Source organism: Mesorhizobium sp. WSM4815 (assembly GCF_055811575.1).
The window spans coordinates 1-227434 of the sequence record NZ_JBVVQS010000096.1; the positions used below are offsets into that span (position 1 = coordinate 1).

Annotated in this window: 208 protein-coding genes and 5 pseudogenes (1 of these 213 cut by a window edge); 93 read left to right on the forward strand and 120 right to left on the reverse strand. The window is 61.2% G+C overall.

Translation table 11 applies throughout. The features are described 5' to 3' along the window. Nucleotides 1–334 precede the first annotated feature (334 nt). Nucleotides 335–1357 (forward strand): IS110 family RNA-guided transposase, encoded by a 1023-nt coding sequence (locus AC0L2B_RS18445; protein ID WP_473511216.1) that lies wholly within the window; start codon nucleotides 335–337, stop codon nucleotides 1355–1357. A gap of 758 nt (nucleotides 1358–2115) precedes the next feature. Here the strand turns inward: AC0L2B_RS18445 and AC0L2B_RS18450 are convergent. From AC0L2B_RS18450 to AC0L2B_RS18460, 3 genes are all read right to left on the reverse strand, one after another. Next, nucleotides 2116–3417 (reverse strand): YopA family protein, encoded by a 1302-nt coding sequence (locus tag AC0L2B_RS18450; protein ID WP_473511199.1) that lies wholly within the window; start codon nucleotides 3415–3417, stop codon nucleotides 2116–2118. Nucleotides 3418–3590: 173 nt separating this feature from the next. Continuing rightward, the gene (locus tag AC0L2B_RS18455) at nucleotides 3591–4673 is read right to left on the reverse strand and encodes a DUF4238 domain-containing protein (RefSeq protein ID WP_473746354.1); all 1083 of its coding nucleotides are present in this window, start codon (nucleotides 4671–4673) and stop codon (nucleotides 3591–3593) included. Continuing rightward, nucleotides 4609–5430, reverse strand: coding sequence for an integrase (locus AC0L2B_RS18460; RefSeq protein ID WP_473511197.1), 822 nt, complete (start codon nucleotides 5428–5430; stop codon nucleotides 4609–4611). The genes AC0L2B_RS18455 and AC0L2B_RS18460 overlap by 65 nt, the downstream gene beginning before the upstream one ends. A 211-nt stretch (nucleotides 5431–5641) precedes the next feature. On the opposite strand from AC0L2B_RS18460, the gene AC0L2B_RS18465 reads away from it, so the two are divergent. The 4 genes from AC0L2B_RS18465 (at nucleotide 5642) to AC0L2B_RS18480 (ending at nucleotide 8774) form a co-directional block, all read left to right on the forward strand. Further along, nucleotides 5642–6355: an AbiV family abortive infection protein gene (locus AC0L2B_RS18465; RefSeq protein ID WP_473511195.1), complete on the forward strand. Its 714-nt coding sequence runs from the start codon at nucleotides 5642–5644 to the stop codon at nucleotides 6353–6355. An 18-nt stretch (nucleotides 6356–6373) separates the two neighbouring features. Beyond that, nucleotides 6374–6823, forward strand: a complete 450-nt coding sequence (locus AC0L2B_RS18470; protein WP_473493401.1) for a hypothetical protein — start codon at nucleotides 6374–6376, stop codon at nucleotides 6821–6823. Nucleotides 6824–6889: 66 nt separating this feature from the next. After that, nucleotides 6890–7801, forward strand: a complete 912-nt coding sequence (locus AC0L2B_RS18475) for a competence protein CoiA family protein (RefSeq protein ID WP_473511193.1) — start codon at nucleotides 6890–6892, stop codon at nucleotides 7799–7801. Between the two features lie 16 nt (nucleotides 7802–7817). Beyond that, nucleotides 7818–8774: a hypothetical protein gene (locus AC0L2B_RS18480; RefSeq protein WP_473511191.1), complete on the forward strand. Its 957-nt coding sequence runs from the start codon at nucleotides 7818–7820 to the stop codon at nucleotides 8772–8774. 372 nt (nucleotides 8775–9146) lie between these two features. Here the strand turns inward: AC0L2B_RS18480 and AC0L2B_RS18485 are convergent, their stop codons facing one another. Further along, a complete protein-coding gene (locus AC0L2B_RS18485) occupies nucleotides 9147–10550 on the reverse strand; it encodes a hypothetical protein (RefSeq protein WP_473511189.1) in 1404 nt (467 codons plus the stop codon). A 123-nt stretch (nucleotides 10551–10673) separates the two neighbouring features. Here AC0L2B_RS18485 and AC0L2B_RS18490 point away from each other — a divergent pair, with 123 nt between their 5' ends. Then, nucleotides 10674–11333, forward strand: coding sequence for a hypothetical protein (locus AC0L2B_RS18490; protein ID WP_473511188.1), 660 nt, complete (start codon nucleotides 10674–10676; stop codon nucleotides 11331–11333). A 50-nt stretch (nucleotides 11334–11383) separates the two neighbouring features. On the opposite strand, the gene AC0L2B_RS18495 is transcribed toward AC0L2B_RS18490, so the two are convergent. Further along, a complete protein-coding gene (locus AC0L2B_RS18495; protein WP_473493397.1) occupies nucleotides 11384–11992 on the reverse strand; it encodes a hypothetical protein in 609 nt (202 codons plus the stop codon). Nucleotides 11993–12279: 287 nt separating this feature from the next. Between AC0L2B_RS18495 and AC0L2B_RS18500 the strand changes: the two are divergent. Beyond that, a pseudogene (locus AC0L2B_RS18500) lies at nucleotides 12280–12981 on the forward strand (IS110 family RNA-guided transposase); the annotation flags it as partial. Between the two features lie 969 nt (nucleotides 12982–13950). After that, entirely contained in the window at nucleotides 13951–14259 is a 309-nt protein-coding gene (locus AC0L2B_RS18505; RefSeq protein ID WP_473493396.1) for a hypothetical protein, read from the forward strand. A 176-nt stretch (nucleotides 14260–14435) separates the two neighbouring features. Here the strand turns inward: AC0L2B_RS18505 and AC0L2B_RS18510 are convergent, their stop codons facing one another. Then, the gene (locus tag AC0L2B_RS18510) at nucleotides 14436–15932 is read right to left on the reverse strand and encodes a hypothetical protein (protein WP_473493395.1); all 1497 of its coding nucleotides are present in this window, start codon (nucleotides 15930–15932) and stop codon (nucleotides 14436–14438) included. Nucleotides 15933–16680: 748 nt separating this feature from the next. On the opposite strand from AC0L2B_RS18510, the gene AC0L2B_RS18515 reads away from it, so the two are divergent. Beyond that, nucleotides 16681–17565, forward strand: coding sequence for a DUF4365 domain-containing protein (locus AC0L2B_RS18515; RefSeq protein ID WP_473511185.1), 885 nt, complete (start codon nucleotides 16681–16683; stop codon nucleotides 17563–17565). Here the strand turns inward: AC0L2B_RS18515 and AC0L2B_RS18520 are convergent, their stop codons facing one another. Both AC0L2B_RS18520 and AC0L2B_RS18525 read right to left on the reverse strand, forming a co-directional pair. Then, nucleotides 17566–17880 (reverse strand): hypothetical protein, encoded by a 315-nt coding sequence (locus tag AC0L2B_RS18520; protein WP_473511183.1) that lies wholly within the window; start codon nucleotides 17878–17880, stop codon nucleotides 17566–17568. It lies immediately after the preceding gene. Between the two features lie 863 nt (nucleotides 17881–18743). Further along, nucleotides 18744–18980, reverse strand: coding sequence for a helix-turn-helix transcriptional regulator (locus AC0L2B_RS18525; protein WP_473511181.1), 237 nt, complete (start codon nucleotides 18978–18980; stop codon nucleotides 18744–18746). 134 nt (nucleotides 18981–19114) lie between these two features. Here AC0L2B_RS18525 and AC0L2B_RS18530 point away from each other — a divergent pair, with 134 nt between their 5' ends. From AC0L2B_RS18530 to AC0L2B_RS18555, 6 genes are all read left to right on the forward strand, one after another. Further along, a complete protein-coding gene (locus AC0L2B_RS18530) occupies nucleotides 19115–19801 on the forward strand; it encodes a hypothetical protein (RefSeq protein ID WP_473746355.1) in 687 nt (228 codons plus the stop codon). 132 nt (nucleotides 19802–19933) lie between these two features. Next, nucleotides 19934–20143, forward strand: a complete 210-nt coding sequence (locus AC0L2B_RS18535; RefSeq protein WP_473511177.1) for a hypothetical protein — start codon at nucleotides 19934–19936, stop codon at nucleotides 20141–20143. 133 nt (nucleotides 20144–20276) lie between these two features. Then, nucleotides 20277–21869: a recombinase family protein gene (locus tag AC0L2B_RS18540; RefSeq protein ID WP_473511175.1), complete on the forward strand. Its 1593-nt coding sequence runs from the start codon at nucleotides 20277–20279 to the stop codon at nucleotides 21867–21869. A gap of 147 nt (nucleotides 21870–22016) precedes the next feature. Further along, a complete protein-coding gene (locus AC0L2B_RS18545; protein ID WP_473746356.1) occupies nucleotides 22017–23795 on the forward strand; it encodes a gluzincin family metallopeptidase in 1779 nt (592 codons plus the stop codon). Continuing rightward, nucleotides 23714–24109: a hypothetical protein gene (locus AC0L2B_RS18550; RefSeq protein WP_473746357.1), complete on the forward strand. Its 396-nt coding sequence runs from the start codon at nucleotides 23714–23716 to the stop codon at nucleotides 24107–24109. The genes AC0L2B_RS18545 and AC0L2B_RS18550 overlap by 82 nt, the downstream gene beginning before the upstream one ends. Next, nucleotides 24091–25452: a ComEC/Rec2 family competence protein gene (locus tag AC0L2B_RS18555; protein WP_473511172.1), complete on the forward strand. Its 1362-nt coding sequence runs from the start codon at nucleotides 24091–24093 to the stop codon at nucleotides 25450–25452. Before AC0L2B_RS18550 ends, AC0L2B_RS18555 begins: the two co-directional genes overlap by 19 nt. 39 nt (nucleotides 25453–25491) lie before the next feature. Here AC0L2B_RS18555 and AC0L2B_RS18560 read toward each other — a convergent pair whose 3' ends face one another. The 4 genes from AC0L2B_RS18560 to AC0L2B_RS18575 form a co-directional block, all read right to left on the reverse strand. Then, nucleotides 25492–27579: a patatin-like phospholipase family protein gene (locus tag AC0L2B_RS18560; RefSeq protein ID WP_473511170.1), complete on the reverse strand. Its 2088-nt coding sequence runs from the start codon at nucleotides 27577–27579 to the stop codon at nucleotides 25492–25494. Nucleotides 27580–27790: 211 nt separating this feature from the next. Continuing rightward, nucleotides 27791–28207 (reverse strand): hypothetical protein, encoded by a 417-nt coding sequence (locus AC0L2B_RS18565; protein ID WP_473511169.1) that lies wholly within the window; start codon nucleotides 28205–28207, stop codon nucleotides 27791–27793. Nucleotides 28208–28404: 197 nt separating this feature from the next. Continuing rightward, the gene (locus AC0L2B_RS18570) at nucleotides 28405–29745 is read right to left on the reverse strand and encodes a hypothetical protein (RefSeq protein WP_473511168.1); all 1341 of its coding nucleotides are present in this window, start codon (nucleotides 29743–29745) and stop codon (nucleotides 28405–28407) included. 1300 nt (nucleotides 29746–31045) lie between these two features. Next, a complete protein-coding gene (locus AC0L2B_RS18575) occupies nucleotides 31046–31282 on the reverse strand; it encodes a hypothetical protein (protein ID WP_473493387.1) in 237 nt (78 codons plus the stop codon). Between the two features lie 183 nt (nucleotides 31283–31465). On the opposite strand from AC0L2B_RS18575, the gene AC0L2B_RS18580 reads away from it, so the two are divergent. Both AC0L2B_RS18580 and AC0L2B_RS18585 read left to right on the forward strand, forming a co-directional pair. After that, nucleotides 31466–31666: a hypothetical protein gene (locus tag AC0L2B_RS18580; RefSeq protein WP_473493386.1), complete on the forward strand. Its 201-nt coding sequence runs from the start codon at nucleotides 31466–31468 to the stop codon at nucleotides 31664–31666. A 9-nt stretch (nucleotides 31667–31675) separates the two neighbouring features. Then, on the forward strand, nucleotides 31676–32251 hold the full coding sequence (locus AC0L2B_RS18585; protein WP_473511166.1) for a Fic/DOC family protein: 576 nt from the start codon (nucleotides 31676–31678) through the stop codon (nucleotides 32249–32251). An 86-nt stretch (nucleotides 32252–32337) separates the two neighbouring features. Here AC0L2B_RS18585 and AC0L2B_RS18590 read toward each other — a convergent pair whose 3' ends face one another. After that, on the reverse strand, nucleotides 32338–32538 hold the full coding sequence (locus AC0L2B_RS18590) for a hypothetical protein (RefSeq protein ID WP_473511165.1): 201 nt from the start codon (nucleotides 32536–32538) through the stop codon (nucleotides 32338–32340). A gap of 812 nt (nucleotides 32539–33350) precedes the next feature. On the opposite strand from AC0L2B_RS18590, the gene AC0L2B_RS18595 reads away from it, so the two are divergent. The 5 genes from AC0L2B_RS18595 to AC0L2B_RS18615 all read left to right on the forward strand — a co-directional run bounded on the left by AC0L2B_RS18595 (nucleotide 33351) and on the right by AC0L2B_RS18615 (nucleotide 38751). Beyond that, nucleotides 33351–33512: a hypothetical protein gene (locus AC0L2B_RS18595; RefSeq protein WP_473511163.1), complete on the forward strand. Its 162-nt coding sequence runs from the start codon at nucleotides 33351–33353 to the stop codon at nucleotides 33510–33512. A 761-nt stretch (nucleotides 33513–34273) separates the two neighbouring features. Continuing rightward, nucleotides 34274–35233, forward strand: a complete 960-nt coding sequence (locus AC0L2B_RS18600) for an MBL fold metallo-hydrolase (protein WP_473746358.1) — start codon at nucleotides 34274–34276, stop codon at nucleotides 35231–35233. Nucleotides 35234–35284: 51 nt separating this feature from the next. Further along, nucleotides 35285–35491 (forward strand): (2Fe-2S)-binding protein, encoded by a 207-nt coding sequence (locus tag AC0L2B_RS18605; protein ID WP_473746359.1) that lies wholly within the window; start codon nucleotides 35285–35287, stop codon nucleotides 35489–35491. 401 nt (nucleotides 35492–35892) lie between these two features. Beyond that, nucleotides 35893–37146 (forward strand): cytochrome b, encoded by a 1254-nt coding sequence (locus AC0L2B_RS18610; protein ID WP_473746360.1) that lies wholly within the window; start codon nucleotides 35893–35895, stop codon nucleotides 37144–37146. Between the two features lie 51 nt (nucleotides 37147–37197). Further along, nucleotides 37198–38751 (forward strand): mechanosensitive ion channel family protein, encoded by a 1554-nt coding sequence (locus AC0L2B_RS18615; protein WP_473746361.1) that lies wholly within the window; start codon nucleotides 37198–37200, stop codon nucleotides 38749–38751. A 131-nt stretch (nucleotides 38752–38882) separates the two neighbouring features. On the opposite strand, the gene AC0L2B_RS18620 is transcribed toward AC0L2B_RS18615, so the two are convergent. Next, nucleotides 38883–39323 (reverse strand): sensor histidine kinase, encoded by a 441-nt coding sequence (locus AC0L2B_RS18620; protein ID WP_473586479.1) that lies wholly within the window; start codon nucleotides 39321–39323, stop codon nucleotides 38883–38885. Nucleotides 39324–40058: 735 nt separating this feature from the next. On the opposite strand from AC0L2B_RS18620, the gene AC0L2B_RS18625 reads away from it, so the two are divergent. The 7 genes and pseudogenes from AC0L2B_RS18625 to AC0L2B_RS18655 all read left to right on the forward strand — a co-directional run bounded on the left by AC0L2B_RS18625 (nucleotide 40059) and on the right by AC0L2B_RS18655 (nucleotide 44872). Further along, nucleotides 40059–40844, forward strand: coding sequence for an alpha/beta fold hydrolase (locus tag AC0L2B_RS18625; RefSeq protein WP_473746362.1), 786 nt, complete (start codon nucleotides 40059–40061; stop codon nucleotides 40842–40844). Nucleotides 40845–40905: 61 nt separating this feature from the next. Further along, nucleotides 40906–41001, forward strand: a pseudogene (locus AC0L2B_RS18630) (NmrA family transcriptional regulator); the annotation flags it as partial. Nucleotides 41002–41337: 336 nt separating this feature from the next. After that, complete coding sequence (locus AC0L2B_RS18635; protein WP_473746363.1) at nucleotides 41338–42108, forward strand: SDR family oxidoreductase; 771 nt, start codon at nucleotides 41338–41340, stop codon at nucleotides 42106–42108. 199 nt (nucleotides 42109–42307) lie between these two features. Further along, the gene (locus AC0L2B_RS18640) at nucleotides 42308–43138 is read left to right on the forward strand and encodes an alpha/beta fold hydrolase (protein ID WP_473746364.1); all 831 of its coding nucleotides are present in this window, start codon (nucleotides 42308–42310) and stop codon (nucleotides 43136–43138) included. 97 nt (nucleotides 43139–43235) lie between these two features. Further along, entirely contained in the window at nucleotides 43236–43658 is a 423-nt protein-coding gene (locus AC0L2B_RS18645) for a cupin domain-containing protein (RefSeq protein ID WP_473746365.1), read from the forward strand. Between the two features lie 95 nt (nucleotides 43659–43753). After that, nucleotides 43754–44191, forward strand: a complete 438-nt coding sequence (locus AC0L2B_RS18650; RefSeq protein WP_473746366.1) for a CBS domain-containing protein — start codon at nucleotides 43754–43756, stop codon at nucleotides 44189–44191. 63 nt (nucleotides 44192–44254) lie between these two features. Further along, entirely contained in the window at nucleotides 44255–44872 is a 618-nt protein-coding gene (locus AC0L2B_RS18655; RefSeq protein WP_473746367.1) for a glutathione binding-like protein, read from the forward strand. Nucleotides 44873–45387: 515 nt separating this feature from the next. Here AC0L2B_RS18655 and AC0L2B_RS18660 read toward each other — a convergent pair. From AC0L2B_RS18660 to AC0L2B_RS18685, 6 genes are all read right to left on the reverse strand, one after another. After that, entirely contained in the window at nucleotides 45388–46095 is a 708-nt protein-coding gene (locus tag AC0L2B_RS18660) for a response regulator transcription factor (RefSeq protein ID WP_473746368.1), read from the reverse strand. Next, complete coding sequence (locus tag AC0L2B_RS18665; protein ID WP_473746369.1) at nucleotides 46085–46474, reverse strand: response regulator; 390 nt, start codon at nucleotides 46472–46474, stop codon at nucleotides 46085–46087. Before AC0L2B_RS18665 ends, AC0L2B_RS18660 begins: the two co-directional genes overlap by 11 nt. After that, nucleotides 46471–47118 (reverse strand): response regulator transcription factor, encoded by a 648-nt coding sequence (locus AC0L2B_RS18670; RefSeq protein WP_473746370.1) that lies wholly within the window; start codon nucleotides 47116–47118, stop codon nucleotides 46471–46473. The genes AC0L2B_RS18665 and AC0L2B_RS18670 overlap by 4 nt, the downstream gene beginning before the upstream one ends. Then, the gene (locus AC0L2B_RS18675) at nucleotides 47115–50726 is read right to left on the reverse strand and encodes a PAS domain-containing protein (RefSeq protein ID WP_473746371.1); all 3612 of its coding nucleotides are present in this window, start codon (nucleotides 50724–50726) and stop codon (nucleotides 47115–47117) included. Before AC0L2B_RS18675 ends, AC0L2B_RS18670 begins: the two co-directional genes overlap by 4 nt. Nucleotides 50727–51081: 355 nt before the next feature. Further along, nucleotides 51082–52809, reverse strand: coding sequence for a DHA2 family efflux MFS transporter permease subunit (locus tag AC0L2B_RS18680; RefSeq protein ID WP_473746372.1), 1728 nt, complete (start codon nucleotides 52807–52809; stop codon nucleotides 51082–51084). Further along, nucleotides 52806–53834, reverse strand: coding sequence for an HlyD family secretion protein (locus AC0L2B_RS18685; RefSeq protein WP_473746373.1), 1029 nt, complete (start codon nucleotides 53832–53834; stop codon nucleotides 52806–52808). Before AC0L2B_RS18685 ends, AC0L2B_RS18680 begins: the two co-directional genes overlap by 4 nt. 82 nt (nucleotides 53835–53916) lie before the next feature. On the opposite strand from AC0L2B_RS18685, the gene AC0L2B_RS18690 reads away from it, so the two are divergent. Next, entirely contained in the window at nucleotides 53917–54540 is a 624-nt protein-coding gene (locus tag AC0L2B_RS18690; RefSeq protein ID WP_473746374.1) for a TetR/AcrR family transcriptional regulator C-terminal domain-containing protein, read from the forward strand. A gap of 340 nt (nucleotides 54541–54880) precedes the next feature. Here AC0L2B_RS18690 and AC0L2B_RS18695 read toward each other — a convergent pair whose 3' ends face one another. Further along, complete coding sequence (locus tag AC0L2B_RS18695; RefSeq protein WP_473746375.1) at nucleotides 54881–55243, reverse strand: SPW repeat domain-containing protein; 363 nt, start codon at nucleotides 55241–55243, stop codon at nucleotides 54881–54883. 262 nt (nucleotides 55244–55505) lie between these two features. Further along, nucleotides 55506–56684, reverse strand: coding sequence for a patatin-like phospholipase family protein (locus AC0L2B_RS18700; RefSeq protein WP_473746376.1), 1179 nt, complete (start codon nucleotides 56682–56684; stop codon nucleotides 55506–55508). Between the two features lie 825 nt (nucleotides 56685–57509). On the opposite strand from AC0L2B_RS18700, the gene AC0L2B_RS18705 reads away from it, so the two are divergent. Continuing rightward, a complete protein-coding gene (locus AC0L2B_RS18705) occupies nucleotides 57510–58148 on the forward strand; it encodes a response regulator transcription factor (protein WP_091597591.1) in 639 nt (212 codons plus the stop codon). Between the two features lie 93 nt (nucleotides 58149–58241). Further along, nucleotides 58242–60089, forward strand: coding sequence for a PAS domain-containing sensor histidine kinase (locus AC0L2B_RS18710; RefSeq protein WP_473746377.1), 1848 nt, complete (start codon nucleotides 58242–58244; stop codon nucleotides 60087–60089). Between the two features lie 12 nt (nucleotides 60090–60101). Here AC0L2B_RS18710 and AC0L2B_RS18715 read toward each other — a convergent pair whose 3' ends face one another. Genes AC0L2B_RS18715 through AC0L2B_RS18730 form a run of 4 tightly spaced genes read right to left on the reverse strand, consistent with a single transcriptional unit; the run spans nucleotide 60102 to nucleotide 65549 of the window. Further along, nucleotides 60102–61091, reverse strand: coding sequence for an ABC transporter permease (locus AC0L2B_RS18715; RefSeq protein WP_473746378.1), 990 nt, complete (start codon nucleotides 61089–61091; stop codon nucleotides 60102–60104). Beyond that, complete coding sequence (locus tag AC0L2B_RS18720) at nucleotides 61092–61955, reverse strand: ABC transporter permease (protein ID WP_473746379.1); 864 nt, start codon at nucleotides 61953–61955, stop codon at nucleotides 61092–61094. It abuts the gene before it with no gap. Then, a complete protein-coding gene (locus tag AC0L2B_RS18725; RefSeq protein WP_473746380.1) occupies nucleotides 61952–63754 on the reverse strand; it encodes an oligopeptide/dipeptide ABC transporter ATP-binding protein in 1803 nt (600 codons plus the stop codon). The genes AC0L2B_RS18720 and AC0L2B_RS18725 overlap by 4 nt, the downstream gene beginning before the upstream one ends. Before the next feature lie 31 nt (nucleotides 63755–63785). Next, a complete protein-coding gene (locus AC0L2B_RS18730; protein ID WP_473746500.1) occupies nucleotides 63786–65549 on the reverse strand; it encodes an ABC transporter substrate-binding protein in 1764 nt (587 codons plus the stop codon). A 613-nt stretch (nucleotides 65550–66162) separates the two neighbouring features. Between AC0L2B_RS18730 and AC0L2B_RS18735 the strand changes: the two genes are divergently transcribed. From AC0L2B_RS18735 to AC0L2B_RS18745, 3 genes are read left to right on the forward strand one after another with little or no spacing between them, the layout of a single operon-like run. Continuing rightward, complete coding sequence (locus AC0L2B_RS18735; protein WP_473746381.1) at nucleotides 66163–67377, forward strand: macrolide family glycosyltransferase; 1215 nt, start codon at nucleotides 66163–66165, stop codon at nucleotides 67375–67377. Between the two features lie 3 nt (nucleotides 67378–67380). Beyond that, nucleotides 67381–67893: a hypothetical protein gene (locus tag AC0L2B_RS18740; protein WP_473746382.1), complete on the forward strand. Its 513-nt coding sequence runs from the start codon at nucleotides 67381–67383 to the stop codon at nucleotides 67891–67893. Further along, on the forward strand, nucleotides 67890–68825 hold the full coding sequence (locus AC0L2B_RS18745; RefSeq protein ID WP_473746383.1) for a hypothetical protein: 936 nt from the start codon (nucleotides 67890–67892) through the stop codon (nucleotides 68823–68825). Before AC0L2B_RS18740 ends, AC0L2B_RS18745 begins: the two co-directional genes overlap by 4 nt. Nucleotides 68826–68827: 2 nt before the next feature. Here the strand turns inward: AC0L2B_RS18745 and AC0L2B_RS18750 are convergent, their stop codons facing one another. Further along, on the reverse strand, nucleotides 68828–69097 hold the full coding sequence (locus AC0L2B_RS18750) for a hypothetical protein (RefSeq protein WP_473746384.1): 270 nt from the start codon (nucleotides 69095–69097) through the stop codon (nucleotides 68828–68830). A gap of 103 nt (nucleotides 69098–69200) precedes the next feature. On the opposite strand from AC0L2B_RS18750, the gene AC0L2B_RS18755 reads away from it, so the two are divergent. The 3 genes from AC0L2B_RS18755 to AC0L2B_RS18765 are packed head-to-tail and all read left to right on the forward strand — an operon-like array spanning nucleotide 69201 to nucleotide 73277. Then, the gene (locus AC0L2B_RS18755; RefSeq protein ID WP_473746385.1) at nucleotides 69201–69857 is read left to right on the forward strand and encodes a (2Fe-2S)-binding protein; all 657 of its coding nucleotides are present in this window, start codon (nucleotides 69201–69203) and stop codon (nucleotides 69855–69857) included. Next, nucleotides 69857–72265 carry a xanthine dehydrogenase family protein molybdopterin-binding subunit gene (locus tag AC0L2B_RS18760; protein ID WP_473746386.1) on the forward strand — a complete coding sequence of 803 codons (2409 nt, stop codon included), beginning with the start codon at nucleotides 69857–69859 and terminating at the stop codon, nucleotides 72263–72265. The genes AC0L2B_RS18755 and AC0L2B_RS18760 overlap by 1 nt, the downstream gene beginning before the upstream one ends. 22 nt (nucleotides 72266–72287) lie before the next feature. Further along, complete coding sequence (locus AC0L2B_RS18765) at nucleotides 72288–73277, forward strand: FAD binding domain-containing protein (protein ID WP_473746387.1); 990 nt, start codon at nucleotides 72288–72290, stop codon at nucleotides 73275–73277. A gap of 470 nt (nucleotides 73278–73747) precedes the next feature. Here AC0L2B_RS18765 and AC0L2B_RS18770 read toward each other — a convergent pair whose 3' ends face one another. From AC0L2B_RS18770 to AC0L2B_RS18780, 3 genes are all read right to left on the reverse strand, one after another. Beyond that, entirely contained in the window at nucleotides 73748–76930 is a 3183-nt protein-coding gene (locus tag AC0L2B_RS18770) for an efflux RND transporter permease subunit (RefSeq protein WP_473514903.1), read from the reverse strand. Continuing rightward, nucleotides 76927–78138: an efflux RND transporter periplasmic adaptor subunit gene (locus tag AC0L2B_RS18775; RefSeq protein ID WP_287225546.1), complete on the reverse strand. Its 1212-nt coding sequence runs from the start codon at nucleotides 78136–78138 to the stop codon at nucleotides 76927–76929. The genes AC0L2B_RS18770 and AC0L2B_RS18775 overlap by 4 nt, the downstream gene beginning before the upstream one ends. A gap of 805 nt (nucleotides 78139–78943) precedes the next feature. Continuing rightward, complete coding sequence (locus tag AC0L2B_RS18780) at nucleotides 78944–79621, reverse strand: class I SAM-dependent methyltransferase (protein ID WP_473746388.1); 678 nt, start codon at nucleotides 79619–79621, stop codon at nucleotides 78944–78946. Nucleotides 79622–80162: 541 nt separating this feature from the next. Here AC0L2B_RS18780 and AC0L2B_RS18785 point away from each other — a divergent pair. Next, nucleotides 80163–81065, forward strand: coding sequence for an FkbM family methyltransferase (locus tag AC0L2B_RS18785; RefSeq protein ID WP_473746389.1), 903 nt, complete (start codon nucleotides 80163–80165; stop codon nucleotides 81063–81065). Nucleotides 81066–81243: 178 nt separating this feature from the next. Here the strand turns inward: AC0L2B_RS18785 and AC0L2B_RS18790 are convergent, their stop codons facing one another. Next, complete coding sequence (locus AC0L2B_RS18790) at nucleotides 81244–81975, reverse strand: FkbM family methyltransferase (protein WP_473746390.1); 732 nt, start codon at nucleotides 81973–81975, stop codon at nucleotides 81244–81246. Nucleotides 81976–82446: 471 nt separating this feature from the next. Between AC0L2B_RS18790 and AC0L2B_RS18795 the strand changes: the two genes are divergently transcribed. Then, entirely contained in the window at nucleotides 82447–82719 is a 273-nt protein-coding gene (locus tag AC0L2B_RS18795; protein ID WP_473746391.1) for a hypothetical protein, read from the forward strand. Nucleotides 82720–82856: 137 nt separating this feature from the next. On the opposite strand, the gene wecB is transcribed toward AC0L2B_RS18795, so the two are convergent. Then, complete coding sequence (gene wecB / locus AC0L2B_RS18800; RefSeq protein WP_473746392.1) at nucleotides 82857–84026, reverse strand: non-hydrolyzing UDP-N-acetylglucosamine 2-epimerase; 1170 nt, start codon at nucleotides 84024–84026, stop codon at nucleotides 82857–82859. A 156-nt stretch (nucleotides 84027–84182) separates the two neighbouring features. Here wecB and AC0L2B_RS18805 point away from each other — a divergent pair, with 156 nt between their 5' ends. Further along, on the forward strand, nucleotides 84183–85358 hold the full coding sequence (locus AC0L2B_RS18805) for a glycosyltransferase family 2 protein (RefSeq protein ID WP_473746393.1): 1176 nt from the start codon (nucleotides 84183–84185) through the stop codon (nucleotides 85356–85358). A gap of 98 nt (nucleotides 85359–85456) precedes the next feature. On the opposite strand, the gene AC0L2B_RS18810 is transcribed toward AC0L2B_RS18805, so the two are convergent. From AC0L2B_RS18810 to AC0L2B_RS18830, 5 genes and pseudogenes are all read right to left on the reverse strand, one after another. Next, a complete protein-coding gene (locus AC0L2B_RS18810; protein WP_473746394.1) occupies nucleotides 85457–86185 on the reverse strand; it encodes an acyltransferase in 729 nt (242 codons plus the stop codon). After that, complete coding sequence (locus tag AC0L2B_RS18815) at nucleotides 86148–87362, reverse strand: DegT/DnrJ/EryC1/StrS family aminotransferase (RefSeq protein WP_473746395.1); 1215 nt, start codon at nucleotides 87360–87362, stop codon at nucleotides 86148–86150. Before AC0L2B_RS18815 ends, AC0L2B_RS18810 begins: the two co-directional genes overlap by 38 nt. Nucleotides 87363–87445: 83 nt before the next feature. Next, on the reverse strand, nucleotides 87446–88102 hold the full coding sequence (locus AC0L2B_RS18820) for a sugar transferase (RefSeq protein ID WP_473746396.1): 657 nt from the start codon (nucleotides 88100–88102) through the stop codon (nucleotides 87446–87448). Next, nucleotides 88099–89199, reverse strand: a complete 1101-nt coding sequence (locus AC0L2B_RS18825; protein WP_473746397.1) for a Gfo/Idh/MocA family protein — start codon at nucleotides 89197–89199, stop codon at nucleotides 88099–88101. Before AC0L2B_RS18825 ends, AC0L2B_RS18820 begins: the two co-directional genes overlap by 4 nt. A gap of 329 nt (nucleotides 89200–89528) precedes the next feature. Then, nucleotides 89529–89725: pseudogene (locus tag AC0L2B_RS18830) on the reverse strand (transposase); the annotation flags it as partial. Between the two features lie 179 nt (nucleotides 89726–89904). Here AC0L2B_RS18830 and AC0L2B_RS18835 point away from each other — a divergent pair. From AC0L2B_RS18835 to AC0L2B_RS18855, 5 genes are all read left to right on the forward strand, one after another. Beyond that, nucleotides 89905–91206: a polysaccharide biosynthesis/export family protein gene (locus AC0L2B_RS18835; RefSeq protein ID WP_473746398.1), complete on the forward strand. Its 1302-nt coding sequence runs from the start codon at nucleotides 89905–89907 to the stop codon at nucleotides 91204–91206. 3 nt (nucleotides 91207–91209) lie between these two features. Continuing rightward, nucleotides 91210–92958, forward strand: a complete 1749-nt coding sequence (locus tag AC0L2B_RS18840) for a Wzz/FepE/Etk N-terminal domain-containing protein (protein ID WP_473746399.1) — start codon at nucleotides 91210–91212, stop codon at nucleotides 92956–92958. 31 nt (nucleotides 92959–92989) lie between these two features. After that, nucleotides 92990–94402, forward strand: coding sequence for an O-antigen ligase family protein (locus AC0L2B_RS18845; RefSeq protein WP_473746400.1), 1413 nt, complete (start codon nucleotides 92990–92992; stop codon nucleotides 94400–94402). Between the two features lie 76 nt (nucleotides 94403–94478). Continuing rightward, nucleotides 94479–95924, forward strand: a complete 1446-nt coding sequence (locus tag AC0L2B_RS18850) for a GMC oxidoreductase (RefSeq protein ID WP_473746401.1) — start codon at nucleotides 94479–94481, stop codon at nucleotides 95922–95924. Next, on the forward strand, nucleotides 95921–96364 hold the full coding sequence (locus AC0L2B_RS18855) for a hypothetical protein (RefSeq protein WP_473746402.1): 444 nt from the start codon (nucleotides 95921–95923) through the stop codon (nucleotides 96362–96364). Before AC0L2B_RS18850 ends, AC0L2B_RS18855 begins: the two co-directional genes overlap by 4 nt. Before the next feature lie 216 nt (nucleotides 96365–96580). Here the strand turns inward: AC0L2B_RS18855 and AC0L2B_RS18860 are convergent, their stop codons facing one another. Then, a complete protein-coding gene (locus tag AC0L2B_RS18860; RefSeq protein ID WP_473746501.1) occupies nucleotides 96581–96862 on the reverse strand; it encodes a transposase in 282 nt (93 codons plus the stop codon). Between the two features lie 366 nt (nucleotides 96863–97228). Here AC0L2B_RS18860 and AC0L2B_RS18865 point away from each other — a divergent pair, with 366 nt between their 5' ends. From AC0L2B_RS18865 to AC0L2B_RS18875, 3 genes are all read left to right on the forward strand, one after another. Beyond that, nucleotides 97229–98242, forward strand: a complete 1014-nt coding sequence (locus AC0L2B_RS18865; RefSeq protein ID WP_236374905.1) for a glycosyltransferase family 2 protein — start codon at nucleotides 97229–97231, stop codon at nucleotides 98240–98242. Between the two features lie 98 nt (nucleotides 98243–98340). Continuing rightward, on the forward strand, nucleotides 98341–99366 hold the full coding sequence (locus tag AC0L2B_RS18870) for a DUF354 domain-containing protein (protein WP_473746403.1): 1026 nt from the start codon (nucleotides 98341–98343) through the stop codon (nucleotides 99364–99366). A gap of 331 nt (nucleotides 99367–99697) precedes the next feature. Continuing rightward, complete coding sequence (locus tag AC0L2B_RS18875) at nucleotides 99698–100621, forward strand: glycosyltransferase family 2 protein (RefSeq protein WP_473746404.1); 924 nt, start codon at nucleotides 99698–99700, stop codon at nucleotides 100619–100621. 5 nt (nucleotides 100622–100626) lie between these two features. Here the strand turns inward: AC0L2B_RS18875 and AC0L2B_RS18880 are convergent. Both AC0L2B_RS18880 and AC0L2B_RS18885 read right to left on the reverse strand, forming a co-directional pair. Next, nucleotides 100627–101417, reverse strand: a pseudogene (locus tag AC0L2B_RS18880) (transposase); the annotation flags it as partial. 262 nt (nucleotides 101418–101679) lie between these two features. Then, nucleotides 101680–102999, reverse strand: coding sequence for a calcium-binding protein (locus AC0L2B_RS18885; RefSeq protein WP_473746405.1), 1320 nt, complete (start codon nucleotides 102997–102999; stop codon nucleotides 101680–101682). A 1452-nt stretch (nucleotides 103000–104451) separates the two neighbouring features. On the opposite strand from AC0L2B_RS18885, the gene AC0L2B_RS18890 reads away from it, so the two are divergent. Then, nucleotides 104452–105108, forward strand: a complete 657-nt coding sequence (locus AC0L2B_RS18890) for a putative sugar O-methyltransferase (RefSeq protein ID WP_473746406.1) — start codon at nucleotides 104452–104454, stop codon at nucleotides 105106–105108. Nucleotides 105109–105196: 88 nt separating this feature from the next. Here AC0L2B_RS18890 and AC0L2B_RS18895 read toward each other — a convergent pair whose 3' ends face one another. Genes AC0L2B_RS18895 through AC0L2B_RS18905 form a run of 3 tightly spaced genes read right to left on the reverse strand, consistent with a single transcriptional unit; the run spans nucleotide 105197 to nucleotide 108524 of the window. Further along, complete coding sequence (locus tag AC0L2B_RS18895) at nucleotides 105197–105454, reverse strand: hypothetical protein (protein ID WP_473746407.1); 258 nt, start codon at nucleotides 105452–105454, stop codon at nucleotides 105197–105199. Beyond that, nucleotides 105427–107481: an NAD-dependent epimerase/dehydratase family protein gene (locus AC0L2B_RS18900; RefSeq protein ID WP_473746408.1), complete on the reverse strand. Its 2055-nt coding sequence runs from the start codon at nucleotides 107479–107481 to the stop codon at nucleotides 105427–105429. The genes AC0L2B_RS18895 and AC0L2B_RS18900 overlap by 28 nt, the downstream gene beginning before the upstream one ends. Beyond that, the gene (locus AC0L2B_RS18905; protein ID WP_473746409.1) at nucleotides 107478–108524 is read right to left on the reverse strand and encodes a Gfo/Idh/MocA family protein; all 1047 of its coding nucleotides are present in this window, start codon (nucleotides 108522–108524) and stop codon (nucleotides 107478–107480) included. The genes AC0L2B_RS18900 and AC0L2B_RS18905 overlap by 4 nt, the downstream gene beginning before the upstream one ends. Nucleotides 108525–108845: 321 nt before the next feature. Between AC0L2B_RS18905 and AC0L2B_RS18910 the strand changes: the two genes are divergently transcribed. The 3 genes from AC0L2B_RS18910 to AC0L2B_RS18920 all read left to right on the forward strand — a co-directional run bounded on the left by AC0L2B_RS18910 (nucleotide 108846) and on the right by AC0L2B_RS18920 (nucleotide 112113). Further along, a complete protein-coding gene (locus tag AC0L2B_RS18910; RefSeq protein ID WP_473746410.1) occupies nucleotides 108846–110372 on the forward strand; it encodes an oligosaccharide flippase family protein in 1527 nt (508 codons plus the stop codon). Nucleotides 110373–111175: 803 nt separating this feature from the next. Further along, nucleotides 111176–111850 (forward strand): hypothetical protein, encoded by a 675-nt coding sequence (locus tag AC0L2B_RS18915; RefSeq protein ID WP_473746411.1) that lies wholly within the window; start codon nucleotides 111176–111178, stop codon nucleotides 111848–111850. Nucleotides 111851–111897: 47 nt separating this feature from the next. Further along, nucleotides 111898–112113 carry a hypothetical protein gene (locus AC0L2B_RS18920; protein ID WP_287171293.1) on the forward strand — a complete coding sequence of 72 codons (216 nt, stop codon included), beginning with the start codon at nucleotides 111898–111900 and terminating at the stop codon, nucleotides 112111–112113. A 114-nt stretch (nucleotides 112114–112227) separates the two neighbouring features. On the opposite strand, the gene AC0L2B_RS18925 is transcribed toward AC0L2B_RS18920, so the two are convergent. From AC0L2B_RS18925 to AC0L2B_RS18970, 10 genes are all read right to left on the reverse strand, one after another. Then, complete coding sequence (locus AC0L2B_RS18925; RefSeq protein WP_473746412.1) at nucleotides 112228–113244, reverse strand: formate dehydrogenase subunit gamma; 1017 nt, start codon at nucleotides 113242–113244, stop codon at nucleotides 112228–112230. Nucleotides 113245–113297: 53 nt separating this feature from the next. After that, on the reverse strand, nucleotides 113298–113894 hold the full coding sequence (gene fdh3B / locus AC0L2B_RS18930) for a formate dehydrogenase FDH3 subunit beta (protein WP_128166279.1): 597 nt from the start codon (nucleotides 113892–113894) through the stop codon (nucleotides 113298–113300). 15 nt (nucleotides 113895–113909) lie between these two features. Further along, nucleotides 113910–116822, reverse strand: a complete 2913-nt coding sequence (locus AC0L2B_RS18935) for a formate dehydrogenase subunit alpha (RefSeq protein ID WP_473746413.1) — start codon at nucleotides 116820–116822, stop codon at nucleotides 113910–113912. A 7-nt stretch (nucleotides 116823–116829) separates the two neighbouring features. Beyond that, nucleotides 116830–117048 (reverse strand): formate dehydrogenase, encoded by a 219-nt coding sequence (locus tag AC0L2B_RS18940; protein WP_023797596.1) that lies wholly within the window; start codon nucleotides 117046–117048, stop codon nucleotides 116830–116832. Nucleotides 117049–117081: 33 nt separating this feature from the next. Next, complete coding sequence (locus AC0L2B_RS18945) at nucleotides 117082–117741, reverse strand: TorD/DmsD family molecular chaperone (protein WP_091597818.1); 660 nt, start codon at nucleotides 117739–117741, stop codon at nucleotides 117082–117084. A gap of 115 nt (nucleotides 117742–117856) precedes the next feature. Continuing rightward, a complete protein-coding gene (locus AC0L2B_RS18950; protein WP_473746414.1) occupies nucleotides 117857–118516 on the reverse strand; it encodes a DUF3306 domain-containing protein in 660 nt (219 codons plus the stop codon). Further along, on the reverse strand, nucleotides 118513–119025 hold the full coding sequence (locus AC0L2B_RS18955) for a DUF3305 domain-containing protein (RefSeq protein ID WP_023797599.1): 513 nt from the start codon (nucleotides 119023–119025) through the stop codon (nucleotides 118513–118515). Before AC0L2B_RS18955 ends, AC0L2B_RS18950 begins: the two co-directional genes overlap by 4 nt. Before the next feature lie 13 nt (nucleotides 119026–119038). Further along, nucleotides 119039–120055, reverse strand: a complete 1017-nt coding sequence (locus AC0L2B_RS18960; RefSeq protein ID WP_473746415.1) for a DUF6352 family protein — start codon at nucleotides 120053–120055, stop codon at nucleotides 119039–119041. Further along, nucleotides 120052–120594 (reverse strand): DUF6505 family protein, encoded by a 543-nt coding sequence (locus AC0L2B_RS18965; RefSeq protein WP_473746416.1) that lies wholly within the window; start codon nucleotides 120592–120594, stop codon nucleotides 120052–120054. The genes AC0L2B_RS18960 and AC0L2B_RS18965 overlap by 4 nt, the downstream gene beginning before the upstream one ends. Then, nucleotides 120585–121322 (reverse strand): biotin/lipoate--protein ligase family protein, encoded by a 738-nt coding sequence (locus tag AC0L2B_RS18970; protein WP_473746417.1) that lies wholly within the window; start codon nucleotides 121320–121322, stop codon nucleotides 120585–120587. The genes AC0L2B_RS18965 and AC0L2B_RS18970 overlap by 10 nt, the downstream gene beginning before the upstream one ends. 101 nt (nucleotides 121323–121423) lie before the next feature. Between AC0L2B_RS18970 and AC0L2B_RS18975 the strand changes: the two genes are divergently transcribed. Both AC0L2B_RS18975 and AC0L2B_RS18980 read left to right on the forward strand, forming a co-directional pair. Continuing rightward, nucleotides 121424–123463 carry a 4Fe-4S binding protein gene (locus AC0L2B_RS18975; RefSeq protein ID WP_473746418.1) on the forward strand — a complete coding sequence of 680 codons (2040 nt, stop codon included), beginning with the start codon at nucleotides 121424–121426 and terminating at the stop codon, nucleotides 123461–123463. A gap of 245 nt (nucleotides 123464–123708) precedes the next feature. Continuing rightward, nucleotides 123709–124944: a GGDEF domain-containing protein gene (locus tag AC0L2B_RS18980; protein ID WP_473746502.1), complete on the forward strand. Its 1236-nt coding sequence runs from the start codon at nucleotides 123709–123711 to the stop codon at nucleotides 124942–124944. Nucleotides 124945–124953: 9 nt separating this feature from the next. Here the strand turns inward: AC0L2B_RS18980 and AC0L2B_RS18985 are convergent, their stop codons facing one another. After that, a complete protein-coding gene (locus tag AC0L2B_RS18985) occupies nucleotides 124954–126240 on the reverse strand; it encodes a hypothetical protein (protein ID WP_473746419.1) in 1287 nt (428 codons plus the stop codon). Between the two features lie 109 nt (nucleotides 126241–126349). On the opposite strand from AC0L2B_RS18985, the gene AC0L2B_RS18990 reads away from it, so the two are divergent. Further along, nucleotides 126350–126556, forward strand: a complete 207-nt coding sequence (locus AC0L2B_RS18990; protein WP_031254328.1) for a DUF6494 family protein — start codon at nucleotides 126350–126352, stop codon at nucleotides 126554–126556. A gap of 42 nt (nucleotides 126557–126598) precedes the next feature. Here the strand turns inward: AC0L2B_RS18990 and AC0L2B_RS18995 are convergent, their stop codons facing one another. Further along, on the reverse strand, nucleotides 126599–127474 hold the full coding sequence (locus AC0L2B_RS18995; protein ID WP_473746420.1) for a substrate-binding domain-containing protein: 876 nt from the start codon (nucleotides 127472–127474) through the stop codon (nucleotides 126599–126601). 101 nt (nucleotides 127475–127575) lie between these two features. Here AC0L2B_RS18995 and AC0L2B_RS19000 point away from each other — a divergent pair, with 101 nt between their 5' ends. The 5 genes from AC0L2B_RS19000 to AC0L2B_RS19020 are packed head-to-tail and all read left to right on the forward strand — an operon-like array spanning nucleotide 127576 to nucleotide 132994. Beyond that, nucleotides 127576–128268: an ABC transporter permease gene (locus AC0L2B_RS19000; RefSeq protein WP_473746421.1), complete on the forward strand. Its 693-nt coding sequence runs from the start codon at nucleotides 127576–127578 to the stop codon at nucleotides 128266–128268. Nucleotides 128269–128270: 2 nt separating this feature from the next. Continuing rightward, nucleotides 128271–128993, forward strand: coding sequence for an ATP-binding cassette domain-containing protein (locus AC0L2B_RS19005; RefSeq protein ID WP_473746503.1), 723 nt, complete (start codon nucleotides 128271–128273; stop codon nucleotides 128991–128993). Nucleotides 128994–129001: 8 nt separating this feature from the next. After that, nucleotides 129002–129853, forward strand: coding sequence for an ABC transporter substrate-binding protein (locus AC0L2B_RS19010; protein ID WP_473746504.1), 852 nt, complete (start codon nucleotides 129002–129004; stop codon nucleotides 129851–129853). A 50-nt stretch (nucleotides 129854–129903) separates the two neighbouring features. Beyond that, the gene (locus AC0L2B_RS19015; protein ID WP_473746422.1) at nucleotides 129904–131025 is read left to right on the forward strand and encodes a molybdopterin-binding protein; all 1122 of its coding nucleotides are present in this window, start codon (nucleotides 129904–129906) and stop codon (nucleotides 131023–131025) included. 7 nt (nucleotides 131026–131032) lie between these two features. Beyond that, complete coding sequence (locus tag AC0L2B_RS19020) at nucleotides 131033–132994, forward strand: molybdopterin biosynthesis protein (protein WP_473746423.1); 1962 nt, start codon at nucleotides 131033–131035, stop codon at nucleotides 132992–132994. A 10-nt stretch (nucleotides 132995–133004) separates the two neighbouring features. Here AC0L2B_RS19020 and mobA read toward each other — a convergent pair whose 3' ends face one another. Next, the gene (gene mobA / locus AC0L2B_RS19025) at nucleotides 133005–133637 is read right to left on the reverse strand and encodes a molybdenum cofactor guanylyltransferase MobA (RefSeq protein ID WP_023797616.1); all 633 of its coding nucleotides are present in this window, start codon (nucleotides 133635–133637) and stop codon (nucleotides 133005–133007) included. Then, nucleotides 133627–134517, reverse strand: coding sequence for a formate dehydrogenase accessory sulfurtransferase FdhD (gene fdhD, locus AC0L2B_RS19030; protein WP_287171284.1), 891 nt, complete (start codon nucleotides 134515–134517; stop codon nucleotides 133627–133629). Before fdhD ends, mobA begins: the two co-directional genes overlap by 11 nt. A 181-nt stretch (nucleotides 134518–134698) precedes the next feature. On the opposite strand from fdhD, the gene AC0L2B_RS19035 reads away from it, so the two are divergent. From AC0L2B_RS19035 to fdhF, 4 genes are all read left to right on the forward strand, one after another. Next, a complete protein-coding gene (locus AC0L2B_RS19035) occupies nucleotides 134699–135955 on the forward strand; it encodes a molybdopterin molybdotransferase MoeA (protein ID WP_473746424.1) in 1257 nt (418 codons plus the stop codon). A gap of 130 nt (nucleotides 135956–136085) precedes the next feature. Further along, entirely contained in the window at nucleotides 136086–136325 is a 240-nt protein-coding gene (locus tag AC0L2B_RS19040; RefSeq protein ID WP_031254334.1) for a sulfurtransferase TusA family protein, read from the forward strand. A 208-nt stretch (nucleotides 136326–136533) separates the two neighbouring features. Continuing rightward, on the forward strand, nucleotides 136534–138207 hold the full coding sequence (locus tag AC0L2B_RS19045; protein WP_091597697.1) for an NADH-ubiquinone oxidoreductase-F iron-sulfur binding region domain-containing protein: 1674 nt from the start codon (nucleotides 136534–136536) through the stop codon (nucleotides 138205–138207). Between the two features lies 1 nt (nucleotide 138208). Further along, entirely contained in the window at nucleotides 138209–140998 is a 2790-nt protein-coding gene (gene fdhF, locus AC0L2B_RS19050) for a formate dehydrogenase subunit alpha (RefSeq protein WP_473746425.1), read from the forward strand. A gap of 56 nt (nucleotides 140999–141054) precedes the next feature. Here fdhF and AC0L2B_RS19055 read toward each other — a convergent pair whose 3' ends face one another. The 6 genes from AC0L2B_RS19055 to AC0L2B_RS19080 all read right to left on the reverse strand — a co-directional run bounded on the left by AC0L2B_RS19055 (nucleotide 141055) and on the right by AC0L2B_RS19080 (nucleotide 147641). Then, on the reverse strand, nucleotides 141055–141804 hold the full coding sequence (locus AC0L2B_RS19055) for a ribonuclease activity regulator RraA (RefSeq protein WP_473746426.1): 750 nt from the start codon (nucleotides 141802–141804) through the stop codon (nucleotides 141055–141057). A gap of 23 nt (nucleotides 141805–141827) precedes the next feature. Continuing rightward, a complete protein-coding gene (locus AC0L2B_RS19060) occupies nucleotides 141828–142991 on the reverse strand; it encodes a mandelate racemase/muconate lactonizing enzyme family protein (RefSeq protein WP_473746427.1) in 1164 nt (387 codons plus the stop codon). Nucleotides 142992–143041: 50 nt separating this feature from the next. Further along, a complete protein-coding gene (locus AC0L2B_RS19065) occupies nucleotides 143042–144139 on the reverse strand; it encodes an ABC transporter ATP-binding protein (RefSeq protein WP_473746428.1) in 1098 nt (365 codons plus the stop codon). 10 nt (nucleotides 144140–144149) lie between these two features. Next, nucleotides 144150–145040, reverse strand: coding sequence for a carbohydrate ABC transporter permease (locus tag AC0L2B_RS19070; RefSeq protein ID WP_023797625.1), 891 nt, complete (start codon nucleotides 145038–145040; stop codon nucleotides 144150–144152). After that, a complete protein-coding gene (locus tag AC0L2B_RS19075; protein ID WP_128180950.1) occupies nucleotides 145037–145996 on the reverse strand; it encodes a carbohydrate ABC transporter permease in 960 nt (319 codons plus the stop codon). Before AC0L2B_RS19075 ends, AC0L2B_RS19070 begins: the two co-directional genes overlap by 4 nt. A gap of 169 nt (nucleotides 145997–146165) precedes the next feature. After that, nucleotides 146166–147641 (reverse strand): ABC transporter substrate-binding protein, encoded by a 1476-nt coding sequence (locus AC0L2B_RS19080; RefSeq protein WP_027151243.1) that lies wholly within the window; start codon nucleotides 147639–147641, stop codon nucleotides 146166–146168. Nucleotides 147642–147851: 210 nt separating this feature from the next. Here AC0L2B_RS19080 and AC0L2B_RS19085 point away from each other — a divergent pair, with 210 nt between their 5' ends. The 5 genes from AC0L2B_RS19085 (at nucleotide 147852) to AC0L2B_RS19105 (ending at nucleotide 153280) form a co-directional block, all read left to right on the forward strand. After that, nucleotides 147852–148559, forward strand: coding sequence for a GntR family transcriptional regulator (locus AC0L2B_RS19085; protein WP_027151244.1), 708 nt, complete (start codon nucleotides 147852–147854; stop codon nucleotides 148557–148559). Nucleotides 148560–148616: 57 nt separating this feature from the next. Then, complete coding sequence (locus AC0L2B_RS19090) at nucleotides 148617–149783, forward strand: mandelate racemase/muconate lactonizing enzyme family protein (protein ID WP_473746429.1); 1167 nt, start codon at nucleotides 148617–148619, stop codon at nucleotides 149781–149783. Nucleotides 149784–149844: 61 nt separating this feature from the next. Continuing rightward, nucleotides 149845–151200 carry a mandelate racemase/muconate lactonizing enzyme family protein gene (locus AC0L2B_RS19095; RefSeq protein WP_473746430.1) on the forward strand — a complete coding sequence of 452 codons (1356 nt, stop codon included), beginning with the start codon at nucleotides 149845–149847 and terminating at the stop codon, nucleotides 151198–151200. An 18-nt stretch (nucleotides 151201–151218) separates the two neighbouring features. Beyond that, on the forward strand, nucleotides 151219–152418 hold the full coding sequence (locus AC0L2B_RS19100; protein ID WP_473746431.1) for a mandelate racemase/muconate lactonizing enzyme family protein: 1200 nt from the start codon (nucleotides 151219–151221) through the stop codon (nucleotides 152416–152418). Next, a complete protein-coding gene (locus AC0L2B_RS19105) occupies nucleotides 152399–153280 on the forward strand; it encodes a 5'-3' exonuclease (protein WP_473746432.1) in 882 nt (293 codons plus the stop codon). The genes AC0L2B_RS19100 and AC0L2B_RS19105 overlap by 20 nt, the downstream gene beginning before the upstream one ends. 822 nt (nucleotides 153281–154102) lie before the next feature. Here AC0L2B_RS19105 and AC0L2B_RS19110 read toward each other — a convergent pair. The 8 genes from AC0L2B_RS19110 to AC0L2B_RS19145 form a co-directional block, all read right to left on the reverse strand. Then, nucleotides 154103–154342, reverse strand: coding sequence for a DUF2905 domain-containing protein (locus tag AC0L2B_RS19110; protein ID WP_473746433.1), 240 nt, complete (start codon nucleotides 154340–154342; stop codon nucleotides 154103–154105). Between the two features lie 244 nt (nucleotides 154343–154586). Further along, nucleotides 154587–155321, reverse strand: coding sequence for an ABC transporter ATP-binding protein (locus AC0L2B_RS19115; RefSeq protein ID WP_473746434.1), 735 nt, complete (start codon nucleotides 155319–155321; stop codon nucleotides 154587–154589). After that, on the reverse strand, nucleotides 155314–157092 hold the full coding sequence (locus AC0L2B_RS19120) for a branched-chain amino acid ABC transporter ATP-binding protein/permease (RefSeq protein WP_473746435.1): 1779 nt from the start codon (nucleotides 157090–157092) through the stop codon (nucleotides 155314–155316). The genes AC0L2B_RS19115 and AC0L2B_RS19120 overlap by 8 nt, the downstream gene beginning before the upstream one ends. Continuing rightward, on the reverse strand, nucleotides 157079–157912 hold the full coding sequence (locus AC0L2B_RS19125) for a branched-chain amino acid ABC transporter permease (protein ID WP_027151250.1): 834 nt from the start codon (nucleotides 157910–157912) through the stop codon (nucleotides 157079–157081). The genes AC0L2B_RS19120 and AC0L2B_RS19125 overlap by 14 nt, the downstream gene beginning before the upstream one ends. Before the next feature lie 66 nt (nucleotides 157913–157978). Further along, a complete protein-coding gene (locus AC0L2B_RS19130) occupies nucleotides 157979–159145 on the reverse strand; it encodes a substrate-binding protein (RefSeq protein WP_473746436.1) in 1167 nt (388 codons plus the stop codon). Between the two features lie 54 nt (nucleotides 159146–159199). Further along, on the reverse strand, nucleotides 159200–160045 hold the full coding sequence (locus AC0L2B_RS19135; RefSeq protein ID WP_473746437.1) for a nitrilase family protein: 846 nt from the start codon (nucleotides 160043–160045) through the stop codon (nucleotides 159200–159202). Between the two features lie 261 nt (nucleotides 160046–160306). After that, on the reverse strand, nucleotides 160307–160936 hold the full coding sequence (locus AC0L2B_RS19140; protein WP_473746438.1) for an ANTAR domain-containing response regulator: 630 nt from the start codon (nucleotides 160934–160936) through the stop codon (nucleotides 160307–160309). Then, on the reverse strand, nucleotides 160937–162076 hold the full coding sequence (locus tag AC0L2B_RS19145; protein WP_473746505.1) for a transporter substrate-binding domain-containing protein: 1140 nt from the start codon (nucleotides 162074–162076) through the stop codon (nucleotides 160937–160939). 205 nt (nucleotides 162077–162281) lie between these two features. On the opposite strand from AC0L2B_RS19145, the gene AC0L2B_RS19150 reads away from it, so the two are divergent. After that, complete coding sequence (locus AC0L2B_RS19150; protein ID WP_473746439.1) at nucleotides 162282–163787, forward strand: Ig-like domain-containing protein; 1506 nt, start codon at nucleotides 162282–162284, stop codon at nucleotides 163785–163787. Nucleotides 163788–163928: 141 nt separating this feature from the next. Further along, complete coding sequence (locus AC0L2B_RS19155) at nucleotides 163929–164135, forward strand: hypothetical protein (RefSeq protein WP_473746514.1); 207 nt, start codon at nucleotides 163929–163931, stop codon at nucleotides 164133–164135. Here the strand turns inward: AC0L2B_RS19155 and AC0L2B_RS19160 are convergent. Next, complete coding sequence (locus AC0L2B_RS19160) at nucleotides 164034–164285, reverse strand: DUF6074 family protein (RefSeq protein ID WP_473746440.1); 252 nt, start codon at nucleotides 164283–164285, stop codon at nucleotides 164034–164036. The genes AC0L2B_RS19155 and AC0L2B_RS19160 overlap by 102 nt on opposite strands. A gap of 71 nt (nucleotides 164286–164356) precedes the next feature. Here AC0L2B_RS19160 and AC0L2B_RS19165 point away from each other — a divergent pair, with 71 nt between their 5' ends. Beyond that, nucleotides 164357–164542, forward strand: coding sequence for a hypothetical protein (locus tag AC0L2B_RS19165; protein ID WP_473746441.1), 186 nt, complete (start codon nucleotides 164357–164359; stop codon nucleotides 164540–164542). A 3-nt stretch (nucleotides 164543–164545) separates the two neighbouring features. Here AC0L2B_RS19165 and AC0L2B_RS19170 read toward each other — a convergent pair whose 3' ends face one another. Then, nucleotides 164546–165415, reverse strand: coding sequence for a LysR family transcriptional regulator (locus tag AC0L2B_RS19170; protein ID WP_473746442.1), 870 nt, complete (start codon nucleotides 165413–165415; stop codon nucleotides 164546–164548). Nucleotides 165416–165649: 234 nt separating this feature from the next. On the opposite strand from AC0L2B_RS19170, the gene AC0L2B_RS19175 reads away from it, so the two are divergent. Beyond that, nucleotides 165650–165805 (forward strand): YjiS-like domain-containing protein, encoded by a 156-nt coding sequence (locus AC0L2B_RS19175; protein ID WP_287249857.1) that lies wholly within the window; start codon nucleotides 165650–165652, stop codon nucleotides 165803–165805. Between the two features lie 157 nt (nucleotides 165806–165962). Here AC0L2B_RS19175 and AC0L2B_RS19180 read toward each other — a convergent pair whose 3' ends face one another. Further along, nucleotides 165963–166880 carry a LysR substrate-binding domain-containing protein gene (locus AC0L2B_RS19180; protein WP_473490848.1) on the reverse strand — a complete coding sequence of 306 codons (918 nt, stop codon included), beginning with the start codon at nucleotides 166878–166880 and terminating at the stop codon, nucleotides 165963–165965. 141 nt (nucleotides 166881–167021) lie between these two features. Here AC0L2B_RS19180 and AC0L2B_RS19185 point away from each other — a divergent pair, with 141 nt between their 5' ends. Beyond that, the gene (locus AC0L2B_RS19185) at nucleotides 167022–167900 is read left to right on the forward strand and encodes an NAD(P)-dependent oxidoreductase (RefSeq protein WP_473746443.1); all 879 of its coding nucleotides are present in this window, start codon (nucleotides 167022–167024) and stop codon (nucleotides 167898–167900) included. A gap of 59 nt (nucleotides 167901–167959) precedes the next feature. Here the strand turns inward: AC0L2B_RS19185 and AC0L2B_RS19190 are convergent, their stop codons facing one another. The 7 genes from AC0L2B_RS19190 to bglB form a co-directional block, all read right to left on the reverse strand. Next, nucleotides 167960–169042 (reverse strand): ABC transporter ATP-binding protein, encoded by a 1083-nt coding sequence (locus AC0L2B_RS19190; RefSeq protein WP_473746444.1) that lies wholly within the window; start codon nucleotides 169040–169042, stop codon nucleotides 167960–167962. Nucleotides 169043–169050: 8 nt separating this feature from the next. Beyond that, nucleotides 169051–170103: a carbohydrate ABC transporter permease gene (locus tag AC0L2B_RS19195; RefSeq protein ID WP_236377826.1), complete on the reverse strand. Its 1053-nt coding sequence runs from the start codon at nucleotides 170101–170103 to the stop codon at nucleotides 169051–169053. After that, entirely contained in the window at nucleotides 170100–171125 is a 1026-nt protein-coding gene (locus tag AC0L2B_RS19200; RefSeq protein ID WP_473746445.1) for a carbohydrate ABC transporter permease, read from the reverse strand. Before AC0L2B_RS19200 ends, AC0L2B_RS19195 begins: the two co-directional genes overlap by 4 nt. A gap of 15 nt (nucleotides 171126–171140) precedes the next feature. Then, nucleotides 171141–172403, reverse strand: coding sequence for an ABC transporter substrate-binding protein (locus tag AC0L2B_RS19205; protein ID WP_473746446.1), 1263 nt, complete (start codon nucleotides 172401–172403; stop codon nucleotides 171141–171143). An 87-nt stretch (nucleotides 172404–172490) separates the two neighbouring features. Further along, nucleotides 172491–175016 carry a hypothetical protein gene (locus AC0L2B_RS19210; RefSeq protein ID WP_473746447.1) on the reverse strand — a complete coding sequence of 842 codons (2526 nt, stop codon included), beginning with the start codon at nucleotides 175014–175016 and terminating at the stop codon, nucleotides 172491–172493. Next, nucleotides 175013–175849 (reverse strand): 5-dehydro-4-deoxy-D-glucuronate isomerase, encoded by an 837-nt coding sequence (gene kduI, locus AC0L2B_RS19215; protein ID WP_473746448.1) that lies wholly within the window; start codon nucleotides 175847–175849, stop codon nucleotides 175013–175015. Before kduI ends, AC0L2B_RS19210 begins: the two co-directional genes overlap by 4 nt. After that, the gene (bglB, locus tag AC0L2B_RS19220) at nucleotides 175846–176934 is read right to left on the reverse strand and encodes a beta-galactosidase BglB (RefSeq protein WP_473746449.1); all 1089 of its coding nucleotides are present in this window, start codon (nucleotides 176932–176934) and stop codon (nucleotides 175846–175848) included. The genes kduI and bglB overlap by 4 nt, the downstream gene beginning before the upstream one ends. Nucleotides 176935–177053: 119 nt before the next feature. Between bglB and AC0L2B_RS19225 the strand changes: the two genes are divergently transcribed. After that, nucleotides 177054–178097, forward strand: a complete 1044-nt coding sequence (locus AC0L2B_RS19225) for a LacI family DNA-binding transcriptional regulator (RefSeq protein WP_473746450.1) — start codon at nucleotides 177054–177056, stop codon at nucleotides 178095–178097. Between the two features lie 38 nt (nucleotides 178098–178135). Here the strand turns inward: AC0L2B_RS19225 and AC0L2B_RS19230 are convergent, their stop codons facing one another. Together AC0L2B_RS19230 and AC0L2B_RS19235 are read right to left on the reverse strand one after the other, a co-directional pair. After that, nucleotides 178136–178678, reverse strand: a complete 543-nt coding sequence (locus AC0L2B_RS19230; protein WP_473746451.1) for a flavin reductase family protein — start codon at nucleotides 178676–178678, stop codon at nucleotides 178136–178138. A gap of 67 nt (nucleotides 178679–178745) precedes the next feature. Then, nucleotides 178746–179903, reverse strand: a complete 1158-nt coding sequence (locus tag AC0L2B_RS19235; protein ID WP_473746452.1) for an LLM class flavin-dependent oxidoreductase — start codon at nucleotides 179901–179903, stop codon at nucleotides 178746–178748. Nucleotides 179904–180033: 130 nt separating this feature from the next. Between AC0L2B_RS19235 and AC0L2B_RS19240 the strand changes: the two genes are divergently transcribed. Further along, complete coding sequence (locus tag AC0L2B_RS19240) at nucleotides 180034–180711, forward strand: GntR family transcriptional regulator (RefSeq protein ID WP_473746506.1); 678 nt, start codon at nucleotides 180034–180036, stop codon at nucleotides 180709–180711. A 9-nt stretch (nucleotides 180712–180720) separates the two neighbouring features. Beyond that, a complete protein-coding gene (locus AC0L2B_RS19245) occupies nucleotides 180721–181848 on the forward strand; it encodes a Gfo/Idh/MocA family protein (protein ID WP_473746453.1) in 1128 nt (375 codons plus the stop codon). Nucleotides 181849–181862: 14 nt separating this feature from the next. Here AC0L2B_RS19245 and AC0L2B_RS19250 read toward each other — a convergent pair whose 3' ends face one another. The 7 genes from AC0L2B_RS19250 to AC0L2B_RS19280 all read right to left on the reverse strand — a co-directional run bounded on the left by AC0L2B_RS19250 (nucleotide 181863) and on the right by AC0L2B_RS19280 (nucleotide 188157). Then, nucleotides 181863–182921: a 3-carboxy-cis,cis-muconate cycloisomerase gene (locus tag AC0L2B_RS19250; protein WP_473746454.1), complete on the reverse strand. Its 1059-nt coding sequence runs from the start codon at nucleotides 182919–182921 to the stop codon at nucleotides 181863–181865. Beyond that, entirely contained in the window at nucleotides 182918–183532 is a 615-nt protein-coding gene (gene pcaG, locus AC0L2B_RS19255; protein WP_473746455.1) for a protocatechuate 3,4-dioxygenase subunit alpha, read from the reverse strand. The genes AC0L2B_RS19250 and pcaG overlap by 4 nt, the downstream gene beginning before the upstream one ends. After that, complete coding sequence (gene pcaH, locus AC0L2B_RS19260) at nucleotides 183532–184290, reverse strand: protocatechuate 3,4-dioxygenase subunit beta (RefSeq protein ID WP_128166357.1); 759 nt, start codon at nucleotides 184288–184290, stop codon at nucleotides 183532–183534. The genes pcaG and pcaH overlap by 1 nt, the downstream gene beginning before the upstream one ends. A 2-nt stretch (nucleotides 184291–184292) precedes the next feature. Further along, nucleotides 184293–184691 carry a 4-carboxymuconolactone decarboxylase gene (pcaC, locus tag AC0L2B_RS19265; RefSeq protein WP_473746456.1) on the reverse strand — a complete coding sequence of 133 codons (399 nt, stop codon included), beginning with the start codon at nucleotides 184689–184691 and terminating at the stop codon, nucleotides 184293–184295. Further along, entirely contained in the window at nucleotides 184688–185488 is an 801-nt protein-coding gene (gene pcaD, locus AC0L2B_RS19270; protein WP_473746507.1) for a 3-oxoadipate enol-lactonase, read from the reverse strand. The genes pcaC and pcaD overlap by 4 nt, the downstream gene beginning before the upstream one ends. 5 nt (nucleotides 185489–185493) lie before the next feature. After that, complete coding sequence (locus AC0L2B_RS19275; protein ID WP_473746457.1) at nucleotides 185494–187386, reverse strand: bifunctional sugar phosphate isomerase/epimerase/4-hydroxyphenylpyruvate dioxygenase family protein; 1893 nt, start codon at nucleotides 187384–187386, stop codon at nucleotides 185494–185496. Nucleotides 187387–187470: 84 nt separating this feature from the next. Continuing rightward, a complete protein-coding gene (locus tag AC0L2B_RS19280; RefSeq protein WP_128166363.1) occupies nucleotides 187471–188157 on the reverse strand; it encodes a TetR/AcrR family transcriptional regulator in 687 nt (228 codons plus the stop codon). A gap of 176 nt (nucleotides 188158–188333) precedes the next feature. Here AC0L2B_RS19280 and AC0L2B_RS19285 point away from each other — a divergent pair, with 176 nt between their 5' ends. The 6 genes from AC0L2B_RS19285 (at nucleotide 188334) to AC0L2B_RS19310 (ending at nucleotide 193449) form a co-directional block, all read left to right on the forward strand. Beyond that, nucleotides 188334–189239, forward strand: a complete 906-nt coding sequence (locus tag AC0L2B_RS19285) for a shikimate dehydrogenase (RefSeq protein WP_473746458.1) — start codon at nucleotides 188334–188336, stop codon at nucleotides 189237–189239. Between the two features lie 48 nt (nucleotides 189240–189287). After that, nucleotides 189288–190274, forward strand: a complete 987-nt coding sequence (dctP, locus tag AC0L2B_RS19290) for a TRAP transporter substrate-binding protein DctP (RefSeq protein ID WP_287259083.1) — start codon at nucleotides 189288–189290, stop codon at nucleotides 190272–190274. A 73-nt stretch (nucleotides 190275–190347) separates the two neighbouring features. Next, the gene (locus AC0L2B_RS19295) at nucleotides 190348–190866 is read left to right on the forward strand and encodes a TRAP transporter small permease (protein WP_473746459.1); all 519 of its coding nucleotides are present in this window, start codon (nucleotides 190348–190350) and stop codon (nucleotides 190864–190866) included. Then, nucleotides 190863–192164 (forward strand): TRAP transporter large permease, encoded by a 1302-nt coding sequence (locus AC0L2B_RS19300; RefSeq protein ID WP_473746460.1) that lies wholly within the window; start codon nucleotides 190863–190865, stop codon nucleotides 192162–192164. Before AC0L2B_RS19295 ends, AC0L2B_RS19300 begins: the two co-directional genes overlap by 4 nt. 4 nt (nucleotides 192165–192168) lie before the next feature. Beyond that, nucleotides 192169–192603 carry a type II 3-dehydroquinate dehydratase gene (locus AC0L2B_RS19305; RefSeq protein WP_128166373.1) on the forward strand — a complete coding sequence of 145 codons (435 nt, stop codon included), beginning with the start codon at nucleotides 192169–192171 and terminating at the stop codon, nucleotides 192601–192603. 9 nt (nucleotides 192604–192612) lie between these two features. Beyond that, nucleotides 192613–193449 (forward strand): 3-oxoadipate:acetyl-CoA acetyltransferase, encoded by an 837-nt coding sequence (locus AC0L2B_RS19310; RefSeq protein WP_473746461.1) that lies wholly within the window; start codon nucleotides 192613–192615, stop codon nucleotides 193447–193449. A gap of 606 nt (nucleotides 193450–194055) precedes the next feature. Here the strand turns inward: AC0L2B_RS19310 and AC0L2B_RS19315 are convergent. Then, entirely contained in the window at nucleotides 194056–194706 is a 651-nt protein-coding gene (locus tag AC0L2B_RS19315) for an SDR family NAD(P)-dependent oxidoreductase (protein ID WP_473746462.1), read from the reverse strand. Between the two features lie 977 nt (nucleotides 194707–195683). On the opposite strand from AC0L2B_RS19315, the gene AC0L2B_RS19320 reads away from it, so the two are divergent. Continuing rightward, entirely contained in the window at nucleotides 195684–196253 is a 570-nt protein-coding gene (locus AC0L2B_RS19320; RefSeq protein WP_473511005.1) for an NADPH-dependent FMN reductase, read from the forward strand. A gap of 38 nt (nucleotides 196254–196291) precedes the next feature. Next, the gene (locus AC0L2B_RS19325; RefSeq protein ID WP_473746463.1) at nucleotides 196292–196828 is read left to right on the forward strand and encodes a nucleotide disphospho-sugar-binding domain-containing protein; all 537 of its coding nucleotides are present in this window, start codon (nucleotides 196292–196294) and stop codon (nucleotides 196826–196828) included. Nucleotides 196829–197351: 523 nt separating this feature from the next. On the opposite strand, the gene AC0L2B_RS19330 is transcribed toward AC0L2B_RS19325, so the two are convergent. Beyond that, nucleotides 197352–198620 (reverse strand): adenylate/guanylate cyclase domain-containing protein, encoded by a 1269-nt coding sequence (locus AC0L2B_RS19330; RefSeq protein ID WP_473746464.1) that lies wholly within the window; start codon nucleotides 198618–198620, stop codon nucleotides 197352–197354. Nucleotides 198621–198810: 190 nt separating this feature from the next. Further along, entirely contained in the window at nucleotides 198811–199281 is a 471-nt protein-coding gene (locus AC0L2B_RS19335) for a peptidase dimerization domain-containing protein (RefSeq protein WP_473746465.1), read from the reverse strand. 336 nt (nucleotides 199282–199617) lie between these two features. On the opposite strand from AC0L2B_RS19335, the gene AC0L2B_RS19340 reads away from it, so the two are divergent. Next, entirely contained in the window at nucleotides 199618–200226 is a 609-nt protein-coding gene (locus tag AC0L2B_RS19340; RefSeq protein ID WP_473746466.1) for a hypothetical protein, read from the forward strand. A gap of 358 nt (nucleotides 200227–200584) precedes the next feature. Then, entirely contained in the window at nucleotides 200585–200785 is a 201-nt protein-coding gene (locus AC0L2B_RS19345) for a hypothetical protein (RefSeq protein WP_473746515.1), read from the forward strand. Here the strand turns inward: AC0L2B_RS19345 and AC0L2B_RS19350 are convergent. Further along, nucleotides 200776–200976: pseudogene (locus tag AC0L2B_RS19350) on the reverse strand (sigma-54-dependent Fis family transcriptional regulator); the annotation flags it as partial. The gene AC0L2B_RS19345 and the pseudogene AC0L2B_RS19350 sit on opposite strands and share 10 nt — an antisense overlap. Nucleotides 200977–201085: 109 nt before the next feature. Then, nucleotides 201086–201670: a GNAT family N-acetyltransferase gene (locus tag AC0L2B_RS19355; protein ID WP_473746467.1), complete on the reverse strand. Its 585-nt coding sequence runs from the start codon at nucleotides 201668–201670 to the stop codon at nucleotides 201086–201088. Nucleotides 201671–201876: 206 nt separating this feature from the next. Between AC0L2B_RS19355 and AC0L2B_RS19360 the strand changes: the two genes are divergently transcribed. Then, nucleotides 201877–202596 carry a DUF899 domain-containing protein gene (locus AC0L2B_RS19360; RefSeq protein ID WP_473746468.1) on the forward strand — a complete coding sequence of 240 codons (720 nt, stop codon included), beginning with the start codon at nucleotides 201877–201879 and terminating at the stop codon, nucleotides 202594–202596. A 123-nt stretch (nucleotides 202597–202719) separates the two neighbouring features. Here AC0L2B_RS19360 and AC0L2B_RS19365 read toward each other — a convergent pair whose 3' ends face one another. Together AC0L2B_RS19365 and AC0L2B_RS19370 are read right to left on the reverse strand one after the other, a co-directional pair. Continuing rightward, nucleotides 202720–203136, reverse strand: coding sequence for a GFA family protein (locus AC0L2B_RS19365; RefSeq protein ID WP_473746469.1), 417 nt, complete (start codon nucleotides 203134–203136; stop codon nucleotides 202720–202722). Between the two features lie 22 nt (nucleotides 203137–203158). Beyond that, nucleotides 203159–203635, reverse strand: a complete 477-nt coding sequence (locus AC0L2B_RS19370) for an SRPBCC family protein (protein ID WP_473746470.1) — start codon at nucleotides 203633–203635, stop codon at nucleotides 203159–203161. Between the two features lie 115 nt (nucleotides 203636–203750). On the opposite strand from AC0L2B_RS19370, the gene folP reads away from it, so the two are divergent. After that, nucleotides 203751–204584 carry a dihydropteroate synthase gene (gene folP, locus AC0L2B_RS19375; protein ID WP_473746471.1) on the forward strand — a complete coding sequence of 278 codons (834 nt, stop codon included), beginning with the start codon at nucleotides 203751–203753 and terminating at the stop codon, nucleotides 204582–204584. Nucleotides 204585–204648: 64 nt separating this feature from the next. On the opposite strand, the gene pqqE is transcribed toward folP, so the two are convergent. From pqqE to pqqB, 4 genes are read right to left on the reverse strand one after another with little or no spacing between them, the layout of a single operon-like run. Continuing rightward, complete coding sequence (gene pqqE, locus AC0L2B_RS19380) at nucleotides 204649–205770, reverse strand: pyrroloquinoline quinone biosynthesis protein PqqE (protein ID WP_128180874.1); 1122 nt, start codon at nucleotides 205768–205770, stop codon at nucleotides 204649–204651. After that, nucleotides 205767–206063 carry a pyrroloquinoline quinone biosynthesis peptide chaperone PqqD gene (gene pqqD / locus AC0L2B_RS19385; protein WP_023797669.1) on the reverse strand — a complete coding sequence of 99 codons (297 nt, stop codon included), beginning with the start codon at nucleotides 206061–206063 and terminating at the stop codon, nucleotides 205767–205769. Before pqqD ends, pqqE begins: the two co-directional genes overlap by 4 nt. Beyond that, nucleotides 206060–206818, reverse strand: a complete 759-nt coding sequence (gene pqqC, locus AC0L2B_RS19390) for a pyrroloquinoline-quinone synthase PqqC (RefSeq protein ID WP_473746472.1) — start codon at nucleotides 206816–206818, stop codon at nucleotides 206060–206062. Before pqqC ends, pqqD begins: the two co-directional genes overlap by 4 nt. Continuing rightward, nucleotides 206815–207753, reverse strand: coding sequence for a pyrroloquinoline quinone biosynthesis protein PqqB (gene pqqB / locus AC0L2B_RS19395; protein ID WP_473746473.1), 939 nt, complete (start codon nucleotides 207751–207753; stop codon nucleotides 206815–206817). Before pqqB ends, pqqC begins: the two co-directional genes overlap by 4 nt. A 220-nt stretch (nucleotides 207754–207973) precedes the next feature. Between pqqB and AC0L2B_RS19400 the strand changes: the two genes are divergently transcribed. Beyond that, on the forward strand, nucleotides 207974–208111 hold the full coding sequence (locus tag AC0L2B_RS19400; protein WP_023797673.1) for a hypothetical protein: 138 nt from the start codon (nucleotides 207974–207976) through the stop codon (nucleotides 208109–208111). 50 nt (nucleotides 208112–208161) lie between these two features. Here the strand turns inward: AC0L2B_RS19400 and AC0L2B_RS19405 are convergent, their stop codons facing one another. From AC0L2B_RS19405 to AC0L2B_RS19420, 4 genes are all read right to left on the reverse strand, one after another. Then, the gene (locus AC0L2B_RS19405) at nucleotides 208162–208719 is read right to left on the reverse strand and encodes a PQQ-dependent catabolism-associated CXXCW motif protein (RefSeq protein ID WP_473746474.1); all 558 of its coding nucleotides are present in this window, start codon (nucleotides 208717–208719) and stop codon (nucleotides 208162–208164) included. 10 nt (nucleotides 208720–208729) lie between these two features. Beyond that, on the reverse strand, nucleotides 208730–209593 hold the full coding sequence (locus AC0L2B_RS19410) for a quinoprotein dehydrogenase-associated putative ABC transporter substrate-binding protein (protein WP_051407715.1): 864 nt from the start codon (nucleotides 209591–209593) through the stop codon (nucleotides 208730–208732). Between the two features lies 1 nt (nucleotide 209594). Further along, entirely contained in the window at nucleotides 209595–210116 is a 522-nt protein-coding gene (locus AC0L2B_RS19415) for a c-type cytochrome, methanol metabolism-related (RefSeq protein WP_128173349.1), read from the reverse strand. A gap of 202 nt (nucleotides 210117–210318) precedes the next feature. Then, complete coding sequence (locus AC0L2B_RS19420; RefSeq protein ID WP_027151294.1) at nucleotides 210319–212217, reverse strand: methanol/ethanol family PQQ-dependent dehydrogenase; 1899 nt, start codon at nucleotides 212215–212217, stop codon at nucleotides 210319–210321. Nucleotides 212218–212890: 673 nt separating this feature from the next. On the opposite strand from AC0L2B_RS19420, the gene AC0L2B_RS19425 reads away from it, so the two are divergent. Next, on the forward strand, nucleotides 212891–213244 hold the full coding sequence (locus AC0L2B_RS19425) for a hypothetical protein (RefSeq protein WP_023797678.1): 354 nt from the start codon (nucleotides 212891–212893) through the stop codon (nucleotides 213242–213244). Nucleotides 213245–213290: 46 nt separating this feature from the next. On the opposite strand, the gene AC0L2B_RS19430 is transcribed toward AC0L2B_RS19425, so the two are convergent. The 6 genes from AC0L2B_RS19430 to AC0L2B_RS19455 form a co-directional block, all read right to left on the reverse strand. Further along, nucleotides 213291–214154: a quinoprotein dehydrogenase-associated SoxYZ-like carrier gene (locus AC0L2B_RS19430; protein ID WP_091596815.1), complete on the reverse strand. Its 864-nt coding sequence runs from the start codon at nucleotides 214152–214154 to the stop codon at nucleotides 213291–213293. Nucleotides 214155–214267: 113 nt separating this feature from the next. Next, the gene (locus tag AC0L2B_RS19435) at nucleotides 214268–215239 is read right to left on the reverse strand and encodes a quinoprotein relay system zinc metallohydrolase 2 (RefSeq protein WP_473746475.1); all 972 of its coding nucleotides are present in this window, start codon (nucleotides 215237–215239) and stop codon (nucleotides 214268–214270) included. Between the two features lie 31 nt (nucleotides 215240–215270). Further along, on the reverse strand, nucleotides 215271–216011 hold the full coding sequence (locus tag AC0L2B_RS19440; RefSeq protein WP_473746508.1) for an ABC transporter ATP-binding protein: 741 nt from the start codon (nucleotides 216009–216011) through the stop codon (nucleotides 215271–215273). Continuing rightward, the gene (locus tag AC0L2B_RS19445; protein WP_473746509.1) at nucleotides 215980–216759 is read right to left on the reverse strand and encodes an ABC transporter permease; all 780 of its coding nucleotides are present in this window, start codon (nucleotides 216757–216759) and stop codon (nucleotides 215980–215982) included. Before AC0L2B_RS19445 ends, AC0L2B_RS19440 begins: the two co-directional genes overlap by 32 nt. A 44-nt stretch (nucleotides 216760–216803) precedes the next feature. Next, nucleotides 216804–217790 (reverse strand): ABC transporter substrate-binding protein, encoded by a 987-nt coding sequence (locus tag AC0L2B_RS19450; RefSeq protein WP_473746510.1) that lies wholly within the window; start codon nucleotides 217788–217790, stop codon nucleotides 216804–216806. Between the two features lie 39 nt (nucleotides 217791–217829). Then, a complete protein-coding gene (locus tag AC0L2B_RS19455) occupies nucleotides 217830–218039 on the reverse strand; it encodes a hypothetical protein (protein ID WP_473746476.1) in 210 nt (69 codons plus the stop codon). A 593-nt stretch (nucleotides 218040–218632) separates the two neighbouring features. Here AC0L2B_RS19455 and AC0L2B_RS19460 point away from each other — a divergent pair. Then, a complete protein-coding gene (locus AC0L2B_RS19460) occupies nucleotides 218633–219013 on the forward strand; it encodes a c-type cytochrome (RefSeq protein ID WP_027151302.1) in 381 nt (126 codons plus the stop codon). Between the two features lie 154 nt (nucleotides 219014–219167). On the opposite strand, the gene gph is transcribed toward AC0L2B_RS19460, so the two are convergent. The 9 genes from gph to AC0L2B_RS19505 form a co-directional block, all read right to left on the reverse strand. Further along, a complete protein-coding gene (gene gph, locus AC0L2B_RS19465; protein WP_236473705.1) occupies nucleotides 219168–219857 on the reverse strand; it encodes a phosphoglycolate phosphatase in 690 nt (229 codons plus the stop codon). Nucleotides 219858–219865: 8 nt separating this feature from the next. Then, nucleotides 219866–220423: a thioredoxin family protein gene (locus tag AC0L2B_RS19470; RefSeq protein WP_473746477.1), complete on the reverse strand. Its 558-nt coding sequence runs from the start codon at nucleotides 220421–220423 to the stop codon at nucleotides 219866–219868. Nucleotides 220424–220444: 21 nt separating this feature from the next. Continuing rightward, nucleotides 220445–221131: a ribulose-phosphate 3-epimerase gene (gene rpe, locus AC0L2B_RS19475; RefSeq protein ID WP_287237896.1), complete on the reverse strand. Its 687-nt coding sequence runs from the start codon at nucleotides 221129–221131 to the stop codon at nucleotides 220445–220447. Nucleotides 221132–221192: 61 nt separating this feature from the next. Next, entirely contained in the window at nucleotides 221193–222131 is a 939-nt protein-coding gene (gene cbbX, locus AC0L2B_RS19480) for a CbbX protein (RefSeq protein ID WP_473746478.1), read from the reverse strand. A gap of 8 nt (nucleotides 222132–222139) precedes the next feature. Next, on the reverse strand, nucleotides 222140–222574 hold the full coding sequence (locus tag AC0L2B_RS19485) for a ribulose bisphosphate carboxylase small subunit (protein ID WP_473746479.1): 435 nt from the start codon (nucleotides 222572–222574) through the stop codon (nucleotides 222140–222142). A gap of 18 nt (nucleotides 222575–222592) precedes the next feature. Then, the gene (locus AC0L2B_RS19490) at nucleotides 222593–224086 is read right to left on the reverse strand and encodes a ribulose-bisphosphate carboxylase large subunit (protein WP_023797691.1); all 1494 of its coding nucleotides are present in this window, start codon (nucleotides 224084–224086) and stop codon (nucleotides 222593–222595) included. A gap of 21 nt (nucleotides 224087–224107) precedes the next feature. After that, nucleotides 224108–225187 carry a class II fructose-bisphosphate aldolase gene (fba, locus tag AC0L2B_RS19495; protein WP_128246251.1) on the reverse strand — a complete coding sequence of 360 codons (1080 nt, stop codon included), beginning with the start codon at nucleotides 225185–225187 and terminating at the stop codon, nucleotides 224108–224110. A 13-nt stretch (nucleotides 225188–225200) separates the two neighbouring features. Next, the gene (gene tkt / locus AC0L2B_RS19500) at nucleotides 225201–227207 is read right to left on the reverse strand and encodes a transketolase (protein ID WP_473746480.1); all 2007 of its coding nucleotides are present in this window, start codon (nucleotides 227205–227207) and stop codon (nucleotides 225201–225203) included. 10 nt (nucleotides 227208–227217) lie between these two features. Continuing rightward, on the reverse strand, nucleotides 227218–227434 hold the 3' portion of the coding sequence (locus AC0L2B_RS19505) for a phosphoribulokinase (RefSeq protein ID WP_023797694.1). It continues 656 nt past the right edge of the window; the window shows 217 of its 873 coding nt (coding positions 657–873); its start codon lies beyond the right edge, outside the window; it ends in the stop codon at nucleotides 227218–227220.

Below are 227434 nucleotides of genomic sequence, written 5' to 3' on the forward strand. Positions count from 1 at the left end.
CATTCACACTCCTCAAACATCAACGGCAGTCGCGAGACGCTTCGTCGGTCGCAAAGATTGTTATCAATGACAATAGTGCCATCAGACTGCCGGTCCGTATGCTGATGTGGCGATGCTCAAACTTCATTTCCAGCTACGTGCCAGAAATGGATATGTCAGTGCCTTCGGGCAAGTAGCCTCTTCGAGCGGAACGGCTACGAAGCTTCTCGCGCCAGCGAACGTCTGGTCTTCGCGAATCGGTAGCCTTAAGCCGCCTGACTGCTTTTGATGCGGTGGACGGCTCTCCTCCCTTCCTGCGGTATGATCGCGGGATTAGAGCTGGAGGAGCGCTATGATAAGCAACGTTACGACAATCGGTCTGGATATTGCGAAGTCCGTGTTTCAAGTCCACGGCGTGGATGCGGCTGGTGAGGTTGCAGTTCGCAGGAAGTTGACGCGTGGGCGTGTGCTGCCGTTCTTTGAGAGTTTGCAGCGATGCCTTGTCGGGATCGAGGCGTGCAGTTCGTCGCATTATTGGGCTCGCGAGCTAATCGCGCGTGGCCACGATGTGCGGCTGCTGCCGGCACAGTATGTGAAGCCGTATCTGAAGCGGCAGAAGAATGATGCTGCAGATGCAGAGGCGATCTGCGAGGCCGTGACACGACCGACGATGCGCTTCGTGCCGGTGAAGTCGCCTGAGCAACAGAGTGTGATGATGCTGCACCGGGTTCGATTGATGCTCAACCGCCAGCGCACACAGATATCGAACGCGTTGCGGGCGCACCTATCCGAGTTCGGGGTCGTGGCGCCGATCGGGCGTAATGGAATTGAGCAACTTCTCGTGGTCATCAACGACGAGAACGATGCTAGGATACCGGCCGACGCACGGCTTTGCCTGAGGATGCTTGAAGCACAGCTTCGTGTCGTGAAGGAACAGATCCTCGAAAACGATCGCCGGGTCCGTGCGAGTGCGCGAGAGACCGAACTGGGTCGCAGGTTGATGGAGAGTCCGGGCGTTGGCCCGCTGCTGGCGAGCGCGTTCGTTGCGACTGTCGCCGATCCGCACGCATTCAAGTCGGGGCGATGCCTCTCGGCTTGGATCGGGCTCGTGCCGAAGCAAAACTCGAGCGGGGGAAAGGAGAAGCTCGGCAGCATCTCCAAGGCAGGTAATCGCTACCTGCGCCAGCTGCTCGTCGTCGGGGCGATGGCAGTCATCCGCTATGCCGAGCGGAACGGGACCAGGCGCCCATGGCTCGTGCAGTTGATGGCACGACGAACGACCAAGGTCGCGGCGGTTGCGCTGGCTAACAAGACAGCCCGCATGGTCTGGGCATTGATGACCGGCGGCGAGCGCTACAGGGAACCGGTAATCGCATAAACTCAGACAAGGCGAGCGGTCGCCGACGAGGTTGGAAAGGGCGGACAGGAGCTAATGCACAAAGCCGGTTGAAACCGCCGGATCGGGAAAACCCACTGGGGCCGTGCACTATAAGTGCGAGCTTTCGATCGGGACCTGAGACGCGCGAATGGCATTATGGCCAGCGGCACATGAAAGGCCACACCTACAGGTCGGATACATGGCCGCACCAACCAGCAACTGCAAAAGCTCACAAATCCCTTGCCAACGGAGAGCCGTCCATACACGGCCCCAAAGCGGTCAGCGCACGGTTCTACAAGTAGGAATCCACTGGGGTTCCTGGAAGCTTTTCGAACTTTCTGGGTCGCGCCTCCAGCCGAATTGCGCGGGCTTATGAAGGACGTTGGGGCGGCTGAACTAGCTGCGGTGCAAACTTGATCGGGATGCTCATCTGGGGTTCGTGTCGGTAGAGGATACCGCCAGTACGGTGCTGCGATGAATTCGTTTGCTAAATCGATTCTTTTGCAGGTTATAGGGCAGTTGCAGCCTTAAATCGTGTCCCCGCAACCAATTCTATCATAAATCAATTACCGTCCCGGTTTAACCGAGGCGGTTTTTTGCGTTTCGGGCAACGCAGCGCAGCCTCTATTGCTTATTTGGGAAGCGCCGACCAAACATTGCCTCTATCGATCGGCCGGACAGTTGGAGCGCACTGCACAGCGGCTCGGACCGCCAGCTACCCAGGATATCTACAAACGCGGGGCACATGAGTTTCCCCACTACGGGAATGGCCGCACCTCTCCAACCCACTTCGATATCAGGCGATGCGAATAGACTCCTCGATACCCGCAAAGCCTGAGCAGCATCACCTCAATATACCATTGTGCGAGGTGCCAAGCCTCCGGAATGGCGGATGGCAATTTCCCAGGAAGCATACGCTTGGGATGCACGAGTTCATTGCGAAGTTTCGTTATTGCCTCCGGGGCGTCGGCGAATGCGCCGTTTCTTTTCCAACGGCGCAATCGCTTGCTCGAGGGCGGAATGGCAGTCCGAATCTTCAAGTGCTGGCAGGCTGCCCGAATTTTGTCTGCTGCATTTGCAGCCCTTGGAAGGGTGATGCCAGCGTTGGTCAGCACCGACATTGATAGGCCTTCGAGAGCGGCTTGTGAAAGTACCAGCCCCCCATCTACGCCGGCGCCTTCGCCTGCACGGTTGCTCCGAAGATACCAATGGAGGCCGGTATAGCCTGCTCTTGAGAGAGACGGGTCATGAAGTAGCTCCACAAAGCCGGGAAAGGCCGCTGCCAGACATTCGCCGTGGTGGATGTCAAACCAGCTTGGGCAAGATTGCCAAGGAGCAGCGATGCGTTGCCCCCAATTCTGATAGTGTTGCTGACCGTTCCGGTCATAACCGACGATCCCGAAGAGCGACGTCCATGCGCCGCGCGCAAAGGACAGGAAACGGTGCAGATCGTGAACTATCGCTTCGAGCTGCCCGCATGTGAATGACTGGCGATCTGCGTGCACTATGCGCGCAACATGGGTGATCGCATTGCCTCCTTCAGCCTTTAGCTGCTCGATGATCTTGCGAGTTGAGGGAAGCGCCTGAAGCTCTATCTCCCAATCCAGGGTTCGCAGGACGACGCACCCCAGCCGTTGATTTGATTGGCGAAGGTCGCTCTGGGCACCAAGGCAAAAGAACTCGGGAAAGTTAAGAACATGAACGATGGCGGATGAGAGGCGTACGCGCCGGTCGCGAACCTGCGTGAATGCTGAACCGTTCGCCATCAACCAAAGCTTTGCACCTGCAGTGCCTATTTGCGATTGAGTCACAAGCACCGGAAAGAACCGACCATGCGGCCCGAATCTTAGCTGAAGACGCGGATCTTGACTAAGTCGATACCCATCGAGGCTCGTGTTAACTTCGACGAGCACACGTTCTTTGTCGGCCAATTCAAGCCGAGCGTTACCGGAGCTGGCAACGGTTATCCCTCCGGCTCGGAGCTCGAGAGGTGCGCTGCCCAAATCAATTGCAGTATTAGCAGTTGCAGCAGCGTATTTCGGAGCAATCAAATCTACCATCTAACAACATAGCTGGTGGGCACGATCGTCGTCTAGGGAGGGTCAGGCAAACCGGGATTGTCGGACCGCAGATGAAGCAGCGCCAGATGCATCTCCATGCCCGCCGGAACAATCATAGTGGCAAAGAGATCATCACTCATTCGTTGCAAGCGCATTACACAGGGATAGTTGCCTTAGATTGCATCCACGTCGGTCGCCGTTCGGCGAACAGCACGTCGATCCAACATCGGTCCTCGTCCGGAGCGATCGCCCTGCGCCGCTGTGGTGACGGTTGGCACAAGGCGCGCTCGACGCGTGCCAAGGTTCTTGGTTACGAACAGCGCTGAGACCGGGGAACGGCTAAAAATCTCGCGCTCGGCATTCTGCACCATTGCCCTATTGAACGCACGAACTGTGCGCCGCAGACAGCGGAAGACAGCGATCCTGTCAGAAAACGGAGCGCGAAACCCATTTATGACCAGCAATGCCCTCCTTGGTGAGATGGGACACATGGCCTCTGCTTCGCCAAACCCCAGAGCGGCCGGTATCACCGGTGTGTCACCGATAACAAACTCCTCTTCATCCGGCGCATCGATCAGGATGAGGGCGCATTTGTGAATACGGCCCGCATAGTCCTCAAGATGCTCGCGTATAATCCCGACATGAAGAACATCTGTCTCAAATCTCGCTTCGTCGCTCTTTAGGCCCAGCACTGCGGCAATATTCTGCACCATGTGGTTGGAATTGAGCGCGTCCTTGTAGCTCGGGATTCTCACCATGAGGGATGCGATATAGCGCGACAATGCCCAGCGATCGCCTGGTGAAAGGACCGCCGAGAAAGCCCGCGCATCCGGAACAAAGCCGTCCCGCTTGATATTCTTACCCTCCGCTCGGAGAAACGACTTGTCATACTTCTGTTCGAGCTGAAAATCTCGTCTCTTCTGCGTTGCAAGCCGGCCAAGTACCGGACCAGCTGGTCCCTCGACCTCGTTCGCGAAGAAGGTCTCTAGCGTCGAGTCGCGTGTACCGTCTGCCCGCCAGATTGAATTGTAGTGGCCGATGACGGCTGTGTTCAAAGGCTGCGTGCGTCTTATCTCACCCGCCGCATTGGTCATCGTGATGCAGCCCTCACCATCGACCCATAGCTCGGAATGACAAGTTGGCCACCAATGGTGTCGTTTCGGAGTGCTCTTCATTGTCTTGTGCGACTGGTCAGGGTGCTGAGTTGAATGTTTTCTCGGCTGCTTCAAAAGCCGCAATCGCTTCGGTCTGCTCATTCACAAGCGTTCGGAAAGCGTCGAATGCTTGATAGCAAATGTCACGCTCCTTCTGAAGCAGGTTTCCCATCTCGCCAAGATCAAGCGCCGGGCTGCCGCCGATGCCGTATAGAATGCGCCCCGATTTCTCGACCTTCCGGCCCACAAGCCGGGTCACGCCAAGCACGAATCTGGCTGAGAAACCGTGGTTGTAAGTGTTGCGAAAATCATCAGTTTGTTCTTTGAAAACGCTTCCGGCGATCGGCTCGATCTTCAGCTTGAACCTGCGGTACTTCCTCCATCCGCGGCAATAGGGTTCGATATCGTTCAGATAGAGATTTGCGGTGGGAAAATCATCTTTCCAATCAGAGATCTTCGTCATATTAGCCTGGTGGCATAGGTGCCCCGCAGCGAAGGTAAAACGGGATTTGAGCGCGTATGGGAGCCCCAGCGCGACGGTCCCAAGCATGTCAATGAACTCGTGCGTCAAATCGTGCTTGTCTTCGTTGGAGAGCGGAGCAAGAACCGCGGCCCAGGTCCGCAGGCGATGCGCATAATGTGTCAGGTCGTTGATCTTGTTCGCTAGCTCGCCTGAATATTCAGCCAGCATTTCGTTATAGGCCATCCATCTCACACTCAGCGGATCAGGTAGGCTCCACCAACGGTAGGGCATCCAGCGCCCGCCGATCGGAGTCACGTCGAGTTGCGCACGATATTGCGTGTAGAACCGGATGAGTTTTTCAGAGCGCTTTAAGGTGAATTCGTCCGGCACAGCCATCAACCCTTCTCAATATCAGCGCAAATGCCCCTGCAAACGAAAGGACGAGCGACGCCGCCGCGCTCTGGCTCTGAAAGAGGTCGCAGCCGAGCTTTCGGCGACTGGCGATGGCCTGATCCGTTCGGCGCGAGGCTAGTAGCGGGTCAGGAGCAAGTGCGAGGCTTTAGCGAATAGCTTTGCTATCCTCGCGCAACCTCCGCTGAGTCGTCCAATGTCACGCTTGATTGTACCGTCGCCGAAGACGCTGACGAAAACAATTGCAGCCTGTGTCGAGAATGCCGAGCGTCTGCTTGCTGACGCTGACATGTTCGAGTTCGAGAAGCTGAAATCGACACGACTCTATCTGATCCTAATTGCACAGGAAGAGCTCGCGAAAGCCTTCATGCTCATTCTGGTATCGATCGGCATCTTTCCGCTTTCGCGGCCGATCCTGAGGGCGATGAACGACCACTCGTGCAAGCAGTTGGTCGGCATGCTCATGGACTACATGATCATGCATTGGGAAGACATCGAAGACGCCCGGCGAATGATCGCAGAGGACTTCGACATGGGCGATGATCATTTCCCGATCGACATCGCCAGCGCACTCGAATTGCTACGATATGAGAAAGTCGCTCGATGGGAAACCGGAATGGGCGGCTACGCGGATGGAGACCTAAATTACAGCCAGGCGGCTCGCAAAGTGGCATCTGGCAAGCACGATCGACGGAAACAGGATGCGCTATACGTGCGCGTTAATCCTGACGGTTCGACCAGTAGCACGCCCCACAAGGTTATGGATGCTGAGGTCAAGGACGAAGCCGAGCGCGCCAGTCGGTATTGCTACTTCGTCAAAGAATCGATGGCTGGCAAAGCGTCCGGCATGCGGTATGAAAAGACCGTCGCGGCGCTAAGAATGCTCTTCGGCCATCGCCCACCGATCTAGACACGGCTGAATACCCAGATGGCAACACGCGACGAACTCTACGCGAAATTCGGGATAGCAGCGGAAGCGGCGCAGCTATTCGAGACCGAACTTGGTTCACTTCTCCTATGCGCCCGTGGCCTTGAACGCGGTTGGCACCATGAGGTTGACCCCGAAGATGCGCGAAAGCTCCTTGACCACATTGACCGCAGCACACTGGGCCAGCTGTTGGGCACATTGAAGAATTGTGTCAGTCTTGACTATGGTTTGGTGGATCGCTTCGCGTCTGCACTCAAAGCTCGAAACAGGCTGTTCCATCGGTTCTATGAGTCCCATGGCTTCAAAATTCAGACCGATGAAGGCCGCGATGCGATGGTGGCTGATCTTGAAGTTTTACACGGCGAACTTTTCAACGCATGGCAGGCCGCTAGCAAAATGACCGCTGTGGCGACAGCATTCCTTTTGGAGGCGAAGCGAGAACAGGAATAGGCTCGGCGTTCGTCAGGCAGCATTGCCGAGCATCCTGGCTCTTCAACGGTGCAAACCGGAGGCGAGGTGGACGACCACGAAAATGCGAGAATATCTTTCGGCACCGATCGTGCACAGCTTGTCTATGGGCTGAGGCCGGACCGCACGTTGGCGCATATCAGCGAGGTTCAGCGCGGCATTGCTTGCGGATGCAATTGCCCTGCCTGCGGCGGTCGGTTGGTGGCTCGCAAGGGTGATGAGAACGTGCCGCACTTCGGGCACGACGGTGGCGACGCGTGCGGGGGCGGTCCTGAAACCGTTCTACATCTCCTTGCCAAGGAGGTGTTTCGAGCAGACCCGTCGCTACTCCTGCCGAAACGCCTTGGGCTCAATAAGGGCAACGTCGTGACGAAGCCGGGTCAGCAGGTCACGACGCAATTCCTTCGAATCGAGTTCACTGACCCGAAGACGGTTATCCCGGACCTCTATGTTCGGGCGCTAGGGTATGACCTCTTTGTTGAAGTCGCGGTCACCCATGCGAGCGACGAAACAAAGATTCAACGCCTTCGGGAACACGGCGTCATGGCTGTGGAGATCGACCTGTCAAAGTTGCCCCGAGACTCGACACGTGAACAGATCGCGGATGCGGTGCTTCGATCCGCGCCACGGTGTTGGCTCTATCATCCCGATATCGACAAAGCGTTGGCGAAGACCCGCGCCGACGAAGAGACATGGCAGGCTGCACAGGGAAAGCGGTTCGCCGACTATCAGGCCAGGCATGAGAAGCGGGCAAATGAATTGGCGCGCGCCTATGTCGACGGGCTGAAACAACTGGCCGGAAAGAAGATTGCTGTTCCGCGTGATGCAGAACTCAAAGCAATCGGACTCGCCGAACATGTTGGTATCGAGGTCGCCGGCTATGCGTGTTTCACTGTCCCGCCTGCGGTATGGCAGGCGACAATCTTAGCGGAGGTCTTTCACCGACCAATGCCTTGGTAGCGCAGCTGCCAAGGCAGTGCCGATCGCCAAGCATTTGGAAAAGAGCGCGCTGATACGGCCGCAATTTCAGCGTGTCACTACCGAAGTAGCGAACGGTGTCGCTGTCGCCGAACCTCGCTTCGCGCCCGCTTGGAAGGCGATCGACAACTATTTGCAAAACCTGCTCGGAAAGGGCGTTCTCGTTCAGCAAGGCTACGGAGTGACGCTGGAGAGGTCCCTTGCGGACAAGTGGACCGCGCGCACGCTGGCAGAGACACAGAGAACCGCTGTCGTGCATGCCGCAGTGCAAGCAGTCGATTGGATCTTAGCCGAGCTTCCCGCCGAAGAGCGAGGGGACATGACCGGCGAGTCGTGGCTGGATTCTATCCACACGGAGACGAACATGACATATCGGGCCGCGATCGAGTCTGATGTCGAAGCGCCGAAGATCGCCGCCGAAATAGACGCCGTTGTCGCGATGTTCGGAAAGAGCGGCGCGATCCCACATGCGGCGTTGGGTTTGCCTATTCGAGGCGCAATCGAGCGCTGCGAGGCTCAGAGATCAAAGCAGGTCGAAGGGCTACGGCAGAAACAGATTCAGGAAGCCAACCGACTTAGGCAATCGCGTCGGGACCGGCTATGCGTTGACGCTGAAACGGAACTGAGCGGCCCTAATCTTGGGGCCTTTCTGAACGCGAAACGCGACGATCTGAGCGGCATGTCGCCGTTGGAAGCGGCGGAGGATAGCGAGTCGGGATTGACCAAGGCTCGAGGCGTGCTCTCCGCCGATGTCAAGCGCAAGCGATATCAGGAGAAAATCACTGCCGATACCAAGCAGTCTTTGTCAGCGAAGCATGTCGATGCTTTCCTGAACGGCCGGGATGACGACTTAGAGCGGACAACGCCGCTCTTGTACGTCCGAGATGACGCCACCTATCGGAAGGCGCTCGGGAAGCTAGCTGAATGGCAGAGGGGGTTCGGCGGACCGTTTTGATCATAGGAGCACCACCGTAAAAAATCATGGCCGGGAGGAGTCTCGGTCACTTTTCTGCGCTCATTTCACCTGGGGCCAGTGACCTGCGTTAGGATTGAGCAGTCCGTCCTCGTAGACTGCCGTAAAGCGGCGTAAATCAGCGTCATCGGCGTGACCTATCTCACGCCGTTTCTCAGACACGCCGCATTGATTTCACTGAAGAGTCTAGTGGCAGTGGGAGACCGCCACATAGTGAGACCCACTATTGAAGGGGCATTCTTTTGCTATCGGCGATGCTCAGCATAGATCGTAAACATCGCCGAAGATCGCTCGGAATTAGGATGGCTTGGGCCATAACACGAGGCTCAAACGATCCGGCTGGTGTATTGAGAGCTATGGCTGCAAGAGACCGTATTTCGTCATGAGCGCAGACACGCGGTCAATATGCGGCTGGATATTCGATCTAAGCGGAGCGACATAACCAGCTTGAGTGTGGTGCGCGGGATCACAAAACTTGATCGTGTCCCGCATTCCAGCGTGTTCGAAAGGAAGGGTGTTTGGGGTTGAGCGAAACAGGTCGGCAAGCTGGCCGGAGTTAGCGGTGTCGTAACTTGACGGTACAGGCTGACCAGTTTGCCTTAGGTACAACTCCCGAACGAATTCCTCGACTAGCACTCGGAGGCGATCAACGGCGTATGTGCGGTTGCCTTCATTGCTACTGGCTGCGCCTCTAATGTCCGCGAGCATTTGCTGGAGCCGCAATTGCCGGACAATGACAGGGCCGCCGAGTTCAAAATTCTCGTAGTGATAGTGGCGAATGTCCCTTGCCATGTTCAGGCTTCGGAGTTTGTCGATGACGCCTTTGACGTGAGAGAGGACCAGGATTTGTTTGCCGCTCTGGTCCAGAAGGTGCGGGACCACATTGGCGATAAATGCCTCCGCGTGATCATCGTCCATCGCTTGAACGGGGTCATCGAGAAGAATGAAGCCGAAGGGTGATGACGGCGTTGTCGCCCGCATCAGCCAAACCGCCAACCCGAGGCAATTAAGCTGGCATTCGCTAAGGTTTGCCGCAGCCGACATGCGTGTGCCGAAGCTGGTCGCGTGCAGTTTCATAGAGTCGTTGGCCGGTTCCATCATATCGAAACCGACAGAAACTCCCGGATTGAGGAGGGCGTAGAGTTCTTTCACCTCCTTGCCCCGCGTTTCTAGGAGGAGCGTTTGTTTGGTCTGCGCCATGGCTTCGACCGAACGGATTAGTTCCTGTGTTTCCTCCAATATCGCTGCATAGCGGGCTAACAGGTGCACGTCAGCGATGCCCTTAAGACCCTTGCCTACTGCGTCGATGAGGGCGACAGCCTCGTTCGCTGCTATTTTGCTACTGACTGTCTCAGCAATCGTGTCCCATGCCCGTTCGTAAGCCAACAGAGAACCAATGAAGGCATCCACCGCCCGAGCCAATGAATGGCGCGAAGCGTGTCGATCCTCAATCAAAGCGGCAAGCTTCTCGGCCTGCGAAGCTCGATCCTTTGTTGTGGTTGTCAGTTCCCTGTCGGCTCGAAGTGCGGTGCCAAGTTCCCGTTGAGCCTTTATGTACGCGTCGTGGGCTTCAAGATAGTTGGGGAGTTCTGCGTTTGGGCCGAGAAGGCTAGAAAGCGAGACTCTCTCCTCATCGTTCAGACCTGTGATGCCAAGGGCAGACACGGCATTTGATGCCGATGTTCTGGCCGTTTGAGAGAGTTCAATCTTGCCGTCGAGCAAGTTCGCGGCTTCGACTGTGCCGCTGGCCTCCTCCAATCGCTTTCTCAACACTGCTCGCTGTTGCGGGACCAATGTCGGCTGCTCGCACATGGGACAGTCATCCCCATGAAGTTCTAGGGCTAGCCCGTTTGTCCAGAATATAAGCAAGGCTCTTGAGTAGTGCGCGGCGGTAATGCCGGCGAGTACGCCCACAGCGTCGTCTATGGCTCCGACGGCACGCTGAAACTCTTTCAAGTCTTCGACGGCATGATCGCGGAGGAGCGAATGGTCTACGCATCGGCCGCCCAGGACTTAGCGATTTGGACACCCTTGAGCCCACCGAAACGGGCGGATTTCAAAGGTTGGAATGAGTTGATCTGCGATGCTGCCCTGGCTGGAAGCGCCCAAAAAGAGCGGCGGCACCTGTTCAAATCATTGGGGGCTGATGGTTGGGTGTTTGCCAACTGGCTGACGCATTCCCACTCAGTCACATGGCACGATGCGGAAGCTGCTCTCACAACTGTCGAACATTTTCTCGGCCTCGCCACTTCAATGGTGCTGCGGCACATCCGTTTCGTTCCCGAGGAGTGCCCCGAGTGCGGGTCTCCGCACCTGTCCCCGGGAGAGGGATTGCGTGAAGATATGCCTGAAATCGCTTGGGAGCGCCCTGTATGTGCAGACTGTGGCTGGACGGGAACTCCCGTGCCCAGCCGAGAACGAGAGCCCGAGGAATTAGCTGAACTATTCGAGCGGGAGGGCGGGGATGACAGCGACGAATGCATCATTCCAACGGTGCCGTTGAGGGAACTGCGCGGACCAAATGGTCGCAAAGGTGGGTAGGCGTCATCCGCCTCTGCCGGCTCGACCTCGCCGTCCGCACCAGCAATGGCTCATCCGGTGAGAAAGGTCGGGCCGGAGTTTGCGACAACATCAAATGCCTTTGCAACGTCATCCTCGGTGAGGAAGACAGCGGCGTACCAGTCTGTCCGTCCCGGACGTGATAAAAAGCTGGGGGACAAAACAGAACCCCAACTTTGTTGAAGTGCGGCCCCCCTTTTGGCGTTGTCGTGTTTCAACAGGTTGACCAAATCGCGGACCGCACCGAGGTCCGGATGAATGGCGATGCCCTTGGCGACTGCAAGAACCACCAGTTCGTCGTGCTTCGCCTTGTCATTCCCTCCGAGCGCGAGGCGGGTTGCTCGCTCCCAATAGTGATAGGCGGCGATCACGAACGCCTTCCTCAAGGCCGAAAGAGCTTCGTCACAGGTTTCGATCTGCAATTCCAGCGCTTGCTCTTTGGTATAAAGCAAATGGCCCTCTTCATCCCGTTCTTCAATCCATTCTCCGCCGTTTTCAATGTCCTGCGCATATTCCGCTGCCTGGGCTCTGGCCCGCTCGACATCGCTGCGAAGCGCTCGCGACGCCGAGAGGTAGCCATCGCGCAAAATCCGCGTACTTTGCTGAAACCGGTAGCCATTAAGATTAAAAAAGAACGACATTCAGGCCCCCTTAGAAGGCGTCTCAGGGAGAGTAGTCGATCCGCCACCGGTCCGCGCTCCCCGCCACCAAATTTGTATCACCATTTTGGATGTTCCCGACCGAGACGGGTTAAATGGCCGATTTCAAAATCACCAAAAAATCTGAGAGGCGGACCTCGACCTGTGCGGAACCGCGAGGCCCCCGTTGGGGGTCTGGACCACCGCGTGGCTGCGCATGGGCGCACCTTTGGCCGCACGGTGCCGCTGTCCTGTCCGTCCTGTCCGTCCCACCGATCACTTATGCGCACCGGCGCAATCTGAAGGCCAAGTTCCTCGACTTGGAGAACGCCATACGCCATTCGCTGAAGGCGTTCGGCATCCGCCTTGGCAAGGTCGGCCGAGGAGCCTTCGATCAGGCGGTGCGCGCTGCGGTATCGGAAGACCCACTGTCGTCCGAGCTGATGGACGCCATGCTGTCGGCGCGCGCAGCGCTGTGGAGGCAGTATTGCCGCCTGCACGATCTCGTCGTCAAAATGGTGGCACGCAGCGAACTGTGCCGACGCTTCATGGCAATCCCCGGCGTCGGTCCGGTGACGGCGCTCTCGTTCATGACGGCGATCGATGATCCGTCGCGCTTCCGTCACTCACGCGGTGTCGCGGCCTACTTCGGGCGGACCTCGCGGCGCTGGCAGTCGGGCACCTCGATCGACGTTCAGGCTCGCATATCAAAAGCCGGCGATGCTGATGTACGACGCTCGCTTTACGAGGCGGCGTCGGGGTTGATGACGCGCTTCAAGGGCTCCGACAAGGTCAAGAGCTGGGGCCAGGCGATCGCCAAACGTTCCTGCCACCGCAAGGCCTGTGTCGCCGTGGCGCGCAAGCTGGCAGTGATCATGCACGCGATGTGGAGCGATGGCACGTTCTATGTCGGCGATCCGGCGGCAAGCCAGGCGGGTGCCGGCCGGCGTACCCATGACAAGGCCCGCAAGCTGCTCGGAGCGCATCGATGAGAAGAAGACCGACAGTTGAAACGCATGGCGCCGGCACGCTGACAGGCGCCATCTGACACAAAAGATCCGCTCCGGCGGATGAGGACCGATGCAGACCAGGAACGACGGAACGCACGTTATCTTGCCTGCGGCCGCGCCGATCGCGAGACGGCCGGACCGCGCCGGATTGCCTGTGGCGCTGCTCCGTCACTCCGATGGAAAAGTGCGCCACGACGGTTCCCGTGCTGCAAATAAGCAGCGCTGCTACCCCGTCGCAGAGCGCGGAAGACTGCACGGCGCATCGGAACTCGACGCAAGAGTACGGAATCGTAGCATCGAGTATAGAATATTGTATTATCGTAGACTTGAGGAGCAGCGACGACGGAAATCAAGTCTATCAAAATACGACCGATTAAGATGGCAGGATAAAAGGGGCCACGTTTCGCTGCGGTTGGGGCGTTGTTTTTCAATGGGTTACATGGTGATTTCGCAATGTGTGCATAACGACTGCACATTGCGAGTATCTCATTTTCGCAGCGATTTCCGCAGCTTGACGCAGTGTGCGGCGGCTCGGCCGACCGTTGAGGAGACTTGGGCCGGGAAGGAGGCGCAGTCAGAGACGGAAGCGAGACGCTCGACAGAAACCCCAGTTCTCGGAGGGCGCACGGGTCCCTTCGGTGGCCCCTGGTCGGCACGGCTGCCTGTCAGTCGTTGTTGCGGCTCGGCGAGAGCCGACATCGCCAGCGTCGGCCGTAGGATGGCGGCCGAGCGCAGGCTTGTCAGCCAGCCGCCCAGCCTGTCGGCTGCCATGGGACCTTCCATCCTGACACGAATGCGCAAACCGTCGTGTTACGGTTCGATCGTGCTACGTCACCAGTTCGATAGCCCTCGAAGCAAATGGGAGAGTTCGCCACGTCCAGGATCAACCGCCGCGCCTTGCTTTTCCACTCCTGCAGCGCAGTCGTCGCCTCGACGGGTCCGGCGACTGCGATGGGCACAGAGCCGCCGGGCCAGGCCCTATTACCATCCAATGAACTGCGAACGCTGATCGACGTGCACAAGAGAGCATACTCGTCCTTCGGCGAAGCCTTGCACAAAGTGGGCGGTGGCAGAAATCAGTCCGCCGGAGCCAGCCGGGAGGAGGAGAAGGCGCTGCTCGCCATCTGCAGCTATGCTGCGGTTGGCGAAGCGGATCGCCTGGCCAAGGCCCGATATCTTTTAGAGATCGAGGCGCGCGGTGAACTCGACCTCGCAGAGCATATGCAGGCTGTTCTCCAATCGACGGTGTGGAAGCGATGATACGACTGGCATGCGGGCGGTCGGCTGCTGAATGGCAAACTATGCGCCTCATTTCAGACGTTGAGCCGAAATCTTGTCAACTGAAAGCCGGGCGGCGAGACCAGCAAGGGGAGCGGCTGGGAAAAGTGGCGGCGAAAGTCGACGCCGAACAAGTTCGCTAAATACCGGGTGACTGGCTAGTTCGACAGCGGGTGCTTGAAGAAGTGCTGGTCTATGGCGTCGGTGATGGTTTTCTCTTTCAGTCCCGTGCCTACCCCTCGAACAGCTTTGCCATTCTTCCAGTCGATGCGGACGTTGGTGCGTCTGGCTTTCTCATACGCCAGCATAACTAGTGCGTCGGCATCAAATTCCCCTGAAGTCCATACCTCGCAACGGATTTCAGCTTCCCGCAAAAACGTATTCGCCCGCACATACTCCACAAAGGTCGGAATTCGCCTCAGCCATTCCTCTATCTCCGCTTGTGTGACCACGTGGCCAGGCTCACCAGCTTTGCATTCGTAAAGCACGCACTCGGCTTTGCCGCGCACGCACATAATGTCGATGTCGTAGAACTTACCCACCTTCGGGTCGTAAGCCTTCTTTCCCAAGTCGATTGAATTGCCGTCGTTGCGAATGAGATAGGCGCACACCAGCTCGAACAGAACGCCGCGAAGGTTCCCTGCGCGCCCGGCAATGTCTTTGAGGCTGCTCAAGAGAGTTATTAGCCTGCTCGGGTTTTTTGAGACGATTGCGGCGGCGTTCTGCAGCGTCTCTACCAGGCTGGTGAACGCGGACCCGGCGTAGCTTCCGAACAGCGATTCCGGCGTTGCCATCATCAGCCCGTTTCGATGGCCGAGCGTGTATGCCTTGCCCGTGAAGCCATCGGCCACGATAATAGGGAGTACCGAGCCTATTCGTGTTGCTAGGAGACCTCTCGCCTTCCGGATGAAATAGCGGATTTGGTACTCATCGAGAACCGTCCCCACGAACACATCGGCCACAGTGAAACCTTGCTGGTCCTTCCCCACGTTCGACTTTTTCAACGGCAGGAGGTAGCTCGGGCCAGTCAAGTCCCACTTGTATGGGCCAACCGTCCTCGGATGTTCATCGCCTCGAATGGCGATTGAATTGTAGCTGGCAACTCCGAGACGCCGTGCCCACTCCCGAATTCCATCCAGCAGGACACCTTCGGCCATCTGGCGCACATTGTACAGCGTGGGACCGTGGGAGCTCAGCGCTGGGATGCGGAGTGCGATGACACTGCCATAGTTTTGAATGTCGATAGTATGCGTCATCCCGGCGTCCTGAAGACGCTGCGCAACTTTCGCGGCCGGCACTTGCTTCTTCTGCAGGATTGGGGCGCCACTGATTACAGAGAACTCATCGACGGACACGATGCCCCCGCGTGCAGCCAATCCATCGATAGCCGCGCCATAAACTGACTCTGTTTCTCTTAGGTCGCGGTGGAAGTTGTGCCAGAACCGTTCGGTCTGCCTATCCTTGACGTGGTAGACGAAGGCTTCCTGTTTGGGCAGGAGCGGAATCGGGAAGGAATAGATGGGCGGTTTGCTACGGGAGAGGCGCTTGCGAGCTGCTTCAGCTGACAGGCCGTGCTCGGAGATAAGCAGCTCGGCCAGACGCGAGGAGCGGCTCGGGCCGTGCAGGTCTATAAGCGACGTTAGGGGGTCGGGCATGACCTGTCACACTGCGCAATTTATTAAAAGAACTACCTATTGCGAGTCTGTTTTTCGATTTCTCGTCAATGCCATTATAAAAACAATAACTTAGCAGGCGTTTTGACGCGCTGTCAATTTCTTGCTTGTCCTCTGGCCCAATGACATACCCCATGTGGCTGCCATTCGGAAGTACTTGGCCGGTCGGTCGGCCCTTGCCGTGTCCTCATCGGTAGCGGAGCGCACTTTCGGTATCTCCGTCGGTGTGGGAGGCGCGGTGCCAAGCCGTCCAACCGACAAACCGGCATGCTGCAGGTGCGGCGCAACACCTCATGTTGGGCAGTTGTATTCCTGCTTCCATCTTCTCAATCGCCGTCGGTCCACGCGCGGTGGTCACCTTATGAGGATCGTTCATGTGGGCTCCGCCGTAGAGCTGCGCCTGCGTCACATGGAAACCCTGGGCTTGGAGACGAAACGGATGATGGTGAAAGGGCGCTCTTTGGAGCGCCTGTTTTAGTTTCCCAAGTGAATTGCGTTTTCGAACGCGTGCAAGCAATCTCCTCCCGCTATGGTCACGGTGCATCTGATTCCCGAAGGTAACCGCGAAACGTACGAGGTCCACGAGTGGCGCAACGCCGCTGGCGTGATTTCGACCGCGCATCCGAACGAGTGGGCAGATATTATTGGGGTGCCTGACGATAGCTACAAGCCGACGTGGGCGACCTACGCGAACCACAGCGCTTCGCGGTTGCATGCTGCGGAGTAGCCAATGGCGAGCGTCGTCGGTTCCGCCCTAACGGAGCGAGAAGGCGTTATCGCCGCCGATACCATCTTTACGAAGCAATTCCGCTGGCTCTTTCGAGAGCAAAAGGTTCTGGATTTCGGGGTCGATGCCGAAGTCGAGATTACTGAAAACGATATGCCTACGGGCAAACTTATCGCGCTCCAAATCAAGAGCGGCACCTCGTTCTTTAAGCGGGAAACTCGTGAAGGGTACGTATTTTACGGAGAAACGCGCCACCTAAAATATTGGACGAACCACGTCCTACCCATGTTTCTTATTCTCCATAACCCGGAAACCGACGTTACCCTTTACCAGCGAATTGAAGAGCGCCTTTGCAGGGTAACGGCTAGAGGGTGGAGCATTGTCGTTCCCCGCGAAAACGTGCTCGATGCCAGCGCCGCAGGCGACCTTGCATCTGGTCCCGACCTGGACGAAGAAGGCCAACTGCGTCTCCGCTTTAGCCTGGACGCTCCTCTGATGGAGCGCTTTGTCGACGCCGACGCCAAGATGATTTGGGAATACTGGTTCAATAAAAGCCTGAGCCTCCGCAACGCCCGCTTCATATTTGAGGGCGAAGCGCCGATAGAAGTGGGCGGTTGGTATCCCACTAGCGATATCGGTCTCGCCATGCAGAATCTCTTCCCATGGCTCACCTATGAGTACGAGGACGATTCCACCAAATGGGATATCGCTGGCGAAGCTGACATCTTTACCCTCCTGGTATCTTTGAGGCCGGAAGCTAAAGCCTATCTGGAAGCCGAGAGGTTCTTTCGAGAGGGCCTCACCGAGGAACCGCCTGACCAGCCGGTCCGCGACGATGACCAGGATGAGGACGGTTGGTATTATCGCATCCGCGACGACGACGACTGACTAGCCCTTTTGCGCCTGCTCCCAAAATTTGCGCATGACGTCGTCGGCGGTCGGCGGAAGTTCTAATCGGCTTTTGACCGTGGCTTTCTTCACAAGGACTTCCATTTGAGGCCTGTCGGCTCTCGGTGTGCCTTCCCAATATCCTGCAGCAGTGGCGTCATCGAGTGGCTTACCTGCCTTCACGGCGTCTTTGAGTGCTGAGTAGTGTCGCAGGTCGCCTACGTGAATAAAGTCCTCCTCGGCGTATTCCATTGTGTAGAGGGATTTTCTCGGATCAGAACCTTTCCCACGCATCTCCCAAAGAAATTTGGCCACCGCCAGGTCTCGCCATAGATACAGCCCCCCTTTCTTAGAGCCTCTCCCCCGGGGTGTGCAGCACGGAGGAACGTCTCTGCTACTTTCGCCATTTCGGTCAAGCCGTCCATGTTATCGCGGCCGGACACGACGATTTCGTCGTCTTCATAGTTCTCGTTCGAATAATGATATCCGATAGGCACGTACAACCCGCCAAAGCATGCGCCGATAGAAAATGCATTCTGCTGTATGATAACGGAGCTATCTGGCGTTCGTAATCGTGTGCGGGCGGATTTCCACCCCTAACTTGGCTGCTGTTTGTTGCGGATGGGTAGATGTCTCGCTACGCTTCTGCCAATTCATGCTGAATATGTTTCGGGGGTTTGATGCGAAATCGCTTTGCAGTATTGGCGGTTGTATTGGCGCTTTCGGGTTGTGAAACCAATGGGGGCACGGACGCCAGCTTCGATATCAACTCGTCTCCCGAATACAAAGAACACCAAATGTGTTTGGGTCGCCAGACATACATATACTCAAAGGCTGAGGGTTCCCCCCTTGAACTAGGGATTATAGCGTCGTCGGCATGCAACGGGACACGGACAGCTCTCTATAAGGCGATTGCCAGTGTTAAGGGCCCGGCGTACGCGCAGGGCTACACAGGGGCGTCCGAAAGGGAAGACCCGAAGTTGATAGCTGGCTCGATTATTAAAGTGCGGCAGGGCCAGAAGCCCTTTTAGCCTTCGGGGCTTTGGTTTGATGGCATAGATGAAGGCCCGCTAGGGGCCTTTTTCGTTCGACTTACGGGTTAGCGCGCTGCGGTAGACTTAGAATCGAAGAAGGGCCCGGCTTCCAGGTTTCATCGCTTGGTGGATTGGCGAGGACGGCTACACGTTGTCAGATCGTCGCGCCAATCGCACGCCGGGGCCGCCACCGTTCTCCGGAATGAATTCCACTCCGGCACCTTCGAAGGTCTCGCGTATTCGATCGAGGGTCGGTTGCTTTAACGCGTCACCTCGTTCCAGACGTACAATCGTCTGTGTTGAAACCCCTGCTTTCTTAGCAAGTTCCAGAACGCCCCAATCCAGCGCGGCCCGAGCCATCCTGCACTGCACCGGCGTCATAAGATCACCATATTATGGTGATTTTTGTTGCTCATAGTCTGCTCTAACTGTATTCATGAGTACGTTCAGCGGCCGGAAAGGTGATGCAACACCGATCCGGCCTGACCACACCCAAGCTGTTTGGAGCTCGGATCATGGCTGATTCCGACAATACCATGAGTTTGTCTGCCGTCACCCGAAGGAAGGTGCTTGCGGGAACGGCAATTACAATTGCGGCCTCCAAGGGAGGCACATTTGGCCGCAAAACCCTGGAAACCGACCAAATCGCCGATCCAGCCGTAGCGGCCTGGCAGAAATGGCGGCTGGCCCACGACCACACTGAATATCTGTGTCGGCAGCAGCAACTTCTGGAGCGAAAACTCGTCCAAACTGTTGGATTTCCTTGTTCGAAGATTCTGCTGCGCGACGGCAGGAATGTGACGTTGCATTCTCTTGAGGCACTCCGCGACGCGCTCGATCTTGGCAAAGAAGACCTCTCGGTCGGTGTAAAGGCTGAAGCCGACCTAGCAGCTCATCAGGCGCGCTGGGATGCCGCCGATAGGGAGATCGGCTATTCGGAGGCGTTGAGGGCCGAGTGTGAGGCTGCTAACCGGGCCGACGAACTGCTTGAGACGCTCTCCGAACTCCCTGCAACTTCCCTTGCCGGTGTGGCAGCCAAGCTTGATGCCGTACTTACGCAAGGGGAGGCTTCGAAGGACGATGATGAGTTTCCTTGGCCGCAGATTCGCTCGGCCTTGGAGGATGTAGTTAGGATTGGCCACCAACGAGAACCGAACTCGGTCGCTGCCTCGAAGGGGCCCAAAGGACCGCTAGAGCCCTAGGAACAACCTCCGGAAAAATGAGCGGAGCAGAAAAGGCTACAGAAGAGTACACAACGGCCATGCGAGATTACGGAGATTTCGACGATCGTTGCCCTGACAGCGCAGATGCGCGTCCCCAACAGGGTAAGTGCGATGAAGAAAACGCGAAGGGATGCTGGTCGGCAGGTCGAGGCCAATCCCTTGTCTCATACGCGGGCCGTGGACGACGCCTTACTGGAAAGGACAGTTCAGCTCTTCGAAGCACGAAGCGGTCGATCTCTGTCCAAGGAGGATGCACGCCAGATCGTGGAAAACGTCAGTGGCTTCTTCCGTATCCTTGCAGAATGGCGGAAGCTCGATTGAGCGAAGCAGCCTCGCGTCTGGCCCGGCACCTCCAACCCGATGCCATCGCCGGATCGCAGCTGGCTGACGCGACGGTCGCTCGCTTGGCAGGTAGCGTTGACTTGCCACCACTCTAAATCGCCGCGAGGAGATAATGGACAGGCGAACTGCTCAAATCGCTAAGCCCAGCAGTTTGGTCAAGGCGCTTCTGTATGCACGCGTGTCTTCGAAGGAGCAGGAGAAAGAGGGCTTCTCGATCCCGGCACAATGCAAGCTATTGAGAGAATATGCCGCTCAGAGACAGTTTGGCATCATCCAAGAATACGTGGACGTCGAGACCGCGAAAAGCAGCGGCCGGACCAACTTTAATGAGATGGTCAAATACCTGCGCAAACATCCAGGCGTACGTGTCATCTTGGTCGAGAAGACCGATCGCCTCTACCGCAACCTCAAGGATTGGGTGACGCTCGACGAGTTGGATGTCGAGATCCACCTTGCCAAGGAAGGCGTCGTGCTGTCGAACGACTCACGCTCCTCGGAAAAGTTCATGCACGGCATCAAGGTGCTGATGGCCAAGAACTACATCGACAACCTTTCCGAGGAAGCGCGTAAGGGGCAGATGGAGAAGGCCGAGCAGGGGCTCTGGCCGTCCAAGGCACCGCTGGGCTACCTAAACGTGACGGGCAAGGACGGCAGGAAGGTCATCGAGCCGGACCCGGCCTTGGCTCCCGTCGTCACGAAGCTGTTCGAGCGTTACGCCACCGGCCAATATTCGCTCAAGGCGCTTACGAAAGCGGCCCATGGTGAAGGACTGATCTACCCCAAGAGCGGCAACCCGGCCCCGGTGAGCACCGTGCATTCGATGCTGCGCAAACGGCTCTACACCGGAATGTTTCAGTGGAATGGCAAGATGCATCAGGGCCAGCACGAGCCGCTGGTATCGATCGAGCTGTGGGAGCGTGTCCAAGGCGTTCTGACCGGCCGGAACGCGACCCCGATCCATTCCTTTGGCTATGAATTTGCGTTCACGGGGCTCATGACCTGCGTCGAGTGCAACTGCGCGGTCGTGGCCGAGGTCAAGAGAGGGAAATATGTCTACTACCACTGTACCGGGCATGCCGACAAAGGGCGTGGCGGCTATGCAGACTGTCGGCGCAAATATGTGCGGGAGGAGGTACTGGACAAGACGTTTGCCGCTTTGCTCGACAGGCTTCATTTCGATGAGGAAGTGCTGACTTGGATGCGCGACGCGCTAAAGGCAAGCCATGCTGATGAGCGGCGTGAGCAGGAACAGGCCATCGAACGCTGCCAGACGCAGTACAAACGCGTCGAAGACCGCTTGCAGGCTATGTATCTGGATAAGCTCGACGGACGTATCGACAATGCTTTCTATGACCGCATGTCGGCGCAATGGCGAGTGGAACAGACGCGACTGCTACGCGAGATCGAGCGGCACAGCGAGGCGCAAGAATCATACATGGAGGACGGCCTGCGGCTCCTGGAGCTGGCCCGGGATGCCAGCCGACTATTTGCGAAACAGGCCGCAAACGAGAAAAAACGGCTCCTGAATCTAGTGCTGTCGAACTGCGAATGGGATCGCGGCGAAGTTCGCGCAAACTTCAGGCAACCTTTTGACTTACTTGCAGAATCAGCGGCTGCAGCGGCGTTGAGCGATGCCACCGGGGCGAAATTGTCCACAGGGCATCCAGTTTGGCTGGGCTTCCTGGAAGCTTTTCGAACTTTCTGACTCGCGCCTCAGCCCGAATTGCGTGTGCTTATGGGTGATATTGGGATACGAGAATCGGTTTTGGGAAAGATTTGACGAGGCATCGACTCTCTGGCGCCCGTCCCACCGGGAAGTGAACGGCAGCACGATACCTCCGCCAGGTTCGTCATGCTGAACGGCGGCTATGCTGAAGGGTTTCGGGTGCCGCCAGGCGTACGAAAGCCTCTCATGCAGGAACCCGCGGGCAGCCGGGGCGGTGAGCTGCGGCAATTGTTCAGAAGCACGCTGGTTCCGACAAGCAATGCCGACTACATGTCGTGCTGTTGTCGCATCGTCGATATGCTACGTGTGGTATTGAACTTCAATTCTGAGTTTCGGAGTCTCGCCATGCCCGCCGGACCCAAAGCGACATCTCAGACCAAAGGGACGAGGACCGGGCTCTACGCCGCCCGGCGCTACCTGACGCGGGACGCGCAAAAGGAGCTGAAGCTCCGCATTCCGTTCGACGCCTACTTCCAGGATCCCACGGTCCGCGTGCGGAATCCGGTGCTCGAGTATGATGAGTCGTTCGAGGTCCCGTGGGAGCCCGGTATCGGGGATGGCCCCACCAGCGCCTGCTTCGCCGTCGTCGACTACGACGCCTCCACCGAGATCCTCACACCGCCTGCCGAGTGGAATGCCGATAAGAATGCCTTCGTAGGCCCAGGCGGTGCGACGCTGGATCAGGCAAATGTCGACTCGCCGCAGTACCGGCAGGTCAATGTCTGGGCCACCCTGCAGAACGCTCTCGAGTTCTACGAGAACGGCTTCGGTCTCGGCAGGCCCATTCCGTTCGCCTTCGAGGGCAACCGGCTGATCGTCGTCCCCACGGCCGGCTATGGGGAGAACGCCTATTACGATCGCCAGAGCAAGTCGCTGCAGTTCTACTATTTCGACAGCGGCGAAAAGCGGATCTACACATGCCTCTCGGCCGATATCATCAACCATGAGTTTGGCCATGCCGTTCTCGACGGCCTTCGTCCTCTGCTTTCGGAATCGATCCGCGCCGAGACGGCCGCTTTCCACGAATTCGTCGGCGACCTTTCGGCAATCCTCATTGCCTTCCGAAACAACAAGCTTCGCCAGTGGCTGGCCGAAGCCACCGGCGGCAACCTGGACACCAACAGCGCCCTCTCGAGCCTCGCCGAAGAGTTCGGCAAGGCCGTCGCGGACCAGCCCTATCTGCGCAGCGCGTTGAACACGCTCCACTACGATAAGATTAAGGACGACCAGCGCCAGCACTACATGTCGCAAGTGCTGACTGGCGCCATGTTCGACATCGTCCGCAAACTGGCACCTCGATACAGGGACGGCGGTCGCTCAATCTTGCAGGCGTTCTGGTATACCGTTAGCAATATGCAGTGCATGGCGGTGCAGCCCCTCGACCTCCTGCCGCCGGTCGACGTGACCTTCGAGGACTACGCCATCGCGGTGCTGCGCAACGAGGAGATCGTCAACCCCACCGACTCCCGTGGCACGCGGCAGCTGATGATCGACGTCTTCCAGGAGCGCGGCATACTGAGCTCGGAAGTAGCTGAGCAATTCCGGCGGCCACACGACATTTGCGGCTGCGCACCGAGGTCTATCACGATCCTGCCGATATCGCCGGTTCCCGGTCCGCGGCCTACCGCTTCCTCGACGACAATCGCCGCAACCTGTTCATCCCCTACAGTGCCGATGTCGCGGTGCAGGGTCTGGCAAACGCTTCAAAATTTACTAGCGACGCGCGGCGGCAGCCGCAACAGGTGCTGCTGCAATACACTTGGCGCGAGCCCGTGCTGCTCGATGACGAACGCTTCGGGCGTTTCGCGGGCGAGACGACCAGCATGCTCTGCGGCGGCACCCTGGCGTTCGACATCGACGGCAATCTGCTCTCGTGGATGCGCAAGCCCGGCACCCAGACTTTGATCGGCGAGGACGAGGAAGACGGTGCGAATACGCCGGCCGAAGAACTGACGGCGGTGCAGACCGAGATACGGGCCGAAAGAAAGGCTGGTCGACGGCGCAAACAATCGTTCCTTGATGCGCTGGCCGCCCGCATAAAGACCGGCCGCATCGGCGAGATCGCCGGCGGCCAGCTCGGCATCCTCGAGAAGACCGTGGCGCCGCTGACCGCCGAGGCCGTAGACGGCATCCTGCGGTTCTCGCTTTCGCCGCATGTGGGCATCCACTCGGACGAGCACGAGAAAATGGGAGAGAGCCAATGGCAGATAAGCTCCTGATCCGTGCCTACAGCGTGCGTTGTGGTGATTGCATCTATGTCCGCATTCCCGACGCGCGGATAAAGGACGGCAACGTCGACGATTTCCACATTCTCATCGACTGCGGCACCAAGGCAGCCGGCGATGATTTCTTGAAGCCGGCGCTCGACCTGCTGAAGCCCGAGCTTCCGCTTGAAGACGGCAAACACCGTCTCGACCTCGTCGTCGTCAGCCACGGCCATGACGATCATATGAAGGGTTTCGACCCCGACTGGTTCGAGGACGTTGCGATCGAGAACCTGTGGTTGAGCGCGGCCATGAACCCCGAACACCCCCAGGCGGAGCTCGCCCACGCCTTTCACGACTTGGCAGACCGGGCGATGGTCAATGTCGCCGCGCGCGGCGTCGCCCTCAGCCCGGCCCTGCAGGACATCGTCGATCGCTACGGCATCAACCCCAAGGGCGCCATCAAGGCTCTCACCGAAACCCTGCCACAGCAGAACGGCATTGAACCCGTATATCTTCACACCGAAAGCACCGCCGCCGATCTCGAGCTTGAGACGCTGCAAGGCGACGTGGCGTTCCATGTCCTGGGGCCGGATATCAATATCGACTTCTACTATGGCGGCGACGAGTTGGCGGCCGACTTCCAGACATTCTCAAAGGCGGCAGCCGGCGTGATCGGCGCGCCCCAGTCGCCGAGCGCACGGCCCGAAAACATTAGCGCCCTCGACTTTCTCCGCCTCCAGTCGCGGATGATGTCCAATGCCTTTGCCTACTCCGAGGAAAACGACAGGCTGATCAACAACACCAGCATCATGCTGCTGATCGAGTGGCGCGGGCGCCGACTCCTGTTCGTGGGCGACGCCGAGTGGGACGATCCGTTCGAAGAAGGCACAAAGGCGAACGGCGCCTGGAACGTCGCCTGGAACAAGCAAAGGGCCAAGCTCGATGGGCGGCTGGACTTCCTGAAGGTCGGCCATCACGGCAGTACCAATTCCACGCCGTGGAACGAGGACGAGGACGGCACCCAGACCGAGTCGAGCACCATCCTCGACGCGATCCTGCCGCTTCCCGCCGGCAACATGCCGGCGTCCGGCCCTAAGGCCGTCGTTTCTACCGCCCGCACGCCCTACAAACCCATTCCGAGCTCCGCCCTGATGGTGGAACTCGGCAAGCGCGTCGCCAACACCGAAACCTATGGTCCACTTCTCACGCCCGCACAGATCGCGGGGCTGCCCAACTACGCCGGCCACGAGAAGGCGCTGCTCGGCCAGCCGCAGCCACAGCGCACCGACATGGAGGCCCTGGTCACGGGCACGCCCTACGTGGACATCGAGATCAAACCAGTTGCAGGGCACTAGAGCGCGGTCGTGGGCAGTCGCTCGCCCAAGCGTCGAGGGCTACTCGGCTTGGGTCAGTTCCACAAACGACGTCAGCAACTCGCCAATCTGACAGGCGGCGTAGCCATTTCGACGGGTGGACGCGTCTCTGGCGCAGGTCTCCGGCGTAAGAGGGTCCAACTGAGTATGCAGGTCGTCGATCGCCCGTTGAGAAAGAAGCCAGGCTAACGGGATTGTCACGCCGCGATCGCGCATTTGGATGCTGTAGTACCTATCGAGAGTGCTCGGCTGGTTGGCAATCGCCTCTTCAGCCATCGCGATCAATTCTTCGTCCGTCTTACCTCGTGGATCGAGCGTCACGCGCATCTCGGAAGTGGCCAAGACCAAATCTTCGAGCTCACTCAAGCCATAGTCCACTCGCGCGCTACGTACTCGGTCCACCGCCTCAAGGGCGATGCTTGCTTCGGCAAGAACGCTCGAGTAGCCGCCTGAATCTTTGGGTTCCGAGCACGGTGTTTCGTCGGCGCTCGCCTGAGCAGCGTCGCAGAGAGGTTCGTTACCGACATGCACCACCAGGATAGAAAACTTCGGTGCATCGGCTCCTCTGTCCTCCCGGTATTTATCGAGCTCCCGGTAGACTCCCATAAGTGTCGGCGCCCCCGAGTTATCGAAATAGCCCCCGTCAACGTATTGGTCTTTGATCCCCTTGAAGTCTGGGTCCTCGACCCAAACCTCACCTTCTTGTTCCACGGTAAGGGATGTGAATGACCCCGGCGGCGAAATGAACGGAAACCGCGCACTTGTACCCGCCGCCGCGCTGAGTGGCGGGCCATTGAGATAGTCCACGGCATGCCAGTCGTCCCCGCCGCCTTTCGCGTCAGTTCTGAGATAGATCGGGCTCATGCTGACCCGCCGACCGTCGCGAACTCTCGTCGAATTCAGGATGAGGTACGGAACGCTAGCGGCCTCTTCAGTCGGGACGAGGCCATAAAGCGGATTAGACAGGACGTCCTCCCCGAAAACACGTGCAAAGGAACGCTCCAAGCTCCACTCGAGCCCAAGTTGACGATCGAAAGCTGGAACGGGGACAGGCCAGAATTGCTGGAAGATCTCAGTAAAAAAGTAGCGACTGAGCAACGGTGAAAGGTGGTCGTCAGCCAACACCTCCATTGCAGCATCCTGATACGTCGAGGAACTCACGTCCTCTAGATCGCATCGGCTCGCCTCGGTTTCGGGCGGCTTGGCTTTCATTGCTGCCGCATAGATAGCGGCACCGATCGAGCCACCAGAAACCCCGCTAACTACGAATATGTGGTGGGCCAGCCGCGGGCATCTGTCGACAAGCCGAGAAAGGACCGTGGCCGTGAACACTGCGGCCCTGATGCCTCCACCTTCAGCGGCAACCAAGATCACCGGATAGGTATCAAAGTCGGCGCGGTCGGGTCGGGAGGCGAGCCAACTGCCGAAAGCATTCTCGAGTTCTATCGATGGAGTAAAATGTCCGATCCGGCGGATCTGGTGATTGTCGTTCACGTTCAGCGCGATTAGGCCGACCGCCAGCACGACCAGAAACCCAACGGCAGGTAGCCTGGTACGCCGGCCGAAACGCACCAGCCACGATGTAACGATCGTCCAAAAGCAGCAGGCCAAGAGGAGTATGTTGAGGGGACCGAGTGCCTGTGAGATCGAAATCATGCTGATGGGAAGACCAAAGGTTTCATCCCTTGTCGAAGCCGCGAATGCGCTCAGCAGCAGAATGGGCAACAGGTAAGCCAAGAGCACCGTCGGCAGGCGGTGTCCGCGTCGCGTCGTGGACGAGTGCGCCGATAGGCGCGAGTCGAGCGCAGCCCTTCGCGCCGAATGAACGTACGCGATGATCAGGACGCTCAGTAGGGCAAGAAGCCCGTAGCTCGCCGGTGCCAATTCGTCCCTGAGGCGAACCAACAAGACCGCCAGAAGGATCAGCGCAAGGCTTCCAACGATCCCGCTGATCCAAACGCGATAGCTAAACGGAACCGTCGATCGTGAAATCAAGACAGCGGATTGACGGCGCAATATGGCTGAGAGTGCTGCGGCCGACAGAAACGTGATCGCGAACTTGGTCCATTGAATATCGACCGCCTCGCTGTGACGGACGTAGCCAAGCATCGCTTCGTCCACCTGATCTGACGCCGTTCCCGGAAACAAGAAGCACGCGAGCAGGAGGATCGCCGTAATGCTGACTGGCCACATGCTGAGCAGTGCGATGGGGATGGGTTGAAGCGCTCTCCGCACCCTCCAACGCCATAGACGCAAGCGGGCGTATGCGTAGGTTGCTTCGGGCATCTCAGCTCCGTTCTTCCGTCGGCAGTATCGGCGACTAAACTGGCAACCACACAGTAGTCAGGCGGACGGTGCCGTCTAGATGCTCCATCGACACTAAGCCGTCTGAGCACGAACCTTTCCAGTGGAGGTTACCCGCGCAAATCACGACTTGCGTAATTAAATCAACGCTTTGCCGTTTGTGGACGGCCACGGCTACTCCAGGTCGACTTCCACCCAAAGGCTCTGTTTGTGGCGGATGCCCTTGATCGAACCCGAGGGCTGTAGCGCGGCAGCGCCCAATCGCTGAGTCCTTGACCTGTACTGCCTTCAGCGCACGCTCGGTAGCGATGGAATAGTCCTCGGCGACTTCGAGGTGGAGAACTTCGTGGTCTGCGAGTTCGATCAGCGCAACGGCGCCTGCGTAGATCTGATAGATGTAGCCGCGCAGCGAATGCGGTCGCCTGACGTGCACGATCGCTCCTGGTCGTGCTGCAAGCGAGGGGCCCGCTCTAAATAACTGTGAATCAGACATGCCGAAGCCTACTACGATCACCGTACTAGGAATGGATCAGCGGACGTTCCATTCCTCAAGACGCACGTTCGTGCCTCCTCCGGCAACGCACGCGCATAGCGCCCTCGAATTTGATGGTTATCGGCAGTGGATTTAAACTAGCGGACCGGAGTATTGACCAGACTATCAAAGTCAATCGACTGCAGTTGTTCGAAGGCGTCCGCTGCTGCGTCAGGCGCCAGGGCTGGTCCACCGGAATTGAGCGGCGGCAAGCAAATTGCTGGGACGCCTTCGACATCGAACGGTGCGCGGCCGGACTTCGCCTCGCTGCACATGTTCTCGAGCCCACGCTGCAGCTGCAGCGAATAGTCCACGGAAGCCGCGTCGACAATGACCGGCGTTCCGAAGAACTTGGTCTTGAGGTCGAAGACCTCGCCCGCCTTGACGTTTCGGAAGTAGTCGGTAAGCCGCTTAGGCACGTTGGTCACCGCACCCGCCGGCGGCACATTGCCGAAGTCGTCGCTGCGCGGGAATTGCGCACTACCGTGGCAAGACAGGCAAGAGCTCAGAAGGTTGTCTGCCGGTCCATTAGCGCGCCCACCCCAGCCCAGTTCTTCGCGTCCGGCCCATCCGAACAGGATGGATTGCAGCGTTGGGTCGGTCACGCTTTCGAGCAGCGGTTGCCCGGGCGCTGCGGCTGGATCGTTGCCCCAGGCCAGCCCCACGGGCCGCAGGCGACGCCATGGGTCAGGATCGGCGACGGCGTTGTTGTAGACGAAGGTGCCAAAGACCCAGCCGGTGGCGCTGTCCCGCGGGTCGCGCACCGCGATGTCGACCTGGAGCAGGCGCATCGACCGCTCGCTGCGGCCGTTCGGACCGTTGCCGCTACCGGTGTGGGTTTGCCAGCTGGGCGCGCCGGCGAGGTAGGGCAATTGTTGTTCGGTAGCCGATGTGAAGAGCAGTTTGAACGACACCGTTCCGACCGGAAACAGGATGTTGTCAATGACCGGATTGCAAGGATCGGCATAGACCTTGGCATAGGTCGTCGCGCCGAAACTGTTATAGTACCCCACCGCCCAGGTGAAAAAGGTCGTGCTGGTATTCTCTTTAAGCTGATTGGGCCGCGTCGGGCGTTCCTGCGTGAGCCCATGGAAGAACTCTCTTCCATCTTCTCCAACCTGCATCCAAAGGGCATGGTACCAGCCCCTGTCGGTGTTCTTAGTGACGTCGAAATCGACCGTATCGTTACCTTCGTAGGCGTAGTTAAGGACTGCCCAGAGGTACGCTTTCCAGTCTGCATGGTAGTCGATCGACAGGAAACCTGGCAGCGGCTCGCTCGTCGCCGCCGGATAGTCGAACTTTCCCTTGAAAGCCTCGGCCGCGGTGTGATTAGCAGGGATCGTATAGAACGTATTGTAGCTTGGAACAGTGCATGTTGCGGCCGCGGCTGCGGCCGTGGAGAGCAAAACCGCGAGAACAGCGAACACGCGCATCAGCATGACTGAATTCACCCCAAGTTCATGGAGACTAAGCGCACAAATATATCCTGGCAAGAGGCACGCTACTCGCCGTCACACTGCCGTCAACCGCCGCTAGTGGAAAGAGTTTACACCGGTCGCTTAGCCATGCGCGCGCTCCTGGATGGCGCGTCGTCAGTAGGAGGGCTCCGCCTCTATAGCGCTACGCGAACCGCGTTGCGTTTTATGATGACAAGATCCTGTCATTCGACGATAAGCGCGAGGACAGAAGGCCAGTACGCGCAACAACTACAACGCAATTATCGCGAACGCTACGCTCGAAGTTTGTTGTCGTTGACCCGACGACTATCGCCGCGTACGCGTAAACAGTGATCCGCAATTGCAAGCGAACCCTATCGACAGCACTGGACACGCAATCGCCGAAACACTGATTGGACAATTCGACGATCACTACGGCGACTAAGGACGAGGAATTAACGAGGACAAGTGCGCTAATAGTCAACGCGGCGTTGACTGTCCAAATTACAATCTGTATATCCGGAAACACGAAAGCGCCGAGGTTTGGACCCTCGACGCTCCCGTACAGTCTGCGAATATGAGGCCTTTAGACGTGTCGGCGTCTGGGTCTCGTTTGCGTTGCTGTGGACACACCGCGAACGCTTCGGAAATAGCAGGCTTTTATTGAAAAGCCAACACATTCCGAAATTGTGTACAGCTTTCCCGCCCGCCATATTTTCCTCACCCAGCGCAGGAGGCGCTACCGTTTGCGGTAGTGGGCCTCCCATGCCAGCCCAATATCGGCGAATGTCCATTCACTTCGTCTGCCGTAAGCGGGGCTCTGGCGGGTAAAACATTCGTTCAAGCCGGGTTCCCTCGGGAATTTCATGGACCACGCCGTGGATTTTGGCTTGCCGCGTGCCGTTGGCTGAATCCGACGGATGAGCCCGCTGTCCGCTCAATGGTCATTCGGATTGGGAAGGGAAGCGGGGTCAGCCAGGTAGCCGCGAAGCTTTTGTAAAGTGGCGTCTTCTGGCGACTGGTGAAGGTCGGCGCGAAGTTCTTGAACGGCGAGGGCGCCCCTTGTCTGGCAGCTTCCGTCAGCATGTCGCGGCGGCTCAATTGGCTGACCGTCCCGGAAGACAGTCGCTGTAAAAGGTGGCATATCGATTTGGGTTGACCAAAGCCACAAGGCTGCTGCCAGCAAGGCCGTGATCACTGAGGCCGCTTGCAGAGCCGTCAACACTCAACTACCCATTTTGTAAGGACGCGCACCATTCGCCTCTCGGTTTTTTCCGTATCTATAAGCGCTTGGGATGGCCGTTCATAGAACCTTTGCCTCGCCGTCTTTCAAATGCACCAGTCTTGCCGCCTTGAGTACCTCTTCGCCGCTTGCGATTAAGCGAAGTCCTTGCTCCGGTAGAATATCTCCGGCCAGTTCCCTGGCTTCTTCAAGGGACTGTGCAACTGCGATTATTTGCATCCTGAGCATGCCATTCGGCATGTTCATGTCCTTGCGGCTGTGTTCAAAACGGAACCCAGTGTACGGTGCGTCTGTCATGCCACTCATACCCTTCTGTCATCTGACATTTATTTCGCCAAGCGAGCGGGTTCAAACCCGATCGAAGTGGTTATTTTCTCCAGGTTTATAGGCTTGTTTGCAAGTGCAGTAACGTTCCCTGTACAACTTGAAGGCCCCAAATTCACTTTGCCCGAGGATCGGCAGGTGTGGTAATATGGGTCCATGAAGAAGACCACCACCACCGTCCGGTCAACCAAAACAGGCCAGTTCATCCTCGGCAGCCGCAAGGGCGAGAAAATCAGCGCAGTCGAGGGCATGAAGCTATCGCCGCGCATGGGCGCAATACTGGGCGAAAGCCGCGAGCGCGGATTGAGTGGCGATGAGCGGCGCACGCTCGTCAAGAAGCAGATTGCCAAGAAGTAAGCATGCCCTGTGGTCTATGCCGCCGAAGCCGACCCGCTCTGCTATCCCGGCACGACAGTTCTCCGCAACAAGCTTGATGTCCATGACCAGGGCGAACTCGATGAAGCCGAGTTGGCCTTCTTCCTGATCCGAGCCGACGAGCCGATTCCGAGCGGTGCGCTCGATTATGCCCACTATCGAGCCATTCACCATCACCTGTTCCAGGATGTCTACGATTGGGCCGGCGAGGTGAGGGCGATCCGCATCGGCAAAGGCGGCAACTGGTTCTGTTACCCCGAATATATCGATGGGGAAATGAACCGGATTTTTAGCGAACTCGCAGCGGCTAACTACTTGATGGGGCTGTCAGCGCAAGACTTTGCGACGCGTGCGGCCCACGCACTCGCGGAAATCAATGCCGTGCATCCGTTTCGGGAGGGGAATGGGCGAACCCAGCTCACGTTCCTGGCGATGCTCACCGAGCATGCCGGCTTCGCGTTTAACGACGACGTGCTGGACCGTGAGCGTGTGATGGACGCCACGATTGGCAGTTTTGCCGGCGACGAACGACCGCTGGCCGATCTTATCGCCGACATCGTTGCCTGAGGAACGGCCAGATAATTGGAGCGCAGAGATCTTTACCCAAGATGCGCCGTAACCGCGTTTTCTTTTGGGGGCACTGGGTCTTATTTCTAAATGCCGAGAAGGGCGCCGAGCTTTTCAGTGACCGGGCGCATGGGGTTAACGCGTCCGAGATCATAGATCATGGTCGTTTCGAGATTTCCCTTGTGGTCGACGTAGTGTGATATGGCCTCATGCGACACCCCTTGACCCGCCAGCATCAGCGAGATCGCGATGCGCTTGAGGTCGTAGAGCTGGAAGTAGTCGGGCACACCCTCAGGGCTTTGAACCTGTCCAGCCCCTTGCGGAAGTTACCGCGGGGCAGGGTGTTGTCCGTATGTGACGGGAACAGCAGCTTGCTATCAGGCCAGCGGAGGCGTTGGGCCTGCACCATCCCCGCAACCCTGGAATGGATCGGCACCGAACGGTAGGCGTACTCATAGCGAGCGCGACAGCTTGATACCTTTGGTGTTGTGCTTGTGCCAGACGAGCTTGTTTGCGACGGACTTGAACACGCCAGGAGCCGGACGAGAGTTTTGTGTAGGTGGCCATTTTTTCGTGTGCGCTCCGTGTGGACCGAGAGATCGAAACGTGGCGAAAAGGGTCGTATTCTGGCGTAAATTCGTGTGCACTCGGCAGGTTCTAACGATTGATGTTACAGAGAAAATGCTGAAATCAAGATCATAGAGTGGCCGTGGCGCCCATGATGGACTGGACGGATAGGAATTAGAAACAAGTGGTTAGAGGGTGACATGCACGCGCCGTGCACACGAAGTTTTCTCTTTTCTTATGTTCAGTTTGTTCGAGCTCCCGGCGTCGAGTCCTTCCTCACGGCGTAGGCTTGACCCTCATGTATGCCTCCCTCGATCATCGAACCGACCAACGGCGCGGTTGGCAACTTCGGCGGTAGGTGAGGGCAGAGCCACATCAGGGACCGAAAAAAACCGCCCGGTCGTCGGCGACAATCTATCGTATCCGTGGACCGGATGCGACTGCTCGAAGCCCAGTTCGCCTCCGTCTCGGCAGTAGACTGTTCGAGCAATTGCCGCGTCATCCGATCGTGAGTGTTGCCTCGGCCATAAAGTTGATCGGCGCAAGCAAGCCGACCGCGATCCGTGCGATCGAGGCGCTGGCCGAAGCCGATATTCTCGTGGAAACCACCGGGAAGAAGCGCGACCGCAGCTTCGCCTATCGCGCCTATCTGGAGTGCCTGAGAACCGGAACGGAATTGGACAGCGGCGGCTGATCGCTACGCGAAATCATACCACGCAAAGCCCACATCCTAGGACCTGCATGAAGCGCCATCTTGTGCAGCGTCCTTTGCTTAGACGCGGAACCATACGGAGCGATACGGGAAGATTTCTGATTTTGGCCCGCGAAAAAGACAATGAAATCAAAGTTCTTGATACATCCTCCGGGCCCACCAAAATTATTCAATATCAACGAGTTATGGTCAACTTCGCTTAGAAGCGGGCCAATCTAGTTTCTATGCCCCAGGAGTCAGGTGCATCGACTCAATCCATGAGCGGGAAGGGCGAGTTATGCCTGCTCTTAAATTCTATTGTCGTCCTGTTCGTCAGTCAGGTTTGTGCAGCCATGTATAGTCCAGCTATTTCAAGGCTGGAAAGACCCTTGGGCGACGCGTGCGGCAAAAGGCGGTAACGACGTGCGAATGGGATGGTTGGCGCGACCGATCGAGAATGCCGCGGCGGCAAGTAAGCTGGTGTCAACACAGCTGGGCGTACCGCCAACAGGCGAGAGGCACAGCCGTTGCTCGCAGCTCAAAGCGGCGTCTTCCGACTTTCGCGGGATATCACCCATGCTCGCAACGGGTCTGCCATAGACTTTCGCATCGCCTGACCGGTGCTTCCGTCCGATGGTGGCGCAGGCCGAAGTGGTGCAACTTCCTCCGTAGACGCCAGGTGGCGGTCCATGGAGGCTCATGCCAAATCCACGGGCGCCAGCGGCGGAGGTGGCCGATACGGCCGTGGTCAGCAGGAGACAAACATGACCCTGGACAACATTTCACACCCCTCGATCCAGCATTGCGCCGATAGCCTGAACGCCAAGCACAGCAACGGTAGACCGGAGCCCGAATTGGTTCCGTCGCGCTACGCGCTGCGGGTCGGCGACATCGAAGTGCTGGTGATCAGCGATGGAGTGCTGCCGATACCAGCCCCGGTTATGGCATACAACGTCGACCCGGCCGTCCGGGCGGCCTGGCTGGACGACATGTTCCTGCCGCCGGACGTACTCGAGTGGCCGCTGAACGTGGTCGTCGTACGCAGCGGCGGCCGGACCATACTCGTGGACGCCGGGCTGGGGATGGACCCGGACTTGCACTTGCCGAGGGCCGGGCGGTTGGTCTCGCGACTGGAGGCAGCCGGCATCGATCTCGCATCCGTCACCGACGTGGTGCTGACCCATATGCATATGGACCATATCGGCGGGCTGCTCATCGACGGGGTGAAGGACCAGCTGCGTCCGGATCTGCGGATTCACGTGGCGGCCGCCGAGCTCAAGTTCTGGGAGTCGCCCGATTTCTCCCGCGCCTCCATGCCAACGGGGTTCCCGGATGCGCTTCGGCGGGCGGCCAAGCGGTTCGTGAACGAGTACCGCAGCCAGTTGCGGCCGTTTGAGACGGAGCACGAGGTGGCGCCGGGGGTGGTTGTCAGGCTCACTGGCGGCCACACCCCCGGGCACAGCGTGGTCCGCCTGGCGTCCGGCGGCGATAGGCTGACCTTCGCCGGCGACGCCGTGTTCCAGGTCGGGTTCGACCAACCCGACTGGCACAACGGCTTCGAACACGACCCTGAGGAGGCGGCCCGCGTCCGCATCAATCTTTTACGGGAACTGGCCGCGACCCGTGAGCCGCTGGTGGCCACTCACCTGCCATTCCCGTCCATCTGCCATGTGGCGATGGACGGCGATGTCTTTCGTTGTGTACCGGCTGTCTGGGACTACTGACCCGCTTGTCGGGTCAGAGCCGCACCAGGTCGGATCGAGACTTATCGCGCCATGATCGTGTGCTCGTGCAATGTGTTGAGCGATCAGGATGTCCGCTCCGCCGTCAAGGCGGAGCGGACGTGCTCGATCCGCCAGGTCTATTGCTGTCTCGGCTGCAGCGCCCAGTGCGGCCGTTGCGCGCGTACTATCCGCCGCATCATTGACGAGGCGCTCGCCAGCGCTCGTGCGGCATCCTGCAACGGCCGCACGCAGTCCTGACTTGGCCGCCTCGGCCATCCGGCGCAGCCTTTCAGTCAGGAGCCCATAGACCAACGTATCGGATGTATGCGTCCTCGGCATGATAGTTCTAACACTGGAAAGGCTGGCATGCTTGGGTCCTCCACAACCCTAACCAAGGAGCATCGGAAATGACGCTCGGATTCGTTCTTTCGAGGATGCTGCAGATCTTCCTGAGGGTCTGGGCCGTCGACACGACGGCGCAGCCGGTTAGGCGCGGCGGTAATGGGTTTGCTCGCGCGATGGTCCCGCCGATCTACTTACGCGTCCCGTCGAGAAGGTTCGTGACCGCGAGTGAACCCGCTCATCCGTGTTAAAGGGCGGCTGGCCAAGGAGCGCCGGCCGATATCGATACCGGCAATTTCAAAACCAGAGGCACTCCGATGAGCGGTGGGCATTCCACCTATATTCCCAAGACCAGGATCGGACGCTGGTTCGACGCCCGCCTGCCGGTGCCGCGCCTGGTGCATGATCAGTTCATCGTCTACCCGGTTCCGCGCAACCTGAACTACGCCTATTCGTTCGGCGGCATCCTGTCGATGATGCTGGCTGCGCAGATCGTTACCGGCGTCGTGCTGGCCATGCACTACGCGGCCGACACGACACTGGCCTTCAATTCCGTAGACAAGATCATGCGCGACGTGAATTCCGGCTGGCTGTTGCGCTACCTGCACTCCAACGGCGCGTCGTTCTTCTTCATCGCGGTCTACATCCATGTCTCCCGTGGCCTCTATTACGGCTCCTACAAGGCGCCGCGCGAACTGCTGTGGATCCTCGGCTGCACCAACCTTCTGTTGATGATGGCTACGGCGTTCATGGGTTACGTGCTGCCCTGGGGACAAATGTCGTTCTGGGGCGCGACCGTCATCACCGGCTTCTTCAGCGCCATTCCGCTGGTCGGCGAATGGATCCAGCAGCTTCTGCTCGGCGGCTTTGCGGTGGACAATCCGACTCTCAACCGCTTCTTTGCGCTGCATTACCTGCTGCCGTTCATGCTGACGGGCGTCGTCATCCTGCACATTTGGGCGCTTCACGTCGCCGGCCAGACCAATCCGGCAGGCATCGACGTGAAGTCAAAAACCGACGTCGTGGACTTCACGCCCCATGCCACAATGAAGGACGTGCTCGGGGCCGTGGTGTTCCTGCTCGCCTTTGCGTACTTCGTGTTCTACGTGCCGAATTATCTCGGGCATCCAGACAACTACACCGCCGCCGACCCGCTGAAGACGCCGGCGCATATCGTGCCCGAGTGGTACTTCCTGCCCTTCTACGCGATCCTGCGCGCCGTCACCTTCAACATCGGGCCGGTCGACTCGAAGCTCGGCGGGGTGCTCGCCATGTTCGGCGCCATCGCCGTGTTGTTCATCGTGCCCTGGCTCGACACGTCGAAGGTGCGCTCGGCCGTCTACCGGCCCTGGTACAGGCGGTTCTTCTGGCTGTTTGTCGCCAACGCCCTCTTCCTTGGCTGGCTGGGGTCCAAGCCGGCGGAAGGCTGGTATATCCCCGCCATGCAGGTATCGACCCTCTACTACTTCGCGTTCTTTCTCGTCGTCATGCCGCTTCTGGGCGCGATCGAGACGCCGCGCCGGCTGCCGAGCTCGATAACCGAAGCGATCCTGGAGAAAGGCAAGGATTAACACCGAAGGTTCGCTCGTCATGCTCCGAGGCGAGGATTGTGTGAGGATTTTATGGATTCGGATCCGGTCACGAGCTGGTGGAATGCTCCCCATCTCTACATGGTGCTGGTCGGTCTCGCCGGCATAGTCGTTTGGCACGTCATTCCGCGGCGGCTCTCCACCACCAGGCTGATTGTCCAGATCGCATTCTTCCTTACCATGTCGGTCCTGCTGCTTGACGGAGCCGTGCTCCCCTACGAACCGACACGGGGCACCGAGACAACCGCTAGCGCAATCCTCGTCGGTTCGGCCAAGTTGCTGTGGTGGGTTCACCTCGCCTGGGCGCTGATCGGATTTGTCCGCATCTATCTCGTGTTCGAGCGCAAGCCGCGCGAGGCGCGCCTTCTGCAGGACCTCGTCGTCGGCGCCGTCTATGTTGGGATGCTGCTGTCGATCCTGGCTTTCGTCTTCGGTGCGCCGGTCGGAACGCTGATCGCCACCTCGGGCGTCTTTGCCATCGTACTCGGACTGGCGCTCCAGAATACGCTGAGCGACGTCTTTTCGGGCATCGCGCTCACCCTCGGCCGACCTTATGTGCTTGGGGACTGGATCGTTCTGAGCGACGGCACCGAAGGCCGCGTCGTGGAGACCAACTGGCGATCGACCCACCTGCTCACTTTGGCGCACAACGTGGTGGCGCTGCCGAACAGCTTCCTCGCGAAGCTAGGGCTGACCAATGTCAGCAGCCCTGAGGAGAGCCATGGGCTGTCCGTCACGATAAGATTGGCGCCGACCAAGATGCCGGCGATCGTCGCGGACGTCATGAACGCGGCCTTACAAAGCAGCAACACAATACTGAGGGAGCCGCCGCCAGTGGTCGCCATCAAAGCTCTGGATGCGACGGCGATCGAGGTCGATTTGTTTTTTCGGGTCGCAAATGTTGGCCAGCGTATTCCAGCGACGAACGAAATCTTCGATCTTGTCTACCGTCATTCCAAGTCCGCGGGTTTGCGGCTGGCAACGCCACCCTCCTCTTCGATTCTCATGAACGACTTGCCGAACGAAGAGACGGCAAATCTCCCAGAAGTCACGCCGATCAAGCTTATAAATGCCATACCAGTATTCTCGGCGTTGACGGACAACGAAAAAGAAGCCCTCGCGGCAACGGCTACGGTGCGCACCTATCGCAAGGGCGACATCATAGCACGACAGGGAGAGATGCTGCCCTCCCTGATGATTGTTCGGACGGGCATCATTGTCCGAGAGCGCGGCGAAGATGACGCCCATCCGCAGGAGATTGGCCACCTCGCTCCCGGCGACTTTTTCGGAGAGACGGGCCTGCTCGCGGGCATTGGCGAGACCTCGACCTTGCGCGCAATGAGCCACGTCGTGGTCTACGAGATTGACCAGCAAAGCTTCGCGCCCCTGCTGCTCGACCGGCCCGAAATGGCTGAAGATCTTGCGGCGGTCCTCTCAGCCAGGATGGCCCTCGGCGGTAGCCGCACCGGACAAGAGCACACGGATTCGAAATTCGCGCTGCTCAAAGCCATGCAGACGATCTTTCACCCAGCACCCTTCCGGCGCGTTTCGAGCGCCGGCAGACCGGGCCTACAAGAAGGGAGGTAGCCATGAGCATCCGACAACCGGCGTCGCAGAATCGATTTGCCGGTGTCCAGTGAACCTGTGAGCGGTTTCAAGGTACGGCGCGTATTGCCCTCCAGGGGCGCGCTGTGAGCCGGCACCCTATTGGCTTGCAGTTAATCCTGCCGGGCCTCCATGGCGGGCAGGCGCAATATCACTGTCGTGCCCGAGCCGACGGCGCTTTCGATATCGACGCGCCCGCCGTGGCGCTCGGCAAAATGCTTCACCATCGGCAGGCCGACGCCGCCCAGGCCCGTGCCCTTGGTGGTGAAAAAGAGATCGAAGGCGTGGAGCACGGTCTCCCGCGTCATTCCGATTCCACTGTCTTCGATACGGAGCTCGACGACAGTGCCAGGATCCAGAACGACCGCGGCGGCGTTTATCGAGATCAACCCGCCGTCCGGCATCGCGTCGCGCGCGTTGAATACGAGATTCAAGACCGCGTTCTGCAAACCCAGCGGATCGCATTTTGCAGCGGGTAGATCGCGTCCAAGGCGAACTTCGAGACGAACGTTCGGCTCCCATGCGCTTCGGACAAGGTTTTCGACCTCGGCCAAGCAGGCGCCCACGCTTGCATGTTCCGGCGCTCGATGACTTGCCGCGGCCCGGCCGACCGTCTCCCTGACAAGCGCGGCGGCTTGCTGCAGGGCGGTCCTGGCGCTGGCGATTACGGGGTCGAGAGCTGGAGCCGTCGAGACGCTCGGGTCGCGGGCGACCTGATTCAGTGCAGATGAAGCGACCTGAATTAGATTGCCCAGATCATGAACAATGCCGGCCGTCGACTGCTCTGCCGGCGGGTCGGACAGGGGAACATCAGTAGTCCGGTCAAAGACATGATTGTCGGCCGTGCCTGATCTTGTTTCCGCGCCTGACATTTTCATGCCCTCTTTTGTTCGATCGACCCCTGGCAATCCGGTCGTGTGAGGACACTATATTGAGGAGCATTTCCGGGTCGATTGGATGGAGGACGAGGGCGAGCCATACGGCGGTATATGTCTCGCTGCAGTTTTCGCCGGATTGATCGCCATGGCACTGACAGCCGACGCCAGTCGGCCGCGCACTCCCTGCCAACCTTGGGCGCGCTGCCTGGGAACGTCGGCGCGGCCGGCGATGCGTTCGATCGATGCCGGGAACCTACCCGTGCGCCGACCACCGGCTACAGCTGCCACTCCCCCGGGTGCATCGTCCTAGACTTTCGGATCGCCTGACCGAGCCGTCCGTCGAATATTTTCGCGCGCCAAGTGGGCGCATTCTTCTCGGTATCGGACGACCCGCCGCACAGGAGAAGACACGTGCACAAGATCATCAGAGCTCTGGCCCTTGTTTACGCATGTAGCGTGTCGGACAGCGTGACGGCGCAGGCCACGGACCATCAGGCAAAACCGACGATCGTGCTGGTGCACGGGGCCTTTGCTGAATCGTCGAGCTGGAACGGCGTCATCGCCGAGCTCAACAGGGGCGGTTTCCGGACCATCGCTGCGGCCAACCCACTTCGCGGCGTTGCAAGCGATGCGGCCGCCGTATCGGCCGTCATCGGATCCATCGGCGGACCGGTCGTCCTGGTCGGCCATTCTTACGGCGGGCCAGTGATCACCGAGGCAGCTAACGGGAAGAACAATGTGAAAGCGCTGGTCTATGTGGCCGGATTCGCCCCGGACAAAGGCGAGTCCAGTCTCACGCTTTCGGGGAAGTTCCCAGGCAGCACGCTTGGCGAGGCGCTCCTGCCGGTGGCGCGGCCGGATGGAGGACAGGACCTCTACATCCAGCCGGAAAAGTTTCACCTGCAGTTCGCGGCCGATGTGCCGGCAGCGCAGGCCAGCCTGATGGCGGCGACACAACGCCCGGTGGCTGACGCCGCCCTGGCAGAACCCTCCGGCGCGCCTTCTTGGAAGACAATTCCATCCTACGCGATCTACGGCTCGGCGGATCGGAATATCCCGCCGGCGGTCATGAAGTTCATGGCCGAGCGCGCGCATTCGGTGAAGACCATCGCCGTCGAGGGCGGGTCGCACGCGCTGATGGTCTCGCGTCCAGAAGCGATCGCCTTGCTCATAGAGGAAGCCGCATCGGCGCAGTGACGAAACCGGCCGCCTCGCGCCGGCTGCATTCAACAAGTGCAAGCCCCCAGGAGACATCGACATGAAAATCGTGGTCATTGGCGGCACTCGGTACATCCGGTTAGCGACCGTCGAGAGGTTGCGTCAACAGGGGCACGACGTCGTGGCGGCGTCGCCGCAACGTCGTGCCCTCACAACAGCGGCACCTTATGATCCCGGCCACGCTGGCAGACCTCTTCGGGAATTCCTCGAGAACACCGCCTCCGTCCTGCGCCACCTATGGCACGGCCGACAGCTTTGGCTTCGGCTACTACGGCAGCGCCTCGGAGGTCCTGGGTTGGGGCCAAGCGAGGGACGGCTGCGAAGACAATGTCGCTTGAGCCAAGCCCTTGCGCTGGCGGTCGAGCGAGTCGCGGACGCGCGTCGCTCTCATCGAGGAATTCAGGGCCGGCACGGTTAGAGCCGCCGGCGTTGTTCCAAGTAGATCTTTTCGAAGTCAGAACAGGAGAATGAAATGAAAATCGTAATCATCGGTGGCACCGGACTTATCGGCTCCAAGACCGTCGCAAGGCTAAGCGTGAAGGGCCACGACGTGTTGGCGGCGTCGCCAAGTGGCGGCGTCAACACCTTCACCGGTGAAGGATTGGATAAGGCTCTTGCCGGGGCGGAGGTTGTCATCGACCTCGCCAATTCGCCGTCGTTCGAGGACAAGGCCGTTCTCGAGTTCTTCGAAACAGCCGGAAAGAACCTGCTCGCGGCGGAGAAGGCTGCCGGCGTGAAGCATCACATTGCGCTCTCGGTAGTCGGGGCGGAGCGCCTGCCCCGCAGCGGCTACCTGCGCGCCAAGATGGCTCAGGAGAAGCTGATCAGGGAGTCGGGAATTCCCTACACGATCGTTCACTCGACCCAGTTCTTCGAGTTCCTTGGCGGCATTGTGCAGTCGGCAACCGTCGGCGACACGGTCTCGGTATCGTCGGCCTACTTCCAGCCCATCGCCGCAGACGATGTTGCAGAGGTGATGGCTGACGTGGCGCTCTCCCAGCCGATTAACGGCGTGATGGAGATCGGCGGCCCCGAGCCCTTCCGCATGAACGAACTGGTCGTGCGTTTTCTGCAGCTCGCCAACGATCCCAGGAAGGTGATCGGTGATCCTCATGCGCTCTATTTCGGGACCGAGCTAGACGACCGCTCGCTTGTCCCGGGCGCGGGCGCCCGCATCGGTTCGACGCCGTTCGAACACTGGTTCGACCACCCCCCGTCTCGGCGAAGCGGTGTTGCGGCGTAACGGCGGCATCTGAAGAGAACCCGCAAGGGAAACGACGATGGACCACAAGCTGCCCATTGCGCCTCAGGCAAGTCGCCGAGCCCTCCTCCTCGGCGCAGCGGCCGCCGGCATTGCAACCGGCCTGCCCAAATATGCGCTCGGGCAAGGGACAGCCGGCCAGGAATCGAACTCATCCCTCTCTCAAGAAGGATCGAAAGATATGAGTACTATCACCACCAAGAATGGCACCGGGATCTACTACAAGGACTGGGGTCCGAAGGATGCCCAACCGATCGTCTTCCATCACGGCTGGCCGCTCAGCGCCGACGACTGGGACACGCAGATGCTTTTCTTCGTCGGGCATGGATATCGCACCATAGCCCATGACCGGCGCGGGCACGGCCGTTCCGCGCAGGTGAGCGACGGTCACGATATGGATCACTATGCTGCCGATGCGGCGGCGGTGGTCGAGCATCTCGGTCTGAGGGACGCAATCCATATCGGCCACTCGACCGGCGGCGGCGAAGCCGCTCACTACGTCGCCCGCCACGGCAAAGGGCGCACCGCGAAGCTCGTCCTCATCGGCGCGGTGCCGCCAATCATGGTGAAGACGCCGGCCAATCCTGGCGGCCTTCCGATCGAAGTGTTCGACGGGCTGCGCAAGTCGCTCGCCGACAACCGCGCGCAGTTCTACATCGATTTCCCATCGGGCCCCTTCTACAGCTTCAATCGGCCGGGCGCGAAAGCGAACCCGGGCATCATCCAGAACTGGTGGCGGCAGGGCATGATGGGCAGCGCCAAGGCGCACTACGACGGCATCAAGGCCTTTTCGGAAACCGATTTCACCGACGACCTCAAGATCATCGACGTGCCGACACTCGTCATGCACGGCACGGACGATCAGATCGTGCCCATTGCCGATTCCGCGCCGTTATCCGCAAAGCTTCTGAAGAACGGCACGCTCAAGATCTATGAGGGCTTTCCGCACGGGATGTGTACCACGCATGCCGATGTGGTGAACGCCGACTTGCTCACCTTCATCAGGTCCTAGGCTCGCGCCGTGTCCTGAGGCGAGAGCCCGATCGCCGGCCGTCCTCCCCTCCGGCCGGCGATCACCCCAATCTCAACCGCAAACTGGAGTCAGACAAATGATCCGGAGCATACTCTACAGCACCGCCGCTCTCGCGGCGTTCATCGCCACCGCCGCGCTGGCCGACAATACGGCTGGCGCTTTCAAAAACGTGAAGCTCGTTTATGATCAGCCGATTCCGAACGTGCCCGGCAAGAGCATGAGAGGTGTGCTTGTCGACTATGAGCCAGGCGGCAACTCGCCCGCGCATCTCCATCCCAAATCTGCCTTCATCTACGCCACGGTTCTCGAAGGGGCGATCAAGAGTCAGGTCAATGATGGCCCGGTGGTCACCTATCGCGCCGGCGAGAGCTGGTCCGAATATCCCGGCGATCGTCACCGCGTCAGCCAGAATGCCAGCGCGACTGACCCCGCCCGGCTGCTGGCTGTCTTCATCGTCGACACCGGCGAGACCGAACTTGTGCTCCCCTACGAAGAATAAGGTCGGAATCTATCGCCCTGTTTGAACAGGAAAGCGCCGCGCCGCCGGAGCGTTTGAAGCGCCTGGCGGCACGGCACGCAACCAAGGACGGCGCAATGCTCATCGGCAAACTGCATGCCTTCACGTCGTCGCGCCTGGCCGTGATCGACTTGGATGCAACGGTGCAAGCGGCCGCCCTTTCACTGTCCAGGCTTGGCATCGGCCTCGTTGTGGTATGCAATGCAGGCGGAGGCGCGGAGGGTGTGCTCAGCAAATCCGATCTCGTGCGCCATCTCACCGGCCCAGCGTCCAAGACACCGCCAGTGTCCGACCTGATGAACAGATCCATCGTCTCGTGCAGTCCGCAGGACGATGTCCATGACGTATGGCAGACCATGGCGGCGCGAAGCCTGCAGAACATTCCGGTAATCGACGTCGGCGCCAGGCCTCTCGGCATACTGGACATACGCGACGCGATGAAAGTGTTGTTCGAGCAGGAAGAAATGCAGGAGCGGATGCTCTTCAATTATGTCGCCGGCGTCGGCTACCGCTAGCCGCTTTGCCTGCAGCGATATCGCTACTCCTCCAGAAAAATCCTCCCCAGAAGGACAATGAACATGAAATTATACTACAGCCCGCTTGCTTGCAGTCTTGCCGATCACATCGCCCTACTCGAGGCTGGCGTGCCATTCGAGCGGGAGAGCGTCAACCTGAAGACCAAGCGGACGGCATCGGGGGCCGATTTCAACGATGTAACGCGAAAGGGCCACGTTCCGGCGCTGGTGCTGGACAGCGGAGAAATCCTCACCGAGAACATCGCCGTCCTCGATTGGCTCGCTACGGAGTATCCAACGCTCGGTATTCCAGGAAACCTTGGCCGCACGCGCGTGCTAGAAGCGCTGGTTTTCATCTCGACCGAGGTGCACCGCAGCTTCAAGCCGATGTGGCATGCCAGCAGCGAAACCCAAAAGGCACAGGCAAGAGCGACGATCTCCAAGCTGCTGGACATACTCTCGGAGAGTCTTGCGGGCAACTACCTGTTTGGCGCAACGCCCAGCGTGGCCGACTTTTACCTTTTCGTGATGCTGCTATGGGCCGAGCGCTTCGACGTCTCCGCTCCCGCGCAGTTGGTCGCTCTGCGTCAGCGCATGGCGAACCGTCCGGCCGTGCAAGAGGCCATGCGGAACGAGGGGCTGATCTCGGCAAATGACCGCGAAGCATCCACCGCCGCCTGAGGCGGCGGTGGCCCCCTCTTCGGCAGCCTTTGGCCGTTCCGATCGATTGGACGCCAATGGGAGCGGCTTGGTGGCTGACGCAGCACCGCCGGCATCAGAGGTCCAGCACCAAGACGTGCAACTCGGCGAGGCGTTGGAGCTGACCTTCCCAGCGAGTGATCCGATCGCGGTGTTCGTTCCGGAGCGCCCGCGGAACATCCATCAATTCGACAATTTGCCCAGCCCGGCAGCTGGCCAGCAGCGGGACCATGTCAACGCTGGATGACAATGCCGTCATCATAACCGGCGGAAGTTTCGGCATCGGGCAGGGCGGCGGTGCCAGGGGTGACCAGCCAGGTGATCGCCGTCGACGGCGGCCTTGGGCTCACGTGAGCGGCTGACTGAACACCTCTAACCAGAACTTTTGCTCTATTCGTCCGTGCCGGCCGGTTCGGTCTCCTGGCCGTTTCGCCCGTCGCTGGCCGCGCGCCCATGGTCAGGCGTGCTAAACCCCGTCGGACGACGCGGGGATCGACTCATGCCACAGTCCTCGCCCCGACGGCCACGCGCATCGGCGCGGGCAGAGTTTCCCATGCCCGGATCAACTCACCGATGGAAGCGGCCTCCATCTTGCGCATGACGTTGCCGCGGTGCAGCTTTACCGTCACTTCACTAATGCCGAGGTCGAAGGCGATCTGCTTGTTGAGGCGCCCGCGCGCCACCTGATGCAAAACCTCGCGCTCGCGTGGCGTCAGCGTGTCAAAGCGTTCGACATTGCGCTTGACGACCGCAGCTTCCGCCCGCCGCGCGGCATCCATCGCGATGCCCGCAATAACAGCGTCAAGCAGCGTTTGGTCCCGCACCGGCTTGGTGAGAAAATCCACAGCCCCGGCCTTCATCGCCTGGACGGTCATCGGAATGTCGCCATGCCCGGTCAGGAAAATGACTGGCTTGGGGTTGCCGCTTTGGGCCAGATGCCGCTGCAGATCGAGACCGCTCGCTCCCGGCATTCGCACATCGAGGATCAGACAACCGGCGCTATCAAGTACGTCGGCATCGAGCAATTCGCGCGTCGAGCTGAAACAGACATGCTGGAACCCGGCGGAAAGTATCAATTCGGACAGCGCCTCCTGAACAGACGCATCGTCATCCACAATGATAACGAGGGGCTGTTCCGCTTCGCTCCTGCGCTGCGATGACAACGGCGCCGATCTCCGTAAGTGCGGCGGCTGCTCAACTCTCATGCCCATCTCCATTTTTCGATTTGCGTAATACATTGCCGATGGCTGCCAGCATGACCTTCGCATCGAAGGGCTTACGGAAGCACCCGCTGACGCCTTGGGCTCTGCCCGCGTCGGCAATCTCGTGGCGGCCGGTGATCAGGAACACCGGCAGGTCCGGACGCACCTTCTTCACCAAATCACAAAGTTCGAAGCCGTCCATGCCGGGCATCCCGATGTCGGTTATGAGCACGTCAAGGCCGGACAGCCCGCTGATGAGCAATGATTGCGCTGACGAGAAGCTGCGGGCCGCATAGCCGGCGGACTCCAGCAGATCCTCCAGCGACTCGAGTAGCCTTGGATCGTCATCGACAACGGCCACGACAGGTCTTCCCTTGGTCACGCCCGGTTCCCTCCCGCTCGGCGCGAGTGGGTGATCGGTATCTCCAGTCGCTGCGCGATACGCACGAGATCGGCGAGCGATGACGCCGCCATTTTCTGCATCACATTCCTTCTATGGATCTGCAGCGTGACCTCGCTGATTCCGAGTTCAGCGGCTGCCTGTTTGTTGAGAAGGCCGCTCACCACGAGCGGCAGCACCTCGCGTTCGCGCGGCGTCAGGTCGAGATAGCGTTGCTCCAGGGCCACCAGTTCAGCACGCGCGGACCTCCTTTCCCGATCCTCGGTGAGCGCCGCCTGGATTGCAGCCATGAGATCCGCATCACTGAAAGGCTTGGTGAGAAAGTCCACGGCGCCATGCTTGATCGCCTGGACGGAGGACGGGATGTCGCCGTGCCCCGTTATGAAAACGATCGGCGGATGATCTCCCTTTGATATCTGCCTCTGCAGATCCAGGCCGTTGATGTCGGGCAGCTCGACGTCGAGGATGAGGCATGCCGGGATGTCCGGCTTGTTTGCACCGATGTATTCGCTGGCCGATCCGAACGCAGCGGCGCGGATACCGTGCGAATCCAGTAGTTCGCTCAGCGCCTCCCGCAGGCGCGCATCGTCGTCCACGATGAAGACGATATGGTCATCTGTGGTCATGGCGCCGCTTTCACTTCAATCGGCAAGGTGAAGACGAAAGTCGCCCCCTGTGGTTCGTTCTTCTCCGCCCACAGGCGTCCGCCGTGCGATTCGACGATCGAACGGCAGATCGCGAGCCCCATGCCCATTCCGTTCCCCTTCGTCGTGAAGAACGGTTCGAATATCTTGTCGGGAAACTCGATTCCCCGGCCACGATCGCTGATCTCCGTCTGAACCAGATCGCCTATGCGGCGCACACGGACCTCAAGAACCCGGTCGCCCGCAACGGCGTCCATGGCATCCATGCCGTTGCGAATGAGGTTCACCAGAACCTGCTGGATGTGTACGCGGTCCAGTGCGACGAGCGGCAGGTCGCTTTCGACGTCGATATCCATGCGGACGCGCCGCCGCGCCGCTTCCTCGGCCATGAGGTTGCGCGCCTCGGCGATAACGCCACTGAGCGCTGTAGAACTCCTTGCCTCGCCGGATTGTTTGAACAGAGCGCGGATGCGACTCACGACGTCGGCGGCCGCATTTGCGTCACGGATAATGCGCTCCACTGTCTTCTGCGCACGCTCGAGATTTGGCGGCTCAGCCATAAGCCATCGCTGGCAGGCATGCGAGTTCGCCACCACGGCCGCCAGCGGCTGGTTCACTTCGTGCGCGATGGAAGCAGAGAGCTCAGCAAGGCTCGCGGCCTGACTCGCTCGTGCAAGGCTCTCTTGCGCCAGCCGCAGCTCTTCCTCCGCCCGAACCTCATTTTCAACATCGAGGCAGATGACATTCCACTGCACGATAGTCCCTTCGGTATCGCGCATCGGCGCGGCGCGTGTCTCGACCCAGCGATACTCGCCGTCGAACCGCCGCAGGCGGTGCCTGCGCGCATAGGGCTCGCCGGTGGACAACGAATGAGCATACCCTCCCTTGACGCCCGCCAAGTCGTCGGGATGCACACCGGCGTCAAGCGTGCCGGCCAGCCGGGACTTTCCGGTGCCGTCCAATCGCTCAAGCTCATACCCCAGGAACTCGCGGAGCTGCTGGCTACGATAGACCGGCTCGCCATCCGGCGCCGCGCAATCGATCATTGCCGGCAGCGTTTCAACGAGTTGCCAGAGGAAGCGCTCCCGCTCTTGCAGCGCTTCCTGAGAACTCACGAAATCATGGATATCGACGTTGGCGCCGAACCACCGGATGATGCGGCCGCTCTCGTCACGGAGTGGTTCAGCACGCCCCTCCGTCCAGCGGTATGAACCATCCCACCGGCGGTTGCGAAACTTCAGCTCGAACGGTTCGCCCGTGCTGAAGGAATGGGTCAAGGCCTGCGCCAAAGAGGCCCTGTCTTCTGGATGGACGATGGTCCGGATCGCACTGGGCAGACCTCCGTCGGCATCAAAATCATCCAGCTTCAGGCCGATATAGTCCATCATCGTTTTGTTGATATATGCAGGGTCCCCGCCAGGCGTGACGCACCAGATCTGCACTGGCACGGTGTCGATGAGCTGTTGAAGCTGACGTTCCCGGTCGCGCAGCGCTTCCTGCGCGCGCATCTCATCGTCGATGTCAATGGAAATGGCATACCATTGCATGATTGCGCCGCTTTGGTCCCGCACCGGTTCCCCGCGGCCGTCCACCCAGCGATACGCGCCATCCGCATGACGCATGCGGTACTTCATGGAGTAAGGCTCCCCGGTGGCGAAGGAGTGGCGGACGGTCTCCAGCAGACGTGCGGCATCTTCCGGATGGACGAGGGTCGTTATGGCTGCCGCCTGTCGGCTCATGTCCGGCTTGTCCAGTTGGGCCAGGTCGTTCAAGCCGAAGAAGTCGAGCAAGCGCTTGTTGAAGAAGGTCGGCTCGCCTTTCGGCGTCAGACGCCTGATATGGACGGGAACCATATTTACGAGCTGCGAGAGCTCACGCTCCCTGTCGCGCAAGGCTTCCTGCGCACGCACCTCTTCGTCGACGTCGAGCGAAACGCCGTACCATTCCGCGACCTCACCGTCTTCGTTACGCCGAGGCTCTACCCTGCACTCCGCCCAGCGGTACGCGCCGTGCTGTTCGCGCCAACGAAATCGCATTGTGGACATGCCACCGGTTTCGAAGCAATTCCGTAGGGTGTTCTGTACCTCGGGAGCATCTTCGGGATGGATCAGCTCCTGCAGCAGTTGCTCGATGCGCGGCTCCCCGAGAGCTTCGAAATCCGCGATGACGGAGCGGAAATGGTCCTGGTAGCGCTTGTTGAAGTAGACCGGCCCGCCCGTAGGCTTTGCGCTCCAGATCCGGACAGGTACGGCATCGATCGTCTCCTGAAGCTGCCGCTCGCTCCGCCGCAGCGCCTCTTCGGCATGCATCTGATCGTCTATGTCGTGAGAGAGCCCGTACCACTGACCGATGCGCCCGTCCTGGTCCCTCATCGGCTCGGCGCGGCTCGACATCCAGCGGTAGACCCCGTCTTGACGGCGCAAGCGATACCGCATCGCAAGGACCTCGCCGGTGGCGAGACAATGGCGAAGCGTGTCCGAGAGCGCTGCTCTGTCATCCGGATGGACGCCGGCCTCTATCATCGCCGTCATGCGGCTCATGCCCGGCTTGATCGTATCCGCCACGTCCAGGCCGAGAAAATCGACCATGCGCTTGTTGAAGAAAATCGGCTCGCCGTCGGGCGCGAGACGCCAGACGTGGCTTGGAACCATATCGACAAGCTGCGAAAGCTCCCGCTCCCGGTCGCGCGACGTGACCAGCGCCAGCTGACGCTGCCGAGATATCGCCGCCACGATGAGCGCCGAAAATGCCGAGATTGCCAGGAAAAGCTGCAGCATGACCTGTCTTTGTCTCTGGAACTCGGGAGCGCCGACAAACTGGCTGTCTCCAGATATCGTCAGTGCCATCGTGATCAGGGCGAGGAGCGTCAAGGCGACTGCGGCGCCTCTGAACTCGAAGCGCGCCGCGGCCCAAAGAAGGGGCGGCATGATGATGTAGGGGGTGGGCAGGTAGACGTCGCTCAAGGAAAGCGCGGCAACTCCCAGGAAGATCAGACCCAGGACGCCGGCTTCCACCCGCTGCGCGGGAGGGAGTTGGGTCTTGCTGCGCCAATACTGGATCACGACCAGCGCCGGTGGCGCTACGAGCAGGATTCCGGTTGCGTCGCCAATCCAAAACAGCGGCCATACCGCCGTGAAGGTTTGCGACTCTATGCCAAACCATGCGAGCGTTGCGCTTCCGACCGTCGCGCTGACGAGCGGCGCAGCTCCAGCGCCTAGCACGACGAATGCGAGGACTTCCTGCAAAGTTTCCAGCCGAACCGGGCGCCCGCATGCCCGGTTCACCAGCGTTGCGCCAACAGTCGCGCCAAGGGCGTTGCCGACATAAATCAGGAACCCCGCAGGCAGCGGACTGTGGAACCACACGAACTGCGCGAACATCTCCGCCAGGCAACCCGCCAGTATCCACCACGGCCAACTGTAAGGCGAGGTGAGGATGAGCGTCGCGATGAAAACGCCGCCCGGAGGCCAAATGGAAACCGTTATTCCGGGGACGATTGCCAGCGCCTGGGCGAACCCGCAGCCCAAGACATATGCCGCAAAAAATAGCCCCAGATGAAGGAATTGCGGGCGCGACCAGACGGACATCATCGGTTTCTCCTGCCGGGCAAAGAAGGGCTGGGGATTGTCAACGCTGCGTGTAGCACGTCTCCGCGATATCTGGGCTGGCGAACTCATGATCTCGGCTGGCGAACTCATGGCACACCCTAATTCGGCGCCCCCCCGACTGCACCTCATGGAAATCCATGAGGCGTGGCCGAAGCGTACCTGACCTAGCCCTCAGGATGATACTGGCTAGACCAGCCGAGTGGCGACATGGCTCTCGCATGATGGCTCGGCGCGGCGTGTCCCGGCATGAGCCCCTGCCATGTTATGGCTGCCAATCGGTCACGCGTACTGCGGGCATCCACGACATGGCTGGCGAGAATCTTTCCAGGGGCGTTTGTCACGCTGGCAACTTCGCGTCTTCCATCTGCCTCTGACTCCCTTCGACAAGGGCGTTCGAGGCCAAGGTAGAAGGCGGCAAGCTCGGGGTCATGTCGGGCGTCGGCGCGATCGGCATCGGAATCGCCCTCAGCGCCAGGGACGACTGTTCCGTGCGCTTTCTCATGTATCGGGCGAGGCCGATCTTGATCGTGACCAGCACGGGCGCGGCAACCACGAACAGCAGCGCGACTGCGTTGAACGCGGTGTCGAAGGCGATCACTGTGGACTGACCGGCGACCGCTCTGCCCAGCAGGCTCGTCGCTGCCCGGCCAGTTGCCACGGGATCCATTCCTTTTGCCGCGAGCATGGCTGTCGTCGTTGCCAGACGCTCGCTGACCGCGGGAATGCCCACGGTGACGTTGGCGCCGAGCACCGCGACATTGGCGGCGACGTTATTCTCGATCAATGTCTGCAGCCAGGCGACACCCATGAGGCCACCGAGCTGGCGACCCGTATTGAAGAGGCCTACGCCGGATGCGAGGTTTTGGTGGTTGAGCTTGCCGAAAGCGATGAGAGTGATCGACAGGAACAGGAAGCCGAGGCCGAGGCCACGCAACAGAATGGCTGGCATCATGTCGTCCGCGCCGCTTTCGATGGTCGAACCGGACAGCATCCACATCGCAACCATGATCATCAGGATTCCAAAGGGCACCGTGGCGATCGGAGGAATGCGGCGGACCTGCATGAGGAAAGCAGCGATGAGGAGCGCGCCGATGAAAAGTACGCCGCTCGGCAACAGGAGCAGGCCGGCGTCGGTTGGCGTGAACTCAAGGACGGACACGGCGAACGAAGGGATCAGGAACGCGCTCCCGAACAAGGCGGCGCCGGCGACGAAACTGACGATGAAGGCGAAGGAAAAATCGTCCGACCGGAACGGGGTGAAGTCCAGCAGGCCCTGACCTTTGGCGATCATTTGTTGGCCGAGAAATGCCAGCAGAGTGGCCGCGCCGACTACCGTTAGGCAGACGATTTGACGTTCTTCGAACCAGTCCCATCGGCTGCCTTGGCCGAGCACGTATGTGAAGCAGAACAGTGCGGTCGAGAGGAGCGAGAAGCCAAGCCAATCGAACGGGCGGGGTCCGGCTTTGACGGGCGCCGGGCAGTCCGCGAGCAGCAAGAATCCGGCGGCCGCCAGCGCCACCGGGACGACGCTGAAGAAGATCCACATCCACGACTGGCTGTCGAGCAACCAGCCCTCAAAGGCTGGGGCGATCGTCGCCGGGGCAACGACCGAACCGATTGCGAACAGGGCCTGAAGGATCGGCTGGTGGCGTCGCGGATAAGCGAGAAAAATGATCGTCTGCCCCGCGACGAGCTGGACGCCTCCGGAGAAGCCTTGCATTACGCGGAGCACAACCAACAGATCCAGTTGCGTTGTGATGGCGGCAAGGGCGCAGGCTGCGCCCATGGCTATGGTCGAGCCGACGATCAGACAGCGTGGACTGGCGCGGTTCATCAGCCAGGCGGCGGCCATGAACCCGATCAGCTTCGGAGCGGTATATCCCACATCCAGCCAGGCGAACTCATCGGGAGTTGCATGGGTGTCGCCGATGATATCGCCACGCCCGAGCGACAGGACTGTGCTGGCGATCGCCTCTGTCAGAGTGGCGAGTATTATGCCCGCGACGAGAAGGGCTCCTGTTGCTGGTCGGTTGCGGTCCGGGATGGCGATGACCACTGCGGTCATGAGTCTCTACCGCGATCAATCTCGACACGCGCGGACAGGCCGGGCACGAGGCGACCGGGCAGCGGATTGCCGATGAATCGGATCTTGACCGGAACGCGCTGAACGACGCGAACGAAGTTTCCTGTCGCATTGTCTGCGGGGAGCAAACTGAAGGCAGACCCACTGCCGGGCGCAAAGCTGTCCACCATTCCTTCAAACGCCTCGTTTGGGTAGCCATCGATGGTGATGCGGACGTGTTGACCGGGCTGGATATGTTTAATCTGGGTTTCCTTGAAGTTCGCCACGACCCACAGATCATTGACCGGAACAATATCGAGCAGAGAGGCACCCGGCGCCACAAGCCGGCCGATGCGAACCTGGCGGTTGCCGACGACGCCGTCTACCGGCGCGCGAACCACGGCGTTGTCGAGGTCTATTTGAGCGAGTTCCTCCGCGGCCCGGGCCTGCGCTACCGCGGCAACGGCGGCTTCGCGCTGGGCGTCGAGCACGGCGATGCGCTGCCGCTGTGCCTCCAGTGCTGCCGATGCCGCCGCCACGGCCGCTTCGGCCCTCGACCGCGCGGCATCGCTTTCGTCGACCTCGGCCTGGCTTACGGCGTGGGTACGAATAAGTTCGCGGCGGCGGCCGGACGCCTTGGTCGCGAGGTTCAGCTCGGCCTCGGCCGAACGCGTCTGGGCTTCGGCCTGCCTGATGAGGGCATGCTGAAACTGGACTTCGGCGTCGACATTGCCAAGGCGCGCCTGAGCGGCTTCGACATTGGCCACAGCCTGCGCGAGCCGCGCGCGGTACTCGCGGTCGTCGATGCGGAACAGGACGTCACCCGCCCGGACGGCCTGGTTGTCCCGAACCTCTACTGCAGTGACGTAGCCCGCGATCTTCGGCGCAAGCCCGGTCACATCCCCGCGGACGTACGCGTTGTCGGTCGACGTGTCATCCGAACGGGCCCAAGCCCATCCTGCACCAAGGGCGACCACGGCTGAGAGGCACAGCAGCAGTCCGATTGTTTTTTTCCTGCTATACGGCATGACCGGCCTCCGGTAATAGGCGTTACCATTGACGTTTATGGTAATGATTGTTACCAGTCAAGGGATGGACTGGAGTGGATGAATGGCTGCTGCAAGGACCACACGGCGCAACGGCCGCCGGGAGGCTCTTCTTCAAGCGGCTGCCGAGGTCTTTTTCGAACAAGGCTACGCCGCGACGAGCATCGACGCGATCATCGAACGCGCCGGCGGATCGAAACGCAACATTTACAATGAGTTCGGCAACAAGGAGGGCCTGTTCTCCGCTATCGTGAGGGAAAGCGCAGACAATCTGCTGTCGCCCTTGGTGATCAAGGAAATAGAGGGCCACGATCTGCGGGCGACGCTGACGGCGTTCGGCCGGCATTCCATGGACGCCTACATGTCTCCCACTTTGATCGGAATCTACCGAATTGCCGTAACCGAGGCCAACCGCTTCCCCGATCTCGTGAAGTCGTTCTACGAACAGGGGCCAGGACGGACCGCGGTCCGGCTCGCCGAGGTCCTCGAAGCCGCCAGGGAACGGGGCGAAATCCAAGCGGACGATTGCTTGCGTCTGGCCGGGCACTTTGTAGGCATGACCCGCGACAACCTGCATCTGCAGGTCGTTCTCGGGCTCCGGCCCGCGCCGTCGGACGAAGAAGCGCGGGAGGCGGTTGCTTCTGCTGTGGAAATCTTCCTGAACGGCGTTCGACGCAGCCGGAAGTAGAAGGACAATCGTTGCCGTCAGCATCGGGTCGTTTGGCGAAAAGTCGAGCGGCGTGCCCCGTTCGACCAGCAGGCCTCGACGCCGATATGCCTCACGGGCCTCATGAACGATTCGCCTCACATCGTCGGCGCAGACGTTGTCGCGCCGCATTAGATGCTGGATGATAGGATCGTCCAGCATCTCTTCGAGTGTTGGTTCGGAATTCACGGGGTCCATGATCTGTTCTCTTGCCGGTTCGGGCTTGCGGCGCGGGTTTTCACGCGCAACTCGCCGAAGCATCCCAGGGGACGGTCGCGGAAACAGTTAGGCGCCGTCCCCTGGTGCTTGGCCTTCCATGAAATTATCTGACGTCGGACCTGGAAAGCATCTGCGCCTTGCGGCCGCTCGAAAGCTGGATGATGGCGATCGTCGCGACGCAAAGCCCAACGAAGGCGTGCGTCCACATCGCCGCCTGCGCCGATCCGAAGCCGAGCAGGAACGGAGCGGCTACGCCCCAGCACCCCAAGCCGAGATTGGACCACTCCGTCCATGCTCCGTAGCGGTAGAGCGCCACGGCGGAGCAGCAGGCAATCAGCGCGCCGACGATCCCCGCGTTCCAAGCCGCGGCGGGCATCTCGGTGAACGCGAAGGCAGCGCAGGCCAGACCTGCGCCCAGAACGAGGTTGGTCCACTCCAACCCCTTGCTCGGTACTTCATTTGTCATCTTCGTCTCCTTCTCCAGTCCGGCTCCGCACCACGCCATCGATGTCGGGGGCGGCCGATGCGAGGAGAATGTCGCGGTCCCGCGCGGCAGCCTATTCTACGCAGGCATCTGTCGGGCGATGCTAAGGTCTAGTGCAACTGAGCGCGGTGCTGGCGGAGAATATCAAAGCGCTTGGGGTCACAGCGTTGCTGGGCGCAGGAAACCCGCCTTCTTACTGTCGGACATGCTCCTGCCGAGCAGAGCCTGACGTTGAGGATGCCGATCACAGGCGCCTGTCGGCGAATTTAGGGCTATCTTTCCAGAGGGTGCCAGCCGCCAACCCAGCGTATCCGAGGTCATAGACAGCTTGCATATAGCTGGCGTTGTAAGGATCGAGCATCGAATAGGGGACTTGAGCGTCAATGGTCGCAAGGTGGAAACGTGCCCCGGTCAGTTTGGCATAATTGTAGAGGATAGCCAGTTCGCTCTGTGTCTGTGACTTGAGGAGGATGGAATACGCTCTTGCGATCACGGACAACGTTCGATTCCGCGTGGTGGCGAATTCCGGTATGAGCGCATTGTTTACGATCACATGAAAATCGACACTCTGGTGTTTCCCCGGCACGAGAGGGTTCGTGCTTGCCAGAATTGCCTGCGGAAGTATCAAGACTTGCGACGTCGACCCTCCATCGGAATGCATTTCCTGGAAGCGTCGCCCTCCTGACTCGGCTTCGATCATGACCGCCGGATAAACGCCAGGAATGCTCGCCGAAGCGATCATAACGTCCTGAAACAGCTTCAGCGCGTCCAGTCGGCTGCTGTTGGCGATGGCGCCCATGTTCCATACGACGGCCCGCTGGGTGTCGAGATTCGTCGTGAGGATCAGGAGGCGGCGGCCTTTGCGATGCTCGGCTGCAACCTGCTGCAGGACCGCTTGTGTGATGAACTCCTCGACCATCCCCCTCATTGGCGTGGATCTCAGCAAGCTCGATCCGATCAAGCCCACGGGAAATTTGGTTGCGACAAGATCGTCGGCGACGCCGCTTGTAAAGAGATGCACCAGCGTCCCGTCATGAGCCGATCCGAGGAACGCGAATGGCGCGATTAGGGCGCCAGTGCTTACGCCGGTGACTACATCAAATTGCGGGCGGGTCCGAGTTTCGCTCCACGCCGAAAGCACGCCGACGCCAAAGGCGCCTCCCGCACCGCCGCCGGAGATCATGAGGACATCGAGGCCATCCGGCTCGGTTGCCGGCGTCCAGTCGCGCACATCTCCCGCAGCGATCCGAGCGTCGCGATATATCCTGATCTCGCCATAGCCGGCGATCGAAGCCTTCTCTGCTTCCGCCGCGTCAAGGGGTATGTCCGTGGCGGCGATCCGAGTGTCGCAACCCGGGAACCAAACCAATGTCGCGACCAGTGCTGCCAGCCCAACGAGCACCGATACTTTCAAAGGACGCAAAGCGGATCTCCCGTGCTTGGCTTCGTGAACGCGGAGTAGTTCGCATATCCGACAGCCGCGGGTCTCCGACGCTTCGGTCGAACAATTCGCTTTCGGCAAAGAGCCTGATTTCCATCAGCCGTGCGCAACGCTGGCAGCACAATATTCGCCGTCAGCCTGACGCATCATGCGGGACAGCATGCTCCTCATTTTTGCCCGACACGATGTCGGTGATGAACCACATCGAGAAGGCTATGTGAAAAGCGCGGCTGTAGTCGATTGATCCAAGGATGAGGGCGAGCAATACCACGGTAGAGATTGCCCGCCGCGGTGACGTCGGCGGACCGCAGTTCTATCCGCTGTGATCGTGGCTCGGCGCGCGCCTGACGCCCGGAATCCACGAAAACTCCAGGGCGCGGGACTGCACGACCAGGCAGGCGCCGAGTGCACGGAATGGAGTGCCGATGCGGCTTTCATGGCGAGTCGCAGGACCATGGGAGCCGCTTGAGGGCGCAGCAGCCGATCACCGCGACGGCGATGTCCTGCTCCGAAGGTGAATGACATAGGGCAGGAACCGACGGTCCACGCACCTATACCGACGTCTAGGTCAGCCATTCAAATCGCTAGGTCCGATCACCCTTTGTAGTGTTGCGTTGCCCGCCGGGATACGGGTACGCAAGACCTGACGTAGAGACTACGAATTGGCGGGCATAGCTGGCGCAGAGCAAGCTCCGGCCGCCTCGCGTGAGACGCAGGTCCTGATTGACGTGTGACAGAAGCGCGGTTGATACTGACTGCGTGAACCCGGCCAATTCGGGTTCAGCATATCTCCCCGAGGCCAGAGTCATGGGCGTGGCAACTTCAGGAATCGCAGACGGTCCCATAACAATTTTGGTCGACGATGACGCAACGGTCCGCGACGCGTTGGAGGAGTTGCTGAATTCGGTCGGCATCGACACCATGTCGTTTTCTTCGGGCCAGGAACTGCTGGACGCAAAACTGCCGGACCGCCCAGGCTGCCTCGTTCTCGATGTGCGAATGCCGGGCTTGAGCGGCCTCGATCTTCAGCATGTCCTGGCAACCAAAGGCATTCTAACGCCGATCGTATTCTTGACCGGTCATGGCGACATCGCGATGGGCGTCCAGGCGATGAAGGCGGGGGCAGTGGATTTCCTAACCAAGCCGGTGCGCGACCAGACGTTCCTTGACGCAGTGTCCACCGCTATCGCCAACGACGTCGCGCGAAGAGCGGCATCAACCGTATCGCGAAAGAACGTGGCACTTTATGAGACCCTTACGCCCCGCGAGCGGGAAGTGCTGAGGCTCGTGGTCTCCGGTGCCACAAACAAGCAGATTGCATCGGATCTCGGCATCAGCGAGATCACCGTAAAGCTCCATCGGAGCAACATGATGAAGAAGATGAACGCAAGGTCCATCTCCCATCTCTTCAATGTGTGGCAGTCGCTTCCAGTCGACAGCCGCTGAGCGGCTTACAATCAGGCATTGGCGCTCCGTAACTGACTCGGAACATCGACCGCGACAGGGAGTGGGACGCAGAGGCGGTCTCGAGAGGTCGAAATGGAGCTGACGTCAACGAAACAACGCCGCGCCGTCGCATTGGCGATTGGCGCTGCGAGCGTCTTGCTGGCATTATTCGTCAATGAGCCATACGTTTTGCTGGTCGCCGTTGCAGTCATATGCATCTGCATCGGCTGGGAGGCCGGTTTGGTGGCCGTTGCCGCGGCCGGTCTGCTTTCATGCGTGATCCTGTTTTCGCTGGAATCAGGGGCCACAGGCGGCGCGGTCCGGTTGGCGGTATTTGTCGTCGCGGCGTTAGCCCTATGGTTCGTGATAAAGATCTTCAGGACCATGAGCTTCTATGACCGGGTCTACCATGATACCGGACCCGGCGTTGCCGATATTCCGGGCCTCGGATGGTCGGCCTCTGCGGATGGCCGCCTTCGCTTGGTCAGTCCCGCGGCGCTCGAGTATGTAGGTGTGACAGCCGATGAGATGCGCCGGATCATGGATGGCGATGATTATCATTGGACACAGTTTGTCCATTCGGACGATGTCGAGGCGAGCATGGCGCGATGGCGTCACAGCTTGCAGACGGGCGAGCCTGTGATCGACGAGCACCGTATGCGTCGGTTCGACGGAACGTATCGATGGTTTCGCGACACCGGCATTGCTTCGCGCAATGAGTACGGGAGGATAACCGGCTGGTACGGCCACACGGCGGATATCGACGATCAGAAGAAGGCCGAATCTGCGTTGCGCGAGCGTGAGCGTGAGTTGCGCCTGCTGGTCGATACAGTTCCCACCATGATCTGGCTGATGACGCCGGCGGGATTGCCGTACTACTTCAACAAACGGTTCGTCGACTGGGCGGGCATCGACTCGGCTAAGGCACAACCGCGAGGCACGCGCCAATTCGCCTCGCATGTGGAGTTGTTCCATCCCGATGACCGGGCGGCCGTCAAGGCTGTGTTCGAGAAGTCCTTTGCCCGTGGAGAACCACTCCAGCACAAAGGTCGGCTGTGCCGGAAGGATGGCGAATATCGCTGGATTGATTCGCGGTTCGAACCGCTACGCGACGAAGACGGCACTATCCTTCGCTGGTACGGCGTCAACTTCGACATCGACGACGAGGTCCGCGCCCAAGAATCCCTGCGTCTGGCGGACGAACGGCTCGCGCGCGCCTTGCGCGCCGCCAGCCTATCCGAACTGTCGGTGTCGATTGCGCATGAACTCAACCAGCCGCTCCAGGCGGTCGTGGCCAACACCGGCGCCTTCCAGAGATGGCTGAACGCCGATCCGCCAAATTTCAGTCACGCCAGCCGTGTCGCCCAAAAAATCATCAGAAACGCTGACGCGGCGGCACAGGTGATCACCCGCATCCGTGCGCTGTTCAGCAAGACCGAAGCCGAACCGCACCCGATAGATCTGAACGCGGTGATCCGCGAAGTGTGTGATCTCCTGGGTGACAGGCTCGCATCGAGCAGCGTCAAGCTGGACCTTCAACTCGATCCCGGCCTTCCTGCGACCGCTGCCGATCACGTTCAGATGGAGCAAGTCGTCCTGAACATCGTCCGCAACGGCATCGAAGCGATGCAGGACGTCAACATCAACGCGCGGAGTCTGCGGATTGTGTCGCGGCGTCAGAATGACGAAACAGTCGAGGTCGAAGTGCGAGACAGCGGCCGCGGACTTAGCAATCCCGAACGGATTTTCGATGCGTTCTACACGACCAAGCCGGATGGAATGGGAATGGGCCTGGCAATCTGCCACTCGATTGTTGAGGCACACCGCGGACGGCTTTGGGCGGAAAATGTCGAGACAGGGGGAGCGTCCATAACCTTCAGCCTCCCCATCTGCGCTGCCGACTCGTCTAAAACATCCACCGGCGCGACAGTAGGCGTCTGAGCGGGCGCGCTTTCAGAGGTTAATCCGAGAATCGGCCATCGACTGCACGATTTCGATGAGCGTGTTGGCCAGGATGTACAAGATTCCGAATACGATGGCGACGCCCAGCACTGCCGGGAGATCGGCGCTGGCAAAAGCCTGGACCGTGTAAAGACCCAGACCAGGCCACCCGAAAACGCGCTCGACAACAAGCAAATTGCCGAAGAGAAGGCGGACCTGCAGGCTGAGCATGGACAGTGGGGCTGTGGCGGCATTGCGCAAACCGTGGCGCAACAGCACCTTTGCCTCGCCGAGACCCTTGCCACGCGCGGTTCGGATGTATGTCTGCCTCATCACCTCGTGAAGCGCACCGTTCAGGCTTCGCCCGACCGCAATGCCGATAGGCAACGCCAGTGCAAGCGCCGGCAAGATCATGTGCAGCAGCGCGTCGACGCTGACTTCGGGCCGGCCGACCAGTATTCCGTCGATGACGTTGAGTCCCGTAGGGCCTGCGAAGTCGTGGTAGACAAGCCGACCTGCTCCGGGAAGCCAGTCGAGTCGGAACCAGAAAAAGTAGGCGAGAAGTAAGGCGGACAGAAAGATCGGCGTCGAGCCTACCCCCACCATAATGAGCCTTATGCCGCCCGATCCCGGAATCAGGAACTGAAGTGCCGCCATGACGCCGGCGAGCGCCACTCCCAAAGCGATCGCCGCCAGTCCGAGTTCAAGCGTAGCGGGAAGATATTGCTGGATGTCGTCAGACACCGGCTGCCGGGTCCTTACCGACGTCCCGAGATCCGCATGCGCGAGGCGCAATAGAAAGCGCCCGTACTGAACGACAGCCGGGTCGTTCAGTCCGAGCTGCTCGCGCATCGCTTCGACCGTTTCCCGCGGAGCATTCGGCCCGGCAATGGCTCGCGCTGGATCGGCGGGGATAATGCTTTGGAGACCGAAAACGATGAAGCTCATCACCAGGAGAACGACGATGGCGCCGAGGATGCTTTTGGTGAGATATGCCAGCATCTACGCTCCCCTGAGCGCGGCGCGAATGCCGTCGCCCGCAAGGTTGGCGAGGAGGCAGAGGAGAAAGATGATTGCGGCCGGCAGGATCGGCAGCCACCAATGGAAGGTGAGACTGTCGAGGGTCCGCGACGTCATCGCGCCGAGTTCAGGCGCCGGTGCAGGCAGTCCAAGGCCCAGGAACGACATGAGCGACAGCGTCATGATGATGTTCGCGACATCCAGTGACGCCCCGACGAGCAAGGCCGGGACCACTCCCGGCAACAAGTAACGCAACAGCAAGCGCGGACCGCGGACCCCGGCGATACGCGCCGCCTCGACATGAGGACGGGCCTTGAGGCGACGAATTTCATCACGGGATATGCGCGCGTACCAGGGCCACCAGAAAATGGCGATCGCGATCATCGTGTTGACGAGCCCGGGACCAAGCGAAGCCACGACAGCAAGCGCGATGACCGTTGATGGAAGGACTAAGAACAAATCGACGATCCGCTCGATGACCAGATCGACCTTGCCGCCCGCGAGGCCCGAAATCAGTCCGATCAGGGAGCCCAAAGTAAGACTGAAGCCGATAACGGCAAGCCCTGGCAGCCACGTATATTGAACGCCGAGAATGACCCGCGAGAACAGGTCGCGGCCGATCTCGTCGGTGCCGAACCAATGCCCTGCCGAAGGCGGCAGGTAGGCCCCGGCGACGCGTAGTTGTGGGTCGAACGGCGTGATCCATGGCGCCAGCACGGCCACAACGGTGACGACAGGCACGCCGACAATGCCGACGCTTTCAAGCCAACCGGCACGCCGGAAGAAATCGCGCCAACTGAACCGAGGCCGCGCAGGCAGCGTGTCCGGACTTGGCCTGCCGGTCATCTTCCGCCTCCCGCCTGCAGGTTCGGCATCGCCGCGATGAGAGACCGCGTGTAGGCGGACTGTGGTGCGGCAATGATGGCATCTGGATCGGCAATCTCAACCAACTCGCCGTCTTTCAGCACCGCGATACGGTCGGCGATGATCCTGGCGGCCGCCAGATCGTGGGTCACGAACAGCATCGCCATTTCGAGCCGCCGCCGAAGGTCGCTAAGAAGGTTCAAGGTGGTGGCCGCCAGCGACACGTCCATGGCGCTGATCGGCTCATCGCAGAGCAGAAGCTTTGGGGGGACGATTATCGCGCGAGCCAAAACGGCGCGCTGGCACTGCCCGACCGACATCTCGGCCGGCAGCGCGTCCATCAGGACCGGATCGAGGCCGACCAGCTTTATTGCCTCTCCGACGCGACGGCGGCCGTAGTCGCTGTCCAGCGAAATGGCCCGCAGGCGCTCGCCGATCTGCTCGCCGATCGTGAGCCACGGCGTCAGTGCGGCCACGGGGTCTTGAAACACCACTTGCGGAGGAAGCTTGTCAAAGCGTGCAACAGTGCCGCTATCGGATGCCACGAGCCCGGCTGCAATCCTCAGAAGGGTAGACTTGCCGGCGCCGCTCTCCCCCACCAGGGCCACGCACTCGCCAAGCTTGATTGAAAGGTTCACCGACCTAAGAACGGGCTGCGGTTGCCGCCGCCCCCAAAACGATCGGGTGCCCGTCGGGTATGTTTTTCCGACGTTGGACAGCCTCAAGGCAACGGTCTCCTGGATCGCCTGGGCCGGCCATGGTTTCCCATCAGAGCGTTGCGCTGAGAGAAGTGGAGTCTGTTCGTGGTGAAGGCAGGCGACCGCGCCATCGTGGACGGAAGCAGGCTCCAGCGGTGGGCGGATTGCCCTGCAATCTGGCTGGGCGATCGGGCAGCGTGTCGCGTAGGCGCAGGCTTTCCCAACATCTACGGAGGGCGTACGCTCCGACGGGAGCGTGGGAAGCGGGCGCCGTCGATCAGAGTCCAGATCGAATCGAGCGGCGAGCAGGCCGGCAGAATAGGGGTGCGCGGCATTGCGGGCCACGTCCTGTATGTGGCCCATTTCAACGATGCGTCCGGCGTAGAGAACCAGGATGCGGTCGGCCAGTGAGGCTGCGACACTCAGATCGTGCGTAACGAACAGAATTGCCGTTTGCTGATCGCGGGCGAGATCTCGCAGTAGGTCGAGGATCTGCGCTTGCATGGTGACGTCGAGCGCGGTGGTCGGCTCATCGGCGATGAGCAGCTTCGGTCTTGCCATCATCGCCATGGCAATTAACACGCGCTGACGCTGCCCCCCCGACAGGCGATGCGGAAGCGCATCGGCGATGCGGTCAGGGTCAGGCAGGCCGGTTCGGTTGAGCCAGTCTTCGATCGATCTCTCGGCCCCCCCATTGGATTCTCGCATCTGGCGGCGGATCGTCATCGTGGGGTTGAGCGCGCCCATCGGGTCCTGCGAGATGGCGCGGACGAGGTGGCGGCGGGCCGACTGCCAGGTGCGCCTTCCCGCACCGACAAGCTCGATGCCCGCTAATCGGATCGAGCCTGCAATCTGCGGAAGGTATTCGCGCGGCAAGAGCCCCTGAAGCGTCAGCCCGATGCTTGTCTTGCCGGAACCGCTTTCCCCGACCAGCGCGATGATCTCGGTCGGAAATATGTCGAAACTGATGCCATCAAGGACGCGGGAAGGACGGCCTTCGCGGCTGAGAATGACTGAGAGGTCTTTGACGGTGAGGACGGACTCGGTCACGGGTTCGGACATGCGGTGCGAAAGCTTAGCCATGTGCGTGACGAGCCTGACCTGGTTCCGGAATTCAGCGCCCCCAGCGGACGGTGGCGAAGTCGATGTTGCCGGGTGGGTTCACGGGACGGAGTCCAAGATCCTTCAGACCCTTGGCGTGGACAACCACATCATTGACATCGACAAGCGGGATGACGATGCCGGCATCGAAATACATTTGCCCCGCTCTCTCGTAGAGAGCGTCGCGATCTTTGACGTCGGTCAACTGTCCGGCCTGGTCCACGACGGCATCGGCTTGCGGCAGCACCCGCCCAAAAAAGTTGAGGGAACCGTCTTTTGTGAAGAACACCTTTGCCTGGCTCTCCGGATGAGCGGCGTCCGGGCCTGCGATCGTGAGCAGTAAATCGGGAGGGTTTGGGTCGTCCGTCAAGGTGTAGGCAGCGCCGGAGGGCAGCACGTAAGCCGTTGCCTTTACGCCGATCAAGGCCAGTTGCGCGATGATCAGGTCGGCGATGCGGCTGTAGCTCGGGGCCGCGCTATGGAGGCCAATGACCAAATTGACCGCGCCGTGTTTGGCGATCGCGGCTTTCGCTGCCTCGAAGTCGGTCGGGAACCGGATCGGATTGACTGGGTCGAGCATCACGTTCGGATAAACCGACTTCGACAGGCTTGCGAACTCTCCAAAGGCGTCCTTGACCCACAGCGCCGGGTTGATCGCTGTCAAAACGGCCTTGCGGACCCCCGCGTCATCGAGCGGCGAGTTCGGCTTAACGAAGAGATGGTACGGTATCATGCTCGGGGCCGCAGTGATCTCCAGACCCTCCGGCAAGCTGGTGAGTTGCGCGAACGGATAGTTGATCGGCACGGCATCGATCGCACCCGCCTGCAATTGAAGTATCTGCTGGCTGATATCGGGCACGACCGAAATCTGGATCTGCCGGAAGAACGGTTTGTCGCCCCAATAGTTGTCGTTGCGTTCGAGCACATAGCGCTGGCCGCGCTTGAATTCGGCCAGTTTAAACGGACCCGTTCCCGCCGCATGCTCATTGAGCCAGGTCGTCGCGAAATTGCCATTGTCATGCTCGGCAAGCGCTTTCGGGCTGATGACCTTCGGTCCCCAGGGACTCGCAAGGGCGTCGAGGAAAGAAGGCTGAGGATGGCCCAGCGTGAGCACGACCGTGGAATCGTCAGGCGCCCTCATGTCTTTCACGTTCGCCAGGAAGTAGCTCAGGTTCAGTCCACGATCGCGGCGGCGTTCGAAGGAATTTATGACCGCCGCCGCATTGAACGGCGTACCGTCGTAGAACTTCACTCCCCCAACCAGATGGAACGTGTAGGTCAGCCCGTCATCGGAAATCTCCCAGTTCCTAGCGAGCAAACCGACAATCCTGGTCGAACCCGGCTCGTATTCGACGAGCCCTTCGTAGACGTTGTTGATTGCGCTTATCGCGCCGGTCTCAAACCCGTTGTCCGGATCGAAAGTGCCGATATCGGCCACGTAGGGTATGCGCAGCACCTCTTGCGCGTAGACCGGCGCAATCCAGACCAGCAAACCGAGAGCAGGTCCCAGCATGCGCAGCCCGAAGCTGCGCTTGTAAGATCGCTTGGCCCGGCACGCGTAAATTTCCATCAAGGCTTCCCGTCGGCCTGCTACTTCACTAGGGACTGCGGGAAGGCCACCCGCAGTCAATTCCTGGCCAACGAGGCATTCCACACTCTTGTCCAACTCATCGTCCACCGATGCCATCAAGGTCTTCTTGCGGCGCTTGGCATCGACGCGGACACCCGGACATTTTCGCCACGCTACCTCAGCCCGCTGATCGCGGTCTATGAGCATCAAGCAGAGGTCACCCTATCCCCAGGGTATAGATCGTAGCGCCCCGGACAGGTATGTGAACGCTTGCAGACGCGCATCCGCTAAGAACGCGCTTGCAACCGACTAAGCCCAGACGGGAACGCTGGCTGCTGCAGGAATTGACCGAGTTCCTGGCAGGCCGCGTGGAGTGCTGACAGGACTGCCTATGTGTCGGTAGTCGAGTCGTAGCCGCGCTCCGGCGTGCCTCAAAAATTCGCGGCGAACACAAAAATGCGGATGGGCGCCCAGTGCGACGAGAACTTGCCGGACCGGTATGCTCGCAATAGTGCCCGAGCAGGCCGGCAAGCTGCTGGCATTATGAGGCGGGCTGGTGGCGGTCCTCGATATAGCTTTTGGCTTGCGCCATCCCATCCCAGCGGCGCCGGGCTTAGCCGTCGCACCCGACCGAGCAGAGCGTCCTAGAGGGAGGTCATAGTCTCCCATACTTCGGCATCGTCCAACCGATCCTACCGTTTGATAGGCTGGTGCCGCGGGTTCCACGAACATTGGCTGCATCGGACGGCGGCCCTTACCGGTTTGGCAGGGGGTGCGTCCAGCCACCCCCTTGAATCTTCCGACCACCCCGGAGGCGTCGATGAGCACCGTCTCTTTCCTCAACATCGGCATGCACGGCTACATTAACCCGACGCTCGCGGTCGTGGCAGAGCTCGCCCGGCGCGGTCACACGGTGACCTATCACACCTCCCCTGCGTTTGCGGCCCAGATTGAGACCGTTGGTGCGAAGGTCTACCTCTACTCCGGGGGCGACCTGCCCTTGCCGGATCCGCCGATCCCCCTCGCGATGCTGGAAGAGCTCGCGCGGGCCGCCCTCGGCTTGCTGCCCGGCGTGCTCTCGGACCTCCGCGCCATCCGGCCCGACCTGATCGTGCATGGGGCGGCCTGTCCATGGGGCGCGGTGGCCGCGCGTGAGCTCGGTGTGCCGGCGGCCGCCACGTTCACCACGTTCGCGTTCAACGGGCAGGTGCCCAGCCCCACCCGCCTCTCCCGTGACTTGGTGGCCGCCGCAGCCGCCCGTCCTCGCATCGGCTGGAGCTACGTTTGCGCGCGCTGGGCCCTGCACCGCGGCTACGACACCGGCGGGCTGCCCCTGATCGACCTGATGAACGCCCGCGAGCCGCTGAACCTGGTCTTCACATCCAGCGCGTTCCAGCCTGGAGCCGACGCGTTCGACCCCTCGTACCGGTTCGTCGGGGCGAGCGTCGGATCCCGCCTGACCGATCCGGGATTCGACGCCGCCCGGCTGGAGGACCCCGTGCTGTACGCTTCGCTGGGCACGGTGTTCGATGGGGGGCCCGCCCTGCTGCGGACCTTCGCGACCGCGCTGGCACCGCTGGGCGGCACCGTTGTCGTCTCGACCGGGTCCACGGAACCGGCAGACCTGGGTCCGCTGCCAGCCAACGTGCTGGCCCGCCAATCCGTGCCGCAGCTCCAGGTGCTGGACCGGGCGGCGCTCTTCGTGACCCACGGCGGCATGAACAGTGTCAACGAGGCGATGCGGACCGGGGTGCCGACACTCGTCGTGCCACAGGGGGCAGACCAGCCAATGGTGGCGCGGCGGGTTGTAGAGCTCGGTGCCGGCCTCGAGCTCCGCACGGACGACGCCACTGCAGAGACGGTGCAGGCGCTCGCCCGGTGTCTGCTGGACGAGCCGCGCTTCCGCGAGGCGGCAGCCGCACAGGGCGCCGCACAAAAGCAGGCCGGCGGCGCCCGGCGCGCCGCCGACGAGCTCGAGCGGTATCTCGACGACGTGCTCGGAGGCATCGCGACCGGTCGAGCACAGGGGCGCTGAACCATGTCGATGACGGTCGCCGTACTGCTGGTCCTCGCCGGCCTGTCCGAGAGCGCCGGGCGCGTGCTGCCCCTGGTGGCGCGCAGGCCCAAGCTGTCCCCGCGGCTCGTGGCCGGTCTGATGGTGACCGGCACCGTCGTCGAGGGCACGGTGATGGCGCTGTGGCCCCTAGCCGCGTGGACCGTTGCCGACCTGGTGCAGCCGGTCGTGGCGCTTGACTCAGCCCCACTGCCCGGCACGACCGGGCTGGCTTGGACACCCGCCCTGGTCGCCCTGCTGCTCCTGGCCGCCGTCCTCGCGTTCCCGCTCCTCGGGCCGTTCCTGCACATGCTGCTTATGGCCGGTGTCGGAGCAGGGCTGGCCGGCCCACTCGCCGCGGCGTCGGGACTGGGCTGGTGGACCGCGGTCGGGTGCATCGCCGTCGCGGGGGTCGGGCTCGCGGTCACGGTCAAGGTTGTCCGGCGGCTGATCGCCAGGATCATCGCCGGCGCGCGGGAGCGGGAGTCGATCGTGTGAGCGAGCACCTCCTGCTCGTCGCCCTCTTGGCGCTCGGCCCTTTCCTGCTCGCCGAGGGCCTGCTCGCCCGATACGAACTCATGGTCTATACCATCGGCCGGCGCGCACCGGCCGCCACGCTCCCACCGGAGGTGCCCTACGCCAGGGGGGCCGATCCAGGGCGGCCGCCGGACGCCTACGTGGTCTACCTGGACGGGATCGGCAAGCGCCGCCTCACCGATACGCGCGATGGCGGCCAGCTCGTCAAGGCCATCATCGCCGGAGCACCGGAGTTGCGCGTGCTGGGCCAGGTCCAGCCCTACTCGCCCCTGGCGGACCCGCTCGTAGGGCGCCCGGTGTGGGATTGGCTACGGCGGCACGTCGGTATTACACTGTTCCTGCACAACGTCATGCAGACCTTTGTGGCCGCCGATCGCCGATACCGCCCGCTGTACAACCGGGCAGTGGGTGCCCAGATCGCCGACCAGCTCCGGCTCGCAGGGTACGAGCCCGCTAGCGGCATACCGGTCGTCCTGCTCTGCTACAGCGGTGGTGCCCAGGTGGCCACCGGCGCGGTCGAAGAGCTGTTCGCCCAGTTCCACGCTCCGCTGTTGCTGATCACGCTCGGCGGTTTCCACAACGGCGCCAACGACCTCACGCATGCGCTCCACCTGTACCGGCTCACCAGCGCGAACGACTGGATCGAGCGGGTGGGCATCGGACTCTTCCCCCAGCGTTGGCGCCTGTGGCGGCGCAGCGCCTGGAATCGGGCCCTGGACGCCGGGAAGATCACGGTGTGTTCGCTCGACCCGGCAACGCACGTCGGCCCGCAGAGCTACATCAGCCCTACGGCGCGGCTCGTCGACGGGCGCAGCTATCTCGACCGCACCACCGAGATCGTGATTGAGATCATCCGGCGCGACTGCACAACGAAAATGCTCGGAGGGAGATAAAGCTACGAATCGAGGCTGAAACCTTCCTCGACGGGAGCTTGGTTGGGCCCACCATTTTTCTTTGTTATCAATAGGTTATAATGGGTGCTGCCAAGCCGATTTGGCAGCATTTGGCAGCGCGCCGGCAGCAACGAAAAAGGGCGGCCCGCGCCGCCCCGGTTTCTTTGCTGACGATCCGCAGCGGCGGCGCTGCCGCCGGCGATCATGGTAAGCCTCAAGCCGCTTTGTGCCCTCGACGGCATGCCCAGCGTCGCGATCGCCTCGACGGTCACTTCGTTGTGATGGCGTCTGGCACGAACCGATCGGTCCCCTAGCTTGGTGCTGATCCGATCACCCTAGTTTTGGTAACCGCTGTAGCAAATCCGGAGGTACAGCATGGCAGAATTGAGCCGCAGTCAAGTTCCGGGATCCACGAGATCGGGCATCTCTCGTCGGACGTTCCTGAAGCACGGTGGCACCTCGGCCGTAGGGGCGGCGTTGCTGGAAGCAGGGGCAGCGCAGGCAGCCGTTGATGGTTCTATGCAGGACGATGCCAACGAAGTGCTTGGCCCTGGTCTGATCCCGATCGATCTCACGATAAATGGACGACGGGTCCCGGTGCAGGCGGAACCCGCCACCACGCTGGTCGACGTCCTCCGCAATCACCTCGGCCTGACCGGCACCAAAATCGGCTGCGATCGCGGAGCCTGTTCTGCCTGCACGGTCTGGCTCGACGGTCAGCCTGCCAGCAGTTGCATGACGCTGGCGCTCGACGCCCGGGGCAGGAACATCACCACGATCGAGGGGCTGGCCGAGGGCGGCAAGCTTCATCCGGTGCAGCAGGCGTTCGTCGAGCATGACGCCCTTCAATGCGGATTCTGCACGCCCGGAATGGTAATGAGTTGCGCAGCGCTCATAGATCGTAAACCCGACGCCGGCATCGACGAGGTGAAGGCCGCGATAAGCGGTCACCTGTGCCGCTGCGGCACCTATCCGAACATCTTTGCGGCAGTGCTGGCCGTCGCCGGCGAGAATCGGAGGAGGGGCACCTGATGGCTACGGAAAATCAGGCACGGGCCGACCGGCCTTCGTTACGGTCCCAATCCTTGCTCTACGGGATCGTCGGGCAGGAGATGAGGCAGGTGACTCGGCAGGTGCCGGACGATGAGCCGCCGCAGTTGCCAGTGAACGCCGAACTGCGCTCCATCGGCAAGTCGATCCCGCGGCTCGATGCCGTGCAGAAGGTGACGGGCGCGGCGAAATACACATTCGACGTGCAACTGCCGGGAATGCTCTACGCACGGCAGATCGTCTGCCCATGGCCGCATGCCAGGGTGATCTCGATCGACACCTCGGCGGCTGAGCGTTACCCCGGCGTCCGTGCTGTCCATGTGCTCGAGACACTGCTGCAATCCGCCAGGCTTCGCGACCCGGACGCCGAGGCCCGCAACAAATACCCGACGGTCCGCTTCGCCGGCCAGACCGTTGCTGCGGTCGCCGCCGAGACGCAGCGGATCGCCGACCAGGCGGCGAAGCTCGTCAAGGTCGAATACGAGCGCTTGCCGCATGTCACTGACCTCGATGCGGCAATGGCCGATGAGGCACCGATCGTCTTTCCAGGACCGGTCGAGCAGCCATCGACGGCCGGCGGCGGCGGCGCACCGGAAGGCTTGCCGCAGAAGGGCAATGTGCGCGGTCCCAACTTCGGCATGCCGGGTATGACGCCCACGGGCGATATCGACCAGGGCCTGGCGGAGGCGGACGTGATCGTCGAGGCCGAATATCGCACGCAGGTTCAGACTCATGTGCCGATGGAAACACATGGCATCGTCGCGGATTGGCAGGATGACGGGCTGACCATTTATGCCTCCACGCAGCACACGCACAGCGTGCGCGATGAGGCCGCCGAATATTTCGATCTGCCCAAGAGCAAGATCCGGGTAATCAGCGACTTCACCGGCGGCGGGTTCGGCGCCAAATATGGGATCAACAATTTCGGCCTCCTCGCCATTCATTTGTCGCAAAAGGCCGGCGCGCCCGTGCGCATGATGCTGGACCGCCGTGAAGAGCATGTTTCGGCGGGCAATCGCCCCAACAGCTTGCAGCGCGTACGGATCGGCGCCAAACAAGATGGCACCCTTACCGCCATCGACGTCATAAGCTGGGGCACCGGCGGCATCGCTGGGGGCGCCGGCATAGGCTTCTGCTACAATGCGCTATATCCGTGCCCGAACATGCGCACCGAGCAGTATGACGTGTTCACGAATGCCGGCCCGTGCGCGGCCTTCCGCGCACCTGGACAGGTGCAGGGCATCTTCTCGCTCGAGCAGGCGATGGACGAACTCGCGGATCGGCTGCAACTCGACCCGCTGATCCTGCGCGATCGCATCGACACAAAGCCCACCGACGACATGCTTGCACGGGCACACGAACGCAAGGTCGCGGCCGAGCGGTTCGGCTGGAGCCGCCGGCGTCCGCCGAACGCCGACGCCGGGCCGATCAAGCGGGGGATTGGCATGGCGCAGGCGCAGTGGGTGTATGTCGTCAGCCCTCCGACGACGGTGGAGGTGCGGGTCGCCGATGACGGGTCGGTCTCCGTCTACAACAGCACGCAGGATGTCGGCACCGGCACGCGGACTGTGCTTGCCCAGGTGGTTGCAGAGGAGTTCGGCCTCAACGCCGAGGACATCGGCGTCTTTATCGGCGACACGCGGTTCCCGTGGGGACCGCCGTCCGGCGGCAGCCGGGTGACTGCGTCGGTGACCGCGCCTGCCCGCAATGCCGCCTATGCGGCGGCACGCGACCTGGCCGCGCGCCTCGCACCGCTTTTCGACGACGCCGATCCCGATGACATTTTTTTCGCCGACGGCAAGGTGGGCGTCCGCGGCAAGGAAGGGGCCGCAAGGCCGCTCAAGGATGCAGCCAAGGAAGCCAAATTCGGCGAAATCTCGAAACTCGCCAAGCGGCACGACGACTATGAGGGATTTGCGGTGCCGGGAGAGCTCTCCATCAGCCGGCATGGGCTGGGCGGTGTCCAATTCGCCGAGGTGGCGGTCGATGTCGAGACCGGCGTGGTCAAGGTCGAGCGCATCGTCGCTGCCAGCGATTGCGGCAGGCCGATCAACCCCAAACTGGTCGAGAGCCAGGTGATCGGCGGCATCATCCAGGGTGTCAGCTACGCGATCTACGAGGACCGCATCATGGACGCGGCGAGCGGCCATCAACTCAACGCCAATGTCGATCAATATAAGATGGTCGGATCACGCGAGACTCCGGCGATCGAAGTGCTGCTCATAGAGCAGATCGGGGCGCAGTCGTCGACCGACGCGCGAGGCATCGCCGAGGCAAGCAATGTGGCGACCAGCGCCGCGATCGCCAATGCATTCTACAACGCCACCGGAAGGCGGATCCGCACTTTGCCGATGAACCCGGCAAATGTGCTGGCGACGCTCAGCGCCTGAGATCGGCCAGAAGGAGTCCATCATGGCCATGAACAGCTTCGAATGGGTGGATGCCACGACGGTCGAGCAGGCAGCAGGTCTGCTTGCCGAAAGCACCGAGCAACGCCCCGTCATCGCGAAGGCGGGCGGGATCGACCTTCTGGACTTGATGAAGGAAGGGATTCTAGCGCCGATGCGACTCGTAAATCTGAAGACCATCCGCGGTCTCGACGAAGTCGACACGGAAAACGGGCTGTCGCTCGGCGCGCTTGTCACGCTGGACCGCATCGACAACGATCCACAGGTCCGCGCTCGCTACTTGGCGCTGTCGGATGCTGCCGGACATGCGGCGACGCCGCAGGTCCGCAACGCCGCAACGATCGGGGGCAATCTGCTGCAGCGGCCGCGCTGCTGGTATTTTCGGCACGATCATTTCCATGGCGAAGGTGCAGATGAGATGGGGAGCAGGGGCGCTGACGAGAACCAGCATCACGCGATCTTCGACAACGACAAAAACGCGATGGTCCACGCCTCGACGCCGGCGACGGCACTGGTCGCCTATGATGCAAGCGCCGAACTTGCCGGCGGCGCCAACGGCTCACGCGTCGTAAAGCTCTCGGATTTCTTCTTGCCACCCGAAATACAGCGCGCTCACGATGCCACGATCGAGACTGGCGAGGTTATGACGCGCGTGATCGTTCCGCCGCTGAACGCCGGGGCCAAGGCCGCCTACCGCAAGCAGACCGAGCGCGACAGCTACGACTGGCCGATCTGCGATGTGGCGGTGGTGCTGACGATGGAGGGCCAGACAGTGCAAAATGCTTCGATCGTCATGGGATGGGTCGCACCAACGCCTCGCCGCGCCGTCGAAAGCGAACGTCTCCTCATCGGCAACAGGCTTACCGACGACTTGGCGCGACAGGCGGCCCGTGCCGCGGTGGCCGGCGCTACGCCGCTGGCGAGGAACGGCTACAAGGTGCCAGTGCTGGAGACGGTCGTTCGCCGCACGATCCTGGCCGCTGCCGCGGGCTAGCGTCGTGGGGCCGTCCAAAATGGGTTCGGCAACTTTGCAGCCACACGCGGCGCCGGCAGTCTGCCGACGGTTGCGCTCCAAAGGCGCACCCGGGACAGGTTACGGGAGCGGCGTCGACTTCAACGCAGGCTACAGTTCGACCGCAACATTCTGGTGTACCGCCACGGCCGGCGTCGTCGGGCCTGATGACTCCTACGTCCATCCGCACGTATGCATAAGCGCTCGGATATGCTTCCTGAGTCCTTCAGAGCAGGATCAAGTTTCATGATATTGGTGGAGAAGGCGACAGCCAACTGTTGTGGGTTTGATTTACTCAACTCTGGGTAGCAAGTCGTCTCTCTGTGAGCGCCGTGACGACGGTTGGCACGCGGCTCACGGCAACCGGCCATTGAGCGTGCATGGTGCCACCGAGACTCAGGAACCCGCTGGTTCGGCTTCAGCCTGAATCCGGCGCCTCATCGGCTCGGCGTCTACTCGGCTGCTCCGCTCTCGGAAGCCAGGGCCGGGCCGGCTTCAGGCCGCCTGCGCCGGAATGTCCTGCGCAGAGCAACGTAGAAGACCGGCGTCAGGAAGAGGCCGAACAACGTCACGCCCAGCATGCCGGAGAACACGGCCGTGCCGAGCGATTGGCGCATTTCCGCGCCGGGCCCGCTGGCGATCACTAGTGGCACCACGCCCAGGATGAAGGCGAACGCCGTCATCAGGATCGGCCGCAGCCGCAGCCGGCAGGCCTCGACGGCCGCCTCGACGGCGTCAAGGCCGCGCTCCTCACCTTGGCGCGCGAATTCGACGATCAGGATCGCGTTCTTCGCCGCCAGGCCGATGAGCACGATCAGCCCGATCTGCACGAGGATGTTGTTGTCGAGACCGCGGAAGGCGACGCCCAAGAGGGCGGCCAGTACGCTGAGCGGGACGATAAGCACGATGGCGAAGGGCGTAATCCAGCTTTCGTATAGCGCGGCGAGCACCAGAAAGACGAACAGAACCGACAGGCCGAAGATGAAGACCGCCGTGTTGCCGGTCTGCCGCTCCTGGAAGGCGAGTTCAGTCCATTCGAAGGAAGTGCCCTGCGGCAGCGATTCGGCTGCGATCCCCTCCATCAGGTCGAGCGCCGTGCCCGTGGCGACACCGGGCGCAGCATTGCCCTGAAGCGGCACGGAGACATACATGTTGTAGCGCTGCACGAGCGAGGGACCGGTGACGTCGCGGATCTCGATCAGTGTGCCGAGCGGCACCAGGTCGCCGGCCGCCGAGCGCACCTTCAGCTTCAATATGTCGTCGCGATCGATGCGGAAAGCCTGGTCGGCTTGCGCCCGCACCTGGTAGACACGACCGAAGGCATTGAAATCGTTGACGTAGGCGGTGCCTAGATTGATCGACAGCGTCTCGAAGATGTTGGGGATCGGCACGTTCAGCATGCGCGCCTTGTCGCGGTCGATCGCCAGGAAGAATTGCGGGCTGGAGGCCGAGAAGGTGGTGAAGACGCCCATCAACCCGGGCGTCTGGTTGGCCTTGCCGGCGATTTCGTTGGCCAGCGCCAGAATCGGCCGCATGTCGGCGCTGTTGCGCTCCTGGAGCATCATCTTGAAGCCGCCGGAGTTGCCGATGCCCCGCACTGGCGGCGGCGGCAGCGCGATGATGAAGGCCTCCTGGATGCTTTGCAGGCTGCCAAACAGTGTGCCGATGATCTTGTCGGAAGTATCGCCGCTCTCGAGCCGTTCCTCGAAGCTCTTGAATGGCGCGAAGATCACGCCGGAATTGCTAGCGTTGGTGAATGTCGCGCCGTTGAATCCTGCGAAGGCGACGGCGTTGGCGACACCCGGGGTCTCGCGGATGATATCCGACGCCTTCTGGATGATTGCGTCCGTTCGGGCGAGTGAAGAGCCCTCCGGCAATTGCACGACGACGATCGCATAACCCTGGTCCATGTTCGGGATGAAGCCGCGCGGCACCGTCTGCAGCATGTGATAGGTCGCGTAGAGCAGGCCTGCGAAGACGAGCAGCATGGCGGCAAGCGCCAAAGTCGTTCCGACCAGTCTGTGCACCAGCCAGGCATAGCCGTCCGCCATCCTGTCGAACCCGTTGTTGAACCCGTTCGCCAGAGCGCGGCCGAACCTTGCCAGGAAGAAGTTCGAATGTTCCTCGCTGTGCGGCTTGAAAAGCACGCCAGCGAGAGCCGGCGAAAGCGTCAGCGAGTTGAACGCTGAGATCGCGGTGGAGACCGCGATGGTGATGGCGAACTGCAGGTAGAACTGGCCGGAAATCCCGGGAATGAAAGCCGCCGGAACGAAGACGGAGATCAGCACCAGCGAGATCGCGAGGACCGCGTTTCCCACTTCATCCATGGTCTTGTGCGCAGCGGCGCGCGGAGCGAGCCCCAGCCGGATGTTCCGCTCGATATTTTCCACAACCACGATGGCGTCGTCGACAACGATGCCGACCGCCAGCACCAGCCCGAACAGAGTGAGCATGTTGAGCGAGAAGCCGAAGGCGAGCAGCACGGCAAGCGTGCCGATCAGCGAGACCGGTATCGCCACGATCGGCACGATCGCCATGCGCCACGACTGCAGGAACACGATGATGACGATCACCACCAGCAGGATCGCCTCGGCGATGGTGACATAGACCTCGTTGATGGATTCGGCGATGAACTCGGTCGGATTGTAGATGATCTCGTAGGCCAGCCCCTTCGGGAAATCCTTCGAAAGCTCCGCGATGGTCGCCTGGATTTCTTCCGCCGAGGCCAAGGCATTGGTGCCCGGCCGCTGGAAGATGCCGAGCGCCACCGCCGCCTTGTTGTTGAGATAGGAATTGGTGACGTAGTCCCTGGCGCCGAGCTCTATGCGCGCCACGTCCTGCAGGGAGATCAAGCGGCCGTCCTCGGCCGACTTGACTATGACGTAGCGGAAGTCGCGCGCGTCTTCAAAGCGCCCTTGCGTGGTGACCGTATACTGGAAGGCCGAGCCGTCGCCAATCGGCGGCGCGCCGATCGAGCCGCCCGACACCTGGACGTTCTGGTCGCGCAGCGCCTCGACTACGTCGCCTGCGGTCATGCCGTAGGCGGACAGCTTTTCCGGGTCGAGCCAGACGCGCAGCGAATATTCGCGCTCGCCGAAGATCTGCACGTCGCCGACGCCGTCCAGTCTCAGCAGGACGTCGCGCACGCGCGAACGCGCATAATTCGAGACGTAAAGCTGATCATATGTGTCGTCGGGCGACAGCATATGGACGACCATCATCAGGTCGGGCGAACTTTTCGCCGTGGTGATGCCGAGCCGGCGCACCTCTTCCGGCAGGCGCGCTTCGGCGATCGAGACGCGGTTCTGGACCAGCACCTGCGCCGCATCGAGATCGGTGCCGGGGCGGAAGGTGATGGTGAGCGACATCGAGCCGTCGCCGGAGGAATAGGACGACATGTAGAGCATGTGCTCGACGCCGTTGATTTCCTGTTCGATCGGCGTCGCCACGGTCGCGGCGACCGTCTCGGCGTCGGCGCCCGGATAGGAGGCGCGCACCACGATGGTCGGTGGCGCGATTTCGGGATATTGCGCGACCGGAAGCTGCGTATAGGCGATGCCGCCGACGAGCACGAGCACGATCGACAGCACCGCCGCGAAGATCGGGCGGTTGACGAAGAAATGGGCGAAGTTCATTGCGTCTGCCCTTCGGCTTCAACCTTGGGCGGCAATTTGGTCATCTCGGACTTGACGGTGACGCCCGGCCGCACTCGCACCAGCCCGTTGACTACCACGGTCTCTTCGCCGGTGAGGCCCTCGCGGATAACGCGATAGCCGTCGATGCGCGGGCCGGTGCGGACCGGCTTGGCCGAGATCAGGCCTGCCTGGTCGACAACGAAGACGATGCGGCGGTTCTGGTCGGCGCCGATCGCCTCGTCAGGCAGAAGCACGCCCGGATGTGGCAACGAGCCGGGCACGTTGATGCGGCCGAACATGCCCGGCTGCAGCACGCCGTCCTTGTTGTCGAAGCGCGCCCTGGCCCGCATCGTGCCGGTAGCTTGGTCCAGACGGTTCTCGGCGAAGTCGAGCTTGCCCTTGAACGTCGCTTCATCACGGTCGGCGACACGGACGACAACGTCGACGCCGCCGGCGCCTTCCTGCATGACGCCGCCGCGCTCGCGGGCGTCGCGCGCATAAGAGAAGTAGGTCCGCTCATCGATGTCGAAATAGAAGTTGATCGGGTCGATCGAGACGATGGTGGTCAGCACGGTCTGGTCGGCCTGCACCAGATTGCCCGGCGAGATGAGCCGGCGGTCGACTCGGCCGGAAAACGGCGCCTTGATCTCGGTGAATTCGAGATCGAGACTTGCGTTTTCAAGTGCCGCCTCCGCGCCGTCCAGTTGCGCTTGGGCGGCGAGATATTCGCGGCGGCGGTCGTCCAGTGTCGAAACCGGTATGTTGCCTTCGCGCGACAGGGTCTCGGCGCGTTCGAACTGCATCTTGCTGAATTCGACCAGGGTCTTGGCCGAGTCGACCTGCGCCTGCGCCTGGTTCAGCGCCGCCTTGAACGGCCGCTGGTCGATGGTGAACAGGAGGTCGCCCTGCTTGACCAGCGTACCGTCCTGGAAATGGACCTGGTCGAGATAGCCGCCGACGCGGGAGCGCAGCGAAACCTGGTCGACAGCTTCGAAACGGCCGACGAACTCATCGTCCTCGACGATATCGCGCACCAGCGGCTTGGCTACCGTGACGACGGGCGCGGGAGGCGCTTCCTGCGCCTGTGCGGCCGGGGCCGCGAGCAAGCCGATCGCCGCGAAGGCCGCGGCGGCGAGCCATTTTGCAGGGACGTTTCTGCTGGAGGGGGCGGCCAGAGAATCGTGGCGGAGGCGTGCAGTGTGAACCATGGTTACCCCTCGTAATCGGTCCTTCATGCGAAGTCCGTAACATCTAGGCAGCTTGCGTGCGGCACAAATCAATTTTTTGTACTGACCACCACAACCGACAGCTTGCTATTGAACAAACATCGAACATCGTCAATCTTGACAAGGAAGCGGCTAACCGGGGAGCGCGAACGCACATCTCGCGTTTATCCGTTGCGTAGGCATCGCCATGCGCTCGAGCCAAAGCGGATCTGACAAGCCATTGCGCATCCCGACGTGCGGCGGTTGTGTCGGGAGGAACAGGGCCGCTCCCGCGCGTTGAGGTCCGACCTGCTTCTCATTCTGCGGTTATAGGCGGCGATATAGGCTTCGATGAAATCGGCAGATTGGACATTTGCTACACTCCGAAAACGCTATTGCACCACCCGCATAGCATTGAGACGTGACAACCGCACGTCCGCTCGTCTCCTGCAGTTTGGAAAAAAGATCGTCGATAAGCGGCGCATGCATGGCGCGAACGAGGGTGAGGTCGAACCGGTCAAGCACCTTATCGGAAGCGTGCTGCTGTGGTGTGACAATCGTGAAGGATGCACTCTGCAATTAGAGAAGTGACGCTACCGCGACCCCTCATGTGAGACTGAAATTCCGGCAGGATTTCCTCGCTCACGCGTCAGTCTGAGCGAGGCGTTGATCGTTATAGTGGGACAGAAACATTGAAAAACATTGGAGCAGATTTGAACACTCGGCAGTCCCACTGATTTCCAAGTACTTGATTTTTCATGGTTCCCAAACCTCCTCCGGCCCACCATCGGCTTTTGTGGCCGTTGATTTACTTGGATTTTTTGCCCATTTTTGTCCCACCTCTTTCAACCCCCTCGGAGCCATCGCTCCGATAGCGACACCACAAGGCTCGGGGGCCGTCATTGTTCATGGTCAAAGGAGGTTGTTCAAACATGTAGCGGTATGGGCCCCAATGCTCCTCCGAGTCTAAACGAGGGCAGACGCGCCTAAATTCCGGTGTCCAGCCCCGGAAGAGATGGCGCTCTAGATAGTCTTCGGTCAGCGTCCAGGGCTCGGTCGGCGTTGCAGGCTCATCAAGGTTCAAGCTGCCGATGAAATGCCCGCCCGGTTTAAGCACACGTCGAATTTCACCGCATGCCTGCTCCAAATCGTCCACATGGTCTAAGCTGTTCATGCTGAAGACGACATCGGCAGAGGAACTCCGAAGTGGCAACTCCTCGGCACGTGCTGCGATATAGAGCATATTGTGACTAGAAATATTAAATAGTTCGTATCTCGACGCCAGCGGATCAATCCCGATCGCATGCTTTGCTATTCCGTCCAGCCAAGTAAGCGAGCCTTTAGGACCGCACCCGATGTCGATGCACGACTTTTCCCGGAAAAACTCCGCATCGGCAAGTCCCCCCATTGCCAGCATGAATGCACGGTAATAATCGGTTTCCGGCTCTATTCCGTGCGTAGAAAACCAGCCCTGCCAGAAGGCCAACTCGCTTCCACTCTTGACGCTAAGCCCCGAGCGAGCCCAGATCAGCCGATTGAGCGCAGAACGTGCTCTCCGCCGGACCGAAGTAGGGAGAAGCGCGCGTATCAAAGGCTTTGCATGCAATGCCATTTGGGCGCTCTCTGATTGAAAAATGCCCGACCGCACAATGATTTTGACACGCAGTTGAGCTTATGTCGAGCCTGAGCCGAGGCGTGTGGTTTTGGGGCGAACTCGCTACGCATTCGCCTACAGCCCATACTGGCTGCCCGGCTTCCGCGAACGCATCGCCAAACCTGTCGGGAGCTTGACGGAAGCTGGGTGATGACGGTTTGAGGAAGGCGACGTATCCAGGCGGGTGACAAAGCCTGCCAGAACCTCCCGAAGTGGCGATATGCCATGAAGACCGATAGCACCGTTCTTACTTTTCAACATCCAGACGACTTCGACGATCCCTTCGAGGAGCGCCGGCCCATTGCGGCATCTAGTTTGACAACGAACGGCTAAGCAGGTCTGATGCGGCAATGCGTCCTCTGGAGGGCGACCAATGGCGGCACGTGCACTTAACCGAGCGGTGCGACCGCTCAAAGCTGCGGTTTGTCACGCAATTCGAACCTACCGGTTGGTTGGGTTCACAAGCACGAAATGGGTTAAGACCAGCGATGGTTTTTGGATGATGCTGGACCCGAACCAGTTCATTGATCGCGAAATTGTTGCGGCGGGCGGCACGTGGGAACCAGCATTGCGCAGCATCATCAAGGCGGCCGTGAAGCCGGGCGAAGTCTGCATTGATGTTGGCGCTCATAAGGGATATGTGAGCTGCCTCCTCGCGCAGGCGGTTGGGGCGACCGGAAGGGTGCTTGCCTTCGAACCAGATCCGAGGGCGTTCGAGGCTTTGACGATCAATCGCGACAGAAATGGTTTCGGGCAAATCGAGGTTTTTCCTGTCGCCCTCGGTGACAGAACGGGGCACATCGATCTCTCGCTAACTCAAACGCTCGGAAACACCAGTAGTTTCCCGAATTACCTCGCGGCGGCAGAAGTCATAGGGGTAATCAAGGTCGAGTCCAAAACCTTAGATTCGATATTGAATGAAAACTTATCGTACGGAAAGCAAATAACTTTTATAAAGATCGATGCAGAGGGCGCGGAGTCGCTTATCTTCGATGGAATGCATGATGCACTGACACAACATTCTCCGTTGATTGCAATGGAGATCAACTTCGAATCGCTCAAGGCAGGTGGTTTTGATCTTGGTGCTATAAAACATCAGCTCATCAACGCGGGTTACTCGAACCATTTCGAGCTTGTCTACAAGGAAGTCGTCCCGGGTGTCGGCTTCACAAAGCTTAGGCCTATTGACATCACACAAGAACGCGGCTTGCTGATTGACACCTTGTTGACACGTGATGACAATTCACGGCTTCGCATCGAGTCTTTCTTCGCTTAATACAAATACGGACATGAAAGAAACGGAGATTGTCGATGCGCCGTTTTACGTCTAAGACGGCCATATCGACCGCCGCATTGGAATGAGCTTTAACCGCGACTGCGGCCATAGCCTCCGAGGGGTTCCATAGCGCGACACGTGTGTTGGCAGGCGATCATCGCGAAGACTGCTGGAACTATTAGGCTCGGGGATTGACCACCATTACCGGGAAGTTCTTATGCAAAGCGACGGTGTCGGCGATCTGCCGCCCGCCATAAAGAACACGATATCCGTGCGAGCTAAGATATCTTACCGCGCCGTTCATCTCCTGAGAGGTTATGAGCCCATGCTCGAATTGGATGATCAGAGGGCTAGTTGCGGCTAAATTTAATGTTTTTAGTACATCATAATCGTACCCTTCGGCGTCGATTTGAAGTATGTCAACATTAGACAGGCCGTGTTTTTGTATTAACGCGTCCAACGTAGTACATGGAACGGTTAACAATTCCACATCTTGCGGAGCAAGCTGAGTAACAACCCTTCTGTGTACTGAAGTAATTGGGTAATCTTTACCTTGACCCCTATACATTGTTATGCTCGACAAGCCATCGGCGATCGCAACGTTTTCGAATATTAGGCGATCATGAACGCTTGCATAGTTTTCACAAAGTTGGGCGAACATATCCGGTTGTGGCTCAATAAGCATGCCGTACCATGGATACTGCAAAATATACTGGTTCAAAGGATCTCCAGAACGCCCATCATTTGCACCAACCTGAATGAAGTTCAATCGTTCTCCTCGCACAGCCATAAGCAACTGAACACTCAAGTCAAACACTGGAACGCTTAAAAACTCCGCGGAGGGATATTTCTGAATTTGATACCCGAAGTTTCTGGCTGCTTTTCTGAGCAGTTCTTTTAAGAAAGCCATGACTAGCACCTCAGGATAAATTTGAGCACGGCGCTGAACGGCTCGCCGACCGTCTTCGTCACTACGATCCTATCTCAGCCCGCTTCGTGGACCAACAGAAGTTTTCCCGCGCGCAACACAACAATGCCGGACGGACTCATAGATAACAGAGGCTGCTAAAGGCATGTCCAGGCCCTGACCGAGCGCGCCATCGCGCACACGCTTGGAACGGTGGTTGGCCCCGCACGCTCCTGTAGCTGCCGGCAATTGCGGAAAGATCAAGCTGTTACCGCACCAGCGCCACGATCAGCCGAGACAGGTGATCCCTTGGCACCTAATCCTGCACGCTCGGCGGCAGAAGCTGTGCCTCATTGATCTTCCAGGGGCGAAAGTTCTTGCAAAGCCGAAGAGGCACGGCTGCGAACTGCCGAGCGCCTCGCGAAGCTCATTGCTGTCTTCTGCATCCTGGCTTGGCGGGTGTTTTGTACGACCATGATCAACCGCTTACCGCCGCACGCTAAACCGGATCTCGCAATAACGACGTCGAAACGAAGCTCCTCGATCATCTTCTTTCCCGACAAGGATCCGACCACTTCCCATGCCGGAACCGTATCGAGCTATCTGGTCAAGATCGCGCGATTGGATGGCTATCTCGCGCGTGCCAGCGACCCGCCGCCGGGCAACACCGTCATGTGGCGCGGCCTTACGCGCCTCACGGACACCAAGCTCGGCGCAACCATCAGAGCCGAACTTATGGGTAATTGAAAGGTCCACCGGACGCTTACGATCCAAAACACCGCTTACGCTCCGTCAAATGCCGGGACTAAACAAGTTAGCACTTGGCACGCAGCGACGAACTGCAGGGCCGATCACTGAGCTGAAGTGTGCTCGGTATCCTCCTGCTAACCCGGATGTGCACCGGCACCTGTCAGGTTACGCCGATCGAGGAACTCGACACACCTGGTTAGGATGCGATCTGCAGCCTTTCCGTCCCCAAAAGGGCTGCGAACCCACGGCTTCAGTCTGCACCGCTCCGCATCTTCCAGATAGGAACTTACAGCCTGAACGATCCGCGACGTGTCCGTTCCAACCAATTCCGCTGCTCCGGATGCAATAGCCTCAGGCCGTTCTGTGGTATCCCTCATCACGAGCACAGGCTTACCCAGGCTGGGAGCCTCCTCCTGGATTCCTCCCGAATCCGTCAGAACCAAAGCCGACGTTTTCAAAAGCCGAACAAAGGGAAGATACGCAAGCGGCTCGATAAGGTGAATGTTCGGATGCTCTCCCCTTTCGCCAAGGATCTCCGTAACGGGCGCCCTTACGTTCGGATTCAAATGAACGGGGTAGACGAAGTGACAGTTCGGGAAACGGGTGGAGAGAGAAAGAATCGCTTGGCAAATTCGCCGAAAGGGTGGGCCAAAGCTTTCCCGGCGGTGGCCGGTGATCAGTACGACGGGTGTCCTTCCATCGAGCAAGTCTTCTGGAATTCCGGGAACCGGTGGAATCACTTGCTTAACCATTTCAGACGCGAACAGAAGCGCATCCACAACGGTATTTCCAGTTAACAATATCGACTCTTCTGGTATTCCCTCGTTCAACAGATTCAGTGCAGCGCCCTCGGTCGGTGCAAAGTGGAGGGACGCCAGCCGACTTATCATGACTCTGTTCGCTTCTTCTGGCCATGGGGCCTGAATATTGCCTGTTCTTAGGCCGGCTTCTACATGAACGACCGGGATCGCGTGGTAGAATGCAGCGAGGGAGGCACAAAAAGCTGTCGTGGTGTCGCCCTGTACAATGACGAGGTCAGGACGTTTTGCGAGAAGAAAATCGTCTATTGCCTCCAGCAGTCGGCTGCTAAGCTGAGATAGCGTCTGATTGCTCCGCATTATGTTCATTTGTACTGCTGGGTTGATGCAGAAGCTTTGCAAAACTTGACCAACCATTTCACGATGCTGGCCCGTGCTGCATGTAATCGTCTCGATTGAAGGATGTTTTTCGAATGCCAGAATGACGGGCGCAAGCTTGATTGCCTCAGGTCGAGTGCCGAAAATAACTGCTGCTTTCCACATCATACAGCTTCTCCAACTATCAGAGGAATTTTGCGCTAGCGCGCACTCGGGTGGAAGCCTACACTAGCCGTTGGGCATGGGTTCTTTTCCGTCGGAATTGCGGGGCGACGCTGGATTGTGCCATCGGCATTGCGACGGCGTCTGCATCGGAGGGTGATCGTGGTCGGGCAATTGGCCGTGTCCTTCGTAATCTTCGTCAATACCGTTCTCTTGATTCCTGCTTCGGTGTTGCTGTTGCAGACATTTGCGTGTTTCTTCCTGCGGCCACGAAAGATGCACCTCGCGGATGACCGCCCGCCCGTCGTTGTGCTTGTGCCCGCTCACGACGAGGCTGCCGTGATTGGGGAAATGCTTTCGTGCACCCGGGAACAGCTGACTATTGCCGACCGGCTGGTCGTGGTGGCTGACAACTGCAGCGATGAAACCGAAGCGGTCGCAAAGGCCGCAGGAGTTGAGGTCGTGGTCCGGCGTGACGAAAGCCATATAGGGAAGGGGTATGCTCTTGAGGCCGGCGTCCGACACATCGCCCGGACCGGTCCGCGCGACGTCATCGTTTTCCTTGACGCCGACTGCATTTTGGATCCCGGAGCGCTGTCCTGCATGGCGCGCGCCTGTGTTGGAAGATCGAGTGCAATTCAAGCCTGCTATGTCATGAGCAATCCACCAGACAGTGACAGCAGTGCGCGTGTCGCGGAATTCGCCTGGCGAATCCGGACACTCGTCAGACCCTCCGGACTCGCGAATCTTGGTTTCCCCTGTCACCTGATGGGCTCGGGTATGGCGCTCCCGTGGAGCGTCACTCGTATGGCCGATCTTGGTACTGCACATCTCGCAGAGGACGTTCTGCTCGGCATTCAGCTGGCCCGTAGCGGAGTCCCGGCATGGTTTTGCGCCGACGCCAGAATAACCAGCAAGTTTCCCCGGAGGCAGAAAGGGCGCAACTCGCAGCGACGGAGATGGATTCATGGCTTCTTTGCCTTGTTGAAAGGCGCCGTTCCAGGCCTGATGGGCGACGCGCTCATGCATCGTTCATTGCAGATGTCTGCGCTGGCTGTGGACTTAATGGTGCCACCTCTTTCAGTCTTGTTTGCACTGCAAACGCTCGGACTTTTTTTTGCAATTGCCGCGGCTTCAATTGTCGCGCTCAGCGTCAGCTTGATTGGCATGCTCTTTCTGGCTGTCGCCATAGCAATCTGCTGGTATTTCGTGGCAAGAGACCTCGTCGGTTGGCGCGAGGTCATGGCGCTACCGAGGCATAGCGGCACTGTAGGTTTGATCGTCTTCAACTATCTCCTCGGAAATGTGTCAGCGTGGACACGCTCTGAACGAGACTAAACGGCGTTCCAGCGAGGACGACGAGCAGGCCGCTCATGCGCTCGTGCCGTGTGTCGCCCGCCGAAATGCAGCGGCAAAGACCAACTCATCCCCTTCGGTCAGCCATCCTTCAAAACGACTCGTGCGGGCACGCCCATGACGACGGCACGTTCAGGGACATCTCTTGTAACTACGGCGCCTGCGCCAACGATCGCATACGCTCCGATCCTCGTTCCGGGCAATAGATTCGCTCCCACGCCTATTGCAGCACCGCGTTCGATGTATGGACCTCGGCTGCGCGCCTCGTCATATCCTTTCCGCCCGATTGCGTTGTCATTCGAGGTTCCTACTCCGCCCGAGATAAATACCCCATCTTCGATCGTCATATTGCCCGCAAGCCACGTGTGGTCCTGGATTTTCACTCCATTCCCAACAAGTGTGTTGTAGTTTATGGTGACGTAACGTCCTATGATTGTGTCGGAACCTATCCGAGTCTGCTCTCGAACAGACGCACCATCTCCCAGCAGCGTCGATTGGCCGATTTCGACATCGTAGAATATCACAGCGTGCGGCCCGATCGAGCAGCCATTGCCGATTTTGACTTTGGGGACGAAATGCGGAATTCGGGTGAGGGCTCCTGGACCTTTGGGAACTTTTCCGATGTAGGCCCCGGGAAAAATCTCGACGGCATCTCCTATTATCACCCCGGCTTCGAGAACGACGTGGGGGTGAATAACGACGTCGTTTCCGATCACTACTCCGCCCCTCACGACCGCAAACTCGGCGATCGTCACATTGGAGCCGACCAGATCAGTTTGGACGACCGCCCACTCGCTTGTCCTGTTCATCAACTGTCCTCCCAGGAGTGCCCGTCCAACTGTCGAGAACAGCCGTCTGCGCGGGATCGTCCCCATGGCCCGGGGCGACGCCTGTTGCCAGCCTCAAAGCCGCGGCGACGCTGGCGACCTGTCCGCGAGTGAGTTCGGGAAACATAGGAAGTGAGAGAATCCGACCGGCGGCGTGCTCAGCCCGTGGCAAATCGCCTTCGTGATATTGCAAGTACGCCAATGCAGGCTGGAGGTGGAGGGGCAGAGGATAGTGCACGCCGGTCGCGATGTTCATGGCATCGAAATGCGTACAGCAGCGGTCGCGAGTATCGGTTTGTACGACGTATAGGTGGTAAACGTGCGTTCGGCCACGCATCAACTCGGGGAGCGCGACGTTTGCATCTGACAATTCCGAGGCATACCACTGAGCAGCCAATTGCCGGCGCCCATTCCAGCGGTCGAGATAGCCAAGCTTGATCGTTAGCACTGCGGCTTGCAGCGTATCCAAACGACTGTTCGATCCGATCTCCGCGTGGACGTACTTGCTTACTCGGCCATGGTCGCGTAGCCGCTGGATTCGCTTTGCCAAAGTTTCGTTGCTGGTCGTTATCGCGCCGCCGTCCCCATAGGCGCCAAGATTTTTGGCGGGGTAGAAGGAGAAGCAGGCAAGGTGACCGATTGACCCAACCCGGCGACCGTTATATTCCGCGCCGTGCGCCTGGGCGGCGTCCTCGATCACGTGAAGATTGTATCTGCGCGCGATGTCCATGATGGGGCCCATGTCGGCTGCCTGGCCGTAGAGGTGGACAGGAATTATCGCCTTTGTCATGGGTGTCAGGGCTCGCTCGATCAACTCCGGATCGATCGTGTAACTTGCCGGGTCTATGTCGACGAATACGGGCGTTGCTCCCACCGCCACGATCGCACTCGCTGTTGCCATGAAGGTGTTCGGAGCCGTTATGACTTCGTCGCCCTGGCCAATGCCAAGTGACTGCAGCGCTATGCGGAGGGCGTCAGTTCCGCTGGACACCCCCACTGAGTAGCGTGTGCCGCAATAGGATGCGAAAGCAGCCTCGAAGGCCTCGACCTGTTCGCCACCAACAAAGCACGCGCATCTCATAACGTCAGCCACGGCCTCATCGACCTCTTGCTTGATAGACTCATATTGCGCGGTGAGATCTACAAGCGGGATTGCCATCACTTTCTCCCAAGTTCTCGAATCCACGCCATGGATCGGCCGTTCTACCTCAGTCGCAGCCGCTCGCGCCGGCGACTCCTGCTTCAGCGTGCCCCCAGTGCGCGCAGCATCGCTGGGATAGTGAGTACAATGAGCTTGAGATCGGTCCAGAGCGTCCACGTTCGCACATACTCAACATCCAGCCGGAGCATTTCCATTGGACCAACGCGGCCACGTCCTCGGACCTGCCACAAGCCCGTGATGCCGGGCTTGACCGAATGGCGCTCGTGGTGCCATTCCTGAAAATAGTCGATTTCGTAGGGGATGGCCGGGCGCGGCCCGACAATACTCATTTCGCCTCTGAGCACATTGATCAACTGCGGCAACTCGTCGAGGCTCGTGCGCCTTAGCCAACGGCCTACCGAGGTGACACGAGCATCGTTCGTCAGCTTGAACTCAGCCTTAGGGTCGTCTGATATTCGCTCCCCAGCCCACAGGCGCTGTATGGCACGCCGATGTGTTTGGTCACTGCTGCCCTGCACCATAGTGCGAAACTTGAGGCAGACGAATATCTTGCCATTCCTCCCGACGCGCTGTTGCTTGAAAATCGCCGGCCCCGGACTGTCAATGCGAATGGCGAGGGCAAGCACGAGAAACACTGGTGCGAGCACTATAAACGCGATCCCTACCAACACTACGTCAAGGACGCGCTTTAAGATCACGCCGCGTGCCAGAGCGGGGCGTTTTATTGGCCGAGTCATTGGATCTTGTTGAAGACGTTCGGGTTGTGGGCTGCCGCAACTTTCCGAATCGGCGGCAGGACTGTCCTGGGCGGCGTCTTAGCGGCGTTTCGAATGATTGTCTGATGGTGGATTCGCTTGGAGGCCGCTTCGAGTGCCTGAACAACGCGTAGCCCTGAGCGCCCATCCGCGCGCGGCTGCTTGCCGGTACTCATGGCGGTGACGAAGTCCAAAAACTCGAGCTTCAATGGCTCAGCAACTGCAATCGAGGGGATATGGACGTCTCCATGATGATACGCCGAAACGAAGTCCGCGTAGGAATCGCCATTCGTGGTGGTCGGCTTGAAACATTTGTCATAAACACGCACTTTTTCGGCAGGTAGAACATCGTCAAAAACCAGCATGCCCTCACTGCCGACCACCGTGACTTGCCGCACCTTCACAGGGTCAAGCCAGGACACATGCAGATGTGCCTTAACTCCACCGCTGAATTTAACCATTGCATACGCAACGTCTTCAACGTCGGGAAATACATGAGCGCAGCCCCAAGCGTCGATTTTCTCGACCCTATTGCCCAGTAGCGAAAAAATTATGGAGAAGTCATGCGGCGCCAAGTCCCAGAGGACGTTGGTGTCTGATTGGTACAATCCTAAATTAAGACGGCGGGAGCTTATATAATGAAGATTGCCGAGACCTCCCCTCTTGATCACATCTTCCATAAAACGCACTGCCGGATGATATTCAAAGGTATGTCCAACCATTAGAATAAGCGATTTCCTTTCAGAAATCGCAATTAAGGTGCGGCATTCCGCACTCGTCATAGCCATGGGTTTTTCGATCAGAACGTTCTTGCCGGCCTCCAGCGCCGCCTTCGCCAATTCGAAATGGGTCGAAATAGGCGTTGCGATAACCACTCCAGCAACATCACTTGCGAGGATCGAGTCGAAACTCCGCGACACAGCCACGCGATTGTACTCTGATCGAATATAATTCAGACGATCCTGACGAACGTCTACCGCCCATACCAGTCGTACCGATGGAATTCCCAAGGCGATGCGAACGTGCTTCGAACCCCAGTATCCACACCCGATGACAGCAATTGGGATACGGCTGGTCACAGCTTGTCCCCTGTTTACTCGGCGTTAAACATCATCCAATTCCATTTTTCGGACATGCGCAATAAACCATACGGTCTATTCATTTCAGGTCTATTCGCCCCGATGTCGGGCTCACCTGGCCCGGGGCACCCATGCACGGCCGCGCCAGAGGCTGGTGCGGGACATCAGGCCCTTGCACCGCAGGACAGGCTCGCGGGTGAGAAATGGCGGAGGGTCAGATTGCGCCGCGGCGTGAAGGGGCCGCCCAGAGGCCTCGTTCGCTGCCGTGCGGGTGCGCGCGGTGGACGACTTTGCAAGACGCGCAATCATCTTCATGCGGAAGCCGATCATACGCTATGGATGACCTGGTCCGGGCAGCGCGGATGATCGATGCAGCGCGCCAGACGTCAGCCACCCGCAGCCGCTTTTCCACCTCAGCCAGAGCGAGAACCCCGCTGTTGGACGACAGCATGCCGTCGAAGCGCGCGACGACGGACTTGCCGCGAACAGATGACAAACCGGTCAGCGGCAGCGTAGGATCATTCATGGCGGGTGTGGTCTCCGGGAAGTGGCGCGGATCGGCGTAAGCAACCAAATCCTACGTCATTTCAACGGCTTGCATCCCATCCGCCAACCGCCATGAATTTTTTGGACTAGGCCGCATTCGATGTAATTTGCACAGTGAGCCGGATTGGTTCAGGATTGCCGCATGTGAGGTTGGCATCCATGGCTATCCAAGATGTTCGGCGCTTTTTGTTTGGCGTGCTGCTGTGTGCTGCTGTACCGATTTCATTCCAAGCCGCCGCAGCCGACTACAAGCTAGGTCCGCAAGATAAGGTTCGCATCAAGGTTTATGAATGGCCCGCTCTGTCCGACGACCTTGCGGTAGGAGACGACGGAACTCTAGCGTTGCCGCTGGTCGGGACACTGAAGGCGGATGGCATCAGCGTCGCCGATCTCGCAAAGGAAATCTCCAGCCGGCTCCAGAAAAAGGAGAACCTGCGTGAACCGCCCTATGTCTCAGTCGACATACTACAGTACCGCCCGTTCTACGTTTTAGGGGATGTGCAGCACCCAGGGGAGTATGCCTATCGACCCGGGACGAGAATCCTGACGGCCCTTAGTATCGCTGGCGGAGCTTATCGGGGGTCGGATTTTCAGGCGCTAAGAGCGGAACGGGACGCCATTCTCAGCAGAGGCAGCCTGAACATTTATGAGGGCAAACGTCGAGCGCTCCTGCTTCGACTCGCGCGACTTGAGAGCGAGACGCGCGAACTAGCCATAATCGAGGTGAATCTCAAGGAACCGGGCGAACTTGCAGGCGTGACCTCGGCAGAACTCGCGCGAGAGACCTCGATCCTCACCGCCAGGAAGACCGCATTCGATAACCAGAAAGCCAGCCTGCACGCGCAGGTTGAAACATATGCGCAGGAGATCGGAGGGCTCGAAGCCCGGATTGAAAGCTTGCAGAAGCAGCAGAAGTCAGTGCAACGGGAATTAGAGGCTGGCCGAATTCTGGAAGAGAAAGGGCTCGCACTGATGCCTCGCCAAGCAACTCTCGAGCGATTGAGCGCGCAAATAGAAGGTGACCAAAGGGACGTAGAGGTTCTAATCACGCGCGCGCGGCAGTCCATTATCCAGACTGAGTTGGCTCTGGACAAGGCTACCGACGATCGAAAAAAGGATATCGCGACCGAGATCCAGCAGGTTCTCGCCGAACTCGTGGAAGTGCAAAGCGAGATAGCGACGCATGAGGAACTGATCCGGGAGGCGGAGCTTTCCGGGGCGGCGGTTCGTGGCGTCGTTGCCGACCAGCGGAGCATGCGATTCCGGTATCAGATTGTTCGGGAGGATTCGACGGGCGTGCACAAGTTCCAGGTCGACGATGACGCGCGGGTCGAACCCGGCGATGTCGTCAGTGTCGAGCGAGTTGCTCCTGAATCCGGTTCTGCTGGTGGATCGCGCTTGGGCGGCAGTGGATCGGGCATGGCGCATTGGGGAGCGCCGCCGGTCGTTCCAAGTAGGTGAAACATGGATCGGATCGACAAATCCAGTATTGTGGCAAAATCGACACGGGAGGAAGAACGCGAGGTTGCTTTGGCCCACGTGCCTCCTGTCGATCTCCTGCGTCCTTTGCGTATCCTGTACGCTCAGAAGTGGCTTGTGTTGGCCATCTTGCTCGTTATCTCGGTCTGCGGCGTATTCTATGTCCTTCAACAGAGGCCAATTTACACCGCACGCGGCCTCCTCCTGATCGAGAATACACGTCTTGAAACTGGCCGCGAGGAGCTGCTTCCAATTGTCTCGAACGTTGATGTGTCGGCTGTAGACACGCAGGTGGAGATCATTCGGTCAGATGCGATTGCCTTGCGCGTCATTGCCAGCCTCGACTTGGTGCGTGACTTGGATTTTGTTGGAAGCGGGGCGAAAAGCCTGGCACGGCGGACATTGGACACGTTTAGCGAATACGTGGCACAAGTTCCGGCCCTCCGTGACATCGCAGGGTGGCTGGGAAGCGGGTCGCTGCAAGGACAGCAGCGGTCGGAACGGGTCGCGCTTCAAGCTTTCCAAAACATGCTCTCTGTGAAGCGCGTCGGCAAGAGTTCAGTTATTGAGGTGAGCTTCAGGTCTCAGGATGCGGACAAATCCGCTCGGATTGTCAACGAAATTTTGAATGCCTATCTCGCGCAACAGCTGGATGCCGCTGCCGCTGCAACGGCCAATGCAAGCGCTTGGCTCCGCGACCGCGTCAAGGACTTAGGAACCAGGGCAAGGGTCATCAGCCTTGCGGGACCGCCGATTCGACGCGAGGGGCCTACGCGAACGTTGCTGTTGGCAGGTTTCGTTGCACTCGGTTTGCTCCTTGGCATCGGCGCTGCAGCTCTACGCTTTGCGCTCGATCAGACAATTCGAAACCCGCGGCAGATCGAAAGATTGTTGAATGTACCCTTTCTGGGTGCCGTCATGAGGCGGACGCCGTATAAAGCTTGGCCAGAACGCCGCACAAGTCGGCGGCTGATGCGAGCGCCTCTGTCGCCCTCGTCAGACCTTGCCTTCGTGGTGAAGCGCATTAGAACCGCAGCGCTTCGGCGAGGGAGAGGGCAGATCATCGGCCTGACCTCGATAATCTCAGGGGAAGGGGCGACCACGTTAGCGTCGAATCTCGCCTGCTCTGCGGTGGTTGCAGGATGTCGCGTGTTACTGATAGATGGTAATCCATACAAGCCCTCGCTAACTCGCCTGTTCGAGCCTGGCGCCACGACAGGGCTGCTGGATGTGCTTGCGGGACGGTGCACGATAGCAGAGGCTGTCGCAATCAACATGAAATCGGGTGTCCATTTTCTTCCTTACGCGGGCGGGGTCGGCACGCCCGTCGTAGATGCGGTACGGGTCCAATCGTTCGTGCGCGAATGCCGCGACAGCTACGACATCGTGGTTGTAGACCTGCCACCCTTCGCGCCTGTGCCGGAGTTATTGTGCGCTCGCACGTTTGTTGACGCTTTCGTGCTTGTGGTCGAATGGGCTCGAATACCCAGTTCACTCCTTACTTCAGCCGTATTGGCGGCAGGGATGAACCAGAATGATTTTCTCGGCTTTGTCTTGAATAAGGTGAACCGCATTGCAATCGATCCTTTCTCTTACCCTATCGAGAGTCATCTCTCGAAGTATCGCTTTCAGGAGTATGCGGAATGGCCCTCCGCTCAAAGCTTCCCAAGTATCGTACCGTGGAGAATCGAACGTTCACTTGCGCGTGGGGATGTTCATTACACTGGGACATGACGTAATGGGCAAATACTGAACGAAGGCCATAATGGCGGATGCGAGATCCGACTCAAGCAATAATGACTTGGTGAGAGAGCCGGCGCACGGCCGCGTCGCTGACTTCGCGGCTTCAATCTACGCCCTGATACCGGCGCTGGCGTGTAGCTTCTCCCTGATCGTTTCTCCCCTACTGCTGTTCTGGTTTCCCGTTCAAGGCGTCGAAGCCATTTCTCGACCGGAGAACCAGTTTTTCTGGGCTGCTCTTTTCATCCTTTGCATCGGCTTGGCTGCAAGCTTGCGCCGCCGACTGGATTTTGCGCTGCCCGCAAACATTATGTGGTTCATTGTCTACCTGTTGGTTGCTGGACTGAGCGTCGCATGGTCGATTGCGCCGGAAATCTCCGTGAGGAGATACGTCCTGCAAGTGATGGTATTCGTTTGCGCCGTGCTTCCCATCGTCTCATTGCGACGGACGCCAATCGCAACAGATCATCTTTTCGTCTGCTTTGGCCTGACCGCTTTGCTTAACCTTCCGTTCCTTTTCCTGACGCAGAGAGGCGAACTGGGTCATGCTGGCTTTTTTACTGGAAAGAACCTGTTGGGGGAGATGTCGGCACTCGCATTCATGTTTGCGTTGCACCAGGTGAGTAGGACCGGCGTCATTTACCGCCTGCGGGGAGGCATCGGGATCGTGGTCGCGCTCACATTGCTTATTGCGAGCGAGTCGAAGACGTCGCTTGGCTTGGCATTGCTCAGCCCCGCGGTTGCCGGCCTTGTAATTGCGGCTTCCATCGTAACGCCATTCTCGCCCGCAGCGCTCATGGGTTATCTGTCGTCGTTGTTTATAGTCGGTGTATTCATCGCTTCAAACGTTCTGGACTTCAGCAAGGAGGATGCATTCCTCTTTTTCTTCGGAGATGTTGGATTCACGGGCCGAACGGAAATCTGGTCCTTTGCGCTCGAAATGATCGAACGCAGGCCAATGTTCGGCTGGGGATTCCAATCGTTTTGGCTCGTTGGGCCTGACGCGCCCAGCGTGCGTGAGGCGCCTGGCTTTGTTGCCGAGATGCCGCATGCGCATAACGGATATCTTGATATCATATTGCAGACGGGGAGTATTGGCTTCGCCGTATTCGCGATAGCGATCTTCTTCAGCTTGACCGCCGTCGGAAGGGTGGCGCGTGCGGAACCCTCGCGTGCGTGGCTCTGCCTGTCGGTTTTTTTGTTCGCGATGCTGCATAATGGCATGGAAAGCTCCTTTTTTAGAGCATTCGACCCATTGTGGCTGGCTTTGCTTATAGTATGTGCCGACATTGGAGCCGCCAGCTTGCTGTTGCGGGAGCAAGGTGCCGAGGCTGCTGGCCGTTCCAGAGGACCTGATGGCCGACAGAATTTAGGGGGCGGCGCCCTGGAAAAGAGGCGCCGCGGCAATTTCCGTAGCGCAGCCCGTAACAACCGGTGACCAGGATGTCTGGCATGTCTGGTCGTTTGGCCCGAATAATCTCGATGCAGAGCTGCCGAACGCTCAGAGTCCGGCCATGCGAAACAGAATCACCGCTGGTAAGACCATGACAATTCTAGACCTTCAAGACCTCAAGGGCGCAGAGCCCCCCGGAAACATAATCGTAGTTGGCAGCGGCTTAGCCGGGATTGCGATAGCACAGGGTCTGGAGAAGGCGGGCCAGCGCGTCGTCGTTCTGGAAAGCGGAAATCAGGACAACCCGGACGCTCGCTGGAATGTCAGGAAATCACCATTCGCTGTGGCTGATTATTGGATCCAGCAAGATTTCACACAGCTGCATATTCGGCGTCAGTTTGGCGGTACCTCTGCTGTTTGGGGTGGCTGGTGCGCCATCCCCCGCGCTGTAACTTTCGAAAGCAGGGGCTTGGGTCCTAGCTACGGATGGCCAATAGGCCGAGATGCGCTGCGTCCTTATTATGAAAAGGCCGCTCATTACCTTGAGTTAGATACAGGGAGCGACTTCTTCGCCGAGGAAAGGTCTTTGTCGAGCACGGGTAATACAAAAATTGGAAAGTTCTTTTTTTCGCCTCCTGTGAGGGTTCTAGACGAGTTTGGAGAAGGCCTTGCTAAGTCCAAACTGATTACAGTAATTCAGAATGCGACTGTCGTTAACTTGCTTGAAGCTGGTGGATCTGTTGGCGGTTGCGTTATAGAAAGCGATAATGGAAGCAAGTCAGTTATCAAAGGTCATGTGATTGTATTATGTGGTGGGGCCGTTGGAAATGCCAGGCTTCTGGGAAGACTTACACGCGCCTCCGGAATTGCCCTTGGTGCCCAAAGAAACATTGGGAAATGGCTCCAAGAACATCCACACAAATACAGAATGTTTGAGTGCCTTCTTCGCCCAGATGTATCAAAGGAAATATTTAGCGAAGGCCTTATAAACCAAGAGAAATTCGTATCCCTTGCGCCACATGAAGATCTAGTTAGGAAAAACAAATGGGCTGATTTCAACTTTCAGATAGGCGAGAAGGAACACGAAATATCACAAGAAATGTTGATCATGGCACAAAACTACCGGTCTTTGTTTTCCTTAACACCGGTAGTATTTGAAGCAACACTTGGGATGGAGCAGTTTCCGCGAGTGGAGAACTCCGCAATCAGTTCAAAGGCACTTGCCGAAGGTCTCGACGGAGACTTGAATTTAGCATTCGGCGAGGATCAAGATGAACTTGTGGGGCATGCTGTCACTTGGTTCACCCGGAACATCGCCCATTCAATCTCCAAGCCAGCGGTTCCGGTTGATACAGTCGCTGTTGGCCATCTACATGGGACAACCAGAATGGCGGCCTCCCCAGAATTTGGAGTTGTAGATAGCTCTACGAAGGTATTTGGCGTGAAAAATCTTTATGTAGCCGGGTCGTCAGTCATGCCGACAAACGGGTTTGCCAATCCAACCTTCACAATTTGTGCTTTAGCAATTAGAACCGCAGATATCGTCCTCAAGGAGATGAAGCTATGAAGCTTATGAAGGAGAGGAGAACTCGCCGTCAAGTCCTGAAGAAGTGCGCTTTGGTTACCACGGCCTCATTGTTAGCAGCGGGCTCGATTTCGTTTGGCATATATAACTATGCCGACGATCACGACATCCCTAATATAGGGGAAAGTTACGCAAAAAAACTTAATCAACCCCTTCCTAACTTTGACGTTCAGTCGGTGATCAATGTGTCGAAGGATGTAGTGAGGTCAGCAGAAAGTCTTTTGAGCTTTTCCGGACGAGAAGGGGAATTTGCGAGCCTAATAAGAACTATGATCTTCGATGATTATAAGAACTCGCGTTTCATATCAAACGGCCGCTATGTGCTGACCAATACAGAGGCAGCTTTGCAGCTTGTAATTCACGATGTATTGCTGGCTACGAGTGTTGGAAGCGCAGGGCTAACCCCGAATGAGGGCTTTTAGAAGGCCATTCCTAAGCGCGACTTTATCCCCCAAAGAGAAAGAGAGGGAGGCTAGGATCGCGGTGAGGCGGCCTTGATGGCATTATCTGGCGTGGCTGAGAGCTGTGGTCATTCTGTGCCAGATAGGAGGGGGAATTTTTATGCTGTCTCGGCGTGTCGGGGAGATGCATAAGATATTGATGCTGCCAGATTTGGCGTCGGACGGCGGCGGAGTTTCCTACGAACGGCCGTTGGAGGATCGGACAGGATCGCGATAGATGCCGCGGGCGTTGATCTTCGGCCCCCATCTTCGCCCGACCGTATCGTCGAGGCCGATCACGATGTCCGTTTGGGCGGGAACGAAGGCGGCGACGAGCAGACGGAGCAGGCGTCCGGCCACGGCGCGGGACGACCACTTCGCCCGCCCCAGAACCCGGTGGTAGATGGGAAATCGGGGTGCAACTCGCCGCCCGAGAATGCGCAATGCCGCCGTGACGGTGCGCCGGCCCGGCGCCAGCAGGGTGGGACGAGCAACAGCACGTTCGCCAGGTCAGACGGGTGAACGGGTGGGCAAGGGGCGAGCCGGGCCGGTAACGGGTCTGGCAGCGGCGCGTCGCAAGGGGCCATCCCAACGGTAGAATCGACCCGGGCTCCGGGGGACAAAGCGCCGGGGCGGCGACACGTGAATCGCGTCGCCTTTCTCTCGCGTGATCGAGCGCGCAAGGGCATGTCCCACCCACAAATCGCGCGGCGGCTACACCCTGGTCGACCGCTGCACCGACAACACGTCGCAAGGCGACCCGGACGCCCTGTTAAGGTTAACTGGATTTTGTCGCGAAGCGGCTGTATGCTTATCGCATCCAGCGATCCCACTTTGGAGGATCCGATGCCCATTGACCCGCTCGTCTCTATCATCATCCCCTGCTACAATGGAGAGGCGTACCTTCGAGACGCAATTGATTCAGCTCTGACGCAGTCATACCCGCACGTTGAGATTGTTGTGGTAGATGACGGGTCAACGGATCAGAGCGGAAGCATCATACATTCCTATGCCGATAGACTAATCGGGATCCGCCACTCCAACCAGGGACTTCCGCGATCCCGTAATGCAGGGGTTGCGCGATCGAGGGGCGAATACCTGCTGTTCCTGGATTGCGACGACCTGATCGCTCCCGACACAGTGGCGGCGCTGCTTGCCGCGGTGAAGGAGGGACCCGACACCGTCGCCTGTTGCAAGTGGAGAACACTCGTTCAGAAAAACGGCGCATGGATTGCCGAGGCCAGCGAAGTGCCGTTTCCGCTCCCACATCCTGACCCCCTTGCGGGATGGCTCCTGGGACAGTGGATACCGTGCTGTTCCTTCCTTTGGCCGCGAAAGTTATTCAACAGGCTTGGCGGCTTCGACGGAGAGCTAACGACAAACGAAGATGGAGATCTGATGTATCGAGCTCTCCTGCGCGGAACCCGTTTGGCGGTCGCGCGTGGAGGCGAGTCGTACTACCGCCGGCACGGCACGAATGCTCTTTCGATGAGCCGCGACATCTTCTCGGAACATCGCGTCCGGTCAAGCATGCGGGCGTTCGAAAAACTGGAAACAGAGTTGCACCAGCACGACTTGTGGGACAGTTACAAAATTCCATTGGGAATTGCATATCAGATGCTGGCTCACCGCGCGTTTTCCGCGCGCACTGATCTGGCGCGTGAAGCCCTGGAACGGGGTGTGCGGTTAGCAGGAAAACGGGCCGTATCGCCAACCCGGCTTGGGCGAGTCCTCGTGAGGTTAATCGGCATGGAGCGGAAAGAGCGAACTGCGCGTGCACTTGCTCAGTTAGGACTAATGTCCAGCGGACGGCGACAATATACAAAATTGGGCCGGCTGCACAGGGCGAATTCACCATAAGTCCGATCGGAGTTCGACGATCTCCTCGGGTAGAGAAGCTCGTTGCGGACCTTCTCTACCGCCAACCTGGGGCGATTGCGCCGCAACGGGAGGAGACGATGAAAATATGGATTGACCTCTCGACGGCGCCAGATCCACTGTTTTTTCGCCCCTTGATAAAGCGCCTGAACGAGCGAGGCCATACGACTTGGCTGACAGCTCGTGAGTTCAGCGAGACAACCGCGATAGCGAAAATGTGTGGCCTCCCCGTCGAGGTGATCGGGCGGCATGGCGGCTCGACCATGATGGGTAAAGGTGCGGCCATATTCAAGCGCGCTGCTATGCTGGCTCACCGCGTCTACAACGAGCGCTTTGATGTCGCGGTCGGGTTCAACTCGTACGCACAGGCATTGGCAGCGCGACTTGTGTCGATACCTCTTGTAACGTGCATGGACTATGAGCATCAGCCGGCGAACCACGTTGCTTTTCGCCTGGCACGGTGCATAGTTGTTCCCTCCGGATTCAATCTCGAAGCGCTGCGCCGGCAAGGCGGAAAGCCCTCAAAGGTAAGATTTCACGATGGCCTGAAGGAGCATGTCACGCTCGTGGATTTCACGCCAAATCCGGATTTTCCAAAGTCGCTGCGCGCGTACAATATCACTGACGAGGACGTTCTGGTGTTAATCCGTCCCCCGGCGACACAGAGTGCCTACCATCGCTTCGAGAACGATCTATTCGCCCATCTCGTGCACCATTTTTCGAGAATGGCAAAGACGAAGGTCATCCTTCTCCCACGCTACAGTTCCCAGTCCGAAAGCTTTCGTGCTGCTGGTGGGCGAAACTTAATAATTCCAACGGAAGTATTGGACGGTCTCAACTTGATCTATTACGCCGACCTTACCATCAGTGCAGGAGGGTCGATGAATCGGGAAGCTGTTGTTTTGGGAACGCCTGCCTGCACAGTGTTCAGAGGTCGAATGGCTGGGGTCGACCTGAAGCTCATCGCAGAAGGAGCACTGGGGAGAATAGATACGATGAGAGATATTGAGCGGCTTGCGCCCGCCAAGAAGCCCAGACGTCCGGTGCCCACCGTCGACAGCCGCGCGACGGAGCAGGTCCTCGACGCAATTTTAAGCGTAACCTAAAGATCGCAGCAGAGGAATGGATCGAAAGACGCGTGTTCAGACTTTCAGAGGTTGGGGCACATCACCGATGCGTTTGCTCGTTATGGCGGATTCTAACAAGTCGATGGCTTCGGCGGTCGGAGACGCAAGCTCGGGCTTTACTCGGGTAGCAGTGCTCACCTCATTCGGGCAACCCGTGAGCTATTCTAATCGCAGGCTGGTACTACCTATGAGTTGGGCACAGTCCCGCCTCGGGGAGCGCACCTGGAGAAGCCGACACAGATTCAGACGGGCGATTTCGGAAATATTGGGATTCAATGCCGCCAGGCGTCTCCACTGGCAGGACGATATAGTGTCAAATGTTGCCGCATGTGACCCGGATGTAATAGATCTGCGAGGGCTTTGTCGGTCGAAGGAATGGCTTTTCGAATTCCTGAGCGAACAGTTCCCCGCGCTAAAGATTTTGGTGGATTCAGGCCAGAGTTCAGCGCTTCAAGAGACCGCCAGATGGCGTAAATATGATCCCGATACGAAGATCACTATCGTTCTTCCGGTTTACAACGGCGAACGATTCCTTCGCGCGTCAGTCGAAAGTTGCCTTTGCCAAACCCACCGAAATTTGGAGCTGATAATTGTTGACGATTGCTCGACCGACGCGACGCCTCGAATTATCAGTGAATATGCGGCGGTCGACAGCCGTATCAAGGTGATCAGGAACACCTCAAACCACGGGCTTCCCGATTCGTTGAATACCGGTTTCCGAGCGGCTACAGGCGCTTACTTCACCTGGACCAGCGATGACAACTTGTACGCTCCGGGTGCGATTGAGTATATGGCTCAACAGTTGACGACGTATCCGAGCGCGGGACTGGTTTACACGAGTTTTATTCGCATTGATGAACTTGGCGACCGCCTTGGTATCTCCATGAGTATGCCCCCAACGGGCCTTCGCAGTCCGGACCTGGCGTCGGCAGTGGTTGGCGCTTGCTTCATGTATAGGCGCGAAGTGCGAGACGAAATAGGCGAGTACCGAGCCAAATACCGTCACGCGGAGGACTTCGACTACTGGGTAAGAATATGCATCCGGTATCCCGCATTGCATTATTATGAGCCCTGTTATTTTTACCGGCTGCACCGTGATTCCCTTACCAGTCATCATAGGGCGAAGTGGCGGGGGCTAAACGAGAAAATTGTCCATGAACACTTTGTCACCTCGCGCAACTCGATACATTGGATGGGCTCTCTTCGCGCTCGCCCATCAATTCAGGGGGGATGAACGTTCCTCCCGAACTGTTTGGCGTGGGCATAGCGCTGATGGTTGATCAGGGGGCGAACTTGCCCAGCCCGGCACAGGACTGGCGCAGGGCCAGGCCATATTTCTGGGCTTCACCAGCCGCTCGCCGGCGCGATGCATCAGCTTAGCGTCGGTCGGGAAGGTGACGGCCTTCTCCTCTACCGTGGGGTAGACGATCACTTGGCGGAAGTCGGCGGCTTGGCCACTCCCACCCTTGTGGCCGCCGCAAGGCTCTCCTGCCTTCCTCCATGCACTGGCGTCAGCGCGTCGTACACGCGGTAAGCGCGAAGCGCACCCCATCTGGCGTGGCATGAGATGATGGGCGAGAGATGATGGCTGAAGGAGCCGAGGAGCTTGCAGCGTCAATTTCCAGGTCTGCGCCTATGTCTGATGATAGAAGTTTCCATGTTCTTGAGGCGGTTCCGAACCGGCTGGGGGCGAGCCGGCGCGTCAGCGGCGAGCAACCGAAAGGCAAACGGTGCTGGAAGAACTCCTCCCCGCAGAAGAATTGGAAAATTGGAATTAGGGCTGCAGCACCCATTGCCCTCATCGGAGAAGTTGTGCATTGCCTTGAGGATGGCCAATCCTGCCATCAGCCGCGTCGCCAAGAGCGGCCGGCCGAGATCGTCGTTATAGACTGCACCGAGCCGCTCTTCCAGAAAGCGCCAGTCGATCGTGCGCGCCAGCTTCACCAGCGCCCGATCCATGTCGAGCATCTGATCGAGCCGGGACCGGAACAGGTCGGTCTGCCGCTCTCTCGGCGCTCCCTCGGTCGCATTGCCGGCGCACGCCCCGCTTCGTCAGGACGATGGAATCACAGGGCGCAGGCAGGATCGAATTTGCCGGAATCGTCGTCCATAGCCACGAAATCCGGCAAACGCGAATACTTGTTCAAATCCAAAATTCACACAAAATCAGCGGCGTGCGCTCCACAGACGACGAGGAAGCGCTCGCGCTTCAGAAGCCGGTGCCCCCGATGATGCGCTGAAGCTTCTGCCCTGGTCGACCGACCAGAGCGCAAAGCGTGCTGATCTGAGCCCCTACAGGATGAAATCGCTCGCGTGGAGCGAAGCGACGTGCAGTAGCTGCATCGAGAAGTCGGCGGTGCCATTGCCGTCGACATCGCCATAGACCAATGCGTTGCCTTTCACCGTCGCATAGCGCAACTCGCCAGCATGATGCGTAAAGCCGGACGTGCCGATGAAGCTGAATTCCTGCGAGCCGGCCGTCACGCTATTGGCGTCGATTGCCGAGACGTCGACTTTGTCGCCCTGCGCAGTGCTGAAGTCCTGGATCACATCCCGGCTCTTAGCACCCAGCTTGCTGTCGGTCATCGAGTTGAACACAAAGGTGTCGGCGCCGGTGCCGCCGGTCAACAGGTCACGGCCGAGCCCGCCAGCGATGGTGTCGTTGCCATTGCCGCCGCCGATGGTGTCTTTGCCGCCAAGCCCCGACAGATGGTTGTTGCCGGCATTGCCCGTGAGGGTGTTGGCCAGGGCGTTGCCGGTGCCGTCGATATTGGCCGTGCCGGTCAAGGTCAGCCCCTCGATGGCGCCGAGGGCATGCGCCGTGTCCGACAAACTGTAGCTGATCGAGGAATTGACTGTGTCGACGCCGGTCGTGCCGGTTTCGTCCACGACGTCTCCGATATTGTCGACCGTATAGCTGTCGTTGCGGTCGCTACCGAGCATGTGATCGGCGCCCGTGCCGGTTGGTGTGGCCGTTTGATCGGCGCCCGTGTCGGTTGGTGTGGCCGTTTGATCGGCGCCCGTGTCGGTTGGTGCGGCCGTTTGATCGGCGCCCGTGCCGGTGGTTGGTGCGGCCGTTTGATCGGCGCCCGTGCCGGTTGGTGTGGCCGTTCCAATTACTGGACTGACATCGTACCCGCCGAATTTCGAGATGTACTCCGCGACAGGCGTTCCCCACGGATCGGTCGCGCCTTGAGTGCCTCCTGAATTAAGATACACCGCCACAGCATCAGCGCCAACCAAATGCGCCCCGGCGAGAAGGCCAGATGCTGTGATTTCAACACCGTTGATTGTTTGTCCGATAAACTTCTGAAGGCCAAGATCCTTGAACTCGCTATTCCATAGGTAGGTATAATACTCGCCAATTGCTTTGTCCTGGATAGCCGGATGGCTCAACCAGTCTGCCAGACTGTTGATGCCGTCCTTGCCGGTCCAACCGTTGTTCCAGTCCACTGCTGCGGTGCCATCGAGCTTGTAGTAGCCGATCATCCGCATTGCCGATTCGCCGACCTGGTAAGCGCCTGCATAACCCTGCGGGTTCACGTAATCGTATCGATTGCTCGATTCGCTGAATGCAAGGGCATCAAGGAAGTTATCGTAGGATCCAGCCATAATCTTAATTGTCCACATATAAGTGTTTCGGGAGAGTTTTGATGTTTTGTTGAGGTGATATCCTATTGCGGATATTAGTTCATCTTACCAGTCCGAACGTAAGTAGGGAATATGACGACAATGTGACTGGTTCCAGCATAAATCTGTGGAGTGACATTCTGTCCACAACTTAAAAGATTGCACAGTACGACGTTCAGTGCCACCGTCGCATCCTGGCTGTTGATCCCACGTCCAGTCCAAGCCCCTCATCACCCCGCCGTCCGCCCCAAGCGCCCGGCAGACCACCAGAAAAGACCCAATCCCGGCTGATCACCGGCGACCCTAAAAACCCGCCAGGCTGGGAAATTTTGGAAGCCCGTATCCGGAGAAACTTAGGTGCGTTGACAGGCCCCGCTGGCGGCGGTTTGTCGCATCCCGCGACACCGAAGCATCGCCGGCCGATCGAGCGCCTGCGCGCCATCGCGGATGGCGCTTGACGCCGAGCGATTTATGGGGACGGAGTGCGGGCTGATCCTGAGAGGTTGGGCAATGGCCCAACAGGGAGATGGCAAGGAGGGCCTCGCGCTGATGCGGGAGAGTGCCACAGAGCGCCTGGCCATGGGTGTTTGCTGGTATCCGGCAGAGCCAGCCGGGTTCCGCGCCAAAGACCGCCTTCGGGAAACCGGGGCGGCTTTCGTTTGTGTGAGCCGGCGCTCGCGCAAGGCTGCGTTTCGGCGGGGACGGGCTCGTCGCCGGAGCCGAGAGGATGAGCGATAAGAAAGACGAGCCGGCGAGGCACTTCGGCATTCCTCGCAGGCTCCAAAACACGGACACGTTTGGGAGGAACTGTGCCCGGCTACAGATGGATATAGGCGGAGCCGGAGAGCGGCCACTGGCCACGCTCGCGCCTACTGCCGCCTGTCCGGCTTTAAGAGATCACGGCGTGTTTGATCAAGCTGCTCTGTCGCCTTGGCAAAGTTTCTCAGACGTCTGGATTCCAGCGCCCGGAAGCAGTAGCATCGAGCCTCACGAGCGGCTGCACTGATGCTGCGCGCCCAATACGTTCTATTCGCAGGGACATCAGTTGGCATGTCTGCTCGGGTCCGTAAGATTACAAAAGATATACTTGCGCTCTTCCAAAATTGTCTGGGCTTCACCGCAATAAGCACACGAACCCGCGATCGCCTCCTTGCCGACGCGCCCAACCTTAGCCGGTACTTTTTGCTAGTCGAGCGACCGAAACACCCTATCGGCAAACTGCCTGACGGGTGTCACACCGTGCTTCGCGCGGACCACCCTGACCTCCAGGACCTGCGACGACGGTACGCCAATCACCCGGCAACGGAGCACATCCAATGGTCGCGCCAAGATGTCGAGACCCGGTTAGACCTGTCGTATTTTCGGGCTGACAATCCTTACGTCTTTCAGTCGCGAGCGTATTCCCCTCTGGTATTCTACGCGACGGCTGCGTATGTGGAGAAAACCGACAAGGCAGACCTGTTTCCGGTGTTGGAGGAGGACAACTACTTCGGCGCCGAAACTTTCGACTTCCATGGAAAACTCGTGAGTCGGGACCTTCTCGACTCCATCATCGAACTTAACTTTTTGGCCGCGTACGTTCCATTGTTTTCTGAGTCCCGATCTATCAATGTGCTCGATATCGGGGCCGGTTATGGCAGGCTTGCACACAGAATGACTGCGGCGTGCCCTAATGTTGGGAAGTATTTTTGTACTGATGCGGTACCGGAGTCGACCTTTCTATCGCAGTACTATTTGGCGTTTCGGAATGTGCTCGACCGGTGCGCCGTGGTGCCCCTTGACAAGGTGACCGGGTTACGGTCCATCCCGATCGAGCTGGCGATTAACGTGCATAGCTTCACCGAGTGCCGCGGTCGCGTCGTGGCGTGGTGGCTCGAGGAACTTAGTGCCATAAAAATCCCTTGGTTGTTCATTGAGACAGACTTCGGCTTGACGTCTCGTGATGGGTACGGCGTTCGCAATGATTTTCGGGAAAAAATTGAGGAGTCTGGGTATCGGCTGATTGTGCAGCAGCCGAAATTTGCGCAATCACAGATTTTGCGCGATCACGGCCTCTATCCATCGGAATTTTATTTGTTTCGCCGAACATAGCCTTCCAAAAGCCCCCAAACGGCATTCGTGCGGATCAAAGACCGGAACGGGTCGGAAGCGGGCATTCAAGCTGACATCACACCAATGATTAGGTGGTTGACAGGCCCCGCTGGCGGCGGTTTGTTGCATCCCGCGACTCCGAAGCATCGCCGGCCGATCGAGCGCCTGCGCGCCATCGCGGATGGCGCTTGACGCCGAGCGATTTATGGGGACGGAGCGCGCAGATCACCGTCGTCGCAGACTGCTCGAGCGAAATCACGAAATTGCTTGCGACTGGCGAGGCCATGCAGCTACCCGTCGAGATATCCGCCCGCAGAATTACCGCTTGCTTGGCCACGACGGCCATGATCTCCTCCTGAACGGTGCGGCCCAAAATAGCTTCCCAATAGCGCCCGCTAGCCGCGTGAGATAGTAGTAACGTTTAGGCGACGCGAATGCAGCGTAGCCACATGCCAGAAAAGCGAACACGGGAGCTTGCACGAGGGCTATGGCCATGGAAAGCGCCGTTAGTGCCGGTCGCGCCGGCGACAGCAGCATGGGCGCCCACGATGCAACCTGCCCGCCCCGAAGCGCGCGCAGAAGCACGTAGCCGAGGCGGAGACGCTCCTGCGGCACATGCTCCCACGCCACGGCTTCCGCGCACCAGATAAAGTGAGCGCCACCTGCGGCCAGCTGGTTGAAATACAGAGCATCCTCTCCGCCGAACATCCCGAGGCGATCATCGAAACGGACAGCCGCGATCTCGCTCGATCGGTGCCTTATCAGGCAGTTACCCGTGGCCAGGGATGGGTAAGCGTCCGTGCCACGTGCCCAAAATGGCGTCAGAAGTGTGCTCCCGACGGAGGCACCGGACGGATGATCTGTCCAATGGGAGAAAGCCGTGCGGAAAAACGCACGCTTGGCCGGGTCCGTTATCTCGGGCATCGTCGGAAGAACGGGCCCAAATACCACATCGGCATCAGACCGGCATTGCGCTTCAAACAGATGAGCCAACCAACCTTTCGTTGCGACCTCATCATCGTCTATGAAGACAGCGAACTCTCCTCTGGCATGGCAAAGCCCGGCGTTTCGCGCCATTGAGATTCCGGGTCGCGGTTCATGCAGATAGTGAACCGGAACTGCAGCTGATCGCGAAAGCTCATGGACGACCGCAGCAGCGGAGCCGTCCGGGCAGTTATCAACCACGAGTATTTCAAAGCTTCCCGCGATCGGACCTTCCTGCGCGAAACAACTTGCAATGCATTCTCGGAGACGAAGCGGCCGTTTGAAGGTTGGTATGATGATGGTGGCACGAGGCGCGGTCGACCTCTCGCTTCCACTGCCCTCGGATCGAGGGACCCGCGGCAACTGAGCCGCGACAGCAGCGGGCGCCTCAGACATAGAGACTGCCGGCGGATTGTAGGTGCGGCGCAAGCACTCCGCCCGGCCAAGTGGCGGTGCCCAACCGAGGACCCCCTGAGCCTTCCGATTGCTGAACCGCGCCGGCTTAAAGCGCGCCTCAAAGCGGCTCGGCACAGCAATGTTCGGCAATCGCCCTTTGTTTCGGAACAGGCGTCGATTGATCCAAGCGGCAAGGGCAGGAATGAGCCTCGCTGCTCTGTAGGGCATCGGGATAGGCAGGCCGCCGGCGTGCGAGCGTGTAAGGTGCTCGCGAAGATGTTGCCATACTCGGACATCATCGCCGTCCACGACGTTGAACGTCTCTCCTGCTGCGCTTGGGTTCTCTGTTGCATTCGCGAAGAAATCAGCGCAGTTGTCGACATGCGTGAGTGGCAGTCGCGTTCTCGGCCCAACGGCGAGATATACTGGCCCCAGTTTGTATCCGAGCGCAGCAAAGTACTCACCCCCTTGGCCCCAGATAAAGCCGGGCCGAAGAACAGTGAGATCCCAGCCGTGCTCAGCGCTCAGCCGTCGCGCCACCCGCTCCTGCCAAACCTTAGCAATGGTGTAACTGTCCCTGGAATAAAGATCGGGGGCCTGCTCAACCGGCGATGCTTCGTCTAGCGTACCCGTAACCTTGGTCCAGGCGTAGACGGAAAAGCTACTCGCCAGCACCAAATGGCGAGTGGCGGAAGACGCCATTGCCTCAAGCAGCCGCTCCGTGCCGACCACGGTGCTAACGAACTGAGCGTCCTCATCACCGGTCAAGGAGGCAGCCAGGTGTACGAGCGCGTCTACGCCGTCGAAGGCCTCGACGAGATTAGACGACGTTCGTAAGTCCGCGTGATGTACCTCCACATCGCCCGCCCAGGGCAAATTGTCGAGCCGGCTGGTGGCGCGGGCGATGACTCGAACCGAATGCCCGCGCAGCAAGAACTGCGCAACAACTCGTTTGCCAAGGTATCCAGCTCCCCCCGTAACCAAGATTTTCACGGGGGCCTCACTTCTGCGACGAGGTCAGATACCAGTCGGTTTACGGCGATGACCTGGTCTATGGAAACCGGCAATTCGGCTCCGTAGTTCAGGGCTCGGTAAGCCCTGGCAAGCAACTCCCACAAGCCTTCGTAACTGCCGGGGCTGCCGTTCAGTTTCCACAAAAGCGTCTGAAATGCCGCCTTTGACAAATCTCTGGCCTCCTGCAACTCGTTGATAAGTGGGTTGAGGGCCTTAGGGCCGCCGTGAAGCCGAGACAGAGTGAGGCGGGTTTCAAAAAGATTGGCTACGGCTTGCATCTTCGTTCCGTAAGCGCGTAACCAGAAAGCGTCCGGACGAGTATTGGCACTGAAGCTCAGCATCGCGGTTGCGTGCTCCCCGCCGACAAGGGCTCTGAATTCGCTGAACGGCAACGGCGAGGAAAACCGGTTTGACCAGTTCGTGTGGACCCAGCGGTGGTCACCAATAAAGACAAAAGCGAGCGACGCCAGATGGGTCAGGAAATCAGAAATCGCGGCCCCTGGCATACTCAACGATGGATGGGGTAAATTAGGATCGGAGAACGGGCTTCCCGCTCTGAGAATATTCAAGCAGAGGAACGCCTCGACGTGGGTCACCTCGCCAAACTCACCCGACGCGATAAGCTCCCGAATCTGTCGAGTTGCTCGATTAAAAACGTAGTTGTGGTCCTCGATGAAGGCAACGCCGCGTTCCAATGCCTTTTTCGTCAGCGCCTCAACGTCCGCATAAGCTAATGCAGCCGGTTTTTCGACAATGACGTTCGCCCCGAATTCAAGAGCGGCCATTGCTAATGGGAAATGCGAAGCTGGAGGTGTCGTGATGTGAACAACATCTGGCCGCATCTCCGAAAGCAAGGCGGCGCTGTCAGTGAAAAAGGCGGCAACGTCGAAGCGCTCAGCCATGCACTCGGCCCTGGCACGGGACAGGTCACAGACAGCGACAACCTCGACGTCCGGCAGCTCGCGAAGGCATGCCAGATGCTGGCGGGCAATCTGCCCAGTGCCTATTAGCGCAGCTCTCAAGAGGCCTCGCTTCGCGATGAGCCGATCCCCAGCGCGTTCCGCGGCATTCGCGGCGATGGAGCCGATCGGGGCACTGGACGCGCCTTGTCTACCGCACTCTCCCGCGCCAGCCTGTCGGCGTCAAGAAAGTTTCCACCTGCTCGCTGCGAGATAGGAGCTAACTGGATTGCCAGCCATGGCAGGATCTCTCGCCCTTTCGCCATTCGTACATCCCCCCTGAGGGATCAAGGTCCCTCGGCAAGCCTCATTTTGTCGCCTGACACTTTGCTGCGGCCGTGCGACAGTCGCTATTGCTGCTGCTGCTGCACTTTGGAAAGTACCTTGCGCCGTAACGACACGAAACTCGGTACCCGCGTCCGCTTCGCTGCTTGGTGGCAGCGAGTCTATTGGGGTTCGCCGGTACGTCAGCGCCTCATACGTGGAGCCTTCTGGTCGCTGATCGGCGCCGCCGGGTCGCGCGCTGCCGCCATGCTCCTTTCGATCATCATTGTTCGAATGATTGGCCGCGAGCAGTTTGGGCAGCTCGCCATGGTCCAAAGCACAATCGGGGTGGTGGGAATGGTCGCCGGCATGGGACTGGGGACCGTAGCAACGAAATACGTCGCAGAGCTTCGGGAGAATGATCCCGAGCGGGCCGGACGAATATTAAGTTTGACAAGCATAGTTGCGCTCGTCACCAGCCTGTCGGCAGCAGCAGCATGCTTTGGTTTTGCTGGCACGCTCGCATCTCAAGCTCTCGGCCGAAGCGACTTGACACTACCTATTCAGATTTTGGCGGCATTGGTATTCTTCTCGATCTTTGACGGTCTATTCCTTGCAATCTTGACGGGTCTAGAGGCATTTTCGCGTATCACGAGGATCTCTCTTTCGGTTGCTGTTGTTTCACTCTTCACTTCTCCCCCACTAGTTTATTATTACGGACTAACTGGCGCTGCGGGCTCACAAGTACTTTGTACAGCTATTTCGATGGTGCTGACGTATTTGGCCTCTGGTGACGAATGTTCTCGCTACGGTATACGCTGGTCACGAATTCGACTTGCCGGACGAGAATGGCGAGTTATCGTCAATGTCGGATTGCCGATGTTGGCTGCGAACCTACTTGTCGTGCCGGTGATGTGGCTTGCGAACCTAATGCTTATTCGATCACCTATAGGCTATTCAGATCTCGCATTGGTTCGCATTGCGGACCAGCTGCGCTCATTGGTCACTTACTTTCCCATGGTGTTGCTCGCGCCGACGCTGGCAATAATGGCAAACAGTGCGGCGGATCCAAAGCGTTTTGGGGCAACTGTACGTTATTGCTTCTCCCTTTCCGCCCTCACGGTTTTCCCAATTGGCATCTCAACTACTCTGCTCGCTCGATGGCTTCTGCCTGTCCTCTACGGACCTGATTTCGCTGGAGACAGCAATGCAATTGCGTGGGCCATGTTGATTGCCGGAATACAAGCTACCGGAGCGGGGCTCGGTAATGTTCTTGTGGCCACGGGACGAATGTGGACTGGATTCGCAATAAACCTCGGGTGGGCGCTTCTTTTCCTTGGAATTGCCGCTTTGAGCATCCCATTGTATCACGGTGTTGGATATCTCGGCGCAATGGCGGCAGCGTATCTAATCCTGTTTACCGTTGTGTATGGCTGGTTCAGCTTTAGAGAGCCTTCCCTGATGGGTGGGTATCCGCTACTAACTTTATTAACATTCTTCGTAGTGGCAATCGCAGGATCAAACATCCTGAGTGCTTCTCTCGACATTGTGAGTGCCATCGTCGCCTGCGTAGGCGTGAGTGGAGCCATGATTGCTATCATTGTCGTATCGGAGCGGATTGCCCTTGCGCGGAATCGTGGGGCGTAACTCAGCGACCGCTTGGTCTTTCATCCATGTCATCCTCAGTGTTGCGCTTTTGAGCACCAAGCGGTTGGCATTGGCACGCGCCGAGATTTCGCTCGCATCGCTACCGCTGGGGGTCGAACGCTCCTTCGCCTGGGTCAACCAATTCCGAAGCTGAACGCTTATTCCTTCCTGTGAGAGCTGTTCGCGGCGGGGAGGAGCTATATTTCGTCGGTGTCTGTGCCAAGAGAGACGGCGACTACGTCTCTCGGACGCTGCGCGCGCTGTCGACGCTTTCGGGGTTCATCGTCAGTAACCGTGCGGTCCTTGCGGGCGATTTCAATCAATCTACAAGGTTCGACGCGAATCGAAGTCCGGACGGTCATTTTTGCGCGCGTCCTGGAGCTTATCTCTCGACTTGGTCTGGTAAGCGCATGGCATGAATTCCACGACGACAGGTTCGGCGAGGAAAAGTCACCGACCTACTTCCATCGATGGAAGCAGGATCAGGCCTTCCATATCGACTATATATTTGTGCCTCGGAACGTTCCCATTCCTTTGTCGAACTCGGCACCTATGACGAGATCGCCATAACAAAGCTGAGCGACCACGTACCCCTCTCGGCGGACATTCGAATCCCGCCCGCAATCAGCCTTTGCTTTAGCCAAGGCGGGCGCATTCGTTAAGCTGAATATTCGGGAAGGCCGCGGGATCGCCCGATGGCCGAATTGCGAGGCAGGCGTCGCAATTCCATGGATCGTTCGGGCACCTTCTGACGTTATGTTGTCGCCGAGGCGGGTGATTTTCATCACGGAAGGAGCGAAGCGATGAAAAAAATGCTTCTCGCAGGAATCGTTGCCTTGTCGACGTCAACATCGCTGGCGCAGACGAGCACTGCCCCCGAGCCTACGGCTCCAGCGGCTGCAACGCCCGCTGCCCAGCAGCCAGGCGGGCCTGCCAATCTCTGCCAGGAGCTCCTCGCCTTCATGAAGGCGCCTGCCGAAGCGGCTAGCCCGACCGCGGCTGCCTCGGCTCAGCAGTCCGGCACATCTTCTACCAGCGCAGCCGCGCCCGCCAAGCCCGAGACCGGGACGGGCTCGGCGCAGAAAATTACCGGGCAGGCTGGGGTTGCCAGCGATGCTCCACAACCGAACAAGGAGAAGGTGGCCAGCGGATCGGCGACGAACGCGCCCCAGAAGGAAAGCAGGGCCGCGCCGGTGCCCCCCTCGGATACGTCGAGCACTCCCAAGGATTTTGTGATCAATCCCGCGAAAGCGGAGGAACTGGCCGCCGCCAATGACATTGCACAATGCCAGAAGACCGCGCGGGAAATGCGGGTGGCCGGCGTCGCCATGCCGCCGCCGTTGCTTGCACTGGCGGCGCTCGACCTGCAGTATCAGCAAAAGTCCGGTGCAGCACCTCAGGGAACTGGCAATCCATCTGTGACGGGGCAGAATCCAGCGCAGCAGACTCCAGCGCAGCAGACGCCACCGCCACAATGAGAGCGTGACTGACTTTGAGCAGGTGAAAGGGAGAAGGCGGGATGGGTATGATCTTGACCGGAATTGTCGTTTCGATCGCGATTGCGATCGGGGCCGGCTATTTTCTTCTGAGCGCGCAGCAGCAACAGCCAGCATGGCAGGTCTACAGCAGCGAGAGCACTCGCGTCGGCGATCCGGGGCACAATCTGGTCGGTCAAAACTGGACGGGCGAACCGGGCGACAACTCTACCGCAGCCGCGGAGGGCGAGGAGACGCCTTCGTAGCGCGGAAATGCGCTCGCTGACGTGGTTTTCGAGGCCGGGCAATGAAAGCCTGCGAGCACGCCAAAAAAATGCCCGGACCAATGGCCCAGGCATTTCGATTGTGCGCAGAAGCTATTATTCGGCCGGTTCGGCCGCCGAGCGCGGCGGTATCGCACCTTTCTTCTCCTGGCTTTCGACCCAAAGCCTATGGTGCTCCTTCGCCCAGTTGATATCGACGGTGCCCGAACCCATTGCTTCATAGGCGCCTTCCATGCCGAGCGTGCCGATATAAATGTGAGCGATAATGACGGCGATCAGGATTATGCCGACAGTCGCATGAACATACTGGGCCGTCTGCATGCCGTTTATGTCGGTGAACGCGAACGGAAACAGCATGAATATGCCGGACACCGACAGCGCAATTCCGCCGAGCACGACGGCCCAGAAGATGAGCTTCTGGCCGGTGTTGAAACGTCCGGCCGGCGGATGCGTCCTGTTGGTCTTGTCGAAAAAGCCGCCACCGACCTTGAGCCAATGCGCGTCATGGCGATCGGGAAGGTTATCCCAGACCCATGTCACCAGCATGACCAATATGCCGAGCATGAAAGCCCAGGAGACAAAGTCGTGGGCGTATTTCGCCCAGATCGACCAGGTTGAAAATGCATCGGCCCCGATCAGCGGCATCAACAGACGCTTGCCGAAGATAAAGTTCAAGCCGGTGATGGCCAGGATGATGAACGCCGTGGCAGTCATCCAGTGGGTCAGCCGCTCCAGAGCACCGAAGCGCAAAATCCTTACGCTCGATTCGGGCGCCAGTGTACGGATGCGGCCCCTGTAGAAATAGAACAGCGCCAGCAGCAGCAAAATGCCTGTTATCGCGATGCCGCCGATCCACGGCAGCCAGCCCTCGTGGAAGCCGCGGTAATCGCGGCCTTGCGGTTGCTCGAGCAAGCCGGCGGCCGTATTGGGCAGGGTGACGCGCCCCTCGATCTTCCGCAGCTCATCAAGAAGCTGCTGTTCGTTCACCGCCTGAGCGGTCGGGTTGCTCCCGGATGGGGCTTGCGCGTACACGGGCGCCGCGACCAGCAGCGTGAGCGTCATGAACGCCGCGATAGCCTGCGGAATCAGTCGACCAAGCCTGTTGTCCGGCATTTCTCCGTCCTCCCTGCTAGCTCCGTTGCGCGCGAGACGAGCCCGACTGCCTCCTACACGTCGATTGTTTCTCGATAGGCCGTCTGCCAGCCCCAGGCGCCCGAACCATAGCCACGCTGCGTCACGCGCTCCTTGTAGATCGCCGCGATGATCTCGCCGTCGCCGGCCAGGAGCGACTTGGTCGAACACATTTCGGCGCAAAGCGGCAGCTTGCCTTCAGCCAGCCGGTTGGCGCCGTACTTGGCATATTCGACTTCGGTGGAATCACCTTCCGGGCCGGCGGCGCAGAAGGTGCATTTGTCCATCTTGCCGCGCGAACCGAAATTGCCCACACGGGGATATTGCGGGGCGCCGAACGGGCAGGCGTAGAAGCAATAGCCGCACCCGATGCACAGGTCCTTGGAGTGGAGCACCACCGCGTCGGCCGTGGTGTAGAAGCAGTCGACCGGACAAACCGCCGCGCAAGGCGCGTCGGTGCAATGCATGCACGCCATCGAGACGGAGCGTTCGCCGGGCTTGCCGTCATTGATGGTGACGACGCGGCGCCGGTTGATGCCCCATGGCACGTCGTGCTCGTTCTTGCAGGCGGTGACGCAGGCATTGCACTCGATGCAACGATCAGCGTCGCAAAGGAATTTCATCCTGGCCATTTCTGTTCCTCCCGTTCACGCCGCAACGATTTGGCAGAGCGTGCACTTCGGCTCCTGCATGCCCGTCACCGGGTCGTAGCCGTAGGTGGTGATGCTGTTGACGCTCTCTCCCAGAACATATGGATCGGTGCCCTGCGGATAGTGGGCCCTGAGATCCTTGCCCTGGAACCAGCCGCCGAAGTGGAAGGGCATGAACGCGACGCCGCGGCCGACGCGCTCCGTGACCAGCGCCTTCACCCGCGCCCTCGCGTTGTTCTCGGCACCATTGACCCAAACCCAGGTCCCATCGCCGATGCCGCGTTCGGATGCATCGGCCGGGTTGATCTCGACGAACATCTCCTGCTGCAGCTCGGCCAGCCATCTGTTCGACCGCGTTTCCTCGCCGCCGCCCTCATATTCGACGAGCCGGCCGCTGGTCAGGATCAGCGGGAACGTCTTGGCGATGCCCTTTTCCACCGCCGCCTGCTGCACGCTGAAGCCTATGTTCGGCAACCGGAACTGTGTGGCGTCGGGATAGGTCGGATATTTTGCGACCAGATCCACCCTCGGCGAATAGATCGGCTCGCGATGGGTGGGTACCGGGTCGGGCAGGTTCCACGCTACTGCGCGCGCCTTGCCGTTGCCGTAGGGATGGCAGCCATGGCTGAGCACGACGCGCTGGATCCCGCCTGACAGATCCGTCGACCACGAGACCTTGTTGATGTCGTCGCCGATCTTTTCGATCACGGCGCGTTCTTGCGCCGTCAGATCCTTGTCCCAGCCGAGTTTCTTGAGCACGGCCATGGTGAACTCCGGATAGCCGTCGGTGAGTTCCGAGCCTTGCGTGTAGGAGCCTTCCGCCAATAGGGTCTGGCCGTTTCGTTCGACGCCGAAGCGGGCGCGGAACGGGCTGCCGCCGTCCATGACATGCAGGCCGGTGCTGTAAAGATTGGCCGTACCCGGGTGGCGGATCTCAGGCTTGCCCCAACATGGCCACGGCAGGCCGTAATAGTCGCCGCCGACCTCGGGATCGTCCTTCGGCGCGCGCAATGTCACCAGGTCGAACTTGTGCTGGTTCTTCATATGCGCCTTGAGCCGCTCCGGCGACTGACCGCAATAGCCCGTCGACCAGCTGCCGCGGTTCATCTCGCGCAGCACGTCCTCCGGCACCGGACGGTCGCCCTCGACGGCTATCTTCTTGAACATCTTGTCGGCAAGCCCGAGCTTCTTCGACAACAGATAGATGACCTGGTAGTCGTCCTTCTGCTCGAAGCTCGGCTTCACGATCTGCTCACCCCATTGGATGGCCCGATTTGAGGCGACGCGCGAGCCTGACGTCTCGAATTGCGTGCAGACCGGCAACAGATAAGTGTTGTCCTTTCGCCCCGCCTCCACCGCCAGCGATGCCCAGGTGGTGGGATGGGGATCGGCGACGACAAGCAGCTCCAGGCCTGTCAGGCCTTTCATCGAATCCGGGATACGGGTGATACTGTTGCTGGCGTGGCCCTGAATGAACATGGCGCGCATGCTGTCGCGCTGCGCTATCTTGTCCTTGGGCAGCGAGACGGAATCGAACCACCTTGTCAGCGGTATGCCCGGGGTTTCCATGGCATCCTTCGAGTCGAACTGGCTCAGCAGATCCTCGTAGGGGATCTCCCAAACGCGCGACCAGTGCTTCCAGGCGCTTTCCGTCAGCCCGTAATAGAAGGGCAGGGTGACCACATCGAGCCCGATATCCGTCGCGCCCTGGACGTTGTCATGGCCGCGGAAGATGTTCGCGCCCGTCCCCGGCTTGCCGACATTGCCGGTGGCGAGACACAGTATGCAACTTGCGCGTGTATTGGCCGTGCCAACCGTGTGGTGTGTCTGGCCCATGCACCAGATCATCGTCGACGGCTTCTGCGTGGCGAACATCTCGGCGACACGCTTCACCTGATCGCCAGGCACGCCGGTGATCTGTTCAACCTCCTCCGGCGTGTATTTCGCGACTTCCTTGCGGACCTCATCCATCCCGTAGACGCGCTGCGCGATGAATTCCTTGTCCTCCCAGCCGTTCTCGAAGATGTGCCATAGCATGCCCCACAACAGCGCTATGTCGGTGCCGGAGCGGAACCGGACGTACTCGGTCGCATGGGCGGCGGTGCGCGTGAAACGGGGATCGATGACGATCAGATTGGCGTGGTTGAGTTCCTTGCCTTCCAGCAGATGCTGCATCGCTATCGGATGCGCCTCAGCCGGGTTGCCGCCCATGATGATCATGGTCTTCGAATTGCGGATATCGTTGAAGGAGTTCGTCATCGCGCCGTAGCCCCAGGTGTTGGCTACGCCGGCGACGGTCGTCGAATGACAGATGCGGGCCTGGTGGTCCTGATTGTTTGTTCCCCACAGCGCCGCGAGCTTGCGGAAGAGATAGGTTCCTTCGTTGGAAAACTTGGCCGACCCCATCCAGTAGACGGATTCCGGGCCGGACTTTTCACGGATCTCGAGCAGTTTGTCGCCAATCCCATTGATTGCGTCGTCCCAGGAGACACGCTCCCACTGCCCTGCGGTGAGCTTCATCGGGTATTTCAGCCGGCGGTCGCTGTGTACGAGCTCGCGTACGCTTGCGCCCTTGGCGCAATGGGAGCCGCGGTTGATCGGGCTGTCCCACGAAGGCTCCTGACCGGTCCAAACTCCGTTCTGGACTTCGGCGGTAACGGTGCAGCCGACCGCGCAATGGGTGCAGACGCTTTTCTTCAGTTCTATAGGCACGCCCGGCTGCGGCGGACTGATGGCCGCCGCCTTCTGAACGGTGCCGAGCTGGAACGACCCGAGTGCAGCCATTCCGCCGGCCGCGAGACCGGAACGGCGAAGGAAGGTTCGCCGGTCGATGGGAGCGGAGGCGACCGTGCCCATCAGTGTGTGCAATCTTGTGCGGCTCGCCTGACCGCTCTTGCGCTTGGTCAGCATGGCGCCCTCATTTCTTCAACGTCTCATAACCGTTCACACGGTAGAATGCCTTGACGTGCTCGGTCTCGCGGTAGCGAGCCCTCGTCTCCTCCTCACCGGGATCGTAAGCTTGCGCTTCTCCTGGGGTGAGCGTCACGGCGGCGGCGGCCACGGCGGTAGTGGATGCGCCGCCGAAGGCGCGAAGGAAACTGCGGCGGTTCATTGCCGTCTGTTGCTTTTCCTGCATCTGCCTTCCTCCCTATGCGTCGACGCGATCAGGTCACGAGCTTGGTCGCGCCTCCATGGCAAAGCCTTCGGCTTCGATGTCGATGAAAATCCGCCCCAACGCGCCGACTGCCCGGTAAAACCTGGCCGAGGCCGCGTTTTCCAGATCGGCCAAGAAACGGCTCGCCCACGGCGCGATGTGACGTTCAAAGAAGTCCCGCTCCTCGCCGGCGGGAACCACGAAATGGGTGGCGGCAAAGCCGCTCATGATCTCGAACAGCGTGCCGAGATGATCTTCCGGGTCAAAATGACCGTCCGCGCGTTCAAGGCCGAGGCGCCTCATGTCCCCGCGCAGGCGGGCAAGCGGCCGTTCGTTGAGAAAGCCGGTCAGGTAGTAGGAGGCGTAGGGAACGAGTTCGCCGCGCCCGACCCCGATGAAGAGCTCGAAATACTCGCGACTGACGGCAACCGGAGAGGCTGAAGAAGCGGCCTGGCCGAGTGCGGCATGAGCCTTGCCGAGCGGGGTCTCGGCGTCGCCTCGCAACCCGGAAAGCCGCGCCATGAGGTTTGCATCCGGAGCGGCCAGGAGAAGCGTGGCGAGCAGCGCGTACTCATCCGCGCGTGCGCTGTTCACGTCGTTGACGTCAGCATCTTCTACGCCGGGAACCAGAGCGTCAGCTCCGAACGACGTGCCGATTGCCTCCTCCAGGCGCAAGTCTGGGTTCATCTACTGACCTCGACCGTGCCCCTCAACGAGTGGGTAAAGTGAATACTAGTGCCCCGCCCGGCAATTGCAACAGCGACTGTGCCAAAATGGCAACAAATTCAGATCAGCGCGGCATGGCGCCGCCATGGCGTCGCTGGCGATCGATCGGCGATGATTCCGCGGCGCCGGCGGCCGAAGGAGATTCGGGGTTTGCCGGTTCGATCGAACTGTCCGGCGTGACAGAATCCGACCCATCGGCTGAGGCGTTCACGCCCTCGTCCGACAAAACGGCGCTGGTCGCTGGCGCCTTCTCCGGCGCCTGCGAAGCCATGGCGGCGGGTGCCGGATCGGTCGGGTTGCCGCCGTTCGACAGGAAATCCACGACAGCTTCGCTGGATGCTTTCAAGGGGCCGAATCCCGCCATGGATCCAGGGCTGTTGAAGTCCCAGGCATATTCGGAAGGCCCGATATGATCACGAATTGCCGGATCGAGCGACCACATCTTGCGCAATGCGGCGCGCTTCAACATTTTGGGCACGCCTTTGCGCAGGAAGGCTGAGAGATCGCTTTGAGCGGTCAGATCCTCGAGGCGAGGGAGGGGCTCGGCGGGCTCGGCGGCCTCCGGCTCGACAATTGCTGGTGCAAGCTGCTCACCAGTATCGGCTGGCGCCGCAACTTCGTCAGGCGAAAGCTGATCGTTCTGCGGCCCCGCAGTCGAACTGTAACGCGCCGCCTGTTTCAGGCGCGACCAGCGGGCGAAGACATTGTCGCGTCCCGCGCTCATTCGGCATCATCCGTCGTTCCGGAACGAGGACCGCGCCTCGCCAGGGCATCAGGGTCCGCCCGATCGCGCTTGCGCTTGATGAAAGGACGCTCGACGTGATGCGTCTCGACAAAGGCGGCCAGCCATTGCTGAAGCTCGATCGGCATCGGCACGGCCTCGATGATGTCGGGGCCAGCCTCGGTCAGCGACTCGCCCTCGAAAGGGTCAGCGGTCACCAGGTGCAGCACAACTCCGGGTGGAGCATCGCTCGACCGGAGCGCGATCCACAGGCTAGGCCGCCCCGAACGGAGGTTGTCCCGGTACATGCCCGTGTCGCACCCGAAGAGCTCAAGCTTGAAAGTTCCGGCATAGAAGCGCGTCACGCCGTCTGATTCGTGCAGCACCGACCATGGCGCCGCGCTCGGCGCGCCCGCCAGCACGGCCACGGGAACCCAGACATGGTCGATCCACGGGTTGTCCAGAGCCCGTCGCTCGACGATCACCCCGACTTCCGCCGTCTCCCGCACCATGGCACCAATCCTCCTAGTTCACCGTCCCTGGGGCGCGAAACGGCAGGCCTGCGACAAGGTTCTGCGGCTTCATGCGGATCGTTCGGTCAGGGGTCATGGCCATTATGAGCCAGACGGGCCTGGCGCCCACCTGCGGCAGTACTTCGCCTGTGTCGGAGAAGGTGAGCCGGAACAGTGCAATCACGCGCTGTGCAGCCTCCGGGTCAAGTTCATCGCCGGCCCAGAGCGTGTTGCCGATGCGGGTCGCTTCGGCGTCGAGGCCGACGAACCAGTCCCAGTCCTCGTCCTCGATCCGCTCCACCGGCTCGATCTCCACGTCCACCGCAAGTAGATGGCGAACCCAGATCTCCATTGCGGTGGCAAGGCCGCGCCGGGTCGGACTGCGCGCGCTGCCCAGCTTGAGCACCATATCGAAAGCGTCGCTCCTGGCAAAGTAACTCTCGGAATTGTTCTCGTCGAGTATCTCCAGTTCCGTGACAGCTGGGCCACCAAGCATGCCGAGGAGCGGCGAGGCATGGCGGTTCTGTTCATGCAGTTCAATGGTTTCGGCATCGGCGAGAAGCACCGTCCCCTCGTGGGACGTCACCCGTTGTGGCCGATAAAACAGCTCAGCGGCTCGCACGACGCAGGCGTCGTGCTGACCATCCAGCGCATTGCGCAGGACGACCTGCGCAAGCTGGTTCATGAACAGCGGCGGGATATTTTCGGCCGAGCCGCGCGCCAGCGCGAGATATGCGGCCTCGAGCGAGGGAGCGGCCAGCACATGGTCGCGAAAGGCGATCATGAACTCCCAGTTCTCGCGCGCATCCGGATCCTCCAAGGCGGCGATCTCCTGCTTGGCGACCGGCCGGCGCGGATGATGCATCAAAAGTTCGTGATGCAGGCGCAACTCCGCCGGGCAGGCCGTTTCGGGGGGAAGAAGCTCTGGCCGCGCAAAATATGCCTTCAGAAAGGAGTCGGTCACTAGCAGGCGCCCGGCCTCATCCCTGTCGAGAAGGTGATGACCTGAGGAAACCCAGAAATCCTTCACTTCTGCCTCCCGGCCAATGCAAGGAGATCGAACTTTTCCGTCGACGCGTCCTCGCCCTCGATTTCGACAAAGCGGAATGCCGTTGCCGGCTCCAGCCGGCTCGCCTTGCGATGCAGGGTGCGGAAACACTCCCGGGTGCCGGCCTGTTCGCTGGTGCGGTTGACCCCTATCAGCGTGTTTGGCGGGTGGTCGCACAGCGATTGCGCGAAGGCTATCTCCTCTTCGGCGGCGGCCCGCGCCGTTTCGATGTCTGGCGCACCGCATCGCACCACAAGCTGCTCGGCCAGCCGATCGACGGCCGCCGCGCGATCATGCGCGGACGCGTCCGTGACCACGACGAGGGTGGACCAACCGAAACTGTCAATGCCGAGGAACCCGGCGCGGAACGCCTGCCGTTCCTTGCCGGTAAGCCTGGCCACATCGGCGCCGAAGAACAGGAAGGTGCCGGTCACCGCCCACTCGCCTGGTTCTGCAGCGCGCGAATAGACAAACGTGTCCGATGGATCGAGGCGGATCGTTCGCGGCAGCTTCAAAGCCATGGCGTGCCCGTCATCGGATCGAGCCAGGAGGGCCTGGCAAGCGCCTCGGGCAGGCTTTTTCGCTCGCGGAGCCCTTGAGAGGCCGTGTCGGAAATTAGCAGATCGCCGTTGCCGGCAATCTCTGCATGCTCGTCGCCCTTTCGGGGCAGCCGGTCGAGCCAGCGGCTGGCGATCGAACCGCAGCCGCTGTCGCTCCATTCGTGGAATGCGGCCATCAGATGGCGGGAGAAGCTCGCAACGATCTCACCGGCATCGAGCGCAACGAAGCCGAGTTCGTCAAGCGCGCCAAGCAGCGGACGCAGACCGGGCTCGTCGGCGCGGATGACGGCGGTGCGGATCATGCCGGAGAAGACGAGCCAGTCGGGGGTTTCGTTCTCCCGGGCCCCTTCCGGCCAGCCCAGGCGGGCGCCGCCGACGAGAACCCCGTCGACGCGAACAGTGTCGGGCCAGTCGAAGGTGATGGGCCGCGACGGCGGAGCATGGACCGCAAGCGCATCGGCAAGTGCGTTCATGCCGGCATAGATCGCGCGACGCGCATCCTCCAGCGGCTCTTCAGGCTCGAGCACCACTGCGAATTCGGCCAGATCGTAGCGGCGCACCCAGGCAAGCGTGCCTGCCCCTTCGTCTGCCGCAATCGCGCAGGCGTGCGCAAAGGCGTCACCGGCCTCTCTCAGCGGCACGAGGCTGTAAGGCGGTGGCAGTTGGAGGTCGCTGACAGAGGGCCGCATAGGCCGATCCATATTTTGATGACGGCGACTGTAATGTCTTTATAATACTTCCAGACAAGAGGCGCTACCGCGTGGGCAAGGAAGATGCCACGGGAGTCGGGATGAGCCTGGACAAACGACGCACGGTCCTGGTCTGCTCCTGCGAGCGGAGCATGCCACGCTTCGGCGCCAGCGTCGCCCGCGGATGCACGGGCGCACGGGTCGAGGCGGGGGACCAGTTCTGCGGCGCGGAACTCGACCGGGTGCGCAGCGCCCTGAGCGGCGGCCAAGCAGTCACCATCAGCTGCACGCAACAGGCGCCGCTTTTCGGCGACCTAGCCGGGGAACTCGGTTTCGCAGGCGATCTGGTTTTCGCAAACATTCGCGAGACGGGCGGCTGGTCGCAGGATGCTGCTGCTGCCGGTCCGAAAGCGGCGGCTCTGCTCGCCATGGCGGCCGAACCCGCTTCGCCACCCGCGCTGGTTACGCTTTCGAGCAATGGTGTCGTCCTGGTCTATGGCTGCGACGCGACGGCGATCGATGCGGGCCGGCAACTCGCCGAAAAGCTGGATGTCACTGTGTTGCTTAGCCGTCCGCGCGATATCGCGCCGCACCGGGTCTGGGATTTTCCCGTCATGCAGGGAACGATCCGGCAAGCGCGCGGCCATCTTGGCGCCTTCGAATTGACAGTCGATGATTTCGCGGCGCCCAATCCATCTTCGCGCGATCGGCTTGGCTTCGGGATATCGCGGGATGGAGCGGTCTCGAACGCCGACATCATCCTTGATCTCTCCGGCGGGGTTCCAATTTTCCCTGCTCATGAATTGCGCGACGGCTACGTGAAGGCCGATCCCGGCGATCGCGCCTCCGTCGCCGTTGCGATCGCAAGGGCAGCCGATTTGGTTGGCGAGTTCGACAAGCCGCGCTTCATCGATTTCTCCGCCGATCTGTGCGCCCATTCGAGATCGCGCATCACCGGCTGCACGCGGTGCCTCGATCTGTGCCCGACAGGGGCGATAGCGCCTGCCGGCGACCACGTCGCAATCGATGCGGAAGTGTGCGCCGGCTGCGGCAGCTGCGCGGCGGCATGTCCCACGGGTGCTGCCGCCTACGCCGTGCCGGATGCCGAGTCGCTGCTTCGGCGGCTGCGGACGCTTCTTGTCACCTATCGTGAGGCGGGCGGCCTGGATGCGATTGTGCTTTTCCATGATCTCGGCCATGGCGAGCCGCTGATCGACGCACTTGCCCGCTTCGGCGCGGGTCTGCCCGCAAATGTCCTGCCGGTCGCGGTGAACGAGATAACCCAGTTAGGGATCGAGGCGTGGACCGCGCCGATCGCCTGGGGCGCTTGCGCCGTAAGGGCGCTGTCGTCGGCCAAGCCAAGGCATGAGCTTACCGGAATTGCCGCAAACATCGCAATCGCCAATCTTTTGAGCCGGTCTCTCGGTTATGGCGCGGAGGTCTGCGGATTGATCGAAGTGGACGATCCCGACATACTCGCCTCGGCGCTCGACCTGATTACTCCAGATGTTGCGTCGCGGCGCCCGGCGGCATTCCTGCCGCTCGGCAAGAAGCGCAGCCTGCTGACGAGCACCATGCTCGAACTCCATCGAGCCGCGCCGACGCCGGTCGACCGCGTGGCGTTGCCTGCTGCAGCTCCGTTCGGCGGCCTGGACGTCAATGTCGAAGGCTGCACGCTCTGCCTCTCTTGTGTCTCGGCCTGTCCAACGGGGGCGCTTTCCGATAGCGAACAGCAGCCGGCTTTGTATTTTTCCGAGAGCGCCTGCGTGCAGTGCGGCCTTTGCGCCGCGACCTGCCCGGAGAAGGTCATCACCTTGACGCCGCAGGTGGATTTCCAGGCATGGGGTGCTCGCAGCCGGGTCGTGAAGCAAGAGGAGCCGTACAACTGCATCCGCTGCACAAAGCCGTTCGGCACAAGGAGCACCGTCGAGCGGATCGTCGCCAAGCTCGAAGGCAAACACTGGATGTTTGCAGGCGAGAACGCACGGCGGCTCGACCTTGTACGGATGTGCGACAATTGCCGCGTCGATGCGGCGATGAATGAGGGCTTCGATCCTTATGCAGGCCCTGGTCGTTCGCCGCCGCGAACCACTGAAGACTTTCTGCGGGAGCGCAAGGCCTCGAGCGACAAGGCGGTCTGAGCCCTCGGTCTGAGCCCTCGCTTTGGACTGCCCCTCGACATAGGTAGGGTGCACCGCCTTGCCGGCGTCAAGCGGAGAGCCGGCTTCGAGGGTTGCAATCAACACGCAAATAATGGTTTTAGCAATCAAATCTTAGGCATAGCGTGACATGCTTGCCGCTCGGCTGACCACCGGGTGGCTCGAATGGATGTATGGGAACGGGAGGCCTCAGGGCCCGTCGATTGGTAGATCGAACGCACCTCGACATGCAGGACGATCCTGCCGTCACGGCGGAAGTTGAGCGACTTCTGGCGCAGCGCACGCGCGACATCCGGCTCAAAGGCGAGATCAAGCGCCTGTTTCAGGCACGTGTCTGGTCGCAAACGGCCAAGATCATCCGCGCCTGGATGACATGGGTGGCGTTCCTGGATGTCCTGACGCTGGCGCTCAACCTGGTGATGCTTCCAAGGTCGATCGCGCTATCCATGCTCTTGCCTGGCGCCATCATCCCTCCCGTCGCTGCAGCCGTGGTCCTTGTCTGGCGAAAACGGCGCCCGTCCTGGGTCCAGGGGGTTTCCCTGATCACAGGCGTGTTCCTCATCCTGTTGTCGATCGTATTGGTCGGCGCAAGCGCCGGCGGCGAGTTCTACGAACGGCACTTGAACATCATGCTGTTCGTAGCGATTACCGCCATCATCATCTTCGGCGTCCCTCAGGCATGGACCGTGACGGTCGCGGCTTTGGCTCTCGGTCTCTATCTCGTCTTCCAGGTGCAGAACCCGGGCCTTGAGATTGGCAATGCGGTGGCTGCCACGTTGTTTTTTGCCAGCGGCATTCTCGCTACGGTCGCCGCGCGGCGTACGATGACAATTCTGGCTCAGAAGACTTTTCTGTTCGAGCTTCGAGACCGACACAGGGTTGCCGAACTGGCAGAAGCGAACGATCGGCTGGAGCTTCTGGCGAGAACCGATCCGCTGACCGGCGTCGACAATCGGCGCCGGATGACGGAAACGCTCGACCACGTCTGGGGCGGTGGCGGCAAATGCCCCGGCGGCGCCGCCATGCTGATGTGCGACATCGACGACTTCAAGAAGCTCAACGATCGTCTCGGTCATGCCGAGGGCGATCGTTGCCTCATCGAGGTCGCCCGCTTGATCCGGGAGAACGTGAGGCGCGATCGCGATCATGTTGCGCGCTACGGCGGTGAGGAATTTCTCGTGCTGCTTCCAAGTGTGAACGAGCAGGAGGCCGCCATTGTAGCCGAGCGAATTCGCGAGTGTGTGGAAGCTGCTCGTCTTCCTAATCCTGGATCCCGCGTGTCCCGCTATATCACCCTCAGCATCGGCGTGGCGGTCCAGGCGCCGGACCAGGCCATTTCGCCGGAGCAGCTCCAGCGCCAGGCCGATGAAGCACTCTATGTTGCCAAGCAGACTGGCCGCAATCGGGCGGTGTTCCACAGGCTGGAGTCATCGAGCCTTTTGGGCGCTCGGTCGATGCGGTGATGTCGAAGTTCAGTCGGTGCGTGTCTCGGCCTGAAGAAAGCGGATCAGGGCTGCCCGATCCTCGGCATTGCTGATCGTCTGTTCAGGCATCTTGGTGCCGGGGGTGTAGGCGTTCGGACCCAGCTCGAACAGCTCTGACACGGTTTCCGGTGTCCAGACGATGTCCATTTTCCGGAAAGCGGGCGAATAATGGTAACCCGGCACGGACGCTATCTTGCGCCCGAAAATGCCATGCAGCGTCGGCCCGGCTCGATGGCCATCGTTGGGGTCGAGCGTATGGCAGGCAACGCAGGCGCGAAATACTTCTGCGTCCGGATTGCCTGCGTATCTGGCCATCGGATCGGTCCTGCCGGTCGCAGCCGCCCCAAGACGCTCGCCCGTCTCGACGTTCCATTCCCGCACCAGATGGTCGGCGCCGCCAGCCAGAAGCGTCTTGCCGCCAGCCGCGAACGCAAGCGACCATACCGCCACGCCGGAGGTGACGAGCGTGCGGATGGTGGAGAGGCTGATGGCGTCCAGCAACAGGATTCCATCACCGATGCCGGCGACGGCGAGATAGTTCGCGTCTGGGGTGGCGGCGAGAGCAATCACCGGTTTGCCCAAGACCGGAACTTCCAGCTGCACTTTGCCGCGCCGGTCGAGCAGCCGCAGCTGCCCGTCAGCACCTGCGACGAACAGGCGGTCCCCGGACGCTCTTGCTAGCGCGTTGAGCGGCGTCGGCATGATGGCCCGAAGCGGAGCCGCCCCAGCCTGGCTCGGCCAAAAGATGACTGTCGCGTCATAGCCGGCGCTGACGAGGGTTGCGTCCGCCAAGAAGGCGAGCGCATTGACGTTTGCACGATGGCCTTCGAGGACGCGCGCTGGCCCACCGGCAAGCGGCCAGAGCCGGACGGTGGTGTCCCAGGACGCCGAAGCCAGCATCGATCCGTCGGGTGACAGTTCGAGGTCGGCGACAGGCCCGGTGTGGCCCTCCAGGATGCGGGCCGGCTCGCCTCGACCGATTTGCCAGATCGCGATGCGACCATCCGTACCGGCGCTGGCAAAGCGCCCGTTCGGCAATGCAGCGACGGCAGTTACCTCACCTTCATGAAAGAGCAGCACGTCGCGTGCTTCGCCGGTCTCAAGCGACCAGATGATTGCCTTGGTATCAAAACTGCCGGTTGCCACCGTCTTTCCGTCCGGCGCCACGGAAATCGCCCGCACCGGACCGCCATGCCCGCGCAGTTCCGCACCATGTGCCGTCGCGCCGGCGAGGAAAACAGCAGCGAGCAAAGCTGTTGCGAGCGTCTTATGCATTGCGCATCATACGTTTCCGTGTTCCGCTGGCGGGCAGCGTCTTTGCCGGGGAACAGCATGCGATCGCGACCCGACCAGCCGCACAGTCCAAGCTATTAGAGGCAATCCTATGACTCAAAACATGGAAACCGATGCCTTCAACGTGTCGATGCGCAAGTTCCTGAAGCAGGTCGGCGTCACCTCGCAGCAGGCGATCGAAAAGGCCGTGGCGGATGCGGGACTGAAAGGGCAGGGGCGCCTGACCGTGAGGGCCGTGATCACGGCCGAACGCGCGGGTCTGCACCACGTCGTCGAAGGCGACATCGACCTTGGCTGAACAGGTTCGGCGGTGCGCCCGGCGCTCCATCGACACCCCACATCAATGGAAGAATCGGACCTGCCCGGCCGGGTCGGTGTCATAGCCCGTAAGTTCTGCGGCGCGCTGGGTGAAGCTGTCCTGGGCCATGAGGCGGATCAGCGCCTGGATCGAAGGCTGGAAATAGGTTCGCTGCCGCATCAGCAGATCGAAATTCTCCCACGCCAATGACACGAATTTGAGGCCGGCGGCGCGCGCGGCGGCGCGTGTGGCGATGCCGCAATCGGCCCTGCCGGTCCGGATCGCGGCAGCGAGTTCCGGCCCTGTCAGGCATGGCGGCTCGAGCCGGTTCAACCGCCTCTGGCTGGCGCCGGCGCGGGCGACCAGGACATCCAGCAGCATTTGGGCTCCGGCCCCGACCTGGCGCATCGCGATCTTGGCGCCGCTTTCTAGGACATCGGGCAGGCTGTTGAGCGATCGGGGGTTGCCCGGCGGCAGCAGCAGCCCTTGTTCGCGCCGCGTGAAACCGATCAGCACCGCATCGTGCAGCCGCGGCATGGCGCGCGCGGCCTCCACATTGGGGTCGGCGGCATCACCGTGGAAATGGATCGCCGCAGCGGCAATCTCGCCACGCAAAAGACGCGCAACGCCGCCTGCCGTCCCCTCGGTAAGCGAGGCGAGGCCAGAGCCCGCCTGACGAAGGCTCCATTCAAGCAGGTCGTCCTGGCTGCCGCCGACTATGGGCGGCGGCTCGGGCGCAATCATTCCGTCGGGACGCGCCAATCCCGACAGAACCCACCGGTCGAGCTCGTTACGCGGAAACAGCCATTTGCCCGTCACTTTGCTGCACGGGATGCTGTTTTTGGCGACCAGCTCGTAAAGCTTGCGTTCGCCAAGGCGCAAATAGTCTGCGGCTTCTGCAGTCGTCAGCAAATCCATCCTGCAATCTTATGCATATTCCTGCGCAGGTTCAATTGTTTGACGAATGCGGAGTAAATGCAGCAGAAATAGCATGACGAAGCAGCGCAGGTGAAAGGGGTATGTCAGAAGGCCTAAATGCATGGCAGCTTATCGCGAGTGGCGACGCGACGCTGATCTCGATAGTGCGGCTTTCGCTGACCATTACCCTGGCCGCCGTTGCAGTTGCGGCCGTCGTGGGACTGCCGCTCGGGGCGTTGCTGGCACTGACCCGTTTTCCGGGACGTTCCGCGCTCGTCGTGCTTGTCAACGGCTTCATGGGCCTGCCGCCCGTAGTCGTCGGCCTGACCGTTTACCTGCTGTTGTCGCGATCAGGGCCGCTCGGCGCGTTCGGCCTGCTGTTCACACCGGCCGCCATGGTCATCGCGCAGGCGCTTCTCGTCCTGCCGATTATCGCGGCTCTGACGCGCCAGACCATCGAGGATTTGTGGCGCGAATATCGCGACGAACTGACGGCGATGGGCGTCGGCCCGACAGGCCGGGTGGCGACGCTCTTGTGGGACAGCCGTTTCAGCCTGATCACCGCAATGCTCGCCGGCTTCGGCCGGGCGGCCGCCGAAGTCGGCACGGTCATGATCGTCGGCGGCAATATCGAGGGCTTTACCCGAACCATGACCACCACGATCGCGCTCGAAACATCAAAGGGAGACCTGCCGCTCGCGATCGGGCTCGGCGTCATCCTGATCGGCCTCATTCTTGCCATCAATGTCGCTGCCTGGGGCCTGCGATTGTGGTCGGAGCAACGGGTGGCTTGATGATGCGGGGCGCGCTGACCGACCTTCCTCTCGTTCTGGACCGCGTCTCGCTCAGCGCCGGCGCCACGACCATGCTCGACCGCCTGAACCTGGCGATTGCTCCCGGTGCGCCGACACTGGTGCTCGGTCCCAATGGCGCGGGCAAGACGTCACTGCTTCGGGTTTGCATGGGACTTGCCGCGCCTTCCGCAGGAACTGTGAGCTGGGGTGGGCGCACCGATCGCGGCCTCGGCCGCCGGGCAATGCTGCTCCAGAAACCGGTGATGCTGCGCCGCTCCGTCGCCGCCAACGTGGCTTACGGACTGGCGCAAGCTGGCTGTCCGCGCCATCGTCGCGCGACACGCACCGAGGAACTTCTCGATCGTGTGGGCCTTCTGGGCCTGGCGGCGCGACCTGCGCGGCGCTTGTCCGGCGGCGAGCAACAGCGCGTGGCGCTTGCCCGCGCACTGGCGCGCGAACCCGAGGTCCTGCTGCTCGATGAGCCCACCGCCAGCCTTGATCCCGCTGCAACCCGCCATGTCGAGGAGATCATCCTCATCGCCTCCCAATCGGGCACCAAGATCGTCATGGCTTCGCACGATCTCGGTCAGGTGCGACGGCTCGCGGGAGATGTCGTCTTCCTCGTTCGCGGCCGACTGTGCGAGCACGCCAGCGCCGGTGATTTTTTCGATCGCCCCGCATCCGCAGAAGCTGCAGCCTTTATCCATGGGGAACTCGTTCTTTGACTGCGGAAATGGAGCTTCCAGTGCTGAACCGTCGGCAGTTTACCGCAATTGCGGTCATTTTGACCTTCCTCGCCTCCAGCGGCGCATCGGCCAGCGCACAGGAACAGTCGATCGTGGTGGCCTCGACGACGTCGACGCGGGATGCCGGCCTTTTCGACCACATACTGCCGTTGTTCACCACGAGGACCGGTATCGAGGTGAGGGTGGTCGCGCAGGGAACCGGCCAGGCGCTCGACGCCGGCCGCCGGGGAGACGCAGACGTAGTCTTCGTCCATGCCAGGGCGCAGGAGGAGAAATTCGTCCAGCAAGGTTTTGGCGTGAGACGCTTCGATGTGATGTACAATGATTTCGTCCTGATTGGGCCCAGAAGCGACCCGGCCGGCATCAAGGGTTCGCCGGATATCGCAGTTGCCTTGACATCGATCCAGAGCAAAAAAGCTGTTTTTGTTTCCCGCGGCGACAAATCCGGAACCCACTTTGCTGAACTCGGACTCTGGAAGGCGGCAGGTGTCGATATCGCGGCGGTGGGGGACCCCTGGTACAAGGAGATAGGGCAGGGCATGGGCGCTGCGCTCAACACAGCCAGCGCCATGGATGCCTATGTGCTTTCCGATCGCGCCACATGGCTGGCATTCAAGAACCGCGGCGAACTGGAGATCGTGGTCGAAGGCGACAAAAGGCTGTTCAACCAGTACGGCGTCATCCTGGTGAACCCCGCGAGGCATCCGAACGTCAAGGCCGAACCCGGCCAACGCTTCATAGATTGGCTGATCTCGCCGGAAGGACAGCAGGCGATCGGCGAGTACACCATTGACGGCCAGCAACTCTTCTTCCCGAACGCTGAGCAGCAGCGCTCCTGAAGTCGGTTGCAAAGCGGTTCGCATCTGCCCCATCATCGGACATGATGAGAATGCAGCCTTCCATCGGCGCGCTGACCGGACTCGAAGCGGCTCTCGCCGCACTCCTCGACGGAGTGGAGCCGGTCGCGCCCACTCTTTTGCCGCTTGACCAGACGCCTGGGAAGATCGGCGCCGCCATGCCGCCCCTGGCACGCGCGCAGCCGGTCCGCGACACGGCAAAGACAGATGGCTGGGCGTGCCGCGCGCTCGATCTTGCCGGTGCGTCGGCCTATTCGCCGCTGCCGCTGATGGCATTTCCGGTCTGGATAGAAGCAGGCGGCGCCATGCCGGAGGGATGCGATTGCGTTCTCGAGGCCGATCTCATCGATTGCAGCGGCCCGATGCCCCAGGCGCTCGATGAAGCAGCTCCGGGCCAGGGCGTGCGACGCGCTGGCGAGGACATGGCGGCGGGCCGACCGCTGATCATTGCTGGGCACAGGCTGTCGGCCGCGGACCTCCTGACCGTGCGAAGTGCAGGGATTGGTGAAATTGCGGTGCGGATGCCGCAGGTGCGCCTGATCGATGTCGCCGCCCCAACGAGCGATACTTTCACGGGCCATCTTGTCGCCGACCTCGCAAGAGCTTCTGGCGCGACGGTGTTCGATATCGAAACGGTTTCGCGCGACGCCAAATCCGTCGCCCAGGCGCTTGGCAATGCAGCCGGCGATCTGATCATCCTGATTGGAGGCACTGGTGCGGGGCGCGCCGACGCTACAGCCGACGCGCTTGCCGCGCGTGGGGCGCTCATCGCCCACAACATAGCGCTCCAGCCCGGCCGAACCGCGGCGATCGGACGGCTCGATGCGGTCCCGATCATTGCTCTGCCTGGCGCGCCCGATCAGGCTCTTGCCGCCTTTCTGGCGCTGGTTCAGCCGGCTATCGATCGCCTGACGGAAAGGAGCGCCCGGCGACAGACGGTCCTGGCGCTGGAGCGGAAAATCTCGTCCACGGTCGGACTGGCCGAGATCGTCCTGCTGAACCAGCAACAAGACAGATGGCGGCCGCTTGCGATAGGAGATTTTTCGCTGGAGGCGATCCGCCTGGCGGATGCATGGCTTGCCATTCCAGGGGGCAGTGAGGGTTGGGCCGCGGGAACACCTGTCGGCGCCTTTGTGTTCGACGATCCCAGATGAGTCGGTGATGACCAGATCCACCCGCCCAGATACCGGCCAGGAGCATACCGGCCAGGAGCAGTTCCTGACGGTCCTGTCGCGCGACGAGGCGCTCGCCCGTTTCGAGGCGGTGCTATTTCCCAGGACGACCCCGACCGAAGAACTGATGCTGGCGGATGCGCTTGGGCTGCCGCTTGCCGATGATGTCAGGGCTCCGATCGACGTGCCGCCCTTCGACCGTTCGAACGTCGATGGTTTTGCCGTGCGCGCCGCCGACATCGCCACCGCGTCGGAGGCGCTTCCTGCCAGGCTCCTGCTCAACCGCGAAACCATCGCCTGCGGTGTCGCCCCGCAAATCCCTGTGCTCGCAGGCACCGCCACCTCGATCGCGACGGGCGGGCCGGTGCCGCGCGGCGCCGATGCCATCGTCATGGTGGAGCAGACACACCCAGCCGAAGGCGATGCCATCGAGGTCAGGCGCGGAGCCTCGCCCGGCCAGTTCATCTCGCATGCCGGATCCGACATTGCCCGCGGTGAGGTTCTGCTGCGCGCCGGAACGGTGATCGGCTCGCGTGAAATCGGCATGCTTGCCGCCTGTGGAATTGCGCTGGTGACGGTGGCGCGCAAGCTGCGGGTGGCGGTTTTGTCGACCGGCGACGAACTTGTCCAACCAGGCGACACCCTGCGACCCGCCGGCATTTACGACGCCAATGGCGCAATCGTCAGCGCCGCGATAACCGAAAATGGCGGCCAGGCGAGCTTTCTCGGCGCCTATCCGGATGACGAAGCCACACTCGAAGCCGCCATGCGCGAGGCGCTGGCGGCGCATGACGTGCTGATACTGTCGGGTGGGACGTCCAAGGGCGCGGGTGATGTCAGCCACCGCATCGTGAACCGTCTCGGCGCGCCCGGCATCGTTGCCCATGGCGTGGCGCTGAAGCCGGGAAAGCCGCTTTGCCTCGCCGTCTGCGACGGCAAGCCGGTCGTCGTGCTGCCGGGATTCCCGACTTCGGCCATGTTCACCTTCCACGACATGATCGTACCCGTGCTGCGCCGCATGGCGGGCCTGCCGCCTCGGACCGAAGCGAAGGTCGCTGCAAAGGTCCCACTGCGCATTCAGTCCGAACTCGGCCGCACGGAGTTCGTGATGGTATCGCTGGTCGAGGGTGAGCAGGGGCTGGTCGCCTATCCCACCGGCAAGGGCTCGGGGGCGATAACGTCCTTTGCCCAGGCCGACGGCTTCATCAGCATCGAAGCTCTAGCCGACAATATGCCTGCCGGAAGCGAGGCGTCGGTGACGCTGTTCAGCCCGCACGTCCGTGTTCCCGATCTCGTGGTGATCGGCAGCAACTGCACCGGCCTCGATGTTGTCGTGGGCATTCTGTTTCGCGCCGGCCTGACGGTGCGGTCCATCGCGGTCGGCAGCCTGGGCGGCCTGGCCGCGGCCAGGCGAGGCGAGTGCGATATCGCGCCCATCCACCTCTTCGATGCCAAGACGCAAAGCTACAATGCGCCGTTCCTGAGCGACGGCCTCGAACTCGTGCAGGGATGGCGACGCATGCAGGGCATCGTCTACCACCCGGGCGACCTGCGCTTCCAGGGGACCGACCCAGAGGAGGCGGTGCGAGCCGCACTCGCCGATCCCAATTGCATGATGGTCAACCGCAACCAGGGCTCGGGCACGCGCATCCTGATCGACCAACTGCTTGGTGCCGCGCGCCCCGACGGATATTGGAACCAGCCCCGCTCGCACAATGCCGTCGCGGCGGCCGTGGCGCAGAACCGAGCCGACTGGGGCGTCACCATTGCGCCGGTGGCGCGCTCAGCCGGGCTCGGCTTCATTGCGCTGAAGGAAGAGCATTATGATTTCGCGCTGGTCTCTGCCCGCAAACAGCGACCCGCGGTGCAGGCCTTCCTAACCGCGCTCGCTTCGCCTGAATTCAACGAGGCGGTCGAGCGCATGGGTTTTACCCGACCTGGCCAAGTGTGAGATATCCGGGTTAAGGGTCGGCAAGGTGCCCAACCAGCCGTTCGGCCTCGGCAAAATCTTCGACCGTGTTGACATTGAAGAAGGGATCCACCGGCTTGTCCGGCCAGGACTGGGTTGCAACCTTGTAGCGAGCCGTCCACAGGTCGATCTTGCGAACGCCCTCTTCGACCAGTGCATGGCGTAGCGCATCTCGCATCGCCACTTGCCACAGCCCGATGACAGGATGCGTCCGACCCGCTGACATCGCCACCGCCAGATCCGCAGCTTTCGCCATGCGCGCCCGATGCAGCCGTTCGACGAGGTCGCGCGGCAAGAAAGGACAGTCCGCTGCGACGCTGACGATCCATTCGACATCGGGCCTGTTCGCCGCGGTCCAGTCGAGGCCCGCAAGCACGCCGGCAAGCGGGCCCGGATAATTCTCGACCGGGTCGGCGACGACTGGTAGGCGAAAGCGGTCGAAGCGGGCAGGGTCGCCATTGGCGTTCAGCAACAGCCCGTCGCATTGCGGGCTGAGGCGCTCGAGGACACGCTCGAGGATGGTGAGTCCGTCGATCCGACGCATCGATTTGTCGCCACCGCCCATGCGCCGGGCGAGCCCGCCGGCGAGAACGACGCCCAGGGTCGGCACCTTCTCATTCGCCATCGTCGGCTCCCTTGCGTCTGTGACGCGGTGCTTCCTCGTCGACGGAAGCGAGGTCCTGGTCGAAGACGATGCGGTCCGCGCCCGATAGCACGGCGAACCGCTTGCCGCGCGCCCGACCGACCAGCGTCAGGCCGGCCTGACGCGCCAGATCTACTCCCCAGGCGGTGAAACCCGAGCGCGAGACGAGGATCGGAATGCCCATTCGAACCGTCTTGATCGTCATTTCCGACGTCAGCCTGCCCGTCGTGTAAAGGATCTTGTCAGCGGCATCGATGCCGTGGCGATACATCCAGCCGGCGATCTTGTCGACGGCGTTGTGGCGCCCGACGTCCTCCATGTAGCAGATCGGCGTGCCTTCCTTGCAAAGCACGCAGCCATGAATCGCGCCCGCCTGGAGATAGAGCGACGGCGTCGTGTTGATCGTGCGGGTCATTTGGTAAAGCCAGGAGGTGTGCAGCGCGGCTGGCGGCAGAGTGATATCGAGCGCCTCGAGAAGATCGCCGAAAGCGGTCCCCTGCGCGCAGCCTGAAGTCTGCGTCCGTTTTCTAAGCTTCTGCTCGTAATTTGTGTTGCGCTCGGTACGGACGACCACGACCTGCACGTCGTCGTCATATTCGACCTCGGTTACGACGTCGTCAGATTTGAGCATGTTCTGATTGAGCAGGTAGCCCAGCGCCAGATATTCGGGATAGTCGCCGATCGTCATCATCGTGACGATCTCCTGGGCATTCAGATAGAGCGTCAGCGGGCGTTCAACGGGGACGCGGATTTGAATAGCGGCGCCCGTATGATCGATGCCGCTGACCTGTTCGGTCAATCGGATGTCATCCGGGCTCGGCATGATGATGGCGGGGTCTGGTCGGGTTTTCATCTGTTGCATGGCGCTCTCTTGAAATTGCAATCCCGCTCGCCGGAGTGGACGCGTTACCTCCGGCTTGACCTGCACTATATAGCCTGTTCAAACCGATGCCGGTCCACAAAAGCGCGCACAGGCGCAGACTGGGCTTGCCGGATGGCGCCGAGCTGCCGGCTCGGCCAGATCCATAGAGGCTGAAGGCTCGATGGCGCAACTTTCAGATGACTGCTTCGCTTTCGGCGGCCCGATGCGATCGCTCGATGATACAGCCGCACTGATTGCTTCACGGCTGACCGTTGTCGACGAGACCGAAACCGTCCAGCTGGCGATTGCCGATGGGCGCGTCCTGGCGAGTGATCTGGTGGCGCCGCTGCCCCTGCCGCCTTTCACCAACTCAGCCGTCGACGGCTATGCACTGCGCGGCGACGACCTGCCGGGAACCGTTGAAAAAGCCTTGCCGGTGAGCGGCAGGATCCAGGCTGGGATGGCGCCGGATCGGCACGCCGCGCCCGGACAAGCCATACGCATCTTCACCGGCGCTCCGCTGCCGGAGGGGGCAGACACGGTCTACATGCAGGAAGATGTCCGTGTCGACGATACCGGCAGGGTCATTCTTCCGCCCGGCCTGAAAAGAGGAGCCAACGTGCGGCCGGCGGGCGAGGACGTCGCAACAGGCAAGGTGGTCCTGCAGGCCGGCCAGCGCATGCGCCCGCAGGATGTTGCGCTCGCCGCGGCGCTCGGCATGACGCAGATCGATGTGCGGCGCAAAGTTCGCGTCGCGATCTTCTCGACCGGCAACGAGATCGTCGCGCCGGGAAAGGTCCGGGGACCGGCCCAGCTTTTCGATTCGAACCGCTTCATGCTGATGGCCATGCTGGCAAGATTGGGCTGCGAGACCACCGATTTGGGCATTCTGATCGACGACAGCAGGCTGATCGCGGATGTGCTGAGCAAGGCTGCGCCAGGACAGGACCTGATCCTGGCGTCCGGCGGGGTCTCGACCGGGGAGGCCGACTGCGTCAAGGCCGCCGTCGAGAGTGTGGGCACCCTGGTCTTCTGGCGGGTGGCCATAAAACCCGGCCGCCCAGTCGCCATGGGGGTGATCCGGGGAACAGCCTTCATTGGGCTGCCCGGCAATCCGGTGGCGAGCTTCGTCACATTCGCCCATATTGCGCGCGCCGCGATCTTTGCACTGGCCGGCGCACGGCAGCAGCCACCAATTTCGCGGCCGGTGCGGGCCGCCTTCTCCTACCGCAAAAAGCCGGGGCGACGCGAATATGTGCGGGTAAGCCTGCGTGGGACGCAGGATGGCACATATGAAGCCGTCAAATTCCCGCGCGAGGGCGCTGGCATGCTGTCTTCTTTGGTTCAAACGCACGGCCTTGTCGAACTCGGCGAGGAAATAGCCGAGGTCGAGCCGGGCCAGACCGTTCAGTTCCTTGCCTATTCGGACCTGTATTGACGAACGCCGTCGAGCCGGTGGGCATGCAGTACGCCAAAATGCGGTGCGACGCCTGGCCGCTCTCAACTGCAGTATACCCTGGGTCGGCGACCGTTGACGACCGGTAAGCGGTCCGCCATGGTGCGCCACCATGACGACGAGACAGCTCGATCTGACGGGATTGAAATGTCCCTTGCCGGCGCTGAAAACCCGCAAGGCGCTCAGCGGCATAAGCCCAGGCGAGCGCCTTGAGGTCCGTTGCACCGATCCGCTGGCAGCCATAGACATTCCCAATCTGATCAACGAAATGGGCGACCGCCTGGAGGCGATGCAACGGCAGGGAGACCACATCGTTTTCTTGATCGAAAAGGCGCAAGCTGCCCCGGTATAGGCCGTGCGACAAATCAGGGCGCAGATCAGTTCTGTCGCGGCGCCCCGGCCATGCTAAAATTGTCAAACCGGCATTTGGTTCAACTTGTCTGCCAAGTCGATTTGTGTGCCAAGTCCTTGATCCCAAGGTGCGCCGGGCTGAGGGAGCTCACAACCACATTGGTGGCGGGAGCCGCCTTCCTCAGACGAAGGGTCCGGGAGGAGAGAGGATGACAATGCAGCAACGGCGATCTCCCGATCGCGGACCCAAAGGGCGGGCGCTGGATGATGTTGCCCTGGCCGAGGTCCGGGAACTTCTTGGCCATCGCGAACGGCGCCGGGATCTGTTGATCGAATTCCTGCATCTGATCCAGGACCGCTACGGTTGTCTGTCGGCCGCGCATCTGCGAGCGCTTGCCGAAGACATGCGCCTGTCCCAGGTGGAGGTTTACGAGGTCGCGACCTTCTACGACCATTTCGATATCGTCAGGGAAGGCGAGGCGAGACCCGCGCCGCTGACAATCCGGGTGTGCGAATCGATAAGCTGCATGCTGGCGGGCGCCGAACACCTGATTGGCGAACTGGCCGCCAAGGCCGACCCAAACACAGTCCGCGTCATGCGTGCGCCCTGCATGGGCCGCTGCGCCGCAGCGCCCGCGGCGCGCATTGGCGACCGTGAGGTCGACCAAGCCAGCAGCCATATCCTCATCGATCTAGCTCGCTCGGGCGACACCAAAGTTGTCGTGCCAGATTATGTCGGCCTCGATGCCTATCGGGCCGCTGGCGGCTATCAGCTTCTCCGGAAGGTGAAGGCGGGCGAGACCGGCATTGACGCCATCATCGAGATCATGGAGCACGCCGGTCTGCGCGGTCTCGGCGGCGCCGGCTTTCCGGCCGGCAAGAAATGGAACTTCGTGCGCGGCTATCCAGGGCCGCGGCTGATGTCGATCAATGGCGACGAAGGCGAACCTGGCACTTTCAAGGACCGCATCTATCTCGAAAAGGATCCGCACCGCACCTTCGAAGGTGCGCTTATCGCCGCCCATGCGGTTGAGGCCGAGCGCATTTATTTCTACATGCGCGACGAATACCCGGCCGTGCTCGCCATTTTGCGGGCCGAGATCGCGGCGCTCGAGGCAGCCGGCATCGTCAAGCCCGGTTTCATCGACCTTCGGCGCGGCGCCGGCGCCTATATTTGCGGCGAGGAAAGCGCGATGCTGGAAAGCATCGAGGGCAAGCGCGGCATGCCCCGCCACCGGCCTCCCTATATTGCCGAAGTCGGACTTTTCGGACGCCCGACACTCAACCACAATGTCGAGACGCTGTGGTGGATTCGCGACATCGTCGAGAAGGGACCCGAATGGTTCGCCGCGCAGGGCAAGCCCGGCCATCAGGGAATTCGCTCCTGGTCGGTTTCCGGGCATGTGAAGGAGCCGGGTGTCAAGCTGGCCCCGGCTGGCGTCACCGTGCGCGAACTGATCGAGGATTATTGCGGCGGCATGGCAGACGGGCATGAATTCAAGGCCTATCTGCCAGGTGGAGCCTCGGGCGGCATCCTTCCGGCGTCGATGGGCGACATTGAACTCGATTTCGGCGGCGAACTCGCCAAACAGGGCGCCTTTGTCGGCTCACATGCGGTGGTCGTGCTTTCGCAAGCCGACAACATCAGGGATGTGACCCTCAATCTCATGAATTTCTTCAAACATGAGAGTTGCGGGAAATGCACGCCGTGCCGGGAAGGAACCGAAAAGCTGGTAACGCTCTTGAAAGAGAAGGGCGTGCCGGATGAGACGGCGATGCGCGACCTTGAAACAGTGATGCGCGATTCCTCCATTTGCGGTCTCGGCCAGGCGGCGCCCAATCCGGTCAATCACCTTTTGACGCATTTTAGGGATGATCTTTGAAATGGCAGATGGCGTCATATTCACCCTCGACGGCAAGACGGTCACAGCCGCTGACGACGAGACGATCTGGGACGTTGCAAAGCGCGAAGGCACCAGGATACCGCATCTGTGCCATGTCGACATGCCCGGCTATCGGCCGGACGGCAATTGCCGCGCCTGCATGGTCGATGTCGAGGGCGAACGGGTGCTTGCCGCCTCCTGCATCCGCAAGCCTTCCGCCGGAATGGTGGTGAAGACGGATACCGAACGGGCTACGAAATCGCGCCAGATGGTGTTCGAGCTTCTCGCCAGCAACATGCGGCCGGCGGCCGACGGTCCGGATCAGCAGTCGATGTTCTGGCAGTGGGCTGGTTCGATGGGCATTTCCGGCGCTCGCTACAGCTCGAAATTCGCCACCGATGATGTCCGGCCAGAATTCGACATCACCAATCCCGCCATTGCCGTCAATCTCGACGCCTGCATCACTTGCGGCGCCTGTGTCCGGGCCTGCCGCGAGGTCCAGGTCAACGATGTGCTTGGCATGGCCGAGCGCGGCAATCACTCGCTTCCCGTCTTCGACATGCACGATCCGATGGGCCTGTCGACCTGCGTCACCTGCGGTGAATGCGTCCAGGCCTGCCCGACCGGCGCGCTCTACGAAAAGTCGCTGATGGATAATGCAGGCAAGACCCGGGTCATCCAGGAATTCGACAAGGTCGTCGACACGCTGTGCCCGTTCTGTGGCGTCGGTTGCCAGACCAGCGTTGCGGTCAAGGACAACAGAATACTCCAGGTCGATGGCCGCAACGGCTATGCCAACGAGAACCGGCTCTGCGTCAAGGGTCGTTTCGGCTTCGACTATGCGATGTCGCCTGAACGCCTGACCAAGCCGTTGATCCGGCGCGACGATGCGCCGAAGTCGGGCGATGCCGATATGCGCGGCGTCGATCCGCTGACCGTGTTTCGCGAGGCTAGCTGGGAAGAGGCGCTCGCGCGCGCCGCCGGCGGGCTGAAGACGATCCTCAGGGATTATGGCGGGCAGGCGCTGGCCGGTTTCGGCTCGGCGAAAGGCTCGAACGAAGAGGCCTATCTGTTCCAAAAACTGGTGCGCCAGGGTTTTGGCACCAACAATGTCGACCATTGCACCCGGCTTTGCCACGCATCTTCGGTGGCGGCGCTGATGGAAGGCGTCGGTTCGGGTGCGGTTTCGGCGCCCTTCAACGACGCGCTGAAGGCCGAATGCATCATCGTCATCGGCGCACGGCCGACCACCAACCATCCGGTCGCCGCGACCTATTTCAAGCAGGCGGCCAAGCGCGGCGCCAAGCTGATCGTCATGGACCCGCGCGGCCAGGACCTGATGCGCCATGCGTCGCATTCGCTGCGATTCAAGGCTGGCAGCGACGTGGCCATGCTGAACGCGCTGATCCACGTCATCGTCGAGGAAAAGCTCTACGACGAGCAGTATATCCAGGCCAACGCTTCCGGATTCGAGGCCCTGAAGGCCAAGGTGAAGGATTTTTCGCCCGAGGCGATGGCCGAGGTCTGCGGCGTCGAGGCCAGCGTGCTGCGCGACGTCGCCCGCACCTACGCGACCGCCGAGCGGTCGATCATCTTTTGGGGCATGGGCATTTCCCAGCACACACACGGAACCGATAATGCGCGCTGCCTTATCGCCCTGGCGCTGATCACCGGACATGTCGGCCGGCCGGGAACGGGCCTGCACCCACTGCGCGGCCAGAACAACGTGCAGGGCGCATCCGATGCCGGGCTCATCCCGATGTATTTTCCGGACTACAGATCAGTCGAGAATGTCGACATCCGCGGCCAGTACGAGAATTTCTGGGGCCAGACGCTGGACCCGAAACGCGGCCTGACGGTCGTCGAAATCATCGACGCCATCCATGACGGCGAAATCAAGGGCATGTACATACTGGGCGAGAACCCGGCCATGTCCGATCCGGACCAGACCCATGCCCGGCAAGCACTGGCCATGCTCGACCATCTCGTAGTGCAGGACATCTTCCTGACCGAGACCGCCTGGCACGCCGATGTGGTGCTGCCGGCCTCGGCGCATGCCGAAAAGCTCGGCACATACACCAACACCAACCGGCAGGTGCAGATCGGCCGGCCGGCGCTCGACATGCCGGGCGAAGCCCGCCAGGACTGGGAACTGATTGTCGAACTGGCGAAGCGCATCGGTCTGGACTGGAATTACGGCCATGTCTCGGATGTTTATGCGGAAATGGCGGCCGTGATGCCGTCCTTGAAACATATCTCCTGGGACCGCATCGAACGCGAAGGTTCGGTGATCTATCCGGCCGACGGCCCCGACAAGCCTGGCAATGAGATCATCTTCTCGTCTGGATTCCCGACCGCGGACGGACGCGGCCGCATCGTGCCGGCCGATTTGCTGCCGCCTGACGAAGTGCCCGATGAAGAGTTTCCACTGGTGCTCACCACCGGCCGCCTGCTCGAGCATTGGCACACCGGCTCGATGACCCGCCGGGCGGGCGTGCTGGACGCGATCGAGCCACAAGGCATCGCTGCGATGAACCCTTATGAGATCAAGCGGCACGGCCTGCGCCAAGGAGAGATGATTGCGGTCGAGACCCGGCGCGGGACGGTAGACGCCATCCTCCGCGCCGACCGGGAGGTCGCCGACGGCATGGTGTTCATGCCGTTCTGCTTCAACGAAAGTCCGGCCAACGTGCTCACCAATCCGATGCTGGACCCCTACGGCAAGATCCCGGAGTTCAAATACTGCGCCGCGCGAATTGCGCCGGCGGCGAGGGCCGAAGCTGCCGAATAAACCAGTACCGCGCCGTCTGCGAACGTTGCCCGCAGCCGCACGGGGTAATCCATGCGCTAACCGGGGTTCTCCGAGCGGTTTGTCTTGCGCCACTCCTCGTACTCCCCGCGGGCATCGTCATGCAGCGGATAGTAGCGTTGCAACGGCCCGCCCTCCATCAGCTTCACTCGCGAGAATTCCTCCCAATCGTGATGCTTCTGTGATTCTTCGATCACCTTTGCGGCCATTGCGACGGGAAGCACCACCACCCCGTCGTCGTCGGCGACGATGATGTCACCGGGGATCACCGTGACACCGCCGCAGGCAATCGGAACGTTGACGGCATTAGGATAGATGCTGGTCTGCACGTGATAATTCGGCGTCCAGCCGCGCAGCCATAGAGGCAGATCGAGCTTTTCAACATTGGGCCGGTCGCGCATGCATCCATCGATGACGATGCCGGCGCCGCCCCTGCCTTTGAAATACGTCGACATCATATCGCCGAAGACGCCCGAGCTCATGTCGCCGCGCGCGTCGACCACGACGACATCGCCCGCCTGCGCGTGATAAAGCACGTGCCGATGCAGCTGCGTCTCCGGATCGGCATATTCTCCCTCGGTGAAGAGGTCCGGCCGCTGTGGCATGAACTGCAGCGTCAGCGCCGGCCCGACGATCGACTTGCCGTGGTTCTGCGCCACCGGTCCGACCATGTGCGGATTGCGAAAACCCATGTGGCCAAGCGTGCCGGCAACCGTCGCGGCGCCGATCCCGCTGAGCGCGTCGATCAGGTCTTTTGGCGGCCGCGTGATGTCGGGAGCATGTGTCATGGTGGACTCCGGTTGAATGGCGACTACCAGTTCGTAACAGAACCGTCGCGGCGCGTAAGGTGAGGCGCTTCCCAGAAACGAAAGCTCGCCGCCTGGATCGCCGCCTCGTTGACCTCGACGCCGAGCCCCGGCAGGTCGCCGACCGGATAGTCGGTCCCGTCGAGCCGTGGTCGCACGGGGAAGAAGTCGGAATTGTCGAAGCCCAGCTTTGTTTCGGGTTCCCTGGTCTCGAGCCACGCGAAGTTGGGTACCGCGGCGGCGAGATGCACGGTCGCGGCCGTGCACACCGGACCAAGCGGATTGTGCGGCATCAGGTCGACATAGTGCGCCTCGCTCCAGCCAGCGACTTTCATTGCCTCGGTAAGCCCGCCGACATTGCAAACATCGAGCCGGTTGAACTGATGAATGCCGCGCTCGATGTAGGGCAGGAACTGCCACTTGCTGGAAAACTCCTCGCCGATGGCAAAGGGGATGTCGGTCATCGTACGCAGCGATTCGTAGGCCTCCGGTGTCTCGTCCCGTATCGGCTCCTCGAGGAAATCAAGCACACCGCGGCCGAGCTTGTTGCAGAAGCTCGCCGCCTCTGCCACCGACAGCCGATGATGATAGTCGATGCCAAGGACGACGTCGTCGCCCAGCGCCTCGCGCGCCCGGTTAAGGATACTGGCGGTAGTGCCGATCGACTCGCGCGGCTCGAAGATGTCCCTGCTGTTTTGCCCGGCGGGGAAGAAGCGGATCGCCTGCCAGCCCTGTGCGCGCAGCTCGCGGGCGCGTTCGATGGCAGCGTCACCTTCGGCCTCGTCTCCGGTCGAGGCGAAGGTGGGGATGCGGTGGCGCTGCTTGCCGCCTAGCAACTCGTAGACCGGCACTCCCAGCGCCTTGCCCTTGATGTCGTGAAGGGCGATGTCGATGGCGGAAATCGCCGCCTGCAGAACACGTCCGCCTTCGAAGTACTGGCTGCGATAAAGCTCCTGCCAGATCCGGCCGATCTGCATTGGGTCGCGGCCGATGAGAAACTCGCGATAGTGCTCGACCGCGCCGGCCACCGCCTTCTCGCGACCACTCAAGCCGCTCTCGCCCCAGCCGAAGATGCCCTGGTCGGTCTCGACCTTGACGAGCATCTGGTTGCGCGTTCCTACCCACACCGGATAGGGCTTGATCGCGGTAATCTTAAGCTTCTCAGTCATCCACGCCCACGTTCCAAATGCATCCGTCCTGTTTCAGTTGGCGCCCTGTCTCAGTTGGCCTTGAGGGCCATTTCGGTTTCGCCGTCGAACAGATGCATCCGCTCCTGGTCGAACTCGAGCCAGATCTGTTCATCGGGCGCGACGGCAATGTTCGGCGGCACGCTGACGTTGACGACGGCGCCGGACAGGAACGCCTGCACGAAGGTGACGTCACCGGTCGGCTCCACCGTGTAGGCCTTGGCCGGAATGGCACCGGGGACCGCGCTGTTGCGCAGCTTGATCGTCGAGTGACGTGCGCCGAGCACGACTTTCCTGGTCGTCGCCCTTGCGACCTTCCGGGCGTTGCGCGGCGAGAGCTCAAAGCTCCAGCCCTCCGCGCTGGTCAACACAGCGTTGCCGTTTGCCGTCGATGCCTGCAGCGGAATAAGGCTCATCGCCGGGCTGCCTATGAAGCTGGCGACGAACATGTTTACGGGATGGGCAAAGACCTGCGCCGGTGAATCGTATTGCTGCAGGTAGCCGCCGTTCATCACCGCCATCTTGTCGGCCATGGTCACGGCTTCGAGCTGGTCGTGCGTCACATAGATGATCGTTGCCTTGAGGTCTTGGTGGAAGCGCTTGATCTCAGACCGCATCTGCACGCGCAGTTTGGCGTCCAGGTTAGAGAGCGGCTCGTCCATCAGGAACACGGCGGGGTCGCGGACAAGCGCACGGCCCAGGGCCACCCGCTGCTGCTGCCCGCCCGAAAGTTCGCGCGGCTTGCGCTCGAGCAGGTGCGTCATGTCGAGCACTCGCGCCGCTTCCTTGACCTTCTTGTCGATCTCGTCCCTGGGCAGTTTGCGCATCTGCAGCGGAAACGCCAGGTTCTTGTAAACCGATTTCTGCGGATAGAGCGCGTAGTTCTGGAACACCATGGCGATGTCCCGGTCCTTGGGGTCGAGGTCGTTGACCACCCGGTCGCCGATGACGATGTCGCCCGATGTCATCGGGATCAGCCCCGCGACGAGATTGAGCGTGGTTGTCTTGCCGCAGCCTGAAGGGCCGACGAGCGCAACGAACTCGCCGTCATTGACCGTCAGCGACACGTCGTTGACAGCCTTGAAGCTGCCATAGGACTTGACGAGATCTTTGAGGACCACGTGGGCCATCGGCAACTCCCTAGTGCTTGACCGCGCCTTCTGTAAGGGCGCGTACGAAGTATCGTTGCAGGACGAGGAACAGCACGACGACGGGCACGCTCATCATGAAGCTGGCCGCCATCAGGCCCGGAAAATCGGTCGTATTTTCCGAGAAGAAGCGCTGGATGCCGACCGGCAGTGTCAACTGGTCGTTCTTGGTAAGGAAGGTGTAGGCGTAGATGTACTCGTTCCACGCACCGATGAACGAATAGATCGCGGTGGCGATGATCCCTGGCGTCGAGAGCGGCATCACAATCAAGATGAAGGCCTGGAACCGCGTTGCCCCATCGATGCGCGCCGCCTGCTCGAGCTGCACCGGAATGTTGTCGTAAAAGCCCTTGAGCAACCAGATCGCCAGCGGCAGGCCGAAGGTGAGATAGGTGAGAATCAGCGAGCCATGCGTGTTCATCAACCCGAGCAGGCGCATCAGGATGAACAGCGGCACGAGAAAGATCACCGCCGGGAACATGTTGCGCAGCAGCACGGCAAAGAACAGGAAGTTCCGGCCGGGGAAACTGAACCGCGAAAACGCATAGGCCGCAGGGACGGCGACGATGACCGAGAGGATTGTCGTGACGGTCGACACGAAAAGGCTGTTCCAGAAGAAGCGGAGGAAGTCCTGGCCGACGCTGTTCTGGGGATCGAGCAGCTTCTCGTAGCTGGCGAGGGTAGGTTCGTCCGGCCACCATTGCGGCGGGAATTGCAACGCCGCGAACCCGGACTTGATCGAGGTGATCAGCATCCAGATCATCGGCACCGCGGTGTAAAGGAGCATGAACGCGAGGAAAATGCGCCCGGTCCACCGCCATCCGTCGACGCGCATCCGGCGACGGCTCAGGGCTCGCGGGGCTGTCTCGGCAGTCGTGCTCATGCGCTCCCCTCTTGCCGCTCGTTACCGCTTAGCGCACGGACGTAGAAGTAGCCGAGCGTCATCAGGGTGAGGAACAGGAGCACCGAATAGGCAGATGCCACGCCCCAGCGCTGCCGCCCGAAGGCGAGCTCATAAATGTGGGTGATCCAGATATGCGATGCGTTGGACGGCCCGCCGCCGGTCATGATCCAGGGGATGATGAAGGAATTGAAGTTGGCCACCGCGAGCAGCAGGATCGTCACCGTCGAGACGTTGCGCAAGTGCGGGAAGGTAACGTGCCAGAAGCGCTGCCAGGCGCTGGCGCCGTCGACCTGCGCGGCGCGCAGCAACTGCTCGGGCACGGTCTGCAGGCCGGCCATCATCATGATCATGGCAAACGGAAACTCGCGCCAGATATTGACGACGATCAGGGAAGGCAGAACCGTGTTGACGCTGTCGATGAAATTCGGCGGTCGGTCGGCCAATCCGAGGCCGACCAGCACAGCGCCGATGATCCCGAAGTCCGAATGATAGATCCACTTCCAGATATAGGAGGCGGCGACCGCGCTGATGACCCAGGGAATGATCAGGATCGCGCGCAGCACACCACGGCCGACAAACTCGCGGTGGAGTGCCAGCGCGGTGGCAAACCCCAGGACAAAGGCAATCAGAGTGGAGCCCAGCGTCCAGATCAGAGTGTTCCAGGTGACTCTCCAGAACACCTCGCTGGTGAGGATGGTCGTGTAGTTGTCGAAGCCGATGAAGCTCTTGTCGCGAAGCTGCAGGCCAGGCGGCGTCTTGAAGAACGACAGCTCGATCGTGTAGTAGATCGGATAGGCGATGACGACCAGCATCACGGCGATCGCAGGGAGCACGTACGCGTAGTCGGCGCGATGCTCCCATATCTCGCGTAGCACGCCGGACCTGCCGGATTGCAATCTTCGGCGAGCCTCGGCCTTGCCGGTCACGATCGTCACTTTGGCGCGCCCTTATTTCTTCTGAACGAACCGGCTGCACTATCGGTGCAGCCGGTCAGGCCTGGACTAAAGCGCGTCGCGTTTGATCGGCCTCACGCGACGCGCTTTAGGTTGCTGTTTTATGCATGTCGTTATCGCAAAACCGCTGCACACTTTTGCGCGACATGCATTAGAGTCCGCCCATCAGGTCTCTTACCTTCCTGGCCGCGTCGTCGGCTGCCTCGTCGACGGTCATCGCTCCGGTCAGGGCATTTTGCAGCATGTCTGGGACGATGATGTTCATGATCTCCGGAGCCTGCGGCAGCGCCGGGAACGGGATGCCGTATGGCAGCATCGAGGTCGTCACGTCGAGGAACTTGATGTTGTCCAGACGTTCCTTCATCCATTTGGTCTTGAAGCCGTTAAGGTTGCCCGGGTTCGAGCCGGCATAGGCCATCTTCAGCGACCATTCAGGGCTCGTCCACATGCAGATGATAGCCTTTGCGGCCGGCTCGTCGACCTTGCCGCCCTCGACATATTCGGGCTTCAGGATGTGAATGTTCGAGCCGCCGAACACGACTGCGCGCTTGCCGTCGGGTCCAGTGGGAATCAGGCCGTAGCGCATGTTGTCGATGACGGTCTGCGCCTTATCCTTGTCGGCGCCCGTCGCCTTCTTCTGCAGGTCGAGCATGACGTCGTAGTCGGACGGATGCGAGATCATCATGCCGAGCTGGCCGGCGAGGAACAGGGGCTGGTTATCGGCCTGCTGGTTGGTGAGTGCGGAAACCGGAACCGACTTGTCGCGAACATACATGTCGTACGAGGCTTGCAGGGCGGCCTTGCTCTGCGGGCTATCGAGCTGGACATCCTCATAGGTCGGGTTCGCAGTGGCTTCGTCGAAGACGCCGCCGCCATGAGCCCACAGCTGCGGCATGAAGCGGTACGGCGTATTGCCGGCATTCTTGCGAGCCACGAGGCCGTAACCGGCAATGCCGAGCTTGTCGTGGATCTGCTTGGAATATTTGACGACGTCGTCCCAGGTTGCCGGAGCCTTGTCCGGATCGAGGCCCGCACGCTTGAAGATGTCGGCGTTCCAGATGAACGCCATCGTCTCGTTGTTGGTTGGAATGCCGTAGGTCACTCCCTCCCAGGTCACGGCCTTCATGGCGCCGGGCCAGAAGTCCTCGGTCGAATACCCGACATCCTCGGGTTTGAGCGGCTCCAGGTAGCCTTTTGAGGCGAACTCGGTACCACCCAGGATTTGCAGGCGGACCGCCATCGGCGCGGCATTGCCGAGGAGCGCCGTGCGGAACTTATCCAGAAGGTCGTTGTAGGTGAGGGCTTGTTCCTCGAGCTGGATGTTCGGATAGGTCTTGCGGAAGGTCTCGAAGAAATCCTTGTAGTACTGGCGCAAAAGGTCGGGGTCGCCCTCGAACACGCCCTGATACCAGAAAGTCAGTCGCCCCTTGTAGTCGAGCGGGGTGACCTTGGCGCAATCGGCCGCGGTGTCAAAATCCTCTGTCCCCGCAATGGAGCGCACATATTCCGGCGACCACTTGCTGAGGTCGACGGGCGCTCCGAGCGCCGATGTGGACATCAGCGATGCCATCAAAGCAGTGGCGACAGTGCCGCGCAGGACCGCACTGCCGAGCGTAATCCTCGTCATAGGTATCCTCCCTGGTTCTCCATGCCGCCCTGCCGAGGCAAAGCGGTCTAGCTCGTTCGACCGCGGGACGCCTTTCTGTTCTATGTATCCCTTCGATCATTTTGTACGTTTTCAGATCATGGATTGCCTGTCAACGCGCTGGATCGTACATTGTTTGTGAAAACCGTGTGTGATATCGGGCAGGGTATGTGTTGATCAGGGGAGCCGGTCTTGGCCGAAATAGATGACTTTAAAGCCATGCCGCCGGTGGAGACTGACCCCATGGCCTCCAGCGAGGGCGCCTCGCTTTATGAACTGATCAGGGAAGACATCATCGAGGGACGGCTCGCCGCCAACGAACGGCTTGTGGTCACCGATCTCGCCCGGCGTCACGGCACCTCGACCAACCCGGTGCGCGAGGCCCTGCAGCTCTTGCGCGGGGAGGGCTTTGTCACCTTTCTCCCCAACCGCGGGGCGCGCGTGCGACCCATAGATCAGGATTTTGTCCGGGATATCTATGAAATCGGTGTTCTGATCGAGCCGGCCCTGACGCGATGGTTTGTGAACATGGCGACCGGCGAGGACATCGCCGAACTCGAACGTCTCCAGGGGCTGATTGAAGAGAACAACTTTGCCGACACATTCAGGCACAGCGAACTGGATACCGCTTTCCACACCGTGATGTACCAGCGGCACTACAACCGCCATGCCGCTGAACTTTGGTGGAAGCATCGCGAAGTGCTGCGAGCCGTGAGCCGGCGTTTCAATTTCACGCTGGCGCGTCGTGCCGCGATCATTCGCGAGCACCGCGAACTCATCGCGCACGTGAAAGCGGGAGAAGCCGACAAGGCGGCCGAACTCGTTTCCCGCCATGTCGAGGGTTCCGGCCGGCATATCCTCGAACAGATGCGTGCGCGCAACGCCGCTCGGGCCGGATAGGAACGAAGGTCCAGTCTCGAACACCGTTAGCGTGACCATTTCAGATAAGGAATTGAGATGAAAATCACGAGCATTCGGCCGTGGCTGATCAAGTCCGATGCTTCTTATTGGGGAGAGTTCCTGTTCGTCGAAGTGACGACCAGCGAGGGGGTGAGTGGCTGGGGAGAGATCACCACCACGACAAGGCTCGCCAATCGCGCTCTCTGCACGATCCTGCGGCAGATCGGCGTCGCCGTGACAGGCGAGGATCCAGCGCGCATCGAGCATCTGTGGCACAAGATCTTTCGCAGCTTCACCTATATGGGCAGCCGCGGCGCCGCTGTCGAATGCGTGAGCGCCATCGATATTGCCCTTTGGGATATACGCGGCAAAGTCCTCGGCAAGCCGATTTACGAGCTGCTGGGCGGACCGGTACGCGACGAAATCGCGCTCTACACCCATCCCAACCAGGCCAAATTCACCAGCAAGGAGGCTGTGGTCCGCGAAATTCTCGACATCGTCGAGTCCGGACACACTGCGCTCAAGTTCGATCCTTTCCCCCACCAGGGCCGCAGCGCCGATGGCCTGTCCCGCGAACAGCGGGATGGCTACCTCGATGGCAGCATGACCCGCAAGGACGAGCGCGAAGCCGCCGAACTCACGGCGCTGATCCGCGAAACGGCGGGGCCTGACGTCGACGTTCTCATCGATGCGCATGGCCGCTTCGACGTTCCCACCGCCATTCGCCTCTGTCGGAGTCTTGAGGAAGCCGGCCAGATCGACTGGTTCGAGGAGCCTTGCCCGCCCGAGAGCCTGAACGCTCTCAAGCAGGTGCGTGAAAAAGTCAGTGCTGCCATCTCGTGGGGCGAGCGCGGCCACACGAAGTGGGATTTCGTGCCGGTACTCGAGAACAAGCTCGCTGACTACATCATGCCTGATATCACCTGGACCGGCGGCATTACCGAACTCAAGAAGATTTCTGCCCTATGCGAAGCCTACTACATCCCGGTCTCGCCGCATGACGCCGCGGGACCGATCAACGTGGTTGCGGGAGCGCAGGTGATGATGACCGTTCCTAACTTCTACAGGCTCGAAACGTCGGAGTGGAACCTGGGCAAATACGATCACCTCATCGACAGACCGCTCGACGTCTCGAACGGCAGCCTCAAGCTGACGTCTAGGCCTGGTCTCGGTATTGAGATGGACCGTGACTACCTGCAGGCCCACGAGATTGAGCTGGGCTAGCAACGCTCCATGCCGGCATGCGGGCGACGACCAGCCCCACCCACCAGAACGAGGATAAGTCATGGCAAAGATGGGTGGCGCCGACGAGGCGCTCAATCGGGTGAACGCAAACTCCAAGCCATCCCAGCTTCGCATCACCGACATGCGGGTAGCCGAAATCGTCGGCGCGCCGTTCACCTCGACCCTGCTCAAGATTTACACCAACCAGGGCATCGTCGGACTTGGCGAGGTGCGCGACGGCGCCAGCGCCACCTATGCGCTGATGCTGAAGAGCCGGCTGCTTGGCGAGAATCCCTGCAACATCGATCGCCTGTTTCGCCGGATCAAGCAGTTCGGCGGGCACGGCCGGCAAGGCGGCGGCGTCTCGGCGGTCGAAATCGCGTTGTGGGATCTCGCCGGCAAGGCCTATGGCGTGCCCATCTACCAGATGCTCGGCGGCCGCTTTCGCGAGAAGGTGCGCCTCTATTGCGATACCGACGCCACCGTGCCGGCCGAGACCGGCAACCGCCTCAAGCAGCGCATGGCGCTCGGCTTCACGTTCCTCAAGATGGATCTGGGATTGATGCAGATCGCCGATGTCCCCGGTGCGGTCGTGTCTCCTGCCGGCTCTCTTGATGGGTATCGCGTCCAGCCCGGCCGCGGCCAGGTCAAGTCCCTTGAAGAGCGGCGCGCCCGCAACGCCGCCTACGATTTGCACAACGTCCCCCACCCGTTTACCGGCCTCCACTTTTCCGACAAGGGCCTCGACTTGCTTGAGCAGTATATTGCCGAGGTTCGCGAGGTTATCGGCATGGATATTCCGCTCGCCATCGACCACGTCGGCCACATCTCGCTGCAGAACGGTATTCGCCTCGCCAGGCGGATTGAAAAATATGTGCCGGCCTGGCTCGAGGATGTGATCCCATGGCAGTACACCGAGCAGTACCGACAACTGCAGGACGCCACCCCGGTGCCGATCTGCACCGGCGAGGACATTTATCTCAAGGAGGGCTTCGAGCCTCTGCTCAAGAGCGGCGGCCTCTCCATTATCCACCCGGACCTGCTCACCAGCGGGGGCATCCTCGAGACCAAGAAGATCGGCGACATGGCGCAGGACCACGGCGTCGCAATGGCCATCCATATGGCGGAAAGTCCGATCGCGGCAATGGCCGCGGCACATGTCGCGACTGCGACCGAAAACTTCATGGCGCTCGAATACCACTCTGCCGATGTCGACTGGTGGGACGATATCGTCACCGGCGTTGCCAAGCCGCTCGTGAAGGACGGCTTTATCACCGTTCCCGACAAGCCGGGCCTGGGGATTGACGACGTCGTCGACGAGGTGATCTCGCAGCATCTGCAGCCGGGTGTCACCGGCATCTGGCAGCCCACGGATCACTGGGACAACGAGTATTCCTGGGATCGCACCTGGAGCTGAGGCGGAAAAGAGCCGAAGATGAAGATCACCGACCTCCGTTGCGCTGTTATCGGCAAGCACCCCATCGTTCGCATCGTCACCGACGGGGGCCTCCATGGCCTGGGCGAGGTCGAGTACACCAAGCCCTACCTCAAGCCGTGGGTCCTGCATTTTCGCGAGGCGCTGATCGGCGAGGACCCGACCGACGTCGAACGGGTGATGTTGAAGATCCGCCAACGCGGCTCTTTCAAGCCCTATGGCGCAGCGGTAAGCGCTATCGAGCATGCGCTGTGGGACATTGCCGGCAAGGCCGCAGGCGTGCCGGCCTACAAACTGCTCGGCGGCAAGGTGCGCGACAAGGTGCGCGTCTACAACGGCTCGATCCGCAGGAAACGCACGGGCGACCGGCCACAGGATTACGCCGCTGACGTCAAATGGATGATGGAGCAGCCGCAGAACTTCTTCATGATCAAGCAGGGAATCTCGTTCCACTCCAACATGAAGGACACCATCGACGGTTTCCATTACGGCGTGACGCAGAAGCAGGCCGGCTATCACGGTGCCATGGATCAAGGCGTGATCAGCGAGCGCGGTTTCAATCACATGCTCGACTGCGTGATCGCGATGAAGGAAGTGCTGGGCGACAAGGTGAGCCTGGCGCTCGACTGCGGCCCGGGCTGGATGCTGCCCGACGCGATCAAATTCGCTCGCGCGGTTGAGAAGTACAATTTGATGTGGCTGGAGGACATGCTTACTGGCGACTATGTGCCGTGGGTCAATCCGCAGGCCTATCGGGAGCTGACAACCTCCACCTCGACGCCAATCCATACCGGCGAGCAGATTTACCTGCGGCACAATTTCAAGGAACTGATCGAGACGCAGGCGGTGCGCGTCATCGGCCCCGATCCTGCCGATATCGGCGGCATTGCCGAGCTCAAATGGGTCGCCGAGCACGCCCATATGCACTCGATCCTGATGGCGCCGCACGGCACGGCGAACGGCCTGCTTGGCCTCGGCGCGTTGATCAATGTCTGCGCCACCTTGCCCGCCAACTACATCGCCTTCGAATATCCGAGCGCCTCCGATCCCTGGTGGGAGGACCTCGTAATCGGCCTGCCGTCGCAGATCGTGACGGACAGCATGGTGGATCTGCTGGAAGCGCCGGGGCTTGGCCTCGATATCGACGCCGAAGCAGCCCGAAAGTATCTCAGGGAAGAGGATGCGGGCTTCTTCGACTGAACCATCCCTTTTTGCCAAGCGCGTGCGCAGGATTGCGATGATCGTTCATTTAATTGACGGCACATACGAACTGTTCCGCCACTTCTATGGCCAACGCCGCTTCAACAATGGCCAAGACAAGCCGTTTGGCGCCGTCGTCGGCGTGCTGAACACAGTGCTGGAGATGATCGAGAACGGCGCCACACATGTTGGGGTGGCCACCGATCATGTAATCGAATCGTTCAGAAATCAGCTCTGGCCCGGCTACAAGACCGGGGATGGCATCGAGCCGGCATTGCTCGCGCAATTCCACCCCCTCGAGGACGCCCTGGCGGCGATGGGAGTGGCGGTCTGGCCGATGATCGAGCTGGAAGCCGACGACGCGCTGGCATCCGCGGCACACAGCGCGGCTGCCGATGAGGGCGTGCAGAAGGTGTGCATCTGGACGCCGGACAAGGATCTCGCGCAGTGTGTGCGCGGTGACCATGTGGTCCAGGTAGACCGCAGGACCCAGAAAATTCGCGATGCCGCCGGCGTGCGCGAGAAGTTCGGAGTTGAGCCGGCCTTGATCCCAGATTTCCTCGCGCTCGTGGGTGATGCCGCCGATGGCTACCCGGGTCTCGAAGGCATCGGCCTGGTCTCGGCCGCCCGGCTGCTTGGCCGCTACGGCCCGCTTGAAAGCTTTCCGCAGGAAATCCTCGGCAAGCGGAGAGAGATCGCGCTTTTGTTCAAAAATCTCGCGACGCTGCGCACCGACGCTCGGCTTTTCGATAATATCGAGGAACTTCGCTGGCACGGCCCGACCAAAGCGTTCGAGAGGTGCGTGATCCAGCTGAATGACGCCCGGCTCCTCACCCGTGCGCTCAACGCTTGGCGTTGCTGACCGCGGGAGGCGAGGTCAAGCGTTGTTCGGCGCGAAACCAACGCTTTGCCGTCCTACAAGAAATCGCGCATGAGATGCTGCCGCCAGGACCGATCGCCGCGTCCGACGAGCGAGTCGAGATAGGCCGTCCGGTTCGCCAGCGGAAGATCGGGCCGAACGGGCGAGACGAGTTGCGCCAGGCGCGCGATGCGCTCGGCTGTGCTCGGATGGGTCCGGAACCAGTGCAGCCACCGTGCCCCGCGCGAGTCGAAACGCTCCCAATCATCTCCCTGTATGGCTTCGATCCGTCGCAGAGCAAGGGCCAATGCCTGCGGATCGCCGAGCGACGCGCGGAAGCGCTCGCAGTTTCGTTGCCATCCAGGGCCAGGGCAATCGCGTTTGGATTCTTGCGAAGGGGGACCCCCACCCTAACCCTCCCCACAAGGGGGAGGGAACACTGCCGCGCGCCCTTAACTCCCCTTTGGGCGCCGAAAGGCAGGCAATTTGCCGAGGTCAGCGCCAGCGGAAGTCTCCCTCCCCCTGTGGGGAGGGGTTAGGGGTGGGGGTACATCGTAGAGCGAAAGCCTCGGATTCCCAGCTGCGAGAGCCCTTGCATCCAGGGCGGGATGGCTGCTTCTGCCAATAATATAGGAGCCGGCCTATTCTGGATCACTCGGTCAGGGCCTTGAGAATCGGCGTGGAGCATAGGATCAGAATGAACGCGATAACCGACCAAAGCATCACAGCGTCCCAGTTGCGATAATCCCGGCGCATTTCCCTGACAACGCAAATACCCCGCACAGAATCTCGCGCTCACAGCCACATCCTCCGAAGTGGACTCCGTTACCGGTTGAGTAGCCACAGAACAAAACAGAGAACGATGCTGATCAAGATCCCGGTGCCGATCGGAGCATAAAACGTGAAGTTCTCACGTTCGATGACGATATCGCCAGGCAGTCTGCCCAGACCGATCCGCGACAACCAGGGCCACAACAGGCCTGTGCCGACTATGATCAAACCAATGATAATCAGGGTTCGCGACATCTCGTTGCGCTCAATTTCGGCTGCTTCTTTCTCGTTCACCTTCGCCGTTCCGTTGTCGACGTCTTAGGGCGCTGGATGGCCACGGTCACGGCCCAACGCGCAAGAGCGGCAACGCCATGCCGGGTCGGCGCTTGGGCATTTTCTGGAACTCACGAGCTTGGCCCAGGTTCCAGACGGCCCACAGGCGCGTGAGAAACTCGTCGCCGCGCGGTCAGCCGCCGCTATTTTTGGCCTGCGCGCCCTCGGGTCCGGCCCAGGGTCAGGCATGCTTTTGCGCGGTGCGTTAGATCTTCAGGTGCTGAAGAACGCGGGCCGCCGTGCCCGCCGTCACATCTCCGGCATCGTCGATCTGGCCGAGCTTCAGCACCGCCCAGCTGTCCGCGATGCCGAGGGCGAAGGGCAGGTTCTGCTCGACGATCAGGATCGTCGTGCCGTTCGTCCGGCGCTCCTCCCTGAGTGCCGCGGCGATGCGTTCGACGACTGAGGGCTGCAGGCCCTCGGAAATCTCGTCGATCAGCAACAGCTTCGGCTGCAGCATCAGCGCGCGGCCGAGAATGAGCATCTTCTGCTCGCCGCCGGACAGCGTTCCGGCGCGTTGCGACAGGCGCTCCCTGAGGAACGGAAAATGTCCAAAAACCCGTTCCACGGCTTGCGCAAAATCGCGATCCGAGCGCAAGGCGAGGCGCAGATTGTCGCGCACGCTGAGATCCTGGAACAGCGCCTGCTCCTGCGGTGCGTAGCCGACGCCGGACGCGATCAGCGAAGCCTGCGAGACGCCTGAAATGGACGCGCCATCGAGGCGGATGTCGCCCGAACGCAGCGCCACGAAGCCGAGGATGGTTTTCAGCACGGTGGTCTTGCCCATGCCGTTCTTGCCCATCAGCGCGAAGATCTGTCCGGGCGCGATCGCCAGCGACAGCGCCTCGATGATGGCAACCGGCCCGTAGCCGCTCGACACATTCGACAGCGACAGTTTTGGCGCGAAGGTTTTGGCCTCTGCCTGCCTTGCCTCAAGCATGGGCGCCTCCCGAATAGATCGTCCTCACCACTTCGGAATTGACGACTTGATCGACGCTGCCGTCGAGCACCAGCTTGCCCTGGTGGAGAACGACGATCCTGGTCGAGATGTCGCGGACGAAATCGAGATCGTGCTCGACCAGGATGGCGGCGAAGCCGAGCTCGCCGGTCAGCTTCTGCAGCGTCGCGCCGATGGTGGTGCGTTCGACCTTGGTCAGCCCGGCCGTCGGCTCGTCGAGCAGGATGAGTTTTGGCTCGAGCGCAACGACCATGGCGAGCTCGAGACTCTGCTTCTGGCCATGCGACAGCAGCGACACCGGCCGGCCGAGCATGCGGTCGAGCCCGGTGGAGCGCAGAATGTCGGCGGCGGCCGCCGGCAATCCAAGCGTGGCGGAGCGGCGCAGCAGGCTCGGCGCCTTGCGCGAGGCGCGTGCCATGCGCAGGCAGTCGGCGACGGTCAGGCTGTCGAAGACGCTCGCCACCTGGAACTTGCGTCCGACCCCGAGGGCGACGATTTCATTCGGCGTCATGCCGCTGATGTCCTGGCCGGCGATGGTGACGGTTCCGGTCGTGGCTTCGGTTCCGTCGGTCAGGCAGCGCATCAGCGTCGTCTTGCCTGCGCCATTCGGACCGACGAGGCTGACCAGTTCGCCGGGGCGAACGTCGAGGTCGATCCCTTGCAGCACCTGCAGGCTGCCGAAGGATTTGCCGAGGCCGCTGACGGCGAGCACGCGGTCGCCGGCCTCCAAGCCGTTGCCGCTCGGCTCGGCGACGAGGGCAGGGCACCCAGGTTGGCTGGTCTGCTCTCCATTGCGGCGCGGCAGGACCATTCTGGCCAGTTGCGCCAGCCCGTTCGGCAGAAGGATGATCATCACGATGAACAGCGCCCCGACGACCAGGTTCCACAGGAAGGGCAGGTCGCCGGAAAGCTGGGCGCTGAGGTAATCGATGCCGATCGCGCCCATCACCGGCCCGATGATCGTGCCGCGGCCGCCCAGCGCCGTCCAGATGACGATCTCGGTGCCGAAGACGAAGCCGGTATTTTCCGGCGCCACCACGCCCGAGGCGTTGGCATAGAGAAAGCCGGCAATGCCGGCGACGCCGGCAAGGATCGTTGTCAGCACGATCTTCAGCCGCTGCGGATCGAGGCCGAGATAGGCGCAGCGCGCTTCATTGTCGCGAATGGCGACGAGCAGCTTGCCGGCATCCGAGCGGGTGAAGACCAGGGCGACGAGCGTGGTGACGATGAGGCAGATGCCGGTCAGCCGGAAATAGCCCGGCAAGCCGAGCGGCAGGCCGGAATAGCCGACCAGCCCGCTGCTCGATCCGGTCCACACGCCACCCGAAAACACCAGCTGCGTGACTACGATCGGCCCGACCAGCGAAATCACCGTCGCATAGAGCGGCGTCGAGCCGTGGCCGAATGACAACCAGCCAACGAAGGCACCGAGCAGCACCGGCACGATGATCGCCAATGCAAGCGCCAGGACCATCAGCGCCGGGGAGGCGCCGAGATGGCTGAGCACCATGGCGCTGGCATAGGCGCCGGTGCCGAAGAACGCAGCCTGGCCGAAGGTCAGGATGCCAGTGTAGCCCCACAGGATGTCGACGGTCACCGCCAGCATGGCGTAGATCATCGAGCGGGTCAGCACATTGAGCGTAAAGCGGTCGAACAGCGCCGGGCCGATGATGACGACGACCGCCGTTGCAAGCGCCAGCGCGGCAAACAGCCAGACCCTTGGCGGGGTGGAACGGCTCTCAGGCACGGGCAAATCCCTTCGGGCTGATGCGCAGCACCAGGGCGCAGAGGACCGCCACCGTGATGCCGCCGAAAATGGGGCTGACGAAAGTGCTGACCAGAACCTGGGCGCCACCGAAGACCAGGCAGGCGATGGCCAGCGTCGAGAAGGACGAGCCGGCGACCATGACCAGCATGAACGAGCCGATCAGCCAGGCGACTCCCATGTTCGGGTCGACGCTGGTCAGCGGCGTCAACAGCACGCCGGCCAGCGCGGCGAGCCCGGTGCCGATCATGAAGGTGGCGAGGCGCACGCGCGCGGTGTCGATGCCGAGCGCGCGCGCCAGCATCTCGTTCATGATCACCGCCTGCGCCGACAGGCCGAGCCGCGTGCCTTCGAGAAGGAAAGTGAAGGCGAGCCCGATCACCAGCGCGGCGGCGACCGCAAACAACCGATAGAGCGAATAGCCGACGCCAAACACATCGACGGTGCCCGACAAGAGATTGGGGGTGAATTGCACGTCGCGCCCGAACCACAGCGTGATCAACTGACCGATGACGATGCCCAGGCCCCAAGTCGCCAGGATGGCGTCGAGCGGGCGGCGATAGAGCGGCCGCACAATGACCAATTCGGTGATGCCGCCAAGGACTGCGCCGACGGCAAAGGCGATCGGCAGCGCCAGCCAGGGGTTTAGTCCAAGCCCGGCCGTTGCCACTGCGCAATAGGCGCCGATCGTCAGCCAGGCGCCGTGCGCGAAATTGATGATCTTCAGCACCCCGAAAATCGCCAGCAGGCCGGCGGCGACGATGAACAGGATCGCCGCCGTCGTCACCATGTCCAGGAGAAGCATCATGGCAAGTCCCCGATCATGTGGAAGGGGTGGCGGACAATCGCCACCCCGTAACGATTGCCGGCGCGACTACAGGTTCGGGCACTGTTCGCCAGGGTCGACGCCCTCGAAAGTGTCGACCACCGTGACCGAGCCATCCGGCTTTACCTGGCCGAGATACATGGTCAGCGGAGCATGGTGCTGCCTGCTCATCGAGACCGTGCCGCGCGGGCCGACAAAGGATACTTCGGGCAGGGCTGCGAGCACAGCGGCGGTGTCGGTCGACCCGGCTTTCTCGACTGCGGCCTTGTAGAGATAGATGCCTTCATATTCCGGCACCGAAAGGTCGTTCGGCGTGCGAAGTTCGGCGCCGAATTTCTTCTGCATGGCGGCAAGGAAGCTCTTGTTGGCGGCGCTGTCGATGCTGGTGACATAGGAAGCGGAAATGAAGATTCCGGCCGCGTCTGCGCCCATGCTCCTGGCGGTGCCTTCATCGACGGCCAGGTTGCCGTAGGGGATGGTGACACCGGCACCGCGCAACTGCTTGGTCAAGGTGACATTGGGCGCGCCGCCCGCCGTCGAGGTGATCACGGCATCGGCGCCAGAGCCCTTCAGATTGGAGATGATCGCCGTCCAGTCGCTGCCTTCCATCGGCAGGTATTCCTCGCCGACGATGCTGGCGCCCGCCTTCTCGATGTAAGCCTTGGCGAACTCCAGCATGCCGCGGCCGAAAGCATAGTCCGAGCCGATCAGGAAGAATTTCCTGGCGCCTTGCGACTTGATGAAATTGTCGACGATCGGCGGGACCTGCTGCTCGGGCACCCAGGCGTTGACGAACAAATTGGCGTTGCAGGATTTGCCCTCGTAGAACGAGGTGTAGATATAGGGGATATCGCCCTTCGAGATGATCGGCAGGCCGGCATTGCGCGCCGCGCTCGTCTCCATGGTGATGACGGCGTTGACCTCCTTCTGGAAGACCAGCGCATCGAAGGCCTTCTGCGCGCCGGCTGCACCGGAGGCGTCGTCGGCGATCTCCAGCGCAAGCTGCCGCCCCAGCACACCGCCAGCTTCGTTGATCTCAGCGACCGCCAGTTCGGCCGACTGGACGACCGAGGGCGCGACGACGCTGTTGGCGCCCGACAGTCCCACCGGGATGCCGATCTTGATTGGCCCGTCCTCGGCGAAGGCGGTGGTCGCCGCGGCGACGCCGGCCAAGGCGGCGCTAGCGATCGCAAGGATCACTGTTCTGTTTGTCATGGTATTCCCCTTTCTCAGTGTTGATCGTACCGGTTCGTGCCGGCTTCTTCCTGGTTATCCGTAGACGTCGGTTCGGCGGTCGCCGATAGCGTCGTTGCGCTCGCTCAGCGCCCGGCTGCTGGCGACGTCGCCGAGCCTGATCGTGGCGATGAGAATTTCCTCGTCCTGCTCGCTGGCCGGGCCGGCGATCGGCCAGCCGGTCGGCCCGACGATCAGGCTCCGGCCGACAAACGGCTGGCCGCGCTCGGTGCCGACGCGGTCGGCGCAGGCGATGTAGATGCCGTTGCTGTGGGCGGCCGCCTTGTGCAGGATGTTGGCCATCGGCTCGAGGTGATGGCCCTGGCCGGGCATCGGCACCCAGTTGGTGGGAACGCAGACCAGCTCTGCACCCTGCAGCGCCAGCTGCCGGTAGGTCTCGGGGAACCAGCCATCGTAGCAAATCGCCACGCCGATCCTGCCGATCGCCGTATCGAACACCGGCAGGCCGAGATTGCCCGGCTGGAAATAGAGCTTCTCCCGGTTCCACAGATGCAGCTTGCGGTAGGTGCCGATAGGGCCGGACGGCCCGCACAGCATGGCTGCGTTGAAGAACCGGTCGCCATCGCGCTCGGCAAGGCCGCTGACGATGTGCATTCCGAGTTCATAGGCCAGCGAGCATAGCAGCACGGCACTGCGTCCGGCAGGGATGGGGGCGGCGATTGCGGCTAACTCTTCCTGGCTGTCGAAGACATAGCCGCTGTCGGCGAGTTCCGGCAGCACCACTACCGTTGCGCCGAGCCCGGCGGCCTGGCGGATCAGCCGCTCCATCGACTTGAGATTATCGTCCAACCGGCCGACGGCCGGCTGGAACTGGATGCAGGCCAGACGGAGGTCCGCGGAAGCTTGCTCAGATATTGCCAAGTCCAGTCTCCAAACGCAAAAAACCCCTGGCGCGGACATCATCCGCGAGCCAAGGGCTACATAGCCATCAATGTGAAACGGCACTCCTGCCGATGAGCAAACCTGCTCGTGCTTTAAGAAGTTGCACAGCCGGGAGGCCGCGTCAAGGGCCAAAGAGTCCGGCAGTCTGCCGCGCAAGGAAGTGGCTGTTTAGAGGAATAAAATCAGGTGGTTGTAAGAACTTTCTGATGCGACAATCTTGTCGGGCTGTCGGCTGTCCGGCTATTTCTGATTGCCTGGCGTGGAAATCCCGAAGCCGAAAGTCCGCATCGCCTCCTGCGCGGCGAGGATGCCTTCGGCCACCGAAACCAGGGCCACCCGCTTCGATGTCGCCTGGTCGCGGATCAGCTTGTAGGCGGTTTCCTCGTCGACGCCGTTCATCTCGACCAGCACCTTGACCGCCTTCTCGATCGTCCGGCGTCCCTTCAGCGTATCCTCCAGCTTACGCACCTTGTTGGCCAGCCGCCCTTCGTAGCCGTAGCGGTAGCGGGCCAGTGCAAACTGCGTCAGCACGCCTAACTGCCTGAGCGGCTTGGTGATGACGCCATGGGCGTTGAGGTCGATGATCGCCTTGATCGAGGTCGGGCTTTCATAGGTGACGATGGCGACCACGGCGGCGTTGGCGCTCTCGATGAGCGACACCATCGCGTCGGTCGGCGCCTCGCCGACCTGAACGAACACCGTGTCGATGTCGGCCGGGATCGAGGCCGGCGGCGGCCACGCTGCCCTGACTTCGCAGCCAAGGCGCCTGAGGTGGTCGACGAGGGCGGCGCCATCCTCGTCCTTCGGGTGCACGACGAGGATCTCCGCCTGCCGGAGATCGCTAAGGATGCGTTTGAGCGTCGCCGTCATCTAGAGCCACGGCTCTTCGAAATGGGTCGCAGCAAGATAGGGGTCTGGCCGGATCGCGACCTGCGACTGCCAGGCGATGTCGAACTGCCCGGTGGCGTTGGCGATGCCGATGCGTGGCGTCGACCAGACGTGGCGGTTTTCCTGGTCGAACATCATCCTGCCCTCCGGCGACGCATAGTCGACCTCAAGCGCCGCCTGGCCGAGGCGGTACGTGTCGAGGGTTCCGGCCTTTTCCAGCGCGCGGGCGAACAGGTGAACCTGCGTATACGCCGTCTGCGACCACATGGTCGCCGTCGTGCGGTCGCCGAAGCGGCGAGCGAGCTCACCGACGAAGCGCTGGTTCTCGCCGCTGTCGACGCTCGCCAGATAGGGGGCGGCCAGCACATGCCCGGTGCAGTGCTCGGCGCCGATCACGCGAATCTCGCCTTCGGCGAGGGTCAGGCTGGCGATCGGCCGCCGTGTCCGGTCGATGCCGGCTTCGGCATAGAGCCTGTAGAGGATCTGTGCGCTGCGGCCGATGACGGTCGAGAAGACGGCGTTCGGCGCGGCCTTCTCGACGTCGGCCATCAGCCGGCGCATGCGGCGTTCATCGGCGTCGAGCGGCACATACTGTTCCTCGACGATGGTGCCGCCCTTGCATTCCAGGAGGTCGCGCATCACCCGGTTGGATTCATGCGGATAGATGTAGTCGGACCCGGCCATGAAGACGCGCGGTCCGTAACGCTGCAGGATGAAGTCGGCCAGTGCGAAGGTATTCTGGTTGAGGGTGGCGCCGGTGTAGAGGACGTTTTCCGAATATTCGAAGCCTTCGTAGATCGACGGGTACCAGAGCAGGCCGTTGTAGCGCTCGACGATCGGCAGCACCGCCTTGCGGCTGCCCGACATCGAGCAGCCGAAGATGACGTTGACATCGTCCTCGGTCAGAAGCTTGCGGGCCAGCGAGCGGAACGCCTCGGGGTCGCTGCCAGGATCGTAGGCGATCGGCTCGATCTGCCGCCCCAGCACGCCGCCGCCGGCATTGATCTCCTCGATGGCGAGAGCGGTTCCATAGAAATGCTCGCTTTCGGTGACCGAGGTGATGCCGCTGCGCGAAAAAAGGATGCCGACGCGCCATGTCCCGGCTGGTTCTCTCACGGCAATCCTCCCTGGCCTTTTCCGGCAAAGGCCTATTGCACGCGAGGCGTCATGGCAATCGCCATCGGGGCTGGCATGATCACCGAGTTAACCACATTCGAAGAAGGCGAAAGGCGGTTGGGTCTGTCACCGATCCGTCTCGCGTAACATGTTACTGTTGGAAATGGGGGCATCCGCAGCACGTCCAGCGCAAAGGCAAGGAAGAGACAGGATGCCGACCTTAAGCAATGGCAGTGAACTCATCGTATGGAACGAACCAGAGAATCCCAATCCGAGTCCTGACTCGGTCCTTTTCAGCATTACGGAAATAGACGGCGACGTAATCGGACCGATAGGCGCAAAGCCGGATTTTCCTTTCGGTGGGGTCGAACTGGCTTCGGTCGATGTCTTCGATGGCTTCTTCACCATCACCAGCTTCACCCACGAGGGCAGGACCGAAACCTGGACGACGGTGGAAACGCAGGTCTTCGACAACGAAGGCAATTTTCTCCGCACCGTGTCCGACCAAGCGGCCTTCCAGTCGGTCCGGATCGTCTCGATCAGCGCCGACAGCCCCGACGACCTCACGGTGACATGGATCGGGGCGAACGAATATTTCGGCGGCGAAAACACCCAATACGGTCAGCACCAGATCATCTTGAAAGGGGGCGTGCTTCAGTCCGACACCTTCGTTAATCATTCGCCCACCGTTGCCGACCTGGACTTGTCGATTTCGCAGGCGCAATCTCTCGACGACGTCAAGTTCAGCGCGACAGATGCCGACTACGATCTCTTGAACTTTATCGTCTTGGACGGGCCGGACAGCGGCACCCTGGAGCAGGAGACGCGTTTCGACGGTAACTACTACCCGTTTCACCAGGGTCATTATGGCACTAGCCTGCACTATCATGCGGATTTTCTGAGCGGAAACCTGTTCGACTACACTCCGCAGGCCGGCTTCATCGGCACCGACAGCTTTACGGTTTACGCTACGGACGGCCAGGGCAACAGCAATGTGGCGACGGTTACGATCACCGTCACTCCGCCGGCCGAATCCATTACCCTGACCGACGCCAAAAACATCGCGAGCTACGCAAGCCATGATCATGCCGTGCTCGTCGCCGCGCTGGGCGGGGACGACCGCATCAGCGGCACCCCGTTCAACGATACGCTCGACGGCGGTGCCGGCCATGACCAGCTGTTCGGCGGCGCGGGCGCGGACGACATCGTTGGAGGCGCGGGCACCGATTGGCTGAAGGGCGGCGCTGGCGATGACGAGATCAGCGGTGGTGAGGGCGCAGACGGCGTCCGCGGTGACACCGGCGACGACGTCCTCGACGGCGGCGCCGGCTCCGACGACATGCGCGGTGGTGCTGGCGACGACATCCTCAATGGCGGCGCCGGCCGCGACCGGCTGGCCGGCGAGGAGGGCAGGGATGTCTTCGTGTTCGACGCACTTGGGCCGGCGAACTACGACAGGATAGAAGACTTCAATGCGCTCGACGATGTGTTCTGGCTGGACAGCTCCGCATTCGTCGGGCTGTCGGCCGGCTCGCTTTCCGCTGCGGTTTTCGTCGTCGGCAAGCACGCCATCGATGACAACGACCACATCATTTACGACCGGGAGACCGGCGATCTGCTATTCGATGCGGACGGGGCAGGTGGAGCGGCGACTGTCAAGTTTGCCGCCCTGGACCCGAGCACATTCCTCACAGTGAACGACTTCTTCGTGTTGTAGCCGCGGATGGTGGGGCGCAGCTACATAGACCGGGCGTGATCGCCCATGCGCAGGATTTCCCTCCCCATTGAGCAGTAAGGGGCATCAGCGCTCATCGGAGCCCTTCACGACCCGACTGGCTGGTGTCTGCAACGATGAGGCATGATTTCGACCGACGCGGCTATCTTTTCATCCGCATTGAAAAACCCTGCATTTGACGGATGCAGTGGTGCCGCGCGGCAATCCGTCGTCGTGAGCCAGCCGATGCTATTGTGCCAGTTTCGCGGCACTGCGGGTGGCTATATCATCCAAGACAGCATGAAGAAGCGTTCCGACTTCCTGTTCGGCCAGCGCGGGTGCAATTCCTGATTCGGATAGTTGAACGAGAATTGCCTTGGCGGTGTTGCGCCAGAAGGCGTTCGCGTCCTCCCCGTTCTTGGACTCCAGGACCAGGGCGATCCCTTGGACCAATTTCCGCCGCCGATGCAGCGGAAATGCGCTTATGTTCGAATCGCACATCGATCACCTCACCTCTTCAGTCGCGCGAATAAGCATTGGCGGGTTAGAAAATTTGGTTAACAGCGCTCTTTTTGAGAGTAGTCAGCCATGGAACAAAGCGTCCGCTGGGCTCGATGGTCGGTGCTGCGAATAGCGGCTGGACGCAGCGGCATGGCGAGTTCGAGTCCCTGTTGAAGTATTACGGCCTGGGCCTGACGGCGCAGGAGTCCGGCATGAGTGCCACCATGCGGCTCAGCTGGCGGCCGATCGACGCCTGAGGCTTACTGGATCGGCGTCTCGCCGCGAAACAGCGGCTGGTGCACCCGCATCAAGGCGGCAATCCGGTCGGCGACTTTTCGCACCGGCGGCGAGTGACGTTCCTCGTGATGGGTGACGATCCATTGGTCTGTCTCGAGTTCGGGGATAGGCTGAGCGACGCGAACCAGCCGCGGATCGCTGTCACCGACGAAGCACGGAAAGATCGAAAGGCCGGCGCCGGCGGCCACCAGTTCGCGCACCGAATGGGTGTTGTTGCCGCGCACGGCGATGCGGTCGCCGTGATGGGCTTGCAGCCAGCGCGCCGAGGCAATGTTTGCCGCTTCGCCGGTGACGCCGACGAACAACCCGGCGGCGATGCCGTTGATCATGCGGCGTCCGGAATAAATGGCGTAGGCGACCTTGCCGCTCTGACGGCCGGCCAGCCACTGCTCGGTCGGTCGCTCACCGCGGATGCCGATGTCGGCGGCACGGCGGCCGATGTCGACACGGTCGGTGGTGGTGACGAGCTCCACCCTTATGCCGTCACCGACCGTCCAGATCTCGCCGATATGGGCGGAAACGAAGGCTGAGGTCCATGGCCCGGCCGAGACGCGGACAATGCGGTCGGGCAGGTTTCCCTCGCGCCAGCGGGTCAGCGACTGCATTGCTGCCTCGACGTCTTCGGCGCGCCGCAGCAGTTCTTCACCGACCGGGGTCAGCCGGTAGCCTGTCTGCTGGCGCACGAACAGCGGTTCGCCGATCTGCTTTTCGAGCGCAGTGACGCGTCGTCCAAGGGTGGCTGCGCTGAGGCGCGTGGGTCCCGTCGCTGCGCTCAAGCCACCCAGCCGCGCAACGTCGAGAAACAACCTCAGATCGTCCCAGTCGATATCCATTTTGCAGAAATGAAAAACTCCTTGCGACCTTGGCTGTAGCGCGAAGCGGGCATCACGCGCAAGTATGCAGGCATTGAAGGCGTTGGACAATCCTGCCTGGAGCGACAGTGACAAGCGCCTCGGCTGGCCAAGAAGTCAGCGAATTCTTTCGATCGCGCATGCGCTTCGCGCAGATGCTTTGCGTTTTCGACCAACCCAGGCGCGCGGGCTTTCTGTGCGCCAAAGGAGACGATCATGTTGTATAGACTTCGACACCGTTTCGCCCGCTGGCTTGCCTATCGCCAGACGCTTGCGAGCTTGAGGCAGGCCCCAGACAGCACACTGGCGGATGCTGGCATTTCTCGCGAAGAGATCCGCGAGCAGGCCCGCCACGCCAGCCTGCGTCGTTGAGGAGGCGGGTATGCAGATGATGGAGGCCTGGGATGGCCGCTCGGTACCGCATCGGGATCGGTGCGGGTGGCGCCGCGCGCTGGCGTGACACCGCGACCATCTATGGCGAGGCCCAATCGACCGATATTGGCCCAGGATTCCACCGTGCCTGAAGAAATCAACGTGCATTGATCAGGTCAGCACCGGGTGGCCGTTGCGAGAGCTCAGCGATCAGATGGTCGGCAACGACCCGAACGGAGGGAAGCTGCCCGCGACGATGCGGCATCAGCAGAGTGGTCGCCACGCCGCGCGCTGTCCAGTCCGGTAAGATGCGGACAAGCGCGCCGGATTCAATCAGCGGCGCACAGAAGCTACTCGCCAGGCAAGCCACCCCGAGCCCCGCCCTGGCGGCTTCCCGCAGGGAGACGGTTTCGTTGGCGAAATAGCGCGGCGATGGCTCGATCTCGGCAACGGCGCCTTCCCCATCATGAAGCGTCCAGACCCTGTCCGACGATGCCATGAGCCCGTCGAGCCCATTCGCTTCCTCGGGTCGAGAAGGCATGCCCTTCTCCCTGATGTAATCGGCCGAGGCGACGAGCCAGGCGGGGTCGTAATCGATGCGACGTTGCACGAGATCGGTATCCGGCAACGGAGCGAAGTGGTTGCGGATCGCGATGTCGAAGCCCTCCTGCACGATGTCCACGAACCTGTCGGAGACGTCGAGCATGATGCGGACCTTCGGATAGCTCGCAGCGAGACGCGGAAGCAGTGGCGCCAAACGGAATTGAGCGATCGGCAGCGATGCCGTGATCCGCACGGTTCCGTTTGGTTCTGCAAGACGACCCTTGATGACATGCTCCGCCGCCTCCGCTTCGATCAACATGGCGGCGGCATGGCGATGAAAATCTCGGCCGACCTCGGTCACGGCGAAGCTGCGCGAGGTCCGCTGGACCAGACGCACGCCAATTGCCTTTTCCAGCTCGGAGAGCCGTTTGCTGAGCGTGGACTTGGGGATGCCCAGGGCGCGCCCGGCCGCAGCGAAACCGCCGTGATCCACCACCTGAACGAAAACGAGGAGGTCGTTGAGATTCAGCATCTGGAACTCTCATCGTTCCTAAATGTGGACGATAGGTCTACTGATAGCCCACTACTGCTTCTGCGTCCAATATCGCATTTCTTTGTAGCCGCCGCCATAGGGGGCGGGGCTGCAACTCGGAATGTAAAAGGACGCACGTACATGGCCAATATCTCGATCCTCGGCCTCGGTGCCATGGGGCAGGCGCTGACCGCCCGCTTTCTTCAACAGGGCCACACGGTCACGGCCTGGAACCGCACGCCCGGCAAGGCCGCATCACTGGTCGCCAAAGGCGCGCGCGAGGTGAAGTCCGCCGCCGACGCCATCGCCGCAAGCGACGTCACCGTGATGTGCGTGCTGGACTATGCCGCGTCGGATTCGGTGATCGATGATGCGGCGTCGGCGCTCTCCGGGCGTGCGCTGGTCAATCTCACCAATGGCACGCCGGCACAGGCGCGCGCCGCCGCCGAGCGAGTGGCCGGGCTGGGCGCTGCCTATCTCGACGGCGGCATCATGGCGACGCCTCCGATGATCGGCGGGGAACATGCGCTCATTCTCTACAGTGGGTCGAAGCCGACCTTCGATGCGCACGACCGAACGCTCGAGGCGCTTGGCGCCGCGAACTATCTCGGTGCGGATCCCGGGCTGGCCTCACTTCACGACCTCGCCCTTCTCAGCGGCATGTATGGCCTTTTCGCGGGCTTCTTCCACGCCAGCGCGCTCATCGATTCCGAAGGTATTCCCGCTGGCGCGTTCCTCAAGCTCCTTGGCCCATGGATGACCGCGATGATGGGCGAGCTGCCCGGATATGCGGAGAAGATCGACAGCGGCAGGCACGGCGTGAATGTGGTGTCGAACCTCGGCATGCAGGCCGCCTCGCTGGACAACATCCTTACCGCTAGCCGCGAGCAGGGCGTCGCCACCGATCTGCTCGACCCCATGCTGGAACTGTTCCGCGAACGGGCCGGCGCCGGTTTCGGGGACGAGGATATCTCAGGCATCTTCGAGCTGATCCGGCGAAAGAGTGGGAAGACGAGGTGAAGCCATCGCGGATGGCCCGCTGTCCCATCGCTGGCGACATTCACGCTCGCAGCGACAATCTAACTCACAGCGATGCGCAAGCCGGTGTCATCGAAAAGATGCAGATGGCTGGTATCGAACTTCAGATCCACCGTGTCGCCGGAAGCCACCGGATATTGTCCGGCGACAACCGCCAGCATGGTCTGGCCGCCGCTTGTCCTGGTGTGGACGATTGTCTCGGAGCCGAGGGCTTCGACCAGCGCGACGCGGGCCGCAACGTCTCCCTTGCCGGCATCGGCGAGGCTGATGTGGTGTGGCCGCAGCCCGAGCGTCACGTCGCCATTGGCCGCGCTGACGTTCCCGTCGATCTCGAATCCGGCTGAACCGTCCAACGTGAGGCTTGATCTGCCAGCGCCCCAGGGTGCCACCTTTACCGGCAGGAAGTTCATACGCGGTGCACCGATGAAACCGGCGACGAACAGATTGGCCGGATGATTGTAGAGCTCGAGCGGCGTGCCAATCTGCTCGATGCGGCCGGCGCGCAGCACGACGATGCGGTCGGCAAGCGTCATCGCCTCGATCTGGTCGTGCGTGACATAGACCATCGTCGCCGACAGCCGCTCGTGCAGCGCGGCCAGTTCGGCGCGTGTCGAGATGCGCAGTTCGGCGTCGAGATTGGACAGCGGCTCGTCAAGCAGGAAAGCGGTTGGATTGCGCACGATGGCGCGGCCGATCGCGACGCGCTGGCGCTGGCCGCCGGAGAGCTGGCCGGGGCGCCGGTCGAGATATGGCGCGATTTCCAGCATCCGCGCGGCTTCGGCGATGCGCGCATCGATTTCGGCGCGCGCCATACGGGCGTTCTCCAGTCCGAAGGCCAGGTTCTGGCGCACGCTCATGTGCGGGTACAGCGCGTAGGATTGGAACACCATCGCCAATCCCCTGTCGGCGGCCGGAACGGTGGTCACGTCCTTGCCGTCGATCGCGATGACGCCGCCTGTCGGCCGGTCAAGCCCGGCGATGAGCCGCAGCAGTGTGGACTTGCCGCAGCCGGAGGGGCCGACGAAGACGATCAGCTCGCCGTCAAGGATGTCGAGATTTATGTCGTGCAGCACGCCGACCTTGCCGAAAGCCCTCGATACGCCGGTAAGTGTGATCTGGCTCATGATAGCCTCTATTTCAGACCGGAGCCGGCAATGCCGGTGGTGATGAAGCGCTGAAGGAAAATGAACACCAGCACGACCGGGATCATGGTGACGACAGTCATGGCCAGGATGTAATGCCATTGCACATTGAGTTGGCCGGCATAGGTGTTGAGACCGACCTGCAGCGTATAGACCTCCTTGCGCGACAAGACGATCAGTGGCCAGAGGAAGTCGTTCCAGCGCCAGACCACGGAAAAGATCGCCAGTACCGCCAGCGCGGGGGCGGTCAGCGGCAGGATGATGCGCCAGTAGATCTGCCATTCCGACGCCTTGTCCATGCGCGCTGCATCGATCAGCTCGTCGGGGATCGTCAGCATGTACTGGCGCAGCATGAAGACGCCCGTGGGCGTCGCCACCGTCGGCAGGATCACGCCCCATAGCGAATTGAACAGTCCCATTGCCGAGATCACCGAATAGAGCGGCACCAGAATGACGGAGAGCGGCACCATCAGCGTCGCGACGATGAGCATCATCACAGCGGAGCGTCCCCGAAAGTTGTACTTCGACAGTGCGAATGCAGCCATCGAATTGGTCAGGAGCGTAATCAGGGTGGCGACCACGGTGACGAAGACCGAGTTGCGCAGATAAAGGAAGAAGTCGAAGGCGAGGAAAGGCTGGACATAATTGTCGAGCGCGAAGGCGATGCTGCGCTTGGGCGTACGGTTGCGGATGTTGACGCGTATGATCTCGCCCGGGTTGGCGGGATCGACCATCTGCGCGACGGTGCCGAGGCGGCGCACTTCGGCGAGCACGCGCACGCTGCCGTCGTCATTGCGCACTTCGAAGAGCTGCAGCGGCTCCTCATACCCTTCCACGACAGCTTCGGCGGTGACATAAGGCAAAACAGTCGGCGGGAACTCGGCCAGCGCCGCAGGCGTCTTGAACGACGAGTTGACCAGCCACAGCGCCGGGCCGAACATGACAAGCAGCCCGCCGATCAGCCAGAACCAGGTGAAAACGTCGGTCCAGTGCCAGCCGGCGCCGCCGCGCCGGCGGAACAGAAATTCCGCAACCCTGCTCATCGCATTTTGCCCCGCTGCTCGTTGCGCCTTGCGATGCCCAGCTGGATCAAGGTCAGCACGACCAGCACCGCTCCCATGAGGATCGAGGCCGCGGAGGCGAGCCCCGGATTGCGCAGCATCGAGGCGAAGCCGACCTCGTAGATGTACTGCGTGAGGAACAGCGTGCTGGTCCCGGGACCGCCTCCGGTCAGCACATATATCTCATCGAATATCTGCACGGCGCGGATGAGTGTCAGCACCAGCACGACCAGGAGGTTGGGCGCCAGCAAGGGCAGCGTTATGCGCCAGAAGACGCGCATGGGCCGCGTGCCGTCCATCTCGGCGGCCTCATAGAGGTCTTTCGGAATGGCCTGAAGGCCGGCGAGAAGGATCAGCGCATAGAAGCCGACATGGGCCCAGACCGACACCATAATCGCGGCGGTGAAGGCCCAGTTGCGCTCCACCAGCCAGTTGACCGGGGTTCCGCCCGCCTCGAACACCATCAGGTTGAGCAATCCCTGCCGCTGCAGGATCCAGCGCCAAATGAGACCGACCACGACCGGCGACAAAAGCACAGGAAAGAAGAACACGGCGCGCCAGAAACTGCGCGCACGCAACTCACGGTTGAGCACGAGTGCGGTGACAAGCGCCACGGCGACCATCATCGCCACTTGCAGCACGACGAAGGTCAGGGTGTTCCAAACCGCGATCCAAAACAGGTCCTCGGTGCAGCTCTTCGGATCGAGATAGCTGCCGCAACTGAACAGCCGCCCATACTGATCGGCGCCGACGAAGGTGCGCTCGCCGAGGAACAGCGCCCCGCCACCGGTCATCGAATAGAGGATGTTGATGACCAGCGGAAACAGCACGAAAATGCCGAACACCAGCATGTTCGGCGCCAGGAAGAACACGGCCATGCCATTGCTGCCCGTGCGCCGTTGCAACATGCGCAGTGGCGCATCGAAAACATTTGCAAGCCAGCCGACCGGCGCCAGGATGATGGCGCCGGCGCGGGTTGCTATGCCGTTTCGGACGTCTCCCATGACACTGCCGCGACGCTACTTCGATGCCTCGGCCACCTGTGCCTTGATGTCCTCGTCGATGCGGACGAAAGCCTCGTCGAGCTTCAGCTCGCCGGCCATGACCTGACTGATGCGGGTCACCAGCGCGCCATAAACCGGAGTTCCCCATTTCCATGCCGGCAGGGCGGCGGCATTCGGCGCGATCTTGCCCGATGCCTTCAGGAAGGCTTCGAGCGACGCCTTGACGTTCTCGTCATCGGTCTTGTAATCGATCTTGCCGGCGAGAACGCCCTTGTGTGCGGGCAGGAACAGGGTGCGCTCGGTGAGTTCGCGCATGATGTCCTCGCGGCCCAGGAAGTCCATCACCTTGCCGACTTCAGCGGGGTTCTTGGTGTATTTGACCGCGACCAGCGCGGCGCCGCCCGGCATGCCGGTGCAGGCGGCGGTGCCGCACGGCGAGCCCGTCGCCACCCAGTCGAAGTTCTTGCCGATCTTGCTGGCCAGGTTGGCAACCTGCCAACTGCCCGAATAATAGTAGGCAATCTGCCCATTGATGAAGTCGTCGGCCCCGGCGCGATAGGTGGTGCCCGACGCCGACACCCAGATTTCCTTGTTCATGCGGCCGTCGGCAACCCAATTGACCAGCTTTTCGGCGAAGGCTTTCGTGCCGGCGTCAATCGGCGCCGGCAGTCGATCACCGCCGATGTAGTTGGCGCCATAAGAGATGTTCGCCGCCGAGATACGATGGCCGCTGCGGTCGATGGCAAAGGCTGCGTTGAGTTGCTGGCTCTGCTGCACCCTGCCGGCGGCATCGACCCATTCGTCCCAGGTTGCGGTGTCGGCCGGGATCGGCACGCCGGCCTGTTCGAAAAGCGTCTTGTTGACGAAGCCGCCGGTCAGCGTGATCTGGGTCATGAAGCCTGGAATGACCTTGGAACCGTCAGGGCGCATCCAGTCGAACTGGTCGCCGAAATTCGTCTGCCAGTATGCTGGATCGGCAACCACGGGCGTCAGGTCGAGCCAATGATCGGCGAGTTCCTTGATGTTGGTGACGCGGGCGATATCGGGACCCCGTCCTGCCTCGAGTTCGACCGGAAGCTGCTCCTGGACAACCTTGTAGGCGACATTGTCGAGAATGACGTTGATGTCCGGATTGTCTTTCATGAAGCGGTTGAGCAGGTCCTGTATGACCTCGCCCTCGACGCCGTCCGAGTACCACATCACGCGAACGTCGCCTGCGAACGCGGTCGACGACAGAAGGCCCGCCGAAAGGCCCAGGATTATCGAATTCATTCTCATGGTTCACTCTCCTCCGCTTTTGCGGTCTTCACCGCTTGATTGTCGTTGTCCGAGCTGCTGCTTGTCGGGCTCCTTTTGATCCAATCCTCACTTGGTTGCGATGGCGTCGGCTGCGAAGAACGTGGCTTCGCCGCTGACCTGCCAGTCGGCCGGATCGACGACACGGCCCTCAGCCTCTATGCGGCCATCCGGATGGAACAGCACGTCGCCGTATTCCGGGTCATTGACATGCAGAAGGTCGTTTTTTCCGTGGCCGAGCGCGAGCTGAGAAAACTGCGCCTCGAATTCCTCCAGCGACCCGTATTGCCGGCGCCGGCCCAAGCGGATGATCCATGCGGCATGATGGCCCGGCACCCGCAACTCGTTTCCAGCGGTCGGCCCGCGGCCGACCAACTCGAAGGCGCTGTCGGCCTTCAGCATCGCGAACCCATCGCCGCCGCGCGCCGAAGCGATGTGTTCCTTGACCCACGCTTCATCGAACGCGCTCTGTGGGAACCAGGCATGGGTAAAGTCGGGTTGCTCGGCAGCGCAGCTGAACAGCACAACCGCCAGGTCGCGGTATTGATGCACGCGCGGCAGAGATCCGCAGCCGCCCCAGTAGGACGGCCGGCCATAGCCCGAATGAATCGTCTCGCCCGGATGGTTGATCCATATCTGCGCGTCGGGATTGCCGCCGAGGCGCAGGTGCAGCACCGTTTCCTGATAACCCCATTCGTTCCAGCGATAGGCTGCCGCGCTTCCCATGGCGAAATCGCGGGTCTTGTAGTGGTAGAGCTTGGCGATCCGGTTCTGGCCCTGCGCAAAGCACCATTCCTGCGCGTCGTCGCCGGCTATGCAGGCGATGCCGGTCAGTTCTTGCGGGACGTGGAGCCCATGGTCGCGCATGCAGAGCGCAAGCTGCGGCAGGGCGTGGAAGCGCATGCCGTAGAAACCTTTGCCCCACAGCATGCGTGCAATGCCGGAAAGTTCCAGCGAACGGGCGGCGCGCAGCGTGTGTTCGTAGGAGCGGCCCTGCGCGCCGGTAAGCATGCCCTGCTGAGCCGAGCGGGCGACGATCTCGAGCAGGCGGTTGATCGCAGCCCCGGCGCGCCGGCGCACATCGGCGTCTGGCCCAAGCGCGTACAGGATCGTCAACCCTTTGAGATCGATCGGGAAATAAGGGGCGGAGTTGAATTCCGCCATCTCCCATGCCTCGAAATGATCAAGCCAGGCGCGCACGCGCGCAAGGCCCACCGTCGACTGCTCCGCGCCGGTGCGCCCCGGGCGGACAAAGCGGGCATCGGGCAGGAGATGACCGCCGAGATAAGCCGCGGTGTGAAACAGAAGCGCGTGGTTTTCGGAAAAGTACCACTGCACGTCGTTGCCCGGCTCATCCATCCAATAGCGATAATTGAGGATCGCCTCGTCAATGCGGTGACGGAGATCGACCGCAATCGAGTCGCCATAGGCGCGACGGCACCAGAGCAGTGGAACCAGGATGAAATCGGCGCAGTCATGGCAATCTTCGATCGCCGGCAGTGCAGCAGCAATGATGGCGTCGGTTTCAGGGCCGCCGCGGCCGGTCGCCAGCCGCGCCAGCGCCCGCACGGTATCGGCCTCGGCGAAACTGGAGACCTGTTCCAGGGCTTCGCCGATCCTGTCGGCAAGGATGGCGGGGGCGCGGCCCTGACGCGCCGCATGACAGATTTCGACGCCGAAGACTCGCCGGGCAACAAAGCCTGAAGATGAGAGCGATACGGCAAAATGCCGGAAGTCGGCGGGAAGGTCTTCCGTGGCGGCAATCGTGATGCGTCTTGCCCCCGCTTCGATGCGGCGGCGGAAGATCACGGGCGCTTCGATCGACATGAAGTCGCCCTCGATCACAACAGCTACATCCACCGCAACCGGCAGCGCGACATCCGTCACCAGCGCCACTTCGCCGCCGGAATAAAATGGACGCTCGAAATGCATGGCGTCGAGAGCGGCTTCCATGGCCGCCGCGACGTCGCCTTTGACGGTCGTGGGCAAGACCTGTTCGGCAGTTGGGCCCCGGAGATAGTCGAGTTGGAAGAAGTAGCGTGCGTCACGCTCGGCGAGATCGTCGAACCAGATGCTGATCTCATTGGCGCCGGCGACGAGATCGACCTCGAAATCCTGGGAAGCCTCGAGATTGCGCCCGTAGGGCGCCATCCAGCCGGCCTCTATTCCGTTGACGAACAAAACGGCGCCGCCGCAGGTGCGCAGCCGCAGCCGCGCCCGGCCGTCCGAGCCTGCGTCGAGCACCGTACTTGCCCAGGTGGCGACCACGGTCGGGCGGAACCAGAAGCCCGACAGGTCGACGCGCGGCGAGCCGAACGGAAGCCAAACACGGTCCGGCTCGAACACGCCCTGCGGCTTGGGCCGTTTCCCGCGGCGTTCGGCGGCAAACTCGGTTCGGCAGGGATATTCGTGCGGGATGAAATTCTTGTGCTTGGTCAGGAAGAAGAAGGGATCCATCTCCCCTTGCATCGGCTGATCCGCAACATCGTAGCGCTGCTCGGACGTCGTGCCGACGAGCCAGTAAACGACAGGGCCGCCGAGCGCGAGCGGCCGGCGCAGCGTAAGATCGTGCGTGATCGGTTCCACGGTGTTCATCGCAGCGTCTCAACGGGCACGGGCGACACGTCGTTATAGGCCTGGTTCTCGCCGGTCATACCCCAGACGAAGGCGTAAGGGCCGGTTCCGCTGCCCATATGGATCGACCAGGCCGGCGAGATGACACAGTCGCCATTGGCCACGACCAGATGGCGGGTATTGTCCGGCCGTCCCATCAGATGGATTACCCGATCTTCCGCCGCGAGATCGAAATAGAGATAGGCTTCCATGCGCCGCTCATGCAGGTGAGGGGGCATGGTGTTCCAGACGCTGCCCGCAGCGAGATCCGTGATGCCCATCAGCAGCAGACAGGAAGGCGCGACTTCCGGATGAATGTACATGCGCAAGGTGCGCTTGTTGGCGCGTCGCCCCTCGCCGAGTTCGAGCGGCTTCGCCTCGGATTTCGTGATCAGCCGATGCTTGATGTCTGCGCCGGCCGGAACCGAGTTCATATAGAACCAGGCGGGGTGCGCGGCGCTGTCGCTCTCGAGCGTCACTTGTTTAGCGCCGCGCCCGACATAGAGCACATCGCGGTTGGCGAGCGCGAAGCGCTGCTGGTCGACGCTCACCGTTCCTGCGCCGCCGAGATTGGCGATGCCCATCTCGCGCGCGGTGAACAGATGAGGCGTGCCGACGTCCGCGCCATCGCCGAAACTCAGCGGCTCTCCGGTTGGGCACGCGCCGCCGACGATCATGCGGTCGACATGGGTGTAAGCGAAGGCGATACGGCTGGGCTCGAACAGCCGCTCCACCAGAAACTCGGCGCGCAGCCGCTCCGTCCCGTAGCCATCGATGTCGCCCGGACCGGCGCCGAAGAGAACGCGCATCGTCATGCCGCTGCCTCGTCAGCTTCGGCATGGATCATCCCCTCGGTGAGGCAGAGGATCGCCAGGGCCTGGCCGTAGCCGGTAGGCTGGATCGGGATGTCGCGGTAGAACTGGAGGTCGTGGCCCATGCGGGTGCCATAGGAAACCTTTCCGAGCACGCCGTTCTCGTCGATGCTGGCCAGCACCGCGTCGAGTGCGCGCCGGCCCGCTGGACCGCACGTCTTGGGCCCGAAGCCCAGGCGCGCAGCTTTCATGAGACCATAGCCGATGCCGGCGGTGGCCGACATCTCCTCATAGGAAGTCGGGTCATCGAGCAAGGTGTGCCATGCCCCCGATGGCGCCTGCAGGCGCAGCAGCGCATCGATCTGCGCTTCCAGCACGCCGAGCAGATAGGCTTCGACTGGCTTGCCGACACCGCCGTTTTCGATCAAGTCGAGGATGCCGACCGTGATCCAGGCGTTGCCGCGGGCCCAGAGAGCGCCGGCAAAATTATGTCGGCCGGCAAATGTCCAGCCATGGAACCACAAGCCGGTTTTCGGGTCGGCGAGATAGCGAGCATGGACGAGGAACTGGCGAACAGCCTCGTCGATGCAACCTTGCCGGCCGGCCGCGCGTCCGTGGAAAGCGAGGAACAGGCCGGCCATGAACAACGTGTCGTCCCACAATTCGTCGTCGTTGATCTTGTCTGAGACATTGTGCTGGAACCCGCCCTCGGGCGTGCGAGGCATATCGCGAAGCAGCCTTTCGGCCCATTGGCCGAGAGGCGTTTCCCAGCGCTGATCGCGGGTCTCGCCCCAGAGCAATGCCAGCGCCATCATCGGAGCGGTGGTGTTGATGTTCATCGGCGGCAGGCCCGCCCTGAAATGGCGCTCGTACCAGTCTTCGATCGTCTTCAGGAGTTTCGGGTCGCGATTGTGCCGCCAGAGGCAAACGAGGCCGTAGAGGCCCACGCCCTGCGGCCATTCCCAGGAATCGAAGCTGATGTAGTCGCCGGCCGTGCCGTCGAGGTTGGGCTCGTCGAAACGGCCGTCATGGCGCAGGCCGGTCATGCCGCGCACGAGCAGGTCGAGCTTTGAGCGCATATCTCTCATGGACGACGCCACCACTCCTCCCAAGTTTGCGCGATGTCGGGCAAATGGGTGCCACAGGAATTTTTATTGCGCAATCTGAAATTTTTTTGCAGCATGAAGACCTGGTGAGGAAACAGCCTATGGTCGTCAATGTCGAAAGCGGGAAGCGCGGCACGCCCAGCCGGCGCGTGCGGCTCGAAGACGTCGCCGCGCGCTGTGGCGTATCCGTCAGCACGGCGTCGCGGGCGCTTGCTGGCGGCAAGGGCGTGCGCGGCGATCTTCGGTCGACGATCATCGAAACCGCCAGGAAGTTGAACTACACGATCCCCACGTCGATCGCCGGCCGCAAGGTGATCCTCGCCGCAAGCAACGCTGCGAGGATCGACTATGGCCGCAACCAGTTCACCTTCTATGTGCTCGACGGACTGAACGAGCGCGCAAAAACTCTCGGTGTCGAGCTGGTGTCGCGCTCGATCGCCGACTCCGGTGAGCAGATCGCGCTGCTCAATGAGGCAAGCCAGGACAAGAGCGTCGTCGGTTGCCTGTTTCTGACGCTTGACGACGAGGCGGTGCTGACGCTGACCGGCGGTTTCGGCAAGCCGATCGTGCTCATAAACGGCGACGACCCGGCGATGCACCATTCGAGCCTGACGCCATGCAACCGCTCGGCGGCGCATCTCGCGACGCAGCACCTGCTCGACCTCGGCCACCGGCGCATCCTGTTCCTGATGCGACGCGGGCGGCGCACGATCGAGCGTCGCTTCGAGGGCTGGCAGGATGCACTGCGAGAGCGCGGCCTGGCGGCCGGCGACCTGGCCGTGGAGGTGGCGGATTGGCTGCCGGACCTTGCGGCCGAAGCGATCGCGCGGCGCATCGAGACGCGCGGCCTCGACTTCACAGCTGTGCTCGCCGCGGGCGACAGCCTCGCTATCGGCGCGATGATGGCGATCCGGAAGTCGGGTTACGAGGTGCCTGCCGACGTGTCGGTCATGGGCATGGATGACCTTCCGCAGGCAGCTTTCCAGAACCCGCCCCTCACGACGATGCATATCCCGATGCGCGAGATCGGCGCGGCGTCGCTCGACCTGCTGCTCGCCGATCTCGGCGGGGACCTGCCGCCGCGCCGTATCGAATTCGCCTGCCATATCGTGCAACGCCAGTCGACCGGCCCGGTTCGCGCCTGAGACGCATGGTTCACACCGCTGTCCGGGCCAGGCCATCGCTACATCGATGGGGTCACGTTCGAACCGTCTTCGAAGCGTCCGTAACCTCCGCCGAAGAAAAGCAGAGGTTCGCCGTCTCGCAAGGTCGCGGCGGTTACGCGGGCAACGACGATCAAATGGTCGCCGCCCTCATGCCCGGAGATCCGCACGCATTCGAACCGCGACAGGCAGCCACCCAGCAGCGGCACGCCGGCATCGTTCAGGTCGTGCGGGAGGCCGTCAAAAGCTTGACCGGCGCGAGCGAAGCGCTGGCTCAGCTCAATCTGCTCTGCGCCCAGAACATGAACCGCGAAATGCTCGCAACCTGCGAAGGCGGCAAAGCGCCTCGAATGCCGGCCGATCGACCAGAGCACGATCGGCGGGTCGAGGGACACCGATGCAAAGCTGTTCGCGGTGATGCCGACGGGACCATCAGGCGTCATCGTGGTGACGACGGTGATACCGGTCGCAAACCGGCCGAGCGCGTCGCGGAACTCGCGCTTGCGGTCGGGGCCGGGCACCAAGCTTTTCATCGGTTGCTGCTCGGGGTTGAAGTGGTACATCAGGCGCCCTCCTGGCCAAGGGCTGCGGTGGAAGCTTCAATCTCGTTGACGCGCATTCGCAGCATCATCATCGTCGCTCCCCGGTTCCGAGCGGAGTCGCCGGGGTGATGTCCGGCACCCGGCCATAGACATGCGGCAGCGAGCAGGTGTTGATGTTCGGCAGCACGCGCTTGCCGAAGGACAGGGCCTCGTCGAGATGCGGATAGCCGGAGAAGATGAAGGCGCGGATGCCCATTTTCCGGTATTCCTCGATCTCGCACATGACTTGATCGGTCGAGCCGACGATCGCGGCGCCGCAACCGGAGCGTGCGCGGCCAACGCCTGTCCACAGATGCCGCTCGACATAGCCTTGTGCGTCGGCGCCGGCGCGGTTCTTTGCCTGGTGCGCGACGCCCAGGGATGTCGCGTCCAGTGCGCGGGCGCGGATAACGCTGCCCTGCTCGTCATCGAGTTTCGAAACCAGTTCCTCGGCATATTCGCGGGCTTCGGCTTCGGTGTCGCGCACAATCACGTGGACGCGCAGGCCATAATCCAATGTGCGGCCATGGGCGGCTGCACGCTCGTGAACATCACGCATGCGGTGCGCCAACACGTCCTTCGCCTCCGGCCACATCAGATACACGTCGCACTGTGCGCCGCAGAGTTCGAGCGCGTCGGGCGAATAGCCGCCGAAATAGAGCAGCGGCCCGCCATTCTGTTGGTAGGGCTTTGCGGGGTCGGCGGTTACTTTCCCGAATTGGTAGACCTCGCCCTGATGCTTGATTTCGTCGCGCGTCCAGGCCTGACGCAGGATCTCGATGACCTCGCGCGAACGCTGATAGCGGAAGCGGCTGTCGGCGAGTTCGCCGGGAAAGTCGGAAGAGATGACGTTTACAGTCAATCTGCCCTTCAGCATGTGGTCGAGCGTTGCGAGCGTGCGCGCCAGCATGATCGGTTGCATTTCGCCGCAACGCACCGCCGCGAGAAGGTTGATCGAATGGGTTATCGGAGCGCAGCCCGCCACGAAGGACAGAGTATCCTGGCCAACCTGGTAGGACGAGGGACACAGGATATTGCGAAAGCCCAGTCCTTCGGCTGTCTTGACGATGTCGGAGCAATGCTCCCAACTCGACCGCAGCGTACCATCCGGTACGCCGAGATAGCGGAAATCATCGGAACACAAAGCGGAAAACCACGACACTTCAGCAGCATCGAGATCTGCGGACGTCACCGGAACGACCGTCAATGTCGGCACTCCTCGCTGTCAGAGACTGGAATTCCCTGTTGCATATCATTCGTGTTTGTGTAGATCAATAGTGTATCAATTTTGCGTTGGAGACAATGTGAGCACGTCCAGAAACGCCTACGCGCTTCCGATGCATCAAAAGGTCAGCGAAATGCTGATCCGAGAGATCGCGGCCGGGCGGATGATTGAGGGCGAGAAGCTTCCGCCGGAGCGCGACATGGCTGCGGGGCTAGGAATAGCGGTCGGTACTTTGCGCAAGGCGCTCGGCGATCTCGAGCGCAAGGGCTTGCTCAGTCGCATCCAGGGTTCCGGCAACTACGTACGTTCGCAACCCGACGTGGCCAGTGTCTATTCCATGTTCCGGCTGGAACTCCTGGAGGGAGGCGGGCTGCCGACGGCGCGCGTTCTGTCGGTCGATCGGCTGGCGAAACCGATGGACCTGCCGGTGTTCGGGTCGAGCAGCGAGGCCCATAGAATAAGACGGCTGCGGAGCCTCAGCGGCAAGCCGGCGGCGCTGGAGGAGATCTGGCTCGACGGTGCCCGTGCGGAGACGGTTGCTATCGAAGAACTGTCGGATTCGCTCTATCTCTACTACCGCAAGGCGCTCGGCTTCTGGATCTTGCGTGCAGAGGACCGCGTCGGGGTCGGCCAGGTGCCTGGATGGGCGCTGCCTGAATTCGGCCTCGCGCCGGGCGCTGCCGCCGGCTTCATCGAGCGTACCGGCTGGATGCAGGACGGCGCCAGCGCGGAGTTTTCCAGGACCTGGTTTGATCATGGCGTCGCACGCTACGTCGCGCGGCTGCGATAAGGAACGGCTATGGCGAAGCACATTTCCTACGGCATCATCGGCTGCGGCATGATGGGGCAGGAGCATCTTCGCAATGTCGCGCTGCTGCCCGATGTCGGCGTCGCTTCGATCTTCGAGCCCGACGCGACGATGCGCGCCCGCGCGGCAGACCTTACCCCGCATGCATCGATCGCCGGCTCGGTCGCGGAGGTGGCGGCCGATCCGCGCGTCGACTGCTTGCTCATCGCCAGTCCGAACCATGTGCATTTCGCGCAGCTTAGGGAAGTCGCTGCTATCCGTGCGCTGCCCATCCTGGTCGAGAAGCCGCTTTTCACCGATCCGGTCGACGCAGCCGCGGTGAAGGCGTTCGTCGCGACCTATGCCGCACCAGTCTGGGTCGCGATGGAATACCGCTATATGCCGCCGGTCGCTCGATTCATCGAGCAGGCGCAGGACGCCACCGGCGGCATCCGGATGCTGACAATCCGCGAACATCGCTACCCGTTCCTGGACAAGGTGGCCCACTGGAACCGCTTCAACCGTCGATCGGGAGGCACGTTCGTCGAAAAATGCTGCCATTTCTTCGATCTCATGCGGCTGATCCTGAAATCGGAACCGGTAAGAATCATGGCGTCGGCCGGACAGGAAGTGAACCATCTCGACGAGCGTTATGATGGCGAGACACCCGATATCTGGGATTGCGGCTACGTTCTGGTCGATTTCGCCAGCGGCGCGCGCGCCATGCTGGAACTATGCATGTATGCAGAGGGCGGCCGCTATCAGGAAGAGATCAGCGCCGTCGGTGCGCGAGGTAAAGTCGAATGCCTGGTGCCGGGTCCCGGCCGCTTCTGGCCAGCCCATCTCGGTGCGGCGCCGACGCCGCAGTTGATCGTCAGCCCGCGCTTTCCGCAGGGACCGTACACCGTCGAGATCCCGATCGACCCACAATTGTTGACGGCCGGCGATCACAACGGCTCGACCTTTTATCAGCATCAGCGGTTCTGCGCCGCCCTGCGAGGCGAGGGGCCGGTTGAGGTGACGCTGGATGATGGCTGGAAAGCTGTCGCCATGGGTATCGCCGCACAATTGTCGGCAAACCAGGGCACGGCCATTTCCAACCCGCTCGATGCCTGCGAGAGCGCAAGATCCACGGCGTGAGCCGCCTAGTGGGATCAGTCGACCTTGCCTCCGATTGCCGCTATGGTTCGGACCAGCCTGTCCGCGACACAGGTCGATGCTCCAGCCGCCATGAGCATCTGCGGCAGGATCAACCATTCCAGCGTCCAGGCTGCACCGGAGCGCTCTTGCTCATGGATCAGCGCATGATGCATTCCCGACAATTGGACTGCGTTGTAGCGGGCAAGCGTCACCAGCATCTCGGCGTCGACGGGATTGCGCTTGTGCGCCATGGCGGACGACGAACCGCCGCCCGCCCTTTGCAGCTCGTCGCCTGCCTGCGCCATCAGCGCAATGTCCTGCCCGAACTTGCCGAGGCCGCCCGTCACAAGCGACAGCCAGTTGGCCAGCTCAGCGATGCGGTCGCGCTGACTGTGCCATTGCGGCGCGTCGCCGAGGCTTAGCTGCCGGGCCAGCGCGGCACGGAGGGCGGCGCCCTTGTCTGCAAACTTCTCGAGTGTCCCGGCGGTGCCGCCGAACTGGACGACGAGAACCGATCCCCGCACCGATTGAAGCCGCTCATGGTGGCGCACGATCGGTTCGCGCCAGCTTGCGACGCGGTCGGCTACGGAAATCGGAATTGCTGCCTGCATGCGGGTTCGGGCCATCAGCGTGCGATCGCCAAACCGATGGCCGAGATCGGCGAAGGCGACCACCAGAGCCGAAAGCCGTTCTTCCAACAGGTCGATACAGGCGCGAATTCTCAGGATCATCACCGTGTCGATCACGTCCTGGCTGGTCGCACCGAAATGCACATGCTGCGAATGCGGCTCTCCGACAGCATGCCTGATCTGCCGCACGAGCTCCGGCACCATGACGCCGTCGCGCGCCGTTGCGTCTCTCAGCGCCTGGATTTCCGGCCGGAAGTTGTCGAGGACGCGCCCGATGACGCTTGCTGCAGCCGCCGGGATGATGCCGAGCGCAGCTTCTGCGTCGGCGAGCGCCTTCTCGAATTGCAGCATCGTCGCAAGTTCGGCCTCGACGCCGAGCAGCGTCGCCATCTTCTCATCGCCGAGAAGCCCGGACAGGAGGGGATTGTCGAATGCTGCGATCATATGTCGAAGAAGACCGTCTCGTTGATGCCCTGGAGATGAATGTCGAACTTGTAGATGTCGCCATCGCGCGGCGCGACCAGCGTTGACACCCGCTCTTTCTGCTCAATGCGCATCAGGACGGGATCCTCGGCGTTGGCGGTTTCCTCATCGCCGAAATACATGCGGGTGTGAAGGCCAATGTTGATTCCACGCGCGACGACCCAGACCGTCAAATGCGGCGCCATCTTGCGGCCGTCAAAAAACGGCACGCGACCGGGTTTGATGGTTTCGAACAGGCATTCGCCCGTCGTCATGTCGGTGGGCAGCCGGCCCCAGCCGGTAAAGTTCGGGTCGGCGGAGCCGCGCAGATCCGAGGGCGAATTGTAGATGCCGGCGGCGTCCGCCTGCCAGATCTCCACAAGTGCGTTGTTCAGCGGCGAGCCGGCGCCGTCGATCACCCGGATATTGACCCTGATGCGTTCGCCCCTGGTCTTGTCGTTGACCATCGCGGTGCCAAGGTCGCGTTCATAGACGCCCGAGATACCGGCAAAGTTGGGCGTCAGCCCGATATGGACATAGGGTCCCGCGGTCTGCGAGGCGCTTTCCTTCAGCCGGCCGAGAGCCTGGACCATCAGTTGCCCTCGATGCGGTTTTCGAACAGCGTCGAGCGGCGGCCGCGCAGTACAATGTCGAATTTGTATGCCCGCGCATCCATCGGTATCGTTGCCTCCATGTCGAGTGCGGCGGTGAGGCCTTCAATAGCACGGCGGTCGTTGATGGTCCGCACGATCGGGCACCTCCAGATCATCGGGTCGCCCTCGAAATACATCTGGGTGATCAGGCGCTGCGCGAAGCCGTGCCCGAAGATCGAGAAATGGATGTGCGCTGGACGCCAGTCGTTGGGTCCGTTGGGCCAGGGATATGGCCCCGGCTGGATCGTGCGGAAACAATAGGAGCCATCCTCGCCGGTGATCGTGCGGCCGCAGCCGCCGAAGTTCGGATCGAGTGGCGCGAGATAAGTCTCCTTCTTGTGTCGATAGCGTCCGCCGGCGTTGGCCTGCCATACCTCCAGCAACGCACCGGCGACGCCGATGCCGCGCTCGTCGAGCAGGCGGCCATAGACGAGGATGCGCGACCCGATCGCGCTTTCGCCCGGCCCGGCAAAATTGTGTATGAGGTCATTGTCCAGTTCACCGAGAATACTTTGGCCGAAGACCGGCCCGGTAAGCTCCGACAGCGTGTTGTCGAGGGAAAGAAGCGGCCGTTGCGGCGAGCGCAGCACGGAAGTCTTGTAGGCTGGCGTGAAGGCCGGCGGATGCCAGTTGCGGTCGCGCGGAAAGAAGGCGCCGATTTCCGGCGTGCGGTTGGCGGGAAAGCGCGACTTGGTCATGATTAGCCGGCTTGAGCGTCGATTTCGTCGAACGTCTTCCTGGCGATCTTCATCGCATGATTTGCCGCCGGTACCCCGGCATAGATTGCCACATGCAGCAGCGCCTCGCGTATGTCGTCGCGCGTCGCCCCGGTATTGACGCTGGCGCGGATATGTATCGCAACCTCTTCGTCCTGCTTCAGCGCGGCGAGCAGCGCGATGGTGATCATGGAACGCTCGCGCCTGGTGATGTTCGGCCGCGACCAGACGTGGCTCCATGCAGCCTCCGTGATCAGTTCCTGGAAAGGAATGTCGAATTCGGTCTTGGCCGCCTCTGCCCGGTCGACAGGGGCGTCACCCAGCACCGAACGGCGCGTCGCCATCCCTTCGACGTATCGGTCGCCGTGTCGTGGCTTGCTCATTTGCGCTCTCTTGGCATGTCGTTCAGGAAGCCACGGATCAGCCCGGCCAGCCTTTCCGGCTGCTCGACGCATGGGATGTGGCCCGCACCGGAGATGACCTCGAATCGTGCGGCGGGGATTGAGCGGGCCAGCGATTCCACCAGTTCAGGAAGCGTCGATCCGTCCTGATCGCCGACAATGCAGAGTGTCGGCACTTTGATCGCGGCGGTCGTCGCGGTGAAATCGGCGTCGCGGATAGCCGCGCAGGCAGCAGCGTAGCCGGCCGGATCCTGGCGCGTCAGCATCGTTTTATAACCCGCCAGTTCCTCGCCGCGATTCTTATGGAAATCCGGCGTGAACCATTTTCGCATCACGTCGTCGGCAAAGCTGGCGATGCCCTCCGACAGGGTCGCGTTGATGCGCTCGTTCCACATCTCGGCCGTACCGATTTTCGCTGCCGTATCGCAAAGGATCAATCCCTCGATCAAAGCCGGCCGCGTCTTGTAAAGGCATTGCGCAATGACGCCGCCGATCGAAAGCCCGCAGATCACCGCGCGCTTTACGCCAAGATGGTCGAGCAGCCCTGCAAGGTCCGTCGCATGGGTCTCGATTGTTTGCGGCGCGCCACCCAGTTCGCTCAGGCCGTGTCCGCGCTTGTCGAACGCAACGGATGTACAGTCGTCGGCCAGCCTTCGCTCGACCTCGTTCCAGATGCGCATATCCGTGCCGAGCGAGTTGGCGAAGACGACCGTCGGCCTGCCAGTTTTGGGACGATGCCGGTAGTGGATCGTCGCGCCATTGATGCGAGCAAAGTTCATACTTGTCATAGCTTTGGCATTCCTTTGGGCCGCATCAGCCGTTTTTGCGCGGCGATGCGGAATGGTGCGTTCGGCGCACCATAGCCTGCATACGCGCCGCGCCGTTCAACGAACTCGATAATGAATCCCTCTCCGAATGTCGGCGCATAGAGCTGAAAAAATTCGCCGTTGTCGTCGCGGTCATAAAGGATGTTGGCCGAGCGTAACCGATCGGCGACTTCCGGATCCAGACCGAAGCGCGCTTCTACGTCGTCGTAGTAGTTCATCGATATCTGAAGCGGTTCGAAGCCGTTGGCCTGCAGCTTCGCCGCCGTCGCAAAGATGTCATCCGTCGCGAGTGCCAGATGCTGGACGCCGGAACCAAAGGTTTCGGCGATGAAATGGCCGGCCAGGGTGCGGTGACTCTCGGCGCCGTTCAGCGTGAGGCGGAAGCGCTTGTCCAGACCTTCGATGACCTGGCTGCGCACGAGGCCGGCCGGATCGACGATGTCGACCATCGGGCTCTTGGTCGTCCTGAAGATCGAGACATAGAACAGCAGCCAGCTCGGCATCTCCTCCTGTGCCATGGTCTGCCCGACATGATCGATGCGGGTGAGGCCGACGCCATTGCCGGAACTTGCCGACGTGACCGGCGTGAACTCTATGTCCCAGACCTTCGCCAGGTCGGTCTTGGCATCGAGGAAGTAGATCAGTCCGCCGCCGACGCCGCGGATCGCCGGGATCGACAACTCGCCGGGCCCGACCCGCTGGTGAAAGATCTCCGCGCCCAGTGCCTCGGCGCGCGCCACCGTGGCGGCGGCGTCCTCGACCTTCAGGCCCATCGCGTATGCCGACGTGCCATGGACAACAAAGGAAGAATGGGCAAAGCCCTGCCGCTCGGTATTGATGACGATATTGATCTCGCCCTGGCGGTAGAGCGTGACCTCCTTAGAGACGTGCCGACCGGCCTCGACAAAGCCGAGCATGCGCAACAGCGATCCAAGCTGTCCGGCGTCCTGGCGATCGGCCGCGAACTCGATGAACTCGACCCCTCCGACCCCGATGCGGTCGGGCATTGGCGGGATGGCCATGTCAAGTGCCGGTTCTTCACGCCGCACCTGGTCCATCAACCATACGAGCGAACGCCGTCCGTCGACGGAGATCGCCTTTGCCGACCCGCCACGGAACTGGTCGTTGAAAATCTCGAGCGACAGATAGCCGTCATAACCGGTTGCCGCGACCGCCTGCATGAACTGTCGCACCGGCAGATCGCCTTCGCCTGGCATGTTGCGGAAGTGCCGGCTCCAATAGAGCAAGTCCATGTCGATCAGCGGCGCGTCGGCGAGTTGGACAATGAAGATCTTGTCCGCGGGTATCGAACGGATCGAGCCGAGCTCAATCCTGCGGGCCAGCGTGTGGAAGGAATCGAGAACCAGCCCGACGTTCGGATGGTCGGTCCTGCGCACGATTTCCCAGGCATCGCGATGATCGTTGACGTGACGCCCCCAGGCCAATGCCTCGTAGCCGACGCGCAGACCGCGCCTGGCGGCGCGCTCGCCAAGCTCGCGAAAGTCCATGGCCGCCCGGTCGATCCCGCCAAGCGAGACGGGCGACACCGACGAGCATACCAGCATCAGATCGGTGCCGAGTTCCTGCATGACGTCGAACTTGCGCTCGGCACGATCGAAGGCGCGCTTGCGCTGCGGCTCCGGCAACCCCTCAAAATCCCTGAACGGCTGGAAGAGCGTTATGGTCAGACCTGTGTCACCAGCCATTCGGCCGACGTCGCGCGGCGAGCCGTCAAAGGCGAGGAAATCGTTCTCGAAGATTTCGACACCGTCGAAGCCCGCGGCGGAAATTGCCGCGAATTTCTCCGCCAGGTCACCGGCGATCGACACCGTCGCGATCGACGTCTTCAAACGCGCCTCCTCCCTGGTTTGTCGTGAACGAACCAGTTCGTACATAACTAAGGCAACGCTGGCAGCACCGCAAGTTTCGGCCGCTCAGCGTTCTGCGGGAGCTTCGTCCTTCGCGACAAAACGCAACAGCATCTCCACGCTGTTGCGTTTGAGCCGCTCGAGTTGTGCCGGCGCGCCGAAGTCGCGTCCGAAGATCATCGAAAAAGTGGTGCGATTGGAAACGTTGAAGAAGCACAGCGCGCTTACTTGCCAATGGAGTTCGATCGCGTCGAGTCCCGGCCGGAAGACCCCCTCTTCGACACCGCGTGAATAGATGCGAGAGATGTGGTCGATCGCCGTCACGTTCAGTTCGCGGATCGCATCCGATTGTTGGAGGTATTGACCGTGATGGATGTTCTCGATCATCACCATGCGGATGAATTCCTCGTGTCGGTGATGGTGGTCGAACGTGAACTCCACCAGGCGCGTCAGTGCCGCCACGGGGGGCAGACCTTCGATATCAAGTTGAGCCTCGCCCTCGCGCACCTGACGATACGCGTTCTCGAGCGCGCGCAGGTAGAGGCCTTCCTTGTCGCCAAAATAGTAGTAGATCATGCGCTTGCTGAAGCGTGTGCGCGCCGCAATCTCGTCTATGCGCGCGCCCGACAAACCGTTCAGGGCAAACTCCTTGGAGGCGATCTCCAGGATGTTGCGGCGCGTGCCCTCAGGGTCCTGGATACGCGTCGTGCTCGCGTCCGGCTTCGGCTTTCGTTCTTTCTTGATAACGGCCATGCAGTTTGAGTTCCCGCCCCGGCACAGCCGGCATTTGACTAAACTAACCAGTTAGTACATCATTCGCAAATCACGACGGACTCATTTACCGGCGCGTTTGGCGTGAACACAAGGGCGATCCAGGAATTGCCGCATTTGGGCTGGGAGGCGGCCCGCACAGGGAGGAATTTCGGGAGATGGGCGACAGCCTTGTCGACCTCCTTTGCCGTCTTGCCGACGAGCACAAGGGCGCCGCCAGCGGCGACAGCGAAAAGGTCGTGATTGGCCTCGTCGGACGCGGTATTCAGTCCTCGCGCACTCCCGGCATGCACGAGCGGGAAGCCCGGCGTCTCGGCATCGGCTATTCGTACCTTTTGCTCGATTTCGACCGGCTCGGATTTCCGGACGCGGCGATCGGCGACTTGATCGCGGCGGCGGAAATTGCAGGCTTTCACGGCCTCAACATCACGCATCCGTTTAAACAGGCTGTCATTCCCGTCCTCGATGCGCTGTCGCCGGAAGCGCGCGCGATAGGCGCGGTGAATACGGTCGTCTTTGCTGGCGGACGCAAGGAAGGCCACAACACCGACGGCTGGGGTTTCGCGGAGAGTTTTCGCGAAGCGATGACAGGCGCATCGATGGGCTGTGTCGCAATGTTCGGCGCCGGCGGAGCGGGCGCCGCAGTCGCAAACGCGCTGATGCAAATGGGCGTTGGCCGGCTGTTCGTCCTCGACAGCCAACCCGGTCGCGCCTCGGATCTTGCGTCGCGCATGGGCGCGTTCGGCGGTCGCGTCGAGACGTGGCCGGACCCGGCCGCAGCCGTGCGCATGGCAAACGGCATCGTCAACACGACCCCGGTGGGCATGGCGAAGTACCCCGGAACACCGTTCGACACGGCTCTTCTGACAGCCGAAAAATGGGTCGCCGACATAATCTATTTTCCGACCGAAACAGAGTTGTTGGTGGCGGCCCGAACGATCGGCTGCAGAACGCTGCCGGGCATCGGCATGGCGATCAATCAGGCCGTCCGCGCGTTCGAACTCTTCACCGGGCGCAAGGCCGACCGCCGCGCCATGGCAGATCACTTCGAGGCCGCCGCATGAAGGCAATGACGTCTACAACCGTATGAAGACCATAGGGAGGAAATCGACATGAAAGCTGAAATCAACCGACGCCTGTTTATGGTCGCCGCCGGCGCACTCGCCGCCGCGACCGCCGTTCCCGCCTTCGCCCAGGACAAGCCGAAGCTGCGTTTCTCGGCCGTGTTCTCGGAACAGGACATCCGGGCCGAGATGATGAAAATGTTCGCCGACGCCATCAAGGACGACTTTGCCTTCGAGGGTTATTACGGCGGCAACCTGTTCAAGCAGGGCACCGAACTTGTCGCCATCCAGCGCGGCAACCTCGAGATGGGCAACGTTGCCCCGCAGGACATCTCCAAGCAGATTCCGGCGTGGTCCATCGTCACCGCCGGCTACCTGTTCCGTGACGCCGCGCACGTGAAGGCGTTCTTTGCCAGCGATGCCGGGGCGGAGCTGAAGCGGATGACCGAGGACCAGCTCGGCGTGAGGGTGCTCGGCCCTACCTATTTCGGCCTGCGCCAGGTCGGCCTGAAGCCGGACAAGGAAATCAAGACTCCCGCCGACATGGCAGGCATCAAGCTGCGTATGCCGGGCGGCGACGCCTGGCAATTCCTCGGCCAGGCGCTCGGTGCGAACCCTACGCCAATGGCCTACGCCGAGGTCTATACCGGCCTGCAGACAGGCGCAATCGACGGACAGGACAACCCGTTGCCCAACGTCGAGAACATGAAGTTCTACGAGGTCATGTCGCAGATCGTATTGACCTCGCACCTTGTCGGATTCGACCTTCTCAGCATCTCGAAAAAAGTGTGGGACGAGATGGGGGCCGAGAAACAGGCAAAGGTCCAGGCCGCGGCGGACAAGGCGATCGACTTCTCGACAGAGAAACACCTGACGCGCGAGAAGGAACTCGTTGAAACATTCAAGGGCAAGGGCCTGAAGATCTACGAGCCCGATGTCGCAGCATTCCGCAAGCATGTGCAGGAGCAATATCTTGCCTCCGACCTGGCCAAGGAATGGCCTGCCGGGATGGTCGACAAGATCAACGCGCTTTGACGCGACGAACGCGCCGGCCGGTCCGCTTGCGACCGGCTGGCCGGTTTGGCCAGACGCCCGTCAGGGAGGCATCATGAACCCGGGATTGAGACAGGTCGGCGGCTGGCTCTACCGGCGCGCCGAGAACGCCATCGCCATCGCAATCGGCGCCATGTTCGCCGCGTTTCTGCTGCAGGTTGCTTTTCGCTACCTTCTCAGCTGGCCGACCGGCTGGAGCAACGAGCTCACCGTCGTACTCTGGATCTGGGTTGTGCTGTTCGGCGCAGCATTCGTCGTTCGTGAAGAAGAGGAAATCCGTTTTGATCTCCTCTACGCCACAGTCGGTCCGGACATCCGGCGGGTAATGACGCTTGCCTTCGCAATCGCTCTCGTCGCGCTCTATGGCTGGTCCTTTCCGGCCGTCTTCAGCTACGTGACCTTCATGAAGGTCGAGAGCACCGCCTACCTCAAGATACGCTTCGACTGGCTGTTCTCGATCTATCTGATCTTCGTGGTCGCCGTGATCGCCCGTTACCTGTGGCTGGCGTGGCGTGCTCTGCGCGGCGAAGCACCGGCGGAATTCGACCCCACGAAAGCGAGCTCCGGCGTATGAATCTCGCGAGTCCCTTTTCGCTGTCAGTCGTTGCGATCACAGCGCTGGCCCTGCTTGGCCTGCCGATCGGTCACTCGATGATCGCCGGGTCGATCCTCTATCTCTGGCTTGCAGGGCTCGACATGGGCACGTCGGCCGAGCAACTCCTCAACGGGCTCTACACAAGCTACATTCTGCTTGCCGTACCGATGTTCATTCTCGCCGCGGAGTTGATGAACGCCGGGACCATGACCGACCGGCTGCTGCAATTCTGCAACGCCGTCGTCGGCCGTTTCCGCGGCGGTCTGGCGCAAGTCAACGTGCTGCAGTCGATCATCTTCGCCGGTATGTCCGGCTCGGCCATCGCCGACGCCGCGGGCACCGGCAAGATGATGCAGCAACTCATGACCAAGGATGGCAAGTACCCGGCGAGCTATGCCGCTGCGCTGACAGCCGTCACCTCCGTCGTCGGCCCGATCATTCCTCCGTCGATTCCGCTGGTCATCTACGCGCTGATCTCGGATGCATCCATCGGCTACCTGTTCATTGCCGGTATCGTGCCGGGGCTTCTTCTCGCCCTGTCGCAGATGATCATCGTCGCCATCGACGCGCGCCGGAAGAACTTTCCGGTCGAGAAGCCGGTGCCGCTCAGGGAATTACCGGGGATCACCTTGCGCGCATTTCCGGCGCTGATGCTGCCGGTCGTTCTGCTGGTCGGCATAAGGGGCGGCGTGATGACCCCGACCGAGGCCGCGGCGGTCGCCGCCGGCTACGCGCTGCTCATCTCGGTCGCGATCTATCGCAGCGTGACGCCGGGCCAACTCTACCATGCGCTTCTCAACAGCGCCCGCACCACGGCCTCGATCGGCATGCTCATCGCCGGCGCCCTGGTGTTCAACTACGTTGTCACGGTCGAGAACATTCCGCAGTCCCTGTCGGTGATCCTGAAGTCCTGGGATCTTTCGCCGATAGGTTTCCTGATCCTGGTCAATATCCTGCTGCTGATCCTGGGCTGCGTGCTGGAAGGGACGACCATCCTGCTGGTAATCGTACCGGTGCTAATTCCGACGGCGCAGGCGCTCGGTGTCGACATGGTGCATTTCGGCGTAATGGTCGTCGTCAACATCATGCTCGGGCTCGTCACCCCGCCCTACGGGTTGCTGCTGTTCATCATGACCCGCATCGCAGAGGTGCCGCTGCGCGACCTGGTGCAAGATGTAATGCCGTTTCTCTACGCCATGATTGCCGCCCTGATGCTGATCACCTTCTTCCCATCGCTGGTGCTGTGGCTGCCGCGCCTGCTGGGCTATCAAGGATAGGACCATGACCAAGCCAATCTTCGTTCTCAACGGCCCCAATCTCAACCGGCTCGGCATGCGCGAGCCGGAGATCTATGGGCGGACGACACTCGCAGAAATCGAGCGGATGTGCCGTGACGCCGCCGGCGACCATCCGATCCGTTTTCACCAGTCGAACATTGAGGGCGAAATCGTCAATTGGGTGCATGAGGCGATCGACGACGGCGCGGGCATTTTGGTCAATCCCGCGGGTTTGAGTTTTGTTTCGATCCCGGTGCTCGATGCGCTCAAAATGTTTCCGGGCCCGATCGTCGAACTGCATATCTCGAACATCCATCGCCGCGAGGAGATCTATCATCGGTCGCTGGTATCGAAGGTCGCCACCGGCGTGATCGCGGGGCTCGGCGCCGCGGGCTATCCGCTCGCGATCCGCTGGCTCATGGACCAGATAGACGGATAGTTTGTCGCCATGCCTGAACCCTGTATCATCGCTGTTGCGATCACCGGCTCGCTGCCGCGCAAGGAAGACAATCCTGCGGTGCCAATCAGCGTGGCCGAACAGATCGAGTCGACCCAGGAAGCCTTTGAAGCAGGTGCGTCGCTGGTGCACATCCACGTGCGCAATGACGATCAGAGTTCATCGTCTGAACCAACGCGGTTCGCTGCTGTTCAGGCGGGGGTGCGTAGGCATTGCCCCGGTATGATCGTCCAGTTTTCGACCGGCGGGCGCGGTCGTGATCCTGCCGCGCGTGGCTCGGCACTTTATCTGAAACCGGACATGGCCTCGCTTTCGACCGGTTCGGTCAACTTCCCATCCATCGTCTACGAGAACCATCCCGCCCTGATCGGTGATCTCGCAACCGCGATGAAGGCAAATGGCGTGCTGCCGGAGATCGAGATCTTCGATCTCTCGCACCTTCACACTGCCAGGCGGCTGGCCGACGCGGGACTTTTGGGTGAGCGCCCGCACATCCAGTTTGTCATGGGCGTGCAAAACGCACTGCCTGCGGAGGAGAGATTGCTCGATGTGCTCCTCAGGGAAGCGAAACTCCTGTTTCCACAGTCCACCTGGACGGCGGCCGGAATAGGCCGCAACCAGACGATCGTAATGCAATGGGCGTTGGCGCGCGGGGCAGACGCAGTGCGCACCGGACTTGAGGATAATATCAGGATCACCAGGGAACGCCTGGCGCGCAGCAACGCCGAGCTTGTCGAACTCGCGGCGGCCTCGGTCGAGAAGTTTGGCCGGCGCGTGGCCACCGTCAACGAGGCGCGCCAAACGCTTGGTCTGGCGTCAGGATCGTAATTCCTGGGGCCGCAACTTCGCGCCCCGCTGTCGGACCTGTTGCGCCTTGGCCACCGTCCTGGAATTACGGTGACAGTGCACTATTTTCTTTCCCCGCCTGGCCGCGTTTTCCCGATTTCACGGCTTTTCCGGTTTGCTCGGCAATCCGGTCCAGAAGTGGTTCGCCGCCCTCCGGCCGTTCAGATTCCGACATCGGCAGCGTGGCGATGCTAGTCGAGCCGTGCGTTCAACTACACACAGGAAGGCCTCCGATCGGTAGGTGCGGCGAACGGCGGCAACGACGTGCGAATAGGATGGTTGAGTGTATGATCGAAAATGCCGTAGCTGCAGTCTAACGCGAAATGCCGATCGTCTGTGATCCATCGGTCATTGCAGCGGCGATGAACCGGAATCATGACCCCAAGCCGACCTTCAGCAACCCGTTTTGCTGCCCGATAGCCGACATTCGTGGCAACCAGCGCTGATGGCCGGAGAGCGACTTACGCAAGCCGCGACGTGAACGGCAGCTTCGCGCCCGATCTTGGTCATTCCGGGTACCATTGCCACTGCCCAAAACCAGACATTACCGGCGTCTGGGAGAGCACGTGTGGCCCTTACACCCTCCATTCAATAATCCGTCGATCGGCTGACCTCGTCCCAATTGAGCGCGGCCGCGGCACGGACGGCATCCGTCTGTGCTATGCGCTCTAAGGCATCACGTCCCAGAATCAGTTGCTCGGGCAGATTATCCTCACGCGATAAGTCGAAGATCACATTGGCGACCTTGCCAGGGTCGCCGGGCTCGTTTCCCGCATAATTCTCGGTCATCCGCATGATCTCGCCTATTGTCGGATCGTACTCGTCGAGCAGTGCCGGCGCGTGGCCACGGGCAACCCGCGTCCAGTTGGTGCGGATGCTGCCCGGTTCGATGGCAATGGTCTTGACGCCGAAGGGTAAAACCTCCTTGGCCAGTGATGCGGTGAAACCACTGACCGCCCATTTGGCGGCGGCATAAGCGGTGGACCCCGGACTTCCGAAGCGAGCGGAGCTGGACGAGATGTTGATGATGTGTCCCGATTTCTGCCTCCGCATGACCGGGAGCGCCGCGCGGGTCAGGTTCACTACACCATAGAAATTGGTGTCGATCTCGGCTTTGAAGTCAGCCTCGGAGGTCTGTTCAAACGGAGCAAGATGAGCGTAGCCGGCATTGTTGAGCAGCACGTCAAGACGACCGAACGTCCGGACCGCTGTGTCAACGGCATTCTGTGCGGCCTTCATATCGGTGACGTCGAGTCAACGAGAGCGACGTTTTCGGGATAGCGCTGCTTGAGTTCCGAAAGGCGACTGACGTTTCGGGCGGTCGCCACAAGGTTGTCTCCCCGTGAAGGCACGAGTTCCGCCGTGCTTCGGCCGATGCCACTGACGCTACCTGTAATGAGCCAAGTCTTGGGCATTTGTTCTCCGGGTCATCTCGCAAGGGTCGCGGAAGCGAACCGCTTTACGAAAGCATCGCTGCAGCGCTGCGAAGATTCAAATGTGCTAGAGGGTCATATCTCCGCTCGGATGGGCTAGGCAGAGCTATCCCAAGGGTCAGGCCTTTGCGTAGATCCATTATTAAACGTGATGGACTGTCTCGGTGCGCGACATGCCCGGGTTCGTCATTTGCTCGTTCGACCAGCGTGCCGACCAAAGACACGCGTAGAACGCTATGTTGAGGGCGCGCGTTCAGTCGACTGCATCAAAGCTGTGAATGACCGATACCGCGGTTTAGAATCTCCCCGCGCTGGGTGTACCGGCGACAGGCAAGAGACACAGCCGTTGTTCGCTGCTCAAGGCGGCATCCTCTGACGTTTTGCGGGAGATCACCCCATGCTCGCAACGGGTCTACCATAGACCTTCGCATCGCCTGACCGACACTGCCGTTCGATAGTCGCGCGGACCGAGGCGGCGCAATCTCCTCCGCAGACACTAGGTGGCCATCCATGGAGGCGCATGCCAACCCACGGGGGGCCAGCGGCGGAGGTGGCCGATACGGCCGTGGGTAAGGCGATCAGCAGGAGACAAACATGAGCTTTGGACAACACCTCACACCCCGGTAGGCCGGAGCCTGACGAGTTGGTTCCGGCGCGCTACGCGCTGCGGAGCCGTTAGCGGCGACCCGATTAAACGGGCTGAACTCGTGAGCCCGCAATTGATAGCCTTATGGCCGCGCAGAAGCGGGCGTGGCTGAGTTGAGAACTGAAAAGGATCATTAAATGGCTAAATTTGAGGTCGGCTACGTTATTGGTAGCCTCGCGTCTCAATCTATCAACCGACGGCTTGCGCTCGCGCTCGTCAAACTCGCTCCTTCGAATTTGAGGCTCAGGGAAATCCCCATCCGGGATCTGCCGCTCTACAGCTACGATTATGACTCCAATTATCCAGAGGTCGCAAATCGCTTCAAGAGTGCCATAGCTGATACCGACGCCGTCCTTTTTGTTACGCCAGAGTACAATCGTTCGATACCCGGCGCGTTGAAGAACGCGATAGATTGGGCTAGCCGGCCGTACGGGCAGAATGCGTTCACGAGGAAGCCATCTGCGGTGATAGGAACGTCTCCCGGTTTGATTGGCACCGCTGTCGGCCAGCAGCACTTGCGCACTGTCCTCGGCTTCTGCGATTCGCCGCAGATGAACGCGCCGGAGGCTTACATCCAGTTCACGCCGGACCTTATCAGCGATGATGGCGAAGTGTCGCGCGAATCCACAGCCGAATTCCTGAAGACCTTCATGGTGGAATTCAGTGGCTTCATCGAACGGGCACGTACCGTGCCGGTTCCCGCCTGACCGATCCGGGGTTCGACGCCGCCCGGCTGGAGGACCCCGTGCTGTACGCTTCGCTGGGCACGGTGTTCGATGGGGGGCCCGCCCTGCTGCGGACCTTCGCGACCGCGCTGGCACCGCTGGGCGGCACCGTTGTCGTCTCGACCGGGTCCACGGAACCGGCAGACCTGGGTCCGCTGCCAGCCAACGTGCTGGCCCGCCAATCCGTGCCGCAGCTCCAGGTGCTGGACCGGGCGGCGCTCTTCGTGACCCACGGCGGCATGAACAGTGTCAACGAGGCGATGCGGACCGGGGTGCCGACACTCGTCGTGCCACAGGGGGCAGACCAGCCAATGGTGGCGCGGCGGGTTGTAGAGCTCGGTGCCGGCCTCGAGCTCCGCACGGACGACGCCACTGCAGAGACGGTGCAGGCGCTCGCCCGGTGTCTGCTGGACGAGCCGCGCTTCCGCGAGGCGGCAGCCGCACAGGGCGCCGCACAAAAGCAGGCCGGCGGCGCCCGGCGTGCCGCCGACGAGCTCGAGCGGTATCTCGACGACGTGCTCGGAGGCATCGCGACCGATCGAGCACAGGGGCGCTGAACCATGTCGACGACGGTCGCCGTACCCATGCTTCGGCCTGCAGCACCGGCCGAAATCCGCTCCGCGGACTCCGGCCCGCCCTTCGGGTGGGCGATCCCCGTTCCGGTTTTCAGCTTGTCCCCCGTTCTCCCGGTCCTCGCCGGACAGGCAGGGGCAGGACGAGGCCTGCCCTGCCTTCCACTGGAAGGGAAAGAAGGGTGGCCGCTTGAAAAGAAGCTGATGCGGCATGGTTGAAGCGAGGATTGAGGGGGCCGGGCCCAGCCTGGCCGAAATTACAGAGCGGCATATCGCGGCGCAAAATTAGTGTGGCCCTGGGGTCTCAGAAGGCGCCTATCGTGACCCTTCGAATATCCCGGAAAGGGCCGCTGCATCAGACATTTAAGCGTTCCGGTGCCCCGGGGTTAATTTTCGGCGCGCTTTCACATTCAGAGACGACGGTTGATCAGAGTCTCATCCGCGGGTTGGAACATGAGAGACTACTGATCTGAAGTTCCCGAATTCAAGCTTGTCCACCTTCCCCTGACTAGCCCCGCCCCTGCCGGCGCCGCGGACCAGGCAAAGGCTGCGAGCCTTCCAGGCTCAGGCTGGGATCAAGGGTAAAGAGCTCCTGCGCGCGTCCGACGCCACGCAACGCGAACCGGCCGACTGAAACGAGCTTTTTGCGCTCCTCGCCGAGTAGCAGCTCGGCGAATTCCGATGAGCAAAGCATATTGCGACCGGCCGACTCGCACATGGAGCTGATCCGGCTGACCTCATTGACCGGCGGGCCGACAACGGTGAAATCGAGACGGTCCGGAGTGCCGATATTGCCGTAGAAGACCCTGCCGGCATGCAGGCCCAAGTGAATGTCGGCGACAGAAAGGCCATCGTTTTTGCGGCGTTTGGCAAGCTGCAGCAGCCGTGTGCGCATGTCGCGTTCTGCCTCCACCGCGGCGCGACAGGAATATTCGGGCCGCGAACTGGTGAAGATGGCCAGGACTCCATCTCCGATCAGTTTCAGCACATCGCCGCCGGCGGCCTTCACTGCGCCGATGACCGCTTCGGCGTAGTCATTGATCAACGGCACGAGTTGATCGTTTTGAACCGACTCGGACAGGTTCGTATAGCCAGTAATGTCGGAGAACCAGAGTACGGCGTTGATCCTCTTCACCGAGCCGTGGCGGATGCCGCCGCTCAGCACCTGGCGACCAGGCCCCCGGCCGAGATATGCCTCGACCAGCGTCTTGGTGAGCCTTGTCTGCGCAGCGGAACGAACCGCCAATCCCAGATGCGGTGTAAGCCGGGACAGAACAGCGACTTCCTCGTCCGAAAATCCACCCGGGCGCGCTGTGGTCCAGCGGGCGTAGAATGCATCGACATCCTCGACCCTCATCGCCTGCCGGATACGATAGACGATCGCAAGATAGTCCGTCTGGCCGGCATCGCGCAGCTCCTCGATCGCCGGAAAGCCGCGCGTTTCGCCTGCTTCGAGCCGGCAACGTAGGGTCAATTCACGCCGCCGCAGCATCTCCAGAAACGGGCTGCGCTTCCACAACTCCGCTCCCTTGCCCTCACGGCTCGACGGGTATTCTTCTTCGCGGAAGCTGATCGACTCGTCTTCGTCCCAGAAGAAGGCGCGTGCCTCGTGCATCGGGTGCAGCGTGTCGATCATCACAAACGCCTTGCCCAGCGGCAGCCCTGCTTCGACGCAACGCTCGCAGAAGGCCTGTACAAGCGATTCCTCGCTGCGGATGCCAAGCAGCCCAGCCTCCGCGAGCCAGGTGGCAATTTCATCGCAATCGCTGATCTTCATTGCCGACGATAGCTTCCCATTGCACCGCAAAAACGGCGCCAGGGTGTTTTATATCACATGCGTGGTCAACGGAGCACAAGCACGTCACCCGATGACAAGCTGATGCTTGCTGTCCTGGATCGGATGTTGTCGGTGCTCCAAATGGGGATTTACGAGTCTCGGCACGGACTCTGAACCGAACCGAGTAATGTTACCGCAATTCCGACAGGATGCGCACCCAACCGCGTATTCCCTTGCGAAGCCGATCGACACCGTACCGCTCGTTAGGGGCATGAATGGCATCGTCGGCGAGGATGAAGCCCTTGACGATGCAATTGATGCAAAGGCGGTCGGTGAGGAGCCCGACCAGTGGAACGGTGCCGCCTGTTCCCTTGATCAGCGTCGGCTCTGGCCATTCTGCGTCAAGCGCTCGCGCCGTGGCTGCGATGTAGGGGCTGGCTTCGTCACCGTTCCCGCCGGCCCCCTCGAACACAACCTGACAGCCGGCAGGAAGGCGAGCCTCGACGAAGTTTCGAAACAAGGCGCGGATATGTTCCGGTCGCTGACCACCAACCAGGCGGAACGACAGTCGAGCTGTGGCCGATGAGGGTAGAACCGATCGTTCGCCGGGGCCTATATTGCCGCCCACGATGCCGTTGAAGTCGATGCCAGGACGCCCCACATCAACTCGACCGTACCGTATCCGCCTTCATCATATCCTCCGGTTACCGAAACGCCGGCCAGAGCCTCAGTGAGATCCAGAGCTTCCCACTGAACACCCGACATTTAGCCCGACGGGCGGCTGAAGCGGCGGCGATGGAACGCTATGAGGCTGCAAACAGTTATCCCCGAGATCCGCGCGTTCACCTCAGTCGGTTTCGAGACCCTCGCAAGCATAAAGGATCCAGGATCGATAAAGCTGATTGAGTCCAGGCGGCGAAGCAATTGATGGCTCGAGAGCAGTCCTTGCGCCTACGATTGGCGTTTGCCGCCGCGCCAGTCCGCGAAAGGGCCGGCCATGGCGGCAAAGCAGCGCAGTAAAGCCCCGATCCCCAAATACCCGCTCTGGATCACTCTGCCCTATACGCTTTTTGTCGCCGTGCTCACGCCGGTATACTGGTTGCGATACGGCCCCGGCAATTTCCTGTGGTTCTCCGATATTGCGCTCTTTGCCGTGCTGATCGCGTTGTGGACCGGCAGCCAACTCCTCTATTCGATGATGGCAGTCGGCGTTCTGCCGCTCGAGTTCGCCTGGTTGGCGGACTTCGTGACCGGCGGCAAGCTGACCGGGCTCGCTGCCTACATGTTCGATCCAAGGGAGCCCGCATATGCGAGGACGCTGTCCGGCTTTCATTTGTTCATGCCGGTCATCATTATTTTCATGCTGATCCGGCAAGGCTACGACCGCCGCGCGTTCAAAGCGCAGACCGCTCTCGCCTGGGTGGTACTGGTTGCAAGTTACTGGTTCACCCGGCCCGACGAGAACATCAACTGGGTGCACGGGCCTGGTCCGGAGCCGCAGAAGATCTTGCCGCCACGCATGTATCTCGGCCTGTACATGGTGCTTTTGCCCCTGGTCGCCTACTTGCCGGTCCATCTCGTATTGAAACGGCTGTTCCGGCCGTAGCTGGCCATGCGGAGACGACCGGCGAATTCCAATGCGCTGCGCGTCCAGGCTTCCATCCCCGGCCAGCGCATTAGTCTGATGATCTTGGGCGGGGCGCAGGCGAATTGTCTCGGTGAACGGTTTTGGGGCTCGTCCTGAGTGGATCGCTGCCGTTTAGCATCCTGATCGCATCGAGGAACAACGGCTCCCTGCGTTCGTTGGCCTTCGGCGAGATAAGGAGCCAAATCATGCAAAGAGACCAGAAACGGAATCGCAAGGACGATTCTCCCAACATCTCTAAAACCACGGGCGTTGACTCGAGACATGAACGACAAAAAGCTCGTCCCGACGCCGATGATCCGACTGACCCGGAAGAGGTATGGAAGAGTTCCGAGACGACACCCAGCGCGGAGCGAAAGAAAAAACGTCGGAAGAACCAGACGGGCGTGTCGCCGATGCGGGCGACGTCGGTGGCGGTCAGCCTTCGCCCTACGAGACGGAAGTGCAGGCGGACAGCGTTGCCCAGCAGACAGACCGCAACAGGCAGACTGGTGAGAAGCCGAAGCCATCCCAGGAATGAAAAGCCTCGTCATCCATAGGCGCACCGCGCCGTTCGACCGGCACGCCGTCACGATCGGCGAGCAGGACGCAGCATCCGACATCGCCCACCGCAAGATAGAGCCGGTCCAAGCTCGATTGGGCGGCCCGGACGAGCGGTTCAATGCGTTGCCGGGGCTCTCCCAATTCCGCCTCTGTCAGATGGCGTGGCGGGCCGAGCACGGCAAAAAGTCCACTGTCACCGAAATGCCCTTCACCGAAATACCCTTGCGCCGACACCACGGGATGGCGGCTGACGCTTCGCTCGTCTGCCCTGCCTGGCTCAACGCGGTCGTCGCAGCATCGGGACTTGCGTCGGCGATGAACCGACCTGGATCGCGCCGAGCGGTTCGAAGCCGTGGCGCCGGTAGAACGGAATGTTGCGCGGGTTCGAGGATTCCAGATAGGCGGGCGCGTGATCGCGATCGCACTGCGCGAGCGCGTACGCCATCAAGGCGTTGCCGTGACCTTCGCCCTGATACGCCGGGTCGACGCCGATCGCGGGCAAGTACCAATGCGGTTCGGTCGGGTGGTACTTGGCCATCTGCTCGAATATAGCGGCGACTTCAGCGGCAAGAGAGGGCGCAACCGTGCTCTCGACAACCGCACCAAGCCCTTCCTCGTCGGGATGCACACCGGGCGACAGCCACAGCGCCGCCCCGGCATAGCCATCGGTGCAAAAGCCGCTTCCGTTTGAGAATGCCCTGGCCCCGAACGCGCGGACCAGTCGCGGCATGGCCGCAAGGTACTGGTGTGCATGCGGCCAGGTCCATCGCGCCATGGGATCGGCTGCAAACGCCAGCACGATTGTTCCGATCGCCGGGTCTTCATCGGCGGCGGCCATAACCCTCACTGTCGGCGATTTCATGCTGCCCTCCAAACGACGCAAATGGTTCGATGAGGCGCCCGTGCCCTCAACGGGCGCCGCAACAAGCGGGCAGGAATCAGGCAGTCCATCGGAACCCGCCCCACATCTGGCTACCATATTTCGCCTCCGGCGTTAAGTTTAACGCCTGACGCTACAAGTTGTTTCGAGAAACGGAAAGGAAACCCCCGAGGAAGGAGACAGGAGCGATGACGAAACACAAGACCGGAACACGCGAGGAATGGCTCGGAGCGCGGCTCGGACTGCTCGAGGCGGAGAAACGGCTCATGCGGCAGAGCGACGAACTGGCGCGACAGCGACAGGAACTGCCGTGGGTTCGGATCGACAAGGAGTATCTGTTGGAGACCGAGGAGGGCAGCGCCTCGCTCGCCGACCTCTTCCAGGGGCGCTCGCAACTCTTGGTCTATCATTTCATGTTCGGCTACGGATACCGGCTCACCGATGAGCGCCAAGGATGCACCGGATGCTCCTTGATCGCCGATCACTTCGACTGCGTCATCCCCCACCTGAACGGCCGCGACATTACCCTCGTTTGCGAATCGATCGCCCCGTTGCCGGAGATCCAGGACTACAAGCAGCAAATGGGCTGGCGCTTCCCGTGGGTTTCGTCGCTCGGGAGCGATTTCAAATACGACCTCGGCGCCGCCTTCACCGAAGAGCAGCAGAGAGACGGCGCCGACTACAACTATCAGCATGTCGACAGGGCCGAGCCGCAGAAGGAGGGAATGAGCGTCTTTGCGCTCCAGGACGGTGCCGTCTACCACACCTACTCGACCTACGCCCGTGGCACCGAGGCGTTTATGGGGGTCTACCGTTTCCTCGACCTGGCTCCGTGGGGAAGGAACGAGGACGGGCTCGAGTTCCCCCAGGCGTGGTGGCGCCGCCACGACGAGTACGGCAATCGCTGAGTGTCATGGGCACGACCGCGAATTGCGGTGACGATGCACCTGCCGTGCCTCGATCCGTAATGCCGCGGTGGGCGGCAGATCCGCCTCCTGAAGATAGTGCGCGTCTACCCCGCCTCCGGCCGGTTAGCCTGGCGGCATCTTCTCGAACGTCTTCAGCGCGGTATCCATCTTGTCCCAGGGGAGAGCCCGGCTGCCGTAGGTGATAACGGTCGGATTGAAGCGGCTCGGATCGTCGAGGCTCGCGGCATGGACCGTGATCGGCTCCGGCATGGCGGTGTACGTCAGATAGACCGGCGTTCCGCAGACCGGGCAGAAGGAATGGATTTTGACATTTCCGTTGTCCGCCGCGACACGCCAGTCCGTCGTCGTGCCGGTGATGGCCACGTCGGCTCGCGACGCAAACGTCAGATAGGATCCATGACCGGTGCCGCTTCTTTTCTGGCAATCGCGGCATTGGCAGTGGTTTTCGAAGATCGGGGCTGCCTTTGCCTCGTAGCGGACCGCGCCGCACGCGCATCCGCCGGTGTAGAGAGTGCTCATCTGCTCGGTCCTTTGTTCTGGGTCAGGCCGCCAGTTCGGACGCGCGCGGCCTGGCGAAGACATCGATCGCCTGACCCGTTTCGAGGAAGGATTTCAGGCTGGAGAGGACGATCGGCCAACCCTTTTTGATGCCGTTCGCCATGCCGCTGCCGGCTTCGAGGTCGTCATGGCTGACGGTCAGCCGGACCATGGCCTCGTATTCCTCGAGCTCGAAGGTCACCCGGCTGTAGCTCGTCGGATCGGACGCCTGCGAAGCGTTTGCCCAGGTGATGACGAGACGGGTCGGCGGCGACACCTCGACGACCTTGCCGACGAGCTCGACGGTCCGTTCGTCATTAGCGCGGATGTGCTGCCAGCTCGAGCCGGGCTTCCAGTCGGAGACGTTCTCGTGGCCCCAGTAGCGCCGTGCGAGGTCCGGTTTGGTTATGGCCTCGAACACCTTTCCCGGTGTCGAGACAATATAGGTCGTGTAAGTGAAGCTGATCGTTTCCCTGCTCATTGCTACGCTCCTTTTGTTTCGCGAGCATAGGTAGATGGGGAAACCGGGTTCGTGTGAGTGACAATCTTGTCGCGAATTGCATCTGATATGAAAATGAGATGAAAAAGGTTCACGCATGACGCGCTGGCAGCTTGCTCATGGACGGTATCTCGATCTTGGCGCGCAATCGTTGCTGATGGGGATTTTGAACGTCACGCCGGACAGTTTCTCCGACGGCGGAGAATTCGACCGGCCGGAGCGGGCGCTGCAGCAGGCGCGGCGCATGATCGGCGAGGGCGCGGCGATCATCGATGTCGGCGGCGAATCCACCCGGCCCGGCGCCGGCGCCGTCTCGGCGCGCGAGGAACAAGCGCGCATCCTGCCGGTCATCGAGGCGCTGTCGTCCGACGGCGGCAGTCTGGTTTCGGTCGACACCTACAGGGCCGAGACGGCGCGGCTGGCGGTCGCCGCGGGCGCGCATATCGTCAACGACGTGCATGGCCTGCAGCGCGAACCCGACATCGCGCAGGTTGCGGCGGAAACCGGCGCCGGCCTCGTCATCATGCATACCGGGCGCGGCCGCGAAAAACTGGTGGATGTGATCGCCGACCAGTTCCTGTTCCTGAACAGATCGCTGGAGATCGCGCGCGACGCCGGCATCCCGGACGAGCGGATCGTGCTCGACCCCGGCTTCGCTTTCGCCAAGGACGGCGAGGAAAACCTCGCGCTCATGGCTCGCTTCGGTGAGTTGCGCGCGCTCGGTTTTCCATTGCTCGTCGGCACGTCACGCAAGCGCCTTGCCCGTCACCTGGTCGGCGGAAGTGACGAGGGGCGAGACGTCGGCACAGCGGCAACAAGCGTCATCCTGCGGCTGAAAGGCGCTGCGATCTTTCGCGTGCACAACATTGCCGTCAATCGCGACGCACTGGCATTCGCCGACGCGGTGCGCGAGCACGAGACCGGGGAATAATGCGTGTCGCCCAAAGTGCGCAGCGGTTTTGGGATAACGACACGCATAAAAACAAGAAGGCGCGTCAGGCGGGCTCGGTGACGACGCCGATCCGCCGATAGACGAATTGTTCGTCGTTCGAAGGAACTGCCGCAGCACGCTGGGCTTCGTCGATCAGCATGGCCATGCGCGCATGGATCGGCGATTTCGCGCAAGCCGGGTCCGTCGCGGCGGCGTCGCCGGCGATCGCCATCGCCTGGCAGCGGCAGCCGCCCCAGTCGATCTCACGCCGTTCGCAGCTGCGACAGGGCTGCTGCATCCAGTCGGTGCCGCGAAAGGCGTTGAATGCCGGCGAATCGGTCCAGATTTCGGCCAGGCTGCGCGGTCCGAAACGCTCAAAACTGAGCGACGGGATGGTCTGTGCGGCATGGCACGGCAGCACGGTGCCGTCCGGCGCCACCATGAACGCGTCGCGCGCCCAGCCGCCCATGCACGGCTTGGGATAGATGGCGAAATAATCCGGCGTGACGAAATCGATGTTCATGATGCCGGTGAGCCGTTCGCGCGCCGCCGCGACGATCTCCGCCTGACGGTCGACCGCAGCACGCTCGGGCATCAGTTGATCGCGATTGGTCAGCGCCCAGCCGGCATACTGCACGTTGGCGATCTCAAGCCGCTCCGCGCCGAGCGAGAGCGCCAGGTCGATGAATTCCGGCACTTCCTCGATGTTGTGGCGATGGATCGGCGCGTTGATGGTAAGCGGCAGGCCGGCTGCGCGGGCGCGGCGTGCCGTCTCCAGCTTCTTTTCGTGGCCGCCTTTGTGATTGCCGATGCGGTCGGTGGTCGCCGGCCGTGCGCCTTGAAAACTCAGTTGCAGATGGTCGAGCCCGGCTTCGGCAAATGCCTCGATGCGGCCTTCGGCAATGCCGACGCCGGCGGTGATCAGGTTGGTGTAGACGCCGCGCGCCGAAAGCCCGGCGATCAATTGCTCGAGGTCGCGGCGCAGCGTCGGTTCACCGCCCGACAGATGCACCTGGAGAACGCCGAGATCGGCGGCCTGCGAGAACAGATCGAGCCAGGTCTGCGTATCGAGTTCGCGATTGGCCTTCAGCAATTCGAGCGGATTGGAGCAATACGGGCATTGCAGCGGGCAGCGATGCGTCAGTTCCGCCAGCATGCCGATCGGAGGGAGAAGGGGCTCGCTCATAGTTTTACCAGCAGCTTGTCCGACCATTCTTGCAGGAAGGCGACGACGTCGGCCGCCACCGCCTCCTGTTCGGCGTCATAATCCGCGGCAAGCTCGGCGATGATGTGGCCGACCGTGGACCGTCCATCGCAGCGGCGCAATATATCTAGGCTAATGTCATTCGGCCAAAACACCTTTTCCGGCGAGAGCACGGCGAACGCCTGCCGCACGGGATCGTACTGTATGCGCACGTGCTTCGGCAGCGACGGCACCGATCGCGACGACACCAAAGCTCTTTCGCGCAGCGCCATCATTGGGCTGGCTCCGGACGGAAGGCGCCGGGCGGGATGTTTCCGGGCTCGCCATAGGCGTGTTGAAGCGCGTCGAGCATGACCCACAGTATATCGCATTTGAACACCAGCGCATCGATTGCCTGCTGCTGGCGTTCCGCCGTGTCGGCATGGCCGAGCACGTAGGCGAGGGCGAAGTCGGCGTCGCGCGAGGCCTGTTCGGGCCGTCGGCTGAAATAGGCCAGCGTATCCTCGGTGATGTAATCGTATTTGGCCAGCATCGCCGGAACCCGTTCGCCGATGATGAGCGGCGAGAACATCTCGGTCAGCGACGATGCGACCGCCTCGAACAGCGTCCGGTTCGTGCAAAAGGCGAGGTAGGCGCCGACCGCGAAACGTGTCGCCGGCAGCGCCAGCCTTTCGCTCTTCACGTCATCGGCATCGAGGCCGAGCGAGGTCGCCAGATGCAGCCAGCGCGCGATGCCGCCGCTCCAACCGTCCTCGCCATCATGGTCCTCGATGCGTTTGCGCCAGGCGGCGCGAAACGCCGGATCCTGCGCATGTGCGAGGATCATGGCGTCCTTGCGCGGGATGACAGCCTGGTAGCAATAGCGGTTCAGCGCCCAGGCCTGCATCTCGGTCCTCGACAGCGCACCGCTGGTCATCCTGTGATGGAAAGGATGGCGGTTGTGATAGCGCTCGGCGCCGACCTGCCGCAGCACGGCTTCGAGCTCGCTGGAGGACAAGCCGTTCCTGGCCGCGTCGTGGAAATTGCTCAAAATTCCATCTCCATGCCGTCGCGGGCGACTTCCCAGCCAGCCGCTTTGACCGCTGCGTGTTCGGCGGAATTCTCGTCGAGAACCGGATTGGTGTTGTTGATGTGGACGAAGACACGGCGGCCGATCCTCAACGCGGCCAGGCCGGCGATCGACCCATCGTCTCCCGACATGGCCAGATGCCCCATGCGCGCACCGGTCTTTTGGCCGACGCCGGCGGCGATCATCTCGTCGTCGGTGTAGACCGTGCCATCGAACAGGACGCAGGCGGCATCGGCCAGGCGCTTGCGCAGGGCCGCATCGATGCGCGCGCAACCCGGGATATAGAAGACGGAGCCGCGACTGCCGGCACCGCCGATACGGACGCCGATCGTGTCGCCGGCGTCGGAACTGAAATTGGCTTCCGGCCGGCTTCTTTCCTCGAGATAGAGGGCTATCTTGCCGGGCACGGGAAAACTCTCGACAGTCACGCCGGTGTCGTGGCCGTCTGCGTCGCAGATCGCCAGTTCTTCTGCCGGCGGCAAGGTGCGTCGCGGCACGAGCGCCGGATCGAGGACATTGAAGATCGAATTCGCCTCCAGCGTCGCCAGCACCTGTGTCGTTGCGTAGATGGCGAAGGGCTGCCGCTCACGCAGGCTGAGTAGGCCGGCGACATGATCGACATCGGCATTGGTCAGCACCACCGCGCGGATGGGCGTCGAACGCAACGGCGCATCCTGCGCGGGCTGCAATTCAGGCGTTTGCGCAATCTGCTGGCGAATATCGGGCGAGGCGTTGAAGAGAACCCAGCCGGCCCCATCCACTGAGGCGGCGATGCTTGATTGGGTTCGCGAATGCACGCCAGCCATCCCGGTGCGAGCCGCGCGGCTCAGGGGAAAGTTGCAATTCCACTGCGGAAAGCCGCCGCCTGCCGCCGAGCCGATGATCTTCAAGCGCATTGCAATGCCCGCTCTGCGGCTTGTTCAACCAACAGCAAATCTTCGACCGCGAATGGATTCGCGCCCGCATTGAACGCGTCAAAGTCTTTCACGAAGACCTCGCGCGGCAAGACAGTGCGTGTCCCCGTTGCCGGGGACACGCACCTCTGCGGCCTACTTCTTGGGAGTAATTTCAGCAGGCAGATACCGCGAAATCTCGAAGCCCGCAGCAACTTGGCACATGGTCGGTTTTGTCCAGCTCTTCTTCATGGCTTATCTCCTCTTCTACCAGCCCGAAGGGGCCGATCCTTTTCTCAGTCAACCATTGCTGGGCACCATTGCAATGGCTCGTCCATCAGCTCTCAAAATGGACAAATGAAACGGCAGGTTCTGAAAAGTCGAAAAACAAGAAAATAACAATGCTCATGCTCAATTGCTAATCACATAAGGCTTCCTTTCCTCCAGCGGAAGGTTGGCACGTTCCCATCCATCGGCGCCGGGCGGATACCAGATCACCGAACTGTAGCCCCATTCGATGGCCCGTTTCGCAGCATTCCACGACATCCAGCAATTCGTCATGCAATAGAACAGAATGGCACGCGACTTGTCGGGACCGGCTTCGGCCGCGAGGCCTTGGCGAAAATAGTTGGCGGTCTCCTCGGAGATAGCACCGTAACCGACATTGGCCAGCCAGGTGCTGCCTGGGATGTCCTTTCTGATCTTGGCTCTCCAAATCGTTCCCGCCGGCAAATTAGTCGGCTTCGGCGTGTTCGGCATGACGTCGAAGAACACGGCCTTCTTCTCCCGCCACAGCGCCTCCGCCTCCGCCGTCGTCACGACCTTCGCGCCCTGCAGCGTCTGCGGCACCGGCGCCCGATAGTCGTCCATCCGGTAGCCGCCGGGCTCGGCGATATCGCCAGCCCACATCGGTTCGGTCAGACCGAGAAGGCTCGCGGCAACCAGCAATATCGTCTCCTTTCCCTTCATGCGTTTCTCGTCATTGCGTGATCGGATTATCGTGTTCGTCGATCAGCGGCACATCGTAGTCCAGCAGGATCCTGGTGATCTCCGCCTGGTTTTCCCTGATCACCCGGTTGAGCGTCCGCTTCCATTCCTGGTCGGATGGACGCACGCCCATGGTGATGCGGTATGACATGCGCGAGCCGGTCTTTTCCTTCACCAGCGGAACGATCGTGAGATCGGCGCCGAGTTGCTTGGCGTAGTAGCCTGCCATCGGTCCCCACATGACCGCCGCATCGATCTTGCCGGCGAGCATGTCCTTAATCATGACTTCCCCCATGGAGGGGGTGAGGCGGGTATCCACCGCCAGCGGATAGATCTTTGCCGTTCGCATGAGCTTGTTGGCGGCCATGTTGGCAGTCGGCGGTGTGCTTTCGACGACGCCGATCCTTTTGCCGGTGAGTTTCGGATCCTCGATGGTCTCGACGCCTTCCATGCCGTTGCCCTTCGGGTGCACCAACACATAGGACGAGCGATAGTAGGCGTTGGTGTTCTGCACCAGTTCATCGCCTTGGGCATAGCCCATGATGATGTCGCATCGGTTGGCGGCCAACGTGTTGCGCACGAAGCCGGCGACAAGAGGAAACCATGTATAGGCGACGGACTTTCGGCCGGTTTTCGCGGCAACCAGATCGGCCAGCCGGTTTTCGAAGCCTTCGCCGCTCTCGTCGGTGAACGGCATGTTCGAAGGATCGGCGCAGACGCGCAGAATGTCTGGGTCGACCAGTTCGCCCGCGGCACCAAGGCCGGCGTCCTGCGCCTGGGCGTTCGCAGGCAGCAAGGCGAGTGCGCCGAGCATCGGCAGGACAAAACACAGCTTCAACGCGTCACGGCCAATCATATCATCCACCCATGCAGGATGCTTCGGCATCCTTCGCTGCCTGTGGCTTGTCTGCTTTCTTCGGCGGCCTGCCGCGCGGCGCCGCACCGTCGGCGCGGGCACGCAGATAGACGTAGAGATCATCCATGTAGCAATAGACGTTCTTGTTGTCGCCAAAGGCAGGCATGACATTTTCCTTGCCGCCGCCGACATTCTTGCGGCCCTCGGCGACGATCGAGATGAAGGTGGCGTAATCCATTGTTTTCAGGCTGTTGAGCAGGGCCGGCGCATAGCTCGAACCGGTGCCGTCCGGTCCGTGACAGACATGGCAATCGGAGTGATACCGGCGGTAACCGCTGAACGTATACCAGTCGACGGCTCCGTTTTCGATCTTGAAGGTCGGATTTCCATCCGCGTCGAAATGCTTGCCGCCTTCTTCCGTCACGGCCTTGGCTTTTTCAGCGCTGTCCTGGGCATGCGCGAGGCTTGAACTTGCCAGAGGCAGCGCCAGGGCGAGAGCGGAAATTACAATGCGAACGGACATTCAGCTACTTCCTTGATTTCTTGATTTCGCCTGCACACGGTCTTGCTGTCGTGAAGCGGCATGGATCGATGTGGGTGCGCGGCGAAATTGAGAGCCCGGTCCTGGCTTCCCGGTGATCCGGGCTCTCGCTTTTCAAGCCTTGGTCTTCTCAAAAAACCGAGGCGTGCCTAAGGTTCCCGTGTTTCAGTCGTTCCCGTTTTTATCAGTCCGGGAGACCGAAGACGGTGAGCTGGCCGCCCAGCGTCGTGTAGTCGGCAAGTGCTGCGTAGCCACCGACCGCGCCCAGACCAGCAGTCCCAACGACCGCAGCCTCGTCGCCTTGCGCACGGCCCTGATCGACGGCGCCATGCCAGGCAGCGGCGTTGTCGGGCGAAAGCAGTCCGCCTGCCAGACCGATACCGGCCCATCCACCGACGCCGGACAGAACGGCGATGTATTGCTTGCCGCCATGCTCGTAGGCCGTGATGTTGCCGATGATGCCGGACGGGGTCTTGAACTTGTAGAGTTCATTGCCGTCATGATCGACTGCCTTGATGTAGCCCTCGAGCGTGCCGTAGAAGACGACGTCGCCGTCGGTCGCCAGCGCGCCCGACCAGACCGAGAACTTCTCGGGCTTGGACCAGACGATCTCGCCCTTGGCAGCATCCCAGGCAATGAAGTTGCCCATGTGGTCGGCTCCAGCGGGAGGATACATCGACACGGTGGCGCCCACGTAAGGCTGACCGGCGGTGTAGCTCACCTTGTAGGGCTCATAGTCCATGCAGACATGGTTTGTCGGCACGTAGAACAGACCGGTCTTCGGCGAATAGGTCGCCGGTTGCTGGTCCTTGGTTCCAAGCGCGGCCGGGCAGATGCCCGTCGAGTTGGTGTCTTCGCCGTTCTGCTGGGTCGAATATTTGGCGACCACCTGCGGGCGGCCGTACTGGTCGCTGCTGGGGTCCATGTTGACTTCCGTCGCCCAGTTCACTGCCGGATCGTATTTCTTGGCGACGAGAAGCTCGCCATTGGCGCGATCCATGGTGTAGGCAAAGCCATTGCGGTCGAAGTGCACCAGCACATCGCGCTTGGCGCCCTTGATGTCCATGCCGTCGACAAGGATCATCTCGTTGACGCCGTCATAATCCCACTCGTCATGCGGGGTCATCTGGTAGAGCCACTTGGCCATCCCGGTATCCGCATCGCGAGCCATGATCGTCATCGACCAGCGATTGTCGCCTGGCCTCTGGACCGGGTTCCAGGTCGATGGATTGCCGGTGCCATAGTAGATCAGGTTAAGCTTGGGATCATAGGCGTACCATCCCCAAGTCGTGCCGCCACCGGTCTTCCACTGCTCGCCTTCCCAGGTGTTCGTGCCCGAGTCCGCGCCGACTGGTTTGCCGAGATGGGTGGTCTTTTCGGAATCGATCAGGGTTTCTGCATCGGGTCCCGTCGAATAGGCCCGCCAGGCAAGCTTGCCATCCGAAAGATTGTAGGCCGAGAGGTGGCCGCGAACGCCATATTCGGCGCCAGAGATGCCGACGATAACCTTGTCCTTGACGACCACAGGCGCTGACGTGCCGGATTCGCCCTTTCCGCCGTCGATCTGGTCGCCGTTCTTGACCGTCCAGACGACTTTGCCGGACTTGGCATCGAGCGCCACGACGGTGGTGTCGGCCTGGTTGAGGATGATCTTGCCGTCACCATAGGCAACGCCACGGTTGACCGTGTCGCAGCACATGATGCCAATAACATTCGGGTCTTGCTTGGGCTCGTATTTCCAGAGGATCTTTCCGTCATTCTTGAGATCGAGAGCATAGACGGTGTTCGGGAACGGCGCGTGGACATACATCACATCGCCGATGACCAGCGGCCCGCCTTCATGGCCGCGCAGCACGCCAGTGGAGAAGGTCCACTTGACCTGCAGGTTCTTCACATTGTCCTTGGTGATCTGGTTGAGCTTGGAAAAGCGGGTGTTGGCGTAGTCACCCGTCTGCATCACCCAGTCCTTGGGATTCTCGGCCATTTTCATCAGTTCTTCATTGGCCGACGTCATGTGGACCGCGCCGAACGACATGAGCGCCGCGGTCGTTAGTAGGTAGGCAGTTTTCGCTAATACACGCATCAAAGTCCTCCCAGGGTGCACAATGACGAATCGTCCGTTGAGCCCACCAGGGCTTGCCCAAGCGATTCATGTGGGGGAAGTATTTCCGGCAGCGTGTCACGACCTAAGCCGAATGAGCAGAGGGCACCGTTACTGCCCATCCCACCTGGCCTACGAAAGACTGTCGCCGCTCCCTAATTGACGGTGACGCCCTTGAAGCCGGAAACAGGATGAAGCTATGTCATCCCCAGAAGGAAGGCAAGAAAAATCACTTCCATCTATGTTGCACTGCAATATAGAGAAATAGATATGAAAAAATCCGGACTGAAAGCTATTGATCGACTGTGGATGAAGCGCGATTTATATAAGTGGTTAAATTTTACGTATTTTTTGGGCAAAATGTATTGATTTTTATTTGGGAATATTCGCTGGATCGTATGATTTTAAGTATGCGGGCGTAGCTTCCGGTGCCGATAGTGGAGGAGACCTGAAATCAAGCTCAGCACCAGGATTCGGAGCCGATGTTCGTGCTGTCGGGGAGGCCTTTTGCCGGCCGGGACGGCCCTATCCTTTGGTACTATATGGCCTGCATGAGAACTTGACGGGCGTGGCGACAGGAGGCCAACTGGTGCGGTGATCCGTCTCGATCGATCGGGCTCGATCTGTCACGTTCCGGGCCAATCGGAGGTTCCCCATGATCAGATATGTCGGCTTTTCGAGCTTGCCGCTGTTGCTCACGTCGGCCCTGGCCTTCGCCAATCCGGCCGGCGCCGCCTCAGATTATCCGACGGTGACGGTTGTCGACTATGTGCTCGGCTGCATGCAGACGAATGGCCAGACACGTCGGGCGCTGGAGAGCTGTTCCTGCTCGATCGACGTCATCGCCTCGATCCTTCCCTTCGAGGACTATGAAAGGGCCGAGACCTTCAAGAGCATGTCCCTGACGACAGGGGAGCGTTCGGGACTGTTCCGCGAAAGCGCGCCGGCAAAAGCCGCAAGCACCGGACTGAAGCGCGCGCAGGCGGAAGCCGACGTGCGCTGCTTTTAGACGCTGTGTAAGACCGCCGACGGCGGCTGCATACGGTTTCGAGGCTTCAAAGCCCCGTAGCCTCCAGCGGCCATTGATTGCGAAATACCTTGCCGTCCGTATCGATCGCTTCGACCTGGATTTGGCCAGTGCCGTGCGCGGTGAAATCGAACCGGAAATTGGGATCTTCCGAAATCGATATCCCCCCTTCCATCGACAGGATCAGCCGGTCTGCCTGCGAGACCGACAGTTTCTGAACGAAATGCGCGGGGATGAAATACTGGGTCAAGGGGTTGCGCTGCAGGCCCGAATTGTTCGGGTGGCGGATCATCAGCTGCAATTCCTGCGCCTTTGTCATCGTCTCTTGCGGCGGGAATTGGCGCAGCTTCATCTGCCCCATCGTTGCCATCGCTTCGTCCTGGTTCTTGAGCGCCGGGGCGGAGCATCCGCCTGACGCCTTGACGAAGGTCTGGGCCATGTGAAGCTCGCCGCCCTGCGTCTCTGCTATGGCACGCAAATAGGAATAGTCGTCGACGCGCACGCGCGTCGACAGATGTGTCACACCGGCGTCCTTGCCGATCTCGAACGTCGCCGCTACCGGCGCTGGATTGACGTCTATGATCAAGGTGACGGATTTGATGCCGGCGGGCGCCTTGGCCGGGTCGATATAGATGTCGACGGGCACGATGGCGGCATCCTGCGCCCGCTTCGGCGCCTCGATCCTGACGACGCCGCTATCGACCAGAATTGCCCGATCGCCGAACACGTCGCCTTTCATATCCTGCCAGATCCGGTCCGAAGAGGCGGTTGTCTGCTGGGCGTTGGCGGCGCCGGAGGCGCCAAAGAGCGCGCCGATGGCCAGGATGATCGCGGCGAAGATGGCTGCCAGCGGCAAGCCGAGCTGCCGGCTCCGGTAAGCGTGGTTCTGCATTTCGATGCCTCCACCAATGTCAGAGAGGTGGTGCCCAGGCCGATGTCGAGGATAGACCCTTGACGATGCGTTTGGCAAATCGATCCACCACGTCCAGTGTTCGTCGCTGTGATCTATTCCCATTCGAGTTCGGCAAAGGCGGCTGTTGCATTGCGCTCGTTGTAGTCGTCGAACAGATGCCAATTGCTCCGTTCGCTTGCGCCGGCGGTCTTGACGGCGTCGCGGAGCGGCGTCCCGTCGGCGATCGCCTTGCGAATATCGCGCGCCAGAATTTCGAAATAGCGCCGCTCTGCCGTCAGCCCCGCCGGCCAGTCGGCCGGCACCGGGCCATGACCCGGCACGACGCGCGTGGCGCCAATCGCGGCGAGCCCATCCATCTGGCGGAGCCAGCCGAGCAGCGATCCGTCGAGCGTCGGCAAGGAACCGATGAAAACCAGATCGCCGGCAAACAGCGTGCGGGTCGCGCTGTCGAAGACGGTAAGGTCGTTGTCGGTGTGAGCCGCCTTCCATGCCTGCAATTCGAGCACGCGCCCGCCGAGGTCGAGCTGCAGGCGATCGTCGACCAGCATCGTCGGCGGTATGATCTCGATCCCTTTGATGAGGGCGTCGCCGATCTGTTCGCGAAAGTTCTGCAGGTAGAAGGCGCCGCGCGCCTCGAGGGCGCGCGGCAGATTGTGGTGGCCGACGATGGTGGCGCCGATCTGCCGGAACGCCGCGTTGCCGAAGACATGGTCGGGGTGCATGTGGGTGTTGATCAGGTAGCGAACCGGCTTGGCGCTTATCTTGCCGATCGCAGCGATGAGGGCGTTCGCCTCAATCAGGCTGCCGCCGCTGTCGATGACGGCGACGGCGTCGGCGCCGACGACGACGCCGAGGTTGGAGATCGCGCCCTGGTTGGCGGCGCTCATCAATTCATCGACGCCCTGGAAAGCGAAGACGCCGTCGGCGACGTTCCTGAGCTTGAATTCAAGGCCGTAGGCTGCGGCGACAGCGGCCCGCCCGAGGCAACAGGGCAGCATCGCGGCGCTGACCGCGGTGCAGGCGAAGCCGTTCACAAGCTTGCGTCGTATCCTGTCGATCGGCATGGCTTCCTCCCAATTCCGAACTGTAAGGCGATCAGGCCACGCCCGGAAATTTTTGCTGGAACGACCGCAAAAGGTCGCTCATCACCTGTGGATTGCGATAGTGCCGCGGCAGCCTTACGTCGAACATGCCGAGCACATGCGCCGGCCGCTGCGCGAGCACGATGATGCGATCCGACAGCATCAAGGCCTCGCGCAGATTGTGGGTTACCATCAGGGCGGTCGTGCGCCGCGCCGACCACACGGTCAAAAGCAGGTGCCGAAGCCGCTCGGCGGTCCGTTCGTCGAGTGAGGCAAAGGGTTCGTCCAGGAACAGCACCGCCGGTTCGGTGGCGAAGGCCCTGGCAAGCGCTGCCCTGCGCGCAAGGCCGAGCGAAAGCTCGGCCGGATAGAGCGCGCGCATGCCGGCGAGGCCGAGCGTGTCGAACAGCCCGTCGAGGTTCTTCGTTCTCAGGCTTTTCGGCAGCGCCAGCCTGACATTCTGCTCCACCGTCCGCCACGGCAGCAAGACCGGCTCCTGGAATACGGCGGCGATCCGGTCGGAGCCGCCTTCAGGCAGTTGGAACGAGCCGGAAAAGTCCTTGTCCAACCCAAGCAGGATGCGCAGCGTCGTGGTCTTGCCGCAACCGGACGGCCCCAGCAAGCAGGCGAATTCGCCTTGCCGGACCTCGAAGGAAAGGTCCTGGAGCGCCGTGATCGAGACGCCTTGCGCGGACCTGAAAGTCTTTTCGGCGATGTCGACCCTAAGCGGGACGACGGCGCCAACGGGTTGCATGTCGTTCAACGGGCTGCACCAGAAAGAGTTCGATGACTAGCATCACCGCCACGAAAGCCAGGGTGTAGGCAAGGATGGCGGCGACGTCGAAGAGCTGGAAATAAAGATAGATCTGGAAGCCGACGCCGTTGGAGCGGCCGAGCAGCTCGACCACCAGGACGATCTTCCAGATGAGAGCGATGCCGGATCGTGAGGCGGCGGCAAGATAGGGCTGCAGTTGCGGCAGCAGGACATGGCGAATGCGGTCGAGGAGACCAAAGCGGTAGACGGCGGCCATTTCGGCGTAACTCGGATCAAGCGCCCTGGCGCCCTCGCGCATCGTGACCCCGACATTCGGGATCTTGTTGACGGCAACCGCGCCAATCGCCGCCGCTTCGTTGAGGCCGAACCAGATGTAGGCGAGCACGATGACCACCAGCGCGGGAATGTTGAGGAACAGGACCACCCAGGGAGCGAAGAACCGGTCTGCGCGGCGGTGGCTGCCGAGGAGGACGCCGATGACCGAGCCAACAACCATCGCGACGACATAGGCCGCGGCAACCCGGCCGAGCGTGGCGCCGAGATGGTAGAAAAGATCGCCGTTCGCCGCCTCTGCGAGCAGCACCTGCCAGACCAGTCCCGGCCCTGGAAAGGCACGGCTCGGCCAGGCATTTGCCGCAAGGCCCCACAGCAGGCCAAGCCCGAGCAGAGAGGCCGCCACCGTCAGCACCGGTGTCAGCGCCGCTGCCAGGCCGGATTGGCTGGACATGCCGGCCGCAGCGCCAGGCGGGCGATCGCCGGTATCAGGTGCGCTCATTGCTTGGGTACCTGCCAGAACGTGCCGGGCGCCATCTCCGGCGCCCGGCCGACCAGCTTTTCGCCGCCGATCTCGGCCAGCACACGATAGAGTTTTCCTGCATCGGCCGCATCCTCGGCGACGGGGCGTCTGGGAATGCCCTCGCGATAGCGGTCACGCAGTTTGGCCAATTCCTCGCCTTGCGCGCGGATACCAGGCGCAAGGCGCAGCCATTCATCGTCGGATCTGGCCAGCAAGTCCTTGGACTGCGCCGAAGCCTTGATGAAGCCGCTGATAGCGTCCGGATGTTCGTTCGCCCATTTGTCATGAAAGACATAGCCGAGCGCCGATACGGCGCCCGAGGCCCCGAGCGCTTTCGCCGCAGCATCGGCGCCGATCAGCCGACGAAAGCCGTTGGCCTCGAGGCGGGCGCAGAAATGCCAGAAATTGAGCACCGCATCGAGCTCGCCCTGCATCGCCTTTTCCGAAATCAGCGGCGGCGCGCCAAAGACGATGTCGCTGGTTGCCGCCAGGTCGAGGTCGTGATCGCGTCTGGCCAGCGCCTGGATCAGCAGCCAGCTTTTGTCGAGAGGTCCGCCGGCGACGCCGAGCTTTTTTCCCCTGAGATCGGTGATCGTGCGGATCGGCGCTCCCTCCTTCACCATGATTGCCCCGACGGCGGTCGAATAAGGGACCAATGTGAGGTCGACGCCTTCGGAGCGCTGGCGCGAGACCCACAGCCAGTCGGAAACGATCATGTCGATCGCGCCGGCCAGCAAGGCGACGTTGGTTGCATCCTCGCCGGCGAAATCGACGGCCTCCAGATCGATGCCGTTGGCTGTGTCGAACTTGTGGTGCTTCAGCGTGTCAAGCGCCCAGCTCACGGTGCCGAATTTCAGCACACCGATGCGAATCCTGTTCGTGGCGAAGGAGGGCTTTGGGACAAGTGCCGCGGCTGTTCCAAGAGCCGCCAGCCGGAGCGTTCCTCGACGCGAAATCATGATGATGTCTCCTCCCGGGGCCGCAACGGGCCGGGGCGCCGATCAGATCGCACGGTCTTTGTTCGGCAAAGCGCATTTCCAGCGCTTGACCTTGAGGTTCGGGTGTTCCTGCGACCATTTCGCGATTTCGGTGGGCGCCAGCATCATGCATTGAAACAGAGAGCCGCGGCTCTCGAAATAGAGATGTTCGTCTCGGCAATTGCCCGGATTGGCAATCAGGCAAACCGTCAAGATGAGGTCGACCATATCCATTCAGCACCTCTTGCGCGCTTGAAGACGCCCGCTTTGGCGAAATCCGGCCCGATCCGCGAGCCTGGACAAAATCACCAGCTGCCGGAGTCCCGAGGTGCCCATGGAAAACCGGAATGGTTTGAGGCTACGCGTTCGCCAGATGGCCGTCAATCGCGCCGTTGGTGAAGCTGCCGATCTCCCCCCTTGCGGGGGAGATGCCCGGCAGGGCAGAGGGGGGTGCTGTCCCTCCGACCTGTCGATCAATTACAGCCACACCCTCAGGCTGATTTCCGGTTGGGATGGATAAAGCCGAAAGTTGGCGATCCTTCCCACCCCCCTCTGTCCTGCCGGACATCTCCCCGCAAGGGGGGAGATTGGATGTCGCTTCGGCTTTCGCCAGCCTTCAACGCTGGAAGGCAGCGCAAACCCGAAGCGACTGCGTTGAACTTGGGTAGCGGTTGACATCCCTCATCTGCCGGGTAGCTTCCAGGGTGCAGGCGCTGCAACTCCACAAGGGAGACGTTTTCGCTCTGCATAAAACGATGCATGCCGATGATCAGACAAAGGCATGCGCTAATCGTCCAGGGCACCTTGACGATCAATGAGGAAATGCCATGCGTGCAGTCGCATTTTTCGCCGTCGTGTCCGTTGCGACGTTTATTACAAACCAATCGCAGGCACAGGATGCCGCGGCGGGTGAGAAGGTCTTCGCCAAGTGCAAGGCCTGCCACGTCGTCGACGAGGACAAGAACAAGATCGGCCCGTCGTTAAGCGGCGTTATCGGCCGGACGGCCGGCACGCATCCGGGGTTCAAATATTCCAAACCGATGGCCGAGGCGGGTAAATCCGGCGTCAAATGGGACGAAGCCACGCTGACGAATTATCTTCGCGACCCGAAGGGCATGATCAAGGGTACGAAGATGGCGTTTCCCGGCCTCAAGAAGGACGAGGATCTCGCCAACGTCATCGCCTATCTGAAGCAATACTCCAAATAACCCGGTTTTTCCGCAGGAAATAACCCGGTTCTTCCCCCGGAAGTAACCCGGTTCTTCCGCCGGAAGTAACCCGGTTCTCCCCCCCGGAGTAACGCGACTTCGCCGGCCGTTCGCAAACTGCGCTCGGCCGGCGCGCCCGCACTGCTGGCGCCGGTCACGCGGCGTCTTGCAGCCTGCGCATGGCGGAAGGCAGGTCGAGCAAGCCGTCGCAAACCAGGTCGGCGCCAAGCGCTTCAACGGCAATTTGGGTGTAGCCGCCACGCAGCAGGATAGCCGGCATGCCGGCGGCGCGGGCGGCGGCCACGTCGGCGCCGCTGTCTCCGACCATCAGTGCGTCACGAGGCTCGACCTGAAGCTGGTCGAGCGCCAGCAGCAGAGCGTCGGGCGCCGGTTTCAGGCAAGTTACCGCGTCTCCGCCGACGATCGCGCCGAGATGCTCCGTCAGCCCGAAATGCAGCAGGATTTCGCGAGCCGCCAGCTGCGGCTTGTTGGTCACCACGCCCATGGCTATTCCGCTCAAATGGAAGTGGGTGAGAACCTCCCTGACGCCGGGCATCAGCGTCGTCAGGCCGGTCAGATGTCTGCGGTAGATCGGCGCCATGGCACGGTTGGCCTCGTCGAGGGCGCTGCCGAGGAGCGGGGCGCCGGATGCCGCGAAGGCTCGCTCGACCAGTTTCCTGACGCCGCCGCCGATCATCGCCCTGACCTGTTCCAGGCGCAGCGGCGGCAGATCGCGACCGGCCAGCAATTCGTTGACGGCGGCGGTTATATCGGGCGCCGAATCGACCAGCGTGCCGTCGAGATCGAACAGGATCGCCTTCGGCGATCGAAACGGCCTACTCATGCCGACGTTCATGCGGCGTCCTTCCACTTGATCGAGCAGCCGATCGAAGCGATCTGGTCCAGCGGTCCGTCGCCGGTTCGTGCGATCTGTCTCATCGCCTCGAATAGGTCGCGTCTCAGTCCGGGCGGTCCAGCGTCTCGCCGCGCCGCGTCCAGCCGGCCGCGATATTGCAGCGTCAATTCGCTGTTGAGCCCGAAGAAATCCGGAGTGCAAACGGCTCCATAGGCACGCGCCACCGTCTGGCGCTCGTCGTGGAGGTAGGGAAAAGTGAAGCCGTTCGCCCTGGCGAAGAGCTTCATGTTGTCGAAGGAATCATCCGGATAGGCGTCGGCATCGTTGGAGTTGATCGCGACAAAGCCGATGCCTTCGGGCTTGAGGTCGTCGGCATCGCGGACGATGCGGGAAATCACCGCCTTCACGTAAGGGCAGTGGTTGCAGATGAAGGCCACCACCAGCCCGTTCGGACCGGCGTGGCTGAAGATCGAATGCGATTTGCCGTCGACGCCGGGCAAGGCGGCATCGATGGCTTGCCAGCCGAAATCGCAGACAGGTGGGATTGCCCCCATATTGTGCTCCGATGAAATGGTTTACGCGGCTTTCCGGATCGCGCCGTCGGCTGCCTGCCTGATGGCGCCGATATTGGCGCGATAGGCCGCCTCGCTGCCGCCCTTGAAGATAGCCGAGCCGGCGACCAGCACATTGGCGCCGGCCGCGGTGACCAGCGGGGCGGTCTCGGGGGTGACGCCGCCGTCGATCTCGATGTCGATCGGGCGATTGCCGATCAGCGCCTTGACCCGCCTGACCTTGTCGATGACCGCCGGAATGAACGCCTGGCCGCCGAAGCCCGGATTGACCGTCATCAGAAGCACCAGATCGAGCCGGTCGAGCACATATTCGATGACGCTTTCCGGCGTCGACGGGTTCAGCGACACGCCGGCCTTCTTGCCGAGATTCCTGATCGCCTGCAGCGAACGGTCGAGATGCGGCCCGGCCTCGGCGTGCACGGTGATGATGTCGCAGCCGGCATCGGCGAAGGCGGCGAGATAGGCGTCGGCCGGCGCAATCATCAGGTGACAGTCGAAGACCTTGTCGGTTCGATCGCGGATCGCCTTGATCACCGGCGGACCGAAGGTGATGTTGGGCACGAAATGACCGTCCATCACGTCGAGATGGATCCAGTCGGCGCCCGCCCGGACGACTGCTTCGACCTCGTCGCCGAGCCGCGAGAAATCCGCAGAAAGCACCGAGGGGGCGATGATTGTCTTGGTACCCATGGTCGTCGGCTCCATTCCGTCTTCGGTTTCCGGTCGCTGCACACCAACCGGCGTCATCGTGTCAGCGCGCCTTCGTCTCCGGTTCGCCTTCGAGCTTGCCTTCCGCGAACACGCGGCTGCCGCGAATATCGGATTCTTCAATGGTGATAAGGTCGGTCTTCGTCAACACCCGGTCGCGCGACGTGAAAAGCCGGTTGGCCTGGCGAAGCCGCGCCCGGTCGAGCCCATTGCGGACCGAGCGAGCGTTGGAGAAATGCGGCAGCCGCATGCGGATCGGCAGATATTCTTCGAGCGCCTTGGCCGCCGCCTCGCTGAGACGATAATTCTGTTCCGCCAGCATGATCTCGGCGATCGATTTGAGCTCGCCGACGCCGTAGTCGGGAAAGTCGAGGTGGTGGGCGATGCGCGAGCGCATGCCGGGATTGCTGTTGAAAAAGCGGTCCATCTTGTCCTTGTAACCGGCAAGAATCACAACCAGGTCGTCACGGTTGTTTTCCATGCATTGCAGCAGGATCTCGATCGATTCCTGGCCGTAGTCACGTTCGTTCTCGGGCTTGTAGAGATAGTAGGCCTCGTCGATGAAAAGCACCCCGCCCATGGCGCGCTTGATCACTTCGCGGGTTTTGGGCGCGGTGTGGCCGACATACTGGCCGACGAGATCGTCTCGCGTCACTGCGACCATGTGGCCTTCGCGGACATAGCCGAGACGATGCAGGATTTCGGCCATCCTCAGCGCCACGGTGGTCTTTCCGGTGCCGGGGTTTCCGGTGAAGTTCATGTGCAGCGTCGGCGCGCCCGAGGTCAGGCCGAACTTGCGGCGAAGCCGGTCGACCAGGAGCAGCGCCGCGATCTCGCGGATGCGGGTCTTGATGGGCTTCAGGCCAACGAGTTCGCGGTCGAGCTTGCCCAGCACCTCATCGATATTGGACGCCGCGAATTCGGCCTGCAGATCGACCGATTCGTCCGGCGCGGCAGTGCCCTTTGCTATCGCGTCCAGCATGGTTTCGGCTAGCTCCGCTCGCCTTCGGGCCTGTCGGTCGCATAAGGCACGATCGAATAGCCCTGGCTGCGGCCGTCGCGCTCCTGGCGCAGCAGCCGGAACCCGGGTTCGTTGGGCGGCCGGTTGACGATGAACGACATGCGCGGCGCTTCCCAGCCCTTGCTCGAATCGAAGGCGGTGACCCGGACATACATGTTGGGCATGGCTTTCCGGCAATTGTTGATTTCCAGCAGGATGCCCGCCGGGTCCTTCAGGTCGAACATCGGGTTGCCGTACATTTCCCAATAGGTGTTTCGCGGATGCGGATCGTCCGTGTACTCGATGCTGACCGCCCAGTGGTTTTTCAGCGCGTATTTGATCTGCGCCGAAATCTGCTCATCGGTCAGGTCGGGCAGGAACGAAAACTGTCCCTGCGTGACCTTGTTTCCCGGATTGGTCATCATGGCGACGGTTCCTTTCGTCTAGAAGCTGGGCGTTGCGGTTGGCACGAAGTCGGCCGTGTCGGTCGATTCGTAGTTGAAGGTGACGTCCTTCCAGGTCTCCAGGGCCGCCTTCAGCGGCGTGCACCATCTGGCCGCCTGTTCGAGGATTTTGGTGCCTTCGCGCAGATAGTCGCGGCCCTCGTTGCGGGCGAGGATCATCGCTTCCAACGCGACGCGATTGGCCGTTGCGCCGGCCTGGATGCCGTCCGGATGGCCGATCGTGCCGCCGCCGAACTGCAGGACGACGTCCTCGCCGAGATAATGGATCAGCTGGTGCATCTGGCCGGCATGGATGCCGCCCGAGGCGACGGGCATCACCTTGTTGAGCGAGGCCCAGTCCTGGTCGAAGAACAGCCCGGTTTCGAGGTTCTGCGGCGTGCGCTCCTCGCGCAGCGTGTCATAGAAACCCTTGATCATCAGCGGGTCGCCTTCCAGCTTGCCGACCACCGTGCCGGCATGGATGTGATCGACGCCGGCCATCCGCATCCATTTGCAGATGACGCGAAAATTCATGCCGTGGTTCTTCTGGCGCGAATAGGTCGAGTTGCCGGCGCGGTGCAGGTGCAGGATCATGTCGTTGCGGCGTGCCCATTTGGCCATCGACTGGATCGCCGTGTAGCCGATGACCAGGTCGATCATGACGATGCAGGAGCCAAGCTGTTTTGCGAATTCGGCGCGCTCGTACATCTCCTCCATCGTGCCGGCGGTGACGTTGAGATAATGGCCCTTGACCTCGCCGGTGGCGGCCGACGCCTTGTTCACGGCCTCCATGCAGTAGAGGAAGCGGTCGCGCCAGTGCATGAACGGCTGCGAGTTGATGTTCTCGTCGTCCTTGACGAAGTCGAGGCCACCCTTCAGCGCCTCGTAGACGACGCGGCCATAGTTGCGGCCTGACAGGCCAAGCTTCGGCTTCGTCGTCGCGCCGAGCAGCGGCCGGCCGAACTTGTCGAGCCGCTCGCGTTCCACCACGATGCCGGTCGCCGGGCCCTGGAAGGTCTTCAGGTAAGCCACAGGGATGCGCATGTCCTCGAGCCGCAAGGCCTTGACTGCCTTGAAGCCGAACACGTTGCCGATGATCGATGCGGTCAGGTTGGCGATTGAGCCCGGCTCGAACAGGTCGAGGTCGTAGGCGATGTAGGCGAAGTACTGCTGCTCGGTCTTGGTGCCGGGACCGGTGTTCGGCACCGGCTCGGATCTGAACGCCTTGGCGCGGTAGAGCTCGCAGGCGGTCAGCCTGTCGGTCCACACCACCGTCCATGTCGCGGTGGAGGATTCACCGGCGATGGCGGCCGCAGCCTCCTCGTGGTCGACGCCTGGCTGCGGCGTGATCCGAAACATGGCGATCAGGTCGGTCTCCTTGGGCCGGTAATCCGGCTCCCAGTAGCCCATTTTCTTGTAGGGGATGACGCCCGACTTGTAGCGTTCCTTGCCTTCCTTGAGCGTGCCAGCTGACGGCATGTCGATCTTGTTCATGACAGGTCTCCTGTTTGCCGCTCAGGCGGCTTTCGCGGTTGCGATTTGCGGGTCGAGTTTTCCCGCGGCATAACGTTTGGCCATCTCGTCCATGGCAATGACCCTGATCTTCGAGGCGTTGCCGGCGGTGCCGAAGCGCTCGAAGCGATCGCGGCAAAGGTCGCGCAGGGCATCCATGGCGGGTTTCAGGAATTTGCGCGGATCGAATTCGCGCGGGTCCTCCGTCGCGACGCGGCGGAACTGCCCGGCCATGGCCATGCGGCAATCGGTGTCGATGTTTACCTTGCGCACGCCGTAACGGATGCCGCGCTCGATCTCCTCGACCGGAACCCCAAAGGTCTGGGGCATCTCGCCGCCATATCGGTTGATGACGTCCTGCAGTTCCTGCGGTACCGAGGAAGAGCCATGCATGACCAGATGCGTGTTGGGCAGCTTTTCGTGGATCGCCTCGATCACCTGCATGGCGAGGATGCCGCCGTCGGGCTTGCGGCTGAATTTGTAGGCGCCGTGCGAAGTGCCGCAGGCGATCGCCAGCGCGTCGACCCGGGTGGCGGTGACGAAGTCGACCGCCTGATCGGGATCGGTCAAAAGCTGGTCGTGGGAAAGCGCGCCTTCGGCGCCATGCCCGTCCTCGGCCTCGCCCTGGCCGGTTTCCAGCGAGCCGAGCACGCCGAGCTCGCCTTCGACGGAAGCGCCGACCCAATGCGCCATGCGTGCGACACGTTCGGTGATGGCGACGTTGTAGTCGTAGCTCGCCGGCGTCTTGGCGTCCGCCATCAACGAGCCGTCCATCATCACCGAGGTGAAGCCGTGGCGGATCGCCGAAAGGCAGGTGGCTTCGTTGTTGCCGTGGTCCTGATGGATGCAGAGCGGAATGGCCGGATGCATTTCGGTCAACGCCTCCATCATCTTGGCCAGCATGATGTCGTTGGCATAGGAGCGGGCGCCGCGCGAGGCCTGGATGATGACCGGTGCGTCGCAGGCCCTGGCCGCCTCCATGATGGCAAGGCCCTGTTCCATGTTGTTGATGTTGAATGCCGGAACGCCATAGCCGTGCTCGGCGGCATGGTCGAGAAGCTGGCGAAGGGTGATGCGGGCCATTTTGGGGTCCTTCCTAGATGATGAGCTTCAGCGCCGCTGCGGCGACGGCTTCGGGCGTGATGTCAAAATGCCGGTAGAGATCCGGGGCAGGGGCGCTGGCGCCGAAACCGGCCATGCCGACGAAAGCACCGGTGTCGCCGATCCAGCGGTCCCAGCCGAGCCGTGCTGCGGCTTCGACGGCGACGCGCGGCGCCGAGCCGAGGACCGCCTTGCGGGTGTCGGCATCCTGTTCCTCGAACAGCTCCCAGCACGGCATCGAGACGACGGCGGCGGCGATGCCGTGCTCGGTCTCCAGCCGTTCGGCGGCGGCAACGGCGATCTCGACCTCCGAGCCGGTGGCGATCAGCGTCACGGCGCGGTGCCCGGCCGGCTCGCGCAGGACATAGGCGCCCCGGCTGGACAGGTTCTCTTCGCTATCTGTGTGGCGCAGCATCGGCAGGTTCTGCCGCGAGAGCACCAGCACGCTCGGCCGGTTCTTGCTCTTCAGCGCCAGTTCCCAGCACTCCGCCGTTTCGATGATGTCGGCCGGACGGAAGACGTTGAGGTTGGGCGTTGCCCGCAGCATCGCCAGGTGCTCGATCGGCTGATGGGTCGGGCCGTCCTCGCCGAGACCGATGGAATCATGGGTCATCACATAGATGACGCGCTGGCCCATCAGCGCCGAGAGCCGCATCGCGCCGCGGGCATAGTCGGCGAAGCACAGGAAGGTGCCGCCATAAGGCACGAAGCCGCCATGCAGCGCGATGCCGTTCATGGCCGCAGCCATGCCGTGCTCGCGGATGCCGTAGTGGATGTAGCGGCCGGCATAGGCACCAGGCGCTATGCGATCCATGCCCTTGGTGATCGTCAGGTTCGAATGCGTCAGGTCTGCGGAGCCGCCGACGGTCAGCTCGGTTGCGGCGTTGATGGCGCCGAGCGCCATTTCGGAAGCTTTTCGCGTTGCGACCTTTGTCGCCTTTTCGACATGCTCCTTGCGGAAAGCGGCGAGCGCTTCGAAGACCGCGTCGGGCAGGGTGCCGGCGACCGCACTCTCGAAGGCCTGGCGCTGCGGCGAGGCGGCAAGCCGCTGCTGCCAGGCGTGCCGCGCCGCTTGCCCACGCTCGGCACTTTCGCGCCAGGCGAACAGGATGTCGTCCGGCACCTCGAACGGCGCGCAGGCCCAGCCGATGTTCTCGCGCGTCGCGGCGATCTCGGCCTCGCCCAGCGGCGCGCCGTGCGTCTTTTCCGAGCCGCCCAGGTTGGGCGCGCCCTTGCCGATCACCGTTCGGCAGGCGATCAGTGACGGCCGGTCCGACTGCTGCGCCGCTTCGATTGCCGCAGCGACGGCTTCCGTGTCGTGGCCGTCCACCGACTGCACATGCCATCCGGCGGCTTCGAACCGTGCCGGCTGGTCCATCGATGTCGACAGCGACGTCGGTCCGTCGATCGAAATCGCATTGTCGTCCCAGAAGACGATCAGCCGGGCGAGCTTCAAGTGACCGGCAAGGTCGATCGCCTCGTGACTGATGCCTTCCTGCAGGCAGCCGTCGCCGGCGATCGCATAGGTGAAATGGTCGACGAGATCGGCGCCGTGGCGGGCAGCAAGCATGCGCTCGGCCAGCGCCATGCCGACGGCGGTCGAGATGCCTTGTCCAAGCGGACCGGTCGTCGTCTCGATGCCAAGCGCATGGCCATATTCGGGATGTCCGGCGGTGCGGCTGCCCAGCTGGCGAAACCGCTGCAATTGCTCGATCGGCATGTCTTCGTAGCCGAGCAGGTAGTGCAGCGCATATTGCAGCATCGAGCCGTGCCCGGCCGAAAGCACGAAGCGGTCGCGATCGGGCCAGTTGGGCGCCGACGGATCGATGTTGATGAAGCGGCTGAACAGCACCGTCGCGACGTCGGCCATGCCCATCGGCATGCCCGGATGACCGGAATTGGCCTTTTGGACGCTGTCCATCGCCAGCGCGCGAATGGCGTTCGCCATGTCGCGCTCCGAGACGGCGGCGACGGGCTTCAGGGCTGCTGCTTGGCTGTTCATGGCGTCCTCCTCACGACACACGGTTCTTGCGTTCGATCAATTGCAGGATGAGCGGCGTCAGGATCAGCTGCATGGCAAGATCGAGCTTGTTGCCTGGCACCACTATGGAATTCGGCCGCGACATGAACGAGTCGTGGATCATCGAAAGCAGGTAGGGGAAATCGATGCCGCGGGGATTGGCGAAGCGGATGACCAGCATCGATTCGTCGGGCGTCGGGATCCAGCGC

Excerpts from the sequence above, each read along its gene's own strand:
- AC0L2B_RS18450 (WP_473511199.1), bottom strand. The coding sequence starts at position 3,417 with ATGGTAGATTTGATTGCTCCGAAATACGCTGCTGCAACTGCTAATACT.
- AC0L2B_RS18455 (WP_473746354.1), bottom strand. The coding sequence starts at position 4,673 with ATGAGCAGACCGAAGCGATTGCGGCTTTTGAAGCAGCCGAGAAAACAT.
- AC0L2B_RS18460 (WP_473511197.1), bottom strand. The coding sequence starts at position 5,430 with ATGGCTGTGCCGGACGAATTCACCTTAAAGCGCTCTGAAAAACTCATC.
- AC0L2B_RS18465 (WP_473511195.1), top strand. The coding sequence starts at position 5,642 with ATGTCACGCTTGATTGTACCGTCGCCGAAGACGCTGACGAAAACAATT.
- AC0L2B_RS18470 (WP_473493401.1), top strand. The coding sequence starts at position 6,374 with ATGGCAACACGCGACGAACTCTACGCGAAATTCGGGATAGCAGCGGAA.
- AC0L2B_RS18495 (WP_473493397.1), bottom strand. The coding sequence starts at position 11,992 with ATGTCGTTCTTTTTTAATCTTAATGGCTACCGGTTTCAGCAAAGTACG.
- AC0L2B_RS18505 (WP_473493396.1), top strand. The coding sequence starts at position 13,951 with ATGGGCACAGAGCCGCCGGGCCAGGCCCTATTACCATCCAATGAACTG.
- AC0L2B_RS18510 (WP_473493395.1), bottom strand. The coding sequence starts at position 15,932 with ATGCCCGACCCCCTAACGTCGCTTATAGACCTGCACGGCCCGAGCCGC.
- AC0L2B_RS18515 (WP_473511185.1), top strand. The coding sequence starts at position 16,681 with ATGGCGAGCGTCGTCGGTTCCGCCCTAACGGAGCGAGAAGGCGTTATC.
- AC0L2B_RS18525 (WP_473511181.1), bottom strand. The coding sequence starts at position 18,980 with ATGACGCCGGTGCAGTGCAGGATGGCTCGGGCCGCGCTGGATTGGGGC.
- AC0L2B_RS18530 (WP_473746355.1), top strand. The coding sequence starts at position 19,115 with ATGGCTGATTCCGACAATACCATGAGTTTGTCTGCCGTCACCCGAAGG.
- AC0L2B_RS18535 (WP_473511177.1), top strand. The coding sequence starts at position 19,934 with ATGAAGAAAACGCGAAGGGATGCTGGTCGGCAGGTCGAGGCCAATCCC.
- AC0L2B_RS18540 (WP_473511175.1), top strand. The coding sequence starts at position 20,277 with ATGGACAGGCGAACTGCTCAAATCGCTAAGCCCAGCAGTTTGGTCAAG.
- AC0L2B_RS18545 (WP_473746356.1), top strand. The coding sequence starts at position 22,017 with ATGCTGAACGGCGGCTATGCTGAAGGGTTTCGGGTGCCGCCAGGCGTA.
- AC0L2B_RS18550 (WP_473746357.1), top strand. The coding sequence starts at position 23,714 with ATGCTCTGCGGCGGCACCCTGGCGTTCGACATCGACGGCAATCTGCTC.
- AC0L2B_RS18555 (WP_473511172.1), top strand. The coding sequence starts at position 24,091 with ATGGCAGATAAGCTCCTGATCCGTGCCTACAGCGTGCGTTGTGGTGAT.
- AC0L2B_RS18560 (WP_473511170.1), bottom strand. The coding sequence starts at position 27,579 with ATGCTTGGCTACGTCCGTCACAGCGAGGCGGTCGATATTCAATGGACC.
- AC0L2B_RS18570 (WP_473511168.1), bottom strand. The coding sequence starts at position 29,745 with ATGCTGATGCGCGTGTTCGCTGTTCTCGCGGTTTTGCTCTCCACGGCC.
- AC0L2B_RS18575 (WP_473493387.1), bottom strand. The coding sequence starts at position 31,282 with ATGACAGACGCACCGTACACTGGGTTCCGTTTTGAACACAGCCGCAAG.
- AC0L2B_RS18580 (WP_473493386.1), top strand. The coding sequence starts at position 31,466 with ATGAAGAAGACCACCACCACCGTCCGGTCAACCAAAACAGGCCAGTTC.
- AC0L2B_RS18600 (WP_473746358.1), top strand. The coding sequence starts at position 34,274 with ATGACCCTGGACAACATTTCACACCCCTCGATCCAGCATTGCGCCGAT.
- AC0L2B_RS18605 (WP_473746359.1), top strand. The coding sequence starts at position 35,285 with ATGATCGTGTGCTCGTGCAATGTGTTGAGCGATCAGGATGTCCGCTCC.
- AC0L2B_RS18610 (WP_473746360.1), top strand. The coding sequence starts at position 35,893 with ATGAGCGGTGGGCATTCCACCTATATTCCCAAGACCAGGATCGGACGC.
- AC0L2B_RS18615 (WP_473746361.1), top strand. The coding sequence starts at position 37,198 with ATGGATTCGGATCCGGTCACGAGCTGGTGGAATGCTCCCCATCTCTAC.
- AC0L2B_RS18635 (WP_473746363.1), top strand. The coding sequence starts at position 41,338 with ATGAAAATCGTAATCATCGGTGGCACCGGACTTATCGGCTCCAAGACC.
- AC0L2B_RS18640 (WP_473746364.1), top strand. The coding sequence starts at position 42,308 with ATGAGTACTATCACCACCAAGAATGGCACCGGGATCTACTACAAGGAC.
- AC0L2B_RS18645 (WP_473746365.1), top strand. The coding sequence starts at position 43,236 with ATGATCCGGAGCATACTCTACAGCACCGCCGCTCTCGCGGCGTTCATC.
- AC0L2B_RS18650 (WP_473746366.1), top strand. The coding sequence starts at position 43,754 with ATGCTCATCGGCAAACTGCATGCCTTCACGTCGTCGCGCCTGGCCGTG.
- AC0L2B_RS18655 (WP_473746367.1), top strand. The coding sequence starts at position 44,255 with ATGAAATTATACTACAGCCCGCTTGCTTGCAGTCTTGCCGATCACATC.
- AC0L2B_RS18660 (WP_473746368.1), bottom strand. The coding sequence starts at position 46,095 with ATGAGAGTTGAGCAGCCGCCGCACTTACGGAGATCGGCGCCGTTGTCA.
- AC0L2B_RS18670 (WP_473746370.1), bottom strand. The coding sequence starts at position 47,118 with ATGACCACAGATGACCATATCGTCTTCATCGTGGACGACGATGCGCGC.
- AC0L2B_RS18675 (WP_473746371.1), bottom strand. The coding sequence starts at position 50,726 with ATGATGTCCGTCTGGTCGCGCCCGCAATTCCTTCATCTGGGGCTATTT.
- AC0L2B_RS18680 (WP_473746372.1), bottom strand. The coding sequence starts at position 52,809 with ATGACCGCAGTGGTCATCGCCATCCCGGACCGCAACCGACCAGCAACA.
- AC0L2B_RS18685 (WP_473746373.1), bottom strand. The coding sequence starts at position 53,834 with ATGCCGTATAGCAGGAAAAAAACAATCGGACTGCTGCTGTGCCTCTCA.
- AC0L2B_RS18690 (WP_473746374.1), top strand. The coding sequence starts at position 53,917 with ATGGCTGCTGCAAGGACCACACGGCGCAACGGCCGCCGGGAGGCTCTT.
- AC0L2B_RS18695 (WP_473746375.1), bottom strand. The coding sequence starts at position 55,243 with ATGACAAATGAAGTACCGAGCAAGGGGTTGGAGTGGACCAACCTCGTT.
- AC0L2B_RS18705 (WP_091597591.1), top strand. The coding sequence starts at position 57,510 with ATGGGCGTGGCAACTTCAGGAATCGCAGACGGTCCCATAACAATTTTG.
- AC0L2B_RS18710 (WP_473746377.1), top strand. The coding sequence starts at position 58,242 with ATGGAGCTGACGTCAACGAAACAACGCCGCGCCGTCGCATTGGCGATT.
- AC0L2B_RS18715 (WP_473746378.1), bottom strand. The coding sequence starts at position 61,091 with ATGCTGGCATATCTCACCAAAAGCATCCTCGGCGCCATCGTCGTTCTC.
- AC0L2B_RS18720 (WP_473746379.1), bottom strand. The coding sequence starts at position 61,955 with ATGACCGGCAGGCCAAGTCCGGACACGCTGCCTGCGCGGCCTCGGTTC.
- AC0L2B_RS18725 (WP_473746380.1), bottom strand. The coding sequence starts at position 63,754 with ATGGCTAAGCTTTCGCACCGCATGTCCGAACCCGTGACCGAGTCCGTC.
- AC0L2B_RS18730 (WP_473746500.1), bottom strand. The coding sequence starts at position 65,549 with ATGCTCATAGACCGCGATCAGCGGGCTGAGGTAGCGTGGCGAAAATGT.
- AC0L2B_RS18735 (WP_473746381.1), top strand. The coding sequence starts at position 66,163 with ATGAGCACCGTCTCTTTCCTCAACATCGGCATGCACGGCTACATTAAC.
- AC0L2B_RS18740 (WP_473746382.1), top strand. The coding sequence starts at position 67,381 with ATGTCGATGACGGTCGCCGTACTGCTGGTCCTCGCCGGCCTGTCCGAG.
- AC0L2B_RS18755 (WP_473746385.1), top strand. The coding sequence starts at position 69,201 with ATGGCAGAATTGAGCCGCAGTCAAGTTCCGGGATCCACGAGATCGGGC.
- AC0L2B_RS18760 (WP_473746386.1), top strand. The coding sequence starts at position 69,857 with ATGGCTACGGAAAATCAGGCACGGGCCGACCGGCCTTCGTTACGGTCC.
- AC0L2B_RS18765 (WP_473746387.1), top strand. The coding sequence starts at position 72,288 with ATGGCCATGAACAGCTTCGAATGGGTGGATGCCACGACGGTCGAGCAG.
- AC0L2B_RS18770 (WP_473514903.1), bottom strand. The coding sequence starts at position 76,930 with ATGAACTTCGCCCATTTCTTCGTCAACCGCCCGATCTTCGCGGCGGTG.
- AC0L2B_RS18775 (WP_287225546.1), bottom strand. The coding sequence starts at position 78,138 with ATGGTTCACACTGCACGCCTCCGCCACGATTCTCTGGCCGCCCCCTCC.
- AC0L2B_RS18785 (WP_473746389.1), top strand. The coding sequence starts at position 80,163 with ATGGCGGCACGTGCACTTAACCGAGCGGTGCGACCGCTCAAAGCTGCG.
- AC0L2B_RS18790 (WP_473746390.1), bottom strand. The coding sequence starts at position 81,975 with ATGGCTTTCTTAAAAGAACTGCTCAGAAAAGCAGCCAGAAACTTCGGG.
- AC0L2B_RS18795 (WP_473746391.1), top strand. The coding sequence starts at position 82,447 with ATGATCAACCGCTTACCGCCGCACGCTAAACCGGATCTCGCAATAACG.
- wecB (WP_473746392.1), bottom strand. The coding sequence starts at position 84,026 with ATGATGTGGAAAGCAGCAGTTATTTTCGGCACTCGACCTGAGGCAATC.
- AC0L2B_RS18810 (WP_473746394.1), bottom strand. The coding sequence starts at position 86,185 with ATGAACAGGACAAGCGAGTGGGCGGTCGTCCAAACTGATCTGGTCGGC.
- AC0L2B_RS18815 (WP_473746395.1), bottom strand. The coding sequence starts at position 87,362 with ATGGCAATCCCGCTTGTAGATCTCACCGCGCAATATGAGTCTATCAAG.
- AC0L2B_RS18820 (WP_473746396.1), bottom strand. The coding sequence starts at position 88,102 with ATGACTCGGCCAATAAAACGCCCCGCTCTGGCACGCGGCGTGATCTTA.
- AC0L2B_RS18835 (WP_473746398.1), top strand. The coding sequence starts at position 89,905 with ATGGCTATCCAAGATGTTCGGCGCTTTTTGTTTGGCGTGCTGCTGTGT.
- AC0L2B_RS18840 (WP_473746399.1), top strand. The coding sequence starts at position 91,210 with ATGGATCGGATCGACAAATCCAGTATTGTGGCAAAATCGACACGGGAG.
- AC0L2B_RS18845 (WP_473746400.1), top strand. The coding sequence starts at position 92,990 with ATGGCGGATGCGAGATCCGACTCAAGCAATAATGACTTGGTGAGAGAG.
- AC0L2B_RS18850 (WP_473746401.1), top strand. The coding sequence starts at position 94,479 with ATGCGAAACAGAATCACCGCTGGTAAGACCATGACAATTCTAGACCTT.
- AC0L2B_RS18855 (WP_473746402.1), top strand. The coding sequence starts at position 95,921 with ATGAAGCTTATGAAGGAGAGGAGAACTCGCCGTCAAGTCCTGAAGAAG.
- AC0L2B_RS18865 (WP_236374905.1), top strand. The coding sequence starts at position 97,229 with ATGCCCATTGACCCGCTCGTCTCTATCATCATCCCCTGCTACAATGGA.
- AC0L2B_RS18870 (WP_473746403.1), top strand. The coding sequence starts at position 98,341 with ATGAAAATATGGATTGACCTCTCGACGGCGCCAGATCCACTGTTTTTT.
- AC0L2B_RS18885 (WP_473746405.1), bottom strand. The coding sequence starts at position 102,999 with ATGGCTGGATCCTACGATAACTTCCTTGATGCCCTTGCATTCAGCGAA.
- AC0L2B_RS18895 (WP_473746407.1), bottom strand. The coding sequence starts at position 105,454 with ATGGCCGTCGTGGCCAAGCAAGCGGTAATTCTGCGGGCGGATATCTCG.
- AC0L2B_RS18915 (WP_473746411.1), top strand. The coding sequence starts at position 111,176 with ATGAAAAAAATGCTTCTCGCAGGAATCGTTGCCTTGTCGACGTCAACA.
- AC0L2B_RS18920 (WP_287171293.1), top strand. The coding sequence starts at position 111,898 with ATGATCTTGACCGGAATTGTCGTTTCGATCGCGATTGCGATCGGGGCC.
- AC0L2B_RS18925 (WP_473746412.1), bottom strand. The coding sequence starts at position 113,244 with ATGCCGGACAACAGGCTTGGTCGACTGATTCCGCAGGCTATCGCGGCG.
- fdh3B (WP_128166279.1), bottom strand. The coding sequence starts at position 113,894 with ATGGCCAGGATGAAATTCCTTTGCGACGCTGATCGTTGCATCGAGTGC.
- AC0L2B_RS18935 (WP_473746413.1), bottom strand. The coding sequence starts at position 116,822 with ATGCTGACCAAGCGCAAGAGCGGTCAGGCGAGCCGCACAAGATTGCAC.
- AC0L2B_RS18940 (WP_023797596.1), bottom strand. The coding sequence starts at position 117,048 with ATGCAGGAAAAGCAACAGACGGCAATGAACCGCCGCAGTTTCCTTCGC.
- AC0L2B_RS18950 (WP_473746414.1), bottom strand. The coding sequence starts at position 118,516 with ATGAGCGCGGGACGCGACAATGTCTTCGCCCGCTGGTCGCGCCTGAAA.
- AC0L2B_RS18955 (WP_023797599.1), bottom strand. The coding sequence starts at position 119,025 with ATGGTGCGGGAGACGGCGGAAGTCGGGGTGATCGTCGAGCGACGGGCT.
- AC0L2B_RS18965 (WP_473746416.1), bottom strand. The coding sequence starts at position 120,594 with ATGGCTTTGAAGCTGCCGCGAACGATCCGCCTCGATCCATCGGACACG.
- AC0L2B_RS18970 (WP_473746417.1), bottom strand. The coding sequence starts at position 121,322 with ATGCGGCCCTCTGTCAGCGACCTCCAACTGCCACCGCCTTACAGCCTC.
- AC0L2B_RS18975 (WP_473746418.1), top strand. The coding sequence starts at position 121,424 with ATGAGCCTGGACAAACGACGCACGGTCCTGGTCTGCTCCTGCGAGCGG.
- AC0L2B_RS18980 (WP_473746502.1), top strand. The coding sequence starts at position 123,709 with ATGCAGGACGATCCTGCCGTCACGGCGGAAGTTGAGCGACTTCTGGCG.
- AC0L2B_RS18985 (WP_473746419.1), bottom strand. The coding sequence starts at position 126,240 with ATGCATAAGACGCTCGCAACAGCTTTGCTCGCTGCTGTTTTCCTCGCC.
- AC0L2B_RS18990 (WP_031254328.1), top strand. The coding sequence starts at position 126,350 with ATGACTCAAAACATGGAAACCGATGCCTTCAACGTGTCGATGCGCAAG.
- AC0L2B_RS18995 (WP_473746420.1), bottom strand. The coding sequence starts at position 127,474 with ATGGATTTGCTGACGACTGCAGAAGCCGCAGACTATTTGCGCCTTGGC.
- AC0L2B_RS19000 (WP_473746421.1), top strand. The coding sequence starts at position 127,576 with ATGTCAGAAGGCCTAAATGCATGGCAGCTTATCGCGAGTGGCGACGCG.
- AC0L2B_RS19005 (WP_473746503.1), top strand. The coding sequence starts at position 128,271 with ATGCGGGGCGCGCTGACCGACCTTCCTCTCGTTCTGGACCGCGTCTCG.
- AC0L2B_RS19010 (WP_473746504.1), top strand. The coding sequence starts at position 129,002 with ATGGAGCTTCCAGTGCTGAACCGTCGGCAGTTTACCGCAATTGCGGTC.
- AC0L2B_RS19015 (WP_473746422.1), top strand. The coding sequence starts at position 129,904 with ATGCAGCCTTCCATCGGCGCGCTGACCGGACTCGAAGCGGCTCTCGCC.
- AC0L2B_RS19020 (WP_473746423.1), top strand. The coding sequence starts at position 131,033 with ATGACCAGATCCACCCGCCCAGATACCGGCCAGGAGCATACCGGCCAG.
- mobA (WP_023797616.1), bottom strand. The coding sequence starts at position 133,637 with ATGGCGAATGAGAAGGTGCCGACCCTGGGCGTCGTTCTCGCCGGCGGG.
- fdhD (WP_287171284.1), bottom strand. The coding sequence starts at position 134,517 with ATGCAACAGATGAAAACCCGACCAGACCCCGCCATCATCATGCCGAGC.
- AC0L2B_RS19035 (WP_473746424.1), top strand. The coding sequence starts at position 134,699 with ATGGCGCAACTTTCAGATGACTGCTTCGCTTTCGGCGGCCCGATGCGA.
- AC0L2B_RS19040 (WP_031254334.1), top strand. The coding sequence starts at position 136,086 with ATGACGACGAGACAGCTCGATCTGACGGGATTGAAATGTCCCTTGCCG.
- AC0L2B_RS19045 (WP_091597697.1), top strand. The coding sequence starts at position 136,534 with ATGACAATGCAGCAACGGCGATCTCCCGATCGCGGACCCAAAGGGCGG.
- fdhF (WP_473746425.1), top strand. The coding sequence starts at position 138,209 with ATGGCAGATGGCGTCATATTCACCCTCGACGGCAAGACGGTCACAGCC.
- AC0L2B_RS19055 (WP_473746426.1), bottom strand. The coding sequence starts at position 141,804 with ATGACACATGCTCCCGACATCACGCGGCCGCCAAAAGACCTGATCGAC.
- AC0L2B_RS19060 (WP_473746427.1), bottom strand. The coding sequence starts at position 142,991 with ATGACTGAGAAGCTTAAGATTACCGCGATCAAGCCCTATCCGGTGTGG.
- AC0L2B_RS19065 (WP_473746428.1), bottom strand. The coding sequence starts at position 144,139 with ATGGCCCACGTGGTCCTCAAAGATCTCGTCAAGTCCTATGGCAGCTTC.
- AC0L2B_RS19070 (WP_023797625.1), bottom strand. The coding sequence starts at position 145,040 with ATGAGCACGACTGCCGAGACAGCCCCGCGAGCCCTGAGCCGTCGCCGG.
- AC0L2B_RS19080 (WP_027151243.1), bottom strand. The coding sequence starts at position 147,641 with ATGACGAGGATTACGCTCGGCAGTGCGGTCCTGCGCGGCACTGTCGCC.
- AC0L2B_RS19090 (WP_473746429.1), top strand. The coding sequence starts at position 148,617 with ATGAAAATCACGAGCATTCGGCCGTGGCTGATCAAGTCCGATGCTTCT.
- AC0L2B_RS19095 (WP_473746430.1), top strand. The coding sequence starts at position 149,845 with ATGGCAAAGATGGGTGGCGCCGACGAGGCGCTCAATCGGGTGAACGCA.
- AC0L2B_RS19100 (WP_473746431.1), top strand. The coding sequence starts at position 151,219 with ATGAAGATCACCGACCTCCGTTGCGCTGTTATCGGCAAGCACCCCATC.
- AC0L2B_RS19105 (WP_473746432.1), top strand. The coding sequence starts at position 152,399 with ATGCGGGCTTCTTCGACTGAACCATCCCTTTTTGCCAAGCGCGTGCGC.
- AC0L2B_RS19115 (WP_473746434.1), bottom strand. The coding sequence starts at position 155,321 with ATGCTTGAGGCAAGGCAGGCAGAGGCCAAAACCTTCGCGCCAAAACTG.
- AC0L2B_RS19125 (WP_027151250.1), bottom strand. The coding sequence starts at position 157,912 with ATGATGCTTCTCCTGGACATGGTGACGACGGCGGCGATCCTGTTCATC.
- AC0L2B_RS19130 (WP_473746436.1), bottom strand. The coding sequence starts at position 159,145 with ATGACAAACAGAACAGTGATCCTTGCGATCGCTAGCGCCGCCTTGGCC.
- AC0L2B_RS19140 (WP_473746438.1), bottom strand. The coding sequence starts at position 160,936 with ATGACGGCGACGCTCAAACGCATCCTTAGCGATCTCCGGCAGGCGGAG.
- AC0L2B_RS19150 (WP_473746439.1), top strand. The coding sequence starts at position 162,282 with ATGCCGACCTTAAGCAATGGCAGTGAACTCATCGTATGGAACGAACCA.
- AC0L2B_RS19155 (WP_473746514.1), top strand. The coding sequence starts at position 163,929 with ATGATTTCGACCGACGCGGCTATCTTTTCATCCGCATTGAAAAACCCT.
- AC0L2B_RS19160 (WP_473746440.1), bottom strand. The coding sequence starts at position 164,285 with ATGTGCGATTCGAACATAAGCGCATTTCCGCTGCATCGGCGGCGGAAA.
- AC0L2B_RS19170 (WP_473746442.1), bottom strand. The coding sequence starts at position 165,415 with ATGGATATCGACTGGGACGATCTGAGGTTGTTTCTCGACGTTGCGCGG.
- AC0L2B_RS19175 (WP_287249857.1), top strand. The coding sequence starts at position 165,650 with ATGTTGTATAGACTTCGACACCGTTTCGCCCGCTGGCTTGCCTATCGC.
- AC0L2B_RS19180 (WP_473490848.1), bottom strand. The coding sequence starts at position 166,880 with ATGCTGAATCTCAACGACCTCCTCGTTTTCGTTCAGGTGGTGGATCAC.
- AC0L2B_RS19185 (WP_473746443.1), top strand. The coding sequence starts at position 167,022 with ATGGCCAATATCTCGATCCTCGGCCTCGGTGCCATGGGGCAGGCGCTG.
- AC0L2B_RS19190 (WP_473746444.1), bottom strand. The coding sequence starts at position 169,042 with ATGAGCCAGATCACACTTACCGGCGTATCGAGGGCTTTCGGCAAGGTC.
- AC0L2B_RS19195 (WP_236377826.1), bottom strand. The coding sequence starts at position 170,103 with ATGAGCAGGGTTGCGGAATTTCTGTTCCGCCGGCGCGGCGGCGCCGGC.
- AC0L2B_RS19200 (WP_473746445.1), bottom strand. The coding sequence starts at position 171,125 with ATGGGAGACGTCCGAAACGGCATAGCAACCCGCGCCGGCGCCATCATC.
- AC0L2B_RS19205 (WP_473746446.1), bottom strand. The coding sequence starts at position 172,403 with ATGAGAATGAATTCGATAATCCTGGGCCTTTCGGCGGGCCTTCTGTCG.
- AC0L2B_RS19210 (WP_473746447.1), bottom strand. The coding sequence starts at position 175,016 with ATGAACACCGTGGAACCGATCACGCACGATCTTACGCTGCGCCGGCCG.
- kduI (WP_473746448.1), bottom strand. The coding sequence starts at position 175,849 with ATGACGATGCGCGTTCTCTTCGGCGCCGGTCCGGGCGACATCGATGGC.
- bglB (WP_473746449.1), bottom strand. The coding sequence starts at position 176,934 with ATGAGAGATATGCGCTCAAAGCTCGACCTGCTCGTGCGCGGCATGACC.
- AC0L2B_RS19225 (WP_473746450.1), top strand. The coding sequence starts at position 177,054 with ATGGTCGTCAATGTCGAAAGCGGGAAGCGCGGCACGCCCAGCCGGCGC.
- AC0L2B_RS19230 (WP_473746451.1), bottom strand. The coding sequence starts at position 178,678 with ATGTACCACTTCAACCCCGAGCAGCAACCGATGAAAAGCTTGGTGCCC.
- AC0L2B_RS19240 (WP_473746506.1), top strand. The coding sequence starts at position 180,034 with ATGCATCAAAAGGTCAGCGAAATGCTGATCCGAGAGATCGCGGCCGGG.
- AC0L2B_RS19245 (WP_473746453.1), top strand. The coding sequence starts at position 180,721 with ATGGCGAAGCACATTTCCTACGGCATCATCGGCTGCGGCATGATGGGG.
- AC0L2B_RS19250 (WP_473746454.1), bottom strand. The coding sequence starts at position 182,921 with ATGATCGCAGCATTCGACAATCCCCTCCTGTCCGGGCTTCTCGGCGAT.
- pcaG (WP_473746455.1), bottom strand. The coding sequence starts at position 183,532 with ATGGTCCAGGCTCTCGGCCGGCTGAAGGAAAGCGCCTCGCAGACCGCG.
- pcaH (WP_128166357.1), bottom strand. The coding sequence starts at position 184,290 with ATGACCAAGTCGCGCTTTCCCGCCAACCGCACGCCGGAAATCGGCGCC.
- pcaC (WP_473746456.1), bottom strand. The coding sequence starts at position 184,691 with ATGAGCAAGCCACGACACGGCGACCGATACGTCGAAGGGATGGCGACG.
- pcaD (WP_473746507.1), bottom strand. The coding sequence starts at position 185,488 with ATGAACTTTGCTCGCATCAATGGCGCGACGATCCACTACCGGCATCGT.
- AC0L2B_RS19280 (WP_128166363.1), bottom strand. The coding sequence starts at position 188,157 with ATGGCCGTTATCAAGAAAGAACGAAAGCCGAAGCCGGACGCGAGCACG.
- AC0L2B_RS19285 (WP_473746458.1), top strand. The coding sequence starts at position 188,334 with ATGGGCGACAGCCTTGTCGACCTCCTTTGCCGTCTTGCCGACGAGCAC.
- dctP (WP_287259083.1), top strand. The coding sequence starts at position 189,288 with ATGAAAGCTGAAATCAACCGACGCCTGTTTATGGTCGCCGCCGGCGCA.
- AC0L2B_RS19295 (WP_473746459.1), top strand. The coding sequence starts at position 190,348 with ATGAACCCGGGATTGAGACAGGTCGGCGGCTGGCTCTACCGGCGCGCC.
- AC0L2B_RS19300 (WP_473746460.1), top strand. The coding sequence starts at position 190,863 with ATGAATCTCGCGAGTCCCTTTTCGCTGTCAGTCGTTGCGATCACAGCG.
- AC0L2B_RS19305 (WP_128166373.1), top strand. The coding sequence starts at position 192,169 with ATGACCAAGCCAATCTTCGTTCTCAACGGCCCCAATCTCAACCGGCTC.
- AC0L2B_RS19310 (WP_473746461.1), top strand. The coding sequence starts at position 192,613 with ATGCCTGAACCCTGTATCATCGCTGTTGCGATCACCGGCTCGCTGCCG.
- AC0L2B_RS19315 (WP_473746462.1), bottom strand. The coding sequence starts at position 194,706 with ATGAAGGCCGCACAGAATGCCGTTGACACAGCGGTCCGGACGTTCGGT.
- AC0L2B_RS19320 (WP_473511005.1), top strand. The coding sequence starts at position 195,684 with ATGGCTAAATTTGAGGTCGGCTACGTTATTGGTAGCCTCGCGTCTCAA.
- AC0L2B_RS19330 (WP_473746464.1), bottom strand. The coding sequence starts at position 198,620 with ATGAAGATCAGCGATTGCGATGAAATTGCCACCTGGCTCGCGGAGGCT.
- AC0L2B_RS19340 (WP_473746466.1), top strand. The coding sequence starts at position 199,618 with ATGGCGGCAAAGCAGCGCAGTAAAGCCCCGATCCCCAAATACCCGCTC.
- AC0L2B_RS19345 (WP_473746515.1), top strand. The coding sequence starts at position 200,585 with ATGGAAGAGTTCCGAGACGACACCCAGCGCGGAGCGAAAGAAAAAACG.
- AC0L2B_RS19355 (WP_473746467.1), bottom strand. The coding sequence starts at position 201,670 with ATGAAATCGCCGACAGTGAGGGTTATGGCCGCCGCCGATGAAGACCCG.
- AC0L2B_RS19360 (WP_473746468.1), top strand. The coding sequence starts at position 201,877 with ATGACGAAACACAAGACCGGAACACGCGAGGAATGGCTCGGAGCGCGG.
- AC0L2B_RS19365 (WP_473746469.1), bottom strand. The coding sequence starts at position 203,136 with ATGAGCACTCTCTACACCGGCGGATGCGCGTGCGGCGCGGTCCGCTAC.
- AC0L2B_RS19370 (WP_473746470.1), bottom strand. The coding sequence starts at position 203,635 with ATGAGCAGGGAAACGATCAGCTTCACTTACACGACCTATATTGTCTCG.
- folP (WP_473746471.1), top strand. The coding sequence starts at position 203,751 with ATGACGCGCTGGCAGCTTGCTCATGGACGGTATCTCGATCTTGGCGCG.
- pqqE (WP_128180874.1), bottom strand. The coding sequence starts at position 205,770 with ATGAGCGAGCCCCTTCTCCCTCCGATCGGCATGCTGGCGGAACTGACG.
- pqqD (WP_023797669.1), bottom strand. The coding sequence starts at position 206,063 with ATGATGGCGCTGCGCGAAAGAGCTTTGGTGTCGTCGCGATCGGTGCCG.
- pqqB (WP_473746473.1), bottom strand. The coding sequence starts at position 207,753 with ATGCGCTTGAAGATCATCGGCTCGGCGGCAGGCGGCGGCTTTCCGCAG.
- AC0L2B_RS19400 (WP_023797673.1), top strand. The coding sequence starts at position 207,974 with ATGGTCGGTTTTGTCCAGCTCTTCTTCATGGCTTATCTCCTCTTCTAC.
- AC0L2B_RS19405 (WP_473746474.1), bottom strand. The coding sequence starts at position 208,719 with ATGAAGGGAAAGGAGACGATATTGCTGGTTGCCGCGAGCCTTCTCGGT.
- AC0L2B_RS19410 (WP_051407715.1), bottom strand. The coding sequence starts at position 209,593 with ATGATTGGCCGTGACGCGTTGAAGCTGTGTTTTGTCCTGCCGATGCTC.
- AC0L2B_RS19415 (WP_128173349.1), bottom strand. The coding sequence starts at position 210,116 with ATGTCCGTTCGCATTGTAATTTCCGCTCTCGCCCTGGCGCTGCCTCTG.
- AC0L2B_RS19420 (WP_027151294.1), bottom strand. The coding sequence starts at position 212,217 with ATGCGTGTATTAGCGAAAACTGCCTACCTACTAACGACCGCGGCGCTC.
- AC0L2B_RS19425 (WP_023797678.1), top strand. The coding sequence starts at position 212,891 with ATGATCAGATATGTCGGCTTTTCGAGCTTGCCGCTGTTGCTCACGTCG.
- AC0L2B_RS19430 (WP_091596815.1), bottom strand. The coding sequence starts at position 214,154 with ATGCAGAACCACGCTTACCGGAGCCGGCAGCTCGGCTTGCCGCTGGCA.
- AC0L2B_RS19435 (WP_473746475.1), bottom strand. The coding sequence starts at position 215,239 with ATGCCGATCGACAGGATACGACGCAAGCTTGTGAACGGCTTCGCCTGC.
- AC0L2B_RS19440 (WP_473746508.1), bottom strand. The coding sequence starts at position 216,011 with ATGCAACCCGTTGGCGCCGTCGTCCCGCTTAGGGTCGACATCGCCGAA.
- AC0L2B_RS19445 (WP_473746509.1), bottom strand. The coding sequence starts at position 216,759 with ATGTCCAGCCAATCCGGCCTGGCAGCGGCGCTGACACCGGTGCTGACG.
- AC0L2B_RS19455 (WP_473746476.1), bottom strand. The coding sequence starts at position 218,039 with ATGGATATGGTCGACCTCATCTTGACGGTTTGCCTGATTGCCAATCCG.
- AC0L2B_RS19460 (WP_027151302.1), top strand. The coding sequence starts at position 218,633 with ATGCGTGCAGTCGCATTTTTCGCCGTCGTGTCCGTTGCGACGTTTATT.
- gph (WP_236473705.1), bottom strand. The coding sequence starts at position 219,857 with ATGAGTAGGCCGTTTCGATCGCCGAAGGCGATCCTGTTCGATCTCGAC.
- AC0L2B_RS19470 (WP_473746477.1), bottom strand. The coding sequence starts at position 220,423 with ATGGGGGCAATCCCACCTGTCTGCGATTTCGGCTGGCAAGCCATCGAT.
- rpe (WP_287237896.1), bottom strand. The coding sequence starts at position 221,131 with ATGGGTACCAAGACAATCATCGCCCCCTCGGTGCTTTCTGCGGATTTC.
- cbbX (WP_473746478.1), bottom strand. The coding sequence starts at position 222,131 with ATGCTGGACGCGATAGCAAAGGGCACTGCCGCGCCGGACGAATCGGTC.
- AC0L2B_RS19485 (WP_473746479.1), bottom strand. The coding sequence starts at position 222,574 with ATGATGACCAATCCGGGAAACAAGGTCACGCAGGGACAGTTTTCGTTC.
- AC0L2B_RS19490 (WP_023797691.1), bottom strand. The coding sequence starts at position 224,086 with ATGAACAAGATCGACATGCCGTCAGCTGGCACGCTCAAGGAAGGCAAG.
- fba (WP_128246251.1), bottom strand. The coding sequence starts at position 225,187 with ATGGCCCGCATCACCCTTCGCCAGCTTCTCGACCATGCCGCCGAGCAC.
- tkt (WP_473746480.1), bottom strand. The coding sequence starts at position 227,207 with ATGAACAGCCAAGCAGCAGCCCTGAAGCCCGTCGCCGCCGTCTCGGAG.